The sequence below is a fragment of the Stenotrophomonas humi genome, from assembly GCF_001431415.1.
Classification (GTDB): domain Bacteria; phylum Pseudomonadota; class Gammaproteobacteria; order Xanthomonadales; family Xanthomonadaceae; genus Stenotrophomonas; species Stenotrophomonas humi.
Genome location: NZ_LDJI01000011.1, coordinates 1 through 166,229 on the forward strand (window position 1 = coordinate 1; position 166,229 = coordinate 166,229).

A 166,229-nucleotide genomic window follows, 5' to 3' on the forward strand; every position below is an offset into this window, starting at 1 on the left:
TGGCGGCGCTTGCCGTTGACCAGCACCAGCACCTGGTCCGGTGACAGGCCGCGCAGCTGCGCCGGGCGCACGCCACTGGTGCCGTCGGTCAGGGCCGGGCGCGGGAAGTTCAGCGAGGGCAGGGCACGCGACAGTGCTGTGGCAAGCTCCGAGGTGCCGGTGGACTGCAGCGCTTCGGGGGTGATGATGTCGATGGGCGACTGCGACTCGGCCACGGTGCGGTCCGCCACACGGGTACCGGTGACGATGACGGTATCTAGGGTTTTGGCGCCGGACTGGGCGAGCGCGGGGACGGCGGGGGAGGCGAGTGCGATGGCAATGGCGACAGCGAGCGTACTGGACGAACGGTTCATCAGATTGCAGCTCCGGTATGGAAAGGCGCACTGGCGAGGGGGAAGGGGTCGCCGTTGCGGTGGTGCGCCATTACGGATTAATGGAAATTTTACTTTCTGTCAAACCGGGAGTGCATCGCTAAATTGTTGCTTTTGAAAGCATTTTTTCGCGAAAACACCGGGCCATGGCAGGAGAAGTGATGTCCAGCGGCTAAATCCGTTGGGGTTTTGTGCGCGCGGGAAGTCAGTCAAGTATTCGTTAACGCTAGAATCGCGTCGCAGGAATGCTGCTCACTTGCACATTCCGTTTCGTTATAACGGACCTATTCATGATTGCCCTTCGTAATTTCGCCCTTCGCCGGGGCGAGCGCCTGCTGTTGTCCAATGTCGACCTCACCCTGCATGCCGGCTACCGCGTGGGCGTGGTGGGCCGTAACGGTGCGGGTAAATCCAGCCTGTTTGCCGCCGTGCGCGGTGAGCTGGAAGCCGACAAGGGCGACGTGTCGTTGCCGGGCAAGATCCGCATTGCCGACGTTGCCCAGGAGACCCCGGCGCTGCCGGATCGCGCCATCGACTACGTGCTTGGTGGTGACGACGAAGTAGCAGCCGTACTCAATGAAGAAGCGGCGGCCGCTGCACGCGAAGACTGGGAGGCCGTTGCCAACGCCCACCAGAAAATGGCCGAGCTCAACGCGTATGACGCCGAGGCCCGCGCCGGCAAGCTGCTGCATGGTCTGGGCTTCCCGGCCGATACCCATTCGCGCCCGGTGGCGGCGTTCTCCGGCGGCTGGCGTGCGCGACTGAATCTGGCGCGCGCGCTGATGATGCCAAGCGATCTGCTGCTGCTCGACGAACCCACCAACCACCTTGATCTGGACGCGGTGTACTGGCTGGAACAGTGGTTGCTCAAGTACCCGGGCACGCTGCTGCTGATCTCGCATGACCGCGAGTTCCTCGACAACGTCGCCACGCACACGCTGCACCTGCACAGCGGCACCGCCAAGCTTTACGTCGGTGGTTACACCGACTTCGAGCGCCAGCGTGCCGAGCACCTGCGCCAGCAGCAGATCACCCACGAAAAGGAACAGGCCGAGCGCGCCCACCTGCAGAGCTTCATCGACCGCTTCAAGGCGCAGGCGAGCAAGGCCACGCAGGCGCAGAGCCGCATGAAGCGCCTGGCCAAGATGGCCGGCACCGAAGCGGTGCGTGCCGAGCGTGAGTTCCGCATCGAGTTCTCGCCGCCGGCCAAGCTGCCGTTCTCGTTGATCCGTCTGGACCACGTCAATGCCGGTTATGGCGATGATGCGGTGATCCTGAAGAATGTTGGTTTCGGCCTGGAAGCGGGCCAGCGCGTGGGCCTGCTCGGTCCCAACGGCGCGGGCAAGACCACGCTGGTGAAAACCCTGGTGGGCGATCTGCAGCCCTTGACCGGTGAGCGCAACGCGCACCCGGACATGAAGATCGGCTACTTCGCCCAGCACACGGTGGAATCGCTGCGCGAAGGCGCCACGGCGATGGATCACTTCCGCGACATGGACCCGGACGGCATCAACCAGAACTTCCGTGATTTCCTCGGCAAGTGGAACTTCCCGGGTGATCGCGCGTTCGAGCCGGTGGATGGTTTCTCCGGTGGTGAGCGTGCGCGTCTGGCGCTGGCGTTGATCGCCTGGCAGCAGCCCAACGTACTGCTGCTCGACGAACCGACCAACCACCTTGACCTGGAAATGCGCGAAGCACTGGCCGAAGCGTTGGCCCTGTTTGAGGGCGCCATCGTCATGGTCTCGCACGATCGCCATCTGATCGGCCTGGTCTGCGATACGTTCTGGCGTGTGGCCGATGGTGTGGTTGAACCGTTTGCCGGCGACCTGGACGAATACGCCGCATGGCTGCGCACTCGTGCCAGCGCGCAGGGCTCACGCAACAAGGCTGACCGTACCGAGAAGGTTGAACTGCCCACGCCGGTGCAGGTGGTTGCGCCGGTGAAGCCGTCTTCCGGCAAGAAGCCGGTCAACCCGCACAAGCTGGAAGCGGCCGAGAAGAAGGTTGAACAGCTGGGTGCGTCCTTGGCCGATGTCGATGCCCAGCTCGCCGACCCGGCCAACTACGCTGACAGCGCCAAGATGACCCGCCTCGGCGGCGAGCGCGATGTGCTCGCGCAGCAGCTGGAACAGGCCGAAGCGGCCTGGATGGAGATGCTGGAGGACTGAGGTCAATGAGGCCGTCACAATCCACCCTTCTCCCGCCTGTGGGGTGAGAAGGGCAGTTCACCAATCCCCGGTTCGTTGCCCATCGAACGCCCTTGCGCCAGCGCAAGGGCCGGGGTGCGGAGCAGGGGCTAGGGCGGCGGTAGCTTTTCAGGCTTGTAGCCCTAAAGCCCCAGCCCCTCCTGCGCCAACAACCACTGCCGGAACCTTCGAAGCGGCTCGCGTTCGTTGCGTGAGCGAAGGCGCGTAAGCCAATAGCGCCCCAGCGTCAGCGTCTGCGCGAACGGCTGCAGCAGGCGGCCTTCTGCCAGTTCCTGCTCGAACATGCGCAACGGCAACAAGGCCACGCCCGCGCCGCCGGTCGCCGCACTGGCCAGCGCCAGTGACGAATCGAACACCGGCCCGCGTGCTTCCACGCCCGCCACGCCCGCTGCCTGCAGCCAGCGCGGCCACTCATCATTGCGGTAGGAGCGTAGCAACGGCAGTGCGCCAAGATCACGTGGCTGCCTGAGCCTGCGTGCCAAGGCCGGCGCGCACAGCGGCGCGAACGGTGCATCGACGATGGCGGTGCAGTCCTGTCCCTGCCAATCCCCATCGCCAAAACGAATTGCCAGATCCAGACCTTCGCCGGCCAGGTCGATACGGTTGTTGTGGGTCTGCAGGCGCAGCTCGATGTCTGGATGTGCCGCTTCGAAACCCGCCAGCCGGGGCAGCAGCCAGCCGGTGGCAAAGGTGCCAACCACACCCACGGTAAGCACGTCCCGGAAGCTGCCGCCGGTGAAGCGATCCAGCGCGATCGCAATGCGATCAAACGATTCAGTGAGCACCGGATATAGCGCCGCACCTTCATCGGTGAGCGCCACCCCGCGCGGCAGGCGATGGAACAGACTGACCTGCAGGCGATCTTCCAATGATCGGATCTGGTGGCTCAACGCCGCTTGGCTGACGCATAGCTCCAGCGCGGCGCGAGTGAAATTCAGGTGCCGGGCAGCGGCCTCGAAGGCGCGCAGGGCATTGAGCGGAAGTTGGGGGCGGATCATGCTGAGCCATTACGAAGGGTGATGGACGAAGCCATTATTCCGCCTTAAGTGGTCGAATATCGGTATGAGTGGCAAATTTATCTAATGGCTCTCGCTGAAATTTCGCGCTGGTAGCCGCTCGTCAGGGCTCCCGATAATCGGCTCACCCAATCAAGGAGCGTCCCCATGTTTGCCCGTCGTCAGTTCTTGAAGTTTGGTGGTGCTGCCCTGGCCAGCGCGGTTGCGATGCCCGTCATGGCGCAGCTGGCTGCTGCAACTGCGGCGGCGCCCACCGCCCGTGACTTCACGGCGCTGGAAGCCGAAAGCGGCGGCCGTCTGGGGGTGTGCCTGTGGCACCCCGCCAGCGGTGCGCGCTACGGCCACCGCATGGATGAGCGTTTCCCGATGTGCAGTACCTTCAAGTTCCTGCTCTCGGCAGCGGTGCTGCATCGCGCCGATCATGGCCAGTTGTCGTTGGATCAGCGCGTGCCGGTGCGCGCTGCGGACATCATCAATCATTCACCAGGCACCGAGCGCCATGTCGGCAAAGACATGACCGTGCGTGACCTGTGCCGCACCACCATGGTCACCAGCGACAACGCCGCTGCCAATCTGCTGCTGCCGCTGGTCGGTGAGCCCGCCGGACTCACCACGTTCCTGCGTGCGCAGGGCGATGCGATCACGGTTACCGCGCGCTATGAGCCGGACGCTAATCGGTTTGCGGTAGGCGACCCGCGCGACACCACCAGCCCGGCAGCGATGGCCGGTAACCTGCAACGTTTCGTGCTGGGTGATGCGCTCAGTCCGGCCTCGCGCCAGCAGTTGGCCGACTGGCTCATCGACAACGAAACCGGCGACGCGCGTCTGCGCGCGGGCCTGCCGCAAGGCTGGCGGGTAGGCGACAAAACCGGCAGCAATGGCAAGGACGCCACCAACGACATCGCGGTGCTGTGGCCCGAAGCAGGCGGTACGCCATGGTTGCTGGCCAGCTATCTGCAGGGCTCGCCACTGGACGATGACGGCCGCAATGGCATCCTGCGCCGCGTGGGCGAGCTTGCGAGCGCGCGACTGCGTTGACGGGTACAGCACCTGTTTGCGCGGCGGTGAATCCATCGCAGAGCACGGCCGCTGATGCGGCCATGCATGTCGAACTCGTAAGAGATGCCGATGTCGTGCGCAGTCTTGACGATCCAGCTGCGCGGCCGCGTCGAATTCAGTAGAACGCCCGCTATCATCGTCCCGGGAAGCGCGACACGACACCGCCGTGCGCAGCAGGGGGAAAGATGGATCGTGACAGCTGGCAGCAGGTGCGCAGGCTTTTCGATGCCGTGTGCGAGTTCGAGCCATCGCAATGGCAGTCCGAGCTGGCGCGACGGAGCATCGATCCGCATGTCATCGCCGAAACGTTGGAACTGCTGCAGGCGCAGACGCGCGATCTTGGCAGTGCGCGTGCGCCGCTGGAACACCTGCTCACCGCCTCGATGGCATCGGAGCTGACGGAGGGTGACACCGTTGGCCCATGGCGTTTATGCAGTCGCCTGGCCAGTGGTGGCATGGGCATCGTGTTCCGCGCCGAACGCGGTGATGGTCTGTATGTGCAGGACGTGGCGGTCAAGTTCCTGCAGGGCGAACCCGGCCCGCGTGTGTCCGAGCGCCTGGCGGCGGAGCGGCGCATTCTCGCCGGCCTGCAGCATCCCAACATCGCCCGCTTGTATGACGGTGGTACCACGCCGGGCGGGCATCCCTATCTGGTGATGGAATACATCCATGGCGAGCCGCTGGATGTGTACTGCGCGCGGCACAAACTGGATTTGCGCCAGCGCCTCGATCTGTTCCTGAAGATATGCAGCGCCGTGCAGGCCGCGCACGCACGGCTGGTGCTCCATTGCGATCTCAAGCCTTCCAATATCCTGGTGCGTGCGGATGGCGAGCCGGTGCTGCTGGACTTCGGTGTATCGCGCCTGCTCGATGGCGGCGATGGTCAGGTGCGGGCGCAGTTTTTCACGCCGGCGTATGCATCGCCGGAGCTTCAGGCTGGCCATGCCGTAGGTGTTGCCAGTGATGTGTTCAGTCTTGGTGCGGTGTTGGCCGAGTTGCTGGCTGGCAAGCGCGGCAGGCGTGGCAGTAGCGATGCAGGCAAGGCCGTGTCGCCGCCCGGCGCGTTGGCGGGCGCGGACTGTACCTGGGCGCGCGCGCTGCGCGGTGACCTGGATGCCATTGTGGTGCGCGCCGGTGCTTTGCCACCGGAGCAGCGCTATCCGTCGGTGGAAGCGCTGGCGGCGGATGTCGTGCGCTGGCAGCAGCATCGTCCCGTGCAGGCGCGCGGTGGTGGACGCGGCTATCGCGGCGGTCGCTGGCTGCGTCGCAACTGGCGTGGCGTGAGCATGTTGTTGGCGGTGTTGCTGCTGGCAGCTTGGTTTGTGTGGCGTTTGGCCGAAGCCCACCGTGCCGCAGAGCGCGAAGCCAAGGTGGCCGAGCAGGTGAGTGCTTTCATGGTGTCGATGTTCGAGGCCGCTGATCCCCGCGCGAAGGGCTTGCGTGGCGGTGAGAGCATTTCGGCCCGTGAGGTGTTGGAACGCGCCGCCACCCGAATCGATGAAGAGCTGGATGCTTCCCCCGACGTGCGTGCGCGGCTGAAGGGCACCATCGGCCTGGCCTACCGCAACAGTGGCGATCTGGTGCGTGCCGAGCCGTTGATGCTGGAAGCGGCCGAAGCGATGGCGGCCAATGGCGGTGACCGCAATCTTGATGAAGCGGCCAAGCTGTTCAATCTGATGGCGGGCAGCTTTGCCAACAACCGAAACGGCGCCGAGGGCACTCGACTGGCGCAGCGCGCCTTGGCCTTGCTGGGCAAGCAACCTGCCGACAGCTTCCGTGTGGCGCAGTCATACAATTCGCTGGGTTTGTCGCAGTTGTCCGAGCAACGTTATGACGCTGCCGAGGCAGCTTTCCGTCAGGCCTTGCAGCGGCACGAGCTGGCCGGGCGCGATCAGTTCATCGGCGTCACTCTGGATAACCTCGGCATGATGTATCGCCGCAGGGGTGACCTGCAGGCCTCGGCGGCGGCATTCGATCGCTCCACGCCGATGTTCAGGCGCATGTTCGGCGAGATGTCCTACGAATTCTGGTCGAGCAATACCGAGCGCGCGTTGATGCTGCTGGATCGCGGCGATCTGGATGACGCCATTGCCACACTGGAAGCCAACCTGGCACGAGCGCCGAAGATTTTTGGCGAGCACAGCGTCTATTTCATCAGCGAGAACAACCGCCTGGCGCTGGCGTTGATTCGCAAGGGGCAGTTCGAGCGCGCGCGGCCGTATGTCGCCACCGCACTGCGACAGTCGGCGCAGGTGATGGGCGAGGACAGCTACAACTACTCGTTGATGTTGGAAACCGCCGCCATGCTCGCCGCTGCCACGGGTGATACCGCCAACGCTGAAGCGGATTACCGGCGGATGCTGGCGACCCGCGCCGCGGCGATTGGCCGAGACCATCCCGACACGCTTGATGCGACCTTGCAGCTGGGTTTGTTTCTCACCCGGCAGGGCAGGGCCGAGGGCGACGCGCTGGTGCAACATGCCCATCAGCAGTGGTTGGCGCGCATTCCTGCCGACAGCGCCAACGGCATCCGCGTCCGCCAGGGTTGGGCCGAATGGTTGTTGGCCAAGGGGCGGCTGGATGATGCAGCGGCAACCCTGGCTGCCTTGCAGCCGGTTGTTGCCAGCAGCCCGTATGCCGCAATCAACCAGAAGATTCTGCAAGCGAGGTTGGCGGAATCGCGCGGCGCAACGACGGACGCGGTAGCGCATTGGCAGCAAGTGGTGACATCGGCAGAAGCACTCTACGGCAAGGATTCGGCGTTGACCGCGCTGTGGGAGAACACTTTGGTAGGAGCGCAAAAAGGCCTTCCAGCAGTGCATTGAGCGCGCATGTCAGCGAGTTTGGTTTGCCGACCTATCTGGGGAATGGTGGGATCGTGGAGCTGCACCCGCAACAGCGTTTCCTGCCTGAGCTTTCGGGTCCGGATGGGCGAGTGTTCCGGGTGGCGTTTGATCTCCCCCGACCGGTCGCCTTGCCATAGGCGTCGTGGGGCGACATCCCGGCCGCTGCTGCTCGGCTGGCTTGCCTGCTGACGGGCCAGCGGCTACGGTCGGGTCATGAACAACAGACCTTTCTCCCTAGTGTTGTGTGCGTTGGCGGCAGCCGGTGCGTTTGTTTCCACTCCTGCAGAGGCGCAGGGCAGCGTCGGCCCGGTTGCGGCCGACCAGTTCATGGCCACGTTGGCCAGCCACTGCGGCCAGGCATTTGCCGGCCGCATCATCAACAACCTGCCGGCCTCGACCACGCCGGATGCCTTTGATGGCAAGACGCTGGTGATGCATGTGCGGGGCTGTGACGCACCCGAGCGCGAGCTGCGCGTGCCCTTCCATGTGGGTGACGATCATTCCCGCACCTGGGTGCTGAGCCGCACCGGCAACGGCCTGCGTTTGAAGCACGACCATCGGCACGAAGACGGCACGCCCGATGCGGTGACGATGTATGGCGGCGACACGGTCGATGCCGGCACCGCTGCGCGTCAGGCGTTTCCGGTGGACGCCGAATCCGTGGCGATGTTCGAGCGCGAAGGCATGAATGCATCGCTCAACAACACCTGGGCCATGGAAGTGGAGCAGGGCAAGCGTTTCGTCTACGAACTTTCGCGCCCGGGTGGCCGCTTGTTCCAGGTTGAGTTCGACCTGAGCCAGCCGGTGGCGTTGCCCCCGGCGCCGTGGGGCGCGCAGTAACCAACAAGAAGGGCGCCGATCAGGCGCCCTTCTGCTTCATGTCCCAGCGTGCTCAGCGCGTACCGAAGCGCGCGCGGCAACCGCTGTTCACCCACAGGCTGTTACCGCTGTAACCCCAGTTGCGGCCCTCGACGCACTGCGTGCTGGACAGTTGCTGGACGATGACCGGCCGGCCCTGGCGGCGATCCCAGGCGCAGGAGCGCATGCGATTGCCGTCGCTGGCGCAGTCGACGATGTAGTTGGAATTGCCGCCACCGCCCCAGCCGCTGCCATTGCGGGCTTCGGCGAACTCGCCCCGGCAACCGCCGCTGACCCAGATCGTGCCGTTGCCGCTGCGCCAGTTGCGACCTTCAACGCAGCGGGTATCGGAGAGCTGGCGCACCAGCACGGCACCCCTGCGCCAGCCGGTGTTGCAGGTCTGCGGGCGGTTGCTGTTGCTTTCGCAACGGAGGGTGCCGTTGTTGCCGCCTGGGCCACCGCCCCAATTGCCACCGTTGCGGCCTTCGGCGAATTCGCCGCGACAGCCGCCATTGACCCAGATCGTGCCGTTGCCACTGCCCCAGTTGCGGCCCTCGATACAGCGGGTATCGGAGAGCTGGCGTACCAGCACGGCGTCCCGGCGCCAGCCGGTGCGGCAGGTCTGCTGACGGCCACTGTTGCTCTCACAGCGGATGTTGCCGTTGTTGCCGTTGCCACCGACGGCATTGCCCCGGCCTTGGGCAAATTCGCCACGGCAACCGCCGTTGACCCAGATCGTGCCGTTGCCGGTACCCCAGTTGCGGCCTTCGATACAGCGCGTGTCGGACAGCTGGCGCACCAGAATGGCGTCGCGCCAACCGGTATTGCACACCTGCTGGCGATTGCTGTTGCTTTCGCAGCGGATCGTGCCGGCCTGGGCCATGAGGCTGGTTTGGGCGGCAGCCGGGGGGATGATCAAGGCCAGCGGCAGCGCGGCCAGCAGGCTGGTGAGCAGGAAGCGGCAGTTCATGGCGATGGCCCTGTTCAGGTTTTGGACGCGGCACTATAGGATCAATCCCGCTTAAAACGACGTGACTGACCACAGGATTTGCCCCAGCCCCCGCGCGGCCGCAAAATACCGGGCTTGTCCGGCCTTCGGCTGGCGTAAAACCTTTACCGGCGCGCCCTGTGCGTCGGCATCCCCTGCGGAGTTTTCCATGCGTACCCATTTCTGCGGCCTGGTCGATGAGACCTTGATCGGCCAAACCGTGACCCTCGCCGGCTGGACCGACGTTGCCCGTAACCTCGGCGGCGTCTGCTTCATCGATCTGCGCGATCACGAGGGCATCGTCCAGGTCACCGTCGAGCCCGACAACGCCGAGGTGTTCGCGGTCGCCGCCAGCCTGGGTTATGAGGATGTGCTGCAGGTTGAAGGTGTGGTGCGTGCGCGCCATGCGGTCAACGACAAGATCCGCAGTGGCAAGGTGGAAGTCATCGCCACGCGCATCACCATTCTCAACAAGGCCGCGCCGCTGCCGTTCCACGCGCATGAGAATCCGGGCGAAGAAACCCGCCTGAAGTACCGCTACCTGGACCTGCGCCGCCCGGAAATGCAGCGCATGCAGCGCACCCGCATCAAGCTGGTGCAGGCGCTGCGCCGCCATCTGGACGCTCGCAGCTTCCAGGACATCGAAACCCCGATCCTGACCAAGGCCACCCCGGAAGGCGCGCGCGACTTCCTGGTGCCGGCGCGCATGCACCCGGGCGAGTTCTATGCCCTGCCGCAGAGCCCGCAGCTGTTCAAGCAGATCCTGATGGTGGCCGGCTTCGACCGTTACTACCAGATCGCCCGCTGCTTCCGTGACGAAGCGCTGCGCGCCGACCGCCAGCTGGAATTCACCCAGCTGGACATGGAGTTCGCGTTCGTGCGCGAGCGTGACGTGCAGGATTTCGTCGAGGACATGATCCGCTCGATCTTCAAGGAAGTGGTCGACGTCGAACTGGCCTCCGAGTTCCCGCGCATGACCTGGGCCGAGGCGATGCGTCGCTACGGTTCGGACAAGCCGGACCTGCGCATCGCGCTGGAGCTGGTGGACGTGGCCGAGCTGGTCAAGGGCAGCGAGTTCCCGGTGTTCACCGCTGCTGCCAATGACGCCGACGGCCGCGTGGTCGCACTGCGCATCCCCGGTGGTGCGTCGCTGAGCCGCAAGCAGATCGACGAATACGCCGCCCACGCCGCCAAGTACGGCGCCAAGGGCTTGGCTTACATCAAGCTTGGCGACAACGGTGAGATCAGCTCGCCGATCCAGAAATTCTTCGCGGAAGATGCCTTCGCTGCACTGCTCAAGCACGTCGGTGCCGGCAACGGCGACATCGTGTTCTTCGGTGCCGGTGGCTACAGCAAGGTGTCCGACTTCATGGGTGCGCTGCGCCTGAAGGCCGGCAAGGACTTCAACCTGGTCGCCGCCGGTTGGGCGCCGTTGTGGGTTACCGACTTCCCGATGTTCGAGTGGGACGAGGAGGCGCAGCGCTACGTGGCCCTGCACCATCCCTTCACCGCCCCGGCCGTGGACGATGTGGCGGACCTGCGCGCGCATGCCAAGACGGCGGTGTCGCGTGGTTACGACATGGTGCTCAACGGCAACGAGATCGGTGGCGGCTCCATCCGTATCCACCGTCCGGAAATGCAGAGCGCGGTGTTCGAACTGCTGGGCATCGATGCCGAGGAAGCGCGTGCCAAGTTCGGCTTCCTGCTGGATGCACTGAACTACGGCGCGCCGCCGCACGGCGGTATCGCCTTCGGTATCGACCGTATCGCGGCGCTGATGGCCGGCACCGAGTCCATCCGCGACGTCATCCCGTTCCCGAAGACCACCGGCGCGCAGTGCCTGATGACCGACGCCCCGTCGCCGATCGCCGATGTGCAGCTGGCTGAAGTGCATATCCAGGTCCGGCCGAAGGCCAAGGACTGAGCCGGGATCAACCAGGCGTGAGAATGCCGCTCCCTTCTCCCGGTTACGGGAGAAGGTGCCCGGAGGGCGGATGAGGGCGCCGTGCTGTGGTTGTTCCTCTTCCTCCTCTTTTTCGCACTCCTGACCTGATGAACATCCGTCGCGCGACCCCCACTGACGCTGCACTGTTGTGCGAGTTGGCCGAACGTACCTTCGTGGAGACGTTCGGTCATCTGTATCCGCCGCAGGATCTGGCCGACTATCTGGATAGTGCTTATCCGGTGGCCTTGCAGCGGCAGCAGCTGGAATCGGGCGAATACGCGGCGTGGCTGCTGGAAGTGGACGGGCAGGCGGCGGGCTTCGCTTTCGCCGGCCCCTGCGGCTTGCCGCATGCCGACGTGCAGGCCGGTGACGGTGAGTTGAAACGTCTGTACGTGCTGCGTGATCAACAGAATGGTGGCCGGGGCGGGCAGTTGTTTGCCGCCGCGCTGCAATGGCTGGAGTCGCGCGGCGGCGCGCTGTGGATTGGCGTGTGGTCGGAGAACTTCGGCGCCCAGCGTTTCTATGGCCGCCATGGTTTCGAGCAGGTGGGGGCCTACGAATTCCCGGTGGGCCGGGTGCGTGACAAAGAGTTCATCCTGCGCCGACCGGCCCAGGCGCGTTAGGCGCACCAGGCAGCTGTATTGCCGGGGCATGCTCGGCAGCAGGTACTCAGGAAGCGCAACGCGCCCTGTGCCGTCTTCATATCCCGCGGAAAGCCGCTCTCCCCAATCCCTGCCTTCGTTACGCGAAAGGCAGAGCGGGGCATGTGCTTGAGCGAGGACATTGACGCTTTTCACTCCCGGCCTTTCGTGCAACGAAGGGCCGGCGGACAGGGCGAGCTTTTCGCACCTCTCCGCTGCGAATGCAATCCCACCATTCTCTGCTTGGCGTCCACCCCCGGCATCAGACAGACTGCATCCATGTCGCCATCCCCCAAGCGCCATCCCCGCGTCCTGTTGCTGCACGGCATCTGGAACACCCGCTCGTGGCTGATTCCGCTGGCGTGGCGTCTGCGTACGCAGGGCTTCCAGGTCGAAATCTTCGGATACCCCAGTGTTTCCGGCGGGCCGGATGTTGCCGTGCCGCTGTTGCTGGAACGTCTGCGCGGCGGCGGGCCGATCAGTCTGGTGGGGCATAGCCTCGGTGGACTGGTCGCGCTGGAGGCGCTGCGCCAGGCGCCGGAGCTGGAGGTGCCTCGCGTGGTCTGCCTGGGGTCGCCGTTGTGTGGCAGCGAAACCGCACGCAGCCTGGCGGACCACGGCTGGTCGGCCGCGCTCGGCCGTAGCGGTGATCTGCTGCAGCATGGGTTGCCGGGTTGGAGCGGCCCGGCGCAGGTGGGCCTGATCGCCGGCTCGGTCGCCCATGGGCTGGGCGCCTTGATGGGGGCATTGCATGGCGATTCGGACGGCACGGTTGCCTTGTCCGAAACCTGCCTGGCCGGCCTGGCCGACCACTGCATCGTGCCGGCCAGCCACAGCGGGCTGGTGCTTTCCCATGAGGTGGCCGGGCTGACCGCTGCCTTCCTGAGGCAGGGGCGGTTTCCGAGCGAGGCGGTCCGTCGCGCGTCGTAACGGGCCCGAGCCGGGGGATCAGGTAGAATTCGCGTCCTGTTCCTGACAGATGTACGGCATTCCCATGGGTAGAGGTCCTTCCATCGAAGGTCGCAAAAACGCGTCTGACGCGAAGCGCGGCAAGATTTTCACCAAGATCATCCGTGAGATCAGCGTTGCTGCTCGCGGCGGTGGAGGCGACCCAAACAACAACCCACGGCTGCGCGTGGCCATGGACAAGGGCCTGAGCGCCAACATGTCCAAGGACGTGATCGAGCGCGCCATCAAGAAAGCCACCGGCGAGCTTGAAGGCGTCGAGTACGAGGAGATCCGGTACGAGGGTTACGCCCCGGGCGGCGTGGCGGTCATTGTTGACTGCCTCACCGACAACCGTGTGCGTACCGTGGCCGACGTGCGCCATGCCTTCAGCAAGTGCGGCGGCAACATGGGTACCGAAGGTTCGGTGGCTTTCATGTTCAAGCGTCTGGGCGTGCTGAGTTACGCGCCGGGTGCCGATGAGGAAAAGATCACCGAAGCGGCCATCGAGGCGGGTGCCGATGACATTGCGGTGTATCCGGAAGATGGCTCCATCGACGTGATCACCGCGCCGGATGCATTCCAGTCGGTGAAGGACGCGATGGATGCCGCAGGTCTGCCTAGCGACCACGCTGAAATCACTTTCCGCGCGGAGAACGACATCGTCGTGGACGCGGACACCGCGCCGCAGGTCCGCAAGCTGCTGGACATGCTTGAGGACCTGGACGACGTGCAGGACGTGTATTCCAACGTCGACCAGGCCAGCCTGGAAGGCTGATCCAGTCCCGGCAGATGAGACGGTGCACTGCGATGCTGTGCGCCGTCTTTCTTCCACAGGCCCCGACATGACCCGCATCCTCGGCATCGACCCCGGTTCACAACGCACCGGCGTCGGCATCATCGACATTGATGCCAGCGGCAAGGCACGGCATGTCCACCATTGCCCGCTGGTGCTGCTGGGCGCTGCCGATTTCCCGCAGCGGTTGAAGCTGCTGGCGCACGGGTTGCATGCGTTGATCGAGGAATACCAGCCGCAGGAAGTGGCCATCGAAAGAGTGTTCATGGCCAAGAACGCCGATTCGGCGTTGAAGCTGGGCCAGGCACGCGGTGCCGCGGTGTGTGCGGTGGTGATGCGCGACCTGCCGGTCAGCGAATACGCCGCCACCGAGATCAAACTGGCGGTGGTCGGTCGGGGTGGTGCGGAGAAGCAGCAGGTGCAGCACATGGTCGGGTTGATGCTCAACCTGCAGGGCAAGTTGCAGGCCGATGCCGCCGATGCGCTGGCAGTGGCCATTACCCACGCGCATGTGCGCGCCACCGCCAACCGGCTGGGCGTGGACGTGCGTCAGGCATGGAGTCGGAAATGAGGTTTTTAGGATGATTGGACGACTGCGCGGCATCCTCGCCTACAAGGCACCGCCGTGGCTGGTGATCGACGTCAATGGTGTCGGTTACGAGCTGGAAGCGCCGATGAGTACGTTCTACGACCTGCCTGATGTCGGTCGCGAGGTCATTCTGTTCACCCACTACGCACAGAAGGAGGACAGCGTCTCGCTGTATGGCTTCCTGCGTGAGGGCGAGCGACGCTTGTTCCGCGACGTGCAGAAGGTCTCGGGCATCGGTGCCAAGATCGCGCTGGCGGTGTTGTCCGGGGTCAGCGTCGACGAGTTCGCGCGTCTGATCCAGAGCGGCGACATCACCGCGCTGACCCGCATTCCCGGCATCGGTAAGAAGACCGCCGAGCGTATGGTGGTGGAACTGCGCGATCGCGCAGCCAATTTCACCGGTGGCGGCGCCCCCATCGCCGGGCAACTGGGCAACGACCCGGTGTCCGAGGCGACGGTGGCTTTGCAGCAACTGGGCTATAAACCGGCCGAAGCAGCAAAGATGGCGCGTGACGCGGAAGCCGATGGCGATGATGTCGCCATGGTGATCCGCAAAGCGCTGCAGGCTGCGCTGCGCTGAACCCTTCCACGGCTGCTTGACGCCAACCCGAGATCGCCATGTCCCACGCTTCCTCCGCCCCTGAATCCAGTGGGCATCACGTCAGTCATGGCCCCGCAGGGGGCATGGCGCTGGTCATCGGCGCCATCGGTGTCGTGTTCGGTGATATCGGCACCAGCCCGCTGTACACCCTGAAGGAGGCGTTCTCGCCGCACTACGGGCTCAACAGCGATCACGACACCGTGCTGGGCGTGTTGTCGCTGGCGTTCTGGGCGTTGAACATGGTGGTCACGCTCAAGTACGTGACCATCATCATGCGCGCCGACAACGACGGCGAGGGCGGCATCATGGCGCTGATGGCGTTGGCCCAGCGCACCCTGCGCAACGGTTCGCGCACGGCATATGTGGTGGGCATCCTCGGGATTTTCGGTGCCTCGCTGTTCTTCGGCGATGGCGTGATCACGCCGGCCATTTCCGTGCTGGGCGCGGTGGAGGGCTTGAAGGTGGCGGCGCCGGGGCTGGGACACTTCGTGGTGCCGATCACCCTGGTGGTGCTGGCCGCGGTGTTCGCCGCGCAACGTTTCGGTACCGAGAAGGTCGGCAAAGTGTTCGGGCCGGTGATGATCATCTGGTTCCTGTCGCTGGCTGCCATCGGCATCTACAACGTGATCGGCACGCCGGAAGTGCTCAAGGCGTTCAACCCGATGTGGGCCGCGCGCTTCTTCGTGGAGCATGGCTGGCACGGCATCTTCATCTTCGGCGCGGTGGTGCTGGCAGTCACCGGCGGCGAGGCGCTGTATGCGGACATGGGCCATTTCGGCGTGCCGCCGATCCGCCATGCCTGGTACTTCTTCATCCTGCCGTGCCTGGTGCTGAACTACCTGGGGCAGGGCGCACTGGTGCTGGAGCGGCCGGACGCGGTGGTCAACCCGTTCTTCGAGGCAGTGCCGCAATGGGCGCTGTACCCGATGATCATCCTGGCCACGATGGCAGCGGTGATCGCCAGTCAGTCGGTGATCACCGGCGCGTTCTCGGTGTCGCGCCAGGCCATGCAGCTGGGTTACATCCCACGCATGCGCATCCTGCATACCTCGCACGACACCATCGGCCAGATCTACATTCCCGGCATCAACTGGGGCCTGGCGGTGCTGGTGTTCGGTCTGGTGCTGGCGTTCCAGAGTTCGAGCAACCTGGCCGTGGCCTATGGCATCTCGGTGTCGGGCACGATGCTGATCGACACCTTGCTGCTGGCACTGGTGGCACGCGCGCTGTGGCCGCGGGCGCATCACGGCATCCTGGCCCTGTGCGTGCTGTTCTTCATCATCGACCTGTGCTTCGTGATCGCCAATGGCGCCAAGCTGCTGCAGGGCGCCTGGTTCCCGGTGGTGCTGGGCCTGGTGCTGTTCACGATGATGCGCACCTGGCGGCGCGGTCGTGAGCTGCTGCGTGATGAAATCCGCAAGGACGGCATCCGCCTGGACACGTTCCTGCCGGGGCTGATGCTGGCACCGCCGGTGCGGGTGCCGGGTACCGCCATCTTCCTGACCGCCGACCCGGCTGTGGTGCCGCATGCGCTGATGCACAACCTCAAGCACAACAAGGTGCTGCACGAGCGCAATGTATTCCTGCATGTGGAAACCCTGCCGGTGCCGTATGCGGCGGAAGGGCAGCGTTTGAAGATTGAATCGGTGGGCGATGATTTCCACCGCATCTACATCCGCTTTGGCTTCATGGAGACGCCGGACGTGCCGTTGGCGCTGATGCGCTCGTGCGACCACGGTGGCATCTACTTCGACCCGATGGACACCACGTATTTCGCCAGCCGCGAGACCATCGTGGCCAGCGCCAACCGTGGCATGCCGATCTGGCGCGACAAGCTGTTCGCCTTCATGCATCGCAACGCCGCCCCGGCCACCGGTTTCTTCCGCATTCCGGGTAACCGTCTGGTTGAGTTGGGCGCGCAGGTCGAGATCTGACCGACAGGAGCGAACGGAAAGGGTGATGAGTGAGAAGGGCAGCCGCAACGCGGTGGCGTCGCGGTTCGCGAGGCCGCTGAGGCTTCGTCTCACTTCTCACCCCTATTCACCCGCTTCTGGCTTTAACATAGCCGGATGACTGACAACCGCATCATCGGCGCTGGCGCCACCCGCGAAGACGAGGTGGCCGACGCCAGCATCCGTCCGCGCAGCCTTGCCGACTACCTCGGCCAGGCGCCGGTGCGCGAGCAGTTGGACATCTTCATCCAGGCCGCCAAATCCCGTCGCGAGGCGCTGGATCACGTCCTGATCTTCGGTCCGCCCGGTCTGGGCAAGACCACGCTCAGCCATGTCATCGCCAACGAATTGGGGGTGAGCCTGCGGGTGACCTCTGGTCCGGTGATCGAAAAGGCGGGAGATCTCGCGGCGCTGTTGACCAACCTGCAGCCGCATGACGTGTTGTTCATCGACGAAATCCACCGTCTCTCGCCGGTGGTCGAGGAAGTGCTGTACCCGGCGATGGAAGATTTCCAGATCGACATCATGATCGGCGAGGGCCCTGCTGCACGTTCGATCAAGCTCGACCTGCCACCGTTCACCCTGATCGGCGCCACCACCCGCGCCGGGCTGCTGACCGCGCCGCTGCGCGACCGCTTCGGCATCGTGCAGCGCCTGGAGTTCTATTCGGCCGAGGAGTTGACCCGCATCGTGCGGCGTTCGGCCGGCATTCTCGGCATTGATTGCAGCGCCGAAGGCGCGGGCGAGATCGCCCGCCGCGCGCGTGGCACGCCGCGTATCGCCAACCGCCTGCTGCGCCGCGTGCGCGACTATGCCCAGGTCAAGGCCAGTGGTCATATCGACCATGCCGTGGCGCAGGCCGCGATGCATATGCTCAAGGTGGACCCGGAAGGCTTCGACGAGCTGGACCGCCGCCTGCTGCGCACGATGGTGGAATATTTCGATGGCGGCCCGGTCGGCATCGAGTCGCTGGCGGCGGCGCTTTCCGAAGAACGCGGCACGCTGGAAGACGTGGTCGAGCCGTATCTGATCCAGCAGGGCTTCCTGGTGCGCACCGCGCGCGGCCGCATGGCCACACATAAGGCCTACCGCCACATGGGGCTCAAGCCCAGGGCCGCGCCGACGGATCTGTTCGCGGAACAAGCCGATGAGTGAGCCCCGGTTCAGTTGGCCGACACGCATTTACTGGGAAGATACCGACGCCGGTGGGGTGGTCTACCACGCCCGCTATGTCGCCTTCATGGAAAGGGCACGCACCGAATGGATGCGCGCCCTGGGCTATGGACAGGAGTCCATGCGCAGTGGCGGCGGCCAGGTGTTCGTGGTTCGTGCCATGACCCTGGATTTCCTCAAGCCTGCCAAACTGGACGATGTGCTGACCATCACGGTGGAACTGGCGCAGTGCCGGCGGGCAAGTCTGCTGATGGAGCAGGCGGTGTTGCGCGGGGACGAAGTGCTGGTCACCGCGCAGGTACGCCTGGCTGCGGTGGGTGCCGTGGATTTCCGCCCGCAAGCCATTGATGACACGCTGTACGCAACGCTCAAACCCCTACAAACCAAACTCGCGTAAGTAAGACTGAGGAAGATCGGATGATCGCTTTGCTTCTGGCCCTGCAGGCCACCGTAACCGAGGCTTTGCCGGCGGATGTCAGCGCCGCCGCCGCGCAGACCGTTGCGCAGGCCAGCCATGGCGGTGGCATCAACTATCTGGACCTGATGATCAAGGCCAGTATCCCGGTCAAGTTGATCGTGCTGCTGCTGCTGGCCGGTTCGTTCATCAGCTGGGTGATCATTTTCCGCAAGGCGCGCGTGTTCAAGGCCGCCGATCGCGAGGCCAGTGACTTCGAGAACCGCTTCTGGTCCGGCGCCGACCTCGGCAAGCTCTACGCTGCAGCCACCGACCGCAACCGTTCGGTGGATGGCCTGGAAGCGATCTTCGAGTCCGGTTTCCGCGAATACACCCGCATGCAGAACCGCCGTGGGCTGGATGGCCGCAGCCAGCTGGAAGGTGCACAGCGCGCCATGCGCACTACCTATGCCCGCGAAGTGGATGGGTTGGAGCGCAACCTCGAGCTGCTGGCCAACATCGGTTCCACCGCGCCTTATGTGGGTCTGGTCGGTACCGTGTTCGGCATCATGGTGACCATGCACGACATGATCAGCAGCGGTGAGCAGGCGGGTATTGCTTCGGTCGCACCGGGTATTTCCGAAGCCTTGTTCGCCACCGCCATCGGCCTGTTCGTCGCCATCCCGGCAGTGTGGGCCTACAACCGTTTCACCACCCGCGTGGAGCGCCTGTCGGTGCGTTATGAAACCTTCGCCGAAGAGTTCAGCTCCATCCTGCAGCGCCAGAGCGGCGCTGACGAGTAAGCGCCTCCGCGCTTTCCTCTGACCGCAGGAGCCCAGACATGACCGCCGCCATACCCCGCCGCAAGCGCCGCAAGCTCAAGTCCGAGATCAACGTCGTGCCGTACATCGACGTGATGTTGGTGCTGCTGATCATCTTCATGGTGACCGCGCCGCTGCTGACGCTCAGTTTTGAAGTCGACCTGCCCAGTTCCACCGCCAAGGCGCTGGAGAGCAAGCAGGACCCGGTGATCGTTTCGGTCCGCGCTGACGGCCAGCTCAGCCTCACGCTGCCCGGCGCCAAGGATCCCGAAGCGATGGACCCCGGTGCGCTGCAGGCGCAGTTGGGCGCGCTGGCGTCGCAGGACAAGAACCTGCGCGTGATCGTGGCCGCCGACAAGACCGTGGCCTATGAAAAGGTCGTGTCCGCCATGGACGTGATCAAGGCTGCAAAGATCGAGAAGGTGGGTCTGGCGACCGATGCACGCTGATTCCCTCCCGCCGCCGCGCGAGTCCAGCAACGAGTGGGGCCTTCCGGTCGTCCTCGCGCTGCTGGTGCATCTGTTGGTGGCAGCGATTTTCATCATTGCCTGGGTGTGGTCGCCTCCGCGCAACACCGAAGCTGCCGCGGGCGATCCGGCGGTAGAAGCGAGCCTGCAGGTGTCCTCGGCCGAAGCCGCGGCTGCGCGGCAGGCGCTGCGCGCTTCGGAAAAACTGCCTGATCTGCCCGTGCCGGTCGAAGAAGTGCCACCTGAGCCGGTGCCGGAAGATACCGTGCCGCCGCCGCAACCCATTCCCGAGCCGCGTCCGCAGGATGCGCCCACGCCGCAGCAGCACAATGCGCAGGAGCGCATCGCGCAGCCGGACAACGTGGACCAGGAGCGCGTCAGCGCCCTGGCGATCTCGCAGGAAAAGGCCAAGCAGGAGCAGGAAGCCAAGCGCCGCCAGGAGCAGATCGACCTCACCGAGCGCAAGCGCGTGGAAGAGGCCGAGCAGAAGCTGCGTCTGGCCAAGCAGCAGGAAGAGGCCGATCGGCAGAAGAAGCTCGCCGACGAGCAGCGCCGGGCTACTGACAGCGCCGAGCAGGAGCGCCAGCAGAAGATCGCCGAGATCCGCCGCAAGCGTGAGCAGGCCGAACGCGAAGCCAAGCTTGCCGAGCAGCGTCTGCGGCAGGTGGCCGATGCCCGCGCACGTGCACAGGGCGCGTCGTCCAGCAGCACCGCCGCCACTGGTCCGGCCTCGCCGTCCCCGGGGCAGGGGGGTACCAGCAATGACGAGATCGCCAAATACGCCGCTGCCATCCAGCAGGCCGTGCTCAATCAATGGGTGCGCCCGGATTCGATTCCGCGTGGCCAGCGTTGCCGCCTGACCATCCGTCAGGTGCCCGGCGGCTCCGTGATCCGGGTCGAGTTCGCCCCCAGCTGCCCATATGACGAGGCAGGGCGCCGCTCGGTGGAGGCCGCCATACTGCGCGCCCAGCCGTTGCCGTACCGTGGATTTGAGAAGGTGTTCCAGCCGAGTCTGAACTTCAACTTCGAAGCGCAGGACCGCTGAATTCGCTGAAGCCTCGTGGGAGCTTGCTGGTTTCACTGGTAACTTCTATGTAACGTCCCCGTGTTCATTTTCGGGGGTGGATTTCACGCGGTATTCGTTCACGATTGCGAAAATGTTCATCCGCCTGCTGCTATCCCTCTTTGCTGCATTCATTCCGTACCGTTGAGCGCCTAATGAAGAAATTGCCTCGCTGGCTGGTCGCCCTCACTGCCCTGTTGTTGCCGCTTGCGGCCATGGCGCAGCAGAAGGGCTTGGAAATCGACATCGTTGGCGGCAACGCCTCGGCGACACCGATCACCGTCGTGCCGATGCCCTACCAAGGTTCTGCCGGCGCGCCGCAGACCGACGTGGCGGCGGTGATCCGCGCCGATCTGGACCGTTCAGGCCAGTTCCGCAACCTGCCGGAGGCGCAGATCGTCGAGCGCCCGACCCGTGGCAGCGAGGTGCAGTACCCGACCTGGCGTGCGCTCAAGCAGGACTATCTGGTGGCTGGACGCGTGCTCGACGCCGGTGCCGGCGCCTACCGCGTGGAGTACGAACTGTTCGACGTGGCCAAGGGTGAGCGCATCCTTGGCCTGGCGATGACCGCACGCTCCAACGCGATGCGCGATGTTTCCCATCAGATGGCCGATGCCATCTATGAAAAGATCCTCGGCGTGCGTGGCGCGTTCTGGACCCGCATCGCCTACATCACCGCCAGCGGCAGCGGCGCCAACATGCGCTATGCACTGATGGTGGCCGATTCGGATGGTTACAACCCGCAGACCATCGTGCGTTCGGCCGAGCCGCTGTTGTCGCCGAGCTGGAGCCCGGATGGCCGCAAGCTGGCTTACGTCAGTTTCGAGCGCGGCAACTCGGCGATCTACATGCAGGACATCGCCACCGGTGCGCGTGAGCTGCTGACCAGCTTCCGTGGCATCAACAGTGCGCCGGCGTTCTCGCCGGATGGCCGCCGTCTTGCCTTGGCGCTGTCGCGCAGCGGCAACCCGGAAATCTATGTCATGGACCTGGGCAGCAAGCAGCTGACCCAGCTGACCAACCACTTCGGCATCGACACCGAGCCGACCTGGGCCGCTGATGGTGGTTCGGTCTACTTCACCTCCGACCGTGGTGGTCGCCCGCAGATCTATCAGGTGGCGGCCAGCGGCGGCAGCGCAAACCGCGTGACCTTCCAGGGCAACTACAACGCCAAGGCCACGGTGTCCTTTGACGGCAAGAAGATCGCAACGGCGCAGGGCGCTGGCAGCAGCTACAAGATCGCGATGATGGACAGCAGCCTGGGCTCCCCGCGCTGGAGCACGCTGTCGCCAGGGTCGCTGGACGAATCACCGAGTTTCGCGCCCAATGCGAGCATGGTGTTGTATGCGGCCCGCGAAGGCGGACGTGGAGTTCTGTACGAAGTGTCTGCTGATGGCCGTGTGCGTCAGCGTCTGGTTCTCGCCGATGGTGATGTACGGGAACCCGCTTGGGGCCCATACCGCACCGCGCGTTGATAAAGTGTTAACATCCGACTCGGATTAATCCCAAAAAATTGGCCCAGGAGCCTCTAGGTATCGCCATGAACAAATCCACTCGTGTTTTGCTCGTTTCGTTGCTGTCCGTCGCCGCTCTGGCCGGCTGCTCGAAGAAGGTCAAAGAACAGCCGGTAGCCCCGCCGGTCGACAACGGTTCGACCACGCAGCCGACCGGTCCGTCCACCTCTGGCCTGTACGGCCCGGGCGACCTCGATACCGACGCTTGCCTGCGTCAGCGCGTTGTTTACTTCGACCTGGACAAGGAAGAAGTGAAGTCGGAGTTCCAGCAGATCATGGCGTGCCACGCCAAGTACCTGCGTGACCGTCCGTCCTCGCGCATCACCCTGCAGGGCAACACCGACGAACGCGGCAGCCGCGCTTACAACCAGGCACTGGGCGAGCGTCGTGGCAACTCCGTGAACTCGGCGCTGCAGGCCAACGGTGGTTCGGCTTCGCAGCTGACCGTCGTGTCCTACGGTGAAGAGCGTCCGGTGTGCACCGAGTCGAACGAGTCCTGCTGGTCGCAGAACCGTCGCGTCGAAATCGTCTACACCGCGCAGTAATCGATGCGTATCGGCATCAATAAACTGATGCTCGTGGTAGCGGCAGCCCTGGTGGCTGCCGCTCCTGCGTATGCTCAGCGGCAGAGTCTGGCTGATCGTGTTGGCGCGCTGGAACAACAGGCCAACAACACGCAGGCCAATACCGACATGCTCAATCAGTTGCAGCAACTGCGTAGCGAAATGCAGACGCTGCAAGGCACGATCGAGCAGCTTCAGCACGAGAACGAACAGCTGAAGAAGAGCAGTCGTGACCTGTATCTGGATCTGGACGGGCGTTTGAACCGCCTGGAAGGCAATGGTGGCACCGATGCCCCCGCGGCATCGGCTGCTCCCGTGCTGCCGGCGAGCAAGCCCGCGGCCGCAAGCAACGAGCGCGCACCGACGGTGCGTGGCGACGCCGGCAGCCTGGCTGCAGCCGGTGACGAACGTGCTGCCTACAACGTGGCGTTCGATGCGTTGAAGGCCGGCAACTATGCGGATTCGGCACAGCTGTTCCAGAGTTTCCTGGAGTTGTACCCGAACGCGGCATATACGCCCAATGCGCTGTATTGGCTGGGCGAAAGCTACTACGCAACACGCAATTTCAAGATGGCGGAGGCGCAGTTCAATGACCTCATCGCCCGTTATCCCACCCACGACAAGGCCGCCGGCGGTTTGCTGAAGCTCGGCCTGTCGCAGTACGGCGAAGGTAATGCCGTGCAGGCCCAGCAGACGCTGGAGCAGGTGGTTTCCCGTTTTCCCGGCAGTGATGCGGCCCGTACCGCCCAGGATCGTTTGCAGTCGATCCGGGTTGGCCAGCAGCTGCGCTGATTGGTACCGGACCGCGGCAACGCGGTGCGGTTGAAGTGAAATGAACTCTCCCGCCGCCGCTGTTCCCAGCGAGATCGTGCAGTCGCCCTTGCCGCGACTGAAGATCACCGAAATTTTCCTGTCCCTGCAGGGTGAGGCCGATACCGTCGGCTGGCCGACCGTGTTCGTGCGCCTGACCGGTTGCCCGTTGCGCTGCAGCTACTGCGATACCGAGTACGCCTTCCACGGCGGCACCTGGTGGGACATCGACGACATCGTCACCGAAGTGTTGAAGCAGGGCGTGCGCCACGTCTGCGTGACCGGCGGTGAGCCGTTGGCACAGAAGCGCTGCCTGATCCTGCTGCAGAAGCTGTGCGATGCCGGCCTGGACGTGTCGCTGGAAACCTCCGGTGCGCTGGATATCGCTGCGGTGGATGCGCGCGTCTCGCGCGTTGTCGACCTGAAGACGCCGGACTCGGCGGAGATGGCGCGCAACCGGCTGGAGAACATTCCACTGTTGACCGCGCGCGACCAGCTCAAGTTCGTGATCTGCAGTCGCAGCGATTACGAATGGGCCAAGACGATGCTGGTCGAACATGGCCTGCCTGCGCGTTGCATGGTGTTGTTCTCGCCCAGCAAATCGCAGGTCAGCGCGCGCGAGCTGGCCGACTGGATCATTGCCGACCGCTTGCCGGTGCGCTTCCAGATGCAGCTGCACAAGCTGCTGTGGGACGACGAACCCGGCCGCTGATACGGGCCGATTGCCGTAGCGCCAAGCGCGGCATCTGCTCGGAATGCACGGGTACGACTTGTACACTTTGTTTCCTGCGGGCGGCTGGCAATGTGCCGATGGTCGCTCGCAACCCCGTGGACTGCTGTCCGCGGCTACATCCCGGCGCGGGACAGCGTGCTGGCTTTGATCCCCCAACCGGATGAAATCCCATGAAGAAAGCAGTCGTGCTTCTTTCCGGCGGCATGGACTCGGCCGCCGTCGTTGCCATTGCCCAGGAACAAGGTTTTGAGGTGTACGCCCTGAGCGTGCGCTATGGCCAGCGGCACACCTCGGAACTGGAGGCCGCCGCGCGCGTGGCCAGTGCGCTCGGCGTTGCCGGGCACAAGGTGGTGGATGTCGACCTGCGCAGCATTGGCGGCTCGGCGCTCACCGCTGACATCGACGTGCCGGAAGCTGGCGGCGAGGGCATCCCGGTGACCTACGTGCCGGCGCGCAACACCATCATGCTGTCCTTGGCATTGGGTTGGGCCGAGGTGCTGGGTGCCAATGACATCTTCTGCGGCGTCAACGCGGTGGATTACTCCGGCTACCCGGATTGCCGCCCGGAGTTCGTGGCAGCGTTCCAGGCGCTGGCCAACCTGGCCACCAAGTCCGGCGTGGAAGGGGCGGGCATCGTTGTCCATGCGCCACTGCAGTACCTGAGCAAGGCGCAGATTGCCGCCGAGGGCCAGCGGCTGGGCGTGGACTTCGGGCTGACCGTGTCCTGCTACCAGGCGGATGCAGAGGGACGTGCCTGTGGTCACTGCGATGCCTGCCGTCTGCGCGCGGAAGGTTTCGGCGCAGCGGGCATGGCAGATCCCACGCGTTACGTCTGAATTCCGATTTTCCGATTCTTGCGCTAGAATACGCGCCCCGGCTGCGGCCGGGTCGTTGTTTGGGCCGTTAGCTCAGTCGGTAGAGCAGAAGACTTTTAATCTTTTGGTCGAAGGTTCGAATCCTTCACGGCCCACCAGTATTTCAAAGGCTTCGGAGCGATCCGAAGCCTTTTTTATTGCTCAGCGAAGCGGCGGCCGCTCCGCGACCCAGCTCGTTGGCCTGGCGTTCGGGAGCGTGCGGGAATCCCCTTGGCCACGGCGGCTCGGCACGACAGCGGCGATGCGCTGGAAGCAGCCGTGCTTTGCTGGAGCCTTCGCGGGAAGGAGGTTGCCGGGCATGGCGGACCCCGCCGTGGCGGTTGGAGGTGCATCGGTGATCGGGAAGAGCAGATATGCCCTTTTGCTGGCACAGAAGGATGCGCCGGCCTACCATGTGGTGATGCCGCCCGTTTGCATGGAACGTGGGCGGGGCATGACTACCGGCGCGGGGGCACGTTTGAGCCAGCAGATAACCCAACTTCTGCATCGTTGGCAGCAGGGTGACCTGGATGCACGCGAGCACCTGTTCGAGGCGCTGTACTCGGACCTGATGCAGATCGCGCGGCATCGGCTGTCCAATCACACCAACGGCACCCTGCAGCCGGCTGCGCTGGTGAACGAGTCGCTGATGCGGCTGCTGGGGAGCAGCGCCGACTACAACGACCGCACCCATTTCATCGCCATCGCCGCATTGAAGATGCGCTCGGTGCTGGTGGATCACCTGCGCGCACGGGCTGCGGACAAGCGCGGTGGCAATGCCGAACAACTCACGCTGTCGCATGCCGTGGAAATGCAGGACGAGAGTGCGATCGGTTACGACGTGCTGGCGCTGCACCAGGCGTTGAACCAACTGGCGGAAATGGAGCCGCGTGCGGCCAGTACCATCGAGCTGACCTACTTCGGTGGCATGAGCCGCGATGAAATTGCTCTGGTGCTGGGTGTGTCTGCGCCCACGGTCGACCGCGACCTGCGTTTTGCACGGGCCTGGCTGAATCGCCAGCTCCGCTGAGCAGCGCGGGGGCTGCGAGCACATGGGCGCCGAACGCTGGAGACAAGTCCGCGATCTGTTTGAGGCTGTCTGCGAGCTGCCGCGTGAGCACTGGCGGGCGGCTTTGCTTGAACGCTGCGACGACGCATCCATACGCGAAGAGGTGGAGCAGTTGCTGCGTTCGCAGACGGTAGGGCTGAGCCGTGTCAGCAATCGTCTGGATACCGCGCTTGCGCATGCGCTCGCCCCGGAGTTCGGTGTGGGCGAGCGGCTCGGGCCGTGGCGGCTGACAGAGCGTATCGCCCAGGGCGGCATGGGCACCGTTTTCAAGGCCGAGCGCGCCGATGGTGTCTACCAGCGCACGGTGGCGATCAAGCTGTTGCACGGTTTGCCAGGAGCGATCGAAGTCGAACGCCTTGGCGCGGAGCGGCAGGTGTTGGCGAATCTGCAGTTGCCGCAGGTGGCACGACTGTACGACGGTGGTACCACGCCCGACGGTCATCCCTATCTGGTGATGGAGTACATCGATGGCGTGCCGTTGGATCGTTGGTGCGTGGAGCACCAACTTGGCCTGGAGCAGCGGCTGCAGTTGTTTCTGGACATCTGCCGCATCGTGCAGTCCGCACACGAACAACTGGTGCTGCATTGCGACCTGAAACCCAGCAACGTGCTGGTGATGAGCAATGGCAAGCCGGTATTGCTGGACTTCGGTCTGGCGCGGTTGCTCAATGAAGCGCGCGACAACCAGAACTCGGGGTTCTGTACACCGACCTATGCCAGCCCGGAGATGATTGCCGGGCAAACCGTGGGCGCAGCCAGTGACGTGTACAGCCTCGGCGTGATGCTGGTGGAATTGTTGTCCATGCAGCCATGCACACGCGAGCCGTTGAACACCGAGGTACCCGTGGTGCTGCCCAGTGCCAATGCGGCGGCGGAGTTGCCCTGGCGCGGCAAACTCCGTGGTGATCTCGATGCCATCGCCTGCAAGGCCTGCGCATTGGACGTAGGCGAGCGCTATCGCACGGTGGAAGCGTTGATTGCTGATGTGCGTCGTTATCTGGAGCACAAGCCGGTGGTCGCACGCGGCGGCGGGCGGCTGTATCGGTTGCGCAAAGGGTTGCGCCGCAACTGGTATGGCGCGGCACTCATCGCCAGCGCGACCGCGGTGTTGCTGATCTTCGTTGCAGGTTTGCTGCAGACCCGCAGGCAAGCCCAGGAAGAAGCCGCGGTTGCACGGCAGGTGAGCAATTTCATGGTGGGGGTGTTCGAGACCGCGGACCCGTTCCTGCGGACCGAGCGCGGGCAGGAAGAACTCACCTCGCGACAGTTGCTGGACAAGGCCTCGTTGCAGGTTTCGCATGATCTTGCCGATGCCCCGGCGCAGTTGGCGCGGATGCGCGCCGTGCTGGGTGTGGCTTACCAGAACTCGGGGGTGCCACATCAGGCTGAGGTGCTGCTGCAGCAGGCCTACAGCGGCTTCATGGATCCACGCGTCGGCCGCAGGGATGACGCCGCAGCGGTGCTGGCGGATTTGTCCGTGCAGAAGACCCTGGATGGCAACGGCGATCTTGGGCGACAGATGGCCGACCAGGGCCTGGCGTTGTTGAGTGATGCGGGCGCGCCGACGACGAGAGCGAAGCTGCTCGGTGCCAAGGGGATGGCACTGATCAACCTGCAGGCATTCGACCAGGCCGAGGAGGCGTTGGATGCCGCAACGGCTCTGTATGCGAAGCAAGCGGATCCGACCGCGGCCGCCAAGCGCCTGGAGCTGACATACAGCAAGGGATTGATGTACCTGCGCTGGGGCCGGGAGCAGCCCGCCGAGCGTGAGTTCCGCGAAGTGCTGGCCAGCCTGCATGGGCGCCGCACCAGCATGGCGCTGGCTTCGGAGGTTCGTTTGGCGCAGGTACTGCGTGAGCAGGGCAGGTACGAACAGGCACTGCCCTTGCTGCAGTCGGGCATGCGCCATGCGCTGGACCTTTACGGGCCGAAGAGCCGCTTCGTGCTGATCCAGCATGATGGCCTGGCCGATCTATACAGTGATTCCGGCGACTACGCGGCAGCCGACAAGCAATACGAAGAACGCCATGCACTGAGTGCGCTGCTGGATGGCACCGATTCGGTGGAATATTCGATGGGCCTGTTCAACCACGGCACGTTGCGTGAGTTGCGCGGTGACCTGCCCGCCGCCGAGCGGCTGTACCGGCAGGCGTTGGATCTCCGGGTCGAAAGACTGGGCCGCGATTCGCCCACCAGCATGCGTGCCGAGACTGGGCTGGGGCGGTTGATGATGCGCCAAGGGCGGATGGAGGAAGCCGGTGCGATGTTGTTGCATGCGGATATTGGCCTGGCTGAGGCATTGCCGCTTGATGCGCCTGGCCGTATCGAAGCGCGCTTGAATCGGATCGACTGGTTGGTGCGCATGGGTCAGACCCGGCAGGCCAGCCAATTGCTGGAAGAGATGGCCGCACAGGTGCCGACGAGCTTCCATCTACGCATGTTGCAGGTGCGCTCGGCATTGGCCTGGCGGCTGAACGAGGGCGGGCAGGCGTTGGCACTGCGACGCGCGGCGCTGGAGTTCGCCAGCCGCCATTACGGGCAGGCCAGCGGGGATGTGGCAACCAGCCGCCTGGCGCTGGCTGAAACGCTGCTGCTGTTGGGGCATGCCCAGCCGGCGCTGGACGAGCTGCACAAGGTCGAGCCGGTACTGCGCAGGCTGCAGCTTCCAACATCACCGGACCGGCGCCAGCTCGATGGCCTGATCCTGCTGGCGCACACGAGTGTGGAGGGTGGGCAGATCCCCTGAGGTGCCGCACGATCTGCTGAAGAGCGGGTGGCATCTTCGGTGGCGAAGAACGAAAGAACTAGGTGCCCATTTCTTTCACATAGATGAATTGATTCATATTTTGACGGCCATTCCGCTTGGCGGGTGATCGAAATGTGCTGCTTTCCACGGTTTATCAGATAGGGAGCATCTTTTCGTCACTACCCAGGGGGATATCCATGAAGCAGTTGCTTATCTATGAGCGCCCGGTGCAGTTGAACCGCGTTGCGCATCGCAATCACCGGGTCGTGGCCAGCCAGGGGGATTTCCGTTTCGCCGATGCGGTGAACTCGGTGCCGCTGGCCTGCGTGGAGTTTGCGCAGGTGGTTCGTCAGTACCCCATCGTCTTTGCCGGCAACAGCGCCGATGCGGTGGTCCCGGCAGCCTTGCTGGGCCTGCGCAGCGGCCAGAACCTGATGGTCGATAGCGAAGGCCGTTGGGCGGACGGTGCCTATGTGCCGGCGTTCCTGCGCCGCTACCCGTTCGTGCTGGCTGAGCGAGAGCCCGATGGCGGTGATTTCACCGTCTGCCTGGATGCTGCCTATGACGGTATCCGCGAGGGCGGCGATGAAGGCGCGCCGCTGTTTGACGAAGAAGGCAAGGACAGCGCACTGCTGACCAATGCCCTGCAGTTCCTGCAGGAATACCAACTGCACCTGGCACGCACCCGTGAGTTCAGCGCCGCACTGGCGGCCCACGGCCTGCTGGTGTCCAAGCAGATCAATGTGCAGAGCGCGCAGGGTGAAACGTCCACGCTGGATGGCTTCTTTGTCGTCGATGAGCAGAAGCTGCGTGATCTGAAGGGCAAGGCGCTGCAGGAACTGGCCAAGTCCGGTGATATGGGCTGGATCTACGCCCACCTTCTGTCGCTTGGGAATGTGGACATGCTCAGCCGCGCGCTGGACAAGTCCGCCGTTCCATCGGCCAAGCACTAAGCCCCACCGTCAAACCGCATCGACGCGGCTGCATGTGCAGCCGCGCGTCCGCATACCTGAGCGTCGCCGCCTGCCTGTGATGCTGCCCGGAGCCTGCCATGAATCGTATCAATGCCACTCGCAAGAACCGTGTGTCCGCCAAGACTTCGATGCGCGGGGAGCAGCATCCACGTCCGGCAGGACTGGCCACTGCGATTGGCTCGGTGCTGGGCATCGCGCTGCCGTTGACGGTATGGGCTGGTGATGCGGGCAGTTCCATCACCACCGATGGCAGCACCGCAACCACGGTGACCTCACCCGAGGCGAACCGCTGGAAAGTCACCACCACGACGATCAAGGGCCGCCCGTCGGGCAACCAGGTCGCCTTCAACTCGTTCAAGGAATTCGGTGTCGATGCCGGGCAGACGGTTGACCTGATCCTGCCTACCAAGGGTGGCGCGCAGGTGCACAACCTGGTGAACCTGGTCAGCGATTCGCGGGCCTATATCAATGGCACGTTGAATGGCTTCCTGGCCGATGAAAGCACCGTGGGTGGGCGCGTGTTCTTCGTCGATCCGCACGGCCTGCTGGTAGGCAGCAGCGGTGTGCTCAATGTGGGTTCGTTGTCGGTGGCCACCCCAACACGCGCGGTGATGGATGACATTCTGGCCGCAGGTGAAGGACTGGATGGGCTGATGTACGGCACATTGAAGCCCGAGCAGCTCAGCCGCACCGGCACTGTGGAAATCCATGGCCGCATCAACGCCAGCAATGGCGTGCGGGTGCAGGCGCGAGCGATCGATGTCACCGGCACCATCTTCGTGGCAGTGGCGCCGGGAAGCGGGCGCGATGCCAATTCGAGCCTGCAGCGGGTGGATGAAACCGCAGTCAATACCGGCGGTGCGGGTGTGCCGCTGACGCTGGTCAGCGATGGCGGCAAGATCCAGCTGCGCGCGGCGGCCATCTCCGATACCGGGTTGGGTATACGCAGCGCAGAAGCCACGGTCAGCGTGGGCGGCGCGGCGAAGTTGAGCGCCGACGACATCGAACTGACCGCCACGGCGGTGGTCGACTCCGGCTATGACAAGGATTCGGCGGCGTTCGACGAGGTGAAGGCCGACCTGACCGGCAGCCTCACCGACATGTCCACGCTGAAGGATCTGGGCGATGCGCTGGTGAACCTGGGCGTGGACAAGGTGCTGGGCGAACAGGTGTCGTTCCTGCATGCCAGCACCATCGCGCGCGTGGAAGTGAAGGACAACGCGACGCTGGATGCGCGCAATGACATCACCCTGCATGCCAGCACCCGTCAGAACATCGACAACTCCGCTGCCGGCAAGGCCTACGAGAAGGGAGATTTCGCCACCGATGCCAATGGCGACCCGGTCAAGGATGCCAATGGCAATCCGGTGCCGAAGAAGCATCTGTTGAGCCTGGGCGCGGCGTACGCCCAGATCAACGCCACCACCGAGGCGATCATCCGTTCCGGTGCGACGGTCAAGGCCGGTGGAGATGTATCGGTGAAGGCCGATGCGGACACGGCGATGAAGCTCGCCGCCGAATCGTTCGCGGTCAACAACACGACGGCAGCCTTCACCGCGGCCATCAGCAATGTCAATGTCGACACCAAGGCTGTGATCGAGGCCGGAAACGCGCCGATAACCGCCGGCAGCGTCAACGTCACCGCGGTGAATACCTCGTCGATTGAAACCTCCGCCACCGCGCGCGCCGACAACCAGGGTGCCGTCGGTCTGGCCGGTGCGATCAGCCTGCAGGACATTGCTGCCGAAGCGCGCCTGGACCGCAATGTGACCACCCATACAACCGGTGGCAACAGCGGCGACGTGACCGTGCAGGCGGCCAGCATCACTTCGCTCAACAAGACGGAAACCCTTGTTGCCGGGCCGAAGAGTGAGCCATTGCCGGGCCAGGAACAGGTCGAGGCCATCAGCAGCGGTGGTGATGGGCTGATGAGCATGGCGCAGTCGCTTGCCGGTGCGGGCATCGGTGCGGCGCTGGGCAAGCTCAGCGGCGACACGGGCGGTGGTGGCACTGGTGGCGGCACTACGCCGACCACGCCGCCGAAACCGGCACCGTTCCGCCTGGGCGGTGCGATCAGCTTCGTTGATGGCGAGCACGCCGCCAAGGCGTCGATTGCTGCCAATGCAGTCATCAAGAGTGCGGGCGATATCGTGGTCGACAGCCAGGTGATCGATGCACAGATCGGCAACCATGCCATCAGCAATGTGCTGGCCAAGGGCAAGAGCGCCGATGGCTCGGCGTTTGCGCTTTCCGGCGCGATCACCATCGCCAACCTCGAACACGACGCGCAGGCGCTGGTGGGCAGTGGTGCACAGCTGAGCGCGGCGCATATCGGTTTGGCATCGGATGTGCGCCTGCCGCGCGATTTCAGCGCGCTTACCGGCGCAGTGCCGAATTTCAGCAGCTTCGATGCCTTCAAGGATTCGTTGAGTGCGGCCAAGGATCTGATCACCGATCCGTCCGATCTGTTCAGCTCGTACTCCGCCGCCAAGGGCTCGGCCGAGGAAGTGGCCATCGGTGGCGCGGTCAGTTATTTCAAGGCGAAGAACAGCGCACGCACCGACGTGGCCAGCGGCGCGTCGCTGAAGACCACCGACACCTCCGGTACGGCGTGGTCTGCCGCACTGGACGGCGCTGACCATGCTGGCGACGCGCGTACGCGCACGTTCGATGCCGCGACCGATATCAGCGCGACCACCGAAATCACCGCGCTGCATGCCGCCGGTGATCTGGCACTGAAGAACCTCAAGACCAGCAATGTGGGCAAGGGCGGTACCGCGCTGGGCGGCAGCGTCGGCTACACGGATTACGACAACACGGCTGCGGCCATCGTCAACGATGGTGTCAGCATTGATGCGGGCGCAGGCTCCATCGCGATTGATGCCGTCAACAAGGAAACCATCGTCCTGTTGGCGTTGCAGTCCGGGCAGGGCGGCAGCATTGGTGTCAGTGGCACGGTGTCGGCATTGGATCTGGACAGCCACACGCTGGCAGGTGTGAGCAACCGCGCTACGTTGACCGGCGGGAAGATCGGCATCTCCGCTGACGAAGACATGTTCGTGTGGTCGGTTGCCGGCGCGGTGGCGATGAGCGACAGCATCTCGGTGGGCGCCAGTGTTGCCTATCAGCAGATGGATACCGATACGCATGCTTTCATTGGCGCGATACCGGCTGACTTCAAGACCGGTTCCAGCAGCGGCAGTGGCCAGGTCAACACCGGTGATCTGTCGGTGAAGGCAGGCAGCAAAGGCTTGTCCGGTGCCGTGGCTGCCGCAGGTGCGATTGCCAAGAGCAGTTCGGAGCAGCTCAAGCAGCAGCAGGATGCGTTGGCGCAGAAGCAGAATGCGGAAAATCCGGGCTTCCTGGATTCGCTCAAGACGCGCGCGCTGGGCAAGGTGACTGCGCTGGAGAGCATGGGCAAAAAGGCCGACAGCGACGGCAGCGCGGGTCTTACCAAATATTTCGACAAGGCCAAAGGACTGTTGGGTTCGGGTAGTGGCCAAGGCGGCCAGGGTGCGCAGACGCCGCAGCCGAAATTTGGCATTGCGCTGTCCGGTAGTGCCACGGTCAACCGCGCGCGGCAGAACACCAAGGCCGACATCAGCAATGCGGTGGTCAAGGACAACAGCGGCAATGGCGTGAAGCTGGACATCAGCGCGATCAACAAGACCTTGCTGGTCAGCATCAGTGGTGCGCTGTCGGTGACGGCTGCCGGCTCCGACAACAACCAGGGTAGCGCCTCGCTGGCCGGTGGCGTGGCCTATGGCGATATCCAGAACACCACCACTGCCGGGCTGTCGAGCAGCAGCGTGCAGGACGCCGGTGATGTGAATGTCACCGCGCGCAACGAAAGCGAGCAGGTCAATGTCGGATTGAGCGTGGGCGTCAATGCCTCTTCCGACCAGACCACGGCTGCTGCCGGGGCGATCTCGGCCACGGTGGCGATGTCCAGGAACGAGACCGCAGCAACCCTGCGCGGCTCCAGCATTCAAGGCAAGGCCGGAGCGGCCGGCGACGTGGACGTCAAGGCCGTCAACGAGTCGAAGATCGCCAATGGTGGCGGCGCGATCTACGCAGGCGGCAAGGCCGGCATGGGCGCAGCGGTGACCTATGCCGAGATCAAGGACGACACGCGCGCGGGCATCAGCGGCGGCAGCATCAACGGCGTGGACGATGTGCGCGTGCGCGCGGCCGATGCCTCGCGCATCGTGGCCGCCGCTGCCAGCGGTGGTGCCTCCACGCAGAGCAACGGCGTGGCGATCGCCGGCTCGGTACTGGTCAACCAGGTAGCCAACACCACTGTCGCCAGCATCGATGGCGGCGCCAACATCAGTTTTGGTGGTGATCTGGAAGCCTTTGCCGGTACCGCCAACATCAGCGACGTGCGTTCCACCACCGATGGCTGCGAATCCGGTGCCGGGATGGATTACTGCGGCAGCGCTATCGGCGGCATTGAAGTCAACGCCAATGCAGACACCGGCAGCAAGGACAGCAATACGGTTGATGCGGCGGGCCGTAATGAAAGCCGCAGCTCGATCATTGCTGTCGCCGGAATGATGCAGGTAGGTGGCAACAATGCCGGCGTCGCTTTTGCATACAACACCATCAAGAATACCCATGCCGTATCGGTGAACGGAGCCACGCTCACCGGCACCGCCACGAGCAACGTGGCGCTTACGGCTGCCGACAAGGCCGACATCCTTGCAGTGAGCGCGGGTATCGGCGGCAGCACGGGCAACTTCACCGGGGTTGGCAGTGCGTCGTACAACGCCATCGGCAACACCACTTCGGTCCTGGTCGGCAACAGTGTTCCCGATGCACAGGGCAACGTCACAAAGAACGGCGCAACACTCAGCGCGGGCACCATCCGGCTCGATGCCAGCGATGAAGCTTTCATCGGCTCGCTGGCCGGCGCCGCCACACTCGGCTCGAAGGTTGCGGTGGGTGCGGCACTCACCATCAACGACATCGGCAACCACTCGCTGGCGCTGGCTGAAGGCGCGATCCTGGATGCAAACACGGGCAAGCTGGGACTGAGTGCGGCCAACAAGGCAAAGATCCTTTCTGGTGCGGTCGCCGTGGGCGCGGCCAACAACGTCGCGATCCAGGGCTCGGTAGGCTGGAGCACGATAGCCAACACGGCCGAGGCCCTGTTGAGGGGGGGCTCGACCCGGGCCGGCATCCTGGACATGGATGCGGCCAACAGTTCGAAGATCTATACGCTGGCCGGCGCCGTGGCAGGTAGTGGTACGGCAGCCATCGGCGCGGCGATCAATGTCGCCACCATCGGAGATACCACCCGCGCCAGCGTGGACGGTACGGCGTTGGAGGTTTCAGACCGGCTTGATGTCGACGCCGTTGCCAATGCCACCACCAAGACGCTGGCCATCGCTGGCGCGTTGGCGGGCACCGCGTCGATCGCCGGCAGCAACACCAGCAACTTCATCGACAACACCACCGAAGCCAGCATCAGCGGAATCTCCGTGCACGGTGCCGGCGTCACCGGTGATGTCACGGTACACGCCGATACTCAGGGCAAGACCTATTCACTGGCTGGTGCGTTGGCGCTGGGCGGCACGGCGGGCGTGGGCGCGGCATCGAGCGTCAACAGTATTGGCGGCACAACGTCGGCTGTGGTGAACGCTGCGGCGTTGAACAATGCCAACAGCCTTGTCATAGATGCCAACAACGGTAGTGTGATCCGCTCCGCGGCGGTATCGGGCGCCGGTGCCGGGACGGCGGCGGTGGCTGGCAGCGTCACCACCAACTTCATCAGCTCCCATACCCGCGCCAGCCTGGTGGACAGTGTCATCGACAATGTCGATGCGGATGTCGTGGTGCGCGCACGCGACGAGCGAAACATCGATTCACTGGCCGGTTCCGCTGCGGTTGCGGGCAGTGTTGGTGTGGGTGCGGCGGTTGCCTACAACGACATCGGTGGCAGCACGTCGGCCGAGGTCAAAGGCAACGCATTGGACCTGGATGTGGGCAATCTGCTGGTCAGTGCGGATGCATCCGGTGCGGCAGGCGGCAACGGCAATCGCATTCGCACCATCGCCGCTGGCTTGGGCGGTGGCGGCGCGGTAGGCGGCGCCGCTTCGGTTGCGGTCAACCGCATGCAGGGAACCGTCAGTGCCCGCATCTGGGAAGGAGCCGATGTCGTAGCGCAGAACAACGTCGGGGTGTTGGCCGCGCAGGCGCAACAGATTGATGTATTCGCCGGCAGTGTCGGCGGTGGTGCGACCGCGGGCATTGGCCTGGGCACCGTGGTCAACCTGGTCAATGGCACGACCGAGGCGGGCATCTACGGGCCCAATACCGAGGTGACGGCACTGGGCAATGGCGCTGCGCTCAGCGGCGTCAATAGTGGTCGGCGCAATGTGGCCAATGCACACAGCAATCGAACCGACGCTTCCGGTTTGAATTTCGACACGGCCGACCTCGGCACGGGCACGGTTGATGTGCATGGCGTGGTGGTCAATGCTGCAACCCGCCAGCAGGTCAATACGGTGGGCGTCAGTGGCGCCTTGGGTGTCACCCCCATTGGCAGTGGAGCGGTTGCGGTGATGGCGGCGGTGAACCAGATTGCTGGTTCCACCGTGGCCACCATCAAGGATGCCAGGATCAACCAGCATGGCCTGGGTACCTCGGGCGATCAGGAAGATGCATCCGGTGGCTCGGCCAACAACGCGCAGAGCGTGGATGTGCGTGCCAGCCATCACGTGGCGTCAACCAGCTATGTGGCCGGCATCGCTGCCAGCCCCGGCGTGTTCTCCGGCGCAGGTGCGTTGTCCACCAGTATGTTCGACAGCAGCAGCGTGGCTTCCATTGATGGCGCCACAGTGAGGGCTGCCGATGATGTGACCGTGGAAGCCAATGCCAGCCAGAATGCGCTGGCCATCGTTGCCGGTGCCGCCGCAGGCATTGCCGGTGGCGCTGCCACGGGAGTAGTGAACGACTTCAACACCACCACGCGCGCAAACGTGGCCGGCAGCATGATCAGGAGTGGCTCGCTTGCAGTGACCGCCAACAGCGACAACGCCGCATCGTTGGTAGGCGGCGCCGGCGCGGCAGGGCTGGGTGCAGCGGTAGCGGGCGCGGCGTTGGTCAACACCAGCAGCAGCACCACCCAGGCGCGGGTAGGTGAGGCGGGCAGGACCACGGACGTGGCGGTCAGCCGCGCATTGGACGTGAACGCCCGCAGCCGCTCGGACTTCAATGGCCTGGTGGTCAGTGGTGCCGCCGCCGGTGGTGCCGGCGTGGCCGGCATGGCGCAGGTGCATCTGCTGGAAAACGACACCCAGGCGGTCATCCAGAACGCGAAAGTGGTTGCGACCGACACCTCGGTCATGGCCGAGGACATCCTGCGCCTGACCTCCCATTCCGGCGCATTGGGCGTGGGTTTCTCGGGTGTGGGTGTGGGTGCGGGTGCTTCGGTTGCCATCCTGGGCAGCAGCGTCCGTGCCAACGTGTTGGACAGTGACATCAACGCAACCGGCACTGTCGCAGTGGATGCCGCTTCCGATCGCGCCGTGGAGATGGTGACCGTGACCGCAGGCGCGGGCCTGAGCACTGGCATCGGCGGCGCGGCGTCGTTGTTGCTGGCCGGCATGGGCAGCAGCGGTGACAGTGCCTCCGAACTGGGTGGCACCTTCGGCAGCCTGAAGCAGCTCGGCAGCGGCGAGAAGGTCAATGGCGCAGCGTTGGAAGGCACGCTGGGGGCGCAGGGCGCGTCCAGCCTCAATGCACGTGGCAGCGTGGACATCGGCAATCTGCAGGGTCGGGGAGATCTGGTGCAGGCCAAGGTAAGCGGTGGCAGCGTTGCCGCGCGTACCCTGGAAGTCACGGCCGATACGCGCATGCGCAGCAGCAATACCGTGGGCGGCGTGGGTGTGGGGGGCGTGGGTGTCGGCGGGTCGTTCGGCATGACCGGTCTGTATGGCGTTACCGAGGCGACGCTGGCTGCAGGCACGACCCAGGCATCGAAGATTGACGTGGTTGCCCGTGCTGGGGACGGCGCGGGCGGCAAGGCCGCGGAGTTGGACGTCTATGCCGGCGGTGCCGGACTGGTAGGTATTGGCGCGGCGGTGGGCATTGCCAACCTGGAGCAGACCGTGTCCGCCTCGGTGCAGGGCAACGTGAATGTGGCTGGGCAGGCACAGGCGCTGGATGTGCGGGCGACCGACAGCAGCAGCCTTGATGTGTTTGCCACCGGAATGGCGGTGGGTGCCGCAGCGGTGGGTGCGGTAGTGGCCAGAGCCGAACGTGATGCCAATGTCGGCGCATGGTTGGGCGACAGCAGTGTCGTCAACGGCTTCTCCGATGTGGTCATCGGCGCGGAGTCTTCAGGTGGCGTGAATGCAAAGGCGGTGGGCGCGGCGGGCGGTGTGCTTGCGGGCGTCAGTGCCGCAGTGGCACTTGCCGATGACGCTTCCAGGGTCAACGCCTGGCTGGGCGACCGTACGCAGGTATCGGGCGTGCGTGGCAATGTATCGGTCACGGCCAAGGCCCGCCCCGATGTGTCGGCTGACGCGATCGGTGCCGCTGTCGCGGCCGGGCTGGCGGTTGGCGCGGCGGTGGCGGATGCCACATCCAATGCCAAGGTCAATGCATTTGTGGGTGCAGACAGTGTTCTGACCAATCGTGGCGGACTGAATGTGCTGGCCTCGGTGGAAGGTGGAGCGGTGGATGCGCGCGCATTTGCCGGCTCCGGCGGCTTGTACCTTGCTGGCGCGGGCGCGTTCGCCACGGCCAGCAGCAACAATCGTGTGGACGCGGGGCTTGAAGAACGCGTAACGGTACGTGGGGATGCTGTCACCCAAGGCAATGTGACCGGCTTTGGTCGCGCGGGGGACGTGACGGTGCGGGCCAACAACAGCAGCCGTCAGGATGCGCAGGCAACGGGTATCAGTGTTGCAGGCCTTCTGGCTGCCGGTGTGGTCAAGGCCAAGGCAGCCTCCAATGCCGTCACCAACCTGGGGATCGGCGAGTCCGCACTGTTGTTTGCGGGCAACGTGACACTTGCCGCCAGCGGCGTCGATGAGAACCGGGCCGGCGCTACCGCAGGCACCGGTGGTCTGCTGGCAGGCAATGCGGCGCTGGCTTCGACCCATTCCACGAACAGCACATCGCTGCACATCGACAAGAACAGCAGCCTGGACATCACCCGTCTGCATGCGCTGGCATCGCATGACGCGCGATACGCCGGTGCTGCGGACAGCACCAGTGCCGGCATGCTCAACGCCAGTGGCGCGAGCGTGGACAACGTCGCCGATTCGGATGTGAGCATCGGTATTGGCCAGGACGCCAACCTTGTCTCCACCGGTTCGATCACCTTGCGTACCGAGAACAACTACACCAGCACGCTGGGCAGTGCGTTGGCCGCCAGTGCCGCCGGTGGCGGTGTGCTTACCGGCAGCGCATCGCAGGTCAACACCCGATTGGGTGGGTCCAGCGTGATCGATGTGGGCCAGCGTGCATTGCTGCGCACCGGCGGCCAACCGGGCGCCGGCGACACAGGCGCACTGGACATCGTGGCCAGCACGCGCGCGAATACGGATGACCGCGCCGGCTTGACCACGGGTGGTGCCATCAACGTTGCGGTGGTGAAGGCCGCCACACAGGCCTCATTGCAGAACAAGGTCAACATCGGCAACGACGCCCGTCTTCAGAGCAGCTACATGCTCAACGTGGGCACTTACGCCAGCACCGATATCGGTGCCAGTGCGCTGGTGAATACCTGGGGCGTGCTGGCCGCGGTGGGCAAATCCGATGCCGACGTCACCGTGGATGTGGACCAGCAGGTCAACGTGGCCGGCGGCGCGAAGCTCGAGTCGCTGCACAATGCGTTCGTCTCCGCTGGCCAGGATGGCATGAACGGCTGGACCTCCAAGTTGGCGGCCAATGCAGTGGCGCTGGGCTACAGCCGTGGCTTGATCGCCATTCCGGATTCGTCGGCCAGTTCCACCGTGAACAGTGCGGCGACCACCCGTCTGGCGGCAGGCAGCAACCTGCTCAGCGGCGCATTCGTCTCGCTGGGGGCATATGGCAACAATGTGTTCCGCAACGCCGATGGTTCTGCAACCGGCTACAACCTGGGGTTCATTCCGGTAACGGTGCGTGACAGTCGATCCCTCGGAAACACCCTTGGCGATGTCATTGTCGATGGCACCGTGGTCGCCGGTCGCTACAACGTGCTGGACATCGTGATCAACGCCGATGGAACGATGGGCAAGAGCGGCGGTGGTGGCGATGTGCTGGAGTTCGACGCGACGCGCTGGAACAGTGCGCAGCTTCGCGCGCAGCTCAATGCCGCGGGAATCCACGACTTTGACGAATCGGCGGGCAAGGCAGCCAACACCTGGAGCATCGGCGACCTGTACGCAGCCGGTGGCGACATCATCCTGTACGGCAACAACATCCGTGGCGCTGGCTCACTGACCGCAAAGGGCGCGCCGCGTATTAGCATCGTCAACAACAGCAACGACAATCTGTTGCTGGCAGGCGACATCCTGGTTCCCGAGTACAACGGTGGCAACATCCTGTACACGGGCAACAGCAGTCAGGCCGTCGGCATCCGTACCAGCGAGAATCCGGGTCAGGGTGATGCGAAGGTCAGCATCCGGAATGTCGGTAGCAATGGTTCGGCCATTGCCGCTGGCGGCATGATCTCGGTAACCGGCGGCAGCCTGGATATCTACAATGCCAACGGCAACATCAACGCGTGGGGCGAACAGCTGGCGGAAAATGTTTCCATCGATGCGCCCAACGGTGAGGTGGGGTACAACCTGGGGTCGGCGTCGTGGTACGGGCGTGTTGCCAGCTCGCTCTGGGGCAAGTACAGCCTGGCCAGTGGTATCTCCAATCCGGACGATGCCGCTGCCTATATTGCCAATGCCGTGTATGGACAAGCCGCGGCAAACGCAGGCAAGTCACTGACCGATTACCTGCTGTACCAGAACTCCGACGCGAGCAGCAACAACGGCACCGGCAGCATCCTGATCTACGGCGCCTGCAACTACCGCGTAGGCGACCGGGATTGCACTGCTTCGAGCTTGCAGGGCCAGTTCTACGATGGCGGCCAGGTATCCAAGTACAGCTACGGCAGCACCAACTACCTGCCCAAGGTGAACGCCCGCAACCTGTTCTTCTCGCTCAACAGCCAGCCGGGTGATGTCAGCGCCGAAGCGCAGGGGGCATCGCCCAATACGGGCAGCGGCATCAATGCCGGTACCGGTATCAAGATCACCGCCCAGTACATCGACGTGAACGTTGCGTTGAAGGCGGGCAAACCGGTGGACTATTCGGCCATCGTTGGAGACAGCCCGGAACTGCGTGCATGGATAACAGCCAAGGATGTGCAGGCAAGCAAGGGAATCTTTGATGTTCCGGTCGAGTTCGTCAGCCGGACCGGGGGGGACTCGCAGAGGATCCGTCTGCAGTACGACTCGTTGAACCGGCAGTTCATCGTGCCGGACATCTCGGCCAACGGCGGCGGTTCGATCTATCTGGATGGCCGCATCGTCAGTACCTCGACGTCCGGCTCGCTGAATGTCGTCAGCGGCAAGGGTTCGGTGGTCATCAACAATGGGCTGGCCGATGTAGGCCTGCAGTTGGGCAACATCCTGGTCGGCAACGGCGCGCCTGGCCAGATCACCATTCGTGACCGGCTGCAGAATGTGACCTCGTGGTATCTGCGTGACGGCAGTGGCAAGGTCACCGGCTACCAAGGGGCCATCAACGCGCCGGATTGGACATCGCCTGGCGTTTCCGTACTGACCAGCACCGGCGCCTACAATCCGTTGTCGGGGATGCGTGGCCGGTGGACACAGACGGCCAACATCCGCCGCAACATCCACCGCGCTGACAACGGTGCGCTGACCGCCGAGAACTGGCGCTGGGTGGATCCAAGCGGAAACACGGTCTACAACGGCCAGCAGTGGAGCACTTCGGGTGTCAGCTATTACCGTGACTCGAGCAATACCAACCTGTTCGACTCCAAAGTCGACGGGTACTTCAATACTCGTGGTGACACTGTCTACAGTGGCGTGAAGTACCGCTGCGAGGGTGACAAGAATTCGTCCGGTTGCCGTTACAACTACGGCTTCCCGGATAGAAATCAGTTCAACGATGGCGGAACCTGGCGCACCCGTTGGGGGTTGGAAGCGCCTATGTCGGGACGGTTGGTCGTGACCAATTCGGTCAAGGCCGACAACGCCATCGCCATCAACTTCAAATCCAACGACGCCGGCATACTCGATGTCGATTCAGGTCAGAGCATCCGCATCAACGGTGTGTTGAAGAACACCGATGGCAGCACGTTCCTGAAGAGTGTCAATGGCGACATCCAGAGTGTTTCCAACAACGCCAAGATCATCACCAACAACCTGACGCTGGAAGCGGGTGGATCGATCGGCACCATCACCGGTGCGCTGGCGGGTAGTGCTGCCAACCCCATCGATATCCAGATGGTGTCCTACACCGATGCCAAGGGACAGACAGTGGGCGCCGGCAACATCGTCGCCCTTGCCGGCGGCGACGTTGCCCTTGATGTGGACTCCGCGGCGAAGGTGCGGATTTCGGCAGGCAACGGCAGTGCAAGTGGTGATGTATGGCTGCGAGCCAAGTACGGCATCGAGGGCGTCAATGCCAACACGGCGTCCATCACCGGTGGCGACATCACGCTGTACAGCACGTATGGCGGCATTGGTTCGATGAACCGGCCGCTGATACTCAGCGCCAATGAATATCTGCGCAGTGATGGAACCCTGGACGGCGGCCTGGTCACCGCGAAGGCTGCTGAAAGCATCGCATTGCGTGATGTGTCAGGCGACTTCTGGGTGAAGAGGATCGAGTCCTCTGCCGGTGATGTACTGGTGGATGCCGCGTCCGGCTCGATCTTCAGCGCGGCGCAGCGCAGTGCCTCCAGCTTCCTGAGTGAAGAGGCGCTGGCCAGCCTGCGTGCCAACCTCAAGCTCTACCAAGGGGCTGGCGATCAGTCGATCATCAGCTACCAGAGCCAGGTGGATGCAAGCTACGCCGAGTACTTCCAGCTGCGCGGCCTGGGAAGTGTTTCCGACGGGCAGTTCGTCGCCGGCAGCAACGCCATCACTCTGTACCGTTCCACCGCGGAAGCGGCCAAGGGCATGCAGTTGGATGATGCGGGTGTGGCCGCGTACCTGGCGGAGCGTTATGCGCGCCTGACCGAGGTGTTCGTCGATTCGTTCGGCACGGGATGGGCGCAGGAAACCGCCTTCGCAGGCGGCTTCAACGCTGGCTTCCGCTATGAGCTGGCGGGCAACGCGGGTGATAGCACACAGGCGACGGCACGCAAGGCTCAGCTGCATGACAGCCTGACCAGCGAATCACAGTGGACACAGGATCAGCTGCGCTACGTGTTCAACGCCAATGCACTGGAGCCATCGAACGGCTCGGCATTGAACGCTGAGCCGGTGATCGTTGGCCGCAACGTCACGCTGCGGGCGCGCGATGACCTGGGGCGGTTGGACAGGGAGTACATCGTCAGCCTGGCGGATGTGAATAGTGGCGCGATCAGTGGCGACGCTGCGCTGGCCATGCGGTTGGCCACAACGCCGGGCGATGTGGAAATGCTGGATGCCAACGGCAACGTGCTCACTGCACAGCAGGTGCGTGATGGCATGGTCGTCGTGTCGCTGCGGATCAAGAGCACGGCGCCCGTGGTGGTGGATGCAAAGGGTACGTTGGATGCGACCGTGGGCGGTGACACCTATATCCACGGCAGTTCAACACTTGCTTTCAGCCATTTCTCGGGTGGCGGCAGTGCCCGTATCGGCAGCGATGGCGACATCCTCGGTGCTGCCGGCGCAACGGCGCCGGTGATTTCCGTCGGCAAGGACCTGAGCCTGTCTGCATTGCGCAGCATCATGGGCGCCGATGGAACACCGCTGCAGGTTCAGATCAACGGCACGCTGCTGCTGGCCAATGCCGGGCAGCATGTGCGGCTGACGCAACAACAGGGTGATCTGCGCATTGGCATCGTCAACGGCAACCAGGATGTGGTGTTGAACGTCATCGACGGCAGTCTGCTGTCCTACCTGAAGGGCGTCACCGCGGTGACAGGCCGTGATATCCAGTTGGTGGTCACGGGCGACATACAGGATGAGGACGGCACCGCACTTGCGTTGCGGATCATCACCGGCGGCATGCTGAACGGCGCTGCCGGCGGTGATGTGCGCCTGGCCAGCGGCGGTGATCTGCCCATTGGTACCCTGCACGCCGACGGCGATCTGCAGCTGCTGACCACCGCCGGCACATTGTCTGCCGATGAGCTGGAGGCCGGCGGAGCATTGGATGCAACCGGCTATGCGGGTGTCGACATCGCTACCGCCAAGGTCGGGCAGAAAGCCACGTTGAGTGCGCCCATGGGCGATGTGGTGGTCGGCAACCTGACTGCCCATTCGGCCGACCTCAATGCCGGCCGTCAGGTGCAACTGGGTGATGCGGACATCGCGCAGATCCTGAAGGTTCTGGCGGTGCAGGCCGCAACTCTGAATGCAGGCGCGGTTGTGAACAGCGGCGGTGAAGCGCATATCGAAGCCAATGGCTTCACGATGGGCGCAGGCAGCCAGCTCAGCGCAGGAAAGGTCGTGACGGTCCGCTCCAGTGGCAACGTGTCATTGGGGAGGGTTGCGATCACCGGCAACGATGTTGGCAGTACGGTCACGCTCAGTGCGGACGGCCACATCCATTCCAACGGCGATGCGGCGGTCAATATCGGCGGTGGCAGCAATGTGGAGGTCACGCTGACCGCCGGCAAGGGCATCGGCCAGGTGGCGCAGCCGCTCACTGTGGATGTGGGCAAGCTGGTGGCGGCGAGCAGTACCCAGGGAGATGTGGTGCTGGAGCTGCCGAATGGCGGCAACGTTGGCAGCGTGGCAGCCACCGAGGGTCAGGTGGTCCTGGCTGCTGGTGGGCATGTCCAGATCACCAGCATCAACGCTGGCGACGCAGTTGCGCTGGATGCCGTCTCCGCCAATGTGGATTCCATCGTTGCCGGAGGTGATCTTGCCGCTGAAACGACGGGCTATCTGGACATTGTCGATGCGCAGGTGGCCGGCGATGCGCGTCTGATCAGCGGCGGGTATCTGAATCTGGACAACGGCACTGTCGGTGGTAACGCCACATTGTCGAGTGCCGGAAGCACCGTCATCGATACGCTGACGACGCAGGGCACGCTGGACGTGACAACCGGTGCTGTATTGACGGCTCAGTCGTTGTCATCTGGCGCCGCAATGACGCTGTCTTCGGGCGGCACGTTGGATGTGCAGCAGCTGGTGAGCGGCGGCAATCTGGACGCCGATGCGGTGGGCAGGCTGTCCATCGTCGATGCGGACGTGACCGGTAACGCCACTATCGATGGTCAGTCCGACGTGATGCTGGGTCAGCTGGTCGTCGGACAGGGGCTGGTGATCACTGCTGCCACCGAACTGACGGTCGACACGCTCGACGTCGGCGGCAACAGCGCATTGACCAGCGGTACCGATCTGTCGGTGACCACGTTCAATGGCGGCGGTGATCTGGCCGCAAGCGCGGGCAGAGATCTGACGCTGGGCACCGGCACCGTCGGTGGCAACGCCACGCTGTCGAGCGTTGGCGCGACCGGTATCGACACGCTGTCGGCACAGGGCACGCTGGACGTGAGCTCGGGGGCTGCACTGGCGGCGCAGGCGTTGTCTTCGGGCGCGGCGATGGCGCTGTCCAGTGGCGACACGCTGGATGTGCAGCAGCTGGTGAGCGGCGGAAATCTGGGCGCCGATGCAGTGGGCACATTGTCCATCGCTGATGCGGATGTGACCGGTGGTGCCACCATCGATGGCCAGTCCGACGTGGTGCTGGGTCAGGCGGTCGTGGGGCAGGCGCTGGCGGTGAATGCTGCTGGCGATCTGTCGCTGGGCACCGGCACCGTCGGTGGCAACGCCACGCTGTCGAGCGTTGGTGCGGCCCGTATCGACACGTTGTCGGCACAGGGCACCCTGGATGCGAGCACCGGTGCTGCACTGGCGGCGCAGGCGCTGTCCTCGGGCGCGACGATGGCGCTGTCCAGCGGCGAAACGCTGGATGTGCAGCAGCTGGTCAGCGGCGGCAATCTCAACGCTGATGCGGCGGGAACGCTGTCCATCGCCGATGCCGATGTGACTGGCAATGCGTCCATCGACGGTCAGACCGATGTGGTGCTGGGTCAGGCGGTAGTCGGCGGAGAGCTGGTGGTGAAGGCCGCAGCCGATCTGACCGCCACGGCGCTGGACGTAGTCGGTAACAGCACGCTGAGCAGTGGCCGCAACACTTCGGTGACCACCTTCAACGGCCAGGGAGATCTGGCAGCGAACGCAGGTGGTGACCTGATCTTGGGCAACGGTACGGTGGGTGGCGATGCCACGGTGTCGAGCGTTGGCAGCACCACGATCGACACACTGGCGGTGCAGGGCGCATTGGACGTGCGCTCGGGTGCTGCATTGGCCGCACGTGCGTTGTCCTCGGGAACTTCGATGACGCTGTCTTCCGGCAGCACGCTGGATGTGCAGCAGCTGGTCAGCGGCGGCAATCTCAACGCTGATGCGGCGGGAACGCTGTCCATCGCCGATGCCGATGTGACTGGCAATGCGTCCATCGACGGTCAGGCCGATGTGGTGCTGGGTCAGGCGGTAGTCGGCGGAGAGCTGGTGGTGAAGGCCGCAGCCGATCTGACCGCCACAGCGCTGGACGTAGTCGGTAACAGCACGCTGAGCAGTGGCCGTAACACTTCGGTGACCACCTTCAACGGCCAGGGAGATCTGGCAGCGAACGCAGGTGGTGACCTGATCTTGGGCAACGGTACGGTGGGTGGCGATGCCACGGCGTCGAGCGTTGGCAGCACCATGATCGACACACTGGCAGTGCAGGGCGCATTGGACGTGCGCTCGGGTGCTGCATTGGCCGCACGTACGTTGTCCTCGGGAACTTCGATGACGCTGTCTTCCGGCAGCACGCTGGATGTGCAGCAGCTGGTCAGCGGCGGCGATCTCAACGCTGATGCGGCGGGAACGCTGTCCATCGTCGATGCCGATGTGACCGGCAATGCGTCCATCGACGGTCAGACGGATGTGGTGCTGGGTCAGGCGGTAGTCGGCGGAGAGCTGGTGGTGAAAGCCGCCGCCGATCTGACCGCCACGGCGCTGGATGTGGTGGGTAACAGCACCCTGACCAGTGGCCGCAACACTTCAGTGACCAACTTCAATGGCAAGGGTGACCTGGCTACGGATGCCGGGGGGAATGCTTCGTTCGATACCGTCACGGTGGGCGGGTCCATGAAGCTGCAGGCCGGCAAGGCCATTGATGTCGGTACAGCCGTGATCGGCGTGGACGGTACGTGGCTGGCCGGCACCGACCTGACCGCCGATGAGGTGACGACAGGCTGCAACTTCAGTGGTGATGCTGGCGGCACACTCGCCATCGGTGCGGTGCAGGCCGGCTGCGGCCTGCAGTTGGCTTCCACGGACAGCCTGTCCTTCGACAGTCTGCAGGCCGGGGCCGACATGGGCCTGACCTCGCGTCGCGGCGCTGTGCAGGGACGCAGCGTCGATGCGGGTGGCTCGCTGCAGGTCAATGCAGCCGATGTCATCGGCATCAACATCGCGATTGCTGGTGCCGATATCACCGCCAACAGTGGCGGTGCCCAGCAGTGGGGTAGTTATCGCGCCGGTGGCGATGCTCGCCTGACGGCCGGTGGCGACGTGGTGACGGGTAGCGGTAACAGCGGTGGCCTGCAGTCGATCATCTCCGGTGGCAGCATCCAGTTCGATCACGTCCAGGCCGGCACCACCGCCAGCATGGATGCGCAAGGTGGCTCGCTGACTGGAGGCGTGCTGCGCGCGTCGTCGGGTGATCTGGCTGCACGCGACCATCTGTCGCTGGCTCAAGCCATGGTGGATACGCGCTTGAACCTGGCAGCAACCGACATCGATGCGCAGATCGCACAGTCCAGTAGCGGCAGTGGTCCGTTGACCACGACGCTCACCGGCTACCGCAATGGCGTGGCACGTCGCATAACGGTGGAAGTGGACCCCCGCGATGCCTGGTTGATCGATTCGATCAGTGCCGTCGATGCACAGCTGAGTTCGACGGCGGCACGTGCAGACATCGCGCAGGGCCGTATCGAAAGGACGATGACCCTGGCCACCGCAGGCATGAAGGTGCTGATGGACAACACCAGTCCAGTGCTGCGCCCGGCGGACGTGCAGTTGACGCAGCTGGACAAGACGTTCCGTCTGTCGGCCGATGGCACCTTCATGGATACCAATGCCTATGTGGTCCGCTTCGCCGATGGCTTCCGTGTGACCAGCCCGAACTACAACCCCGACCACGTCGACGGTGGCCCCGATTATCTGGGTGAGAGTGCGGTGCGCTACATGGGCCGCATGCTCAGGCTGGATACAACGGACCGCAGCAGCGTGCCGGCGTCGCGTTGGCTCGATGACGCAGAAGAGAAGGATGACGTCATTTCCTCTGCCGACGGCGCGGTCAATCTCGGGGCTCCCAACTGATGAACCACAGGAACAGAAACATGTATCGAGGGATGCTCCTCATCGGCAGCGCGTTGTTGCCGTGCATTGCCAGCGCGCAGTCGACCACCACCAGTGAGGGCCAGACTTCGCAGCGGATCGATGACTACTACGAGCAGCGTCAGCCGCTGCAGCCGCGCAAGCCGGTGCTGGATCCGCTGCAACAGGAAACGCCAACCAGTGACGCGCCGGCTGCGGGCGATGCGACGACACGATTCCTGCTGAAGGAGGTCAGCTTCACTCCCTCCGAGCTGCTTGCGAGCGAAACACTGGACACCATCCGTACCCGCTACCAGGGGCGTGAGGTGAGCCTGGCGGAGTTGAACCAGATGGTGGCCGAGGTCAACGCGGCCTATGAGGCGCAGGGAATCACCACGGCCAAAGCATTGCTGCGCGAACAGTCCATCGAAGACGGTCGCGTGGAAGTCACCCTGCTGGAAGGGCGGCTGGGGCAGCTGCAGGTAACCGGCGAGGGTAAAGTGCCGGTGCGCTTTGTCGAAAAGCGCGTGCACCAGCCGGTGGGTGAGGTGGTACAGACCGATCGCCTGCGCGATGACCTGGTCTACCTCAACCGCACCAGCGATCTGCAGGTGCGCGCACTGTTGCGGCCGGGTGAAACCGCAGGGCAGACCGATATCGTGCTGATGACCGAAATGCCGGATCGCCGCAACTGGGGCGTGTTCGTGGACAACTCGGGTGTGGAGAGCACAGGCCGTGAACGTTACGGCGTGCAGGGGCAGTTCTGGGGGCTGGCAAGCATCAACGACCTGTTGGCCGGCTCGGTGGCGTATTCGCGCGGTGGATTGGAAGGACGTGTTTCCTACTCAGGCATCATCAACCAACGCAATGGCCGCCTGGGCGTGAATGTCTCGCGCAATCAGATCAACATCATCGACGGCGCCTACCGCGACCTCGACATCACTGGTGAATCCACCAATTACGGGGTCGACTTCACCCAGCCGTGGATCGCGAACCAGCATTGGCTGCTGTCCACCGTGGCCAGCATCGGTCGCAGCAACTCGACTTCGGAAATCGCCGATGTTCAGGTCTCCGAGATCGATTCGACCGTCATGACGTTGGGGCTGAACACCGGTTACCGCAACGATGGCTATGACTGGACCTTCTACCAGGGCGTGTCGCGCATCCAGACCGACGAAACCCTGGCCAAGGGGCGCAATTTCACCACCGCCAACGGTAGTACGTCGTGGACGCAGCGCATTGGCGCAAGCGGGTTCCTGTATCGCGCGCAGTTGGGTTGGCAGTTCACCAATGGTGACTTCCTGCCATCGAGCAACCTGTTCCAGGTAGGTGGTATCGGCAGTGTGCGGGGCTATGTGCGCGGCGCCCTGTCAGGGGTGAAGGGCTACTTCGGCAGCGTGGAGCTGCACCGTCCGTATCGGCAGGCACACGATATATATGTGTTCTTCGACCACGGCGAGGTGCGGGGTGACTTCCCGACGGCCGCCAGCATCAGCAGCGTGGGGCTGGGCATGAACGGACAGTTCGCCCGCCGTTACAGTTACAGCCTGGACCTGGGGCACCCGCTGGATGATGTGCTCAAGGATCAGGACAGCGTGCGCGCCGATTTCCGCATCAGCGCACGCTGGTAACAGCACGCAGGCGCGGGCAGCGGCGGATCAGCCCTGCTCGCGCACGATTTCCACCAGCCGCTCGCCGTAGCGTGAAAGCTTGCTGCCACCAATGCCGCCGACGCGGCCCAGCGCATCGACGCTGGTCGGGCGTTGTTCGGCGATGTTGCGCAGGGTGCTGTCGTGGAAGATCACGAAGGCCGGCACGTTCTGTTCGCGTGCCAGTTCCGCACGCAGCCCACGCAGGGCGTTGAACAGCACCAGATCCTGAGGCTGTACCGGCAGGCCGGTGCGTGGGCCGCCGCTACGCTCGCGTTCGCGGGCGACCGGGCTTTCGCGGCGCATCATCATCTGTCGGCGGCCCTTGAGCACGTCGCGGCTGGCATCGGTCAGACGCAGACCGCCATGGGCGGTCGGGTCCACTTCCAGCAGGCTGGCGGCAACCAGTTGGCGGAACACGCCACGCCAGCTGCGTGCATCCAGATCGCGGCCGATACCGTAGGTGCTCAACTTGTCGTGGCCCAATTGAATCAGGCGCTCGGCATCGCTGCCACGCAGGATGTCGATCAAGTGACCCACGCCGAAACGCTGGCCGCTTCGGTAGACGCAACTCAGTGCCTTCTGTGCCGGCACGGTCGCATCCCATGCGGCTGGCGGGGTGAGGCAGTTGTCGCAGTTGCCACAGGGCTTCGGGTAGGTCTCGCCGAAGCCGGCGAGCAATACTTGGCGGCGGCACTGCATGGATTCGCAGTAGCCGAGCAGGTGGTCGAGCTTGGAACGTTCAAGCTGCTTGCGTTCCTCACCGGCCTCGGATTGCTCGATCATCTGTTTGAGCAGCACCACATCGCCCAGCCCGTAGCACAGCCAGGCTTCGGCGGATTCGCCGTCGCGGCCGGCGCGGCCGGTCTCCTGGTAATAGCCTTCCATCGACTTGGGCAGGTCGGTATGCGCGACGAAGCGCACGTCCGGCTTGTCGATGCCCATGCCGAAGGCGATGGTGGCGCACATCACGATGCCGTCTTCGCGCAGGAAGCGGCGCTGGTTGGCCGCGCGCGCCTCGGCCGGCAGGCCGGCGTGATAGGGCAGGGCATTCATGCCCTCCCTGCACAGGAATTCGGCGGTCTCCTCGACCTTGCGTCGCGACATGCAGTAGACGATGCCGGCTTCGTCGCGGTGGTCCTTGAGGAAACCCAGCAACTGCCGCTTGGCGTTGTCCTTCTGCACCACGGTGTAGCGGATGTTGGGGCGGTCGAACGAGCTGACGAAGTGCCGTGCCTGCGACAGGTCCAGGCGCTCGGCGATCTCGCGCTGGGTGGGCGGGTCGGCGGTTGCGGTCAGGGCGATGCGCGGAATTTCCGGCCAGCGCTCATGCAGCACGGTCAGCTGGCGGTATTCCGGACGGAAATCGTGGCCCCACTGCGATACGCAATGCGCCTCGTCAATGGCGAACAGCGCAATCCGGCTGCGTTCCAGCAGGGACAGGAAGCGTCCGGTCAGCAACCGCTCCGGTGCGACATACAGCAGCTGCAGCTCGCCCGAGAGCAGCTCGCGTTCCACCCGCGCCGCGGTTTCGGCATCCAGGGTGGAATTGAGGAACTCGGCGCGGACACCGGCTTGGCGCAGTGCTTCCACCTGGTCCTGCATCAGCGCGATCAGCGGGGAGATGACGATGCCGCAGCCGTCGCGCAGCAGCGCCGGGATCTGATAACACAGGGATTTGCCGCCACCGGTAGGCATCAGCACCAGGGCATCGTTGCCACTGGCGACGTGTTCGACGATGGCCTGCTGGTCGCCGCGGAAACTGTCGTAACCGAAAACGCTGGAAAGCAGTTCTTGCGCGGGACTGTGGGGCATCGGCGTAGTTTACCCGCTGCCGGGGGCTGGCCGGGTTGCCGGTTGCCGCGTGGAGCTGTGCGAGTGGCTGAAATCCGCTGTAGGGCGGCTGGTGACGAGGTCTTGTGGGGGAGAGCCATCCGTTAAAGGTCCCCCTCGCCATCCTTCCCCTCTGCCTGCGGCGGAAGGGAGGGGGTCTGGGGTGGAGGCCCCTTGAGTCAAGGAGGCGTGCTAAAGGTGGCCGGATATGCCAGCCAGAGCAAGCAGGGTCCGGGGTTTGCGCGGCAAACCCCGGAAACCCGCCAGGGGCGGAAGCCTGGTGGGATTACTGCAGCAACGAGCGCAGCATCCACGCGTACTTCTCGTGGGTCTGCAGGCGCTGGGTCATCAGATCTTCGGTCGGGGCGTCGTCGGCGTCGTCGGCCACGTCCAGAACCTTGCGTGCGGTGCGGCACACTGCCTCGTTGGCGACGACCAACTGGCGTACCATCTCCCGCCAGTCTGCGCTGTCGGTCAGGCCCGGTTCTTCGGCAATCGAGGTCAGGGCGGCGAATTCGCGGTAGGAGCCCGGGGCATTGAAGCCCAATGCGCGGATGCGTTCAGCAACGTCGTCCAGGGCTGCCCACTGTTCGGTGTACTGGGTTTCAAACATGGTGTGCAGCGAGTTGAACATCGACCCGGTGACATTCCAATGGAAGTTGTGGGTCTTCAGGTAGAGCGTGAATGCGTCTGCCTGGAAGGCAGCCAGCCCATCGGCGATCTTCTTGCGATCGCCTTCCTTGATCCCGATATCGATGTTCGGGGCCGATGGGGCCGCCGATTCCAGTTTCTGCTTGCCGGTCTTGGTCTTTACCGGTGCTGCCTTGGTCTTCGCCATGGGGAAATCCTCCTTGTGGATGAGATGGCTTTCACGATAGATCAGACTAACCCTTCAGATGTGATCAAAGTTTTAACCGATTCGATTGATGAGCACTATCAACAAACCTTCCGCTCCCTCTCTGCACTCGCAGCAGCTCGCCGTCGATGGGGCCATGAGCCGCGATCGCGGTCGCCTGCTGGGGATGCTCGCGCGCTGGCGCGCCAAACCCACCGATGCCGTCGTGGGGGCCGCGTTCGAGCAGGCCCTGCAGGCATCGGTGCAGCGACGTGAGGCGCGGGCGCTGAACCTGCCGGCGATCACTCTGGACGACAGTCTGCCGATCGCACGTGAAGCCGAGCGCATCACCGCGCTGATCCGCGACCATCAAGTAGTGGTGATCGCCGGTGAGACCGGTTCGGGCAAGACCACCCAGCTGCCCAAGCTGTGTCTGGCTGCTGGCCGTGGCGTGGCCGGGATGATCGGTTGTACCCAGCCGCGACGGATTGCCGCACGTGCGGTGGCCACCCGCGTGGCGCAGGAGCTGAAGTCCGAGCTGGGCACGGTGGTCGGCTACCAGGTACGCTTCACCGACCGCGTCGGCGATGACACCCGCATCAAATTCATGACCGACGGCATCCTGCTGGCTGAGATCAGCAGTGACCGCTGGCTGTCCAACTACGACACGATCATCGTCGACGAGGCGCATGAGCGCAGCCTCAATATCGACTTCCTGCTCGGCTACCTCAAGCAGCTGCTGAAGAAGCGCCCCGACCTGAAGCTGATCGTCACCTCGGCCACCATCGATACCTCCCGCTTCGCCCAGCATTTCGACGATGCGCCGGTGATCAGCGTGGAAGGCCGCACGTTCCCGGTGGAAGTGCGTTATCGCCCGCTGGAAGGCGGGTCCGGCGGTGAAGGTGAGGATCGCGATGGCGAGCGCACCGTCAACGAGGCAGTGGTGGCGGCGGTGGATGAAATCACCGGGATAGACCCCCGCGGCGACATCCTGATGTTCTTCCCGGGCGAACGTGAAATCCGCGATGCGCACCAGGCGCTGGAGCGCCGCAAGTACCGCGAAACCGAGGTGCTGCCACTGTACGCGCGGCTGTCGGTGAAGGACCAGGATCAGGTGTTCAACCCGGGCGGCAAGCGGCGCATCGTGTTGGCCACCAACGTGGCGGAAACCTCGTTGACGGTGCCGCGCATCCGCTATGTGATTGATCCGGGTTTTGCCCGGATCAAGCGCTACAGCCCGCGGCAGAAACTGGACCGTCTGCATATCGAAGCCGTGTCGCAGGCCAGCGCCAACCAGCGCAAGGGCCGTTGCGGCCGCGTTTCCGAAGGCATCTGTTACCGGCTCTATTCGGAAGCCGATTTCCAGTCGCGCGCAGAGTTCACCGATCCGGAAATCCGCCGTTCTTCGCTGTCCGGCGTGATCCTGCGCATGTTGCAGCTGGGCCTGGGCCAGATCGAGAAATTCCCGTTCCTGGAAGCGCCGGACGAACGCGCCGTGGCCGATGGCTGGCAGCAGCTGGCCGAGCTTGGTGCGATCGATGGCGAACGCAAGCTGACCGCGATCGGTCGGCAGATGGCGCGCCTGCCGGTGGACGTGAAGCTGGCCCGCATGCTGGTGGCCGCGCAGGCACAGGGTTGTCTGCGTCCGATGCTGGTGATCGCCTCGTTCCTGGGTATCCAGGACCCGCGCGAGCGTCCGCCGGAAGCGCGCGCCGCGGCCGACAACGCGCACGCGCTGTTCGCCGATGGCCGCTCCGAATTCGTCGGTGTACTGCGGTTGTGGGATGGCTACCGCCGGGCCCATGAAGACCTGACCCAATCCAAGCTGCGCGATTGGTGTGGCCGGCATTTCCTCGGTTTCCTGCGCATGCGCGAATGGCGCGAACTGCACCGCCAGCTGCGGGTGCTGTGCGAGGAGCTGGGCTGGAGCGAAGAGGCTGCGGCAACGGCGCTGGAACCGTTGCTGGCCGGTTCGTCTGCGCCGGCACCGGCGCGTGACGACGAAGCCAAGGCCAAGGTCACCCGTGGCCAGCAACACCGTGCCGCGCGCCTGGCCCGCGAAGGCAAGAGCGAGCCGGTAGCGGAGACCACCAAGGCCGCGCCTGCGAAATCCGCCAGCGACGACGCGCGTGGCGGGTTCAGTGAGAAGTTGCGCGCGGCCGCCTACCAGACGCTGCACCGCGCGTTGATCGTCGGCCTGCCGACGCAGATCGGACATCGCAGCGAGAAGGGCGATTTCCTTGCCCCTCGCCAGCGCCGCTTCCTGCCATTCCCCGGCTCGGCGCTCGCCAAACGGCCACCGCCATGGCTGCTGACCGCCACGCTGCTGGACACCCAGAAAATCTGGGGCCTGACCAACGCGGCGATCGAGCCGGATTGGGTGATCGCCGAGTTGCCGCATCTGCTGCTGCGCAAGCATTTCGACCCGCATTGGTCGCGCGCGCAGGGCCAGGTGCTTGCCTCCGAACAGATCAGCCTGTTCGGGCTGGTGCTGGCGCCGAAGAAGCCAGTGCATTACGGCCGCATCGCGCCGGGCGAAGCGCATGACATTTTTGTGCGGCAAGGGCTGGTCACCGGGGAAATCAACACCCGCGCCGGCTTTGTCGCCGACAACCTCAAGGTGCTGGAACAGGCGCGCGAAGAGGAAGCCAAGCTGCGCCGCGCCGGCATCGTGGCCGACGAAAACTGGCAGGCGCGCTGGTATCTGGATCGTATTCCGTCCGACATTCATTCGGCCACGGGCCTGGACAGCTGGTGGAAAGCGTTGCCGACGGAGCAGCGTCGCACCCTGCAGTGGACGATGGCCGATCTGCTGCCGGGCGAGGGCAGTGAGCAGGACCGCTATCCCAAGTATTTCCCTCTGGGCGATGCACGACTGGCGCTGCACTACCGTTTCGAGCCGGGCGCCGAAGCCGATGGCGTGACGCTGGATGTGCCGTTGCACCTGCTCAATGCGCTGGACCCGGCGCGACTGTCGTGGCTGGCACCGGGCTTTGTTGCCGAGAAGGCCTCCGCGCTGATCCGCAGCCTGCCCAAGGCGATGCGCCGCAATTACGTACCGGCGCCGGACTTCGGCCGAGCATTCTTTGAAGCATGGCAGGAGCCTTCGGCCGATGACATCCGCGGCGAGCTGGCGCGTTTCCTGTCCAAGGCAACGGGTGCGACCGTCGCGGCAACCGATTTCGATCTTGATGCATTGGATTCACATCTGCTGATGAACCTGCGCCTGTGCGACGATCACGGCAAGTTGCTGGCGATGTCACGCGATCTGAATGCCTTGCGTGCACGTTTCGGCGAGCGTGCCGGCAGTGCGTTCGCAGAGCGTGCGGGCAAGGCGCTGGCCGCTGAAGAGCTACGCGCGTTTCCTGCGGTTGCCATCCCCGAACAGGTGCCGGGCGAAGCCGGTGTGCCGGCGTACCCGGCGCTGGTGGATACCGGTGATGCTGCGGCGCTGCGTATCTTTGCTGACCGCAACGAAGCGGCGCTGGCGCATCCAGGCGGCGTGCGGCGGTTGTTGGAAATCGCACTGGCCGACAAGATCAAGCAGGCGCGCAAGCAATTGCCGGTACCACCCAAGACGGGCCTGTTGTACGCAGCGATTGAATCGCAGGAGCGCTTGCGCGGCGACCTGGTGGACGCTGCGATGAACGCCGTGTTGGCCGATGGTCTGGCGGACATCCGTACGCCTGAGGCCTTCGAGCTACGTCACGCGGATGCCGCCAAGCGGCTGTTCGCCGAGGCGATGGCGCGGCTCAAACTGGCCGAGAGCATTCTTGGCCTGGTTGGCGAGTTGCGGCCGCAACTGGAAGCGCCGTTGATGGGCTGGGCACGCGGCAATCTGGACGACATGGAAGCGCAGTTGGCGGGGCTGGTACACGCCGGCTTCCTGCGTGAAACGCCGGCCGATGCATTGGCGCAGTTCCCGCGCTACCTCAAGGCGATGATCCTGCGCGCCGAGCGGGCAAAGCGGGATCCGCCGCGTGACCAGGCACGGATGCTGGAGCTCAAGCCGTTCATCGATGCGTTGAACGAAGCGCGCGTGCAAGGTCGTGCCGGCCGTCCGGAATGGGCCGCATTGCGCTGGGATATCGAAGAATTGCGGGTGTCGTTGTTCGCGCAGGAGCTGGGCTTCCGGTCCGGCATTTCCGCCAAGAAGCTGGCCCAGCGCGTGGCGGCATTGCGCGGTTGATCCGCCCCGTCACTGGCTGAAACGAAGTCAGTCGCAACGCCAGTGTTGTGCGGACCACAGTCGACAGGTGCGGGGCATCCCCGCCTGTCGCAAGCCTCAGCGTGCCGGTGTCTGGGCCGGGCGGTGCATGTCAAGGCAGCGTTGGCGCGCGGCCGTCATCTGCGTATGCGCGTTGCCATGCTCGCGGGTGATGGCCTGGCGGAAGGTGGCCATGCGCGTACGCAATGCCTGGCTGCGTTCTGCATCCGGCGCGTTGGCCAACTGCTCGCCAAGCATCGTCATCTGCTGCTGCAGCGTGCTCACGCGGTCGTTGGATGGACCGTAAACCGACGCAGTCGCGTTGGCGATGCAGGTGCGCTCGGCCGCACGGTTGGCTTCCAGCTCGCTGTTGGCCGCCGCCGCGCTGGCACTCTCGCTGGCTTGCCCGGGCTCCTCGCCGGCTGTCGGCTCCGACGTCGACGCCGCGGGTGCCACCACCGGCGTAGGCACAGAGTGCTCACGCAGCTTCATCGGCTCGGCACGCGCATCGCAGGGGTTCTCGGAGTACATGGTTTCGCCGGATTTGCCCTTGCACTTGTAAACCTGTGCAAAGGCGCTGGCCGGCAGCAGCAACAACAGAACGATCAGGAAGGCGCGCATGGTGGTGACGTCGTCTGGCGATGGGTGGGCACTGCGCCAGACCCTCCCGTCAGGTTCGCATCGGGGAGGGCAGGCATGCGGGGGCGGGGGTTACTTGGTACGGCGCACCTTGGCACGAGTATTGAGCCCATCAACCTGCAGGTACCACACGCCCATCAGGCCGGGGGTGATGCGCACGTCCGGGGTCTGCTTACGCACGCCAGCAGCACTGGCGTCATCGATCTGTTCCCAGATCTGGCCGTTGTCCAGGGAGAACTGGCGGCCCTTGCCGAAGCCTGTGAACTCGCCGGTCATCCGCGATCGGATCGGTTCGCTGGAGCCGAAGTCATAGAAGCCCCGGTTCTTGACGATGACTTCCTGCCGGCCTTCTTCGCGCGCCTGCTCCAGCGCCACACTCGTGGCCTGTTCGACCTTGCCCTGCAGCCAGTTGTTCAGCGCGGCAAGTTCCTGCGCACTGAGCTTGTCCAGGCCGGCGGCCTTGAATTCGGTCTCGGACATCTGCTCCTGCAGGTTGCCGGTCACCGTGCGCTGCGCATGGGCGCTGGACAGGGCGGAAAGTGAAAGGGCGGTGAAGGCAAACAGTACGGCCAGGCGCGGAAGCTTCATGGGTAATTGTTCCCGAATGCGGTTGGGCGCTAGTGTAGGGGTAACCGTCTGCAATTGAATGCTGTGAACCGCACCTCCTCTCCTGGCCTGGATACGCTGCTGCAGCGCGCCTCCACCCGCGCCCTGTCCGAGCCGCTGCAACACGCGTTGCTGAGCTGCTGGCAGCAACCCGACACCGACCACACCCCACGCCTGCCCTGGCCGGTGCTGGCCGATACGCTGGACTCGCTGGCGCTGTTGTCCGCCGACGAAGGCGTGATTGTGGCCGCGCTGTTGTTCGACCTGCCGGGCCTGCGCATGCGTCTGGCCGAGTTGCCATTGGGGGCGGCTGCCACCGCAGTGAGCGGCCTGCTGGATGGTCAGGAAGCGGCCGACCAGGTCTGGGCACTGCATGCCGGGCGTGAGGCAGGGCGCAATTCCGAAGGACTGCGGCGGCTGTTGCTGTCCATCATCCACGACCTGCGGGTGGTGCCGATCCTGCTGTCGCGACAGCTGGCCAGCATGCGAGCGGCCGACAAGCTGCCCGACGCCGAGCGTCGCGCGCTGGCCCAGTTGACCCGCGACATCCACGCACCGCTGGCCAATCGCCTGGGCATCTGGCAGTTGAAGTGGGAGCTGGAAGACCTGGCGTTCCGCTTCCTCGAACCGGAAACCTATCGCCACATCGCGCGCGAGGTGGACGAAACCCGCATTGCCCGCGAGCGCTATGTCGAAGCGGTGAAGAAGAAGCTGTCGGCGGCGCTGGAGGAGCAGGGCATCCGTGGTGAAGTCAGTGGCCGGCCGAAGCACATCTACAGCATCTGGCGGAAGATGCAGAAGAAGCAGCTGGCTTTCGAGCAGCTGTATGACCTGCGTGCGGTGCGGGTGATGGTGGATGACGTGGCTGCCTGCTACGCCGCGCTGGGCGTGGTGCACGCGTTGTGGACCCCCATCCCCAGCGAGTTCGATGACTACATCGCCCGGCCCAAGGCCAACGACTACCGCTCGCTGCACACGGCGGTGATCGGCCCGGAAGGGCGCACCATCGAAGTGCAGATCCGTACCCACGAAATGCATGCACAGGCCGAGCTGGGTGTGGCCGCGCACTGGAAGTACAAGGAAGGCGGCAAGGGCGCAGAGAAGGCGTTCGACCGCAAGATCACCTGGATGCGGCAGCTGCTGGAACACGCCCAGGACCCGGGCAGTCCCGAGGACCTGGCTGGCGCGCTGGATGCCGAGTTGATCGAGGACCGGGTCTACGCGCTCAGCCCCAAGGGCGAGGTGATGGACCTGCCGGCCGGCGCAACGCCGTTGGATTTCGCCTATCACGTACACACGATGGTCGGGCACCGTTGCCGTGGCGCCAAGGTCAACGGGCGCATCGTGCCGTTGGGCTACAAGCTGCGCAGCGGTGATCGGGTGGAGATCCTGACCGGCAAGGAGGCGGATCCCCGCCGTGATTGGCTGCTGCTGTCCAACGGCTTCCTCGCAAGCGCGCGCTCTCGCGAAAAAGTACGCAACTGGTTCCATAAACTGGACCGTGCCCGCAACGTGCAGGCCGGTCGCGATCTTCTGGAACGCGAACTCAAGCGGTTGGGCCTGCAGCACTCGGATCTGATGGTGGCCGCGCGCAAGTTCCATGCCGACAGCGTGGACGATCTCTACATCCAGGTGGCGCTGGGCGACACCGGTCCGAACCAGGTCAGTCGTGCCCTGCTGGAAGCAGAGAAAGCGTTGTTGGCCCCCCCGACGACCCCGCTCCTGCCGCGCCCGACCGCACGTCGCGGCAGTACCGGGAAATCCGATTTCACCGTGCAGGGCGTGGGCAATCTGCTGGTACAGCTGGCGCGCTGCTGCCAACCGGTGGCCGGTGAGCCGATCCAGGGCTATCTGACCCGGACCCGTGGCGTCACCGTGCATCGCATGGACTGCGTCGCGCTGGCGCGTTTGGCGGCCGCGCATCCCGAGCGCGTGCTCCCGGTGGAGTGGGGCCGCACCGGCACCGGCTACGAAGTGGATGTCATGGTCCGCGCGATGGATCGGCGCTGGCTGTTGAAGGACATCACCAACCTGATCGCGCAGGAAGACGCCTACGTCACCGACATCAACAGCGACAACGTGCGTGACAGCGGCAGGGTGCAACTGCGCCTGCGCCTGAAGGTGAGCGATTACGGCCAGCTCTCCACCCTGCTGGGCAAACTGGATGCGCTGCCGGGCGTGGACGAGGCACGCAGGCTCGGATAACGGGCCTGCGCGCAGGTCCCGCGACAAACCGTAGACGGCTTCTGCCAGTAAGCTTGTTGGTATGGAGAACTGGCGGCAGCGCTGCGGACAGGCATTGGAAACGCTCGGCGAACGGCTGCGGCTGTATCTGCGGTGGTGGGTGGCGCGTGGTTGGAACAGTCCGCGCGCGTGGCGTTGGATCGCCTTGGGCGTGGCTCTGTTGGCGGTAGTGCTGGCGATTTTCCGCCAGCCGTTGGCGGACACGATGTGGCCGGAAACCCGGGTCCAGCAGCTGCTGGATGATGGCCGCAAAGCGCTGCAGCAAGGTCGCCTGAGTGCACAGGACGGCAGTGGTGCGCGCGAGCTGTTCGAAGCTGCGGCCGCATTGGATCCGGACCGTAGCGATGCCCAGCAGGCATTGGCGCTGACCGGGCAGGCCGCCTTGAACCAGGCCCGCGCGCATCTGGCTGCGGGTGATTACCCGGCCGCTACCGCTGCGCTTGAACTGGCGCGACAGCTGCAAGCGCCTGCGGCCGAGATCGATCCACTGGCTGCCGCATTGCCGCGCGATGCGCACGAGCGCGACAGCGTTGAACAGTTGCTGCACCAGGCAGAGGCCGCGCAGGCGGAAGGACGGTTGGACGAGGGCGCAGACAGTGCGCTGCCGCTGTATCAACGCGTACTCGCCGTGCAGCCGGATCGGATGCACGCACTGGAAGGACGTGATGAAGCTTTGTCCGACCTTTTGGCGAAAGCCACGCGTAACGCTTCGTCAGGCGACCTTGCTGCTGCCGCTGCCCTGCTCAAGCGGGTGGAAAGCTATGACCCCGGGCATGCCAACCTGCCGTCGGCAAAGGCTGCATTGAACGGCGCGCTGGAACGGCGTAGCCGCCAGGCCGAGCGTGATCTGACGCGCGGGCAACTCAAGAAGGCGGCTGAAGGTTTTCAGCAGGTGCTGGCGCTGGGCGAAGACGCGGTCGCCCGGCAAGGGCTGCAGCGCGTGCTCCTGCTGCAGACGCAGGAAGTGGCGCGGCTGGCGGGGGATTTTCATTTCGAGCAGGCCGAACAGGCCTTGGCGCAGGCGCGCGCACTTGCACCAGACAGTGCAGAAGTCGGCGCCGCCGCGCGCACCCTGCAGCGTGCACGTGCCGCACAGCGATCCATGGAAGCACCGCTGCCGGCAGCCGGTCGCGAGCGTCGATTGAAGGAACTGCTCGCCCAGCTGGACGTTGCCGAAGCCCGCGAACAATGGTTGTTGCCGCCGGGCAACAGCGCCTATGACCGATTCAAGGCCGCGCAGGCACTGGCCCCGCAGGACCCGCGGGTGAAGCGTGCGGCCGCTCGCATTCTGCCGGCCGCGCGCACCTGCTTTGAAGACAACCTGCGCGGCAACCGTCTGCGCGCGGCCCGCACCTGCCTCGATGCCTGGCAGGCACTGGCACCGACCGATGCCGGCCAAGCACCGGCCCGGCGGCGTCTGGCGCAGCGCTGGATCGCGGTCGGCAGCGAACGCCTGGGTGCCGGCGACACCGTCTTCGCCGCACAGGCCCTGGCACAGGCACAGGAAATCGACGGCACTACCCCGGAAATCCGCGACTTCGCTGAACGCGTACGCACGGCGGTGCCGTAGCCGCGAAGGCCCTGCGTCGGCGGTCAGTGACCACCGACGTCCGTTGCAGGATGGAAGAATACGCGCTGTACCGCCTGGCGGGCGGCATCCATCGAAAAGTGCCGGGCTATGTTGCGCAGGCCGTTCTCGGAGAGCTGCTGCCAAAGCAGCGGGTCGTTGTACAGACGTACCGTCGCATTGGCGAACGTCTGCGCGTCGTCTGCGACCAGTACATCCTCGCCATCGTGCAGGTGCATGCCTTCCACCGCGCAGGTGGTGGCCACCAGCGGTTGTCCATGGGCCATGCTCAGGTTGATCTTGCCCTTCACTCCTGCCCCAAAGCGCAGCGGTGCCACGGCAATGCGCTTGCCGTCCATGTAAGGCGTCACGTCGGGGACGTAACCATGAACAATGACGCCGGCCTGGTGGGCGGCCAGGGTGCGGATGCTGTCGGGCACATCGGCGCCAATGCAATGGAAGCGCACATCGGGGAGCTGCTCGCGGATCAGCGGGAACACCTCGCCGATGAACCATTGCATGGCATCCAGGTTCGGCAGGTGCAGGAACCCACCGACAAACACCAGGTCCTGGCGCTGAGCCCACTCCGCACCGTGCCCGGCGATTTCGTGCAAGTTGGAAATCAGTTCGACATGCACGCGTGGTGCATCGGCGGCCAGCTGGTCTTTCTCCGCGGCACTGACCAGTACGGTCACGTCGGTGGCATCCATCACCGCCAGTTCGCTGGCGCGGGTGCGTTCGGCGCTGCGCAGCAACCCCGCGTCCGCAGCCACCTCGGCGCCACGCCGCTCGCGCAGGTAGTGCAGATCAACCGTGTCGAAGACGGTGCGGGCCTGTGGCGCGAACTGCCTGACCAGCGGCAGGCATTCGTTGGCGACGTGGTAACGCACCATCATCACCGTCGTGAAGCGTGCGCCGTTGTCGCGCAGCCAGCGGGTCACGCCTTTCAGGAACGGCGCGTGCCAGACTTCCACGCCCATGGCCTGAAGGGCCTCAGTGGCCTTGCCGGCATGCAGGCCGCGGGTAGGGACGAACACCACATGCGCGCCATTCTCCAGCAGCATGCGGATCAAGTTGACCTGGCGCAGCGAGGCCGAATCGCGATCCGGCTGCGGTACCGATTCGTCCAGGATCAGGATCTGCGCCTGATCGCGGTGCTGGTTGGCCGGCGTCGGCACTGTGCCGGCGGGCAGTTGCCGGCGCAGTGCGTCGTGCCACTTCGCAGCGAACACCTGCTGGTTACGTACCTGGTAGGCCTTGATGCCGCTGCCGGTGTCGGTGCCGTTGCTGGTGCCTTCGTCGTGCACCACGCGGCTGGCTGGTTGCACCAGCACGCGTCGCCCGGCCGCACGCACCTTGAACGCAAGGTCGGTGTCTTCGTAGTAGGCCGGTGCGTAGCGGGTATCCAGCCCGCCGAGCTGCTCGAACAAGGCTTTCGGGATCGCCAGTGCCGCGCCGGAGCAATAGTCGGTATCGCGCAGGCTGGCGAAGCGGGGGTCTTCGGCGGACTCGAAGCGGCCGTAGCTCCAGCAGCTGCCGTCGGCGAATACCACGCCGCCGGACTCCTGCAGGCGTCCATCCGGGTAGAGCAGCTGCGAGCCGACCAGGCCTGCATCGGGATTGCGCGCGAAGGTATCGAGCAGCAGGTCCAGCCAGCCCGGTTGCGGAACGGTGTCGTTGTTCAGCAGCACGACGTATTGCCCGCGACTCAGGCGCAGGCCGTCATTGCAGGCGGCGATGAAGCCGCCGTTCTGCGTACGGACGTGGTAACGAAGGCCCTTGATCTGCTGCATCCACTCGGCAGTGGCGTCGCTGCTGCCGTCATCGATCACCAGGATCTCGCAATCGGCCAGGGGCGGGTGCGCGGCCAGCGCGCGCAGGCAGGCCAGCGTGTGCTCGCAATGGTTGTAGACCGGAATGACGATGCTGGCCTGGGGATTGTCGCTGCAGCGGACGCTGAACGGCGCGAACGGGCCGCTGGCGGGTAGGAACAGGGGCTCGCGACGTGGCGGCGGCTGGCGGCGGCTATGCACGCCTACCCGGTGCAGGGTGGCGCGCCAGCCGCGGGTGCGCAGACTGGCCAGTCCTCGGCGGATCAGGCCGATGAAGCGCTTGAACTGATAACGCGCGTCGGCCAGTGACATCGACATTCCTTCGGAACTCCAGCTTAAGCAGGAAAACGTCTCCCGCCGCGCCAAGGGATTGCGCTGCGTTAGACTCGTGACAACTCACATTCTCGCATCCCCGTGCCACGACGCTACGATTCAGACGAATTCGACGACGATACCGACGACAGCAGACCGTTGTGGCGTAACCGCCTCATTACCTGGGGGCTGGCCGCCGTTGCGTTGGGACTGGGCTTCCTGATCCCCTATACGCTGTATCTGAACGGACAGGTCACGCAACGGTTCGGTGAGTTGCGCTGGCAGATTCCCACCCGTGTCTATGCGCGCCCGCTGGTGCTCAGCCCTGGGGTGGCGATGAACGCGGCCACGCTCAAGACCGAGCTGGCGGCGTCGGGTTATCGCGACGATGGCACCGGCACCAGCCCAGGCACCTACAAGGTGCAGGGCGGCACGTTCACCATTTCGAGCCGTGGCTACAACGACGTGGACGGCCGCGTGGCACCGCGTCAGTTGAGTGTTTCGCTGTCCGACGGGCAGGTGGGTTCGGTGCGCGAAGGCGGCAGCCGCACGGCGGTCAAGGCCGCGCGCCTTGACCCGGCACGTATCGCCACGTTGTACGGACAGAAGCAGGAAGAGCGGCGACTGGTGCGGGTGTCGGAGACGCCGGAGCTGCTGGTCACCGGCCTGCAGGCGGTGGAAGACAAAGACTTCGCGCGCCATCACGGCATCGACCTGAGTGGCATCGTGCGTGCGGTTTGGGTCGCGGTGCGCAGTGGCGGTGAAACCCGCCAGGGCGCCAGCACGTTGACCCAGCAGCTGGCTCGCAGTGGTCTGCTGGGCATCGGCAAGGAACAGACACTTACCCGCAAGTTCAATGAGGTGCTGTACGCGCTGATCATGGAAGCGCGTTACGACAAGGCCACGATCCTGGAGGCTTATCTCAACCAGGTTTACCTGGGCCAGCGCGGTGGTCAGGCCATCCATGGCGTGTCTTCGGCGGCAGAATTCTGGTTCGGGCGTGATCTCAATGCGCTGACCACCGAGCAGGTGGCGCTGCTGATCGGGCTGGTAAAGGGGCCGTCGTACTACGACCCGCGGCGCAACCCGGAGCGTGCGCTGGACCGTCGCAACTTCGTGTTGGGCAAGCTGCGCGAAAGCGATCTGATCGACGATGCCGAGTACCAGCGAGCGTTGAAGGCCCCGTTGGGCGTGTCCAAGACCGCGGGGCTGGCGGCCGCCAACCGGTTCCCGGCGTATATCGACCTGGTGCGTCGCCAGCTTGGCCACGATTATCCAGAGAACGTGCTGCAGGGCGCGGGCCTGAATGTCTTCACCGGCATGTCGCCCTCGGCCCAGGCGTATGCCGAAGGTGCGGTGGCGCACACCATAAAATCGCTGGAGAACAAGCGTCGCCCCGAGCTGCAGGCCGGCCTGGTGGTGACCGATGTCCATAACGGCGACGTGCTGGCCGTGATCGGCAGCCGCGACGTGGCCGAGCCGGGTTTCAACCGCGCCATCGAGGCGCAGCGGCAGGTGGGTTCGCTGCTCAAGCCGTTCGTCTATCTGCTGGCGCTGGCGCAGCCGGATCGCTTCTCGCTGGCCAGCTGGGTCGACGACTCTCCGGTGACGGTCAAGCTGAGCCGTGGCCGCAACTGGACCCCGGGCAATGCCGACAACCGCAGCCACGGTACGGTGCGGTTGATCGACGCGCTGGCCCGTTCCTACAACCAGGCCACGGTGCGGGTGGGCATGCAGGTGGGGCCGGAGCGCCTGACCCAGCTGATCAATGTGCTGGCCGGGCTCAAGGCGGACTCCAATCCGGCGGTGATCCTCGGCGCGACCGACCAGAGCCCGTATGGCATGGCGCAGCTTTATCAGTTCCTGGCATCCGGCGGCGAAATCCAGCCTCTGCACGCGGTGCGTGGCGTGGTTGATGCGCAGGGCAAGCTGCTCAAGCGTTACGACAAGAACCCGGCGCCGGCGCAGGAAGGTGACTCGATTGCCGCCAACCTGATCAGCGTCGCGCTGCAGCAGGTGGTATCCAGCGGCACTGCCGCACGCCTCAACGCCGATGGCCTGGCGCGACTGCAGCCGGCCGGCAAGACCGGCACCTCCAATGATGGGCGCGACAGCTGGTATGCCGGCTACACCGGTGACCATCTGGCGGTGATCTGGATGGGCAACGACCAGAACGAGCAGACCGGCTTGTTTGGTTCCACCGGCTCGATGCGGGTGTGGTCGGGCATCTTCCGCAACCTGCCCAGCAAGCCGCTGCATGTGAACAACAAGGGACTGGATTGGCAGTACGTGGAGGCCAGCGGCAGCAATGCCACCGATGAAGGTTGCCCCGGCGCGCGCCGCTTCCCGTTCGTGGTCGGTTTCGCGCCGCAGTACGTGCCCTGCACGATGCCCGCCGAGGCCACGCCGGTGGAAGGCGAGGGCGACAGCCAGCAGGAAGGTGGCGGTTGGCGCAGCTGGTTTGGCATCGAGCCCAAGCAGCCTGAACCAACCACTGCTCCCCCAGCAGAAACCCCTGCGCGATAATGCCAGCCATGAACAATATGCCTCTGATCCGCTCCGTCCTGGCCGCCACGGCCGCCTCCCTGTTGCTCAGCGCCTGCATCAGCGCGCCACCGGCCACACCGAAGGTGGTCGACAGCACCACGCCGGCACAGCGGCTGGCTGCGGTGGAGGCCATTGCCGGCGTCGATGACACCGAGCTGTCAGTGCAGCCGCTGCGCGATGCACAGGTGGCTGACCTGCACACATCGGCCATCGCCAAGCGCAACGCGGGCGACCTGGATGGCGCCGCCGAGGCGCTGAACCAGGCGCTGCTGCTGGTCGACAACGATCCGGCGATCCTGCAGGAACGCGCCGAAGTGGCGCTGCTGCAGGCCGATTGGCCGCGCGCCGAGTTGCTGGCGAAGAAAGCGGTGGACCTGGGCTCGCGTACGGGTCCTTTGTGCCGTCGGCACTGGGCCACCATTGAACAGTCACGCCTTGCCCGCGCCGAGAAGGAAAACGCCGTCTCTGCACATGCACAGATCGAAGGCTGCACGGTGCCGGGCATCAAGCGGTTTTGATTCCGGAGTGGGGAACCGGCACTTGGGAGCCGGGAATGCCGGGCTCAATGCCGGGTTCCAGAGCAAGCAACGGCTGATCATGAACCCTGCATCCCTGGTCCCCCGCTCCCCAATCTCAGCTTCACAGTCATGTCCTCGCTAGTCATTGCCAGCCAGGAAGCATTGAGTGAAGGGGGCGCGCTGGCGCGCCAGCTCGATGCGTTCGTGCCGCGTCCGGCGCAGCTTCGCCTGACCGGCGCCATCGCCGAGGCGTTCCAGCAGCGCGACGTCCTGCTGGCCGAGGCTGGCACCGGCACCGGCAAGACGTTTGCCTATCTGGTGCCGGCGTTGCTGTCGGGTTTGAAGACGATTGTCTCCACCGGCACCCGCGCATTGCAGGATCAGCTGTATCACCGTGATCTGCCGCGCGTGCGCGCCGCGTTGGGCGTCGGCCACCGTGCCGCGCTGTTGAAGGGACGTGCCAACTATCTTTGCCGCTACCGGCTTGACCAGGCCCGCGGTGAGCCGCGTTTCACCAGCAACGAGCAGGTGGCGCAGTTCCAGCGCATCGTGACCTGGTCCGGGCGCACCCAGTACGGGGATGTCGCCGAGCTGGACGGGTTGGCCGACGATTCGCCTTTGCTGCCGATGGTCACCTCGACCGTGGACAACTGCCTGGGCACCGACTGTCCGTTCTGGGACGACTGCTTCGTGGTGCGTGCGCGCCAGCGTGCGCAGGAGGCGGACCTGGTGGTGGTCAATCATCATCTGCTGCTGGCCGACCTGGCACTCAAGCAGGAAGGGTTCGGCGAGATATTGCCGGGTGCGCAGGCCTTCATCATCGATGAGGCGCATCAGCTGCCGGAGCTGGCGGCGAACTTTTTCGGGGAAGGCTTCGGCATGCGCCCGTGGCAGGAACTGGCGCGTGATTGCCTGGCCGAATGTCGCAGCGTGGCGGGTGCACAGGCCACGTTGCAGCAACCAGTTGCCACGTTGGAACTGGCGCTGCGCGAGCTGCGCGAGGCCATGGAAAAGCTGCCGCAGCGCGGGACGCGCTGGCGCGCCCTGGCCGTGCCACAGGTTGCCGAAGGTTTTGATGCGGTGTCGGCGGGGTTGATGCAACTGCGCGATGCGCTGGCGCTGCTGCGCGAAGCATCGCCCGGTCTGGATGCGTGCCATGCGCGGGCACAGGAAGGCATGGCGCGGCTGTCGCGCTGGCTGGATGAAGGGATTGTGTCGGCAGTCGATGAGTGGGATATCGACGATGCACCGCCCGCTGCAGAACCGCACACGTCAACGACGGATGCTGCCGCTCCCATTTCCGACTCCCTGTTCCCCGTTTCCGGCTCGCAAGCCGACAACGACGTGCTCTGGTACGAACTCACCCCGCGCGGATTCCGTTGCCAGCGCACGCCGATGGATGTCTCCGGCCCGCTGCGCGAGCATCGCGAACGCTCCATGGCGGCCTGGGTGTTCACCTCGGCCACGCTGACCGTGGGCGGGGACTTCGCGCATCTGGCCAAGCGGTTGGGCCTGGATGATCCCGATACGCTGGTTCAGCCCAGCCCGTTCGATTGGCAGCAGCAGGCACTGTGTTATCTGCCACAGCAACTGCCCGATCCGGCTGCGCGCGGTTTCGGTACAGCCTTGATCGCCACGCTGTGGCCGGTGCTTGAAGCCTCGCAGGGGCGTGCGTTCCTGCTCTTCGCCTCGCACCGTGCGCTGCGGGAGGCGGCCGACGCACTGCGCGATGGTCCTTGGCCGCTGTTCGTACAGGGTGAGGCGCCACGCGCGAGCCTGCTGCAACGGTTCCGCGAATCCGGCAATGGGGTGCTGCTCGGTTCGGCCAGCTTCCGCGAAGGCGTGGATGTGGTCGGTGATGCGCTGAGCGTGGTGGTCATCGACAAACTGCCGTTTGCCGCGCCGGACGATCCGGTGTTCGAAGCGCGCCTGGATGCCATCCGCCGCCAGGGCGGCAATCCGTTCCGTGACGAACAACTGCCGCAGGCGGTGATCGCCCTGAAGCAGGGCGTGGGCCGGCTGATCCGCAGCGAAACCGATCGCGGCGTCCTGGTGCTGTGTGACCCGCGTTTGCTGACCAAGGGCTATGGCCGCGTGTTCCTCGATTCGCTGCCACCGTTCCGGCGCACGCGTGAGCTGGCCGATGTGCAGGCCTTCTTTGCGCGACAATGGGCGCCGGAGCCGGATGCTGCGGCCCTCGCTGCCGATGCGTCATCCTCCGATCCAGGCTCCGTCGAGCCACCTTTTTCCCTGTCGTGACTGTCTGCCATGAAGCTGCTTGCCTTTGAAACCGCCACCGAAGCCTGTTCCGTCGCCCTGCATGTGGATGGTCAGGTGCTGGAGCGCTTCGAGATCGCGCCGCGTCGGCATGCCGAGCTGAGCCTGCCGTGGGCCGAACAGTTGCTGGCCGAAGCCGGCATCAGCCGCAACCAGCTCGACGGCATCGCCTTGAGTCGTGGCCCCGGGGCGTTCACCGGCGTGCGCCTGGCCATCGCCATCGCGCAGGGCATCGCCCTGGCGCTGGATCGCCCGCTGTTGCCGGTATCCACGCTGCAGACGCTGGCGATGCGCGCGCCGCAGACTGCATCGCAGGTGCTGGCCAGCATCGATGCACGCATGGGCGAGATCTATGCCGCGTGTTTCGTGCGCAATGCTGGCGGTGAGCTGCAGCTGCAGGGCAGCGAAGTGGTGATCGCGCCGGAGGCATTCGAATTGCCCGCCGACGAGTCCGGGTGGGCCGGGGTAGGCACGGGGTTTGCCGCTGTGGAAGGTGTGCTTGCCGCGCGTTTCCATTCGCGCCTGACCTCGTTGGATGCACAAGCATTGCCCTGTGCGTCGGACGTATTGAGAATCGCCGTCCCGGCAATGCTGCGCGGCGAAGGCATCGCTCCCGAACTGGTGCAGCCAGCGTATCTGCGCGACAACGTCGCGCTCACCCTGGTCGAACAGCAGGCGTTGCGTGATTCAAAGCGTTGAACCTGCGGCCGTGCGGTCGAGTGCAGGCGCGGCTTCAGCCGCGAAGCCATTGACGTCAAACGTTGCCGACCTGCCTGCAATTGCAGCCGTGTTCGCCATCGGAAGCATCGCCTGCTTCGCCGCTGAAGCCGCTGCTACGACAGGCGCGTAGCCCGGGCAGAGGCGGCGGCTAAGCAACGTATGGACCGCTCAACGATCGTCGTGCAGCTGCCCGCCGGGCAGGAACACCCAGGTGCGGGTGACCTGCAGGATGTCGATGTCGTCCGTGGTCCTGGGTAGTGCGGGAAACGGCTGCGCCAGTTCAATCACCCGCAACGCGGTGGAGTCCAGCAACGGCACGCCACTGCTGCGCAGCACGCGGCTGCTTTCGACGCTGCCATCGCGGCGCACGCCGACGCTGATCACCACCTGGCCTGCCAGGCGACGACGACGGGCTTCGTCGGGATAGTTCAGGTTGCCCACGCGTTCGGCGCGGTCCACCCATGCACGCAGGTAGTTGGCGTAAACGTACTCGCGGGTGCTGGCTGAAACGAACTTGCGGTTCGGGCGCTTGGCGTACTGTTCCGAGCGCAGATGTACTTCGGCCGCCAGGCGCGCCATTTCCGCATCACGCTGCTCGCGTGCGGTCATCGCTGCCGTGGGGTCGGGGTGGTCCGGCAAAGGTTGCGACTGCGCGTCGGCCACGCGGTCCTCGCCGTGTGCGCTGGTCACCACCCGCGCCTGTGGCGGGGGCGGCGCGGCAGCGGCCTGCTGCTGCAGCGGTATCGGCGCCAGTCCATCCTGCGCCTGCGGCACGACGCCAGCCTGGCTGTCGCGCGGGCGCTGTGCCTTGTCGTGGTCACCACCGCCCTGTTGATTGGCCTGGGCCAGGAAGTCGGCCTGCTTGGGCGTCAGCGGCGTACTGGTCTGGCTGAAGATCACATCCAGCGTCGGCACCAGCGGTGCGTTGTCGCTCACCGCAAAGCCCACGCCAAGAATCAACAGGCCATGCACCAGCAACGACAGCACCAGCGTTGCCGTCAGGCGTTGTTGGTCGGTGGCGCGGGGCGCCACGGGCAGTGAGCCGGCGGTGGCACTCATTGTTTCAGGCTGGTCTCGATCACGTCGAACAGCTGCCCGGCGATGTTCAGGCCGTACTGCGCGTCCAGCTCGCGTACGCAGGTAGGGCTGGTGACGTTCACTTCGGTCAGGTAGTCGCCAATCACGTCCAGCCCGACGAAGCGCATGCCGCGGCGCTTCATCTCCGGGCCGACCTGGGCAGCGATCCAGCGATCCCGCTCGCTCAACGGGCGACCTTCGCCACGCCCGCCCGCCGCCAGGTTGCCGCGGAACTCGTCGCCCTGCGGGATGCGCGCCAGGCAATAGTCCACCGGCTCACCGTCCACCAGCAGGATGCGCTTGTCGCCGGCGCTGATGTCGGGGATGAAGCGCTGTGCCAGGGTCTGGTTGCGGCCGCCATCGGTCAGCGTTTCCAGGATCACGTTGAGATTCGGGTCGCCGGTGCCGCTGCGGAAGATCGAGCGTCCCCCCATGCCGTCCAGCGGCTTGAGCACGGCCTGGCCATGCTCAAGCACGAAGGCCTTCAGCTCGGCCGCATCGCGGCTGACCAGGGTCGGCGGGCAGCATTGCGGGAACAGCAGGGCGGCGAGCTTCTCGTTGAAGTCGCGCAGGCCCTGCGGGTCGTTGACCACCAGCGCGCCGGCCTGCTGGGCGACACTGAGGATGTGGGTGTCGTACAGGTACTCGCCGTCGAACGGCGGGTCCTTGCGCATCAACACCACCTGGCCGGGGCCGAAGTCCAGCGGCGCGAACTCGCCCAGGGTGAACCAGTCGGCCTTGTCATCGCGCACCTGCAGCGGCGCGACATGGGCCACGGCCTTGCCGCCGTGCAGCGACAGGCCGCCCGGGCGCACGTAGTGCAGCCGGTGGCCACGGCGCTGGGCTTCCAGCAGCATGGCGAAGGTGGTGTCCTTGCCGATCTTGATGTGGGCGATGGGGTCCATCACCACGATGACGTCTAAAAGCATCGGGGAAATCCGTCAGGTCAGGGGGCGATGTTAGCGGTTCGGGGCGGGGGCGCCCAGCGCGCGCGGCGGCGAGGGGAGGCTGAATGGAGCTGCGCTGAATTTGAGACGTGGATCACATTGATACTGGTTGCAGGCGTATCTGATCGGCGTTGCTTGACAGTTCGCCGCAGGGCTGGGATATAGATGCGCTTTCACGGTGACATCGCGTTCGATGTGCGCCGCGTGTCCGGGGACTAGCAAATGGTTGAAAACATGACTGCGGGTGGGGAACTCGCAGGGTTGAAGGTGATGGTCATCGATGACTCGAAGACCATCCGGCGCACGGCTGAAACACTGCTCAAGCGCGAAGGCTGCGAGGTCGTGACCGCGACTGACGGCTTCGAGGCCTTGGCCAAGATCGCCGACCAGCAGCCGCAGATTATTTTTGTCGACATCATGATGCCGCGCCTGGATGGCTATCAGACCTGCGCGTTGATCAAGGGCAACCAGCTCTTCAAGTCGACCCCTGTGATCATGCTTTCTTCCAAGGATGGCCTGTTCGACAAGGCTCGTGGCCGCATCGTCGGTTCCGAGCAATATCTCACCAAGCCATTCACTCGCGACGAACTTTTGGGTGCCATCCGCACATACGTCAACGCCTGACCAGGGGGGAAAGGCACAATGGCTCGAATTCTTTTGATCGAGGACTCACCGACCGACAGGGCGGTGTTCACGCAATGGCTGGTCAAGGCTGGCCACGAAGTTCTGGCGGCCGACAACGCCGAAGAAGGCCTGCAGATGGCCCGCGACCAGGGTCCACAGCTGGTGCTGATGGACGTGGTGTTGCCGGGCATGAGCGGTTTCCAGGCCACCCGCGCGCTGTCGCGTGACGAGGCCACGCGGAACATCCCGGTGCTGATCGTCAGCACCAAGGGCATGGAAACCGACAAGGCCTGGGGCATGCGCCAGGGCGCTACCGATTACATCGTCAAACCGCCGCGTGAGGATGACCTGATCGCGCGGATCAACAAACTGGTGGGTTGATGCGTTCTCCCTTCGACATCCTTGAAGCCTACGAGCGGCGCAGCCTGGCGCATGCCGTGCAATTGCCTGAGCGCAGTTATTCCCAGGATGTCTGGCGAGGCGTGGGCTACCGCGTTGGTAGCCGCCACCTGGTGTCCGATTTCCGTGAAGTAGTCGAAATCGTGCCGATGCCGCCGGTCACGCCGGTGCCCGGTGCGCAGGGCTGGCTGCTGGGCGTGGGCAACCTGCGCGGCAACCTGTTCCCGGTGGTCGATCTGAAGTACTTCCTCGAAGGTGAGCGCACCGCACCGCAGGAAGGCCAGCGCGTATTGATCATGCGCCAGGCCGGTGGCGACGTGGCGCTGGTCATCGACGAGTTGTATGGCCAGCGCAGCTTCGAGCAGCAACTGGAAGTGCCCGCGGCGGATATCGCACAGGGCCGCTACGCGCACTTCGTTGAGCGCGCATTTGACGATGACGGGCGCCGCTGGGGCGTTTTCTCGCTTTCGCTGCTTTCCCGCACTCCTGAATTCCGGCAAGCGGCCGCCTGATCGGCGCGCCTGCCTCTCCGCATTGGATATCGAGGTCGAACGATGAGTACTGCTTCCGAAGGCGCCAGGGCTGGCAAGCTTGGCAATGTGGGTACCAATTTCTGGCTGGGCCTGCTGGTGCTCTCGATGGTCGTGTTCGGCGCCAATACCGGCGTTGCGACCTGGCAGGGCAGTCGTCTGGCCGGTGCCAGTACCGGTGCGGCCGACCTGCAGGTGCTGTCGCAGCAGTTGGCCAACCAGGGCCGAGAGGCCGTGGCCGGTAGCCGCACCAGCTACGACGCGTTCAAGGACACCCGCAACAAGATCGAAAGCACGGTCAGCGAGCTGCAAGGCCGCTTCGGCAACGAGAACGGCGTGTCCGGCCCGCTGCGTGATCTGGTCGAGACCTGGAAGCCGCTGTCCAAGAACGCCGAGCAGATCGTGGCCAGTGAGCCGGCGGTGCTGGCGCTGGCCGGCAACGCCGACAACTTCGTCGGCGCCGTGCCGCAGCTGCAGGCGCAGTTGAACGAAGTGGTGCGAGCGATGACCGCCGGCGGCGCGCAGGCCTCGCAGGTCTACAACGGGCTGCAGCAGGTGGTCGTGGTCGGCACCATGGCCCGCCGCGTCACGGAAATTCGCGCAGGCGGCCAAGGCGCAAGCGGCGCCGGTGACGCACTGGCGCGCGACATGGTGGTGTTCTCGCAGGTGCTTGAAGGCCTGCGCCAGGGCAACGAAGAAATGGGCATCGCGCCGGTGCGCAATGCGGCTGCACAGGTTGCGCTGGAACAGTCGGCCAACCAGTGGGCAAAGATGAAGAAGGACGCCGACGCCATCCTGGCCAGTTCGCGCAACCTGTTTGCTGCTCAGTCTTCGGCAGCGGCAATGACCAGCGGCTCGGACAAGATGCTGGAGAGCAGCCGCAAACTGTTCGATGCGTTCTCGGCGTTCGGTTCGGCCCGCGACACCCGCATCTTCCCGAACTTCTGGTGGAGCGTGATCTTCGGCGGCCTGTCGGTGCTGTCGATCATTGGCTTCGTCTGGAGCTCGGTGCGCGGCCGCTCGCGCGAACAGGAACTGCGTTACCAGACCCAGGTGGAATTCAACAGCCGCAATCAGCAGGCGATCATGCGGCTGCTGGACGAAATCAGCTCGCTGGGTGAAGGCGACCTGACGGTGAAGGCCTCGGTGACCGAGGACATGACCGGCGCCATCGCCGACGCTATCAACTACGCCGTGGACGAACTGCGCAACCTGGTGACCACCATCAACGACATGTCCGGCAAGGTGGCCGTGTCAGCGCAGGAAACCCAGGCAACCGCCATGCAGCTGGCCGAAGCGGCCGGCCACCAGGCTGACGAAATCACCAGCGCGTCGGAGCGCATCGGCGAAATCGCCTCGTCCATTGAACAGGTGTCGCGCAACTCCACCGAGTCGGCCGAAGTGGCACAGCGCTCGGTGGTCATCGCTACCGAGGGTGCCGGCGTGGTGCGGCAGACCATTCAGGGCATGGACCAGATCCGCGACCAGATCCAGGAAACCTCAAAGCGCATCAAGCGCCTGGGTGAGTCCTCGCAGGAAATCGGCTCGATCGTGGAACTGATCAACGACATTTCCGAGCAGACCAACATTCTGGCGTTGAACGCGGCGGTGCAGGCAGCATCGGCCGGTGAGGCCGGTCGTGGTTTTGCTGTGGTGGCCGACGAAGTGCAGCGACTGGCAGAACGCACCTCCGGTGCGACGCGGCGAATCGAAGGCCTGGTGCAGGCGATTCAGGCCGATACCAATGAAGCGGTCACCTCGATGGAACAGACCACCGCCGAAGTGGTGTCTGGCGCACGTCTCGCCGAAGACGCCGGTACCGCGCTGACCGAAATCGAGCGCGTGTCCAACGCACTGAACAACTTGATTAAAAACATCTCCATCGCCGCAAACCAGCAGGCCTCGGCTGCAACGGACATCACCCAGACGATGGGCGTGATCCGGCAGATTACCGGCCAGACGTCGCAGGGTGCCGGGCAGACCGCCGATTCGCTGGGCCAGCTGAACCAGCTGGCTGCGGAGCTGCGCCGTTCGGTGGCCGACTTCAAGCTGCCGGCCTGATCGGCCGAGCGCGCTGATGCAGGCGGGGATGCAAAGGAACCAGCAGATGAAGTGTCGTGATAACGCAAAGCAGGGCCGCCCGGACGGCATGCGACTGATGCTGTACAGGGGAATGCAATGAGTACCTTGCGCGATGCCATGAGCCACGCGGCACTTGGCTGGGTGAAGCCCGAGCTGGACGAGACCTTGCGCCAGGTGCGCAGCGAGGTCGAATACTTCGTGGAAGACCCCGGCGACACCAGCCGCATGCGCTTCTGCGCCGGCTACCTGCACCAGGTGCAGGGCACGCTGCGCATGGTCGAGTTGTACGCCCCGGCGATGGTCGCCGAGGAGCTGGAACAGCTGGCCAATGCCGTGCGCGACGGCGCGGTCACCGACCGCGACGAAGCCTGCGGCACGCTTCTGCGCGGCACCGTGCTGCTGCCCGACTACCTGGAACGCCTGCAGAACGGCCACCGCGACATTCCGATCGTGCTGCTGCCGCTGCTCAATGAAATCCGAGCTGCGCGCGGTGCTGAAGGCATCAACGAAGCGGTGCTGCTGGCGTTCAATCCGGACGCCAGCAATGCCACCCCGGACGAGGTGGAGCACGCGCGCGGCAGCCTGAGCGGCCGCAACCGCGAACTGCTCGACACGGTCGGCAGCGCGGTCAAAGAAGAACTGATGCGCATCAAGGATGCGCTGGATCTACATGTGCGCACCGGCGGCAACCCCGCTGATCTGCAGGTGCAGGTAAGTGAGCTGGGCGCGGTTGCCGACACCCTCGGGGTGATGGGGCTGGGCGTGGCGCGTAGCATCGTCGGCCAGCAGCGTGATGCACTGCGCGACGTGGTGTCCGGCGCGCGCATCATCGACGACAGCCTGTTGCTGGATATCGCCGGCGCGTTGCTGTACGTGGACGCATCACTGGACGACCAGGTGGAACACCTGGGTGCCAACCCCGGCGGCGAAGACGATGCCGTTACCGTGGAAACCCGGCGCACGGTGGAAGTGCTTGCGCACGAAGCCATTGCCAATTTCACCGCCGCGCGCGAATCGTTCGTGGCATTCATCGAAACCAACTGGGATCACCAGCGTCTGGCCGAAGTGCCGCGGTTGCTGGATGAAGTCAGCGGCGCGCTGCGCATGCTGGAAATCCCGGAGCCGGCCGGCTATCTGCAGGCGGTGCGCCATTACATCCAGGCCGAGTTGATCGAACGCCAGCGCGTGCCCAGCGGTCGCCAGCTCGACACTCTGGCCGATGCGATGGCCAGCCTTGAGTACTACCTGGAAGCGCTGCGCGATCGTCGCCCCGGCCGCGAAGAAATTCTCGACATCACCCGCACCAGCCTGGAAGCGCTGCATTACTGGCCACTGCCGTCGGCCACGGAACGGCGGGAGCCGGCCGCGGTTGCCTCACCTTGGGCAACCGTCACGGGGGAGGGTGCGGACGAGACGCGCACACCGCAGGAATCCCCGATTGTGGCGGAAGCGCCGGAGTCGTCCCCCGCCGGAGCACCCGTGGTACCGCCGCCGTTGCCTTCGCTGGCCGATGTGCAGACAGCGACGGAGGCCGGCGTTCCACTGGTGTTCGCTGCCGCGATCAATGCCAAACCGGTGTCCGTTGTGCCTGCAAGCACACCGGAAGTGGCGGCCGAATCGCAACTGTTCGACCCGGTCGCTGCCGAAGATGCTTCGGCAAATGACGACACCGGCTACACGCTGGCTCCCCTCGCGCTGGAAGGCTTCGAGCTCGCCGATGCGAGCACGGTCACGCCGCTCGAACCGCTTGCCTTTGATCCCATTGCAGCAGAGCTGGACGCCACGCCTGCAGCGGCTGCCGATGTCTACACGTTCGACAGCAGCCTGCTGGAACTGGACGTGGAAGACGCACCGGCTGCCGTGTCGCTGTCGGTCGCGCCTGCGTACAACTTTGATCTGGAAGCTGCCGACGCCTTCTTCGAGCCGGTGCTGGAAGCCCCGGTTGCAGATGCCACGGTGGTTGAAGCACCACTGGATTGGCAGCTGGACACCGCACCGCTGGCCGATGCCGAGCTGGAACCGCAGGAGCGGACGATCGACGACAGCCGCAGTGTCGAAGCCGATGTACCGGCCGTCGCTGTGGAAGCCGAAGTCGACGCCCAGACGGCCGCATTCATGGCCGAGCTCAATGCGGCTTCCGAATCGTTCGATGGCTTCGCCGCCACTGCGGACGTTGTCGAGCCGGTAGCCGAAGTCGCAATGGCACAGGCTGCAAGCATCACCGCAACACCGTTTGCCGGCGCCGCCACGCATCAGCTGGAAGGTGGTTTCATAGACAACGGTGATGCCATCGACCAGGACATCCGTGAAGTCTTCATTGAAGAATTCGACGAAGAACTGGTGAACCTGGGCAACCTGTTGCCGGCATGGCGCGCTGCGCCGGGTAATGCCGAGCGCCTGCGCCCGGTACGCCGCGTGTTCCATACGCTCAAGGGCAGTGGCCGCCTGGTGGGCGCCCGCACTCTGGGTGAGTTCAGCTGGAAAATCGAGAGCATGCTCAACCGCGTGCTCGAAGGTACCCGTCCGGCCAGCCCGGCCGTGGTTGCCATGGTCAACCAGGCCTACGACGTGCTGCCCGAGCTCAATGCCGCCTTGCGCGGCAGTGGCACCATCCAGTCGGACCTGATCGCCATGCAGGACGTCGCCGAGCGGATTGCCGCAGGCGAGGAAGCCTTCCACATTGTCGGCGCGCCGGCGGCTCATGCAGCTGTAGACGAGCACGTGTTTGAGGTAGCGCCGCAGATCGCTGACGACGGCGAAGGTATGCCGGCGTCGGTGGACAGCGTGCTGCGTGAAATCCTGGAAGCCGAAATCGGGGTTCACCTGGAAACGGTGAACCACTGGTTGGCACAGTCGCAGCTGCAGCCGCAACCGGTGTCGGAAGACCTGTTGCGTGCCGTGCACACCATGAGCGGCGCATTCGCGATGACCGACGTGCCGGTGATCACCGGCATCACGACCCCGGCCGAGTCGTTCGTGAAGCGTTCGCTGGCTGCAGGCATTACCCCGGCTGGCAGCGGCGTGGACGCACTGGCGCAGATGGCGACGGCGGTGGCGACCACCATCACCGCGTTGCGTGATCCGTCGCCGCGTATTCCCGCGTTCCCGGGCGTTGCCGAGCGCCTGCAGGCACTGGCCGATGCGCTGCCTGATGCCAAGTGGCCGCCGATGGCGATGGACGAGGAGCTCGCATTTGACGATGGCGAATCCACGTTCGAGAGCGAACCCGTCGTCGAGCAGGGTGCGGCTGGACAAGCATCCAAGGCCGAGCTGGAGGGCGTGGAAGACCTGTCGGCCTACTTTGACCCGACATTGCTGGATGGCACCCTCGGCGAACTGCCTTCGTTCCTGGCCGAACCCGTGCGCCCGGCTGCCGCGCAGCACGATGATGCCGCCATTGCGGCGGCCGAACTGTCGTTCGTCGAGGCACCGGCTGAGTCGCTGCAGAGCGATGTGTTGGATTTCAGCGATCTTGGTGCGTCCGATGTGGCCGAAGCCGAAGCCGAAGCAGAGGGCGTGAGCGAAGGCGTCGCAGCAGAGGAGCTGCTTGCGTCTGCACCGCTGGGCGATGGAATTGCAGTTGAAGAAATCAGCCTCGCCGACGCTGTGCTGGAAGAAGTGGAGCCGAGCTCGGCCGCTTTCACTGGCGCCGAGGATGCAGCCAACGACAACCTGGTGGTTGAGCCGGAATCGGATGCGGCGGCATACCTTCGTGCAACGGACGACAGCGTAGAAGGCGCTGTTGATACGACTGAAGTCGAGTTGGCCGTTGCCGGCGAAGACGTCGTTGACACTGCTGCCGTGGAAGAGGAAGCCGTTACGGTCGAGATCGCCGAAGCAGCTGACGTTGCTGTCGAAACCGAAACCGAAACCGAAACCTCCAACGCAGCTTCCAATGAAGTCAGCGGCAGTGCCGATGAGCTGGATGACGCCATCCTTGCGCCGGCCGTGGTCGACGCCATCGAAGAAGAGCCGGCGTCGCTGGAAATCACTCCGGTGGAAGTCACCGAGGCGGCGGAAGCACCGGAAGCCCTCGACGTCCAGGTGCCCGCCGAAGAGGGTGACAACATCGTCGAGGAAGCTACGGTCGAAGTGGCCGTGGTCGAAGGCAACGCCGAAGCCGAGGAGCAGCAGGTGGCGGATGCCACCGATGAACTGCCGTCGGAACCGGCCAGGATCGCGCTGGCACCGCTCACCGCGCCACTGCCGGAAGATGCCGCCGCGCCGGTCGCCATTCCGCTGGTCGCCCAGTTCGATGCTGGTCCGCTGGACTTCAGCGAGCTGGATCGCGAGCTGATCGACATCTTTGTCGAGGAAGGCAAGGATCTGCTCGACCATTGCGATGGTCTGGTCAGCGAACTGCGCAACGCGCCGGAAGATCGTGAAGCGCTCGCTGGTCTGCAGCGTGATCTGCACACCCTCAAGGGTGGCGCGCGCATGGCCGGCATCAATGCCATCGGCGACCTTGGCCACAGCATCGAGTCGCTGCTGGAAGCCGTTGCCGCCAACCGTACCGAGATGGCGCGCAGCGACGTACAGCTGCTGGAGCGTGGTTTCGACCGCCTGCACCAGCTGCTGACCCGTACCGGCGAGCACCGCGCTGTGCAGATGCCGACCGACCTGCTGGAAGCCTTTGAAGCGCGTACCGAGGGCCGTGCAGAAGCGGCCGCCGCGCCGGTAGCTGTTGCCGTGGTCAACGCCGCATCGCTCAATATCGCGAAGCCGCCGATCGCGGTGGTACCGCAGCCGGTGGCTGTCAACGAACCATTGTCGGCACCGTTGGCCGAAGAGCAGGCAAGCGAAGAAGATGGCGCACCGCGCGGGCAGGAACAGGTGCGCGTGCGCGCCGATCTGCTCGACAGCCTGGTCAACCACGCCGGTGAAGTGGCGATCTACCGCTCGCGTCTGGAACAGCAGTTGGGTGCCTTCCGCGGCGCCATGGCCGAGCTGGACCGTACCAATGCGCGTCTGCGCGACCAGCTGCGTCGTCTGGATCTGGAAACCGAAGCGCAGATCGTGGCCCGCTATCGCCGCGAGCATGAACAGGCCGACCAGACCTTCGATCCGCTGGAGCTGGACCGCTTCTCCACGCTGCAGCAGCTCAGCCGTGCGCTGAACGAATCGGCAGCCGACTTGGGCGGTCTGCAGGGCGTGCTGGACGATCTGTCCCGCAACTACGACGTGCTGCTGCAACAGCAGTCGCGCGTCAGCTCGGAACTGCAGGACGGCCTGATGCGTGCGCGCATGGTGCCGTTCGATGGCTTGGTGCCGCGCCTGCGTCGTGTGGTGCGCCAGGCCGCGCAGGAAACCGAAAAGCAGGTCCACCTGAAGCTGGAAGGCACCCACGGCGAATTGGATCGCAACGTGCTCGATCGCATGGTCGCGCCACTGGAACACATGCTGCGCAACTCCGTGGCCCATGGCCTGGAGCAGCCGGTTGCGCGTGCCGAAGCGGGCAAGCCGGAAGAGGGCGAGATCACCCTGCGTCTGCGCCGGGAAGGTTCGGAAATCGTGCTGGAAGTCGGTGACGACGGTGCCGGACTGGACCGCGAGGCGATCCGTCGCCGCGCCGAACAGCGTGGCTTGCTGGCCGCCAATGAAGAACTGGACGACGCCCAGCTGGATCAAATGATCTTTGCCTCGGGTTTCAGCACCAGCGAACAGGTCAGCCAGTTGGCTGGCCGTGGTGTGGGCATGGACGTGGTGCGCAACGAGGTCCGCCAGCTGGGCGGCTCGGTGGACATCCACTCGGTACGCGGCCAGGGCGCCACGTTCACGCTGCGCCTGCCGCAGACGCTGGCGGTCACCCAGGCGGTGTTCGTGCGCATCGGCGAAACCACCTACGCGGTACCGGTGGCCTCGGTCAGCGGTATCGGCCGCATCTCCCGCGAGCGTTTTGACGCCGGGCAGGGCGGGTACCACTACAACGGCGAAGACTTCACCCTGTACAACCTCGGTGCATTGGTCGGCCATGCCGCCGCCAAGGCGGAAGGCCAGGCGGAGATCCCGCTGCTGCTGGTACGTTCGGGCGACCTGCGTGCGGCCGTGGCCATCGACCAGGTGCTGGGCAACCGCGAAATCGTGGTCAAGCCGGTGGGCCTGCAGCTGGCTTCGGTGCCGGGTATCTACGGTGCGACCATCACCGGCGAAGGCAACGTGGTGGTGATCCTGGACGTTGCGCCGCTGGTGCGTCGTCACCTGGCACAGCCGCAGCAGCCGGTGGAAACCGCCGTCGTCGCACAGCAGCGTCATGTACCGCTGGTGATGGTGGTGGACGACTCGCTGACGATGCGCAAGGTCACCGGCCGCGTGCTGGAGCGACACAACTTTGAAGTCGTGGTTGCGCGCGACGGCATCGAGGCACTGGAGCAGCTGGAAGAGCGCGTCCCCGACCTGATGCTGCTGGACATCGAAATGCCACGCATGGACGGCTATGAGCTGGCCACGGCGATGCGTGCCGATGCGCGTTACAAGGGCGTGCCGATCGTGATGATCACCTCACGCAGTGGCGACAAGCATCGCCAGCGTGCCTTCGAGATTGGCGTGCAACGCTACCTCGGCAAGCCGTATCAGGAGCTGGATCTGATGCGCAATGTTTATGACCTGCTGGGGATTGCACGTGTACGCGACTGATGATTCGGCCAAGCCGGTAGCACTGCTGGCCCGCATCGGCGCGGCCCGTGATCGCCTGCGCGAAGCGGTGGCCGCTGCCGGCGGTCGCATCGTGCTGGAAGAAGATCCCAACGAGCTGGATGCCGCAGCGTTCGACGCCGCTGCACCGCAGGTGGTGCTGGTGGCATTGGAGCCGGCGGTGGAGGACGCATTGGAGCGTCTGGAAACCGTTCTGGAGGCGCCGCACCTGAGCCTGATGTTCGAGGAAGCCGAGCTGGCCGCGCGTCGTGAAGGCTGGGAAGCGCAGCGCTGGATCCGCCATCTGGCGGCCAAGTTGCAGGGCCACCACAACGTGCTGCCGCCGGGTTCGGAGAGTGAGCAGGTCGAAGCCACCAGTGCCGCACCGTTCGCGGCGGAATCGGCATGGCAACAGGCACCCGAACCGCAGCGCGATGCCGCGTTGAACTTCGAGCTGGAACAAGCCGCCGCCATACTTGGCGATTGGCAGCCGGATGCGCATCAACCGACGCCGGTGGCAACGGAAGATCGCCCCGAAGTACTGGATTTCGAGCAGTTGATCGCGGCGCCCGTAGCGGTTGCCGCGCCTGTGCAGGAGCCGGCTACGCGCAGCAGCGCGGTTCCGCCACCGTTGCCGCCGCTGGACACCACCGTGGTCGACGCCGACACCGCGCTGCCGAAGTCCGCCGGCGATTTCCACAGCTGGTCGCTGCTGGAAGATGACGGCTACGCCGTTGAGCCGGTCGCAGTGGACGCGAAGAAAGAACAGGCGCCGGTGCTGGCCAGTCTGCTTAACAGCGATCTTTCGCTGGTGGACATCGAGGCGGGCGCCGACGACGTGAACGGTGCGGTACTGCTGCTTGCCGGGATCGGTGGCCCCGATGCGGTACGCCGCGTGCTGGCGGGGCTGCCGGAAGACTTCCAGCGCCCGGTGCTGGTGCAACTGCGCCTGGACGGCGGCCGCTACGCCAACCTGGTCAAGCAGATGGCGCGGGCAACGGTATTGCCGGTGGCATTGGCCGATCCGGGCCAGCCGCTGCTTGCAGGCAACGTTTACATCCTGCCGGACGCGATTGGCCTGGAACTGTCGGGTGCGGGTCTGAGTTTCAGTGCCGACCAGAATGATCTGCTATCGGTGATGCCGCCTGCACGCAGCGCGGTGCTGATGCTCAGCGGCGCCGACGCGGCCCTGGTGCCGCAGGTGCTTGCGTTCGCCGGCAAGGGTGGCTGGGTGGCCGGGCAGATTGGTGAGGGTTGCTACGACCCCGCTGCCGCCAGCCAGTTGGCCGTGGCGGAAATGACGGCCGGCGATCCGGAATACCTGGCAGCGGAATTGGCCGTGCACTGCGCCGGCTGATACCGCCGCGATCAAGGAACAGACGATGAGTTATGCAAACAATGACGAAGTACGCGGCGTCCTGATCCAGTCCGGCAACGAGCGCGTGTTGCTACCCAATGCCACCGTGGCTGAAATGATGTCGCGCGTGCCGGTCGAGCCCATCGCCAATGCCCCGCACTGGTTGATCGGACAGATCGCCTGGCACGGCTGGAGCGTGCCGCTGCTGTCCTACGCCGGTTTGAGCGGCCATGGCCACGAGACGGTGACCACCAACAACAAGGTGGTGGTGCTCAAGGCGCTGGGTGGAAACCCGGACCTGCCGTACTTCGCGTTGCTGACGCAGACCTTCCCGCAGTTGATCGCAGTGCCGCGCGACGGCCTGCTGGCCGACGCATCGGAAGAAAGCCTGCCGGCCGGCGTACACATGCGTGTGCTGCTGGGTGAGCAGAGTGCACTGCTACCCGATCTGGATGCGATTGAAAGCGCGGTAGTCAGCGCCTTGGCTGCCGCGGCCTGATCACGGCCCATCGGTCCGCTTCGGGCCGCTGCAGGCTCCCCCGATCCGGCCTGCCAGGCAGGCCGCGACAAACGGTCTTGCCAGCGGCATCGCTCGTTCAATGCCTTTGAATTGAACGCGGGATCCCCGCAGGCAGCCCTGGCCTTTTGGCTCGGGCGCGTGACCCGCCGGGCTCACACTCGTCGCTGATCAAACGGCTCCGGGCGCGAAACCCCGGAGCGCTCGCCTCGCACAACCTACAAGTCCCCCAGCCGCGCCTGCAGCGCCGCCACCGCGGCCAGGCCAGCGGTTTCCGTGCGCAGGATGCGCGGGCCCAGCTGCAGGCCCTGGAAGCCTGCCTCGGCCAGCTGCTGGCGATCACGTGGTGACCAGCCACCCTCCGGACCGATGGCAATCACCACGCCATTGACCGGTGCCGCAGGCAATGACGCCAGTCGATGTTCGCCCAGCGGATCCAGCGTCAGTCGCAGGGTCTGGTCCGGCAAGCTTGCCGTTGCAGCCGCCAGCGATTGCGGAGGGCTGATGGCCGGAATCCGGGCACGACCAGATTGGCCGCAGGCCGATCCGACCACGTTGCGCCAATGCGCGATACGCTTCTCGGCGCGGACGGCGTCCAGTTTGACCTCGGTACGCTCGGCGTTGACCGGGATGATGGCGGTGACGCCCAGCTCGGTGGCCTTCTGCAGGATCAGGTCCATCTTCTCGCCGCGTGCGATGCCCTGCAGCAGCGTGATCGCCAGCGGCGATTCGTTGTCCACGGCTTGTGCACTGTCGATATGTACCAGCGCTTCACGCTTGCTGATACCGGCGAGGGTAGCGCTGTAATCGTGGCCATCGCCGTTGAACAGCACACAGCCATCGCCTTCGCGCAGGCGCATCACCCGCACCAGATGGTTGGCCGCTTCTTCCGGCAACGGCAGGGTCTGGCCCACGCTGAGCGGCAGTTCGATGGGGCAACGGGTCAGGCGCATGTGGAGGTCTCGGTAGGGCGGGGCGGCTGTGGGTGGGCCGGGTCTGCTAGCATTTCAGGCTCATGAGAACGTATCAGCCAATGCGCATTCTATCGGTCGTCTGCATTCTTGCCGGGGGCGATGCATGACCCGCCGGCTGCCGTTGATCCACAAAGTCGTGGAAGAACACATCGGTCCGTTCCGTCAGGAGCAGCTGGATCTGGAGTTTTCCAACGGTGAACGCCGCCACTTCCAGCGCCTGGTCAGTGGCGGGCACGGTGCGGTGGTGGTGGTGCCGATGCTCGATGACGAAACCGTGCTGCTGGTGCGCGAATACGCTGCCGGCCTGCATCGTTATGAGCTGGGCCTGGTGAAAGGACGCATCGATGCCGGTGAGAATCCGCTGCAGGCCGCCGATCGGGAGCTGAAGGAGGAGGCCGGTTACGGCTCGCGCAAGCTGGATGTGCTGCGCAGCCTGACCCTGGCGCCGACTTACATGAGCCACCAGTCGTGGCTGGTGGTGGCCCGCGACCTGTATCCCGAGCGCCTGCCCGGTGACGAACCGGAGGAGCTGGAAGTGGTGCCGTGGAAGCTGGCTGACCTGGACAAGCTGATGCTGCGCGAAGATTTCTCCGAAGGCCGTTCACTGGCGGCACTGTTCATTGCCCGCGAGTGGCTGGGGAGCCAGCGGTGAGCGGCCTGGATGCGACAGTACGCGAGCGCGTGATCGAGATTGCCGAGCAGGCCGGCGCGGCGATCATGCAGGTCTACGCCAGCGGCTTCGATGTTGAACACAAGGCCGACGACAGCCCGGTGACCACGGCCGATCTGGCCGCGCACCGGCTGATCGTGCAGGGCCTGTCGCAGCTGACCCCGGATATTCCGGTGCTGTCCGAAGAATCCGCACAGGTGGCGTGGGAAACCCGTCGTCAGTGGTCGCGTTACTGGCTGGTCGACCCGCTCGACGGTACCCGCGAATTCATCAAGCGCAATGGCGAGTTCAGCGTGAACATCGCGCTGATCGATGGCGGCGCGCCGGTGTTCGGCGTGGTGCAGGCGCCGGTCACCGGGTTGGTCTGGCATGCCGAGCGCGGTGTTGCGGCATACCGTCGCGAGGGTCAGCAGCAGGACGTGATCAGCACCCGCGTACCGCCTGCGGTGCCTTTGCGGGTCGCGGCCAGCCGCTCGCACCGCAGCGAGCGCACCCAGACCCTGCTGTCGCGGATGGGCGAGATTGAATTGATCGCACAGGGCTCGTCGCTGAAGTTCTGCCGCATCGCAGAGGGCACGCTGGATGTGTATCCGCGGTTGGGGCCGACCAGTGAATGGGACACCGCCGCAGGCCAGTGCGTGCTCGAAGCCGCCGGTGGTGTGCTGCTGGCGGCCGACAGTGGTTTGCCGTTCCAGTACAACCAGCGATCGCGTCTGCTCAACGGCGATTTCGTCGCGCTGGGCGATGCGACGTTGCCGTGGCAGGACTGGGTGGCCGGGCTGTAAGCCCGATTGCCGGGAAGAGTGGATGTTGAACGCGCCGGCATCCGCCGGCGCATTGCTGATGAGGGTGAGGTGACATGTCCGAATTGAACGATATCCAGTCGCTGTTGAAGATCATGGCGCGCCTGCGTGACCCACGCGATGGTTGCCCCTGGGACCTGGAGCAGGACTTCGCCAGCATCGCCCCGTACACGGTGGAAGAGGCCTACGAAGTGGCCGATGCGATCGACCGCAACGACCTGGTCGACCTCAAGGACGAGCTGGGCGACCTGCTGCTGCAGGTGGTGTTCCATGCACAGATGGCCAGCGAGCAGGGCGCCTTTGATTTCGGCGACGTGGTGGCATCGATCAACCACAAGATGATTCGCCGCCATCCGCATATCTTTGGCGATGCCAAGGCCGGTGATGCGGCTGAGGTCTTGACCAATTGGGAACAGATCAAGCGTGCGGAGCGCACGGCCAAGGGCGAGCAGGACACCTCCGCGTTGGCTGGCATCGCGCGCGGCCTGCCGGAATGGCAGCGCGCTACCAAGCTGCAGTCGCGTGCTGCGCGCACCGGTTTCGATTGGCCCGATGCCGTGCCGGTGCTGGAAAAGCTGCGCGAGGAAATCGACGAAGTGCAGGCCGAGTTCGAAGCCGGTCCGGTGGCCGACAACCAGGCGCGGCTGCAGGAAGAACTTGGCGACGTGTTGTTCGTCTGCGCCAATCTGGCCCGTCACGCCAAGGTCGATGTCGGCACCGCCCTGCGCCACGCCAACCTCAAGTTCGAGCGCCGGTTCCGCGCGATGGAAGCCCTGGCCGCCACGCAGGGCAGTGAGATGAAAGCAATGACGCTGGAGCAGCAGGAAGCGTTGTGGCTGTCCGTCAAGCGGGACGAGAAAACGGGCGCCCCATGAAAACCGCGCTGCTGTTCATGCTGACCGCGCTGGCTGAAATCATCGGCTGTTATCTGCCGTGGCTGTGGCTGCGCAAGCAGGGCAGCCCGTGGCTGCTGGTACCGGCGGCGGCGAGCCTGGCGCTGTTCGCTTGGCTGCTGACGTTGCATCCCACCGCGACCGGTCGGGTCTATGCCGCTTATGGCGGCGTCTATGTCTGCGTGGCGCTGTTGTGGTTGTGGCTGGTGGATTCGGTCAAGCCCTCGCGCTGGGACCTGCTGGGCGGAGGCCTGTGTCTGTTGGGGATGGCGGTGATCATGTTCGCGCCGCGCAGCAACTGAAGGTCGTATCCTCCCGCTGGGATACCGGGAGCAGCCCATGTCGCGTTTCAGCAGCTTCGGTGAGTTCTATCCGTACTACCTGCAGGAGCACCGCAACACGATATGCCGCCGGCTGCATTTCATCGGCAGCTGGGGCGTGCTCGGGTGCCTGGCAATGGCGCTCTGGCAAGGCAGCGGTGGCTGGGTGCTGGCGGCGCTGTTGTGCGGTTATGGCTTCGCCTGGGTGGGCCATTTCTTCTTCGAGAAGAACCGTCCGGCCACCTTCAGCCATCCCTTCTATTCATTCGTGGGCGACTGGGTGATGTTCCTCGACATCCTGCGTGGACGGGTGGCGATCTAGTTCCCATGCCCTGGTCGGGGCAGGCGCCATTCCCTCCGGGGAGCGGCGCCGGACATTGAACGTGCGCGGGCCGTGTACCCGCCTGCAGGTCGCACGGTGCAGGATGCTCCGGGCATGGCCGTTCGCCGGGTGTGCCAATCGGTTGCGGCTTGTCCTTGATGAATACCAGCCGCTTCGCAATGGGCAGTGAGGCGAATCGCCGCATCCGGCGGATGGCTATACTCGGGCCAACATCACCGGGTGGAGCGGGCATATGAGCGGCGGCGCAGGTGTTCTGGCATTGGTCGTGGTTGTGGCGGGCATCATCATCCTGTTCAAGACGGTACGGATGGTGCCGCAGGGGTATGAGTGGACCGTGGAGCGCTTCGGCAAGTACACGCACACGATGACCCCCGGCCTGCACTTCCTGATTCCGGTCGTGTACGGCGTGGGCCGCAAGATCAACATGATGGAACAGGTGCTGGACGTCCCCAGCCAGGACGTCATCACCAAGGACAACGCGGTGGTGCGGGTGGACGGCGTGGTGTTCTTCCAGGTGCTGGACGCGGCCAAGGCCGCCTATGAGGTTGCCCATCTGGAAGTGGCGATGATCGCGCTGGTGCAGACCAACATCCGCACCGTGATCGGCTCGATGGACCTGGATGCATCGCTGAGCCAGCGCGAAACCATCAACGCGCAGCTGCTCAACGTGGTCGACCAGGCGACCAACCCGTGGGGCGTCAAGGTCACCCGCATCGAGATCCGCGACATCCAGCCGCCGCGTGACCTGGTCGATTCCATGGCGCGGCAGATGAAGGCCGAGCGCGAGAAGCGCGCACAGATCCTGGAGGCCGAAGGTCTGCGTCAGGCTGCGATCCTGCGTGCGGAGGGTGAAAAGCAGGCCGTGGTACTGGACGCCGAAGGCCGCAAGGAAGCCGCGTTCCGCGACGCCGAAGCGCGTGAGCGCCAGGCCGAAGCCGAGGCCAAAGCCACGACGCTGGTTTCCCAGGCCATCGCACAGGGCGACGTACAGGCGATCAATTACTTCATCGCACAGAAGTATGTGGAAGCCTTCGGCAAGCTGGCCACCTCGCCCAACCAGAAGCTGGTGCTGATGCCGATGGAAGCCACCGGCGTGATCAGTTCCATTGCCGGTGTCGCCGAGTTGGCCAAGGAGGCATTCGCCAAGCAGGAAGAGCGCAGACCCGCCGCGTCGCGCGGCAACCCGCCGCCTCTGGAGCGCTGAGTCATGCGCTGGGAAGTCGTGATCTGGGCCGCATTGGCGGTCACTCTGTTCGCCGCCGAGGCATTGGCCCCTGGCGCATTCATGCTGTGGATGGGCTTTGCGGCTGCGGCGGTGTTCCTGACCGTGTGGGCATTTGAAGGCATGACGGTGCTGCTGCAGGTCATCCTGTTCGTGGTGCTGAGTTTTGTTTCCATCCAGATTTACCGCACCTGGTTCCGCAAGCGCGGGCGTCAAAGCGAGCAGCCGCTGCTCAACCGCCGCGCCGAGCAGCTGGTGGGCCGCGTGGTGGTGCTTGAACAGGCCATCGCCGATGGCATCGGGCGTGCGAAAATCGATGATGCCTTCTGGGTGGTTGCCGGCCCGGATCTGCCCAGCGGCATCCGCGTGCGGGTGGTCGCGGTGGATGGCATGACCTTGAAAGTCCAGCAGGTCTGACCGGTCTGCGGCACCCCCATGTGGCGGTGCCGCAGGTTTTACCGGTAACCATCTGGGATAATGGCGCACCCTTTTTAGTGGAACGGCCATGACCCTGAAAACCCTGCTCAACGAAACCCACCGCTCGCTCGGCGCCAAGATGGTCGACTTCGGCGGTTGGGACATGCCGATCCACTACGGTTCGCAGATCGATGAGCATCACCTGGTGCGCAACGCCGCAGGCATGTTCGACGTCAGCCACATGACCGTGGTCGACCTGAAGGGCGCGCGTACCCGCGAGTTCCTGCGCCACCTGCTGGCCAACTCCATCGACAAGGTCAAGGTCACCGGCAAGGCGCTGTACTCCTGCATGCTCAATGCGCAGGGTGGGGTGATCGACGACCTGATCGTGTACTTCCTGGCCGAGGACTTCTTCCGCATGGTGGTCAACGCCTCCACCCGCGAGAAGGACCTGGCGTGGATCCGCCAGCACGCCGCAGCGTTCGACGTTGAGGTTGTCGAACGCGAAGACCTGGCCATCATCGCCGTGCAGGGGCCGCAGGCCCGCGCGCTGGTCGCCGGCCTGGTCGCCGAATCCGACCGCGCCGCGCTGGACAAGCTGAGCCGCTTCGCCGCACTGGATGTCACCTCCGCCGACGGCGTGTCGCTGTTTGTCGCGCGTACCGGCTACACCGGTGAGGATGGCTATGAAGTGCTGCTGCCGCAGGATGCGGTTGTCGCTTTCTGGAACGCATTGCTGGCTGCAGGCGTGAAGCCGGCCGGCCTGGGCGCACGCGACACGCTGCGCCTGGAGGCCGGCATGAATCTTTACGGCCAGGATATGGACGAAGCCGTCAGCCCTTACGAAGCCGCACTGTCCTGGACGGTGACGCTCGACGAAGGGCGCGACTTCATCGGTCGCCCGGTGCTGGAAGCGCAGAAGGCCGGCGGCAACGCCCGCCAGATGATCGGCGTGGTGATGGACGACAAGGGCGTGCTGCGCCACGGCCAGAAGGTGCTCACCGCCAATGGCGAAGGTGAAATCCTGTCGGGTACTTTCTCGCCGACGTTGGGCAAGGCCATCGCCTTCGCACGCGTGCCGGCGGGCGAGGTGAGCGACGTGCGCGTGGACATCCGTGGCAAGGAAGTGCCGGTGCGTGTGGTGAAGTTCCCGTTCGTGCGTGACGGCCAGGCACAGGCCGGCATCAACCTCTGATTTTTCCAGGACCGGGTACAGGTGCGACCTGCGCCCGGTTCGTTAAACTAGTGTTCCATCCCGACCACCGCTTTTTTCGGAGCAGTTCCATGAGCGAGATCCCTGGCGACCTCAAATTCCTCAAGTCCCACGAGTGGGCCCGTGCCGAAGGCAACGGCCGCGTCACCGTTGGTATTTCCGACCATGCCCAAGGCTTGCTGGGCGACCTGGTCTACGTCGAGCTGCCGGGTGTCGGTGACACCGTGCAGGCCGGCAACGGCGCTGCCGTGGTCGAGTCGGTGAAGGCAGCTTCGGACGTCTACAGCCCGGTGTCCGGCACCGTGGTCGAAGTCAATGAAGCGGTGACCGACAAGCCGGAAACCATCAACGAAGATGCTTACGGCGAAGGCTGGCTGTTCGTCGTCGAACTGTCCGACCCGGCGCAGTTGAACGACCTGCTGGGTCCGGACGACTACGCGCAGATGCTGGAAGACGACGAACACTGAGTTCCTCGTTTGCCAGAAGACGGCCGCCTTTGGGCGGCCGTTTTTTTTTGCCCGCGTCCGGGCTTCCGGTGCGGGGTTGGATGCAGTGCAGGCGTCGGCGATGGCGGCGATGGCGGCGATGGTGATCGCATCGCACCTGTCCGGCACGCGTCGGATGTCATCGCTATGTGATGAAAGTTGGTGGGTGGCGCGCGTGCGATGCACCGTGGAAATCGAGCATGAGCTGACGCATCGGGCGACAGAAGGTCACGTCATCGTCGGTTGGGGGTGCAAAAAATTCTGCGCAAAATGATCGTTGCACACCGCAATGCATGACCGGCGGATGAAATATTTTCGAGGTGTTGCATGCACCACTTTCGGCGCGTCGGCGGTGTGGCAAGACATCCTGCAGCGACGTGCGGCAACACGCGCCGCATCTGGCGCAATGAAAGAAAAGTGCATATTCCTCGACGTTTTTTTGCATTCGTGTTTTTGTAGGGCGCTACGACACGACACAGAAGGCTGTCTGCAGCCGGGCGTTGCCCGGCGGACGGGGGGAGGCGGGGTGGTGTCGGTTGAAAAAAAAATGTGGGGAGACTGTTGACAGTAAAAAAAACCGTGATTAGGTTTCGCCCAGCAGACCTTTCCTGCGGAAGCGAGTGAGCCGGATCAACATTCAGACGCGAAGCACAACTTGGACGTCCGCCAGGATCTCTTTAATGGTGGAGCAGGACTCGCTTCCTTCCGCGAAACACCCCCCCGAATCAGACATGGCACCCGCAGCGGGAACCGATGCGGGTGTTTCTGTATCCGTCACGACGCGCCAGACGTGTCGTCGGTCCTCCGCGGTCCGCCGCGGATTTGCTTCAACTGGGCATTTCAATTCCATAGATCACTGACGAGGAACCATCCCATGGCTACGAAAAAAGCTGCTAAAAAGCCGGCCGCCAAAAAGGCGGTAAAGAAAGTCGCCAAGAAAGCTGCCGTGAAGAAGGTTGCCAAGAAGGCAACCGCCAAGAAGGCAGTGAAGAAGGTCGCCAAGAAGGCCACCGCCAAGAAGGCAGTCAAGAAGACTGCAAAGAAGGCAGTGAAGAAGACCGTAAAGAAGGCTGCTGCCAAGAAGACCGTCAAGAAGGCTGCGGCCAAGAAGACTGTCAAGAAGGCCGCCAAGAAGACTGCTAAAAAGGCAGTGAAGAAGACTGTCAAGAAGGCTGCTGCCAAGAAGGCCGCCAAGAAAGTAGCCAAGAAGACCGTCAAGAAGGCTGCTGCCAAGAAGACCGTCAAGAAGGCTGCCAAGAAAGTAGCCAAGAAGGCCGCTGCCAAGAAGACCGTCAAAAAGGCTGCTGCCAAGAAGACCGTCAAGAAGGCCGTAAAGAAGGTTGCCGCCAAGAAGCCGGCTGCCAAGAAGGTTGCTGCGAAGAAGAAGCCGGTCGCCCGCAAGAAGAAGGCCGCTCCGGTCGCGCTGCCGGCAACCCCGGCGCCGCTGATCTGATCCAGCTCTACTAGCAACACCTGAAACTCCTTCCCCGACTGCCCAGCGGGGAGGGAGTTTTTTTATGGGCGAATGCCGCTGCCGAGCCGGCATTGTCGTGTCACCTGGGCGAGATCATCCTGGCATCCGGTACTTGTAGGCGCAGGTCCCAGTGGGGGAAGCCTCAATGCGCCAGGACATTGCTCCGCCAGGTTTTGGAGGCGGGGGTGGATTAGGCATGACAGCGTTGTCGGCTACATGGCGGCGTAGCCACGCTGCCGAAAGATCCATCGGGCGGGTACAAAAAAGGGCGGCCAATGGCCGCCCTTTGTCTGTGCTGTCGGGAAGGCGCCACTCAGCGCGGCGAGGCCACGGCGCGGTCGGAGGAGGCGCCCTTCTTGCCGCCGCGTGCCGGTGCGGCTTCCTCGGCCATCAGGTTGTCACTGCCGAAGTCGGTGTCCACATCCAGCCAGCGCTGGGTAGGCAGGCCGATGGCACGGTCAAGAATGGTCGGCATCAAGCCGGAGGGCAGGCTGCTCTCGCCGTTCCACATCACCGCGATGCCGAGGTCGCGCTCGGGCAGCAGTGCCACCAGTCCGCGATAACCCTGCACCGCGCCGGCATGGAACACCACCGGATGACCGGAGTAGTCAAACACGCGCCAGCCCAATGCATAGCCGGCCGAATCGAGGCGCTGGTGACGCCAACCCGAGCGCATCTCGCCCGGCGTGCTGACCAGTGGTGCATGCAGCGTGGCCAGCAGTGGTGCCGGCAGTACGTCGGGGCGGTGGCCGGTGTGGGCGAGCAGCCACTGCGCCATGTCACTGGCGCTGGCGTTGACGCCGGCGGCGGGTGCAACACGGTAGTAGGTGGGCTTGGGTGTCAGCGATACCCAGCCGTTGCGGCTGCGCACATGCGGACGTGCCCAGCGCGAGCTGGCCTGGATGCCGGCCAGGCCGAGGCTGGCGTCGTTCATGCCCAGCGGCTTGAGCAGGCGCTTCTCGACGGCCTGCTCATAGAAGTTGCCGGACGCGGCAAACACCACGTCGCCAATCAGGCTGAAGGCAACGTTCTGATAGGCGTAGCAATCGCCGGGCTCGCATTTGAGCGGCGCGTTGGCCAGCTTCTGGGTAAGCGTGTAGTAATCGGTGTTGGCTTCGACGTCGCGATCATAGGCGTTGTACGACAGGCCGACGCGGTGGCTGAGCACATCGGCGACGGTCAGTCGGCTGGTGGCTTCCGGCGTGGCCAGATGGAAGCCGGGCACATAGTCGGTGACCTTGCTGTCCCAGCGCAGCGTGCCGTCGTTGACCAGCAAGCCTGCCATGGTGCCGGCGAAGGCCTTGGACAAGGAGGCAAGACGGAACACGGTATGCGCATCCACCGGCTGTGGATTGCTGATGTCGGTCACGCCGTAACCGCGTGCCGACAGGACGCGGCCGTTCTGCACGATGGCCATCGCCATGCCAGGCACGCGATTGCCATAGGTCAGCTGTTCGGCCAACGCTTCGATGGCGGCGACATTGAATTCGGCGGGCAGCGGCTGCACCTGCTCGGGTCGCAGCGCGGTGCGATAGGGCATCGGTTGCGTCGGCGACTGCGCCGGCGCGTTTTCCAGGTTCACCGGCAAGGCGGCCGGTGCAGTGGTGGGCAGGCTTACCTGGGTAGGTGTCTGCGCGGTCGATGACAATGCGAAGGGCATCAATACCCCCAGCAACCCCGATGCAACCGGGCGGATATGCCGGCGCCTGCTGTTGTCTTTCATCGTGATCGGTGCCTGTAAGCTACTGCTGGCATGGATTCTAGCGCTGCTTTTTACGATTGCACAAACGGGGAGAGGATGAATGGGCATCACTTTGATATTTCTTGTTTTTCTTGTGGTCGTTATCGCAGTTATCGCCGTGGGGATCGGCATCTATAACGGGCTGGTGCGCTCCCGCAATACTTACAAGAATGCGTTTGCCCAGATTGACGTGCAGTTGCAGCGCCGTTTTGACCTGATCCCCAACCTGGTGGAAACCGCCAAGGCGTATATGGGCCATGAGCGGCAGACGCTGGAGGCGGTGATCGCCGCACGCACTGCCGCGCAGTCAGGTTTGGCAGCGGCCAAGGCCGATCCCGGCGATGCGGCGGCAATGGCGCAGTTGGCGGCTTCTCAGGGCCAGTTGAACAGCATGCTGGGGCGGCTGATGGCGGTGGCCGAAGCCTATCCGGACCTCAAGGCCAACCAGAACATGATGCAGCTGAGCGAAGAACTGGCCAGTACCGAGAACCGCGTGGCGTTCGCACGACAGGCCTACAACGATGCGGTGATGGGCTACAACAACCGCCGCGAGACATTCCCGGCCAATGTGTTTGCCGGAATGTTCAATTTCAGCACCGCCGCGCTGCTCGATATTCCGCTTGAGAAACGTGAGCAGGTGCGCGAGGCCCCGCAGGTCCAGTTTTGAGTCATCACTGGATGAACGCAGCAGCCAGGCGCAACGCGTGGCTGCGAAGCGGGTAGGGAGCCGCAGGGGGAAGGGATGAATTTCTTTGAACACCAGGCGCAGGCGCGGCGGAATTCGACGCGCTTGTTGCTGTTGTTTGCGATGGCGGTTGTGGCGATCGTCGCTGCGATTGATGCGATGTTGTGGGCCACCGGCGCCAGTCCGCAGGCGATGGTGGGGTGGAGCGTGCTTACGCTGGCGGTGATTGGATTCTCCTCGCTGTACCGCATCTCCAGTCTGCGCGGCGGTGGCGAAGTGGTGGCGGTGCAGATGGGGGGTACCGAAGTGCCGGCCAGCAGTACCGACCCCGCGCTGCGGCGGCTGCGCAATGTGGTGGAGGAAATCGCCATCGCCTCCGGCGTGCCGATGCCACGCCTGTATGTGCTGGAGCAGGAGCGGGGTATCAATGCATTTGCGGCGGGGTACTCGCCGGCCGATGCCGCCATCGCGGTGACGCGCGGCACACTGGAGCGGCTCAACCGCGACGAGCTGCAGGGCGTGATCGCCCATGAGTTCAGCCACATCCTCAACGGCGACATGCGTTTGAACATCCGCCTGATGGGAGTGTTGTTCGGCATCTTGATGATCAGCGTGATCGGCCGGCGCGTGCTGCTGCATATGGGCGCCGGGTCGCGCGGGCGCGGTGGGCGCACATTGGGGCCGCTGGTAGCGTTGCTGCTGGTCGGCGTGGTCGCGATCGCCATCGGCAGCATTGGCGTGTTCTTCGGTCGCCTGATCAAGGCGGCGGTGTCGCGCCAGCGCGAGATACTGGCCGATGCGTCGGCGGTGCAGTTCACCCGGCAGACGCAGGGCTTGGCCGGCGCGCTGAAGAAGATCGGTGGTCTGCCGGATGGCTCTCACCTGGGCAATCGCGCCGATGCCGAGGAAGTCAGTCACATGCTGTTCGGCGAAGGCCTGGGCTTCTCGCGATGGTTCGCCACGCATCCACCGTTGCTTGAACGCATCCAGCGGCTGCAACCCTCATTCCGTGCGGCTCAGCTACAGACGCTGCGCGGCAATTGGCTGGCCGCACCCCCCGATGGTCTGGCCGAAGATCGCGCGCTGGGGCTGACCGCGCACTACGCACCCAGCGTGGATGCGTTGCTGCCACCCGCGTTGCCGGCAGGGACGACGTTCCGGGTGCGGGTGGATCCCGCGCTCGTCGCCGCGCAGGTGGCCACGCCGGCCGACGATGATTTCCACCAGGCGGTGCGCCTTGCCGGCAACCTGCCGGCCGCGCTGCGCGAGCTCGCACGTGATCGTGAGGCCGCGCCTGCGTTGTTGCTGGCGCTGTTGCTCGATGCTGATGCACAGGTGGCGGCGCGCCAGCGCGGGGCCGTCCAGGCGCAGCTGGGGGCGTTGCAGGCGCAACGCATGCAGGCGCTGGCAGCTGGCCCATTGTGCGAGCTGCACGCGGCGCTGCGGCTGCCGGTAGCGGTATTGGCGTTCCCGACATTGCGCAGCTTGCCGCGTCCGCAGCTGCATGCTTTCGTGCAGTGCATCGATGCACTCACGCATGCCGATGGCCGCATTTCGTTGTTCGAGTACTGTCTGTCGCGTTTGTTGCAGGTGCAGGTGCAGGCGGCCTTGGAGCCGTCGAAGCATCTGCACTTCGGTCGCCGCAAGGTGGTTGGCGTGCGACAGGAGTTCGCCACGCTGCTGGCGGTGGTGGCGCGGGCGGGTAACCCGGGTGACGAAGCCGGTGCACGTCGTGCCTACCTGGCCGGACTGCAGCGCATCCTGCCGCAGGATCACCTGCCATACGCGCCGCCACCCGATGGGGTGCTGGCACTGGATGCGGTATGGGAACCGCTGGATGCACTGGACCCGCTGGCCAAGCAGTTGTTGGTCGAATCGGTGACGGCCACCGTCAGCCACAACCAGCGCGTGAACGTTGCCGAGGCCGAACTGCTGCGCACCATCTGCGCGGCCCTGCATTGCCCGTTGCCGGCGTTGCTGCAGGTGGCGTGAGCGTGCCAGGGGCGCGGTGCCGAGCCACGCGCTGAGCGGCGCATGGTTGCGCTCTACGCTCCGGAAGGGTTGTTGTCGAGAATCAGGCTGGCGGCGCGCTCGGCGATCATGATCGTCGGCGCGTTGGTGTTGCCACTGACCAGGGTCGGCATCACCGAAGCGTCGATCACGCGCAGGCCATCGATACCACGTACCCGCAGCTGCGGGTCGACCACGGCATAGTCATCACTGCCCATGCGGCAGGTGCCGATCGGGTGGTAGATGGTTTCAGCCTTGGCGCGGATGAAGGCTTCCAGACCCGCGTCGTCCAGGTCATCGCGTTCGGGGAGCAGCGGTGCCTTGCGCCACGGAGCGAATGCCGGCTGCTGCAGGATGTCGCGGCTCAGGCGCGCGGCCTCGATCATCATCTTCAGATCGAAACCTTCGGCATCACCGAGGTAGTTGGCATGGATGCGTGCCGGTGCTCGTGGGTCGTTGCTGGCCAGCGCGATGTGGCCGCGGCTGTGGGGATGCAGATAACAGGCGTGCAGGGTGTAACCGTCGCCGGGCAGGCGATGGCGGCCGTGGTTGTCGAGCATCGCCGGGACGAAATGGAACTGGATGTCGGCGCGTTCGTCCGGGGCGAAGCGCGAGCGGATGAAGCCGCCGGCCTCGGCCACGTTGCTGGTGCCGGCGCCGCGATGACCGCGCAGGAAGTAGTCGAAGCCGATCTTCAGCTCGCTGGCGCGGTCGTAGCTGACGCCGGGCACGGTGCGGTACAGCGTGCAGATGTCGAGGTGGTCCTGCAGGTTGGCGCCGACGCCGGGTTGGTCGAGCTGCACGTCGATGCCATGGCTGCGCAGGTGGTCGGCCGGGCCGATGCCGGACAGCATCAACAGCTGCGGCGAGTTGATCGCTCCGGCGCTGAGCAGCACTTCGCGCGTGGCATGCAGTTGCTGGCGTTGGCCACCCGCTCGCAGCACTACGCCGCTGGCGCGGCCGTTGTCGATCTGTACCCGTTCAACCTGCGCACCGGTGAGCACCTGCAGGTTGCGGCGCTGGCGCACAGGCGCCAGGTAGGCGGCGGCCGACGAGCAGCGCGCGCCGTCCTTCTGGGTGACCTGGTACAGGCCGACCCCTTCATGCTGCCGACCGTTGAAGTCGGTATTGAGCGCGTATCCAGCCTGTTGACCGGCTTCGATGAAGACACGGCTGAGCGCATTGATATGACGCAGGTCCGAGACCTGCAGTGGGCCGTCGGCACCGTGCAGCGCGTCGGCACCACGCGCATTGCCTTCGCTGTGGCGGAACCATGGCAGCACGCTGTTCCAATCCCAGCCGCTGGCGCCGGCCTGTGCCCAGCGATCGTAGTCGTCGGGCACACCGCGCACGTAGCACATGGCATTGATCGAACTGGAGCCGCCCAGCACCTTGCCGCGCGGCCACCACAGGCGGCGGTTGTTCAAGGCCGGCTCCGGCTCGGTGTCGTAGCTCCAGTTGACCCGGCGGTTGTTGACCAGCCGGGCGATGCCGGCAGGCATATGGATGAAGGGGTGCCAGTCGCGCGGGCCGGCTTCGATCAGCAGTACCCGCAGCTGCGGGTCGGCGCTGAGCCGGTTTGCCAGCACACAGCCGGCCGAGCCGGCGCCCACGATGATGTAGTCGAATTCCTTCACGACGTCTCCCTTCCGATGTATCGCAGGATAGAAGGGCCTGTTGTTGTCTGGCATCCCCGCCGCACTGGCGATGTTGCGGTGCATTAGATAACTTACGCGCTTCGCAGCCCCCCGGAGTTCCCGATGTCGCCGTCCTGTCGCTACCCGCACGCCCGGGGTGCTGCATGAGCGTGTCTGGCCGCCCCGGTCCGGTGCTGCGGCTGATCCAGGCGCTACGTGAGTCGCCGGCGCTGTTGTGGTCGTTCCTGTACTTCTTCTGCCTGCTCAGCGGCTACTACGTGCTGCGCCCGGTGCGCGAGGCCATGGCCGCTTCGGCGGACCTGCAGACGATCTTCCCGACCGCGCTGATCGCCTGGTTCGACAGCCACGGTTTGCCGTTGAAGGACTTCACCCTGCAGTTCCTGTTCACCTGCGTGTTCCTGATCATGCTGGTGATGCAGCCGCTGTACGGCTGGGTGGTCAGCCGCTTTCCGCGCCGGGTGTTCCTGCCGGTGGTGTACGGCTTCTTCATCGTCACGCTGCTGGGCTTCTACGCGATGTTCGACAGCGGGGTGCCGGGGCGGGGCATGGCGTTCTTCTTCTGGATCAGCGTTTACAACCTGTTCGCGGTGGCGGTGTTCTGGAGCTTCATGGCCGACGTGTTCTCCAATGCACAGGCCCGCGCGTATTACGGTTACATCGGTGCCGCCGGCACGGTCGGGGCGTTCCTCGGCCCGATCATCACCAGCTCGCTGGTGCAGCGGGTGGGCATCGCCAACCTGATGCTGGTCTCGGTCGGGTTCCTGATCAGCTGCGTGTTCTGCGTCTGGCAGCTGCGCAAGTGGGCGGTGCTGCGCGAGCGCGAGCAGCAACTGGTGGATGGCGAACAGCCGATGGGCGGCAGCGTGCTCGATGGCCTGAAGCTGATCGTGCGTGAGCCGCTGCTGCGCTGGCTGGCGCTGATGGTGCTGTTCGGCGTGGGCATCGGCACGACGCTGTACAACGAGCAGGCCTCCATCGTGCGACGGATGATCACCGATCCGGCCGCCAGCACCGCGTTCTATTCGCGTATCGACCTGGCGGTGAATGCGTTGACCCTGGTGATCCAGCTGGGCGTGACCCGCTGGCTGTTGTCGCGATTCGGCATCGCCCCGGCACTGCTGATTCCGGGCTTTGCCATCATCATCGGTTTCTCGGCGCTGGCCGCTTCACCGCTGCCGCTGATGGTGGCGATGGTGCAGGTGCTGACCCGCGCCAGTGAGTTCTCGCTGGGCAAGCCGGCGCGCGAGACCATCTACACGCGCGTGGACCGGCAATGGCGTTACAAGGCCGGTGCGGCCATCGACACGGTGGTCTATCGCGGTGCCGACCTGACCTTCGCCTGGGTCCACAAGGGCCTGTCGTTGTTTGGTTCGCACGTGGTGTTCGCGGGTGGCACGCTGGTGGCGATATGCATGACGCTGTCGGCACTGGGCGTGCTGCGTGAGGAAAAGAAACTGCCCCGCGACCGCTGAGTGCAGCGGCGCGTTACCTTGTCCTCGATGACCTGAAGGAAACAACGCCCATGTCCCTGCTCGCGCTGCTGCTGACCGTACTGGTCGCAATCCTGCACGTGTACTTCCTGGTGCTGGAGATGTTCCTGTGGACGCGCCCGCTGGGGCTGAAGACGTTCCGCAACACGCCGCAGAAAGCTGAGGCGACCCGCGTGCTGGCCGCCAACCAGGGCTTGTACAACGGCTTCCTCGCCGCCGGCATCATCGCCGGACTGGCGCTTGGGCAACCGGTGCTGGTGACGTTTTCGCTGGTCTGTGTGGTGGCGGCCGGTACCTACGGCGCGTGGAGCGTGAGCCTGCGCATTTTCTATGTTCAGGCTGTGCCGGCGATCCTTGCGCTGGTGTTGCGGGCGCTCTGAAGTCAGCGCGCGCCGACAAGCACCGCAGTTCAGCGGCTGATGGCGCGCATGAAGCCCAGCCACATCGGCACGGCATGCAGCGCCGCGCCCAGCACGAACAGGCCCGTCAGTAGATGCACGCGCCAGTCATTGATGCGCAGGAACACGAACTGTTCAATCATGCGGCCCACCCAGAACAACGCCATGAAGCACAGCAGCACCAGCCCCAGGCGCGTGTCGACCAGGTCCGAGGTAAAGGTCAGTGCGATCACCCCCATTCCCAGAAACACGTAGATCACGCGCAGATTGAGGATCTGCATGATCGCGCGGTTGGCTGCGCCGAGTTGGTCAAGCTCGCGCTTCCATCCAAACAAGCGCCAGAACGCCAGATGGAACATGGCAAAACCCAGGCTGTGAACGCCTGCCAGGCGCACCAGCAGTTCAGCGGTAGTCATGGTTCATCAGCCTGTACGTGAGGGGCGCGGTGATACCCACATCGCGATGGTCGCATGGAACACCTCGTTCCCCGCCGCGTCGGTCACGCTGACCTCAACCGGCAGGTCATAGCCGGCCGTCGCGCTGACGATCGGCAGCGCCGGTGTCGCCACCGCTTTCAACACGCCCAGTGCCTTGGCCTGGTATTTCACTTCCATGCCCTTGGGAATCCAGCGCATGTCGACGGGCAGGGTGGCATCGACCATCACCCCGGCGACCAGTTCGGCCAGGTTGCACATGGCAATCGCATGCACCGTGCCGATGTGGTTGCTGATGCGCCGACGCTGGCGGATCACGCCTTCGCAGCGGCCCGGCTCCAGCCGCGTGATCGTTGGCGAGATGCTGGCGAAGTAGGGTGCCTTGAAGCACACCGCACGCGAGAACAACCAGTTCCCGGCCGGCCAGCGGATGAAACGTCGGTACAGCGAAAGCAGCGGAGCAGCCATGAGCAGGATTCCCGATATGAAAACGGCGGGCACAAGGCCCGCCGTTGGTGTCGCGTTGAAGGGGTTTACGCCGCCTGCTGCGGGCGCTGCTTGCCCGGCAGGTCGTAGTAGCCGGCCGAACGCAGCTCGTGCGGATCGAAGTCGTCCACGGTGATCGTGTCCATGGTGAGCTCGCGCAGCTCTTCCAGCAGCTTGCGTTCGTCCTGCGTGATCACGCCTTCAGCCACGGCCTCGTCCAGCTGGGCGGCGAAGGTCAGCGCCTCGATGCCCTTGGTCTTGAGTGCCTTGATGAACTTGCGCTCCACCGGTTCGGCCATGATCGCCTTGGACAGGTAGCTGTTGATGCGGCCACCCGGGTTGTTCTCGCACGGGGTCATGAACACGCCCTGGGCCAGGCGGTCGCGCGCTTCGTTCGGTGCCATCAGCGTGGCAGCGACGCGGCGGCTCAAGCGGTCACCCGGTGCTTCGGCGCGACGGCCGAACGGGAAGATCAATGCCCACATCAGCCAGCCGATCGGACGGATCGGGAAGTTGCGCAGCGCGGCCGACAGCGACTCCTCGATCTTGTGCGCGCTGTCGTGGAAGGCCCAGGCCAGCAGCGGCTGGTCAGCCTGCGGCGCGCCTTCATCGTGGTAACGCTTGAGCATGGCGCTGGTCATGTAGATGTGGCTGAGCACATCACCCAGACGACCGGACAGCGATTCCTTGAACTTCAGCTTGCCGCCCAGCGTCATCATCGAGATGTCGGCCATCAGCGCCAGGTTGGCCGAGTAGCGGTCCAGCTTGCGGAAGTAGCGGCGGGTGTAGGCATCGCCGGGAGCCGAGCCGACGCGCGCGCCGGTCAGGCCGAACCACAGCGAACGCACCGCGTTGGAGATGCCGAAGCGGACGTGCCCGAACAATGCCTGGTCGAACTCACGCAGGCCGGTCTTGCGGTCTTCATCCTGCGCGGCCTTCATTTCCTTCAGCACCCACGGGTGGCAGAGGATCGCGCCCTGGCCGAAGATCAGCAGCGAGCGGGTCATGATGTTGGCGCCTTCCACCGTGATGGCGATCGGCGCAGCCTGCCAGTTGCGGCCGGCGAAGTTGCGCGGCCCCAGGATGATGCCCTTGCCGCCGATCACATCCATCACATCGGAAATGACTTCGCGGCTCATGTTGGTGCAGTGGTACTTGGCGATGGCCGACGGCACCGACGGCACGTCACCACGGTCCACCGCCGCAGCGGTCGCCTGCGACAGCGCGCTGATCTTGTAAGCCTTGCCGCCGATTCGGGCCAGCGCTTCTTCCACGCCTTCGAAGCGGCCGACCGACAGGCCGAACTGCTTGCGGATGCGTGCATAGGCACCGGTCACCACCGCGCCTGCCTTGGCGCCGCCGGACGCGGTCGAGGGCAGGGTGATGGAGCGGCCCACGGCCAGGCATTCGTTGAGCATGTTCCAGCCCAGGCCACGCTTCTCGGCGCCGCCGATCAGCTGTTCCATCGGAATGAACACGTCCTTGCCGCGGATCGGGCCGTTCTGGAAGGTGGAGTTCAGCGGGAAGTGGCGGCGGCCGATTTCAACGCCGTCGGTGTCACGCGGCAGCAGCGCCAGGGTGATGCCGATGTCCTTGGTGTCGCCCAGCAGGCCGTCCGGGTCGTACATGCGGAATGCCATGCCGATCAGCGTGGCCACCGGTGCCAGGGTGATGTACCGCTTGTCGAAGGTGAGCTTCAGGCCCAGCACTTCCTCGCCCTTCCACATGCCCTTGCAGACGATGCCGAAGTCGGGAATCGAGGTGGCATCCGAACCGGCGAACGGGCCGGTCAGGCCGAAGCAGGGCACTTCCTGGCCGATGGCCAGACGCGGCAGGTAGTAATCCTTCTGTGCCTGCGTGCCATAGTGGTTGAGCAGTTCACCCGGGCCCAGCGAGTTGGGCACGCCGACGGTGGAACTGACCACGCTGGAAACCGAAGCCAGCTTCTGGATCACCTTGTGATGCGCCAGCGCGCTGAAACCCAGGCCGCCGTATTCCTTCGGAATGATCATGCCGAAGAACTTGTTCTTCTTGATGAACTCCCACATCTCCGGCGGCAGGTCCGCGTGTACGTGGGTGATCTCGAAATCGTTGGTCATCGCGCACAGTGCTTCCACCGGGCCATCCAGGAAGGCCTGTTCCTCGGCGGTGAGCTGCGGCTTGGGGTAGTTGAGCAGGATGTTCCAGTCCGGGTCGCCGGTGAACAGCTCACCTTCGAAACCGACCGAACCGGTTTCCAGTGCAATGCGCTCGGTCTTGGACAGCGGCGGCAGCACCTTGCGGAACACCCCCATGAACGGTGCGGTGATCAGCGGCTTGCGCAGGAACGGCAGCAGCACCGGTACGCTGACCAGCGCGAGGATGGTGACAGCCACGATGATCGCGGTCTGGTTGATGCCGGCGAACCAGCAGGCGACCAGCAGCGCCGCACTGGCCAGGGTCCAGACGACGAGCCGCATGCGGTGGTAGGCAACGAAAGCACCTACCAACAGCAGGGCCAGGAAGGGAACGACAATGCTCATTGACTTGCTCCGGTAACGTGCTCGGTTCGGGCGGACGCTGCAGCCGAAGGCAGGGCGTCCAGATAGTTCAACACGGCGGTGGTAAACGCGTTGTTGTCATCGCCGGCCACCATGTGCGTGGCTTCGGGCAGATGCACATGCTGCGCGTGCGGTACCAGCGTCATGAATTCTTCAACGGTCTGCGGTGAGACCAGGTCACTGCGGCCGCCGCTGATCAGCAGCAACGGGCATTGCACGCGTCGCGCCGCGTCGGCAATGGCGTCCTGATGCTGCTCGCTGTCGCGCGCGAGTTCTTCGACCAGACGCGGGTCCCAGTGCCAGTTCCAGCGGCCATCGGCGGTAGGCCGCAGCAGGGCGCGCAACGAATCCTCGCTCTTGCGCGGACGGTGCGGCATATAGGCGGCAATGCTGTCGGCAGCAGTTTCCAGGGAAGCGAAGCCCTCCGGATGCGCGCTCATGAAAGCAAGGATGCGCTCGACGCCACGGGTTTCCCAGCGCGGGGTGATGTCCACCAGCACCATCGCCGAGAACAGGCCGGGCCAGCGTGATTCGGCCATCAGCCCGAACAGGCCGCCCATCGAGGCAGCGACCAGCACGGGCGGGCTGCGCAGTTCACCGGCAACGACGATCAGGTCATCGGTGAACTGGTCGCCGTGATAGGCCAGCTCGGCCGCGTTCCAGTCAGAGTCGCCATGACCACGTGCGTCGTAGCTGAGCGTGGCATGGCCGGCTGCCGCCATGGCTTCAGCGGTTGTCGTCCAGGCACCTCGTGTCTGGCCAAAGCCGTGGGCGAACAGGATCGGGGGTCGTTTGCCGGCAGACCGGGTAGCCGCCAGCCTCGCGCCATTCGCACCTTCTAGAGGGAGATCTTCACTACGCATGGGTAAAGAGGAGGTGGAAGCCATACGCGATGGTATGGAATGCCGTCAGGCGCTGTCAATACTCACCGGTATGGAAGCGTCGAGGTAAGTCCCGGTGGGGCGTGCCGCGTGCTCTCGCAGCAGCACCCGGCATGGCTTTTCGCCACCTGCATACTGCAACCAGTCCCCGCCGTATGGTTAAATCTGCGCATGAACGACACAGCAGCTTCACCTGCGGAGAACCGCAGCGGACGACATAGCCGCCTGAGCGCGGATGATTGGGCGCAGGCGGCCCTGGATCTGGTGGCCGAGCAGGGCGTGGGCGCAGTGGCGGTGGAGCCACTGGCCCGTCGTCTTGGTGTCACCAAGGGCAGCTTCTATTGGCATTTCCCGTCGCGCGACGCATTGCTGCAGGCGGCGCTGGAGCGCTGGGAACTGGTCGAACAACAACAGGTCTTCGGCAGCCTTGAAGAAGTACCGGATCCGCGTACGCGTCTGCGCGCGTTGTTCCAGTTGGTGGCACACGAAGTCACCCCGCATGTGATCTACAGCGAGCTGCTCAAGGCGCTGGACAATCCGATGGTGCGGCCGGTCATCGACCGCGTGTCGCAGCGGCGCATGGAATACCTGATCGCCTCTTTCCGCCAGGCTGGGCTGAGTTCAACCGACTCGCGCCACCGCGCACGACTGGCATACGCGGCCTATGTCGGCTTCCTGCAGTTGTCACTGCAACTGCAGCAGCCCAAGCAGGCCCGGGAGGATTTCGAGGCGTACGTCGAGCACGTGATCGAGACATTGATACCGAACGGTTGAGTGGATCGAGCACAGGAAAAAAGGCCGCAGCGATGCGGCCTTTTCTGTGTGTCGGTTTTCATTTGAAGCAGAAAAAACCACGGCCCCGAAGGGCCGTGGTCTGTTTCCGGGTACTACCTGGCTACGATCAGAACTTCTGGTTGTAGCGCATGTAGAAGAAGCGGCCCGGGATTTCGTACTGCGGGTCGAACGAGTTGGCGAAGGTGGTGTAAGCCTTCGGCGGATCGCGGTCGAACGCATTGTTCACGCCGACGGTGATCTGACCGTTCCACGGCGTCTTCCAGTAGGCGCTCAGGTCGGTGTAGGTCACGCTCGGGATGTGGCGCTGCGGATCAGGCTTGTTGCCACGGCCGATGTGATCCGGATCCGAGCACAGGCGGCCGAAGTTGCCGTTCACACCGCCGGTGTAGTTCGAACCGGTGCAGTTCTCGACCTGGCTGGAGTAGTAACGGGCCGACGCGGTTGCGCCGAAGTCACCCAGCTGCCAGGCAACCAGCAGGTTGGAACGGATACGCCAGTAGTTGTCGCGGCTCAGGTAGTTGCCGACGCGGTTGTAGCCTTCGGTCACCGGATCTTCGATGGTGTAGCTGGAGTTGTAGGTGCTGTCCCAGACGAAGTTGAAGCTGCCGAAACGGGTATCCGGCAGGCGGTAACCGACCGTGAAGTCCCAGCCTTCCACTTCCATGGTGCCCACGTTGTTCGGCACGGCCAGCATGTTGGAGATCTGCCCAGTGTTGTCACGGGTGATCATGTTGCAGATGGCGCCCACGCCCTGCGTGTAGCAGGCGTCCAGCATCTGCTGGGCGGTCTGGGCGTAGATGGCGTCTTCGACCTTGATGTTCCACCAGTCGAGCGAGATGTCCAGACCCTGCACGAAGCTCGGGCTGTACACGAAGCCCAAGGTCTTGGAGACCGAGGTTTCCGGGCCCAGGTTGGTGTTGCCACCGACCGTGGTGCGGATCTGCGGGTTGGACTGCGTGTACGCCGGCACGCCAGCGCAGCTTGCCGGAGGCGTGTTCGCGTCGCTGCCGATGACGCCGGCGCACGGATCGGCGACGTCTTCAAAGGTGTCGCTCACGCCCGAGAACAGTTCGTTGATCGACGGAGCACGGAAGCCCTGCGACCAGTTACCACGTACCATCAGGTCGTTGATCGGCTTCCAGCGGAACCCGAACTTGCTGTTGACGGTGTTGCCGAAGTTGCTGTAATCGGAGATGCGGCTTGCCACGCTGAAGTCCAGCAGCTGCGCGCCGGTCACGCCGGACAACAGCGGGATTGCCAGTTCCAGGTAGGCTTCGTCGAGCTTGTAGCCACCTGCAGTAGCGGTACGCGAGTTGCCGGTGGTGTCGCCGGAGTTGATCAGGCCGTCCGGATCATCGAAGCCCGATTCGTCACGGCGCTCAACGCCCGCCGAGAAGGCGAACGCGCCGCCCGGCAGATCGAACAGCTCACCGCCGATGTTGGCGTAATAGGTCTTCTGCTCATAACCGTAGACATCGTGCGCGGTGAAGCCAGCGTACTTGATCATGTCCGGGGTGAGCGAGCCAGCGCCGCTCAGCATGTTCATCGGTACGCAGCCGTCGATCACGTTGCCGGCGGTTCCGCAGCGTGCAACACCGCCGCCATCAACGAAGGACGGGCCCAGTGCATTGCGCAGCGCGGAGATGTTGAAGAAGCCGGTGGTGATGTCGGTCTGGTCGTTCTTGCCGTAGAACATACCGGCTTCCCAGTTCCAGAAGCGGCTGCCGACTTCAAAGTCACCTTCGAACGCGCCGTTGAACCCGTAGGTCTTCACGTTCTGCTTGTAGATACGACCACCGGTCTCCATCGCACGGTACTGGATGTAGTCGATGTCGCGGCCGGTTTCGTTGTAAACGTTGTCCTTGCTGATGACGATGTTGGCGCCATTGGTGCCCGGCGCGGCGCGACCCAGCACGATCGGCATCGCTGCCAGGATCTGCTCGGACTTACGCTCGTTGTAGGTCACGGTGGTCTTGAAGCGGACATTGTCGGTGATCGACAGGCCGGCATCGGCGAACAGCGAGGTGCGCTCCTGCGGGGTGACCAGCAGGTTGCCCGGAGCGTGATTGAAACTGTCAGCCGCGGTGTACGGACGCCAGGTGGCGCCACCGTTGCCGGTTATGAAGTAGCCTGCAGCGCCGTTCGGTCGGGTGGATTCGAACTTCGGTGAGCCGTCAGCATTGGTGCCGGTCTGGGCGTAGTAGCCAAAGCGGCCGTCCGGGGTGGTGCTGCTGTTGCCGGTATTCGGCAGCGAGTTGAAGGCCGGTACTGCGGAGATCGCACGATCACCTGCCCACACCGGATCTTCCTTCACGTAGCCGACGCCAACGGTGGCATGCCAGCGATCACCGCTGGAACCGATGGTGAAGTCGTAGGACTCGCGGCCGCCATCGCCCTTGTCGAACTGGCCGTAATAGGCATTGGCTTCGGCGCCGTCGAAGTTCTGGCGCAGGATGATGTTGACGACACCGGCGATCGCGTCGGAACCATAGATGGTCGAGGCGCCGTCCTTCAGGACCTCAATGCGCTCAACTGCAGCGGTCGGAATGGTGTTGAGATCGACTGCACCACCCAGGCCCGTGCCACCGACCCAGCGGCGGCCGTTGACCAGCACCAGCGTGCGGCTGGAACCCAAGTTGCGCAGATTGACGCGGGTTTCGCCGTTGCCACCATTGTTGTAGGTGCTGTTGAGGCTGGAACCGTTGGTGCTGATGTTCTGGATGATGTCGCCGATCGAGGTCTGGCCCTGGGCCTGGATCTGTTCGCGGCTCATGGTGAAGACGGGCTGCGAAGTCTCGACGTCGGCGCGCTTGATGCGCGAGCCGGTGACTTCAATCTTGTCCAGGGTCTGGGTGCTGTCCTGGGCGAACGCGGCACCAGCCGGGAGCACGCTGGCGGCAAGCGCGATGACGACTGCGTCGCGCAGCTTGTTGGTCCTGCAATTCATTGGGTTCTCTCTCTCTGCCAAGTGGACTTGGTACATCCGGGTATGGCCTCGGGCGGGTTCGAAAGGCGAACCCAAAGCTCAAGGCTGAGACCGATAGTACTTGCGACTGCAAATAAATTAAAGATTGGTTAATGATTGGGAAAAATTACATCAAAATCGGCAAAGGCTTGATTTGACTCGCAGAAATGCAAAACGCCCCGGAAGGGGCGTTTTCGGATGCTCACTTAGTAATTTCTATTACAGGTCCTGCTCGTAACGGACGTAAGGGATTGCGCCGTCGTCGTTGCTTTCGTTACGGGGGGAGAACGGGTTCTTGCCGCGGGTGATGACGTTTTCGGCGCCGACGGTCAGCTGGCCGCTCCACGGGGTGCGCCAGGTGATGCCCAAGCCAAGGCCTTCCCACTTGCCGCTGCTGCCGGGGGCGTCGACGACGCGGCCGATGACGTTGGCGCTGAAGGGGCCGTAGCCACCGCCCACACTCAGACTTTTGCTGTCCCACTGGTCAACGATTGCCGGTGAGGCATCGCTGAGCGGGACCAGGCGTGCCTTGGCGTAGGTGCCGCCAATGGAAACGAAGCCTTCGCGGCCGATGTTCTTCTGGCCGAACACGGTCAGGTCGTTCTGCTCCATGCGCGCGGTGCCGGCCTTGTTGCCGCCGGCCAGCCATGCAGGAAGGGTGTCGCGGCCGGTGCCGGCGGTAATGCCGACGCGTCCGCCCGGACGGTTGAACGCGGTGGTGGCCGAGATGTGGCGGCCATCGTTGTCGTCGTCATCGCCCAGACTGGCGAGCATGCAATGGCTGGCCAGTCCGCCGATGCTGGTGCCACGGCTGCTGTTGCAGAGCAGGCCCAGCGAATCGCCGGAAGACAGGCCGAAAGCGGCGTCCAGGGAGCTGCGGCCGAAGTTCCAGCGGGCGCCGGCGCGTTGCTCGCCGGTCGGCTCCAGATAAAGGAGTGCTTCGACCTTGCCGCTGCCACGGTTCCAGACCGGAATGACGGTGCTGTCCGCCGATATCGGCTTGCTCTGTGCATGCGCACCCGTGATCGCGCTCAAGGCGATCATCAAGGCAAGCGGTAGGCGCAAGAAGGCGTTCATGGACTCAATCAGACCCGATACGCGCCAGGAAGTTCCCGGCGCATGAGGATTTGATCGTATGTCGTTTATGGTTTCTTAACAAGTGGTCGCCCTCCCCAGAACGCAACTCGCTAGATCCGTCACTGCAGCCGCTCGGGAGCGGGCTGATTGGCCGGTGTGGACGCAAACAATACGCCGAAATCAGTCAAAGGGAAGTGATATTCCTGGCCGCAGAATTCGCAGCGGACGTCCACCTGGCCGGTGGCTTCGGCTGCCGCCCGGGCTTCTTCCTCGCCCAGCGACTGGAGCATCGAGCGCACCCGCTCATGCGAGCAGGAGCAGCCAAAGCGCAGCGGCTTGTCGCCCATCAGTTCCGGGTGTTCTTCATGGAACAGGCGGTGCAGCAGTTCGCTGCCGGGCAGTGCCAGCAGTTCCTCGTGCCCAAGGGTGTCGAACAGGGCGCCGATGCGGACCCAGCCGTCTTCGTCGCCGCTATCGCCTGGCAGCTTCTGCAGCAGCAGGCCGGCGGCGTGTTCGCCATCGCAGGTCAGCAGCAGGCGGGTCGGGAGCTGCTCGGAATGACGGAAATAGTCTTCGAAGGCCTCATCCAGGCTGTCACCGGTCAGGTTGACCAGGCTCTGGTAGCGCTGCGGTTCGCGCGGGTCCAGGCCCGGATTCTCGATGGTGATGGCGAGCAGGGCGCCTTCACCCAGTGCCTGCAGCGACGGCGGGGCATCTTCGCCGTCGGCCAGCTGCACGATGCCGCGCAGGGTGCCGGCGGAGGTGCATTCGGCGAACAGCGCCCGCAGTGCCGAGGCGCTGCGCAGCTGGATCGACAGGCGGCCATCGACCTTGGTGTGGCCGGTGAACAGCGCCGAGGCCACGGTGGCCTCGCCGAGCAGGCGCGTGGCCGCGGCCGGGTAGTGGCCGTGGGACAGGATTTCGCGCCAGCTTTCGCTCAAACGGACATGGACGCCACGCACACCGGCGTCGGGCAGGAGGAAGCGGACAAGGAGGTCGGACGTATCAGTCATGAGCGGCATCTGCGCGAGGTGGGGCCGGTGCCGGATAATGCGCCGGACAGTGGAAGGTGCAAGGTGAAGATCAATGGGGGCGGAGCAGGCCAAGCTCAAGGCGGAGCCGGCGGTCAATTCAGGTCGCAAACGGCGGTGGCGGTGGTTGCTGTGGGTGCCGGTGCTGCTGGTGGCCGGCAGCGTGCTGCAGGTAGTGCTGTTGCGCTTCGTGGACCCGGTGGTTTCCACGGTGATGGTGTTCCGCCAGCTCGAAGCATGGGGCGAAGGGGATTGGAAGTTCCGCATTCATTACCAGTGGCGCGATCTGGACGAGATGGCATCGAGCGTGCCGATCTCATTGGTGGCCGCTGAGGATCAGCGTTTCCCCGAGCACCACGGCTTTGACCTGCAGGCCATCGAGAAGGCGCGCAGGCACAACGCCGACGGCAAGCGCCTGCGTGGTGCCAGCACCATCAGCCAGCAGACCGCGAAGAACGTGTTCCTGTGGCAGGGGCGCAGTTGGCTGCGCAAAGGGTTGGAGGCCTGGTACACGGTGCTGATCGAGCTGTTCTGGCCCAAGCAGCGGATCCTGGAGGTGTATGCCAACGTGGCCGAATTCGGCGACGGCGTGTACGGCGTGCAGGCCGCCGCGCAGCAGTACTGGCACAAGGATGCGGCCCGGCTTACGCCGGCCGAGAGTGCGCGACTTGCGGCGGTGCTGCCATCGCCGCGCCGTTACAGCGCCGCCAAGCCGGGGCCGTACGTGCAGCGGCGTGCGGCATGGATCCAGCGCCAGGCCCGGCAATTGGGTGGTGCAGGCTACATCGATGATGCCGATTGACCTTGACGGCGTGCGTAGAATCGCCCCATGAATCCGCGCGACCGCCTGACTCTTGTCATCACCGCCTTCAACGAGCAGGACGCACTGCCGCTGCTGCATCCTCGGCTGTGCGCGCAGCTGGATGCGCTGGCGGATATCGATGGCCGCATCCTTTATGTGGACGACGGCAGCAGCGATGCCAGCTGGGCAGTGATGCAGCAACTGGCGGCGGGAGATCCGCGTGTCGCGGCGCTGCGTCTTTCGCGCAATTTCGGCAAGGAAGCCGCGCTGACCGCGGGCCTGGATTTCATCGAGGACGGTGCCGCCATCATGCTCGACGCCGACGGTCAGGATCCGCCGGAACTGCTGCCGCAGTTCGTTGCGCTGTGGCGGCAGGGCTATGACGATGTGTATGGCATGCGCATGGAGCGTGACGGCGATGGTTGGCTCAAACGCGCCACTGCGTCGGTGTTCTATCGCGTGATCGGGCGTCTGTCGAAAACGCCGATTCCTGCCGATGCCGGCGACTTCCGCCTGCTGTCGCCGCGTGCGCTGGCGGCGCTGGGGCAGCTGCGTGAGCGCCATCGTTTCATGAAAGGCCTGTTTGGCTGGATCGGACACCGCCGCGTGGCACTGCCATATCGGCGGGAGCGGCGGGTGGCAGGGCGCAGCAAGTTCGGTTTCTGGAAGTTGTGGAACTTCGCGCTGGAAGGCATCACCAGTTTTTCCACCGCGCCGCTGCGGGCGGCAACCTACCTGGGGCTGTTCACCGCAGCGGGCGCGTTCGCCTTCGGCGCGTGGGTGGTGTGCAAGGCAGCATTTTATGGCGACCGCGTGGCCGGTTGGCCGACGATGATGGCGGCGATCCTGTTCCTGGGCGGCGTGCAGTTGATCGCACTGGGGCTGATTGGCGAATACCTGGGGCGTCTGTACATGGAAGCCAAGCAGCGCCCCCTGTATCTGGTCGACACCTGGTTGCCGGCGAACGTGGCAGTATCTGCCCCATCCGCCAGCGCAGGAGAACGCAATGCACACCGTTCGACAGTTGCTTGGGGCCAAGTCCCCTGAAATTCATGCGGTACCGCCGGATGTAGCGGTGGTACAGGCCATCCGGTTGATGGCCGAAAAGGGTATTGGTGCGGTCCTGGTGATGGACGGCCGGCGTCTGGTCGGCATCCTTTCCGAGCGCGATTACGCGCGCAAGATCGTGCTCAAGGACCGGTCATCGGCCACCACGGCGGTGCACGAGATCATGACGTCCGAGCTGGTGACCGTGGCGCCCACAGTCACGGTGGAGCAATGCCTGGAACTGGTGACCAACCGCCGCATCCGTCACCTTCCGGTGGTGGATGGCGATGAGGTGGTCGGTGTGATTTCCATCGGCGATCTGGTCAAGTCCGTGATCGAGCAGCAGCGGCTTGAGCTGGGCCAGCTGCAGCAGTACATCACCGGCACCTGAGCCAACGCGCGGCGGCACTACCTGGCGTAGCGGCCGCCGCAATCGACATCCTTGCCCGGGCCGGTTTCAAGGGTGGCCAACAATGCCGCCGGTGGGGTGATGCTGGCCAGTGTCAGCGCGATCGCGCCGCGGATGCCCAGTGCCTTGAAATCGGGGCGGAACGACGGGTCCTTGAAGCTGCCGCCGATGCGCAGCGGTGAGCGCAGTGCAAGGATGCTGACGTCCTTGGGCCGCGGCCGCAGCAGCAGATCCAGTTGTTCCTGTTTGAGGCTGACCGTACCTTCGCCCAGCACCAGCGTGTCGGTAGTGTCGAAGGCCATGGCGCGGGTGCGCATCAATCCATCGCTCACCCCGAAATCGGCGAACGCGCAGCGCAGCGGAATCTGGCGGTCGCCGGTGAACAGGAACTTCACCGATTCGGCCACATCCAGGCCGGCCAGCTCCATCAGCAGATTGCCGATGTGGCCCCTGCCCATGCCGATGGCGACATCACCATCGCTGCTGCCGAGCATGGCTGCCACGGAGTTCCCGTTGCCGGTCAGCCGCACGCTGCCACTGATACCACCCGATGCCTGTTCAGCCAGTTTTGCATCGGGAAACAACTGGCCGAGCTGCACCCTGCGCAGCGTGGCGTTCAACGTGGTAGCAATCTGCGGGCGGCGTGCATCCATGCGGATGTCGCTGCGGATATTGCCTCCGGCCACGCCGAAATCCAGCGGTTCCAAGCGCAGCAGGCCATCATCCAGCTTCAGGTGTGCATCCATGTCGTCCAGCGGTAATGAGGGCGAGTTGATGTGCTGCGCCTTCCAGCGCACATCGGCATCCATGGCGCGCAGCTTGCTCAGGTCATAGGTCTTGTCCGGCAGCACGGTGGCTTTGCTTGCCAGTTGTGCCGCCCGGGCTTTCTGCTGGGCGTTGGCCGATTCGGTACCGCCGGTCCTGGGGGGCGCACCGACGAAGCCGGCAAGGTCATCGAAGTCCAGTCGACGTGACAGCAGATTGGCCGTGAGCCTTGGCCGTGCCCCGGCCACATCGATCTGCACGTCACCGGACAGGTCGCTGTCGCCGACGCGGCCATTGAATTTTTCGTAACGCCAGATCTGATGGTCGCGCTGGAGCTGGCCATCCAGCTGATACGGTGGGGAAGACGGAATGGCGAGGCCGATCAGCGGATACAGGTCATCCATGTCCTGGCCGCTGAGCCGGAAGCGCAGATCGAAAACCTGCAGCTGGAACGGATTGGTCAGCGTGCCGCTGGCGATGGCGCGGGTCGCACCGGCGCGGGCATCGAGATGGATACGGAAAGGCGCGGCACTGTCGGCCAGTTCCAGCGGCGATTCGGTATCGCCGCGCAAGGTGAACGTGGCGCCGCGCCAGCGCCCTTTCCCCTCCACCAGGATCGGTGGGGTAGCGTCGGCACCTTTTGCTTTTCCACTTTGCAGATGCAGTTGCACGTCGGTACGACCGGCTTCATCGAGAAACTGCAGCGTGCCGTCGTCGATCTGCAAACGCCTGAGCTGTGGTGGCTCTCCGCCTGCGCCGCCGAGGAAGTCCCAGTTGCCGCGCTGGTCCCTGCCAGGGGCTGTCTGCAGCAATACATCCGGTCGCGTCAGGCGTACTTCGGGTAATTGCACGCTGGCGCGCAACAGCGGCCACAGACGGAGGTCGATCTCCACCCGTTCGGCACTGGCCATGTGGGGTTCCCTGGCCCAACTGGCGTTGGCAAAGGTGATGGCGTCGGCACGCAGGGTGGTGGTGCTGCCGAGATCAACATCAAGATTGCCGATATGCAGGGCGCGGCCGGTGCGCGCCTGCACTGCGCGCTCGACCGGGCCTTTGAACCAGTTCCAATCCCAAAGCAGGATCAAGCTGATGACCGCGACGACCATCAATGCCAGCGCCGCGAGCCAGCGCCGGCCTCGTTTGCCGGGGCGTTTGAAGCGCCAGCGCGATTTGTGGGACGTGGCCTGGGCAGAAGAGGTATTCACGCGACCATGGTTGCCCGCCTGCAGTGCAGGGAGCGCGAAGCGTTCATTGGCGCGATGTGCAGGTTCCGTTGCCGCAGCGTGTTGCTGCAGCTGCGCGAACGACGGTGTTGGCCGCCGTTGTCGTGATGGCTCAGAGGATCTGAGCGGTGACCGAAACGAAGTGACAGACGCTGCCGGCAATCACGAACAGGTGCCAGATCGCATGCGAATACGGCAGTTGCTCGCGGTGATAGAACACCGTGCCCAAGGTATAGAAGAGGCCGCCAGCGAACAGCCAGCCGATGGTCCATGCGTCCAGCGAGTTCCACATCGGCTTGATCGCCACCATCACCAGCCAGCCCATCGCGATGTAGATGGCGGTGGAAAGTTTCTTGAAGCGACCGGTGTAGAACAGCTTGAACACCACGCCGAACAGCGCCAGTGCCCAGATGCCTGCAAACATGCCCCAACCCCAGGGCCCGCGCAGGCCGATCAGGGTGAACGGCGTGTAGGTGCCGGCAATCAGCACGTAGATCGCGCAGTGGTCGAAGATTTTCAACCGACCCTTGACCACCGGATGCTGGATGGCGTGGTACAGGGTGGAGGCGGTGTAGAGCAGCAGCAGCGCAACGCCGAACACGATGGCGCTGGCCAGTTGCCAGCCATCGCCGTAGATCGCTGCCAGCGTGATGAGCACGGCGCCAGCGGCCAGTGCAGTGACAGCACCCAGCCCGTGGGTCAGGGCGCTGGCGATTTCTTCCCGGATGGAAGCAGTAGCAGTCATGTAGAAGATGCCACGGGCTGGGGGTGCCCGGTGGCGCCTATTAAAGCAGGGAATTGGGAAAGGGGAACAGGGAGCGAGGGAGCAGTCCGGTGTCTGCGGTGCCCTGTTCCCGATTCCCCGTTTCCTGCTATCAGGACACCGAAACCGTATGTGCCGCTTCGCGGGTCGCAGAGAAACGCACGTCCGGCGCGCGTTCCTGTGCCAACTGTAGGTTGACGCGGGTCGGGGCCAGATACACCAGGTGGCCTGCCGCATCGATGCTGAGGTTGCTGGCATTCTTCTCGCGGAACTCTTCCAGCTTCTTGGCGTTGTCGCACGAAATCCAACGCGCGGTGGTCACCGACACGGGCTCGAACGCCGCTTCCACACCGTATTCGTCCTTCAGGCGATACGCGGCCACATCGAACTGCAGCACGCCCACCGCACCCAGGATCAGGTCGTTGCTCATCAGGGGACGGAAGAACTGGGTGGCACCTTCCTCGGACAGCTGGGCCAGGCCCTTCTGCAGCTGCTTGAGCTTGAGCGGGTCCTTCAGGCGCGCGCGGCGGAACAGTTCCGGGGCGAAGTTGGGAATGCCGGTGAAGGTGACGGCCTCGCCTTCGGTGAAGGTGTCGCCGATGGAGATCGTGCCGTGGTTGTGGATGCCGATGACATCGCCAGGCCATGCCTCGGCGGCGATTTCGCGGTCGCTGGCCATGAAGGTCAGCGCGTTGGCCAGTTTCATTTCCTTGCCGGTGCGGACATGGAAGGTCTTCATGCCGGCCGTGAACTTGCCCGAACACACGCGCATGAACGCCACGCGGTCGCGGTGCTGCGGGTCCATGTTGGCCTGGATCTTGAAGACGAAACCGGTGAGCTTGCTTTCCTGCGGGGCGATATCACGGCCGGTGGTGGCGCGCGTCTGCGGTGCCGGGGCGTGCTCGACGAAGAAATCCAGCAGTGGCTGCACGCCGAAATTGTTCACACCCGAGCCAAAGAACACCGGGGTCTGCACGCCGCGCAGGTAGGCATCCTTGTCGAACGGATGGCTGGCGCCCTGCACCAGTTCCAGCTCGTCGCGCAACTCGGCCAGCATCTTTTCACCGATCTTCTCGGCCAGGCCGGGTGAGTCGATGGACGGGAAGATGGTGGAGTCCTGGCGGGTGAAGTTGCGGCCCACTTCGTACAGATGCACTTCGCCGGTAAGCAGGTGCACCACGCCTTTGAGGCGCTGGCCCATGCCGATCGGCCAGGTGACCGGTGCGCACTGGATGCCGAGCACGGTTTCCACTTCATCCAGCAGATCGATCGGGTCCTTGCCCTCGCGGTCGAGCTTGTTGATGAAGGTCATGATGGGGGTGTCGCGCAGGCGGCAGACTTCCATCAGCTTGATGGTGCGTTCTTCCACGCCCTTGGCCACGTCGATGACCATCAGTGCCGAGTCCACCGCAGTCAACACGCGGTAGGTGTCCTCACCGAAGTCGGCGTGGCCGGGGGTGTCGAGCAGGTTGATGATCTTGTCGTCGTACGGGAACTGCATCACCGACGACGTGACCGAAATGCCGCGCTCCTTTTCCAGCGCCATCCAGTCGGAAGTGGCGTGCCGGCTGGTCTTGCGCGACTTCACCGAGCCGGCCATCTGGATCGCACCGCCGAACAGCAACAGCTTTTCGGTCAGCGTGGTCTTGCCGGCGTCAGGGTGGGAAATGATGGCGAAGGTGCGGCGGCGCGCGGCTTCGGAGGCGACTTCGGACATGGCAGGCGCGCCCGCCCGGGCGCATCAGAAACGAATGAACCGGTGATTATACCTGTGGGCAGGCCCTCGATGACGGCGCCTGCCCAGCAACGCCGGGCCATGCACGACCTTCCTCGTCCAGCAGTTCCAGTGGTGCCTGCGGTATTGGCGACTGGGAAGCCGGTCGCCCGGGAGCCTGAAGTGCCGGCTATTGTCCGGCAGGGGCTTCACCGCGGACGCCTTGTATTCGATGTATTCGGTGGCTATCCGCGTCCGATGTGGTTGGCTGTTCAGGGAGCGGCTTCGGGGAACCGCAGCTCTCCGCGTTCACTGCGCATCCGGAAGCGGAGCGAGTTCAGTGCCAGGCCGGTGTTGGCCTGTATCGCGAAGTGCAGGTGCGGGCCGGTGCTGTCGCCGGTGTTGCCTGAGGCGGCCAGCGTTTGGCCAGTTTCCACGGATTGACCCGGACGTACCTGCAGGCTGCCGGCCTGCAGATGTGCATACAGCGCCATGCTGCCGTCGTTGTGCAGCACACGTACCAGGCAGCCCAGATCCGGCGCGTTCTCGACTATCTGCATGACCTTGCCGGCGCGTGCCACCAGTACCGCCGTGCCTTCGCTCAGGGGGAAATCGACGGCGTACTGATTCTGTGCGTCGCTATGGCTGTAGCGGCCGCCAAAGGCTTGGCTGACCCTGACTTGTTGGCTGCGGAAGGGCAATTGGTACGGATGATTGTCGGGACGGGCGGCGGGATCGCCAGGGAAGGCATCGAGCACCAGCTGTGACGGGCTGCCGTCGGCAGGCAGCCAGAGCAGCGTGCGCCGTTCGTGCGGCATCAGCACCGCTGGGGACGGTGGCTTTTCCTGCAGCGCCGCACTTTGACCGTGCAGGCGCACCTGTACCGGGCCGGCCAGCAGGTTGGTGGCGATGGCGGCATGGCCGCCGGCGCGCGGTTCCAGAGTCAGGTTTGCGAAGGCAGCGCTGGTGGGCGCGCGCGCCGTCGCCGCGCTGTTCAGCCCCCAGCTTTGCCGCCAGCGGGCGCTGGCTGCCGCGTCGGCGAGGGCCAGGGCGGCAGCCACGGTTGCAAGGATCAATAAGGAAAGCGCGCGCACGGTGCCCACGGTGACATGACTGGGGTTGCGATTGTGCCTGTTTGGTTGCGCCTGAAATTGTTCCATCGCTTTATCCGAATAAAGAGATTGACACCGGCAAAGTGCGCTGGCATCGTAGCGCCACCATCGAGACCGGCAGAGGGACAGGCCCTTTGAAGCCGGGGCAACCAGCAGACGCGCAAGCGCCTGTGTTTGGTGCCAAATCCTGCGGGGACCACGTGTCCGCCGAAAAGATGGTTCGTTACGTGCATCGCACGGCGAACACGGGCTCCGCGAAGCTCGATGGCTGCTCCTTATCGGGATACCGCCATGAGTTTCGCCACTGCAATTGCCGCCCAGGAATTTCCTGCTGCTTCCTTCGACAGCGCCGAGCGCGCGGTCACCGCTGTGCGCGGTGAAGTGGAGGTGCGGCTGGCGATGCGTCACGCAGGACAGCGTCTGCTGCGCCTGCGCTATGAACTGGTCGGTGCCGCCGGCTTGCCGGTAGTGCTGGTGGCCGGTGGTATTTCGGCACACCGTCATATCGCGTCCAACGCAGGCTTTGCCGAGAAGGGCTGGGCCGAAGGTCTGGCCGGCATCGGCCGCGCGCTGGACCCGCAGCGTCGTCGCCTGCTGGGCTTTGATTTCATCGGCGCCGATGGCGATCTTGACGTGCCGATCGACACCGCTGACCAGGCCGATGCCGTTGCCGCATTGTTGGATGCACTGAACATCGAACAGCTGCATGGCTTCGTCGGTTACTCCTACGGTGCGCTGGTGGGCCAGCAGCTGGCGGTGCGTCACCCGCAGCGCGTGGCCAAGTTGATCGCCGTCAGTGGCGCGCATCGCCCGCATCCGTATGCCTCGGCATGGCGCGCGCTGCAGCGCCGTGCAGTGGCGCTGGGCCAGCTGCAATGTGCCGAAACGCACGGGCTGGCACTGGCCCGCCAGTTCGCCATGCTCAGCTACCGCACCCCGGAAGAATTCGGTGAGCGCTTCGACGCGGCGCCGGAGGTGGTCAATGGCCGTGTGCGCGTTGCCGCTGAAGATTATCTCGACGCGGCGGGCGCGCAGTACGTCGCCCGCACCCGCGTCAACGCCTACCTGCGTCTGTCCGAATCCATCGACCTGCACCGCGTTGATCCGGCCGCCGTCAACGTGCCGACGCTGGTTGTCGCCGTCGAAGGTGACCGTCTGGTGCCGCTGTCCGACCTTGTCTCGCTGGTTGAAGGCCTGGGCCCGCGCGGCAGCCTGCGCGTGCTGCGCTCGCCCTACGGCCACGACGCCTTTTTGAAAGAAACCGATCGCATCGACGCAATTCTTGCCAACGCCCTTCGCCTGCCTGGAGAAACCGCATGAGCCTGTCCCCCACTTCCGATATCTCCTGCAGCCGCGCCACGGCGGCCGTGCGTGCCGGCATTGACCGCGATACCGCCTATGGCGCGGTGACGCCGCCGATCGTGCTGTCGTCCAACTTCAGCTTCGACGGCTTTGGCAACAAGCGTCAGTACGACTACACCCGCAGCGGCAACCCCACCCGCGATCTGCTGGGCGAAGCCCTGGCCGAGCTGGAGGGCGGTGCCGGCGGCGTGATCACCGCGACCGGCATGGGCGCGATCAACCTGGTGCTCAACGCGCTGCTGGAGCCGGGCGACCGCCTGGTGGTGCCGCACGATGCGTACGGCGGCAGCTGGCGCTTGTTCAACGCGTTGGCGACCAAGGGTCATTTCGAGCTGATCACCGCCGACCTGACCGATCCGCGCTCACTGGCCGATGCGCTCGCACGGCAGCCGAAGCTGGTGCTGATCGAAACCCCGTCCAACCCGCTGCTGCGCATCACCGACCTGCGCTTCGTGATCGACGCCGCGCACAAGGCCGGTGCCAAGGTGGTCGTGGACAACACCTTCCTGTCACCGGCGCTGCAGACCCCGATCGCCTTCGGTGCCGATGTGGTGCTGCATTCGACCACCAAGTACGTCAACGGCCATAGCGACGTGGTCGGCGGCGCGGTGATTGCACGCGATGCCGAGGTGCACCAGCAGCTGGTGTGGTGGGCCAACGCGTTGGGCCTGACCGGCTCGCCGTTCGATGCGTTCCTGACCCTGCGCGGGTTGCGCACGCTGGATGCCCGCCTGCGCGTGCATCAGGAGAACACGCAGGTGCTGGTGGATCTGCTGGCTGCCAGCGACGTGGTGACCAATGTCTACTACCCGGGGCTGGAATCGCATCCAGGCCATGCGGTTGCCGCCCGCCAGCAGAAGGGTTTTGGCGCGATGCTGTCGTTCGAGTTGGTACCCAGCGAAGGCGAAGATCCGCATGCGGTGGTGCGGGCGTTCCTCGATGGCCTGCACTATTTCACCCTGGCCGAGTCGCTGGGTGGCGTGGAAAGCCTGGTCGCGCATCCGGCCACCATGACGCATGCAGCAATGAGCGCAGAAGCGCGTGCCAAGGCCGGTATCAGCGATGGTCTGTTGCGCATTTCGGTGGGTATCGAATCGAGCGCGGACCTGCTTGCCGATCTGCAGGCCGGCCTTGCCCGCGCCACGCAGGTGGTTGCTGAAATCCAGGCCGGCAAAGCCGAGTGTAAAAAAACGGTGGATGCATGAGCGCTCAGCTGCGTCCGCTGGAAGTTCCGCAAACCCGGCTGGTGCTGCTTGGTACCGGCACCGTGGGCTCGGCCTTTGTCACGCGCTACCAGGCGTTGCAACAGCGGCAACTGTCGCTGCCGGCGCTGCACGTGGTGGCCAATTCGCGCATCGCCTTGGCGTGTGACGACGCACCCGCTGCCGCGTTGTCGGCAGCCCGTAGTGCGCAGCCGCGCGCCGGCGAACCGGTGCATCGGCAGGAGGTCGGGCGCTTGAGTGCCGGCGATATCGTGGTCGATGCCACCGCCAGTGAAGACGTGGCAGCCGATCATGCGCATTGGTTGGGGCAGGGTATCCATGTCGTCACCGCCAACAAACTGGGCAACGGTACGGCGCTGTCGCGTGCGCGTGGCATTGATGATGCAGCCAGTGTCGGCAATTCGCGTTACGGCGATGCAGCGACGGTTGGCGCGGGCTTGCCGCTGTTGCGCAGCATCCGCGCGCTGGTGGCCGGGGGCGACCATGTGCATGCCATCGAAGGCGTGCTGTCCGGTTCGCTGGCGTGGCTGTTCGATCGCTTCGATGGCAGCACGCCGTTCTCGGCCTGCGTGCGCGAAGCGGCTGCGGCCGGCTACACCGAGCCGGATCCGCGCATTGATCTGTCCGGTGAGGATGTACGCCGCAAGCTGCTGATCCTTGCCCGCGCGGCGGGCGTGGCGCTGGAGGCGGAGCAGGTGCAGGTGGAATCGCTTGTGCCAGCGGCATTGGCGGCATTGTCTGCCGATGAAGTGGGCGCTGCGCTGGAACTGCTGGATGCGCCGTTGCAGGCGCGCGCCTTGCAGGCCCGCCAACAGGGTTTGAAGCTGTGCTTTGTCGGTCGCCTGGATGCACAGGGTGCGAGCGTTGGCCTGCGCGCTTTGCCGGCCGATCACCCGCTGGCCGGTGGTCGCGGGACAGACAACCGTGTGGCGATCCACAGTGATCGTTACTGCACGCAGCCCTTGTTGATCCAGGGCCCGGGTGCGGGTGCGGAAGTGACGGCGGCGGCGTTGTTGGATGACGTGTTGGGCATCGTCAATCGTTGAAGCGCCGGACGGCGTAGATCATCTGTCCCCCGGGTCGGCAACGCATCCGGGGACGGATCCGATCTGCCTGTTGATCAGTCAGCCTCAGAGCGTTCTGCTCGCCCGGGCGGCGAGTTGAGTCGGCTTTGCGATGACCGATTTCGCAACGCATTCCACCTCGATGCTGGGAAGCCGTTGCCTCAGCGACGGCCGAACTTCTCTACGAGGTAGCGCTGCACTTCGGTACGGCTCATGCGTGTTCCATCGTGGTTGACCACGCTGAAATCCACGCCGTTTTCCCATAGCTGTGGGGCGGTGAGCACGGCGATGTCCTTCGATGCGGTTCTGCTCTGCAGATCGAGCAGGTACTGGTTGAAACCTGCATCGCGCAGCCATCCGTCGTAGCTGGAGTCGTGGTCGGTAGCGAACTGCACCTGGTAATTGCATTCCTCACGGTCGGGCGAAGGGCGGAGCTCGCAACGAGCGTCCCAATCGTGCAGGCCGATCCAGGCATCCGGCTCCATCTGTCGTTGTGCACCGGCTGCCCAGAGCGCAACGCACATGCTCGCGCATTGCGATTGCACACGAACGATGAGGTTGCGCCTGCGGATCATCCGCGCCGCTTCCAGTCCCGGGCCGGCATAGCCGCCGCCACTGGTGATGTCGATACGCTGCAACGACGGGTTGGCATCCAGTGCGGCGCGCAGGTCGTTGGCGAATTTCGCACCGACGCTGCCTTCAATGCGCAACACGCTGCCTTGCTCCTGCACCACCATGCGGGCTTCATCCAGGGTGGTCAGCGTAGTGGGTTTCTCACCCTGGACCACCATGGCGCCGCGATTGGCGGTGGAGGTTGCAGTGGCCGGAGTTTCGGATCCGGACGCGGTTGTGGCGGCTTCGGCATCTGACGGTGCCGGCTTGCGGTTGCCGATGAACCAGGCGCCGATCACCAGCACGATCGCGGCAAGCACGACCTTGCCCAGGCTGAGGCCGCCAGAACGCGGCGTAGGGCGTGGTGCGGGCCTTGGCGCCGGTCGTACAGGCGGCGTGGGAGGTAGTGCAGGCGGTTGCCCGCCGGATTCCTGTTCGGTTTGCACCCGTCCCCCTGACGTTCCTTCGTGTGGCGCGATTCTGGTATGTCGGCCGGGGGGATTGCAATACGGTGCGGGCGGCGCAGAAAGCAGAGCCCTGTGGTGCCGAACCATGCCCGGCAGTGGTGTTATCAGGAGTGCTTCTGCGGAGCGTGGCTTGCGCTCTACAGGGGGCTTTTTGTGGTTACCGACGGCGCCATAGCGCGTGCGCGGGCAGCGCCAACATCAATGCAATGGTCAGGGGCCAGATGAGTAGTGAGTTGATCAGTGACGTCCACCACGCCACGTCGATCTGCCAGCTGCGCCAGGCTTTGCTGTTGGCCGCGCGAATCGCGATGCCGGGTTGCATGCCGAGTGTGGTCGACGGTAGCGCGCCGAGTTGGCCGACCAGCCGATAGCGGCCCGGGTTGAGCTGCGGCAGGGAAATCTGACTGCTTACCGTGTCGCTTCTCCAGCTGCTTGCTTGATGCAACACGCTGCGGTTGGCAGCGACCTGTTGATTGTCGGCGTCCAGCAACTGCCACTGCAGCGTGATGCCGGCATCGCTCGGCGCGGGCGGATGTTTCCAAGAGGCGGTGCGACGCGCGAACTCATCCAGTGGCAGCTGCCCGGCTTGGAAATCCAGATTCAGTACCCAGCTTTCCTGCAGACGGATATGCACTGGGATATCGAAGCTGCCATCCGCAGCGATGGCGCCGGCGGCGGGCGCCGCCGTCCAGTAACGATCCCAGAACGTGCTTACTGCAAGCCACAGCAGCAGGAGTGCGAGCAGGCGCAAGCCCCATCGGGACCAGCGCCTGCCCGTTGATGCATCAGCACTCGATGACGTTGACGGCAAGGCCGCCACGGCTGGTTTCCTTGTACTTGTCCTGCATGTCGCGGCCGGTATCGCGCATGGTCTTGATGACCTTGTCCAACGACACCTTGTGCTTGCCGTCACCACGCATCGCCATGCGGCTGGCATTGATCGCCTTCACCGCGCCCATCGCGTTGCGCTCGATGCAGGGAATCTGCACCAGCCCGCCGATCGGGTCGCAGGTCAGGCCGAGGTTGTGCTCCATGCCGATTTCGGCCGCATTCTCGATCTGGCCCGGATTGCCACCCAGTGCGGCCATCAGGCCGCCCGCGGCCATCGAGCAGGCCACGCCGACTTCGCCCTGGCAGCCGACTTCGGCGCCGGAGATCGAGGCGTTTTCCTTGTACAGGATGCCGATCGCAGCTGCGGTGAGCAGGAAGTTGAAAATGCCCTGTTCGTTGCTGCCCGGGCAGAAACGGTCGTAGTAATGCAGCACCGAGGGAATGATGCCGGCCGCACCATTGGTAGGCGCGGTGACCACGCGCCCGCCGGCGGCGTTTTCTTCATTCACCGCCAAGGCATACAGGTTTACCCAGTCCAGCGTGGTCAGCGGGTCGCGCATCGCCGCTTCCGGCCGCGCGGACAGTTCGCGGTACAGCGTGGGTGCGCGACGGCTGACGTTGAGCCCGCCGGGCAGGGTGCCCTCGGAGCGGATGCCACGGGTCACGCAGGACTGCATGGCGTCCCAGATCTCGCGCAGGCCGGCGCGGATTTCATCCTCGCTGCGCCAGCACTTCTCGTTCTCGAAAATCATCTGGGCGATGCTCAGGCCGCTGCGCGCGGCCTGCGCCAACAGCTCATCGCCGCTCTTGAACGGGTAGGGCACGGGCGTCTGGTCGGGCACGATGCGGTCGTCGGCGGCATCGTCCTCGTTGACCACGAAACCACCGCCCACCGAGTAGTAATCGCGGGTGGCGATGATCTGGTCGTCGGCGTCATAGGCGGTGAAGCGCATGCCATTGGTGTGGTACGGCAGCTTCTGGCGCTTGTTCATGGCCAGGTCGCGCTTCTCTTCAAAGGCGATCTCGCGCTGGCCCATCAGATTGATGCGCTTGCTGGAACGGATGCGCTCCAGCGCGGCAGGAATGACGTCCGGGTCGATCTGGTTCGGGCGGTGGCCTTCCAGCCCGAGCAGCACAGCCTTGTCGGTGCCGTGACCACGGCCGGTCAGGGCCAGCGAGCCGAACACTTCGGCGCGGATGCGCACCACGTCCTGCAGGCGGCCCGGGTCCAGCAGCCAGCGGTGCACGAAGCGCTCGGCCGCGCGCATGGGGCCCACGGTGTGTGACGAACTCGGGCCGATGCCGATCTTGAACAGGTCGAACGTACTGACGGACATGCGTATTTCTGCGAACTGCGTAGAGAGGGCCGTTATTCTACGGGCTCGCCGCCGCCGGCCTTGCCCGCAGCGCAGCATTCCCCCGGTGGAGCAAAGAATGAGCGGATTGGTTCTGTATCAGCGCGACGACTGCCACCTGTGCGATCTGGCACTGGCGGTGCTGGCGCAGGCCCGCGCGCCGGAGTTCGACAGCGTGTTCATAGACGAGGACGCCACACTGGAAGAGCGCTATGGCGTGCGTGTGCCGGTATTGCGTGACGGCGCCGGGCGCGAGCTGGATTGGCCGTTTGATGCAGCAGGACTGGGTGCCTGGCTGGGCGACGGGAGCTGACGGGGCGTCCTGGGTTCGCGCCGCTTCCGCCGGTTTAGACCACCTGACGGGCGGGGTCGCTAAGCTCCAGTTCGCGCAGCACAACGCTGGCCTGGGTGCGGTTGCGCACACCCAGGCGCTCGAAAATCGCCGACAGGTGCGCCTTGACGGTGCGCTCCTGCACATCCAGCCGGTCGGCAATCTGCTTGTTGAGCAGGCCTTCGGCGACCAGTGCCAGCACCCGGAACTGTTGTGGCGACAGGCTGGCCAGGCGCGCGGCCAGCTCGCTGTCATGGAGCGATGACTGCGCCCGCGTGACCGAAGCGCGCAGCGACGCCGGCAACCACTGCTCGCAGGCCATCACACAGCGGATGGCCTCATGCAGCTCGTTCAAACCGGAACTCTTGGGCAGGTAACCGGCAGCGCCGTGATCGAGCGCGCGGCGGACCACGCGCGGATCGTCATTGGCCGAGACCACGATCACCGCCACGCCCGGGTGCTGCGCGCGGATGGCGGCCAGGCCGGCCAGACCATGATTGCCGGGCATGTGCAGGTCCAGCAGGATCAGGTCGGTATCCGGCGCGGCATCCAACGCGGCCAACACCCCCTCCAGCGACTCGGCCTCCCGCACCTGCATGCCACTGACCGCATCGCTTGCGGCCTGACGCAAGGCGGCGCGGAACAGGGGATGGTCGTCGGCGATCAACAGGCTCGGCATGTAGGGCAACAATGGATGAACAGTGATGAGTAGAGGCCGAAGCAGGATGAAAGGCAACAGGCGGGGGCGTGCCTCGCCGTCACTGCGCCGTCCACGCTCCATCCATCGGCATCGCGGCGCCGGTGACGTTGTGGGATTCGCGGCGACACAGCCAGACCGCCATCGCGGCGATGTCTTCAGGCAGCGACATGCGCAGGCTGGGTTGTTTCTCTTCGAGCAGGGCGCGCACGCCGTCGTCACGGCTGCCGCCATTGCGGTGGGCCTGGATCTGCGGCTCGATCAGCGGCGTTTCCACCCAGCCCGGGCAGATGCAGTTGACGGTGACGCCGCCGCTTTCACGGCTGCCAGCGGCGGCATACTCCAGCGCGGCAACCTTGCTCAGGCCGACGATGCCGAATTTGCTGGCCACATACGGCGCCTTGTTCTTCGATGCCACCAAGCCGTGCACCGAGGCGATGTTGAGCACGCGGCCGTAGCCGCGTTCGGCCATGCCTGGAAGCGCGTGCTGCATGGTGTGGAAGGCCGCGCTGAGGTTGATGGCGATGACGTCATCCCACTTCTGCGCGGGCTGTTCGGCCAGCGGTGCGGCGTGCTGGATGCCGGCGCAGTTCACCAGCACATCAACCTGGCCCCAGCTCTGTACGGCTTCGAGCATGCCGGTGATCTGGTCGGGCTTACGCAGGTCGGCATCGAAGTGGCGGGCCTCGCTGCCGGCGTCGGTGACGCTCTTGAGTGCGGCTTGAATCTGTTCTTCGCTGCCCAGGCCATTGATGGCCACGCGCGCGCCAGCCGCGGAGAGGGCCTGTGCAATGGCCAAACCAATGCCGGAGGTGCTGCCGGTCACCAACGCGGTGCGGCCTTGCAGAAAGCGGTCCATGGGGGACTCCATAAAACGGGGGGAAGTGTGGGGAAACGTAGCAGCCAGCGTGCTAAAGGCGTGTGGTACCAAAGTACGATGAGCCGGCCCGGGTGCCTCTGCTAGGGTGCGCCCATGAGCCAATCCCTACTGCGCGCCGCCTGCGGCCTATTCGTCGGACTGAGCCTGGCCTCCTGTGCCAGCGGTCCCGCATCCAAGTCCGTGGAGCCTTCCATGTTCAGCAACGAACTCCGCAGCGAACATCGCGGCAGCGACGATCTGCTCACCGCAGGCCTGGGTCTGGCCGGCCTGCGCAGCATGGCGCCGCCGGCCTTTGCCGATGCCAATGCGCCGACGGTGGAAGAGCTGCGCCGACGCGCGCTGTGGGGCAGCTGGCGCGGTATTGCCGATCTTGCCCCGGGCGGTGGTTACGGTGAGCTGTTCGGCAGCTTGGCGCCCGCGCCGGGTCGCGAGTACGCGGCCTATGCGCGGTTGCCCGGTGCCAAGCAGCCGCACCGCGTGCTGGCGCAGGTGCCGGACAACTTTGATCTGGCCAAACGCTGCGTGCTGGTCGCACCGGCGTCAGGCTCGCGTGGCATCTACGGCGCCGTATCGGTAGCGGCAGCATGGGGCCTGCCCAAGGGCTGTGCGGTGGTCTACACCGACAAGGGCGCCGGCAGCGATTACTACGATCTCGACGCACAGCAGGGCGTGCGGGCCAATGGCACCGTCGGTGCCCTGGGCGAGGCCGCTGACCTGGCTTTCGTGCCGGATGCGCCGGTCAACGCCTCGGGCGTTGCGTTCAAGCATGCGCATTCCAAGGACAACCCGGAAGCGGACTGGGGCCGTCACGTGAAGCAGGCCGCCGAGTTCGCGCTGCTGGCACTGCAGCAGGCCTATCCGCAGGCAGCGCCGTTCACCTTCGACAACACCCGCATCATCGCTGTTGGCATATCCAACGGCGGCGGCGCGGTGCTGCGTGCCGCTGAACTGGAAGGTGACTGGCTGGATGCGGTGGTGGCCGGTGAGCCCAGCATCTATTCCGATGGCCCGGGTGCCCGTGCCCTGTACGACTACACGACCGAGGCGGCGCTGCTGATGCCATGTGCGCAGTTGCACATGAGCAACCTGCCGCAGCCGCCGATGACCGCCGCGTTGCAGGCTGGCGCCGCCGTGCGTTGCGCCACGCTGGCGGTCGAGGGCGTTATCGGCGGTGCCACGCCGGCAGCGCAGGCCAAGTCGGCTTACGAATTGATGATGAGCAAGGGATGGACCGACGAAGCGCTGCGTGCCGGCGCCCTGTCCACCGGTTTTGATCTGTGGCGCGCCATCGCCGCGACCTACGCCTCGGCTTACGGCCGCTATGGCGTGGGCGAGCATCCGTGCGGGTTCAATTTCGCTGCGCAGAACCCTGACTTCTCACCACGTACCGCCACTGCCGCCGAGCGCGCGGCATGGATCTCCGATGGCAGCGGCATTCCCCCAGGCGCGGGGGTGGGCCTGCTGGACAGCAAGGTGCAGCTGCCGGACCTGACCTATGCCGGCCTGAAGTGTCTGCGTGGTCTGTGGGACGGGCAGGGCGAGGATGCCAAACGCGTGCAGGCCGGCATCCAGGCCACCCGCGCTGGTCTGCCCCGCCAGGGCCTGCCGGTCATGGTGATTCATGGCACCGACGATGGTCTGATTCCGCCGGCTTTCAGCAGCGCACCGTATGCCGCTGCAGCGAAGGCGGCCGGGCGCGAAGTGAGCTATTGGCAGGTGCGCCATGTGCAGCATTTCGACGGTTTCCTCGGCCTGCCGGACTACGGCTCGCGTTATCTGCCGTTGCTGCCGTACGTGTACGCCGCGCTGGACCGCGTGCAGGCACGGCTGGACAACGGCGCGGCATTGCCGGCCAGCGCGGTGATCGAGACCACGCCGCGCGCGGGCAAACCGCTGACGGCTGGCAACCTGGCGCTGCCGAAGTAATCGCGAACTCCGGCACGAGCAGGGCGCGCCGCGAAGCAGGCACTGCTTCGCGGCTCCGCGTTTGACGCTACTGCGGCAAGTGCGTTGAGCTGCATGGCGGTGGCATCATGCAGCGATGGATATCCTCAACGCCTCTTCACGCATCATTCCTTCCGCTGACTACCACCGCGAACGCTGGCGCAATGGCCTGGGCTGGACCCGGGAAATCCTGCGCCTGCCCGCGCAGGGCGATTGGCAGCTGCGTTTGTCGATTGCCGAGATCGAGCAGGACGCGGCGTTCTCGGCCTTCCCGGGCGTTGAGCGCGAACTGGTACTGCTGCAGGGCGAAGGGCTGCGGTTGCGCTTTGCCAATGGCCGCTGTGAGACCTTGCTGCCGCCGTACCAGCGGCTGCGCTTTGCCGGTGAAGAAGACATCGCCGGTGAACTGGTCGACGGGGTGACGCAGGATTTCAATCTAATGTGGCGCCGCGATGCACTGCAGGCCGAACTGCTGCACCGGCCGCTGGTGGGCAACATGTTGTTCTTCACCGAGCCTCAGGCGGCATGGGCGATTCACCTGCTGGCTGGCCAGGCCGAATTTGAAGGTGGCGTGCTGCCGCCGTTGGCCGCTGGCGATACCGCCTGGTTGGGCGCGGGCGAGCGCAGGCGTTATGCGTTGAATGGTGGTGGCGAGTTGCTGGCCATTCGCGTGAGCCCGGCAACCGTGCCGTAAAGCGGAGCCATGCTCCGCTGGGGCATGGCTGGTGAAACGTTCTGCCGAGCATGGCTCGGCGCTACGGCCGGTTTGCGTTGTGCGTGATGGCTTAGTACACGTCGCGGCGATAACGGCCGGCGATGCGCAGGGCTTCGTGGGCTTCGCTGCCCAGGGCGCCGATGATCACCGCATCCACTGCGGGCGCCATGCCCTGCAGGCTGCCGCAGACCAGAATGGTGGCGCCTTGTTCCACCCATTCGCGCAGTCGCAGCGCATCGGCGGCGAGCGCGTCCTGCACGTAATGGAACGGGCCTTCGTCGCGGCTGAACACTGTATCCAGATGCTCGATCCAACCTTCGCGCTGCCACTTCTGCAACTCGTCGCCGAAGTGGAAATCGTGGGCGGCGTTGCGCTCACCGAACAACAGCCAGTTGCGACGTGCGCCGGTATCGATACGCGCGCGCAGGTGCGCACGCAGGCCGGCGATGCCGGTGCCGTTGCCGATCAGGATCAGCGGTGCGTCGACCTGCGGCGGGTGGAAGTTGCGGTTGCTGCGCAGGCGCAGGTCGATGGCGTCGCCAGGGACGGTGTAGTCGCACAGCCAACCGCTGGCCAACCCGGGTGTGCCGTCCGGCCGCAGCTGGCGGCGCAACATCAGCTGCAGCGTGCCGTCCGAAGGCATCGACGCGATGGAGTATTCGCGATGCGGCAGTGGCTTGAGTGTGGCGTTGAGCCCGGTGATGTCGCCGCTTGCGATCTGCTCAGGCAGATACGAGACCGCCAGAACCTCATGCAGCAAACGTCCATCCGGCAGCAAGGCGGTCGCGGCGAAACCGTTGGCCTGCATCCAGTGTGCGACGGCGTCAGCGGACTGATGCGGACCGATCTCGGCGATGTCGCCGGCCTGCCAGGCAGGAAGCGAGCCTTCCTGCGGATGCAGTTTGAGATGAAACACCGTGCCGCCGACGCTGCCGGGATTGAGCGCTTGCCGCTCCTGCAGTCGCCATGGCTGATAAGCCGGCGCGCTCCAGTCGGGAACATCAGCAACCTTGCTACCGAGTTGACCAAGCAGTTGCTGCCAATGGCGCAATGCGTCCGGGTCGGCGTTGTCCACTTCCACCGTATCGAACAGAGGCTGTGCCCTGTGCTCGCGCAACCAGTCATCCAGTTGATGGCCGAACGCGCAGAACTGGTCATAGGTGCGGTCACCGAGCGCGAGTACCGCATATTGCAGTCGCGGCAGTGCGGCCGGTTGCGTCATCACCCGGCTCAGGAAAGCCAGCGCATGATCAGGCGGGTCACCTTCGCCGGTGGTGCTGGCGATGAACAAGGCCTTGCGACTGCTGCCGAGCATCGCGGCGTCCACCTGGTCCAGTGGGCGCAGGCGGGTTTTGTGACCGGCGGCGCGCAGGCTTTCGGCGGTACGTTCTGCAAGCTGTTGGGCGAAGCCGGTTTGGCTGGCCCACGCCACCAGTACCGGCGGTTCGCCGTCATTGCCGGATTCTTCCTTGCGCGGGCGCACCCGCCACCACAGTGCGAAACAAGCGGCAGCGTAGATCGCAGTGGCAACCAGCGCACTCCACCATTGCGCAGGCAGGGGTGAGGTCAGCCACCAGCTCTCGCCCAGGTGCAGGCGCAGTAACAGGAAAGCGATGAGCAGCAGCGTGGCGATCATGCCGATGTTGCCGAGCACGGCACGGAGGGAGCGGTTGGAACTCATTGCGCATCTGCATCCAGGTAGCGCTGGAAGGCGGGCGTCATCACCTCTTCCAGCCCGGCATTGCCGCGCGATACAAAGCGCGCGGCAAGGTCATGTTGTTTGGCGAACGCCAGCCCTTGCTCGGCGCCCATCACGGTGAGCGCGGTGGCCCAGGCATCGGCAAGCATCGCTTCGCGGTCGATCACCGTGACGGCGGCCGTGGCGCGGGTCACCGGTGCCTGCGTGCGCGGGTCGAGCGTATGACTGTAGGACACGCCCTCGTGTTCGTAATGATGCCAGCGGTCACCGGAGGTGGCGATGGCGAGGTCATTCAAGGCCAGCACGCGCGGTGGGTACTCGGCGCCCGCGTCTTCTTCCGGCGCCGATTCCACCAGCACGCGCCAAGGCTGGCCATCGGGCTTGAGGCCGTAGCCGTGCAGTTCGCCGCCCACTTCCACCAGCGCCGCGTCGACGCCGTTGCGGTGTAGCCAGCGGCTGACCAGGTCCACGCCGTAGCCTTTGGCAATGGCGGACAGATCCAGCCGCAGCTCACCAGGTTGCAGGACAGACTGCGTTTGTGGATCCAACTTCAGTTTGCTCCAGCCACAACGGCTGCCGACATCTGCCAGTTGTGCGGGATCGGGGACGCGCTGTGCAGCGGCGTCTGCACCGAAACCCCACAGCGCGACCAACGGCCCGATGCTGGGATCGAACGCGCCATCACTGCGCGCGGCGATGTCATGCGCGGCACTGAGCACGGTCCAGAAATCGTTTGGAAGTGCATGCCAGCTATTGGCAATGGCACGGTTGTAGCGGCTGATGTCCGAGTCCACTTCCCAGGTGCTCATCTGCGCGACCACGCGGTCAAGCTCGGCCTGGATGCCAGCATGCAGTGCATGCAGATCACGACTGCGCGGCGCGACCAGTTTGACGCTCCAGCGGGTGCCCATGGTGTGGCCGCCAAGGGCGGCGATGTCGGAAGTGGGGGACATCGGTATCGGGAATCGAGCAGGAACCTTTTATCCTTCTCCCGCATGCGGGGGAAGGTGCCCCGAAGGGGCGGATGGGGGAGCGTTCTTGCTGACGTCGATCAGCAGCGGGGCCTCATGCCCTCACCCCAACCCCTCTCCCGCATGCGGGAGAGGGGCCATGGGAGCGTTACTGCGGCAGCACTTCGAGCGTGGCGACGTAGCTCAGGCGACGCACATTGGCCTGCGGTACCGAGGTCTTGTTGTCTTCGGTGCCGGTTTCCAGCCAGTACATGCCGGCGTCCGGCCAGGTCACCGAGAACTCGCCCTTGGCGTCGGTGGTCACCTTGATCTCTTCCTGGGCATTGCGATAACGCGTTCCGCCGCGGGTGATCTCCACTTCCAGGCCGGCCTGCGGCTTGCCGTCCACCAGCAGGCGGAACTTGGCCTGTTCGCCATTGACCAGATCGTTCGGGTGGCCCAACGCGACCATCTCCAGGCCCTTGCCGGTCGGCTTGAGCGCGGTGTCGTTCGGGTTGCCGTTGGTGACGAAGGTCTCCACGCGGCCTGCGGTCTCGGACACCTTCAGCTCCGGCGCGTCCTTCGGTACTTCGGCGGCGAACTTCTCCGCATTGCCGCGCCAGCGTTTGGGCTTGCCGTCTTCCTGCCAGGTGGCCGACAGACCGGCGTTGACATTGGCCAGGCGGTAGGTGCCCTGCTGGGTGAGCTCCACGTCGAACACGCTGCGGTACTTGCCGGTGGCCACGTTCTGCGGCTGCACGGTGCTGCCATCAGGTGCGGTGATCACCAGGTTGTCGATGCGCAGCGGCACGTGGTTGAAATAGAAAAGGTCGTTGGACACGGCCGCGTCCACCGTGATCCACGGATTGGTGCCGGCGATGACGGTCTGCGACGGCTGCAGCCAGGCCTTGTGGGCAGAGGCGGTGAACGGCAGTGCCGCGGCAAGGGCGGCAGCAAGGATCAGGGTACGCTTCATCGGATAGCTCCAGTGATGTGGGCGGATCAGGGTTTGACGGCGAGAGTGACGGCGCCCAGCTCGGCGGTGCCCTGGGCACTGCCGTTCTGCGCGGTGCGTGCCGGCCAGGTGAAGGGAATCTTGACCAGTTCGCGGCCGCCCACTTCGCGTGCGGCTTCCACCACCAGCGTGTACTGGCCGGCGGCCAGGCCGCGCAGCTGCGGCTGGCGATCATTGAAGCTGAGCTGGTGCTTGCCAACCGGACGGGTCGGGCCGGTCACGCCATCCACCGGTACCTGCAGCGTACGGCCGCTCTTGCGCCACCACTGGCGCAGGTCCGGCAGCCACTTGGTGCCGTGGCCTTCGGCGGTGTCCTTGAGCTGGTACCAGACCGACAGGTTGGCCGCGACCTTCTGGTCGGCGCCTTCAATCCACACCGCGACATACGGACGGTGGTATTCGGCCACGTTGAGCGCGGGTACTTCGACATTGACGTCGAGGCTGGCAGCGTAGGCCGCAGGAGCGGTGGCGATCAGGCCGCTCAGGGCTATGGTCAGGGTGACGCGCATGGTGCGACTCCGGAAGGAATGACGATCAATGGATGAGAAGCAGGGCGATCAACAGCGGGATCAGCAGGCCCAGACCGACCAGCGGCCAGGTCATGCGCCGCTGCCGTGCATGCAGATGCAACAGGAACAGGCCGGTGATGCAGAACACCAGGCAGGCCACGGCGAACAGGTCAAGGAACCAGCCCCAGCCCGGGCCGGCGTTGCGACCCTTGTGCAGATCGTTGAAGTAGGACACCCAGCCGCGGCGGGTCTTCTCGAATTCCACCGCGCCGGTTTCGCGGTCGATACTCAACCAGGCATCGCTGCCGGGGCCAGGCATGGACAGATAGATTTCTTCCGGCGACCACTCGGCGGGCCGCTTGCCGATGGACACATCCAGCTCGCGGGACAACCAGTCGGCGACCTTGCCCGGCAGCGGCGCATTGCCGTCCTCGCGTGACCCCAATGCCTTGAGCAGCGGCGCGGACAGCGCGATCTTCTGGTTGTGCACAACGGGCTTGGCTTCGATCTTGGACGCGTGGTTCAAGGTGATGCCGGTAAGGGAGAACAGCAGCATGCCGATCAGGCAGACCGCCGAACTGATCCAGTGCCATTGATGCAACGTGCGCAACCAGAAGCCACGGCTGGCCTGCTGCTGCACGATGTTGGCGGATGCGCGGTCTACTGACACGGGATTAGGGCAAATGAGAAGCCAAAGATTAGATCATTAATGAGAATGATTCGCAATTTGTATCTATTTGTATCGCAACCCGCTGGCTTCAACCCGGTATCGGGCGGGCCTCCGGCAGTTTTTTGCGGCGCAGGAACGGCAGCTGCTGCAGCGGTCGTTCAAGCATCCGCCAGGAGACCAACCCAGCCATGAGGCAGGCGAGCACGGTCAGCAGTACGAACAGGCAGGATTGCCATGCAGCGGTGTTCAGCCCGGTTTTCTGCCAAAGCCGCCCCATGGCGGAAATCACGAAGACGTGGCTCAGGTACAGCGAATAGGAGCTGTCACCGATCAGCAGAAGCGGTTGGGGCAGGGAAGGTGGGGTTGTGTGCTCCCAACGGACCAGCCCGAGGGTGAGCAGGGCCGCTGGCAGGCCGAAGCCCAATGCGCGCAGTGCGGCTGGGGGTGCCGGCGCATCGAAGTGGGCAAGCGCGAGCACGGTGCCCATGAATCCGACGACTCCGAGCCCGGCCACGGGGAGGGCAAGGCGCGCGGGCAGTCGATTCCAGTACAGGCCGACCATCGCACCGGCGATGAATTCCAGGGTGAGCGGACTGCTGGCGACCCGTTGCCAGGGCGCCGCCGTGGAGCCAAGAAAGTGTTGTGCGGTCAAGGTGATCGTGGCCCAGCCGAGCAGCAGCCACGGGAGCCGTGATTCGCGGGCGAAGGCGATCATTGCCGCCATCACCAGGTAGAAGAACATCTCGTGGATGAGTGTCCAGCCCACCGTGAGCAGTGGCAGTTGTGATTGCGGCCACAGCAGATAGGAAGCGGTGATGCTCTGTTCTTGGTAGGCGCTGTTGGCCATGCCCGGTGCCAGCAGCATCAGCAGCACCACGATGCTGGTGTAGAACCAGTACAGCGGCAGGACGCGCCAGCCGCGTCGTACCAGGAATCGACCGGCGTTGCGTGGGCTGCCATAGCTGCCGGCGGCGATGGTGGTCATCACTAAGCCGGAGAGCACGAAGAACAGGTCCACGCCACTGTCGGCAAAGCGCATCAGCGCCGGAATGACGGGGCTGGTCGCAGAGTACTTCTGCTCCACGATCTGTAGATGAAACAGCACGACCAGCAATGCGGCGATGGCGCGCAGCGCCTGTACGGAATGAAAGGTTCGGCGGGTCATGAAGCGGCGGTGTTTTCAAGTGTGCGGACTCTACCACTGGGCCTTGCGACCAGGGGCCGGTGGCGGCAACGACAAAGCCCGCCAATGGCGGGCTTTGAAGTGGTTGGTGCGGGCGGAATCGCGCGTGTGCCAATGGCAGCATCCAGATGCTGCCATCAGCTTGCACGGTCCGCCTTGCCCGCAGCGGGAGGCGGGCAAGGCTTGTCAGAACCGGGCGTTGAGGCTCAACCAGAAGCTGCGTGCCTTGTCCTTGTTGTTGTAGTCGTCGAAGTACAGCACTTCATTGGTGCCGTCGGCGTAGCTGCCGTCACCGTCGAGATCCGTGAAGGTGGTCTGGTAGGTGGTGAAGTCACGATCGAACAGGTTGTTGATGCGTGCGTTGACGGTCAACCATTGGGTGGCCTCGAACGAAGCACCCAGGTGGAACACGGTGTAGTTCTTGTAGTAGAGGGCCTTGCCGGTGACAGCACTGACATCGTTGAAACGCTTGGAGCGCGCCTCGCCGGTCAGGAACAGGCTGAAGCGATCATTGGCCTGCCAGTTGAAGGTGGCGTTGGCCATGTGCTTGGCGCTGTTGCCCAGTGGCAAGCCCTTGCGGGCACCGCTCTTCTGCTCGCTGTCGGTATAGGTGTAATTGGCGCGCAGGCTGAAGGCATCGTTGATCTCCCAACGGCCGGCGACTTCCGCACCCTGGATCACCACCTCATCGATGTTCACCGTCTTGCTGCTGGTGGAATAGCCCAGGTCGGCATATTCGCCCGTGCTGGTGCAGGCAAGGCTCAGACCGGCGCCGCAGGGCTGGGAGGAGATCTTGTCGTCGAACTTGTTGTGGAACAGGGTGGCGTTGAAATTGTGGCCGTCCGGATGTTGCCAGTACACCGCCAGCTCGGTGCTGGTGCTGGTCTCCGGTTTCAGGTCCGGATTGCCGAACATCGGCGAGGTGCCCTGGCCACCGAAGCCGGTGACGCCGTCATACAGCTGGGTGGTCTTGGGAGTCTTGAAGCCGGTACTGACACCGCCCTTGACCGTCCACTGTTCGTTGACGGTGTACACGCCGTACAGGCGTGGGCTCAGGTGGTCGCCGAACACCTCATGATCGTCGAAGCGCAGGCCATAGGTGATGGCCAGCGGCGCGATGACGGTCCAGGTGTCCTCGGCAAACAGCGAGTACATGTTGTGCTCCTGCTTGCGGCCCGGGTTGCCGACTTCCATGCCGAACACGCCGTCGGTCAGTTCGCCACGGATCACCTGCGTACCAAACACCGCGACGTGATCACCGGCGGCCTGGAACGGGACGTCGAACTTGGCATCCAGTGTGTACTGCGAGCTTTCCAGTGTGCGCTGGGGACGCGGCAGGAAGGTCTGCTCTGCGGCGGCACGGCGCTGTGCTTCGGTCAGGCCGGCGTACGCACCCGTGGCGTTGAGCATCTGCAGCAGTTGGCGACGCTCGGCCACAGTGAACGGCATGGTGCGGCCGTCGTTGTTGGTAGCCACGTGCGAGAGCGAGACAAAACTGTTGCCGAAGTCCCACTTGCCGTCATGGGTCAATGCCCAGGCGTCACGGGTGAACTCCTGGGTCGGGCCGTAGCCCACGCGGGGATCGGCACGGGTGCAGTTGCGGCGGGCGATGCAGGTGGTGGAGTTGCCACGCCAGATCGAGGCGATGCCATCGACCGTGCCGACCGGGTATTCCTCGACGCCCTGATCGTTGATCTTGATCGAGTTGTCGTATTCCTGGCGCGAGGTGTCGTAGTCCAGGGTGATGGTCTGCGATTCGGTTGGCGTCCAGGCAAGGCTGATGCCGCCGGCCTTGTTGGTGTTGTCCACGGTCTTGCCGCCGCCGCCGAAGCCCAGTGCACGGTTGTGCTCGACGCCAGCGGGGTCGGTGACCGAGGAGTACACCGGGTTGGAAGCCTTGCGGTCGTACCAGCTGGCGCGCGCGCTGAGGTTCAGCACCCCAGGTACCAGCGGGCCGGTGACGAACAGGTCGGCGGTGCTGTCATCGCCAAACTCGTCATTGGTCTCGAAGGTGCGCGCGATGGTGGCCGAGCCGTGCCAGCTGTCCAGGGTGCGCTTGGTGATGACGTTGATCACGCCGCCCATGGCGTCGGCGCCGTACAGGGTGGAAGCCGGGCCGCGGATCACTTCGATGCGTTCGATCGCATCCAACGGCGGAATATGGTTGAACTGGTTGCCGCCGAAGTTGTTCGGGTAGATGTCGCCGTGGTTGTTCTGACGGCGGCCGTTGATCAGGATCAGCGTGTAATCCGAGCCCATACCGCGCATCGAGATGGTGCCCTGGCCGGTCTTGTCGCGGGTTTCGCCCACATCCACGCCTTCCAGGTCACGCACTGCATCGAGCAGGGTCATGTAGGGGCGCTTGGCCAGCTCTTCCTGGGTGATGACCGAAATGCTCGCCGGCGCATCGGTGATCTTCTGCTCGAAGCCGCTTGCGGTGACGACCACCTTGTCCAGGGTGGTCGGGGCGCCGTTGCCATTGGCATGGGCGGTGAGGCTGAGTGCACCGAGCACGGCGGCGGTGAGCAGGTGGCGGGAGACGGACGCACGACGACGATGGCGCTGGGCCATGGAAGAAACCTCTGGAGTAATTGAGAGCGGATGCGCAGATGGACCGCGCAAGCAGATTCACTTGCGACGGGTGCGGCGACAGGAGATGAAAGCTTGGGAAGCGAAGGCCCGGGGCGGCCCCGGATGCGAAGCGATCAGGCCAGGGGAGGCGCTTGGCCGCGTTGCTGGCGCAGGCTCGTCAAGGCGTGATGTGTCTGACGTGGCGAGGCCGGGATCATCGAACGGTCGGTAGCGTCGGCGACCGTCATGGTTTGGGGGTGCAGCGCTGGATACGACTGCACGACGCGCGGCGCACGCAGGCTGGCTACCCGGCGCAGCTTGGCCGGGCTTTCTTCTTCAAGTGGTTTCTCACCGCCCGAACGTTCTTCGCCGGGAGCCGAAGCGGTGGTTTCGACCATGCCGGCACGCGGCACGTGCTGCCCGACCTGCCACAGCGAGGCCAGCAGCGACAGCAGGAGCAGCGCGCACAGGGCCACCGGACGCAGCGCATGGGAGCGCTGTGCGGTGATGGCCAGGTACGGATGGCGCGGTGCTTGCTGCACTGAAATCCCCAGGTGGAACGCGCGACCAGGTCAGCCGGGCGTCTTCGGGCGGGGATTGTAATTGGGAGTCGTTAGCTTGTGCAAATGAGAATTGATAGCAATTGACGAATATCAATTCTCATCGGATACCAGCGCACGGATGGCCGCGTGTACCGAGCCTGCCAGTTGTGGGCGGATCTGGGTCAAGAAGGAGGGACTGCCATGTGCCAATGCCTGTTGCAGCCAGTGCACGGCTTCATCGATGTTGCCGGCGGCCAGCAGCAACGAGGCGTGACTGGCCTGGCCGCGAAAGTCACCGGCCTGTGCCGAGCGCAGGTACCAGCCTGGAGCGGCGCCAGGGTCTGCTGCGACACCGCTGCCTTCCTCCAGGCAGCGCCCGACCAGATTCATGGATTTGGCGTGCCCGGCCTCGGCCGCCTGCAGGTACAGCGCGTAAGCGGCAGCTTCGTCGCGGCCTACGCCGCGGCCCGTGGCGAGCAGGTTGGCGAGGTTGTACATGCCCCAGTCGAGCCCGCTGTCGCTTGCCTTGCGATACCAGACCGCCGCCAGTTCGTGATTGACCGGCGTCCCCTGACCGAGTTCATGGCAGCGGCCGAGCATGTTCATCGCCACGGCCAGCCCGCCGTTGGCAGAGCGCTCGAACCAAGCCATTCCGGTGCCGGCATCCAATGTGCGGGCACGGCCTTCCATGCAGGCCTGCCCAAGCAGGAACTGCGCGACGGCATCGCCGTTCTGCGCGCGCTGCTCCAGCTCCTGCATCGCACTGTCAGGGTCATCGGCCAACTGCTGCAGCAACGTCTGCGGGTCGCGTACCGTGCTGCTCAAGCGTCTGCCCATTGTCGAAGCAGGTTGTGATACACGCCGGTCAGGCTGACCAGCGACGGGTGTTCGGGGTGATCCTGGGTGAGGCGGCGGATCGACATGTCCATGTCCCACAACAGCCGGCGTTGGCCATCGTCGCGCACCATGCTCTGGATCCAGAAGAACGATGCCAGGCGCGCGCCGCGCGTCACCGGCGTGACCTGATGCAGGCTGGTGCCCGGGTACAACACCATATGCCCTGCCGGCAGCTTCACCCGCTGGTTGCCGTAGGTGTCTTCGATGACCAGTTCGCCGCCGTCATATTCATCCGGGTCGGCCAGAAACAGCGTGGCGGACAGATCGGTGCGTACCGGCTGCGGATCGTTGGGCCGGCTGATGTGGTCGTAGCGGATCGCATTGTCCACATGGAAGCCGAAGGTCTGGCCTTCGCGATAACAGTTGAACAGTGGCGGAAATACCCGGCGTGGCAGCGCGGCAGCGAAGAATGTCTGGTTGCGGCCCAGTGCATCGAGAATCATCGAACCCAGGGCGCGTGCGGCCGGATCGGATTCGGGCAACTGCAGGTTCTGTTTGGCCTGTGCCGACTGATAGCCGGCCGTGGCCTTGCCGTCGGCCCAGCCCGCTTCCTGCAGGCGCTGGCGGGCCAGTGCCACCTGCTCGCGCGTGAGTACGTCGGGGATGTGCAGCAGCATGAGGTTTCCCTTGTGAGCAAAGCCCCCGGCCGGAGCCGGGGGCGGTGGTGCTCAGAACTTGAAGTTGAAGGTCAGGCTTGCCGAGCGGCCCGGTGCGATCGCTGCATAGTGCGAAGCATAGGCCTTGGTGAAGTACACCTTGTCGGTCAGGTTCTGCACGTTCAGCTGCAGGCTGTAGGTGTCATTGAAGGCATAGCTGGCCATCGCGTCCCATCGGGTGTACGACGGTACCCACTTGGTGTTGGCGGTGTTGCCGTAGACCTTGTCGACGTAGCTGGCGCCGCCACCGACCGTCAGGCCGCGTACGAACGACGGCGACCACGTGGTCCACACGTTGGCGCTGTGCTTGGCGGTATTGGGGAACGCGTTGCCGTTGAGCGGGGACGGCACGTAGGCGCCGTTGACCAAGGCAAAACCGTTGTCCTCAAGCTCTGCATCCAGGTAGGTATAGCCACCGAACACCTGCCAGCCTTCAACGATGGTGCCGCTGAAGCCGATTTCAGCACCCTTGACCTTCTTGCTGCCCGCGTTCTGGGTGGTGCCGGCGTCGTTGAGGACACGGGCATTGTTCATTTCGGTCTGGAAGATGGCGCCGGTCAGCGACAGGCGCTGGTCCAGCAGGTCCCACTTGGTGCCCAGTTCGATGTTGCGGCTGCGCTGCGGTGCCAGGTCCTTGATCGCGACGGTGATGCCGTCGGCGCCGTCGCCGGCGTCCATGCCCACCGGCGTGGACGAGGTGCCCCACGACAGGTAGACGCTGCCGTTGGCCGTCGGCTTGAACACCAGGCCAGCCTGGCCGTTCCAGAACGATTCGGCATTGCGCAGGTCATTGGTGCCGGCAGCAATGGCGGCCGGGGTCGGGGTGATCAGGCGTGCGTCGTAATCGTCAAAGCGGACGCCCAGGTTCAACAGCCATTGCGGGCTGAACTCCATGGTGTCGAACAGGTAGGCCGAACGGGTGCGGTTGGTCTGGCGCACATCCTGTGCCGGGTTGCTGCGGGTGACGGTATGCGAGGCCGACCACGGATCATGCGGCGTCGGATTGGCGAAATCGGTGCAGTTGTAGCCGGTGCCGGCACCGGTGGTCGGGCAGCTGGTGGTACCGGTGATCGGATTCCAGGTGCCGTTCTTGCCGTTGACCAGGCCAATGTCGTACGTGCCGCGGCGGGTCTTCTCTTCCGAGTACTCGATGCCGGCATTGATGTTGTGCTTGATCGCGCCGGTGTTGAACTCGCCGGTCAGGCTGGTCTGGTTGATGAAGCTCTCGGTGCGTGCCGCGCGGGCATTGGTACGGCGCCACAGGGTGCCGTACAGGTTCGGGTTGCCCTTGCTGTCATCCGGCTGGGTCCACAGATAATCGTTGGTGGTACGGCCGAAGCGGGCCACGTTGCGGGCGGTGAATGCACCGAACTCGTGGGACAGGTTGGCGGTGGTGATGTCGGCCTTGGTTTCCTGGAAGTCGCGGTCAACCAGGCCATAGAAATTGTTGCGGTCCGGCACGATCGGGCTGCCGTCGCCGTTCTTGGACACATTGGCGCCGCTGGTGAACGGGTTGTTGTACGGGAAGCCACCGGCGTCGGGCAGATCGTCGGTTTCCATGTGGTAATGGCCCAGGGTGAACTGGGTCGGGCCATTCAGGCCCCAGGCAATGGAGGGTGCGATGCCCCAGCGGCTGACGTTGACTTCATCGCGGCCGGCGATGTCGCTGTCGTGCTTCATCACGTTCACGCGCGCGGCAATGCCGTCGCCGATCACGGCATTGGCGTCGACCGTGGCGCGCTGGTAGCTGTCCGTGCCCAGGCCGACCGAGCCCTGCACGAAGTCGCGCAGCTTCGGGGTCTTGCTGACCAGGCTGATGCTGCCGCCGGCCGAACCGCGGCCGCTGTAAGCCGAGCTCGGCCCCTTCACTACTTCGATCTGCTCGATGGCGAACACTTCGCGGGTCTGGCTGCCGGCATCGCGCAGGCCATCGACATAGATGTCCGACTGCGAATCGAAGCCACGGATGAAGGGACGGTCACCGGTGGGGTTGCCGCCTTCGCCCGCGCCGAAAGTGATGCCCGGCACGGTGCGCAGGGCGTCGAGCAGGGTGGTGGCGGCAGTCTGCTCGATGATCTGCTGGGAGATCACCGACACCGACTTGGGCGTATCCAGCAACGATGCGGTGAACTTGGAAGATTGCAGGCGCGCCTGTTCGGCATGGACATCAACCGCATCCAGTTCGGTGGCCTTGCGCTGTTCGGCACCGCTGTCAGCAGTGTCGGGCGCGGCGTGGGCGGCCAGCGGGGCCATGGCAAGCAGCAGGGCGGAGGTCAGCGGGGTACGCACAAGGGTCATGAGGGGGCTCGAAGGCAAACAGAAAGAAGGCATCGGCGCAGCAGGCGGACGCAAAAGGAAGAGACGTAACAGGCGAATCGGCTGCACCCGGGACGGGCGCAGCGGAAGACAGCGCAGGACTCAGGCCAGCGGAGGGGCGTGGCCGGGATTCAGCAGCAGATACGGCGCCGGCGGATAACGGTGCGACCGTTCTAGGGCATGCTGGAGCAGCGTGTCGGCGGCGGCAGCCACGAACATGCGGGCCGGCGCTGCCACGGGGGCGGTCGTCGGCGGGGCAGGAGTGTCGACAGGGCGTTGGCGCGCGCTGCGGAAGGATTCGGCGCCCGATTCAGCAATGGCGACAAGATCAGGCAGATCGTCCGGGTGACCCCGGTCGGGGCTGACCAGCACCGGGGCTTGCGCCGCCGATGCGAGGTGGGCCGTGACCGGCTGGCCGTGGCCCAGCATCGCCCAGGCCAGCAGCATTCCGAACACCAGCATCAGCCACGGCAAACGCTGCCGCACGAAGGCGGTCGGTCGCTGAATGGCCATGGCGGGCGGGTTGGGCATGGAATGCAGGGGTACGCGAAGGCATTGCGGATGCAATGGATGCGCATCTTATTGAGAATTGTTTGCGTTATCAATATTGAGAAATAACGGCGCCCGTCCGCAAAGTGGCTGATCAGGGCAGGCCAAATGCGCCTGCCGGCGGGGATGCCGCACTCAGTCGCGCACGCGGTCAGCGGCGGAGGCGGCTGTGTGCCGAGCTGGCAGCTGGCCGTGGAAACACCGACGCCCCTTGCGGGGCGTCGGGTGAAGCGTTGATCGCAGGCCGCCTGACTCAGTCGCGGTCGTCGCGTGACCAGATGCCGCCGTGTTCCCGCTTGACCGGGAACTTGGGTACCGGCGAGTAGGCGGGGGCGCACAGGGCGCGGCCATCGCGGATGTCAAAGCGGGCGCTGTGCAGGATGCATTCGATGCTGCCTTCGACCGGGTCGATCACGCCGGAGGACAGTTCAAATTCCTCATGGCTGCATTGGTCTTCCAGCGCATACAACTCGCCATCCAGGTTGAACACGACCAGCGGCGTGCCGGTGACTTCGTCGAACGCGCTCTTCATTTCGCCGGGCAGCAGTTCCTCGCTGGCGCAGATGAAGGTCCAGGTTTCGCTCATGCCGCAGTCCCCAGCGGCTTCTCCAGCACTTCGAACTGCAGGTCGTCGCGCTTGGGGAGGCCATAGCGGGCATCGCCGTACGGGAACGGCTTCTTGATGCCGGTGCGCACGTAACCACGGCGTTCATAGAAGGCGATCAGCTCATCGCGGCAGTCGATCACGGTCATCTGCATGGTCGGCAGCTGCCATTGCTCGAACGCATGACGCTCGGCCTGCTGCATCACCTGTTTGCCGACGCCGCCACCCTGGGCGGTGGGGCTGACGGCGAACATGCCGAAATAGCCATGGCCGTCTTCGTCGGCGACATGGCAACAGGCCTGCAACTGGCCATTCTGTTCGGCGATCAGGATGACGCTGCGTGGACGGTTGATGTCGGCCAGGATGCCGTCGGCATCAACGCGTTGACCATCCAGTAGGTCGGCTTCGGTGGTCCAGCCCACACGGGACGCATCGCCGCGATAGGCGGAGGTCACCAGTTCGATCAGGGCCGGGATATCGGTGGCGGTAGCGGTACGGAAGGTCAGCTCGTTCATGCTCGCATTCTAGAACGGCGGGCGCCGACCGGGAGGTGCTGGATGCGGAACCGGCGGGAAGTCCGTTCACTTGGCCATTTCCCAGCATGCCATTCCCGCCTGCGTGGAAATGACCATCTGAAAGTGTGTTGTGGTGTGCGGTATTCCGTCTCTCACCGCATGAAGAACTCCACCGGGAATGACAACTCCAGCGGCGCCCTGCGTTCGTCCGGCACGGCAGGCAACGGCGCGGCACGACGGAAAGTATCCAGTGCCGCCTGGTCCAGCAGCGTCGAGCCGGAGGATTGCTCCAGCGCCAATGCCAACAGGGCGCCATCGCGGGCCAGACTGACGCGGACGTGGGCGATGCCCTGCTCGCGGCGCGCGCGCGCGGCGTTGGGATAGCGGCGGTGGCGTTCCAGCTTGGCCATGACCCGGCCCTCCCAGCTGTCCTTGCCGGGGTCGGCGGCACTGGGGCCGGGCGGCAGTGGCGGGCTGGGTGGTGCCGCCGCGATGGAGGCTTCCTGCTGCTGCGGTGCCAGTGCCTGTTGGATCGGTTGCGGTGGCTGCGGCGGCGGAATCACCCAGCGTGCGTCGGTACGGGGCGGCGAGGGCGGTTGTGGCCTCGGTGGCTCGGGCTTCTGCTGCAGGGCCGAGGCGGCGGTGGAGGGTGTGGGGGCAATGATGTCTTCCAGCGGTTGTTCGGGTGCGCGCGGTGGCAGCATCACCAACTGCGTGCGCTCGCTTGGCTCGACCACCGGCAACGCTGGCGCCTGTGCGCGGCTCCACAGCAACAAGGCGAAAAGGCCGGCGTGGATCAGCACCGTCACTGTCGCCGCCACGCTGCGGATGCCGCGTTCGCTACCGGCATGGGTTTGAACAGGACCAATCCCGCGCGGCAACGGGCGCGTGAGCAGGTAGGCGGCGCAGGCGCTCATGCCGATGGCGACCGTGCTCCACAGCAGCAACGAGGGATGGGCGAAGTACCAGAACGTGGCGAAGCCCAGTGCCATGCCGCCGCAGGCAAAGGCCTTGGCGCGTGCCGACATCGCACCCTGTTCGCGCCACAGCCGCAACGGCGGGCCGAACTGCGGATGCTGCAGCAGCCAGCGCTCGAAACGCGGTGATGAGCGCCCGAAGCAGGCAGCCGCCAGAATCATGAAGATGGTGGTCGGCATCACCGGCAACAGCGCGCCGATGATGCCCAACGCCACCATCACCATGCCCAGCAGCAGATAACCCACACGCACGGCGCGGTGGCGTCGTGGCATGGACAGCGATGGTGGCGGCGCGAGCGTGGAGTCCATCTCAGTCGGTGAATGCCTGCTCGACATACCCGTGCACGCGCTGGAATGCCTGGGTGGCACCGGCCACCAGGCGTTCTTCCTGTTCGGCGTCCAGCGCATTGCCGTCCAGTGCGTCGGTGAAACGCCGCCAATGACGGGCACGGCCATCGGGATGTCCGGCCAGGTGACGGGCGCCATGCGCGGCATCCAGCCCGATGCGGGTGGCCAGCTTGAACAGGATGGCCGCGCCCAGGTTGGAGCCTTCGACCACGTACAGCCAGCCCAGTGCCGTTGCCGGATCAATGTCGTCGGTCAACGCAGAACCTTCATCCGCAGGCAATGGTTCGTCCAGGTCGAACAGGTCCTGCTCCAGTTCGCGCAACCGCTGGCGTTCGACCAGGTCCGGCAGCAGCGCCTGCAGCACCGGCAGCGAGTACAGCACCGCAAGATCGCGATGGAACCGGTACTGCACGCGCAGGAAGCGCCGGTAGTTGTCCAGCGAAGCGAACGGATCGCCGCGCATGATGCGCTGGTCCAACCGGTCATGCGTGCCGTGGGTGGCAGCCTTGAGCCGCCGGCTGCGGCTGGTTGCCAGGAGTGCGGGGGAATCAGACATGCAGGGTTCCTCAGAAGTTGACGGTAAAGCCCAGGCGTACGGTGCGACCTGGCGAGGGCATCAGGCCCAGCGTCATCGCGTCCATGTAGTAGCGGTCGGTGAGGTTGTCCACGCCCAGATCAAGCGCGACGTGGTCGTTGAGGCGGTAGTTGGCAAACACATCCACCAGCACGTACGAGCCCCAGTCCACCACCGGAATGATGTTGCTGGCGCGTGGCAGGGTCGGGCGGTTGCCGGTGTAGCTGACGCGGGTGCCGGCGGTCAGGCGCTGATCGAACTGATGCGTGCCCAGGGTCAGTGCACCGGACGCACGCGGCGGCACGTGATTGCTTGCGTAGCTGTCGGTGACACCGCCCGCATAGCAGGCCGGCGACCTGGTCGGATAGGCGCGGTCGCTGTGGCAGAAGTTGGTGTAGGTGTAATAGCTGCCGGACAGCTCGCCGAAGAAGCGTGGCGTGCGGTATTCGGCGCTGATCTCGTAGCCCTTGAAGTCGGCGTTGTCGATGTTCTCGATCACCGGTGCCGACACCCACCCTTCCAACTGCACGGTGGTGCGGGTCAGATAGTCCTTCACGTGGTTGTCAAAGTACGCCAGCTTCAGGCGCGCCTGGTCGCCTTCGGCAAACAGGCCATCGCGCATCAGGTTGATGCCGTACTCGCGGTTCTTGGCATGCTCCGGGCGCAGGTCCATGGCAAACATGCTGGGCACTGGGCCGGAGCTGGTTTCGAACAGGCCTGGCATGCGCAGCGCTTCGGCATAGCGGGCGTAAACCTGCACGCCCTCGAACGGGGTGAAGGTGATCGCCGCGATCGGCGTGTTGCCGCTGTCGCGGCCCTGCAGATGCACATCGGTATAGGTGATGGGCCGGCTCTGCGACGGCACGCGGGTGATCTCGCGGTCGTAGCTCTTGTAGCGGGTGTGGCGCAGTGCGGCGTCGAACTTGAACCAGTCCACCGGCACCCATTCGGCGCTGGCGAACGCGCTGCTTTCCTCACGCTTGGCATTGTTGCTGCTGAAGCTCTGCTTCGCGCTGATCGGATGCACGTCTTCCTTGCCGTGGGTGAAGCCGTACTGCAGGGCGAAGTCGCCCCAGCCGGTGATGAAGCGCGAGGTGTTGGTGGCATCGATGCCCCAACGCTCGGACTGGCGGTAGGTGGTTTCGATGTAGGTGAACTCCGGCGGCAATGCCGGGAACGAGTAGACGTTGCGGATGGTGTTGTCCAACGCGGTACGCCACGCATTGGCCTTGAAGTCGATCAGTTCGTTGGCCGGCTGCCAGCGGTAGCGCGCGGTCCAGGTATCGGCATCGACGTCACTGAGCGCCGACTGCAGCGCGCCTTCGCCGCGCAGGATCGCCGAGGGCATCAGCTCGCCGTAGCGGCTCTGGTACTTCATGCGGCCCACTTCCAGTGCCTGGTCGGGACTGGGTTTCCAGGTGACCTTGAGCAGCCAGGACTGGTTGTCCACCGAGGTATTGAGCACTTCCTCGCCGGCACGGAAGCGATTGAGGCCGTCGAAGGTAACGTTGGTGTACTCGACCCAACGGCCGCGGCTGTCGGTGGTACGGCTTACCGCGTAATGCGGCTCGGGCGCGCCCGGGCCGTTCTCACCGGCGAAGTAGTTGCCGGTCTTGCGACGTGCGTAGACGCCAACCACTTCGAACTGATCCCAGCGCTTGGCCACCGCCAGGCTGCCGCTGCCGCCGGCCGGGGTGCCAGTGGAGGGGCGGTCCATGCCGGTGTCATCTGCAAATTCGGTGGGCAGTTGCTGCACGGTGCAGGTGCGGCCGCCGCCGCAGGCGGTGAGGAAACGTCCGCCATTGCGCAGGCCACCCGTGGTGAAGGCCGGCGGTGGCGAGGTGCTGTTGTCGCTGAAGCCGCCCTTCAGGCGGATGCCCCAGTCCTTGTCGCTGCTGATGATGTCCTCGGCGTTCAAGGTGCGCATGCTGACCACGCCGCCGATCGCACCGACGCCTTCGGCACCGCTGCTGGGGCCCTTCTGGATATCGATGCCACCGATCATGTCCGGGTCGATGTAGCTGCGCCCGGCTACGCCGGCATAACCGCGATAGACGGTGACCTGCTGCTGGCTGCCGTCGATCACCACCGGCACGCGGTTGAAGCCCTGCATGCCGCGGATGTTGAGGTCCAGCGCGCCGGAGTTGCGGTTGTCGCCATTGATCACGCCGGCAACGCTCTTGAAGATGTCGCCGGCCTGGGTGCCGCGTGAGCGTTCGATCTGCTGCAGCGACAGATGCGCACCGGATTGTGGCGAGGCGTACGGGCGGTCGGCCGGGCTGACCCGGTCATCGCCCAGCTGGGTGCGGTTTCCCTGGTCACCCTGCACGCGCAGCGTGCCGATGCGTTCAACGCCATTGGCCGGCGCGCGCTGTACGGTCAAGGCACCGCTGGCGGTGGTGGCCAACTGCAAGCCGCTGCCCTGCAGCGCTTGTGCAGCCGCCTGTTCGATCGACAGGCGGCCGTTTACCGCGCCAGCGCGCTTGCCCTGCAGCAAGGATGGATCCACCGACAGCGTGCGGCCGGCCGCGGCCGCGATGCGGTTGAGGCTGGCACCGAGCGGGCCGGCGTCGATCTGGTAGTCGACCATTGCGCTGCTTGCGCCGTTGGCGTCTTGTGCGTGGGCAAACGGTGCGGCGCAGGCCAGCGACAGCGCCAAGGCCAGGCAGGAAGGGCGGAGCAGGGGGGAGGCGGACATCGATACGGCTTCCGAATAAGGGGTTCGGATAGGGATGTGTATCGACGGCGGGAAATCGGACACGTTCGCAACAACTATTTTCTGTCGATCAGGGTGACCGGCCCGTAGGACTGGATGGAAACCGGCAACGTCTCGGCCAGCGCAGCCAGAGTGCGCTGGCTTTCGTCCAGCGCGAACACGCCTTGCACACGCAACATTGCGGCGGACGGCGAGACCCGAAGGAACCCGCTGCGGTAGGGACGCAGGCGTTCCACCAGTTCCTGCAGCGGTGCGTTGTCGAGGCTGACGCGGCCATGCAGCCACTGGCTCAGCTGCAATGGATCGGTGCTCAGGGCGGTGATGCCGGTGGCGTCCACGCGTGCCGAATGCCCAGCCTGCAGGCGTAGCGCCTGCCCGTTGCTGTCCTGTATCAGTGCATGTTCGCCGAGCACGGTTGCGATGGTCCGGCTCTCGTCGCGCTCGATCATCAGCTGGCCCCGCAGCAGTGTCAGCTGCGCATGCAGCGAGTGCAGCAGCACCGGTCGCGGATCGGCGACGGCTTCCAGAAGGGCCCTGCCACGGCGCAGCCACAGCTGGCGGCGGACCCCATCGAATGCCGCGTCCACAGCGCTGCGCGCATCCAGGACCAATGAACTGCCATCGGTGAGCGCGAACCGACGGCGCTGCGCGGTGGCGGTGCGGAAGTCGGCACCGAGCTCGCGCAACGGGAACTGGCGGTCGGTCCACAATGCGGCGCCGCCGGCGGTCACGGCCAATGCCGCCAGCGAGCGCAGGGCTACGCGCCGTGATGGCCGCAACAGCAGCTCGCGGGCCTGTTGTTCCTGGCCGGGATGGCGCTGTGCCACGTCACGCAGGCGCTGGAAGCGCCCCTGGATTTCCTGCAGCTGCTGCCAGGCCTGACGATGTTCGGGCGCGGTATCGAGCCAGCGTTGCAACCGCTGTTGGCTGCCGCTGTCGGCAGTGCCGGACTGCAGCAGCACCATCCAGTCGATCGCGGCCTGCATGGCCACCTGCGATGCGTCCTGGCTCATGGATCGTTCGCCGTCTGCAGATCCTGCAGGCAACAGGTCCATGCCTGCCGTAGGTAACGGCCGACGGTGCGTACCGATACCCCGAGTTGCTGCGCGATCTGCTCGTGGCCCATGCCGTCGAGCTGGCTGTACAGGAAAGCTGCACGGGCAGGTGCTGGCAGCGACTGCATGCTGCGATCGACCAACAGCACCGTTTCAAGCAGCAACGCACGTTCTTCGGGTGAGGGCGAGAAGGCTTCGGGGCTGTGTCGTAGTTGCTCCAGCCAAGCGTGTTCCAGGTCGCGGCGCCGGCGCAGGTGGAACAGCAGGCGTTTGGCGATGGTGGTCAGGAACGCACGCGGCTCATCGATGCTGGCCAGCGGCGTGCGCGAGGCAGCTACCTGGGTGAAAGTCTCGGCGGTGATGTCCTCGGCATCCCAGCGGCATCGCATCTGGCGGCACAGCCGCGCCAGCAACCAGCGGTGGTGGTCGCGGAACAGGGCGGCGAGGGTGGTGGAGGACGCGGGGCTCATGCTTCTTGCAAATGCGAATTGTTCGCATTATTGCATGAGCATCCCGCTTCATGCCCAGTCCGCATCGTTCCAGCGGGGGGCTCATGTGTGCGGTTGGGCTCGAACCACAGCTACGCGCCCCTCTGCGCGGGCTGGGCTCAGAGACCGGCACTGGATGGTTGATGACGCATCATCCTGTCGAGGAAAGCGGAAATTTCCTCCCATGCCTTTGTCTTGTTGGCGGGGGAGCTGAAGCCATGCCCTTCATCATCGAAGTACACCTCGTCTGCTGGCCGGCCTGCCAGTGCGAGCATTCGGGCCATGCGCCGGCTGTGTTCAAAATCCACACGCGCGTCCTGTTTGCCATGAACCAGCATGACCGGTGTGGTCAGCACGTCATATCGATATAGCGGAGAGGCATCGCGCATGGTTGCCAGGTCCTGGTTGGGGTTGCCCATCAGCTTCTCGGCCAGTTGCCGGCCCTTTTCGCTGCGTGCGGCATCGCTGGCGGTGAAGAACAGCAGGCGGTCGCTGATGCCGGCGATGGACACCACACAACGGAACCGTGCAGGCCACCGCACCGCCGAGACCAGTGCCGAGTAGCCGCCATAGCTGGAGCCGACCACGCACATACGCTGTGAATCGATCGGGTGACCGGAAACGGCGAGCGTGATGGCTGCATCGATATCGTTCTCGATGCCACTGCCGTAATTGCGATGACCGGCTTCACGGAATGCACGCCCATAGCCTTCCGAGCCACGGAAGTTCACCCGCAGCACGGCATAGCCGTGTGAAGCCAGGAACTGCACTTCCGGATCGAAATGCAGGCTGTCAGCGACACCGATTGGGCCGCCGTGAGGGAACACCACCAGAGGGCGGGGGGCGTCGCCCGCCGGCAGGGTGAGGAAGGCTTCGACCTTGAGGCCGTCGGGCGCGGTGAAGCGGAGGGTCTGGGTGGGGGCGAAGGTACGTCCTGCCAACCACGGAAACAGCTCGCCGACCTGCGCTGCACGCCCCTGTGCCACGTTCAGGTGATACAGCTCCGGTGGCATGTCAGCGGAGTCCACGCGCAGGATCAGGTTCTGTCCGTCGCGGCTGCGCTCCACCAGTTCCACGGCACGGCCGGGGAATGATGCGGCGACCCGCTTGGCGATGGCGGCGTCGGCATCCTGGAAGTAATCGGTCAGCAACTGTCCGCTGCGGTAGTACTCGACACCGATGATGTTGCGCAGCTCATCGAACAGCGCCGCGCGGACGTCCGTTCCAGGCTGCGAATAGATCGTGCGGGTGATGGTGTGGCTTGCGACGTCGAATTCCACAAGGTCGCGCTGGGTGCGGCCTTTGTCGGTCAATGCGTAGATCCGGGAGGCGTCGGAGGAGAGTCCGATCGGGTCGAAATCGTTCTCGTCTGACAGGTTCATCACGTCCTCGAAACGGTCCCGCTCACGGCGTACCAGGATGTGGTCTTCGCCGCGGCGGACGATGCCCATGCGCAACCTGCCATCCCCATCGCTCAACCACCAGATGTCGTCCTTCAGTCCGGTATTCAACCGCTCGCGGAACTGCGGGCGGAACGCGTCAACTGCCGCTTTGCTGGCGACATCCATCCGATGCACCATCAGTTCGTTGTCGCGCGTATAGCTGGCGAACAGGATGTTGTCCGGGCGCGCTGGGAGCTGGTCGAGTACCTTGCCCCGCAACGGTATCTGGTAGGTGGAAAAGGAACGCTTGCCCTGCGTATCCATCGGCATGCGCACTACGGTGACACGATGGGTGCCATCGGAGAGGCGCACCGAAACCAGCAATGTCTGGTCGCTGGTCCAGCGCAGGCTGTCCAGCGGCAGATCGGCCGAGGCGAGTTGGACGACCGAGTTGTTCTGCAGGTCGATCAGGTCCAGATTCCATTTTCCTGATGCCTGGCGGATCTGCTGCACCAGCAAGGTGCCGGCGGGGTTGAGGCTGGTGGCGATGATGCTGGAATGACGCCACCAGGGAGCGCCAGCATCTTCCTGTTTCTCCGGCTCCTTCGGTGTATTTGCAGTGCCGGTGTTGGTGACGGCATCAGCAGGCGGTGGCGTCTGTGACGCGGCGATGCCTTTGTAGAACGCAGGGAATGGATCGGGGTAATGGCCTGAGTAGTTGAGCGCGTACTGACCGTAGATTGCAGGATGGTTGCGCTGAAGCCAGTTGATGGCGGCCAGACCGCGGTTGGAACGGCGGATGTCGGCACGCCAGTACGAGGTGGGCCGGAACACCAGATCGCCTGGATAGGCAATGGCACCGGCATCGACGTCGAATTCGAATTCCTTGTCGCTGCTCAGTTGGTAGCGCAGCCCATAGACCAAGGACAGTTCACGCCATTCGTAACGGCCAACCGGCGCCACATACAGGCGGTAGTTCTGACCGCTGACGAGGCCGGACATGGTGCCGTCGCCCCACACTTTGCCATCGCGGTTGAGGCGTACCTGATGCAGGTCGATGTTGGTGTCCACGGCGACCAGCACGAAGCCTTCGCCGGGCTTGAGCGTGGGTACCTGGCCGGGTTTCACCGGTGCCATTGCCGCCCATGCCAGACAGGGCCAAAGCATGGCTGCCAGTACCCATGACCGCGCCAAATCACGTAGCTTGCCTGCGCTCATAGGCCCCCCTGCGCGTGGATTTGGCTGGGAGGCTGTCACAGTTGCGAAAGGGCGGCAAGAATGCCGCCCGTGTTGCCGATCACCCCAGCAGGGCGCGCACCTTCTTCAACGCAGCCATGAACGACTCGATCTCTTCGTGCGTGTTGTAGAACGCGAGCGAGGCGCGGCAGGTGGCGGCGACGCCGTAGTACTGCAGCAACGGGTGTGCACAGTGCTGGCCTGAGCGGACCGCCACGCCCTGCAGGTCGAGCAGGGTGGCCAGGTCATGTGAGTGCGCGCCTTCGACCAGGAACGAAACCACTGCGGCCTTGTGCGGCGTGGTGCCGAAGATGCGCACGCCCTCGACGCGCTGCAGTTCTTCGGTGAAGTGAGCCAGCAATTCCTGCTCGCGCGCTTCGATGTGGTTGCGACCCAGTTCTTCCAGGTAGTCCACCGCCACGCCCAGGCCGATGAAACCGGCGATGTTCGGGGTGCCGGCTTCAAACTTGTGCGGGGCATCGTTGAACACGGTGCCGTCGAAGCTCACTTCCTTGATCATCTCGCCGCCACCGATGAACGGCGGCATTTCCTGCAGCAGCTCGCGGCGTGCCCACAGCGCGCCGGTGCCGGTTGGGCCGCACATCTTGTGGCCGGTGATGGCGTAGAAATCGCAACCAATGGCCGTCACGTCCACGCTCAGGTGCGGGGCAGCCTGCGAACCATCGATGACGGTGACGATGCCGCGCTTGCGCGCTTCACGGCAGATTTCGCGCACCGGGTTGATGGTGCCGAGCACGTTGGAAACGTGGGTCAGCGCCAGCAGCTTCACTTCCGGGGTCATCGCCGCGTGCAGCGCGTCCATGTCCAGGCTGCCGTCGGGGCTGATCTCGGCCACACGGATGGTCGCGCCGGTGCGCTGGGCGACCAGCTGCCACGGCACGATGTTGGCATGGTGCTCCATGCGCGAGACCAGGATCACGTCGCCGGCCTTCAGCCGCGGCAGTGCCCACGAATACGCGACCAGGTTGATCGCGAAGGTGGTGCCGCTGCACAGCACCAGCTCATCGCTGCGTACGTTGAGGAAGCGCGCCAGCTTGGTACGTGCGCCTTCGTAGGCGTCGGTTGCCTCGGTGCCCAGCGCGTGCACCGCACGACTGACGTTGGCGTTGTAGCGGCGGTAGAACTCGTCCACCGCGCCAATCACCGACAGTGGCTTCTGCGCGGTGTTGGCATTGTCGAAATACACCAGCGGCTTGCCGTTGACTTCCCGCATGAGCAGCGGGAAATCGGCGCGCACGCGCTCCCAGTCGGGAGCGGTGGCCGAAGGGTGGATCGGACGCGGTGAAGAGAGGTTCATGCCATGCCAGCCTGTTGCAGTGCCTGGTCCAGATGGCGGGCCAGCTTCTCGGTGAGGATGCCTTCCACGGCCGCCAGCGGTTCGTGGCAGAACGCGGCGCTCAACATGGCGCGCGCCTGCTCGGCCGGTACGCCACGCGAGCGCAGATAGAACAGCGCATTGGCGTCGAGCTGGCCGACTGTGGCGCCGTGTGCGGCCTTGACCTCGTCGGCATCGATCACCAGCGTCGGCTGGGTGTCGATTTCGGCATCGGCCGAGAGCAGCAGGTTCTTGTTGGACAGGTTGGCGTCGGTGCCGTCTGCACCTTCGCGGATGTTGATGCCGCCATGGAACACCACGCGGCTGCGGTTGGCGGCCACGCCACGCCACACCAGCTCGGCGCTGGTATCGCGTGCGATGTGTTCGATGCCCAGGCGGGTGTCGATATGACGGCGGCCGGTGCCCAGCAGCACGCCGTTGGCGACCAGCTTGGCGTTGTCGCCTTCCAGTCGCACGTTCAACTCGTGGCGGCTCAGTGCGGCGCCCAGCTCCAGATCGATGCGACGGTACTGTGCATCGCGTGCCAGCACCGCGTCGGTGCGCAGCAGGCTGGTCGCACGCGGGCTGTCGGCCTGCACGCGGGCATGCGAGAGCACGGCGTCCTGCGCCAGATGGACGTGCACCAGCGTGTTGTCCAGGTGCGCGCTGTCGCCGGACTGCAGGTGGTGTTCCACCAGCCCCAGCGAGGCGCCACGGCGCAGCTCGATGAAATGGCGGTGGTGCCAGGCGCGGTCGCTTTCATCCGGCGCGCTGACAAACACCAGGTGCAGCGGCGTGGCGCTGCTGATGCCAGCTTCCACCTGCACCAGCACGCCTTCATCGGCGAGCGCGGCATTGAGCTGGGCGAAGATCTCTTCGGCGCGGTTGAAGCGGCGGCCGAGGAAGCGGGTGGCGTCCGGTGCGTCCTTCAGCGTGGCCGACAGCGTGCGTACCTGCACGCCGGCATCCAGCCCGGCCAGGTCGCTATGCGCATCGCTGGGGCGGCCATTGACGAACACCAGGCGCGGCGCCGGGATGTTGGCCAGCAGCGCGGCGTCGATGGTCAGCGCCTGCAACGGTGCGGCACTGAAGCTGCGGCGTTCGAGCTGGCGCAGTGAGGTGTACTTCCACGCTTCGTTGCGGGCGGCGGGCAGGCCGGTCTGCAGGGCCGCTTCGAGCAGCTCGGCGCGCTCGTTGCTGCCGCAGAAGCCCTTTGCCAATGAATCGAGCAGGGCAGTCATTACTTGGCCGCCTCGCGCACCACGCGGTCCTTCAGGAAATCGTAGCCGTGCGCTTCCAGCTCCAATGCCAGTTCCGGGCCGCCGGTCTTGACGATGCGGCCGTCGGCCAGCACATGCACCACGTCCGGCTTGATGTAGTCGAGCAGGCGCTGGTAGTGGGTGATGACCAGGAACGAGCGGTCAGGCGAACGCAGTGCGTTGACGCCATCGGCCACGCTCTTGAGTGCGTCGATGTCCAGGCCCGAATCGGTTTCGTCCAGGATGGCCAGCTTCGGCTCCAGCACGGCCAGCTGGAAGATCTCGTTGCGCTTCTTCTCGCCACCGGAGAAGCCTTCGTTGACGCCACGGTGCAGCAGCTCGTCCTTCAGGTGCAGCACGGCCAGCTTCTGCCGGACCAGCTTGAGGAATTGCATCGAGTCCAGTTCTTCCTCACCGCGCGCCTTGCGCTGTGCGTTGAGCGCGGCGCGGAGGAAGTAGGTGTTGTTCACGCCGGGGATTTCCACCGGGTACTGGAACGCCAGGAACAGGCCGGCAGCAGCGCGTTCTTCCGGCGCCAGCTGCAGCAGGTCGCTGCCTTCGAACTGCACCAGGCCTTCGTTCACGTCGTAGCCTTCGCGGCCGGCAAGGACATTGCCCAGCGTGGATTTGCCGGCGCCGTTGGGGCCCATGATGGCGTGGACTTCACCGGGCTTCACGTCCAGCGACAGGCCCTTGAGGATTTCCTTGTCGCCGATGCTTGCGTGGAGGTTTTCGATCTTCAGCATGAGGGTGCGGTCTTCAATAGGTAGGGGGCAGGGCGATCAGAGATCGCCTTCGGCGCGGTCGATGAAGGTGGCGCGCAGCCATTGGGTGCGCTGCCGGGTCAGGTCGGCCTTGGCGGCGGAATACAGCATCGGGTACATCGAGCCGTACAGCACGCGCGGGTTCTCGTCCTTGCCGACCGGGTAGCGCGCTTCGATGTCGGCATCGCGCAGCGGGATCCACAGGCGCTGGGCCGCGCGCAGTTTTTCGATGGCCACCGGCTGGCCCTGCAGTTGCTGCATCACCTGCCGGTACACGGCATTGAGTTCGGTGTCGGCGGCGCTGGCCTGCTGGGCCGCGCAGTCGTTGATTTCCAGCTGGGTGCGGGCGTTGTCACAGGCCTTGCCGGGTGACGCGGCGGAGGCGGCGACCGGCAGCAAGGCCAGCAGGAGCAATGACAGGCGGCTCATCCGACCGACCCTTCAAGCGACACTTCCAGCAGCTTCTTGGCTTCCACCGCGAACTCCATCGGCAACTCCTTGAACACCTGTTTGCAGAAGCCGTCCACGATCATCGACACCGCGTTCTCCTGGTCGATGCCGCGCGTGCGGCAATAGAACATCTGGTCGTCGGAAATCTTGGACGTGGTCGCCTCGTGCTCGACGGTGGCGCTGGGGTTCTTCACCTCGATGTAGGGGAAGGTGTGGGCGCCGCACTTCTTGCCGATCAGCAGCGAATCGCACTGGGTGTAGTTGCGCGCGCCATCGGCCCCGGCAGCCACCTTGACCAGACCGCGATAGGTGTTCTGGCCGCGGCCGGCGCTGATGCCCTTGGAGATGATCTTGCTCTTGGTGCGCTTGCCGATGTGGATCATCTTGGTGCCGGTGTCGGCCTGCTGGCGGTGATGGGTCAGCGCCACCGAGTGGAACTCGCCCACCGAGTCATCGCCCAGCAGCACGCAGGACGGGTACTTCCAGGTGATCGCCGATCCGGTTTCCACCTGGGTCCAGGTCACCTTGGAGCGTGCGCCACGGCATTCGGCACGCTTGGTGACGAAGTTGTAGATGCCGCCGACGCCGTTCTCGTCGCCCGGGTACCAGTTCTGCACGGTCGAATACTTGATCTCGGCATCTTCCAGCGCGACCAGCTCGACCACCGCGGCGTGCAGCTGGTTCTCATCGCGCATCGGCGCGGTGCAGCCTTCCAGATAGGACACGTACGCCTTGTCCTCGCAGATGATCAGGGTGCGCTCGAACTGCCCGGTGTTGCTGGCGTTGATGCGGAAGTAGGTGCTCAGCTCCATCGGGCTGCGCACCCCGGCCGGCACGAACACGAAACTGCCGTCGGAGAACACGGCCGAGTTGAGCGCGGCGAAATAGTTGTCGCCCACCGGTACCACGGTGCCCAGGTACTTGCGCACCAGCTCCGGGTATTCGCGGATGGCTTCGGAGATCGAGCAGAAGATCACGCCCTTGTCGGCCAGCTCCTTGCGGAACGTGGTGCCGACGGAAACCGAGTCGAACACCGCGTCCACCGCCACGCCGGCCAGCTTGGCCCGCTCATGCAGCGGCACGCCGAGCTTGTCGTAGGTGTCCAGCAGCTCCTTGGGTACCTCGTCCAGCGACTGGTACTTCGGGCCCTTGGGCGCGGAGAAGTAGCTCAACGCCTGCAGGTCGATCGGCTCGATCTCCAGCTTGGCCCAGTTCGGCTGCTGCATGGTCAGGAAGTGGCGGTAGGCGTCCAGGCGCCACTGCGTCATCCACTCCGGTTCTTCCTTCTTGGCTGACAGAGCGCGGATGACATCCTCGTCCAGGCCGGGCGCGAACGAGTCGGATTCGATGTCAGTGACAAAGCCCGCCTCGTATTTGCGACCCAGCTGTTCGTGGATCTCACGGTTCGGAGTGTCGGCGATGCCGACATTTTCAATGGTTTCGGTGGCCATGGGGCTGCCTACTATGGTTCAGGAGACGACGTCGACGCTGATGCGGCGACGGTCGGCAAGCGGTAAGGGGTGCAGCATCTGGGCGAGGGTGACCGCGCGCAGGGCGTCGCTGACAACATCGTTGATGAGCCGCCAGTTCGAGCGCACGCCGCATTGGCTGGCGATCCCGCAATGACTCTGGCCCTGGCTGCATTCGGTGATCGCCAGTGGGCCTTCCATCGCCTCGACGATCTCGATCAGGGTGATCTCGCTTGCCGGGCGGGTCAGGCGGTAGCCGCCGCGCACGCCACGCAGGCCTTCCACCAGCCCGGCCTGGGCCAGGGGCTTGAGCAACTTGCTGACGGTCGGTGGCTCCAGCCCGGCCGCTTCGGCCAGCTCGGTCGCGCTCAACACCTCGTCCGGCCGCGCGGCGAGCACGGTCATGACAACGGTTGCGTAATCGGTGAGCTTGGTGACGCGGAGCATTTTGGCAGGGGGGTAATCAATGCGGACCAAAATTGTACGCTTTGCTGGCGTCTGGTCCAAGTTTTCCTGTTCAGGTGGGGCCGGGAGCGGGGAATGGGGAGTGGGGAATGCGTGTGCGGTGTGCGCTGACTTCTCTTTGCACCATCACTACTTAGACACTGCTGCCTGTTCCCCGCTTGAGCTGTATGGGCGAGAATCCCCGCTTCCCATTAGATTCCGGCCAGATACATGCCCAAGAAGATCCAGGCACGCAAATCCTCCATCCACGGCAACGGCGTGTTTTCGCTGGCGGCCATCAAGAAGGGTGAGCGTGTCATCGAGTACAAGGGCAAGCGCCGGAGCCACGAAGAAGTGGACGCCGACGATACGGGCGACGTGGAAAGCGGGCATACCTTCCTGTTCACGCTCAACGATGAGTACGTCATCGATGCCAACCACAAGGGCAACGACGCGCGCTGGATCAACCACAGCTGCGACCCGAACTGCGAGGCGATGATCGAAGAAGTCGAAGGCGACGACCGCACCGCCGACAAGGTGTTCATCGAAGCGGTGCGCGACATCAAGCCCGGTGAAGAGCTGACCTACAACTACGGCATCACCCTGGCCGAGCGCCACACCGCGCGCCTGAAGAAGATCTGGGAATGCCGCTGTGGCTCCCCCAAGTGCACCGGCACCATGCTGCAGCCGAAGCGCTGATGGAGCGGGGAGCGGGAGCGCTGACAGGGGCCGGGGAATGATGGTGCAGCGTGCACCATCATTTCCAATTGCTTGTTCCCCAATCCCCGCTTCCGGTCAGTTCCCCAGCAGACCCTGCGGCACAAAGCTGCCCAGGTTCTGATTGAAGGTCACCGCGATGCGTCCGTTCTCGATGCCCACCGACTGTACCTGCAGCACGCCCATCACCTTGGCGATGGCCGGGTCGATCTTGTAGATCGGCTCGCGGCGCGCGTAGTCGGCCAGCCAGCTGTTGAGCAGGCTGCGGGTGCTGGCATCGATCTCACCGCCGGCCATGGCCGGGCGGAAGTTGTCGACCGTGGGCTGGTCCAGATGGAAGCCCTGCGTCTGCGGGTTGTAGCGCAGGCCGCTGCTGATCTGGACGTTGCCCACCGGCACCGACGAACCACCGGCCGCCATGGCCAGGTCGAAACCCAGATCCAGACGTCTGCCCTGCGGCAAGGCCAGGTGCGGTTGGCTGACGGTAAGCGCCAGCAGGCCGCCCAGCGCCTTCTGGGTACGTGGGAAACTGCCATCCAGGTATTGCTGCACGTCGGCGGCACCCACCGTCAGTTGCCTGCCTTGCACCTGCGGTGCGGCGTGGGCAGTGGTGGCCAGGGCCACGCAGGCGATGGCGGGCAGGATCAGGTGGCGCAGGTTCATCGGAGCGGCTCGCGGCAATGGCGGGTATGGATGCGCACGATAACCGGAACCGGTGAATGCTCAGTTAGCAGCGGCGCAATGTCGCCACCAGCGGTTCATTCTTTGCCGCGCAGTCCGTCCAGCTTGTGCAGCAGCTGATCCAGTTCCGGCTGCAGCGTGGCCAGCGGACTGTCGGCGCGCACCGATGCTTCTGCCAGGGCGGTGAGCAGGCCGGTGACCACCACGAGGCTGGCGTCGTCGTTGCAGGACAGGCGGCGCAGGCGCTGGGCCGATTCAAATTCGCGCATCCAGCTGTGCTGGCTGTGCTGTTCGAACTCGATGCTGCAGCGGCCGGTGCACTGCTGGCCGTCGGTTTCGATGGGAGTGACGCTGATGCGATAGCGATGCTTGCTGCGGGTCATGGCGGCATCGGGACGTTGGGGGAGGGCTATCACCATAGGCGCGCCCATGCGCCGGTACGAGGCGTCGAACCAACACGCTGTGTTCCAGTGTTTCCGGAACAATGCCGATGGAACGCTGCGGCCCATGGGAGCGTTTTCGGCAATGACCGAGCTGGCCGCTCCGAGCCCACCCGGCAACTGATCTTGCCGGGAATACCCTCGCCGAGCAGGGCGCTGCTCGGCCGGAGCGGGCGCAAAAAAAAAACGGGACGGCAATGCCGTCCCGTTTCGTCCGCCACAAGGGGCGCGCTGATTAGAGCGCGGCGTCCTTGAGCTTCTTGAGCGGGCGAACCTTCAGCTTGGTGGTGGCCGGCTTGGCGGCGAACCACTGCTCTTCCTTGGTGAACGGGTTGATGCCCTTGCGCTTCGGCTTGGCAGCAACGCTGACGGTGGTGATCTTCAGCAGGCCCGGCAGGGTGAAGCTGCCAGCGCCCTTCTTGTTGATCGAAGCGGCAACGGCGCCTTCCAGGGCGGCGAACACGGCGCGCACGTCCTTGGCAGCAACGCTGGTGGCTTCGGCGATATGTGCAACCAGACCCGACTTGGTCAGGGCTTCCTTGATCGGCTTCGGTGCTGCCGGCTTTGCGGCGGCCTTGGTGGCGACTTTCTTCACTGCCTTCTTCGGGGCAGCCTTTTTAGCGGTCTTTGCCATGATTTCCTGTTCCATTGAACGGTTGGTTGTTTGGTCGTGCCGACCCCGTCGGCAAGCGAAATGTAGGGCATGAATTGCATGCCGCCAATAGGCAATCGATAAAAAACCCCATAAAAATTGCTTCTGAGTACCTTGTCGTCCCGCAGGGATGGCGAAAGTGGCATGAAAACAGCACTTCCGAGCGGGTATCCAGGCGCTTGTCCCGGTGTGTCCGTTTGCATGGCCATGTACCGGTCGTGCCGCACAATGCGCTAACAGGTGGTGCTCTAAGCTGGCCCCGTGTCTACCAACAGGAGTCGTTCCATGGGTATTTCGCGCCACGCTACCGCACATTGGGAAGGGGACCTGAAGTCCGGTCAGGGCCGTTTGAGCACGCCACAAAGTGGTTTGATGGAGAACACGCGATACGCCTTCAACAGTCGCTTCGGCGACGAGAAGGGCACCAACCCGGAGGAGCTGATCGCTGCCGCGCATGCCGGCTGCTTCACCATGGCGCTGTCGGCCAAGCTGAGTGAGGCCGGCTTCCCGCCCACGTCGCTGGACACACGCGCCGATGTCGACCTGTCGATGGACGGTGGACCGCAGTTGTCGCAGATCCGGCTGAAGGTGAAGGCGGTGGTGCCGGGGCTGGACGAGACCAGGTTCCGCGCAATTGCCGATGACGCCAAACAGAACTGTCCGGTGTCCAAGGCGCTCAGTGCGGTGCCGGTCAGCCTGGAAACCGAGTTTTCCGCCTGATTCATGCGTTGGACGGGCGTACCCTGCGGGGCGCGCCCGTCCGGTTCAGGCGGGTTTCACCCGATGCGCCTGAGCATCGCCACATTCCAACCCGAGTGATCCTTCCGCCATGCTTCGTTCGCTGCCTTTTGCCGGTGTTCTGATCCTGGGCGGACTGACCGCTTTCAACGCCTCTGCCCAATGTTACGACGATGGGCAATACCGCCCGGACCCGCGCTACGACGACGGCCAGTACCGTCCGGGCAACCCGCAGAATGACAACGGGCCTGCCTACGACTACGCCCGCGTGGTGCGGGTGGACCCGATCATCGTCGGCGGCGACCAAGGGCGCGGTGAGCGCTGTTACGAGCGCAGCGACGTTGATTACGTCCAAGGCAATAATGGCAACGGCTATCGCAACGATGGCTATGTGGACCGTGGCTATGACAACGGCAGCTATCAGCGCGGTGGCAACGAATCCGGGCGGCAGATCGCCACCGTGATCGGGGGGCTGGCCGGCGCGGTCCTCGGCAGCCGCATCGGGGGTGGCGATGGCCGCTACATCGGTACGGCGGTCGGCACCCTTGCCGGCGGTGCCGCCGGGCGTGCCATCTACGATGCCAACAATCGCACCCAGCAGTACCGCCGCGGCGATGTGCGGGTGTGCGAGCCAAGCGGCTACGGCAGCGAGAGCGAGCGGGTTGACGGCTACGACGTCACTTACGAGTACGCCGGCCGCGAGTACCGCACGCGTCGCGACTACCACCCCGGCGAACGTATCCGGGTGCGCGTGGACGTCAGCGCCGACTGATACCGAGGTCAGGCTCGCACCTTCATGGTTTGTCACGCCTGCGCGATGACGGCATAGTCGCCGCACATCCTGTTCGGGAGTGCCTGCAATGCGTCGTGTCGCCTGTCTTGCCCTGTTGCTTCCCTGCCTGCAGTTGAGCCCGGCCCACGCCGAGGTGCGGGTTCTGGTGGCCGATACCATCCGCACCGGAGATCCTGCCCAGCCTGTGGTCGGCGCCCTGGCCTGGGATACCGATAGCGGCAAGCTGCTGGATGCAGGCAGTGCCGAAGCCATGCTGCAACTGTATCCCGATGCGCCACGCATCGACCTCGGCGAGGCCACTGTGGTGCCCGGGCTGATCGACGCGCACGCGCACCTGGTCTATCTCGGTGACGCTTTGGCGCAGGCGGACCTCTCCGGTGCGCGCAGCCGTGCGGAGGTGGTGGCGCGGTTGCAGGCGTTCGAGAAGAACCTGGCGCCGGGCGAATGGCTGCTGGGCGGCGGCTGGGACCAGAACCGCTGGGACGACACCGCGTTCCCGACCGTTGCCGACCTGGATGCGGCCTTCCCGGATCGCCCGTTGTACCTGGACCGCATCGACGGCCACGCCGGCTGGGTCAACAGCGCGGCGCTGCGTGTGGCGGAGAAGGGCGGCAAGTCATTGAGCGGTGACTGGCAACCGGAAGGCGGGCGCATCATGCGTGATGCCGCCGGCAAGCCAACCGGTGTGCTGGTCGATGGCGCTTCGACGCTGGTCCGGTCGCACATTCCCCCCTTGCAGGATGCGGCCCGCGAGAAGCGCCTGGCAGCCGCGCTGCAGATGGCGGTCAGCAATGGCCTGACCGGCGTGCACGACATGGGCGTGTCACGTGAGGACCTGGCGTTGATGAAGCGTCTGGCCGACCAGGGCAAGTTGCCGCTGCGCATTGATGCCTATGCCAACGGCAACCAGGACGCGCTCGACGACCTGTGCAGAAGTGGTCTCTACACCCATGCCGGCGGGCGGTTGCAGATGCATGGCGTGAAGCTGTTCATGGATGGCGCACTGGGCAGCCGCGGCGCGGCGATGTTGGCCGACTACAGCGATGATCCGCACAACCATGGCTTGCTGATGACTTCGCCGGAGGAATTTGAAACGGCGGTGCGCAAAGCCGACGGCTGCAAGGTGCAGGTGGCAACCCATGCCATCGGTGATCGGGGCAACCGCATCGTGCTCGATACTTACGAAAAGGTGCTGGGCGCGCGCAAGGACAGTGATCATCGCTGGCGGGTGGAACACGCGCAGGTGGTGTCGCTGGAGGACATCCCGCGCTTTGCCAAGCTCGGCGTGATCGCCTCGATGCAGCCGACCCACGCGACTTCGGACATGGGCTGGGCCGAACAGCGGGTTGGGCCGGAGCGGGTCAAGGGGGCATACGCGTGGCAGCGCTATCTACACAGTGGTGCGCGGCTGGCGCTGGGATCGGACTTCCCGGTCGAGCAGGTCGATCCGCGGCTGGGCCTGTATGCGGCGGTGACCCGGCAGGACCGCGAAGGTCAGCCGCCGGGTGGCTGGCAGCCGGAACAGCGTCTGAGCGCTGAGGAAGCGTTGCGTGGTTTTACCAGCGATGCCGCGTGGGCTGGTCATGACGAGGCCGAGGTCGGCACCCTGGCGCGCGGCAAGCGCGCCGATTTCGTGGTGCTGGATCGCGACCCGTTGAAAGTCGCCGCCGACCAGCTTGATGACCTGAAGGTGCTGTCGACCTGGGTGGATGGCGAGCCGGTCTACATGGCGCCTACGCCGGAGGACTGAAGGAGGCGATTATGGAGTTGTCAAACAAAGGGTTCCATTTCGATTTGATTCGGGACTTCAATTTCTATTCCCGATAGATGACGCACGCCCGGTTGTGGATCCAATTAAAACCCATTCATCACGTGAAGTTTCAAGAAGCATGGGTTGAAGCCCGGTAGCAATTGTTATGGCCGCTCGCGATAGTCCGTCAGCGATCTGGATGTTTTCTGTTGCGCTGGCGTGGCAGAGAAATTAAGTCCCGCTCATCGCGAAGGTCCGACGCGCTTGCCGGACTTAGTGCGCTTCATTTGGGTTTTGCGCTGTCCCGTCGACATTCCTCATCCTGCAGCCATTTGAATCGCCCAGGCTTTTGTAGACACTCTTCAGCCGTTTAGTGCGTACTGCCGTTCAAACTCTATCGGGGACAGGCCGCCATTGGACACCTGGCTGTAGCTTATATACCTCTTACGCATCCGCAGGTAT

The 166,229-nt window shown here is 64.7% G+C and carries 125 protein-coding genes, 1 tRNA gene, 2 pseudogenes and 1 riboswitch; of the genes and pseudogenes, 70 read left to right on the forward strand and 58 right to left on the reverse strand.

The genetic code is table 11. From position 1 onward, the window contains the following. A partial coding sequence (locus ABB26_RS05690; protein WP_057632716.1) for a TonB-dependent receptor plug domain-containing protein occupies positions 1–353 on the reverse strand: 353 nt, incomplete at its 3' end. Positions 354–661: 308 nt separating this feature from the next. Between ABB26_RS05690 and ABB26_RS05695 the strand changes: the two genes are divergently transcribed. After that, positions 662–2,539: an ABC-F family ATP-binding cassette domain-containing protein gene (locus ABB26_RS05695; RefSeq protein ID WP_057632717.1), complete on the forward strand. Its 1,878-nt coding sequence runs from the start codon at positions 662–664 to the stop codon at positions 2,537–2,539. Between the two features lie 161 nt (positions 2,540–2,700). Here the strand turns inward: ABB26_RS05695 and ABB26_RS05700 are convergent, their stop codons facing one another. Then, positions 2,701–3,576 (reverse strand): LysR family transcriptional regulator, encoded by an 876-nt coding sequence (locus ABB26_RS05700; RefSeq protein WP_057632718.1) that lies wholly within the window; start codon positions 3,574–3,576, stop codon positions 2,701–2,703. A 165-nt stretch (positions 3,577–3,741) separates the two neighbouring features. Between ABB26_RS05700 and blaCESS the strand changes: the two genes are divergently transcribed. The 3 genes from blaCESS to ABB26_RS05715 all read left to right on the forward strand — a co-directional run bounded on the left by blaCESS (position 3,742) and on the right by ABB26_RS05715 (position 8,339). Continuing rightward, positions 3,742–4,632 (forward strand): CESS family extended-spectrum class A beta-lactamase, encoded by an 891-nt coding sequence (gene blaCESS / locus ABB26_RS05705; protein WP_057632719.1) that lies wholly within the window; start codon positions 3,742–3,744, stop codon positions 4,630–4,632. 206 nt (positions 4,633–4,838) lie between these two features. Continuing rightward, entirely contained in the window at positions 4,839–7,478 is a 2,640-nt protein-coding gene (locus ABB26_RS05710) for a serine/threonine-protein kinase (RefSeq protein ID WP_057632720.1), read from the forward strand. Positions 7,479–7,712: 234 nt separating this feature from the next. Beyond that, on the forward strand, positions 7,713–8,339 hold the full coding sequence (locus tag ABB26_RS05715) for a hypothetical protein (protein ID WP_083490701.1): 627 nt from the start codon (positions 7,713–7,715) through the stop codon (positions 8,337–8,339). A gap of 52 nt (positions 8,340–8,391) precedes the next feature. On the opposite strand, the gene ABB26_RS05720 is transcribed toward ABB26_RS05715, so the two are convergent. After that, the gene (locus ABB26_RS05720; protein WP_057632721.1) at positions 8,392–9,327 is read right to left on the reverse strand and encodes a DUF3011 domain-containing protein; all 936 of its coding nucleotides are present in this window, start codon (positions 9,325–9,327) and stop codon (positions 8,392–8,394) included. 187 nt (positions 9,328–9,514) lie between these two features. Between ABB26_RS05720 and aspS the strand changes: the two genes are divergently transcribed. From aspS to ABB26_RS05835, 23 genes are all read left to right on the forward strand, one after another. Continuing rightward, complete coding sequence (gene aspS, locus ABB26_RS05725) at positions 9,515–11,269, forward strand: aspartate--tRNA ligase (protein ID WP_057632722.1); 1,755 nt, start codon at positions 9,515–9,517, stop codon at positions 11,267–11,269. Positions 11,270–11,394: 125 nt separating this feature from the next. Continuing rightward, positions 11,395–11,913 (forward strand): GNAT family N-acetyltransferase, encoded by a 519-nt coding sequence (locus ABB26_RS05730; RefSeq protein WP_211261941.1) that lies wholly within the window; start codon positions 11,395–11,397, stop codon positions 11,911–11,913. 297 nt (positions 11,914–12,210) lie between these two features. Next, entirely contained in the window at positions 12,211–12,861 is a 651-nt protein-coding gene (locus tag ABB26_RS05735) for an esterase/lipase family protein (RefSeq protein WP_057632724.1), read from the forward strand. A gap of 64 nt (positions 12,862–12,925) precedes the next feature. After that, positions 12,926–13,654, forward strand: coding sequence for a YebC/PmpR family DNA-binding transcriptional regulator (locus ABB26_RS05740; RefSeq protein ID WP_057632725.1), 729 nt, complete (start codon positions 12,926–12,928; stop codon positions 13,652–13,654). A 67-nt stretch (positions 13,655–13,721) separates the two neighbouring features. Next, complete coding sequence (gene ruvC, locus ABB26_RS05745) at positions 13,722–14,243, forward strand: crossover junction endodeoxyribonuclease RuvC (protein ID WP_057632726.1); 522 nt, start codon at positions 13,722–13,724, stop codon at positions 14,241–14,243. Between the two features lie 10 nt (positions 14,244–14,253). Further along, positions 14,254–14,841, forward strand: coding sequence for a Holliday junction branch migration protein RuvA (gene ruvA, locus ABB26_RS05750; RefSeq protein ID WP_057632727.1), 588 nt, complete (start codon positions 14,254–14,256; stop codon positions 14,839–14,841). 38 nt (positions 14,842–14,879) lie between these two features. Continuing rightward, entirely contained in the window at positions 14,880–16,796 is a 1,917-nt protein-coding gene (locus ABB26_RS05755; protein ID WP_057632728.1) for a potassium transporter Kup, read from the forward strand. A 135-nt stretch (positions 16,797–16,931) separates the two neighbouring features. Further along, a complete protein-coding gene (ruvB, locus tag ABB26_RS05760) occupies positions 16,932–17,969 on the forward strand; it encodes a Holliday junction branch migration DNA helicase RuvB (protein ID WP_057632729.1) in 1,038 nt (345 codons plus the stop codon). Next, positions 17,962–18,384 (forward strand): tol-pal system-associated acyl-CoA thioesterase, encoded by a 423-nt coding sequence (gene ybgC, locus ABB26_RS05765; protein WP_057632730.1) that lies wholly within the window; start codon positions 17,962–17,964, stop codon positions 18,382–18,384. Before ruvB ends, ybgC begins: the two co-directional genes overlap by 8 nt. Positions 18,385–18,404: 20 nt before the next feature. Further along, entirely contained in the window at positions 18,405–19,184 is a 780-nt protein-coding gene (tolQ, locus tag ABB26_RS05770) for a protein TolQ (protein WP_057632731.1), read from the forward strand. 38 nt (positions 19,185–19,222) lie between these two features. Further along, complete coding sequence (tolR, locus tag ABB26_RS05775; protein WP_057632732.1) at positions 19,223–19,651, forward strand: protein TolR; 429 nt, start codon at positions 19,223–19,225, stop codon at positions 19,649–19,651. After that, positions 19,641–20,714 carry a cell envelope integrity protein TolA gene (gene tolA, locus ABB26_RS05780; protein ID WP_057632733.1) on the forward strand — a complete coding sequence of 358 codons (1,074 nt, stop codon included), beginning with the start codon at positions 19,641–19,643 and terminating at the stop codon, positions 20,712–20,714. Before tolR ends, tolA begins: the two co-directional genes overlap by 11 nt. Positions 20,715–20,887: 173 nt before the next feature. Next, on the forward strand, positions 20,888–22,207 hold the full coding sequence (tolB, locus tag ABB26_RS05785) for a Tol-Pal system beta propeller repeat protein TolB (RefSeq protein ID WP_057632734.1): 1,320 nt from the start codon (positions 20,888–20,890) through the stop codon (positions 22,205–22,207). A 65-nt stretch (positions 22,208–22,272) separates the two neighbouring features. Further along, positions 22,273–22,791 carry a peptidoglycan-associated lipoprotein Pal gene (gene pal, locus ABB26_RS05790; RefSeq protein WP_057632735.1) on the forward strand — a complete coding sequence of 173 codons (519 nt, stop codon included), beginning with the start codon at positions 22,273–22,275 and terminating at the stop codon, positions 22,789–22,791. Positions 22,792–22,794: 3 nt separating this feature from the next. Beyond that, positions 22,795–23,601, forward strand: coding sequence for a tol-pal system protein YbgF (ybgF, locus tag ABB26_RS05795; protein ID WP_057632736.1), 807 nt, complete (start codon positions 22,795–22,797; stop codon positions 23,599–23,601). Between the two features lie 40 nt (positions 23,602–23,641). Continuing rightward, a complete protein-coding gene (gene queE, locus ABB26_RS05800; protein ID WP_057632737.1) occupies positions 23,642–24,331 on the forward strand; it encodes a 7-carboxy-7-deazaguanine synthase QueE in 690 nt (229 codons plus the stop codon). 191 nt (positions 24,332–24,522) lie between these two features. After that, positions 24,523–25,188 (forward strand): 7-cyano-7-deazaguanine synthase QueC, encoded by a 666-nt coding sequence (gene queC / locus ABB26_RS05805; RefSeq protein ID WP_057632738.1) that lies wholly within the window; start codon positions 24,523–24,525, stop codon positions 25,186–25,188. A 61-nt stretch (positions 25,189–25,249) separates the two neighbouring features. Continuing rightward, positions 25,250–25,325 (forward strand) — tRNA-Lys (locus ABB26_RS05810). A gap of 335 nt (positions 25,326–25,660) precedes the next feature. After that, positions 25,661–26,236 (forward strand): ECF-type sigma factor, encoded by a 576-nt coding sequence (locus tag ABB26_RS05815; RefSeq protein WP_057632834.1) that lies wholly within the window; start codon positions 25,661–25,663, stop codon positions 26,234–26,236. A 22-nt stretch (positions 26,237–26,258) separates the two neighbouring features. Further along, positions 26,259–29,021, forward strand: coding sequence for a serine/threonine-protein kinase (locus ABB26_RS05820; protein ID WP_057632739.1), 2,763 nt, complete (start codon positions 26,259–26,261; stop codon positions 29,019–29,021). Positions 29,022–29,218: 197 nt separating this feature from the next. Continuing rightward, on the forward strand, positions 29,219–29,974 hold the full coding sequence (locus ABB26_RS05825; RefSeq protein ID WP_057632740.1) for a SapC family protein: 756 nt from the start codon (positions 29,219–29,221) through the stop codon (positions 29,972–29,974). Between the two features lie 98 nt (positions 29,975–30,072). Further along, positions 30,073–48,555 (forward strand): leukotoxin LktA family filamentous adhesin, encoded by an 18,483-nt coding sequence (locus tag ABB26_RS05830; protein WP_057632741.1) that lies wholly within the window; start codon positions 30,073–30,075, stop codon positions 48,553–48,555. A 20-nt stretch (positions 48,556–48,575) separates the two neighbouring features. Further along, positions 48,576–50,183 (forward strand): ShlB/FhaC/HecB family hemolysin secretion/activation protein, encoded by a 1,608-nt coding sequence (locus ABB26_RS05835; protein ID WP_161809013.1) that lies wholly within the window; start codon positions 48,576–48,578, stop codon positions 50,181–50,183. Between the two features lie 27 nt (positions 50,184–50,210). Here ABB26_RS05835 and recQ read toward each other — a convergent pair whose 3' ends face one another. After that, positions 50,211–52,016, reverse strand: a complete 1,806-nt coding sequence (gene recQ / locus ABB26_RS05840; RefSeq protein ID WP_057632743.1) for a DNA helicase RecQ — start codon at positions 52,014–52,016, stop codon at positions 50,211–50,213. Between the two features lie 304 nt (positions 52,017–52,320). Continuing rightward, complete coding sequence (locus ABB26_RS05845) at positions 52,321–52,872, reverse strand: Dps family protein (RefSeq protein ID WP_057632744.1); 552 nt, start codon at positions 52,870–52,872, stop codon at positions 52,321–52,323. 88 nt (positions 52,873–52,960) lie between these two features. On the opposite strand from ABB26_RS05845, the gene hrpA reads away from it, so the two are divergent. Continuing rightward, positions 52,961–57,058 carry an ATP-dependent RNA helicase HrpA gene (gene hrpA, locus ABB26_RS05850; RefSeq protein ID WP_057632745.1) on the forward strand — a complete coding sequence of 1,366 codons (4,098 nt, stop codon included), beginning with the start codon at positions 52,961–52,963 and terminating at the stop codon, positions 57,056–57,058. A gap of 96 nt (positions 57,059–57,154) precedes the next feature. On the opposite strand, the gene ABB26_RS05855 is transcribed toward hrpA, so the two are convergent. Then, positions 57,155–57,697 (reverse strand): DUF4124 domain-containing protein, encoded by a 543-nt coding sequence (locus ABB26_RS05855; protein ID WP_057632746.1) that lies wholly within the window; start codon positions 57,695–57,697, stop codon positions 57,155–57,157. A gap of 90 nt (positions 57,698–57,787) precedes the next feature. Then, positions 57,788–58,303, reverse strand: coding sequence for a hypothetical protein (locus ABB26_RS05860; protein WP_057632747.1), 516 nt, complete (start codon positions 58,301–58,303; stop codon positions 57,788–57,790). Between the two features lie 135 nt (positions 58,304–58,438). Between ABB26_RS05860 and ABB26_RS05865 the strand changes: the two genes are divergently transcribed. Together ABB26_RS05865 and ABB26_RS05870 are read left to right on the forward strand one after the other, a co-directional pair. Continuing rightward, entirely contained in the window at positions 58,439–60,526 is a 2,088-nt protein-coding gene (locus ABB26_RS05865) for a RelA/SpoT family protein (RefSeq protein WP_425477245.1), read from the forward strand. Between the two features lie 61 nt (positions 60,527–60,587). Further along, positions 60,588–62,135 carry a coiled-coil domain-containing protein gene (locus ABB26_RS05870; protein ID WP_245626144.1) on the forward strand — a complete coding sequence of 516 codons (1,548 nt, stop codon included), beginning with the start codon at positions 60,588–60,590 and terminating at the stop codon, positions 62,133–62,135. 23 nt (positions 62,136–62,158) lie between these two features. Here ABB26_RS05870 and ABB26_RS05875 read toward each other — a convergent pair whose 3' ends face one another. Next, positions 62,159–64,282: a glycosyltransferase gene (locus tag ABB26_RS05875; protein WP_057632748.1), complete on the reverse strand. Its 2,124-nt coding sequence runs from the start codon at positions 64,280–64,282 to the stop codon at positions 62,159–62,161. A gap of 96 nt (positions 64,283–64,378) precedes the next feature. On the opposite strand from ABB26_RS05875, the gene mrcB reads away from it, so the two are divergent. The 4 genes from mrcB to tsaB all read left to right on the forward strand — a co-directional run bounded on the left by mrcB (position 64,379) and on the right by tsaB (position 70,317). Continuing rightward, positions 64,379–66,802, forward strand: coding sequence for a penicillin-binding protein 1B (mrcB, locus tag ABB26_RS05880; protein WP_057632749.1), 2,424 nt, complete (start codon positions 64,379–64,381; stop codon positions 66,800–66,802). A gap of 17 nt (positions 66,803–66,819) precedes the next feature. Next, on the forward strand, positions 66,820–67,341 hold the full coding sequence (locus ABB26_RS05885; protein ID WP_425477246.1) for a tetratricopeptide repeat protein: 522 nt from the start codon (positions 66,820–66,822) through the stop codon (positions 67,339–67,341). 129 nt (positions 67,342–67,470) lie between these two features. Next, positions 67,471–69,600, forward strand: coding sequence for a DNA repair helicase YoaA (yoaA, locus tag ABB26_RS05890; RefSeq protein ID WP_057632751.1), 2,130 nt, complete (start codon positions 67,471–67,473; stop codon positions 69,598–69,600). A gap of 9 nt (positions 69,601–69,609) precedes the next feature. Further along, positions 69,610–70,317: a tRNA (adenosine(37)-N6)-threonylcarbamoyltransferase complex dimerization subunit type 1 TsaB gene (tsaB, locus tag ABB26_RS05895; protein ID WP_057632752.1), complete on the forward strand. Its 708-nt coding sequence runs from the start codon at positions 69,610–69,612 to the stop codon at positions 70,315–70,317. Between the two features lie 189 nt (positions 70,318–70,506). Here tsaB and ABB26_RS05900 read toward each other — a convergent pair whose 3' ends face one another. After that, a complete protein-coding gene (locus ABB26_RS05900; protein WP_057632753.1) occupies positions 70,507–71,397 on the reverse strand; it encodes an energy transducer TonB family protein in 891 nt (296 codons plus the stop codon). Beyond that, positions 71,394–72,344, reverse strand: a complete 951-nt coding sequence (gshB, locus tag ABB26_RS05905; RefSeq protein ID WP_057632754.1) for a glutathione synthase — start codon at positions 72,342–72,344, stop codon at positions 71,394–71,396. Before gshB ends, ABB26_RS05900 begins: the two co-directional genes overlap by 4 nt. Before the next feature lie 240 nt (positions 72,345–72,584). Here gshB and pilG point away from each other — a divergent pair, with 240 nt between their 5' ends. The 7 genes from pilG to ABB26_RS05940 all read left to right on the forward strand — a co-directional run bounded on the left by pilG (position 72,585) and on the right by ABB26_RS05940 (position 84,483). Beyond that, on the forward strand, positions 72,585–72,986 hold the full coding sequence (gene pilG / locus ABB26_RS05910; RefSeq protein WP_057632755.1) for a twitching motility response regulator PilG: 402 nt from the start codon (positions 72,585–72,587) through the stop codon (positions 72,984–72,986). Positions 72,987–73,004: 18 nt separating this feature from the next. Next, on the forward strand, positions 73,005–73,367 hold the full coding sequence (locus tag ABB26_RS05915; protein WP_057632756.1) for a response regulator: 363 nt from the start codon (positions 73,005–73,007) through the stop codon (positions 73,365–73,367). Then, positions 73,367–73,897 (forward strand): chemotaxis protein CheW, encoded by a 531-nt coding sequence (locus tag ABB26_RS05920; RefSeq protein ID WP_057632757.1) that lies wholly within the window; start codon positions 73,367–73,369, stop codon positions 73,895–73,897. Before ABB26_RS05915 ends, ABB26_RS05920 begins: the two co-directional genes overlap by 1 nt. A gap of 42 nt (positions 73,898–73,939) precedes the next feature. Continuing rightward, positions 73,940–75,976, forward strand: coding sequence for a methyl-accepting chemotaxis protein (locus ABB26_RS05925; protein ID WP_057632758.1), 2,037 nt, complete (start codon positions 73,940–73,942; stop codon positions 75,974–75,976). A gap of 117 nt (positions 75,977–76,093) precedes the next feature. After that, positions 76,094–82,630: a hybrid sensor histidine kinase/response regulator gene (locus ABB26_RS05930; protein WP_057632759.1), complete on the forward strand. Its 6,537-nt coding sequence runs from the start codon at positions 76,094–76,096 to the stop codon at positions 82,628–82,630. After that, positions 82,617–83,984, forward strand: coding sequence for a chemotaxis protein CheB (locus ABB26_RS05935; protein ID WP_057632760.1), 1,368 nt, complete (start codon positions 82,617–82,619; stop codon positions 83,982–83,984). Before ABB26_RS05930 ends, ABB26_RS05935 begins: the two co-directional genes overlap by 14 nt. Before the next feature lie 25 nt (positions 83,985–84,009). Next, positions 84,010–84,483, forward strand: a complete 474-nt coding sequence (locus ABB26_RS05940) for a chemotaxis protein CheW (RefSeq protein ID WP_057632761.1) — start codon at positions 84,010–84,012, stop codon at positions 84,481–84,483. Positions 84,484–84,719: 236 nt separating this feature from the next. Here ABB26_RS05940 and ABB26_RS05945 read toward each other — a convergent pair whose 3' ends face one another. Beyond that, positions 84,720–85,454, reverse strand: a complete 735-nt coding sequence (locus ABB26_RS05945; RefSeq protein ID WP_057632762.1) for a 16S rRNA (uracil(1498)-N(3))-methyltransferase — start codon at positions 85,452–85,454, stop codon at positions 84,720–84,722. A 124-nt stretch (positions 85,455–85,578) separates the two neighbouring features. Here ABB26_RS05945 and nudE point away from each other — a divergent pair, with 124 nt between their 5' ends. The 11 genes and pseudogenes from nudE (at position 85,579) to ABB26_RS19285 (ending at position 93,294) form a co-directional block, all read left to right on the forward strand. Further along, on the forward strand, positions 85,579–86,127 hold the full coding sequence (gene nudE, locus ABB26_RS05950) for an ADP compounds hydrolase NudE (RefSeq protein ID WP_057632763.1): 549 nt from the start codon (positions 85,579–85,581) through the stop codon (positions 86,125–86,127). After that, entirely contained in the window at positions 86,124–86,930 is an 807-nt protein-coding gene (gene cysQ, locus ABB26_RS05955) for a 3'(2'),5'-bisphosphate nucleotidase CysQ (RefSeq protein WP_057632764.1), read from the forward strand. The genes nudE and cysQ overlap by 4 nt, the downstream gene beginning before the upstream one ends. 74 nt (positions 86,931–87,004) lie before the next feature. Beyond that, a pseudogene (mazG, locus tag ABB26_RS05960) lies at positions 87,005–87,814 on the forward strand (nucleoside triphosphate pyrophosphohydrolase); the annotation flags it as partial. Positions 87,815–87,819: 5 nt separating this feature from the next. Continuing rightward, positions 87,820–88,143 carry a YnfA family protein gene (locus tag ABB26_RS05965; protein ID WP_057632766.1) on the forward strand — a complete coding sequence of 108 codons (324 nt, stop codon included), beginning with the start codon at positions 87,820–87,822 and terminating at the stop codon, positions 88,141–88,143. A 37-nt stretch (positions 88,144–88,180) separates the two neighbouring features. Beyond that, complete coding sequence (locus ABB26_RS05970; RefSeq protein WP_057632767.1) at positions 88,181–88,483, forward strand: Mpo1-like protein; 303 nt, start codon at positions 88,181–88,183, stop codon at positions 88,481–88,483. A 253-nt stretch (positions 88,484–88,736) separates the two neighbouring features. After that, positions 88,737–89,708, forward strand: a complete 972-nt coding sequence (locus tag ABB26_RS05975; RefSeq protein ID WP_057632768.1) for an SPFH domain-containing protein — start codon at positions 88,737–88,739, stop codon at positions 89,706–89,708. 3 nt (positions 89,709–89,711) lie between these two features. Continuing rightward, on the forward strand, positions 89,712–90,143 hold the full coding sequence (locus ABB26_RS05980) for an NfeD family protein (protein ID WP_057632769.1): 432 nt from the start codon (positions 89,712–89,714) through the stop codon (positions 90,141–90,143). Positions 90,144–90,231: 88 nt separating this feature from the next. Then, the gene (gene gcvT / locus ABB26_RS05985; RefSeq protein WP_057632770.1) at positions 90,232–91,338 is read left to right on the forward strand and encodes a glycine cleavage system aminomethyltransferase GcvT; all 1,107 of its coding nucleotides are present in this window, start codon (positions 90,232–90,234) and stop codon (positions 91,336–91,338) included. 89 nt (positions 91,339–91,427) lie between these two features. After that, positions 91,428–91,823, forward strand: a complete 396-nt coding sequence (gcvH, locus tag ABB26_RS05990; protein WP_057632771.1) for a glycine cleavage system protein GcvH — start codon at positions 91,428–91,430, stop codon at positions 91,821–91,823. 76 nt (positions 91,824–91,899) lie between these two features. Further along, positions 91,900–92,115 carry a hypothetical protein gene (locus ABB26_RS18915; RefSeq protein ID WP_152982570.1) on the forward strand — a complete coding sequence of 72 codons (216 nt, stop codon included), beginning with the start codon at positions 91,900–91,902 and terminating at the stop codon, positions 92,113–92,115. A gap of 516 nt (positions 92,116–92,631) precedes the next feature. Then, positions 92,632–93,294: a hypothetical protein gene (locus tag ABB26_RS19285; RefSeq protein WP_245626145.1), complete on the forward strand. Its 663-nt coding sequence runs from the start codon at positions 92,632–92,634 to the stop codon at positions 93,292–93,294. Between the two features lie 334 nt (positions 93,295–93,628). On the opposite strand, the gene ABB26_RS06000 is transcribed toward ABB26_RS19285, so the two are convergent. Further along, complete coding sequence (locus tag ABB26_RS06000) at positions 93,629–95,038, reverse strand: serine hydrolase domain-containing protein (RefSeq protein ID WP_057632773.1); 1,410 nt, start codon at positions 95,036–95,038, stop codon at positions 93,629–93,631. 79 nt (positions 95,039–95,117) lie between these two features. Between ABB26_RS06000 and ABB26_RS06005 the strand changes: the two genes are divergently transcribed. Both ABB26_RS06005 and ABB26_RS06010 read left to right on the forward strand, forming a co-directional pair. After that, complete coding sequence (locus ABB26_RS06005; protein WP_057632774.1) at positions 95,118–95,723, forward strand: LemA family protein; 606 nt, start codon at positions 95,118–95,120, stop codon at positions 95,721–95,723. A gap of 75 nt (positions 95,724–95,798) precedes the next feature. Further along, positions 95,799–97,733: a M48 family metallopeptidase gene (locus ABB26_RS06010; RefSeq protein WP_057632775.1), complete on the forward strand. Its 1,935-nt coding sequence runs from the start codon at positions 95,799–95,801 to the stop codon at positions 97,731–97,733. Positions 97,734–97,786: 53 nt separating this feature from the next. On the opposite strand, the gene ABB26_RS06015 is transcribed toward ABB26_RS06010, so the two are convergent. Beyond that, entirely contained in the window at positions 97,787–99,388 is a 1,602-nt protein-coding gene (locus ABB26_RS06015) for a GMC family oxidoreductase (protein ID WP_057632776.1), read from the reverse strand. A 164-nt stretch (positions 99,389–99,552) separates the two neighbouring features. On the opposite strand from ABB26_RS06015, the gene ABB26_RS06020 reads away from it, so the two are divergent. Together ABB26_RS06020 and ABB26_RS06025 are read left to right on the forward strand one after the other, a co-directional pair. Then, a complete protein-coding gene (locus ABB26_RS06020) occupies positions 99,553–100,881 on the forward strand; it encodes an NTP/NDP exchange transporter (RefSeq protein WP_057632777.1) in 1,329 nt (442 codons plus the stop codon). Between the two features lie 50 nt (positions 100,882–100,931). Further along, entirely contained in the window at positions 100,932–101,279 is a 348-nt protein-coding gene (locus tag ABB26_RS06025) for a DUF1304 domain-containing protein (protein WP_057632778.1), read from the forward strand. A gap of 29 nt (positions 101,280–101,308) precedes the next feature. On the opposite strand, the gene ABB26_RS06030 is transcribed toward ABB26_RS06025, so the two are convergent. The 4 genes from ABB26_RS06030 to ABB26_RS06045 form a co-directional block, all read right to left on the reverse strand. Next, positions 101,309–101,713, reverse strand: a complete 405-nt coding sequence (locus ABB26_RS06030) for a hypothetical protein (RefSeq protein WP_057632779.1) — start codon at positions 101,711–101,713, stop codon at positions 101,309–101,311. 6 nt (positions 101,714–101,719) lie between these two features. Beyond that, positions 101,720–102,199 carry a hotdog fold domain-containing protein gene (locus ABB26_RS06035; protein ID WP_057632780.1) on the reverse strand — a complete coding sequence of 160 codons (480 nt, stop codon included), beginning with the start codon at positions 102,197–102,199 and terminating at the stop codon, positions 101,720–101,722. 65 nt (positions 102,200–102,264) lie between these two features. Beyond that, positions 102,265–104,739 (reverse strand): acyl-CoA dehydrogenase, encoded by a 2,475-nt coding sequence (locus ABB26_RS06040; protein WP_057632781.1) that lies wholly within the window; start codon positions 104,737–104,739, stop codon positions 102,265–102,267. After that, positions 104,736–105,644, reverse strand: coding sequence for an alpha/beta fold hydrolase (locus ABB26_RS06045; protein ID WP_057632782.1), 909 nt, complete (start codon positions 105,642–105,644; stop codon positions 104,736–104,738). Before ABB26_RS06045 ends, ABB26_RS06040 begins: the two co-directional genes overlap by 4 nt. A 165-nt stretch (positions 105,645–105,809) precedes the next feature. On the opposite strand from ABB26_RS06045, the gene ABB26_RS06050 reads away from it, so the two are divergent. Continuing rightward, positions 105,810–106,412 (forward strand): TetR/AcrR family transcriptional regulator, encoded by a 603-nt coding sequence (locus tag ABB26_RS06050; protein WP_057632783.1) that lies wholly within the window; start codon positions 105,810–105,812, stop codon positions 106,410–106,412. Between the two features lie 127 nt (positions 106,413–106,539). On the opposite strand, the gene ABB26_RS06055 is transcribed toward ABB26_RS06050, so the two are convergent. The 3 genes from ABB26_RS06055 to hslO all read right to left on the reverse strand — a co-directional run bounded on the left by ABB26_RS06055 (position 106,540) and on the right by hslO (position 111,488). After that, positions 106,540–109,380: a TonB-dependent receptor plug domain-containing protein gene (locus tag ABB26_RS06055; RefSeq protein ID WP_057632784.1), complete on the reverse strand. Its 2,841-nt coding sequence runs from the start codon at positions 109,378–109,380 to the stop codon at positions 106,540–106,542. 237 nt (positions 109,381–109,617) lie between these two features. Further along, positions 109,618–110,442, reverse strand: coding sequence for an XOO1806 family protein (locus ABB26_RS06060; RefSeq protein ID WP_211261942.1), 825 nt, complete (start codon positions 110,440–110,442; stop codon positions 109,618–109,620). A 152-nt stretch (positions 110,443–110,594) separates the two neighbouring features. After that, positions 110,595–111,488, reverse strand: a complete 894-nt coding sequence (hslO, locus tag ABB26_RS06065) for an Hsp33 family molecular chaperone HslO (protein WP_057632837.1) — start codon at positions 111,486–111,488, stop codon at positions 110,595–110,597. A gap of 73 nt (positions 111,489–111,561) precedes the next feature. Between hslO and mtgA the strand changes: the two genes are divergently transcribed. Genes mtgA through ABB26_RS06080 form a run of 3 tightly spaced genes read left to right on the forward strand, consistent with a single transcriptional unit; the run spans position 111,562 to position 113,746 of the window. Continuing rightward, positions 111,562–112,308: a monofunctional biosynthetic peptidoglycan transglycosylase gene (mtgA, locus tag ABB26_RS06070; protein WP_057632786.1), complete on the forward strand. Its 747-nt coding sequence runs from the start codon at positions 111,562–111,564 to the stop codon at positions 112,306–112,308. Positions 112,309–112,335: 27 nt separating this feature from the next. After that, on the forward strand, positions 112,336–113,355 hold the full coding sequence (locus ABB26_RS06075) for a glycosyltransferase family 2 protein (protein ID WP_057632787.1): 1,020 nt from the start codon (positions 112,336–112,338) through the stop codon (positions 113,353–113,355). Continuing rightward, positions 113,315–113,746, forward strand: a complete 432-nt coding sequence (locus ABB26_RS06080) for a CBS domain-containing protein (protein ID WP_057632788.1) — start codon at positions 113,315–113,317, stop codon at positions 113,744–113,746. Before ABB26_RS06075 ends, ABB26_RS06080 begins: the two co-directional genes overlap by 41 nt. A gap of 17 nt (positions 113,747–113,763) precedes the next feature. On the opposite strand, the gene ABB26_RS06085 is transcribed toward ABB26_RS06080, so the two are convergent. From ABB26_RS06085 to ABB26_RS06100, 4 genes are all read right to left on the reverse strand, one after another. Further along, positions 113,764–115,644 (reverse strand): AsmA family protein, encoded by a 1,881-nt coding sequence (locus ABB26_RS06085; protein WP_425477247.1) that lies wholly within the window; start codon positions 115,642–115,644, stop codon positions 113,764–113,766. A gap of 220 nt (positions 115,645–115,864) precedes the next feature. Next, entirely contained in the window at positions 115,865–116,497 is a 633-nt protein-coding gene (gene trhA / locus ABB26_RS06090; RefSeq protein ID WP_057632790.1) for a PAQR family membrane homeostasis protein TrhA, read from the reverse strand. 130 nt (positions 116,498–116,627) lie between these two features. Beyond that, positions 116,628–118,232, reverse strand: coding sequence for a peptide chain release factor 3 (locus tag ABB26_RS06095; protein ID WP_057632791.1), 1,605 nt, complete (start codon positions 118,230–118,232; stop codon positions 116,628–116,630). A 269-nt stretch (positions 118,233–118,501) separates the two neighbouring features. Next, a complete protein-coding gene (locus ABB26_RS06100; protein ID WP_245626146.1) occupies positions 118,502–119,389 on the reverse strand; it encodes a M23 family metallopeptidase in 888 nt (295 codons plus the stop codon). A gap of 54 nt (positions 119,390–119,443) precedes the next feature. Then, positions 119,444–119,563: riboswitch (SAM riboswitch) on the forward strand. Here ABB26_RS06100 and metX point away from each other — a divergent pair. The 3 genes and pseudogenes from metX to ABB26_RS06115 all read left to right on the forward strand — a co-directional run bounded on the left by metX (position 119,557) and on the right by ABB26_RS06115 (position 122,972). Then, positions 119,557–120,661 (forward strand): annotated as a pseudogene (metX, locus tag ABB26_RS06105) (homoserine O-succinyltransferase MetX). It overlaps the preceding riboswitch by 7 nt. After that, complete coding sequence (locus tag ABB26_RS06110; protein WP_057632793.1) at positions 120,658–121,908, forward strand: O-succinylhomoserine (thiol)-lyase; 1,251 nt, start codon at positions 120,658–120,660, stop codon at positions 121,906–121,908. The pseudogene metX and the gene ABB26_RS06110 overlap by 4 nt, the downstream one beginning before the upstream one ends. Continuing rightward, a complete protein-coding gene (locus ABB26_RS06115; protein ID WP_057632794.1) occupies positions 121,905–122,972 on the forward strand; it encodes a homoserine dehydrogenase family protein in 1,068 nt (355 codons plus the stop codon). Before ABB26_RS06110 ends, ABB26_RS06115 begins: the two co-directional genes overlap by 4 nt. Before the next feature lie 179 nt (positions 122,973–123,151). Here the strand turns inward: ABB26_RS06115 and ABB26_RS06120 are convergent, their stop codons facing one another. From ABB26_RS06120 to ABB26_RS06130, 3 genes are all read right to left on the reverse strand, one after another. Beyond that, positions 123,152–123,922 (reverse strand): hypothetical protein, encoded by a 771-nt coding sequence (locus ABB26_RS06120; protein WP_057632795.1) that lies wholly within the window; start codon positions 123,920–123,922, stop codon positions 123,152–123,154. A gap of 304 nt (positions 123,923–124,226) precedes the next feature. After that, entirely contained in the window at positions 124,227–124,820 is a 594-nt protein-coding gene (locus ABB26_RS06125; protein WP_057632796.1) for a hypothetical protein, read from the reverse strand. Between the two features lie 34 nt (positions 124,821–124,854). After that, on the reverse strand, positions 124,855–126,237 hold the full coding sequence (locus tag ABB26_RS06130; RefSeq protein ID WP_057632797.1) for an L-serine ammonia-lyase: 1,383 nt from the start codon (positions 126,235–126,237) through the stop codon (positions 124,855–124,857). 97 nt (positions 126,238–126,334) lie between these two features. Here ABB26_RS06130 and ABB26_RS06135 point away from each other — a divergent pair, with 97 nt between their 5' ends. Continuing rightward, positions 126,335–126,568: a glutaredoxin family protein gene (locus ABB26_RS06135; RefSeq protein WP_057632798.1), complete on the forward strand. Its 234-nt coding sequence runs from the start codon at positions 126,335–126,337 to the stop codon at positions 126,566–126,568. A gap of 34 nt (positions 126,569–126,602) precedes the next feature. Here the strand turns inward: ABB26_RS06135 and ABB26_RS06140 are convergent, their stop codons facing one another. Beyond that, on the reverse strand, positions 126,603–127,265 hold the full coding sequence (locus tag ABB26_RS06140) for a response regulator transcription factor (protein WP_057632799.1): 663 nt from the start codon (positions 127,263–127,265) through the stop codon (positions 126,603–126,605). A 79-nt stretch (positions 127,266–127,344) separates the two neighbouring features. Beyond that, entirely contained in the window at positions 127,345–128,142 is a 798-nt protein-coding gene (locus ABB26_RS06145; protein ID WP_057632800.1) for a 3-hydroxybutyrate dehydrogenase, read from the reverse strand. Positions 128,143–128,256: 114 nt separating this feature from the next. On the opposite strand from ABB26_RS06145, the gene ABB26_RS06150 reads away from it, so the two are divergent. Together ABB26_RS06150 and ABB26_RS06155 are read left to right on the forward strand one after the other, a co-directional pair. Beyond that, positions 128,257–130,089, forward strand: a complete 1,833-nt coding sequence (locus tag ABB26_RS06150; RefSeq protein ID WP_057632801.1) for a 3-hydroxybutyrate oligomer hydrolase family protein — start codon at positions 128,257–128,259, stop codon at positions 130,087–130,089. A 115-nt stretch (positions 130,090–130,204) separates the two neighbouring features. After that, positions 130,205–130,801, forward strand: coding sequence for a HutD/Ves family protein (locus ABB26_RS06155; protein ID WP_057632802.1), 597 nt, complete (start codon positions 130,205–130,207; stop codon positions 130,799–130,801). Between the two features lie 91 nt (positions 130,802–130,892). On the opposite strand, the gene ABB26_RS06160 is transcribed toward ABB26_RS06155, so the two are convergent. The 26 genes from ABB26_RS06160 to ABB26_RS06285 all read right to left on the reverse strand — a co-directional run bounded on the left by ABB26_RS06160 (position 130,893) and on the right by ABB26_RS06285 (position 159,999). Next, on the reverse strand, positions 130,893–132,503 hold the full coding sequence (locus ABB26_RS06160) for a sulfite reductase subunit alpha (RefSeq protein WP_057632803.1): 1,611 nt from the start codon (positions 132,501–132,503) through the stop codon (positions 130,893–130,895). Beyond that, the gene (locus tag ABB26_RS06165) at positions 132,500–133,480 is read right to left on the reverse strand and encodes an FAD:protein FMN transferase (RefSeq protein WP_425477248.1); all 981 of its coding nucleotides are present in this window, start codon (positions 133,478–133,480) and stop codon (positions 132,500–132,502) included. The genes ABB26_RS06160 and ABB26_RS06165 overlap by 4 nt, the downstream gene beginning before the upstream one ends. Before the next feature lie 160 nt (positions 133,481–133,640). Beyond that, positions 133,641–134,447, reverse strand: a complete 807-nt coding sequence (locus ABB26_RS06170; RefSeq protein ID WP_057632805.1) for a DUF4198 domain-containing protein — start codon at positions 134,445–134,447, stop codon at positions 133,641–133,643. A 26-nt stretch (positions 134,448–134,473) separates the two neighbouring features. Continuing rightward, positions 134,474–134,995 carry a DUF2271 domain-containing protein gene (locus tag ABB26_RS06175; protein ID WP_057632806.1) on the reverse strand — a complete coding sequence of 174 codons (522 nt, stop codon included), beginning with the start codon at positions 134,993–134,995 and terminating at the stop codon, positions 134,474–134,476. A 25-nt stretch (positions 134,996–135,020) separates the two neighbouring features. Then, a complete protein-coding gene (locus ABB26_RS06180) occupies positions 135,021–135,665 on the reverse strand; it encodes a PepSY-associated TM helix domain-containing protein (protein ID WP_057632807.1) in 645 nt (214 codons plus the stop codon). Between the two features lie 88 nt (positions 135,666–135,753). Next, positions 135,754–136,830, reverse strand: coding sequence for an acyltransferase family protein (locus ABB26_RS06185; RefSeq protein ID WP_057632808.1), 1,077 nt, complete (start codon positions 136,828–136,830; stop codon positions 135,754–135,756). A 204-nt stretch (positions 136,831–137,034) separates the two neighbouring features. After that, positions 137,035–139,419, reverse strand: a complete 2,385-nt coding sequence (locus tag ABB26_RS06190; RefSeq protein ID WP_057632809.1) for a TonB-dependent receptor domain-containing protein — start codon at positions 139,417–139,419, stop codon at positions 137,035–137,037. A gap of 134 nt (positions 139,420–139,553) precedes the next feature. Beyond that, on the reverse strand, positions 139,554–139,961 hold the full coding sequence (locus tag ABB26_RS06195) for a hypothetical protein (RefSeq protein WP_057632810.1): 408 nt from the start codon (positions 139,959–139,961) through the stop codon (positions 139,554–139,556). Between the two features lie 111 nt (positions 139,962–140,072). Continuing rightward, complete coding sequence (locus ABB26_RS06200; RefSeq protein WP_245626147.1) at positions 140,073–140,786, reverse strand: tetratricopeptide repeat protein; 714 nt, start codon at positions 140,784–140,786, stop codon at positions 140,073–140,075. After that, entirely contained in the window at positions 140,783–141,475 is a 693-nt protein-coding gene (locus tag ABB26_RS06205) for a Fe2+-dependent dioxygenase (RefSeq protein WP_057632812.1), read from the reverse strand. The genes ABB26_RS06200 and ABB26_RS06205 overlap by 4 nt, the downstream gene beginning before the upstream one ends. A gap of 51 nt (positions 141,476–141,526) precedes the next feature. After that, positions 141,527–143,812, reverse strand: coding sequence for a TonB-dependent receptor (locus ABB26_RS06210; protein WP_057632813.1), 2,286 nt, complete (start codon positions 143,810–143,812; stop codon positions 141,527–141,529). A 120-nt stretch (positions 143,813–143,932) separates the two neighbouring features. Continuing rightward, positions 143,933–144,361: a hypothetical protein gene (locus ABB26_RS06215; protein WP_057632814.1), complete on the reverse strand. Its 429-nt coding sequence runs from the start codon at positions 144,359–144,361 to the stop codon at positions 143,933–143,935. 271 nt (positions 144,362–144,632) lie between these two features. After that, on the reverse strand, positions 144,633–144,965 hold the full coding sequence (locus ABB26_RS06220; protein ID WP_057632815.1) for a non-heme iron oxygenase ferredoxin subunit: 333 nt from the start codon (positions 144,963–144,965) through the stop codon (positions 144,633–144,635). Then, the gene (locus tag ABB26_RS06225) at positions 144,962–145,498 is read right to left on the reverse strand and encodes a GNAT family N-acetyltransferase (protein ID WP_057632816.1); all 537 of its coding nucleotides are present in this window, start codon (positions 145,496–145,498) and stop codon (positions 144,962–144,964) included. The genes ABB26_RS06220 and ABB26_RS06225 overlap by 4 nt, the downstream gene beginning before the upstream one ends. A gap of 152 nt (positions 145,499–145,650) precedes the next feature. Then, entirely contained in the window at positions 145,651–146,784 is a 1,134-nt protein-coding gene (locus ABB26_RS19675; RefSeq protein ID WP_083490706.1) for a TonB family protein, read from the reverse strand. Position 146,785: 1 nt separating this feature from the next. Continuing rightward, positions 146,786–147,379 carry a biliverdin-producing heme oxygenase gene (locus ABB26_RS06235; protein WP_057632817.1) on the reverse strand — a complete coding sequence of 198 codons (594 nt, stop codon included), beginning with the start codon at positions 147,377–147,379 and terminating at the stop codon, positions 146,786–146,788. Between the two features lie 10 nt (positions 147,380–147,389). Further along, on the reverse strand, positions 147,390–150,095 hold the full coding sequence (locus ABB26_RS06240; protein ID WP_083490707.1) for a TonB-dependent receptor: 2,706 nt from the start codon (positions 150,093–150,095) through the stop codon (positions 147,390–147,392). A gap of 74 nt (positions 150,096–150,169) precedes the next feature. Further along, positions 150,170–151,126, reverse strand: coding sequence for a DUF4880 domain-containing protein (locus ABB26_RS06245; protein ID WP_057632819.1), 957 nt, complete (start codon positions 151,124–151,126; stop codon positions 150,170–150,172). Then, positions 151,123–151,638 carry a sigma-70 family RNA polymerase sigma factor gene (locus ABB26_RS06250; RefSeq protein WP_057632820.1) on the reverse strand — a complete coding sequence of 172 codons (516 nt, stop codon included), beginning with the start codon at positions 151,636–151,638 and terminating at the stop codon, positions 151,123–151,125. Before ABB26_RS06250 ends, ABB26_RS06245 begins: the two co-directional genes overlap by 4 nt. Before the next feature lie 137 nt (positions 151,639–151,775). Next, positions 151,776–154,175, reverse strand: coding sequence for an alpha/beta hydrolase family protein (locus ABB26_RS06255; protein ID WP_057632821.1), 2,400 nt, complete (start codon positions 154,173–154,175; stop codon positions 151,776–151,778). Between the two features lie 160 nt (positions 154,176–154,335). Further along, positions 154,336–155,592 (reverse strand): cysteine desulfurase, encoded by a 1,257-nt coding sequence (locus ABB26_RS06260; RefSeq protein WP_057632822.1) that lies wholly within the window; start codon positions 155,590–155,592, stop codon positions 154,336–154,338. Continuing rightward, entirely contained in the window at positions 155,589–156,851 is a 1,263-nt protein-coding gene (gene sufD, locus ABB26_RS06265; protein WP_057632823.1) for a Fe-S cluster assembly protein SufD, read from the reverse strand. Before sufD ends, ABB26_RS06260 begins: the two co-directional genes overlap by 4 nt. Next, a complete protein-coding gene (sufC, locus tag ABB26_RS06270; protein WP_057632824.1) occupies positions 156,851–157,615 on the reverse strand; it encodes a Fe-S cluster assembly ATPase SufC in 765 nt (254 codons plus the stop codon). Before sufC ends, sufD begins: the two co-directional genes overlap by 1 nt. Before the next feature lie 36 nt (positions 157,616–157,651). Then, positions 157,652–158,062 carry a lysozyme inhibitor LprI family protein gene (locus ABB26_RS06275; RefSeq protein ID WP_057632825.1) on the reverse strand — a complete coding sequence of 137 codons (411 nt, stop codon included), beginning with the start codon at positions 158,060–158,062 and terminating at the stop codon, positions 157,652–157,654. Beyond that, the gene (sufB, locus tag ABB26_RS06280) at positions 158,059–159,534 is read right to left on the reverse strand and encodes a Fe-S cluster assembly protein SufB (protein ID WP_057632826.1); all 1,476 of its coding nucleotides are present in this window, start codon (positions 159,532–159,534) and stop codon (positions 158,059–158,061) included. Before sufB ends, ABB26_RS06275 begins: the two co-directional genes overlap by 4 nt. 18 nt (positions 159,535–159,552) lie before the next feature. Then, on the reverse strand, positions 159,553–159,999 hold the full coding sequence (locus ABB26_RS06285) for an SUF system Fe-S cluster assembly regulator (RefSeq protein WP_057632827.1): 447 nt from the start codon (positions 159,997–159,999) through the stop codon (positions 159,553–159,555). 228 nt (positions 160,000–160,227) lie between these two features. Between ABB26_RS06285 and ABB26_RS06290 the strand changes: the two genes are divergently transcribed. Beyond that, entirely contained in the window at positions 160,228–160,695 is a 468-nt protein-coding gene (locus tag ABB26_RS06290) for an SET domain-containing protein (protein WP_057632828.1), read from the forward strand. A gap of 96 nt (positions 160,696–160,791) precedes the next feature. Here ABB26_RS06290 and ABB26_RS06295 read toward each other — a convergent pair whose 3' ends face one another. From ABB26_RS06295 to ABB26_RS06305, 3 genes are all read right to left on the reverse strand, one after another. After that, positions 160,792–161,376 (reverse strand): YceB family lipoprotein, encoded by a 585-nt coding sequence (locus ABB26_RS06295; protein WP_057632829.1) that lies wholly within the window; start codon positions 161,374–161,376, stop codon positions 160,792–160,794. Between the two features lie 95 nt (positions 161,377–161,471). Next, on the reverse strand, positions 161,472–161,777 hold the full coding sequence (locus ABB26_RS06300) for a DUF3861 family protein (RefSeq protein ID WP_057632830.1): 306 nt from the start codon (positions 161,775–161,777) through the stop codon (positions 161,472–161,474). Between the two features lie 292 nt (positions 161,778–162,069). Continuing rightward, the gene (locus ABB26_RS06305; RefSeq protein WP_057632839.1) at positions 162,070–162,468 is read right to left on the reverse strand and encodes an HU family DNA-binding protein; all 399 of its coding nucleotides are present in this window, start codon (positions 162,466–162,468) and stop codon (positions 162,070–162,072) included. 303 nt (positions 162,469–162,771) lie between these two features. On the opposite strand from ABB26_RS06305, the gene ABB26_RS06310 reads away from it, so the two are divergent. From ABB26_RS06310 to ABB26_RS06320, 3 genes are all read left to right on the forward strand, one after another. Beyond that, positions 162,772–163,206: an OsmC family protein gene (locus ABB26_RS06310; protein ID WP_057632831.1), complete on the forward strand. Its 435-nt coding sequence runs from the start codon at positions 162,772–162,774 to the stop codon at positions 163,204–163,206. 109 nt (positions 163,207–163,315) lie between these two features. After that, on the forward strand, positions 163,316–163,996 hold the full coding sequence (locus tag ABB26_RS06315; RefSeq protein ID WP_057632832.1) for a glycine zipper 2TM domain-containing protein: 681 nt from the start codon (positions 163,316–163,318) through the stop codon (positions 163,994–163,996). 88 nt (positions 163,997–164,084) lie between these two features. After that, positions 164,085–165,767, forward strand: coding sequence for an amidohydrolase (locus ABB26_RS06320; RefSeq protein WP_057632833.1), 1,683 nt, complete (start codon positions 164,085–164,087; stop codon positions 165,765–165,767). Positions 165,768–166,229 lie beyond the last annotated feature (462 nt).

Bases quoted from the DNA above. Each gene is read 5' to 3' on its own strand.
- ABB26_RS06290 (WP_057632828.1), top strand. From the start codon at position 160,228: ATGCCCAAGAAGATCCAGGCACGCAAATCCTCCATCCACGGCAACGGC.
- ABB26_RS06205 (WP_057632812.1), bottom strand. From the start codon at position 141,475: ATGCTGCTGCACATCCCCGACGTACTCACGCGCGAGCAGGTGGCACTG.
- ABB26_RS06005 (WP_057632774.1), top strand. From the start codon at position 95,118: ATGGGCATCACTTTGATATTTCTTGTTTTTCTTGTGGTCGTTATCGCA.
- ABB26_RS06240 (WP_083490707.1), bottom strand. From the start codon at position 150,095: ATGTCCGCCTCCCCCCTGCTCCGCCCTTCCTGCCTGGCCTTGGCGCTG.
- ABB26_RS06110 (WP_057632793.1), top strand. From the start codon at position 120,658: ATGAGCCTGTCCCCCACTTCCGATATCTCCTGCAGCCGCGCCACGGCG.
- gcvH (WP_057632771.1), top strand. From the start codon at position 91,428: ATGAGCGAGATCCCTGGCGACCTCAAATTCCTCAAGTCCCACGAGTGG.
- ABB26_RS06255 (WP_057632821.1), bottom strand. From the start codon at position 154,175: ATGGCACCGGTGAAACCCGGCCAGGTACCCACGCTCAAGCCCGGCGAA.
- ABB26_RS06185 (WP_057632808.1), bottom strand. From the start codon at position 136,830: ATGACCCGCCGAACCTTTCATTCCGTACAGGCGCTGCGCGCCATCGCC.
- ABB26_RS06095 (WP_057632791.1), bottom strand. From the start codon at position 118,232: ATGTCCGAAGTCGCCTCCGAAGCCGCGCGCCGCCGCACCTTCGCCATC.
- ABB26_RS06040 (WP_057632781.1), bottom strand. From the start codon at position 104,739: ATGAGCATTGTCGTTCCCTTCCTGGCCCTGCTGTTGGTAGGTGCTTTC.
- tolB (WP_057632734.1), top strand. From the start codon at position 20,888: ATGAAGAAATTGCCTCGCTGGCTGGTCGCCCTCACTGCCCTGTTGTTG.
- ABB26_RS05965 (WP_057632766.1), top strand. From the start codon at position 87,820: ATGAAAACCGCGCTGCTGTTCATGCTGACCGCGCTGGCTGAAATCATC.
- gcvT (WP_057632770.1), top strand. From the start codon at position 90,232: ATGACCCTGAAAACCCTGCTCAACGAAACCCACCGCTCGCTCGGCGCC.
- ABB26_RS05920 (WP_057632757.1), top strand. From the start codon at position 73,367: ATGCGTTCTCCCTTCGACATCCTTGAAGCCTACGAGCGGCGCAGCCTG.
- hrpA (WP_057632745.1), top strand. From the start codon at position 52,961: ATGAGCACTATCAACAAACCTTCCGCTCCCTCTCTGCACTCGCAGCAG.
- ABB26_RS06140 (WP_057632799.1), bottom strand. From the start codon at position 127,265: ATGCCGAGCCTGTTGATCGCCGACGACCATCCCCTGTTCCGCGCCGCC.
- ABB26_RS06170 (WP_057632805.1), bottom strand. From the start codon at position 134,447: ATGAAGCGTACCCTGATCCTTGCTGCCGCCCTTGCCGCGGCACTGCCG.
- ABB26_RS06035 (WP_057632780.1), bottom strand. From the start codon at position 102,199: ATGGCTGCTCCGCTGCTTTCGCTGTACCGACGTTTCATCCGCTGGCCG.
- ABB26_RS06155 (WP_057632802.1), top strand. From the start codon at position 130,205: ATGGATATCCTCAACGCCTCTTCACGCATCATTCCTTCCGCTGACTAC.
- ABB26_RS06160 (WP_057632803.1), bottom strand. From the start codon at position 132,503: ATGAGTTCCAACCGCTCCCTCCGTGCCGTGCTCGGCAACATCGGCATG.
- ABB26_RS05755 (WP_057632728.1), top strand. From the start codon at position 14,880: ATGTCCCACGCTTCCTCCGCCCCTGAATCCAGTGGGCATCACGTCAGT.
- ABB26_RS05915 (WP_057632756.1), top strand. From the start codon at position 73,005: ATGGCTCGAATTCTTTTGATCGAGGACTCACCGACCGACAGGGCGGTG.
- ABB26_RS05845 (WP_057632744.1), bottom strand. From the start codon at position 52,872: ATGGCGAAGACCAAGGCAGCACCGGTAAAGACCAAGACCGGCAAGCAG.
- ABB26_RS05735 (WP_057632724.1), top strand. From the start codon at position 12,211: ATGTCGCCATCCCCCAAGCGCCATCCCCGCGTCCTGTTGCTGCACGGC.
- ABB26_RS06175 (WP_057632806.1), bottom strand. From the start codon at position 134,995: ATGCGCGTCACCCTGACCATAGCCCTGAGCGGCCTGATCGCCACCGCT.
- ABB26_RS06145 (WP_057632800.1), bottom strand. From the start codon at position 128,142: ATGGACCGCTTTCTGCAAGGCCGCACCGCGTTGGTGACCGGCAGCACC.
- ABB26_RS06150 (WP_057632801.1), top strand. From the start codon at position 128,257: ATGAGCCAATCCCTACTGCGCGCCGCCTGCGGCCTATTCGTCGGACTG.
- ABB26_RS05945 (WP_057632762.1), bottom strand. From the start codon at position 85,454: ATGCGCCTGACCCGTTGCCCCATCGAACTGCCGCTCAGCGTGGGCCAG.
- ABB26_RS05820 (WP_057632739.1), top strand. From the start codon at position 26,259: ATGGGCGCCGAACGCTGGAGACAAGTCCGCGATCTGTTTGAGGCTGTC.
- pilG (WP_057632755.1), top strand. From the start codon at position 72,585: ATGGTTGAAAACATGACTGCGGGTGGGGAACTCGCAGGGTTGAAGGTG.
- nudE (WP_057632763.1), top strand. From the start codon at position 85,579: ATGACCCGCCGGCTGCCGTTGATCCACAAAGTCGTGGAAGAACACATC.
- sufC (WP_057632824.1), bottom strand. From the start codon at position 157,615: ATGCTGAAGATCGAAAACCTCCACGCAAGCATCGGCGACAAGGAAATC.
- ABB26_RS06010 (WP_057632775.1), top strand. From the start codon at position 95,799: ATGAATTTCTTTGAACACCAGGCGCAGGCGCGGCGGAATTCGACGCGC.
- ABB26_RS05700 (WP_057632718.1), bottom strand. From the start codon at position 3,576: ATGATCCGCCCCCAACTTCCGCTCAATGCCCTGCGCGCCTTCGAGGCC.
- ABB26_RS06210 (WP_057632813.1), bottom strand. From the start codon at position 143,812: ATGACCCTTGTGCGTACCCCGCTGACCTCCGCCCTGCTGCTTGCCATG.
- mtgA (WP_057632786.1), top strand. From the start codon at position 111,562: ATGGGGGCGGAGCAGGCCAAGCTCAAGGCGGAGCCGGCGGTCAATTCA.
- ABB26_RS06080 (WP_057632788.1), top strand. From the start codon at position 113,315: ATGCACACCGTTCGACAGTTGCTTGGGGCCAAGTCCCCTGAAATTCAT.
- ABB26_RS06060 (WP_211261942.1), bottom strand. From the start codon at position 110,442: ATGATCGCCTTGAGCGCGATCACGGGTGCGCATGCACAGAGCAAGCCG.
- ABB26_RS05975 (WP_057632768.1), top strand. From the start codon at position 88,737: ATGAGCGGCGGCGCAGGTGTTCTGGCATTGGTCGTGGTTGTGGCGGGC.
- ABB26_RS05830 (WP_057632741.1), top strand. From the start codon at position 30,073: ATGAATCGTATCAATGCCACTCGCAAGAACCGTGTGTCCGCCAAGACT.
- ABB26_RS05815 (WP_057632834.1), top strand. From the start codon at position 25,661: ATGACTACCGGCGCGGGGGCACGTTTGAGCCAGCAGATAACCCAACTT.
- ABB26_RS06260 (WP_057632822.1), bottom strand. From the start codon at position 155,592: ATGAACCTCTCTTCACCGCGTCCGATCCACCCTTCGGCCACCGCTCCC.
- ABB26_RS05925 (WP_057632758.1), top strand. From the start codon at position 73,940: ATGAGTACTGCTTCCGAAGGCGCCAGGGCTGGCAAGCTTGGCAATGTG.
- aspS (WP_057632722.1), top strand. From the start codon at position 9,515: ATGCGTACCCATTTCTGCGGCCTGGTCGATGAGACCTTGATCGGCCAA.
- ABB26_RS06055 (WP_057632784.1), bottom strand. From the start codon at position 109,380: ATGAATTGCAGGACCAACAAGCTGCGCGACGCAGTCGTCATCGCGCTT.
- ABB26_RS05835 (WP_161809013.1), top strand. From the start codon at position 48,576: ATGTATCGAGGGATGCTCCTCATCGGCAGCGCGTTGTTGCCGTGCATT.
- ABB26_RS05710 (WP_057632720.1), top strand. From the start codon at position 4,839: ATGGATCGTGACAGCTGGCAGCAGGTGCGCAGGCTTTTCGATGCCGTG.
- yoaA (WP_057632751.1), top strand. From the start codon at position 67,471: ATGTCCTCGCTAGTCATTGCCAGCCAGGAAGCATTGAGTGAAGGGGGC.
- ABB26_RS05970 (WP_057632767.1), top strand. From the start codon at position 88,181: ATGTCGCGTTTCAGCAGCTTCGGTGAGTTCTATCCGTACTACCTGCAG.
- ABB26_RS05875 (WP_057632748.1), bottom strand. From the start codon at position 64,282: ATGTCGATGTCACTGGCCGACGCGCGTTATCAGTTCAAGCGCTTCATC.
- queC (WP_057632738.1), top strand. From the start codon at position 24,523: ATGAAGAAAGCAGTCGTGCTTCTTTCCGGCGGCATGGACTCGGCCGCC.
- ABB26_RS06050 (WP_057632783.1), top strand. From the start codon at position 105,810: ATGAACGACACAGCAGCTTCACCTGCGGAGAACCGCAGCGGACGACAT.
- ruvB (WP_057632729.1), top strand. From the start codon at position 16,932: ATGACTGACAACCGCATCATCGGCGCTGGCGCCACCCGCGAAGACGAG.
- ABB26_RS06250 (WP_057632820.1), bottom strand. From the start codon at position 151,638: ATGAGCCCCGCGTCCTCCACCACCCTCGCCGCCCTGTTCCGCGACCAC.
- ybgF (WP_057632736.1), top strand. From the start codon at position 22,795: ATGCGTATCGGCATCAATAAACTGATGCTCGTGGTAGCGGCAGCCCTG.
- ABB26_RS05930 (WP_057632759.1), top strand. From the start codon at position 76,094: ATGAGTACCTTGCGCGATGCCATGAGCCACGCGGCACTTGGCTGGGTG.
- ABB26_RS06025 (WP_057632778.1), top strand. From the start codon at position 100,932: ATGTCCCTGCTCGCGCTGCTGCTGACCGTACTGGTCGCAATCCTGCAC.
- ABB26_RS05940 (WP_057632761.1), top strand. From the start codon at position 84,010: ATGAGTTATGCAAACAATGACGAAGTACGCGGCGTCCTGATCCAGTCC.
- ABB26_RS06285 (WP_057632827.1), bottom strand. From the start codon at position 159,999: ATGCTCCGCGTCACCAAGCTCACCGATTACGCAACCGTTGTCATGACC.
- ABB26_RS06000 (WP_057632773.1), bottom strand. From the start codon at position 95,038: ATGAAAGACAACAGCAGGCGCCGGCATATCCGCCCGGTTGCATCGGGG.
- tsaB (WP_057632752.1), top strand. From the start codon at position 69,610: ATGAAGCTGCTTGCCTTTGAAACCGCCACCGAAGCCTGTTCCGTCGCC.
- ruvA (WP_057632727.1), top strand. From the start codon at position 14,254: ATGATTGGACGACTGCGCGGCATCCTCGCCTACAAGGCACCGCCGTGG.
- ABB26_RS06300 (WP_057632830.1), bottom strand. From the start codon at position 161,777: ATGACCCGCAGCAAGCATCGCTATCGCATCAGCGTCACTCCCATCGAA.
- ABB26_RS06275 (WP_057632825.1), bottom strand. From the start codon at position 158,062: ATGAGCCGCCTGTCATTGCTCCTGCTGGCCTTGCTGCCGGTCGCCGCC.
- ABB26_RS06135 (WP_057632798.1), top strand. From the start codon at position 126,335: ATGAGCGGATTGGTTCTGTATCAGCGCGACGACTGCCACCTGTGCGAT.
- ABB26_RS06045 (WP_057632782.1), bottom strand. From the start codon at position 105,644: ATGGCTTCCACCTCCTCTTTACCCATGCGTAGTGAAGATCTCCCTCTA.
- ABB26_RS05870 (WP_245626144.1), top strand. From the start codon at position 60,588: ATGGAGAACTGGCGGCAGCGCTGCGGACAGGCATTGGAAACGCTCGGC.
- gshB (WP_057632754.1), bottom strand. From the start codon at position 72,344: ATGCTTTTAGACGTCATCGTGGTGATGGACCCCATCGCCCACATCAAG.
- ABB26_RS06190 (WP_057632809.1), bottom strand. From the start codon at position 139,419: ATGGCCCAGCGCCATCGTCGTCGTGCGTCCGTCTCCCGCCACCTGCTC.
- pal (WP_057632735.1), top strand. From the start codon at position 22,273: ATGAACAAATCCACTCGTGTTTTGCTCGTTTCGTTGCTGTCCGTCGCC.
- ABB26_RS06245 (WP_057632819.1), bottom strand. From the start codon at position 151,126: ATGAGCCAGGACGCATCGCAGGTGGCCATGCAGGCCGCGATCGACTGG.
- ABB26_RS06020 (WP_057632777.1), top strand. From the start codon at position 99,553: ATGAGCGTGTCTGGCCGCCCCGGTCCGGTGCTGCGGCTGATCCAGGCG.
- ABB26_RS06130 (WP_057632797.1), bottom strand. From the start codon at position 126,237: ATGTCCGTCAGTACGTTCGACCTGTTCAAGATCGGCATCGGCCCGAGT.
- hslO (WP_057632837.1), bottom strand. From the start codon at position 111,488: ATGACTGATACGTCCGACCTCCTTGTCCGCTTCCTCCTGCCCGACGCC.
- tolA (WP_057632733.1), top strand. From the start codon at position 19,641: ATGCACGCTGATTCCCTCCCGCCGCCGCGCGAGTCCAGCAACGAGTGG.
- ABB26_RS06235 (WP_057632817.1), bottom strand. From the start codon at position 147,379: ATGTCTGATTCCCCCGCACTCCTGGCAACCAGCCGCAGCCGGCGGCTC.
- ABB26_RS05885 (WP_425477246.1), top strand. From the start codon at position 66,820: ATGCCTCTGATCCGCTCCGTCCTGGCCGCCACGGCCGCCTCCCTGTTG.
- ABB26_RS06075 (WP_057632787.1), top strand. From the start codon at position 112,336: ATGAATCCGCGCGACCGCCTGACTCTTGTCATCACCGCCTTCAACGAG.
- blaCESS (WP_057632719.1), top strand. From the start codon at position 3,742: ATGTTTGCCCGTCGTCAGTTCTTGAAGTTTGGTGGTGCTGCCCTGGCC.
- ABB26_RS06295 (WP_057632829.1), bottom strand. From the start codon at position 161,376: ATGAACCTGCGCCACCTGATCCTGCCCGCCATCGCCTGCGTGGCCCTG.
- sufB (WP_057632826.1), bottom strand. From the start codon at position 159,534: ATGGCCACCGAAACCATTGAAAATGTCGGCATCGCCGACACTCCGAAC.
- trhA (WP_057632790.1), bottom strand. From the start codon at position 116,497: ATGACTGCTACTGCTTCCATCCGGGAAGAAATCGCCAGCGCCCTGACC.
- ABB26_RS05715 (WP_083490701.1), top strand. From the start codon at position 7,713: ATGAACAACAGACCTTTCTCCCTAGTGTTGTGTGCGTTGGCGGCAGCC.
- sufD (WP_057632823.1), bottom strand. From the start codon at position 156,851: ATGACTGCCCTGCTCGATTCATTGGCAAAGGGCTTCTGCGGCAGCAAC.
- ABB26_RS05980 (WP_057632769.1), top strand. From the start codon at position 89,712: ATGCGCTGGGAAGTCGTGATCTGGGCCGCATTGGCGGTCACTCTGTTC.
- ybgC (WP_057632730.1), top strand. From the start codon at position 17,962: ATGAGTGAGCCCCGGTTCAGTTGGCCGACACGCATTTACTGGGAAGAT.
- ABB26_RS06115 (WP_057632794.1), top strand. From the start codon at position 121,905: ATGAGCGCTCAGCTGCGTCCGCTGGAAGTTCCGCAAACCCGGCTGGTG.
- ABB26_RS05695 (WP_057632717.1), top strand. From the start codon at position 662: ATGATTGCCCTTCGTAATTTCGCCCTTCGCCGGGGCGAGCGCCTGCTG.
- ABB26_RS05855 (WP_057632746.1), bottom strand. From the start codon at position 57,697: ATGCGCGCCTTCCTGATCGTTCTGTTGTTGCTGCTGCCGGCCAGCGCC.
- ABB26_RS19675 (WP_083490706.1), bottom strand. From the start codon at position 146,784: ATGGACTCCACGCTCGCGCCGCCACCATCGCTGTCCATGCCACGACGC.
- ABB26_RS06225 (WP_057632816.1), bottom strand. From the start codon at position 145,498: ATGAACGAGCTGACCTTCCGTACCGCTACCGCCACCGATATCCCGGCC.
- queE (WP_057632737.1), top strand. From the start codon at position 23,642: ATGAACTCTCCCGCCGCCGCTGTTCCCAGCGAGATCGTGCAGTCGCCC.
- ABB26_RS05740 (WP_057632725.1), top strand. From the start codon at position 12,926: ATGGGTAGAGGTCCTTCCATCGAAGGTCGCAAAAACGCGTCTGACGCG.
- ABB26_RS06315 (WP_057632832.1), top strand. From the start codon at position 163,316: ATGCTTCGTTCGCTGCCTTTTGCCGGTGTTCTGATCCTGGGCGGACTG.
- ABB26_RS06215 (WP_057632814.1), bottom strand. From the start codon at position 144,361: ATGCCCAACCCGCCCGCCATGGCCATTCAGCGACCGACCGCCTTCGTG.
- ABB26_RS05720 (WP_057632721.1), bottom strand. From the start codon at position 9,327: ATGAACTGCCGCTTCCTGCTCACCAGCCTGCTGGCCGCGCTGCCGCTG.
- ABB26_RS05860 (WP_057632747.1), bottom strand. From the start codon at position 58,303: ATGAAGCTTCCGCGCCTGGCCGTACTGTTTGCCTTCACCGCCCTTTCA.
- ABB26_RS06320 (WP_057632833.1), top strand. From the start codon at position 164,085: ATGCGTCGTGTCGCCTGTCTTGCCCTGTTGCTTCCCTGCCTGCAGTTG.
- tolR (WP_057632732.1), top strand. From the start codon at position 19,223: ATGACCGCCGCCATACCCCGCCGCAAGCGCCGCAAGCTCAAGTCCGAG.
- ABB26_RS06310 (WP_057632831.1), top strand. From the start codon at position 162,772: ATGGGTATTTCGCGCCACGCTACCGCACATTGGGAAGGGGACCTGAAG.
- ruvC (WP_057632726.1), top strand. From the start codon at position 13,722: ATGACCCGCATCCTCGGCATCGACCCCGGTTCACAACGCACCGGCGTC.
- ABB26_RS06030 (WP_057632779.1), bottom strand. From the start codon at position 101,713: ATGACTACCGCTGAACTGCTGGTGCGCCTGGCAGGCGTTCACAGCCTG.
- ABB26_RS06305 (WP_057632839.1), bottom strand. From the start codon at position 162,468: ATGGCAAAGACCGCTAAAAAGGCTGCCCCGAAGAAGGCAGTGAAGAAA.
- ABB26_RS05825 (WP_057632740.1), top strand. From the start codon at position 29,219: ATGAAGCAGTTGCTTATCTATGAGCGCCCGGTGCAGTTGAACCGCGTT.
- recQ (WP_057632743.1), bottom strand. From the start codon at position 52,016: ATGCCCCACAGTCCCGCGCAAGAACTGCTTTCCAGCGTTTTCGGTTAC.
- ABB26_RS05900 (WP_057632753.1), bottom strand. From the start codon at position 71,397: ATGAGTGCCACCGCCGGCTCACTGCCCGTGGCGCCCCGCGCCACCGAC.
- ABB26_RS06220 (WP_057632815.1), bottom strand. From the start codon at position 144,965: ATGAGCGAAACCTGGACCTTCATCTGCGCCAGCGAGGAACTGCTGCCC.
- ABB26_RS06100 (WP_245626146.1), bottom strand. From the start codon at position 119,389: ATGGAACAATTTCAGGCGCAACCAAACAGGCACAATCGCAACCCCAGT.
- tolQ (WP_057632731.1), top strand. From the start codon at position 18,405: ATGATCGCTTTGCTTCTGGCCCTGCAGGCCACCGTAACCGAGGCTTTG.